Below are 230,686 nucleotides of genomic sequence, written 5' to 3'. Positions count from 1 at the left end.
TAAACGAATCTTAAATGAGACAGGTGTCTGATCCAGTTCATAGCCGGCAATGCTTGCTGTTTCGACAAATTGATAGGTGCCTGGCTTCAGTTGATCGACTGTTAGTTGACCATTTTTGTCTGTCTTTAAGTCTTTCTTTATACGTTGATCGTGCTCATCAAGCAGATCGAAGGTCACTCCATGGAGTAACTGACCATCTTCTCCTTTTTTCTGAAGCTGCACAGCACTTGTCGTCCGAATATTTTCTTTTGTCACTTTCACCAGTTGTTTTGGATTGAAATCAATCTTAAAGTCTACTGGTTCTGCATCTAGTTTATGTCCAAAAGGAGCCTTCGTTTCAACCAATTGGTAAGCGCCTGGTTTCAAATCGTTGACGGTGATGATGCCTTTCTCGTTGGTTGTTAAACCTGACATCAATTCTTTACCATCGTCATTGAAAAGGGTAAATTCTGCGCCTTTCAATCTTTCTTTTTCTTCCCCTATTTTTGTGAGTTCTACAGAACCTTTCTTAAGCTGATTGATTGCCTCCACTTGAATCAACTCTTTTTGACCTAATTCAACTTCAAAGACAAGTGGTTTCGCACTCAATTGATAGCCTTCAAGACTCTTTCTTTCAACAAATTGATAGGTTCCAGGTTTTAGCCCTGTGAAGGTGATCTTTCCATCCTGATTGGTTGTGATTCCTTCTCCTCCTGCCACTATCTTTCCTTTATCATCAGATAGATCAAAGACAACCCCTTCTAATGATTTCCCATCTTCGCCTTTTTTGTGCAACAGCACTCCGCCTGTTTTGCGGCTATTTTCTTTTGTCACACTGACCAGCTTCTCAGGGTTAAATGGAATAGCAAAAGTGACAGGTGTTTCGTCAAGCTCATGACCGAATGGAGCCTTCGTTTCAACAAACTGATAGGTTCCAGGTTTCAGATCGTTGACGATGATTTTCCCGTTCTGATCAGTGACGAGACCTGTTTTCATCTCTTTTCCATTTGCATCTACAAGCTTAAATTCTGCTCCTTCAAGCACATCATCCTTTTCACCGAGCTTCGTGAGCTGAACAGATCCAGTTTTGAGATCATTGATCACTTTGATCTCTGCTGGTGTTTTTTGTGCGATTTCGATGGTAAAAGGATAAGGTTTATTATTCTTTTGGTAACCATCAACACTCTCTGTCTCCACGAGCTGATATTTGCCCGGTTTGAGATTATCGACCAAAAGCTTCCCATCTTCATCTGTTGTCAAATCTTTACGCACAACTTTGTCATTTTGATCCAAGACTTCAAATCGAACACCTTGAAGCTTCTTGCCATCTTCCCCTTCTTTTAACACTTCTAATGCACTTGTCTCATATAGGTTCTTTTGCGAAATGACGACTGGTTCCTTTGGATCAAGTGGTACTTCAAATTTGATTGGCGTTTCATCTAATACATAACCATCTGGTGCTTTTGTTTCAACGAGCTGATACGTACCCGGCCTTAGTTCGCTTATCGTGATCTTGCCATTTTCTCCTGTGACAAGCGAATCTTTTAACTCATGCCCGTCTTGATCTAAGAGCTTGAACTGTGCACCTTCTAGTCGCTCTCCGCCTTCACCTATTTTGCTCAATTCTGCTGAGCCTTTGATGATGTCATTTACTGCGGTGACAGTCGTTGTTTCTGTTTGATTTTCTTTAATGGTGAACGGCCATTTTTGCTGATTTAATTGATAGCCTTTCGGTGCGTTTGTCTCAACAAAATAATAGGAACCTGGCTCAAGATGTTTGAAAAGGATTTCTCCTTTTTCGTCCGTTTTCAAATCGGTTTGGACGGTCTCTCCAGATTCATTTTTCAGTTCAAATTCTGCATTCTCTAATGCTGCACCCGTCTCTTTGTCTTTTTTCGTTAACTTGACATGCTGGCGGATTTCTTGGTTCTGCACCGTCATGCTATTTCCTGTTTTCGCTTGATCTCCAGATTCGTAAGGCTGATCAATCGTTACATGGATTGGATCCTTCGTCTTAATATAACCATCAGGTGCTTTCTCTTCTGTCACGATATATTCACCATACAGAAGACGATCAAATCGAAGAGCTCCTTCTTCATCTGTTGTCTTTGTACCAATGACGATGCCGCTCGCAGCATCTGTCAGAGAGAAACTTGCTCCTTTTAGCGCTTTTCCACTACTCGCATCTACCTTTTTAACGGTTAAAGCACCAATCGATCCTGTGCCATCTCCCATGCCAGCGGTGCGTTTCACCACAATTGAGGCTTCGGATTCCTTTTTGATTTCTTTTACATTTTCACCTCTAAACGTTACTTCGTTTTGAAGTGTACTTCCCACTTTATCTAAAATGAGAGATTGGTATTCTAAAATATATGGCCTTGTGATTTCTTCTTTAAATTTAATTTGAAAAGAATCTGGATCAAATTCAAGGTCTAGCTCATAATCCTTCCCTTTTTCCAGCTCTTCTGCTTTTGTCACTTGCCCCTTTTCATCTATTGTCGTCGAATAGAGATGAAATGAGTTTTCTATTATGGCTTGGTTACTGCTTGGATGGTCTATAATCGTCGCATCTTGGACTGTTGATTGACCAAAATTGATATTCAGTTTCCAATCAATGACTTTCCCTTGCTGATTTCCTGATTTGCTCGTGTATTTCCCCCCATTTGGAATGGACACCACTGCATTCACATCAGATTCTTTTGTCTGCCCATCATAAAGGGTCGCTTTATTTTCGTAGGTTTTCTGTACTAAATCCATTCCTTCAACACTTGTTTGATACGTGATTTTGTATGGAGAATCAATGGCTTTTTTGAAAATCACTTCGAAGCCTGTTTCTCCCTTTTCATTTTCAAGGAATTTGATGTCATAATGTTCTTTCGCTAATACCTCTTTTTCTTCTGCTCCATTTTCCCCGCCTTGTAAATCAAGCGAATAGACGATGATTGAATCTTTAAGCAAACGCTGGTTTCCTTGAATGAAATCCTCGATTCTCGCCTCTTCTAGATGTTTCAAGTTATAGTTCACACCGATATTCCATGTGATCTCTTTTTTCTTTGCATTATAAGTTCCGTTTTTGAAGCCATTTGACTGCGTGTATGTGTCAGGCGTGAAGACAGACTGATTTTCCTTCGTCAAATCTTTGCCATCTTCATTTACCCATTCAAGCTTTACATGATTACGCAAGTTCTTTTGGTCTTTATCTGCTCTTTTTTCATAATCAAAAGACGTTGTATATGTGACGGTATGTTCTGTCTTTATTTCTTTCGTAAATTGAATATCAAATCCATTTGCATGTTCAACGATTTGATAATCTGTGCCTTCTTCAAGCACTGTATTACCTGTCGTCACTTTTAAACTATCTTTTTGCAGCGTCAATCCTTCGTTTGTAAACGTATCTTTTAATGTCACATTGTTCATCGTTTGTTGATCTTTGTTGAAGGTGATACGCCAGGGAATGGTCTTGGTCTTGTAATTCGGTGTTCCATGATTTTTCGTTAGGATTTGCTGGTCAATTCTTTGCTTCCCTTGTTTGCTCTCTTTGCCAGCTGTTACCGTATTGATAATCTCTTCAGCTTCAAAAATCCGCTCGGTTGCTTTTGTTTGATAGGTGATGAGATAAGCCGATTGAATATCTTGATTGAATTGCAAGGTAAACCCGTTTTGTTCATCCTTTTTTTGAGGTTGAACCACATAATTTTCAAACGCTTTTGTTCCTGCTTCATTGCCATTTTGATCAATTGTGACTTCTTTGACTTGAATGGAATCAGATATCAGCGCCTGTGTGCCGTTAAAGAAGTCTTCTAACAAAGCGTCCTTTTCAGCAATCTTTTTTTCGTTATAGTTATAACGAATTTCCCATGTAATTGTTTGTGTGACTGGGTCGTATTGGGCGGCTTTTTTATTTAAAGGACTGCCTCTTGTCACATTCACTGTGCCTTCTGCTGAACTGATCACTTTATCACCAGAGACAAGGGACGCTTTATTACGAAACGCAGACTGGTCTTGATTCGTAATGTCCGTTTCATACATTAAACGGTAAGCTAGATGAACGTCATCTTTAAATTCAATCGTGAAATCTTGACCATCTGCTGTTTGGCCAATTGTGTAGTGGTTTTCGTCAAGCTGCTGACCAAGCGATGTTTCACCATTTAGCTTTGTATCAATACGATAAAGCTTGATTGAATCTTTTTTCAACGCCTGACCTTCTTGAATCGGATCTAACAGTTTCGCTTGTTTCACATCTTCTAAATCCATATTAAAATCTACTGTCCATTGAATGGTTTCAGCATTGTAAGATCGATTTGGTTCTCCCTTTTTAGAGACGTTTGGGCCATTTGGAATGTATTGAATCGGGATTGATATTTTATCCTTTCCTTCAATCGGGGTAATGACCACTTCTTTTTCTTCAGTAATGACAGTTTTTTTATCTAATTGCGTCCACACTTGAAGTGTTCCATGGATATTTGAATATTGTTTAATAAAATCAGTGAATTCGATGGAGGCATTTCCGCTTTCATCTACAGAAAAATAACCAATGGTTGCCTGATTAAATTTCATCTCAAGACGATCGATTTTTTCATAAATCACTAATTCCTCTGGAACCTTGAAATGGAATTCATCCCCGCCATTATAGCTATGACCGTTCGGGATGGCCCACTCATAGTTAATGGAAATCAGCGAGTTGATATCAGGCTTTTCAACTGAATTTCCTTCCTGATCTTCAAAGATTAATTTCGCATCAGTGAGGAGATTTTCTTGTATCAGCATTTGTTTTGAAACACTTTGCAGCCCTGCACGCTTAGATACGCTCACTTTGTTTTTTAGTAATTCATCTTCATCGTTTTGTTTCGTTTGAGCGGCTTCTTGATTGTTAGAAGCTTTATCTTTCTCAGATGAGATTGAGTCATCTTTTGGAAGGCTTTCTTCACCCTTATTTTGCTTTGTTTTCTCTTCTTGCTGAGTTATACTGGTGACATCGATGTCAATTGATCCTTCTAAATTTGGATCGATCTCAACATCTTCTTTAAATTTCACCGTCACTTCATTTTGTTTTGAAACGGTATACTCGCCAACAGGTATGTCACCCACAGTAATGGGTTCCTTCTGCTCCTTCTCTACCTGGATGGCTGAAGGAAGAGTGAGAACATACGGATATTGTTTTTTTAGATCAATTCCTTTTATAGACCAATGCACAGTGGCCTTTCTTACTTGCTGATCTTCCATGCTTGATAACTTATTGCCTTCGCTATCAGCAAATTCAATATCCCCATAAATGTTTTCTTGAATTTCTTTTGCTTGTGCCCCTGCTAAAGGCAAGACTCCTAATATACTAGACTGTATGACTAGCACTGTAATGAGTGCCAGCGACAATATTCTTTTCAATACATCCACCCTTTTCTAAAATTAATTTTCAACAACGATAAAAAAATCATTAGTATACTGTCAGATCAATCACCCCGCTTCTGATCAATATTTTCTAAAAATTGCACCTTAAGACCCTATGAATAAAATGAGTTGATCAATCATGAGCTTGAAAGGTCATCATGAGTAGTGGATTGAGTAAATGGATTGGGGTCTATAGAAATGGGGAATAGTGAGAGGATCGTGAAAAGATTAAATGTGAATTTTTATATTTATACTGGAATGAACAATAAACGATGTGTACATGCATATATAAGCATGTATTCACATATGGTTCGTTCATATGAAACAAGCATGTATCATATCGTATGTAAGGTGAGTCAGTTCAGCATTATATAAATCGCATTCCTTTCTACTCCCTTTCATATGGTAATCAAAAATCTGCTGCGTTTTATTCTTACATTTACCGTTTCAACAGCAAAAAAATAAACTTAAATATCTAAAATGATCCATTTTTATAGGATTCATGGCTTACTTATCACCTTTTAAAAGAAATATATGGAGAATCAGGGAATAACATTTGTTTTCGTCTAATTTTTTTCTCTTTTATCATGAAAAGTGAAGACAAAACGATTTAGCCTAAACATTAAAATCATTTTATGCCTATTTAGAAAATCAAATGTTCTTTAAGTGAACTTCATCATATAGAGGCAAGCCAAGGGAAGGAGTTAGTTGTTTAATGGAGCTCATTGATAATAAATCAAAGAGATGGATAAACATTTTAAAACTGCTTGTATCAAAAGATAAGTGGTGGAGCCTTCAAGAGATATCGAATGAAAATATCGGTTCCGTTCGTGCCATTCAAAGCGATTTAGAACAAATGAAGTCGTTCCAAACAGAGAACGGAGAGCCGTTAATCCACATAAAGCCAAGACAAGGCATATCCATTTGTTATACACAGACGATACGAGTCGACTACTATATCAAAGAAATTCTAAAAGATACGATTGAAATTCGATTGATTGACGGCGTTTTCTTTGAACAAAACAGGTCTTTCTATGAATGGATGGACACGCTGAATATCAGTAGATCCACATTGTATAACACCATTCATAAAATCAATTCGCTTCTTATCTCGTATGACATTGAGTTACGACCAGATAGTATGCAGTTCCATGGGAATGAGAAGGAGATTCGTCAATTTTTTGTGGAATTTTTGTTTGAAGTCTATGGAAGCAGGCTTTGGCCATTCGATGATATTCAAAAGCAGGATGCAGTTGATTTTTTACATAAGCTTTTTCAGGTGCTCGAAGTCAATCTACCTGATGTGGCTATAGATAAATTTTGCCTATGGCTCGCCGTTTCCATACACCGAGTGAGGAAAAATTTTTCAATACGACGCAATTATAGGTACTCATTGGATCAGGAAAAACAAACAGCTACAGCTAAAGGTATCTATAATCAAATCAAAAACTTGGAAGAACACGTTTGCCAAATGACAAAGGACACTTTTGGTGTTACGTTGGATCGTCACGAATTTGTCTTTTTACTATTGATTGAACCAGCTATTGGCCATTATAAATCAATTGAAACTGTCGAAGAAAAATTGATGTTCTTTCAATCGCATACACCACACCTCTTCGAAGCCATTCATTCCTTTATCAATCAATTGGAGTTGATTTTTCATCAAGAGGTGGCTAATCGCAAGGCGATGACACTGATTCTTCTCCAATATTATGTGTATTCTAGGGAAATTACCGTAAGAGATGGATTCCTTTTCAAAAAGAAATCGAGGTATTTATCAGAGGTAAAAAAACAGCTTCCTTACTTCTATTCGAGGATTACTCATATCATCCAAGAGCTAAAAACAGACGATATACTTGCTTCTTTAGTGAAAAATGAACGAGAATTGATTCGTATCATTACTTCTAACTGGAGGGGGCTTGTTCATTTGGAAATGGATCGGAGAAACGTGTTGAACATTTTTGTCATTTCAACATTAGGTTATAATCATAGCTTGTTGATTGCGGATTTAATTAAATTAAGATTGCCTCCTCTCATTCATATTTTCACAAGTCCAGAAAATACATTAAATGAACTGACAATGGATCGACTTGGGATTGATATGGTTGTGACCGATACTGAACTTCCTAATCAATTAGGACGGTCTACGCTGCTGATCAGCTCTTTTCCAACAAAGAAAGAAGTGGACAACTTGCACTCAAGATTGGTTGATATGACAAACTAATATTCACAAGAAAAGCTGCTGAGGAGCTCTCAAGCAGCTTTTTTGCTTCTGTATTAATGAAGTGCTATTTGTTCATTCATCAAATCAATGGCGTAAAGCGATTGCTCATATTCATCTAATAGAAGGTAGACTTTGAGCGGTGCAGCGGTTTGATCTGTCTGCTGCGTGAATAGAACACAAGTGAATTTTTCGATTCCTTCTGGCAGCTTGCTTTTCAGAAAAGGATGAAGAATAGGAGAGATTCGAAGGGTATCAACATCTTTCAGCCAAAGCTCATCTTGTAACGCAGGATAATGGTCAACCAAAAACTGACGAAACACTTCCAATGTACTCAAGGTAGATATCCTCACTTTCTTCTATTTATGGCTTTAAGCTTACCTAAAAACAAACATGTTCAACTCATCCTATGATCTTAGTCCGCCTAGTTTCGCTTACTACTAGAGACATGATTTCATTTTTTCTTCTAAAAGATTTGTAGATCAACTTGACTGCAATGGGTTTTCAATATGTATGACGTTTACTATATGAAATACGAATTCCAACCGATGGACCTATGATCATATTCTTATCTGTTTCTTTCGTGATGAAACGACAACTTCCTTCTACAAAATTCCATTTTTATTCTAAAAAGAGGAAAATGGGATAAAAAAGAACAGTTGCTCACTGTTCTTTTAGAAGTTATGAAAGGTCTGTCAAAGAGAACACTTCACCGCTCACTGCATCAACGCCTTCATGACAGTCGAGCTTTCCGCATAAAACATATTGTTTTTGCACATCGTCATAGACGTAGATGGGTGTAAGTTCGAGGTGTTCTCTCAATGTTTCAAAGGCTTCTTTCTGAGATATGGTGATTTCACTAGCTGTTTGAGATGGATTGAGTATCCCGCATACTTGAAACATTTCTTTTTTATCTATGTAATTAATGGCTTCAAAAGTGCTGGCATCAATGAAGACCTTGATCTTATCCATAAAACCACAGCCTTCTTGCTCATTCGTTTTTAATATCGCTTCGATGTAGCCATGATCGCGATGGAGTGTTTTTAACACCCACTTCCCTGTATCCTTTGAATATTTTTGCGCCAAAAAGGTTCGAACCGCTTTGATACACTCAGCCTGCTCTTCTTTTGAGATCGGGAATGTATCCGGTGAAGGCTCCAGTGAGAAGGCTTGTTCAGCAGTAATGTCCTCGTTTATATTGATTTCCTTTTTTTCAAAGGCTTTGTTTAACGGTTCATTCCACTCCATGACCTGATGCATGTGTATACAATGTGTTTCTTCACGCCCAATTTCAAACGGTATCGTTCCTGTTCCATCGTTCTTGATATAAATTTCTTCTAACGCATATATAGGGCGGATTCGATTCTGCTCGAAGGATGGCCAATCAAACCGCTGCACTTGCTGCTGAGCTAAATTCTCGATCCTATCAATGGAAAGCACATATTCTTCAGTTCTTAGTCGTTCTTTTGCCATAAATGGCCCTCGATGTATATAGTGAATGAGCTGCCCATGTTCATCCCATTTCACTTCGATTCTGCCTGAAGGCGTCACTTTCACACCATCTATTGCTTCTTCGAAAAAAAGTTCCCCTTTCTCCTTTTGATGCATATGAAAATGCTCACCATAGACCAACCCTGTTTCTTGTTCGATCCATTGAATGACATGAGCTGGATAAGGCCTCTTAAATGTGACACCATTCTTCGCGAAGGTTTTATCCATGACAAAAATAACCGTTTCACTCTGGCCTGTATTCAAGTTCACGTCAATCACAGCTGTGCCGTCCGGGTTTAGATCATCGTCCTCGGGTTCAGCTTCATGAGAGGGAAACCATTCCATATTCAATGTATAAACCGTTTCATTGAACATATTGACGTAGCGATGAAAACTGTGTCTTTTTAAATAGTAAAGATCTAAACCAAATTTCGCCTTTGTCTGATCGATCAGTTGTTGAATGTTTGCATTCATTTGTTTCACCTCAAAATTCAGTTTTATGGAAGAAAAAAGATGACGATAAATCCGAATATGACAATCACTGATAATAATCCTAAAGCCATTGCCATCATGTTTGATTCCTTTGTAAAGCCTTTTAATCCATGCGCTTCCGTCGATCGGTCGATTTTTCTAAAGCGATAAAGCATGCTTACATTAATAAGAGCTAGAGTTACAAATAATAAGAAAAGTAAAAGTATAGGCTGTATGCTTAAGAATGGAATCGTTACATCTTGGAAGCTAAATGACTGGAGGAACATCAGACCACTCAATACTGCTTTCGAAATATTCTCTGACCTCTTTTCTTTCTCCCACTCTTCCCCCAATTTTTCTTTTTCATAAATGGCTACCTGCTCGAAAATAGGAATGAAAGACTTTGTCGATCCTTTTTTAATAAAACCATAAATACTTAGAAAGAGCATGATAATTCCTAAACAAAGAAAGAAATGTATAAATCGAATGTCAGACATTTGAATCAAGATAAAAAAAGCGACGATCATGATCCCGGCTATTAAATTAGAGACGATTATTTGTTTTGTCCTCATCTTTTTCAGGGCAGCTTGTTCCATGTAGTACTCCTCTCCGTTTTAAAGGTTTCTGTTGAACGCTCTATCTCTATTATGATTTTAACGAAAAAATGTTTCAATATTTTCCCTTTCTACTGTCAATTCGGCTTTTTTCGCAAATGAAAAGACGCCCATTATTCAATGAACGTCTTATTCATCTTCATAAAATCATTACATCATATCTGAGCAGCCGATCTGTCTTTTATTTGCTTAGCTGCCATGTGTTTAAAGTCCTCAATAGACAGCTCTTTTGACGTTTTTTCTCCGTGCTGTCTAATATTCAGTGTTTTTTCTTGCCTTTCTTTATCGCCGATGACCGCGATATAAGGGATTTTTTGCATTTGTGCTTCTCTCATTTTATAGCCAAGTTTTTCATCCCGCTCATCGATTGTGGCCCTTATTCCGATACTTTTTAATTGCTGCTGCACCTCTAAGCAGTGATCAAGGTGAACAGTTGAGACAGGGATGATTTGTACTTGTACTGGTGCTAGCCATAATGGGAAAGCGCCCGCAAAATGCTCGATGAGAATACCTAGGAAACGATCTAGAGAACCGAAAATGGCACTGTGAATCACAACTGGCCGTATCTTTTCATTTTTTTCGTTGATATATGTTAAATCAAATTTCTCTGGCATTTGGAAATCCAGCTGAATTGTGGCGCACTGATGGCTCCGCTGCAGGGCATCTTTAATATGAAAATCGATCTTCGGGCCATAAAATGCCCCATCTCCTTCATTTAGCTGGTAGTCGACCTTTAGACGATCAAGCACATTTTTTAGCGCTGTTTCGGATATATCCCAAATAGCGTCATCCCCTAAGGCTTTTTCTGGACGAGTGGATAGCTCGACGGAATACTCAAACCCAAACGTCCGATACACATGATCAACTAATTGAAAAATCCGTTTGATTTCAGCTTCAATTTGATCTTCTCTCAAAAAAATATGGGCATCATCTTGGCAAAATGTTCTGACCCTGAACAATCCATTTAACGCTCCGCTAAATTCATGACGATGCACCTGACCAAACTCAGCCATTCTAATCGGAAGGTCTCTGTATGAATATAAGCTGTTTTTAAACATGAGCATATGCCCTGGACAGTTCATCGGTTTTAAAGCAAAGCTTGTATGGTCTACTTCTGAGAAATACATATTTTCATGATAATGATCCCAGTGCCCTGACTTTTCCCAAAGCTCTTGGTTCATCATAAACGGTGTACTCACTTCTTCATATTGCGCTTTGCCTCGCACTTCTCTTGAAAAGGCCATTAATTCATTTCTGACAATCTGACCTTTGGGTAAATAAAACGGCATACCTGGCGCTTCTTCTGAAAACATAAAGAGGGACAACTGTTTCCCTAATTTCCGGTGATCACGTTTATTTGCTTCTTCCATGAAATGAAGATACTCAGCTAGATGATTTGGATGTTGAAACGCCACACCATACACTCGCTGCAAGACATCCTGATGACTGTCTCCCCGCCAATAAGCCCCTGCAACACGTGTTAGTTTAAATGACTTTAAGTACCCTGTAGAAGGTACATGCGGCCCGCGGCATAAATCTACAAATTCTCCTTGCTGATAAACTGTGATGGCTTCTTGAGAGGGTAAATCTTTTAAAATATCCAGCTTATATGGATCATGTGCAAACAGCTCTTCAGCTTCTTTGTAAGAGACCTCTTTTCTTTGGATAGGATGATTCTCATTAATGATGTTTTTCATCTCTTTTTCAATTTCAGCCAAATCCTCTACACTTAATGTTTGATCGAGCTTCATATCATAGTAAAATCCATTTTCGATGACAGGTCCGATCCCCAGTGTGACATTGTCATATAACCTTTTCACAGCCTGGGCTAATACGTGGGCAGATGTATGGCGCATCACTTCAAGCCCTTCTTTTGAATCAAGTGTGACAATAGACAGCCGAGCATCGCTGTTTAGCTTTTCACTTAAATCAACCATTTGATCATTGACCTTACCTGCCACTGCTTTTTTTCTTAAGCTCGGACTAATATGGGAGGCAACATCTGCAACAGTCGTACCTGCGGGAAACTCCTTTATCTTTCCATCTGGAAATTGAATCTTCACCATGTTTTCTCTCATAACCGACACACCTTTCCTATTTTTTGAAATAAAAAAACACACCCATCCCGCGTAAAGGGACGAATGTGTAATCCGTGGTTCCACCCAAATTCCCATAAAGCGTATTCGCTTTATGGCTCTGGTGCCGTAACGTGGCATTGACGGTATTGGATACTGCAATTTTCCCCAATACAGCTCAAAGGTGGTAAGACAGCTTTTCTGCGTTAGGAAGATTTCAGCGTGACTCCCCTCTCTGGTAACCGTAAAAGCTGCTCATGTCCTTTTCAAAGCAATAATCCTATAGGAGTGTACAAAAAAACACACCCATCCCTCATAAAGGGACGAATGTGATATCCGTGGTTCCACCCAAATTCCCATAATGCGTATTCGCTTTATGGCTCTGGTGCCGTAACGTGGCGTAAACGATATTGGATACTGTGATTTCCCCAATACAGCTCAAAGGTGGTAAGACAACTTTTCTGTGTTAGGAAGATTTCAGCGTGACTTCCCTCTCTGGTAACCAGTAAAAATCGCTCATGTCCTTTTCTTCGCTTTTAATTTCTCCATATCTTACATGATGATGATGGATTGTGTAAAGGATTATTTTGTACAGTGATAAGAAAATTCATTCTTTAAATGTAATATTGCGCGTATTCACTTGGGCTGTATTCAATTTGAAACGCAGGAGATAAGGCTCGTTTCACTTCTTCAGTGATACGCTCTCCTTCTTGATTGAACTTCCTTTCCATGTCTACGCCATTTGGCAGCAAATCATCGGTTTCTTCGTCAAACCAGCGGCCATACTGTATGTTCCAATTCCAGATCTTTGAGAAAAGAGTATCACTCATTGGTACATCATCTCTTTCTAAATGACATTCGCAATACCCACACTGAAAAGGTTCACCGTAATCTCCTTCAATTTTCACAAAGGGATGATCCTTAAACTCTCGACAGCACACCCATTTTTTGAAGTGCTGACCGAACTCTGTCAGTTTAATCGAGTAATAACGCATGGAAGTTCGACTCCCTATCATGTCAAAAATGCCTTGATCAATTAATGTCTTGATTCGATACTCAATAAAATCATCGCCGATATACTGATCTAAATAACCGATGATTTCTCCTATTAAACGTGGAGTTTTGATGAATTCCTCTTCAGGCTCAGACTGATGAACCCGCTTGGCCATTTTCACTAAATAAGCATCAAATTCATCTTCTGGTACGCTGATCACTTGTCCTTTTTTCCATATCCGCAGCGTATGATTTTCTTTAGCAAGTGAAAGCCATTCATTTTGTAATCTTTCTCTCTCTTCTTTTGTCACTGGGTGAATATGCTCTTTACTCTCATACAAAATTTTAAATTTTTCAGATGCGATTTCTCCGGAATGTCGAATATCCATTCTTCTTATATTTGTATTGAACAGCTGATCAAATGCTGTCGTTGTATTGATTACTGACAATTCTATGCTTTTCTCTTTTAATAAATAGACGGCATATCGCAAGCCAATTTGCTCATGGGCATTACTGCCTGTCCAGAGAAGTATACGACTGCCAGCTTTTATTTCTTTTATTTGCTGAAGCATTCTGTGCTGATCATTGACCATGTCGTCAAAATAGCCATATTCATTTGACATCACGTTACGCAGCCATTCTATACGGTTCGCTTGTCCTTTATGTTCGTGTAAATGTAGAAGTGGTCCAATCGAATAAATATCATCAAAAGCGATGATATCATCTATTTGATCTTGCTTCATTTCACGTACTGCTTGTTTTAAACTACCGGCAGCTGCCGCCCCAAATATGATATGTATCATTATTCGTCTCCCTTTATCTTACAGTTTATTTCATCTTCACCTATTCATGGTTCTTGCGTCAATTCTATTGAGTCAATTTCATTCAAAAGTATGACAAGGAGATCAGGTATTTACAGAAGTAATAAAGCAGAAGTGCAGAAATAAGAATTTTTATAAAAAAAAGCCCACGAAATGGGCCAAGGAACTACCCTAAATAAGTAGTTCCCACAATACAAAACTAAATTTGTATGTTCACTAGTGAAATCGTTCATGTTACCTTCCTTGCTCCATCACCTTCAAACTCTTCTGCTGAGAGATTCGATCAAACGCCACCATCAAGATGGTCATGAGTAAAGCGAGAAGAACCGTTCCAGCGCTGATCCAGCTCAAGTGCAGTATAGATGTCCTGCTCAATACAAGCCCTCCTAATCCCGAGCCTAAAGCAAATCCGAATTGAATAAACGATGTATTGACACTTAATGCGATATCAGGAGATTTGGGTACAAGTGTGACGAGATACAGCTGCTGAGCTGGAGATGTGCTCCATGTAGCAATCATCCATATCATGATCACCGCCACCATGACCACGAGATTCCCTGTCACAAATGCTAGCAGCATCAGCATGATGATTTGTAGAATAATTCCGGAGAAAATCGTGAATGTTGGGCCTTTTTTATCTGCTGCAACCCCTCCAAGACTGGAGCCCAAAAAGCTGCATATTCCCGCTAGTAATAAAATGCCGCTGATTTCTGTGATGCTAAGGTTTGCTGATTCCTTGCAGGAAGGGCGTTAAATAGGTAAATAAAGTGGAATATCCGCCTACATAAAAGAGTGTAACTGCCACTGCAAGCAAAATTCGCTTATCTTTTAATATCGATAATTGCATACCTAGCGTCACCGGTTCTTGTTCTTTCATAGAAGGTATGCGCCTATACACAACAATCAGCGGAATGAGCGTGATCAATCCAATGGCTGCAAATAATGCTTTCCATCCAATCATGCTGCTTAGAAATGTCCCGATTGGAACACCTAAAACTAAGGAACTGCTCAATCCCATTAAAATGATACCAATCGCTGTTCCTCTTTTTTCTCGTTCGACAAGACGAGTGGCCACTGCCATTGCCACCACAATGGCCGTCCCCCCACTAATTCCTTGTAAAACCCTAGTCATCAGCACCATTTCAAACGAATGGCTGACACTTGTGATGATATTACTTAAAGTAAAAATGATCAGCATCCATGATAATATTTTTCTGCGGTCGATATTGATGGTCAGTGCAATGACAATCGGCGCGCCGATTGCTGCTGAGAGCGCTAATGATGTGACCAATAAACCAGCAGCAGATGTCGTGACCTGTAAATCATCTGCGACCATTTGAATAATGCCTGTAATGATATATTCGATCGTTCCAATTAAAAAGGCTGCTAAAGCAAGTAAATAGACAACGGCTTTATTTTTCATCGTGGCTTTTCTCCTTTGGACAATGTTTACGATTTGACTTCATTTTTTATAGGAATTTGAATTTCAATGAGTCTTCCTTCTTCATTTTCAGACAATGGGTAATAAATCTCTCTCCCCGGCTGATCTTCTTTCACGCGGTATCCGTTATGTTCGATCCATGTCGCCAGATCAACACAAGCAGTTTGTGCAAATGGAGAATCTGAATGAAATAAGAGCGTCGCCATGGTTTCTTCAGCTGGTAACGTACGCATCGTGATACCCTGAGGCAGAGAGCCCCTTAACGCTTTCGTGGAATATCCCACCTCAAATTCGAACTCACTTTCTTTAGCAATTGATTCCCTCCACAGCACGATTTGCGGCTCCGAGTTCAAGTCTTGCGGATGTTTATGTAACAAATGATGAAACGTTTGAAAGAATGAAGGGATTTCGTCAACAGTTCCATGGGATTGAAAAGACATGATGCGTTTGCTTTCAACCGATTTGATGATGACCTCCTGTTCTTTTTCAACACACCCCTCTCGTTTGATGAGGTGCATCCGCTCCTTAATACGCGCTAATTTCTGTTGTTCTCTCTCGATCAATTGCTGAATCTCACTCTCTTTCAAGAGAAACATGCCCTGAAGCTGCTCGACAGAAATATCTTCACGAAGAAGCTGACCCATTTGCTTTAATGTAAAACCTAATTCCTTGTACAGAAAAATTCGATTGACCTCAAGCAGCTGCTCAGCTGAATAATACCGGTATCCGGAATCTTGATCGATCTGCTTAGGCTTTAATAAATCAATCTGGTCATAATACCTTAAGGTTTTGACAGGGACTTTACTTAACATAGAAAAATCACCGATTTTGAACATCCTGCATCTCCTCCGATTTGTTGATCTGATCAAAGTATAAACCTTTCAGTAAAGGGGAAAGTCAACAGAAGAATTTAGAATTCAATTTATTGCATATAAAAAGCCCTATTTCAAATAGGGCTCGTTGTTTGATGAACTTTATTTATCCTTAAGAATATGTTTAGCCGCTTCTAGTGCTGAAGCTGCTTTAGGCCATCCGATATAAAAACTAAGATGAGTGATGACTTCAATCAATTCGTTCTTCGTGACACCATTTTCTTTGGCAAGATGTAAATGGTATTCCAGCTGATTCAGGCTGCCCGTACTTACTAAAGCTGAGACTGTAATCAGACTGCGATCTCTAAGAGAAAGTTCCTCTCTTCTCCACAAATCTCCAAAGAGAACTTTTTCTGTATACTCAACAAATGCTGGGGCAAAATCTCCGAGAGTGAATTTTACAGTTGGCTTGATTGGTTGATGCATAGCTATTTCCCCTTTCATTCGTTCTGTTACTTGATCATCTGCGCAAGTCCTTCTCCAAAGGACCAATTCTCCAAGCCTGTCTCAATCAGCATAATGAATACATTTTCTTTCGGGATATGAAGCTGGCAATACAACTGGTCAGCTATTTCCTTATATAAAGACTGCTTCTGCTCCTCGGTTCTTCCTGCACCACATGTAATTTGGATATATAAAAGACGATGATCTCTTTCATGACGAAGAAGATAATGGGGATCATAAAAAAATTCTTCTTTCTTATGTGAACTGAATACCTGAAAGTAGTCTTTTTTAGGAACTTGAAATTCTTTCATCAGAGCCTTCATGATCGTTTGGCTAACAGAAGCTAAGCTTTCTGTATCGTACGCATTTTCCATATAGCTGACTTTTACAAATGGCATGAATGTCATCTCCTTTTTTCTGTCTACATTCATTTTACATCCCAATACTTGTTTTATATAATTGAATAATAGGTAAAATCGTATTCATATATCGAATGGAGATTATTAGAAATGGACTTAAAAGAGTTAAAAGCATTTCAAGCCATCATTCAGGAAGGGACATTCTCAAAAGCCGCTCAAAAATTGAATTATGCACAGTCAACCATAACGAATCAGATCAAACGATTAGAAAAGGAGTTAGGATTTCAATTGTTTGTAAGAGGATGGGAGGCTGAATTAACCCCTTCAGGACAATTGTTTGCCAAAGAGATTGATCAGCTGATTCTCCATTGGCATTTTGTATTAGAGCAATCACAAAAACTCCAAAAAGAAGAAATCGGAACCTTGAATATAGGCGTCATAGAACCAATTGCTGCCACTATTCTTCCTTCCGTCCTTCAAACATTCAGGAGCCAAAAACCAAATATCACATGCCATTTTATCATCGGTAATACAGATTTCCTTCACAAGCAGCTGCTCAAGGGTGAGATTGATTTTGCCATTGCAGGGGAACCAGTGATGAATACACTTCCGTTTGAGGATTTGTATAAGGAGGAAATGTCTTTTATTATCGCAAAACAGCAGGCAGATCAAGTTGGACCGATTTCATTGATCAAGGATCTTTATGAACAGCCTTTGATTATTGGCGGGGAAAGTTGTTTATATCACATAAAATTACAAAAGGAACTCTCAAGAATAAATGTGGAACCGTTCACTTACACCATCAGCCAAATTTCAGCAATTCCATCATTTCTAAAGGCGTTTCCTTCCGTCGGGGTGGTGCTTTCTTCTACCCCATTATCAGACGAATTTGTGAAAGTTCCAATTGAAATGGAGGACCCTTTTATCCCAATAGGAATCTTAACTCATAAAGAACCCCATCTCTCTCTGGAAAACACGAAGCAGCAGCTGCTTAATCTATTTCGTCAAGAAGCGGAGCAATTCACATGCTCGTGATCTCGTATCAAAAACAAAAAACCTAGATTTCATACATCTAGGTTTTTTAATCTTTCAAGCCATTTCAAGATCGCTCCACTTTTAAAGAAATTGAATATGGCTCCCTCACTAAATCGCTCAGCTCTCAAAGCCCCCATGATGAGAGCAAGTACACACTGCGCATTTAAATTTGAAATGTCCACATGCTCCATATCGTTCGTTCCCCATTCAATTCCATTTTCTAAGAGGATTTCACTATAGCGGGTAAGTTCCATTTCTTGATGCTGTTCTGCAAAGGTATAGACATCTTCAATAAAGCGTTGGACCGTTTCGGAATAATTCACAAAGGGCATTTGGATTGGGCGTTCAGCTGTTCCATCATTTTCTTGGTCGATCACCCATTCTCCTATACGATCCTCCTGAAGCATCGGTATGTATTTTGTTAGAATCTCGAATTGACTCATCGTTATCCTCCTCTATTTTTTAGAATGCTTTCAAGCCCGACAATAATAAAAGGAAACATTTTCAGGCCATGTATCGTGCATACAGGAGTGACATTAGTTTAGAATTAAGCTGGAGCCTTCAAATAGATCGAAGGCTCCATTTCCAACTAAATTGCTCTAGCTAAAATAATAAATCGGTGTTGTTTTGCGTCAAAATAACCCTTTTGTTCAATGGTTTTATGAATGGTGTATAATTCATCCTTGAAATTACTTATTTCAAAACCTGGCACTTGCCAAGGAATTGCTTTCAGATAATACACCAATGCTCCGATATCATAAAATCTTTGAATAGGGAACTCTTCTGCACTTTTCAACACCTCAAAATGATTCTCCTGTATTTCGTTTAAAGCTTTCTTTAAGTTCCAATCAATAAAATCTTTATTTATTGGTACCCTTAGATTCTCATTAATCTCTATGCAATCGAGTCCACCGACTTGTTGAGTTAGAAAAATACCTTCTTTCGAGATAATTCTTCTCACCTCTTTAGATGAAAATGACTCATGTTGATTGATGATAAGATCAAATTTTCCAGTCTCAAACGGAAGATTTCCATCATTAGAAATTTGAACTACCTTCACTCCTAAGGGTGTTAATCGTTCTTTTGCGATAGGTACATTAGGCAAGTAACCTTCTGTAGCATAAACTGACGTTGGAAAAGGTCTTAATTTTGATAAAAACTCTCCACCACCTGTTCCCATGTCCAGCATTGATTTTGCATTTTGAACAAGAGAAGTAGCTATACTACCATATGACCATGAAAGCAGCTCACTTTTCATTCTTCCAGTTTCAGATATGAATGAGAAATCCCACCCAACAAAAGGTTCATCTGCTTGTTTTATAAATGAAGAAAACTGTTTGGCATTCATCATAATCCCTCCAATTATCATTTTGAGTTTAATGATTAAATATTTGGCGGGCCTCTTACGAATGTATAAAGTTGTTATTTTTCATGTTCTTTCAGTCTCATATTGAATCACTCCCATTAAAATACTTAAAATTATATTTAAAGAGCACCTTGCCGAAGACCTTGATTTTATATTCATCCAGCTGATAATTGCGTGAGACATAAGTTGTTTTGAGAATCGAGAGTACATGATGGGTGTCTCACTATAGAGAACTAAGTACAATAAGAACCCGAATAGGAAAAATAGATTGTTAGTTAAAGTAAAACCCCTCCTGTTGGAAGGGTTTTTATCATTTAGATACTGCCTTTTCTATTGCTGGTTTCGGTCCATCATAGCTGTCATTTCCTTTTTATTTAAGAGATAAAGACACCACACACTCCACATGCGCCGTATGCGGAAACATATCAACTGGCTGCATGTATTCGATTTTGTAGTCTTTTGACATGTATTCAAGGTCTTTTGCTAGTGTGGATGGGTTGCAAGAGACGTAGACAAAGCGTTTTGGTTTGACTTGTTTGACGGTGTCTAAGAAGGTGCGCTCGCAGCCTGTTCTTGGCGGGTCGACGACGATGACGTCAGGGCGGAAGCCTTCTTTGACCCATTTTGGTAGCCAATGTTCAGCTGTTCCTGTCACATAGGTCGCGTTTTTCATGCCGTGTTTTTTGGCATTTTTCTTGGCATCATCAATTGATTCTTTGATGACATCCATTCCTCGTACTTCTTTGGCGCCTTCTGAAAGCCACATCCCAATGGTCCCAACGCCGCAATACGCATCGACAACCTTTTCTTTGCCAGTCAGTTTGGCCGCTTTTTTCGCTTCATCGTAAAGCTTTAGCGTCTGCTTTGGATTCAATTGGAAGAAAGCACGTGCACTCAATTCAAAGGAGACGTCTCCTAAAAATTCTTGGATGACCATATTGCCAGCTAGGTGAGATGTTTTATGGCCGAAGATAACCGACGTTTTTTCACCATTAATATTGTGCATGATAGACGTCACTTCAGGCAGTCGTTTTTGAATGGCTTCTGCGATTTCTTTTTTCTTTGGAAATTCAGGTTTTGATGTGACAAGAACGACTTGTACTTCACCTGTTTCAAAGCCGACACGCACGACAATCGAGCGTACGTCGCCTTTTCTTGTACGTTCATTGTAGACCGATACGCCGAATTTCTCTAAAATTTTGCGGACAACGCCCGTTGTTTTGTTCGTTTTTGGATGCTGCACGATACATTCCTTGATCGGTACAAGCTTATGGGAATTTAGTCCATAAAGTCCTGCAATGATGTCTCCGCTGTGAGAACGTCCTACTTGGAACTGACTTTTGTTTCGGTAATGCCACGGATCTTCCATGCCGATCGTTGGCCGAATATCAAGCTTTTCAACCGCTAGCTTTGTATGGCGCTCCATTGATTGAATGACAATATCACGCTTTTCATTTAGCTGCTGCTCGTACGCCAAATGCTGAAGCTGACAGCCGCCGCACTGTTCGTATACTGGGCATGGCGGTTTGACTCGATGCTCGGAGCGCTTTCGCACTTTCCTCACTGTACCTTCTGCATATTTTGCTTGGACATTCGTTGCTTCAACCACCACTTCCTCACCTGGAAGCGCACCTGAGACAAAGACCACTTGCTTTTTAAAATAACCGACCCCTTCACCATTAATGCCAAGGCGTTTAATGGTAAGCGGGAACTGCTGTCCCTTTTGCAAAAGGGCACCTTGCTGTTTTTCTTTCACTTTATTCTCTCCGTTCTATTTAAAACCTTAATAGGTTGTCTTCATTTTATTCCATCTCATTAGTATACCACGTCTTAGACAAAGAGAGAAAATGCCTTTCATTTATTTATCTGTCTCAATGCTTCTCCATAAATATAAAGAAGCGTAGCTTAAATATGGGGTCCACTCCTTGCTTAGCGCTGACATCTCTTCTTTTGTCGGTTTTTCAGGCAGGTCGAAGTGCCGTTTGATTGCATTTTGAATGCCGATATCTGCCATCGGAAAAAGATTTGGTCTTCCAAGCCCATTCATGAGCACATTTTGAACCGTCCAAGGTCCAATCCCTCTAATCGGAAGCAATCGCTCTTCCACCTCCAAATCAGATAAATCGTGTAATTCCTCTAAACAAAGTGAGCCGCTCACAATTCGTTTCGATACATCGATGACATATTCTGCTTTTCGCTGACTAAATTGAAGCTTTCTCAAATCATCTGTTTCAAGAGAGGCAATGGTTTCTGGTAAAGGATCAAACCATACACCTTCTATTTGCTCGCCGTACGTATGGACAAATCGTTTCGTGAGCTCGTAAGCAAACGAAAGATTAAGCTGCTGATGAATGATACATTTCATTAAACAATGATATAAATGAAAATCCAGCATGAGCGGCGTTCCGATATGCTGCTCAAAAATGGGCGCTAGATTGGTTTGAGAAAAATGGTCTTGAATCATGTGTAATTGATGCTCCATGCCAAATATCCGTTTCACCTCAGAAAGAAGGGGTTCCTCTGGGCCGTTTGATCGCACACGGAACATAGGCGCATCTTTTGTTCCAGTAGCTTGAACGATGACCACGTACGGTTTTTGCTCTAATCTGATCGGCACTTTTATTTCTCTTTGACTCAAATCGACTGCTTTTAATGGATCACTTGATAAGCGTCTAAGCACTTGATCGAAATGATACGGCGGCTCTACCGCAAGCTGTTTTTCCCACATACATGTCCTCTTCCTTTCTGCAAACATACGCAGATGTGATTGTTTCATTTTGCATGAATGATTCTCTAGATTGAATACTTTTAAACATAAAGAGTACAAGAATTTATCAGTTATATCTTCCTTATTTGTGGTCATTCTCCTTTTGGATAGATGAAAGTTTTTAGTCGAATTCAGCTAAAATTCGACAGCATCCTGCAACATTTTAGGCTCATTTTCCTTAAATTAGAAATAGAACCTCTGGGTGATATCTTCCATTCCAAAAATATTTGTATAATTATGACATATCAAGGAGGTGAACAAAGAAATTAGCGGATTAGGCAATCATTTGTTTTATCTTGCAGGAACATATTTACCTCATTGATGACCGGCTTTACTTAGTTTCACATTTTACAAAAAAGAAGACCCAAAATTTAAAAACAAAGGAGATCCGACCAATGAAAAAAACAATTCTTTCTGTTGCCCTTGCCACTGCTGTTTCTTCGACACTGCCAGTATTCGCTGACGCTGCTGAGCCAAAAACTTCAGCACCTGTTTCTACTACACTTCAGCAAACTGTCTTAAACAAAGCTGCTGAAGGTAAAGCATCTACAACTGCAGGAAACGTTAATATTAACTTTGATGTACTTGGTATTGCAAATGCATTAATCAATGCTGCAAATGCTAACACAAACCGTGAAGGCTTTGTCAAAGGATTAATGGAGTCTGCTTTCTATGCTGCCGGCGCAAAATACAATGTCATGGTATTTAACTTAAGTCAAGGTTATGAGACTCGTTTCAACGGCGTCAAAACGTTTGCTACTGTGAAATACGGAAGTATTACGTACGGAGTCTGGGTATTTGAAAATGGATCTTTCACAAACAAAGGTGACGGCGGCTACATCAACTGGGCATTTAGAGGCTGGTTCGACCGTAATGGTGGTTTCGTCAACTTCCGTCGCCCTTAATTCTCGGTTTTATCCATCAATCATACACGCACATTGAACCGATCTCAAAAATGAGATCGGCTTTTTTTATGAAGAAAACGTATAAGTTCACCGGCGCTGCTTCATGATATAATGCAAGTCTGGAGGGGTGCACATGCTGAGAAAACTTGCAGTGACAAAAAACGGCGACTTGATTGAACATGCAACATTGCAGCAGCTTTCAAGCCCCGATATCGCCTGGTATTGGATTGATTTTCATGCGCCAACGGAAAAGGAAGCAGCGCTTTTAAAGGAATATTTTCATTTCCATCCACTCGCGATTGAAGATTGTTTTCATTATTTACAGCGGCCCAAGCTTGATTTTTATGAAGGATATTTGTTTTTCGTGCTGCATGCCCTTAATCAAAAAACGCTTCGTTCTGAGGAAGTCGATCTGTTTGTTGGTGAAAACTATATCGTGACCTTTCATTTGAAAGAAGCGCCGTACGTTGAACGTGTGATTCGAAAGCTCAAAGGCTCTGATAAAGCGAGAAACAGCGGACCTGAGCATATTGCCTACATGCTGATTGATGAGCTTGTTGATGATTATTTCCCTATTATTTATCAAATTGAAGACAGGCTGAATGAAATTGAGGATGAAGAAGGGCATAAAACGTATGGCACGCTGATGAACGAAGTATTTGGGATTCGATCCGATTTGCTCAAACTGCGAAGAACGATTATCCCAATGAGGGACCTTTTATATCGTATTGTGAACACGAATATGATGAAAAGCGATCCAAACCGCCATGCTTATTTTAATGATATTTATGATCATCTTTTGAAGTTAACCGAGATCGTTGAGTCAAACCGTGATATGACAGCCGATTTGCGAGACAGCTATCAGACGCTGAATTCCAACCGGATGAATGCGATCATGATGACATTGACCATTGTATCGACCATTTTTATTCCGTTGACCTTTATTGTTGGGGTGTACGGAATGAACTTTGACAACATGCCTGAATTACACTGGAAATACGGCTATTTTGGCGTGCTGATTTTTATGGGCCTCCTCGTCACGGGGATGCTTTTGTGGTTTAAACATAAAGGGTGGTTTAGGATTTTTAAATAGTGTTTGACTCTTTTTTCACCTCATCACTCTCTTTAGTTTCAGCGTAAAATCAGAGAGGGAAAATCAAAAAGCCTGCAGGTCTTCTGCAGGCTTCTTTCTATAGCTGTGGCAGATGCCATACTTTTTCAAGCATGAGATCGTCTAGACTTTTAAAGGAATATCCTTGTTTTTTCAGAGCGGTGATGGCATCATCCAGCGCTTCTGCATTGTCTCTTGAGACGGTATGAAGTAAGTAAATGGCACCTGGGTGTGCCTGCTTCATCATTTGATCGTATGCATACTGTTTTCCTTTTTGATGATGGATATGCCAGTCCACAAACGCCACTGACCAGAAAATGGTTTGGTAGCCGAGCTGTTTTGTTTCTTTTAATACCCTTTCACTGAACACACCGCGCGGCGGACGAAGATAGAGGTTATCCTGTTTTCCTGTGATTTTGTACACATCTTCATTGACACGGTCCAGTTCTTCTTTGATTTCTTTTGTACTCTTTGTTGTTAAATCAGGATGGTGATAAGAATGGTTGCCAATGATATGACCTTCCTCTGCCATACGTTTGACAAGCCCCGGCTGGTCCTTTACAAAATGACCTGTCACAAAAAAGGTGCCTGGTACTTGATGTTTTTTCAGCACGTCTAAGATCTTGGGTGTGTACCCATTTTCATAGCCATTGTCGAAGGTAAAATAAATCTCTTTCTTTTTCGTGTTGCCTAAATAGAACGCATCATACTTTTTTAAGAGTGCCGTCAATTCTTTGCCCGCATCCGGCGGCCTGTGCTCTTTACTTTTCGCAAATCCCCAGTTAATGGGCTTATTAGACACGGCTTCCGCTTCTGAGAGAGGCATGGAAACAAAAAGCGCACATAAACAGATCAGCATGAATTTTTTCATTTACGTCACTTCCCGGTTTTTCTTCTATTGTGCAGAATAAGACCGAGACTCATACACCGATTCTCCTGCCAATTTAAAGAAAAAAGCCCGCACCGCGCGAGCTATTCTTCCTTCCAATCATTTTTAAACCGTTCATATTTCGCTTCTAGGTCGTCAATCATCTGGATCAGTCTGTCTATATCCTCAACGTCTGTTGATTCAGGATCTAATGAATCAATCACATTCATAAACATATCTAATCGGTTCTTTAAATAATCAACCTGCTGCTCTTTGCTGTCTGCTGCCTTACCCATCGATACACTCCCTTTAGCATTTGTTTATAGCTTATCTTTTTTTCCTTTGTAAATCAATTGTGTCCCTCTTGCGTATAACCGTGATGAGGCTTAAAATTAACTGTTGGCGGGTCTACGTTTGCCCGAATGAAAAGGAGATAGATACCATGAACCAAAAAACAGCACTTCGTCCGATCACACCTGCATACGACCCTTGGGAAGCCTATCTCGATGTGCAGGATTACGGAGAAATGAAGCTGACTAATATTGAATTTACGACAACAACGCTGTGTAACATGAGATGTGAGCATTGTGCGGTCGGCTATACCTTACAGCCTAAAGACCCGAATGCGCTGCCGATAGATTTACTGCTTCGCCGTTTAGATGAAGTTCCGCTCCTGCGCTCACTCAGTATTACAGGCGGAGAGCCCATGCTTTCTCTTAAATCTGTACGGGAATATGTCGTCCCTTTATTAAAGTATGCCCATGAACGCGGCGTCCGTACACAGATCAATTCAAATTTAACCCTTGATTTGGCGCGGTATGAAGAAATTATCCCATACTTAGATGTCCTTCACATTTCACATAACTGGGGCACTGTCGAAGAGTTTGCAACGGTCGGTTTTGCCATGATGGATCGAAAACCAACCTTTGAGCAGCGCGAGAAATTATTTAACCGCATGATTGAAAATAGTCAAGCACTTGTCAAAGCGGGCGTAACCGTATCCGCTGAAACCATGCTGAATAAGCGCACACTTCCATATATCGAACACATCCACCGGCAAATCGTCGAGGAAATGAAATGCCAGCGCCACGAAGTTCACCCGATGTACCCAAGTGATTTCGCCAGCGCCCTTGAATCATTGACGCTTCCGCAAATGCGGGATGCGATTCATCAGCTGCTTGATATTCGTGATCAAAACACATGGATGTTGTTTGGCACCCTGCCATTTTATTCATGCAGCACAGATGAAGAAGACCAGCGACTCCTCAACCGATTGCGCCAGGAGAAAAATGTCACGGTACGAAATGACCCTGATGGACGTTCACGGTTGAATGTGAATATTTTTGATGGGAATATTATTGTGACAGACTTTGGCGATACTCCGCCGCTTGGAAACATCGCAACTGATACATTGCAATCAGCCTATACACGCTGGATGGACACAAAATTAGCAAAAGAATTGAATTGTCATTGCCCAAGCGTGCAGTGCCTCGGTCCGAATGTTTTAGTGAAAAACAGCTATTATCAAGATGTTGATTTTACTTCTCGTACAGCCAGGGGGTAACCGATAGATGGACGATACATTTCTGACAGTGGTCAAAAACAAATACATTGAAATTCTCCTTGTTGGACTCATTCTTTGGCTTGCTGTCTTTATGATTAACAAAGCCCTTCAAATTTTCTTTAAACGAACTGAGTTTATAGAGGACAAGAAGAAGAAAACGATCGAGAGCTTAGTCAAATCGGTCACGCAATACACCGCTTCGATTTGCTTTGTGCTCTATGTCATTTCTCTGTTCTTTCATGACTTTGGGAAAATTCTTGCGGGTGCTGGTGTTGCTGGGATCGTCATCGGTTTTGGCGCCCAGACGCTGATTCGTGATATTTTAGCAGGCGTTTTCCTCATCTATGAACGCCAGATTCATAAAGGGGATTATGTGACGGTGAATAACCTCTTTAATGGAACCATTGAAGAGATTGGTCTCCGCTCATTGCAAATTAGAGAATGGAGCGGCAAGCTGTTAACCATTTCTAACGGAGATATCCGTCAAATCCAAAACTATAACATGCACTACATGCGGATTACGGAATCTGTGTTAATTAGCGCGAATCAAAACCCAGATATCGCCTTTCAAGCACTTGAAACAGCATGTGACAATTTAAATCAAATGCATCATGATTTTCTTAAAAAAGACGAATTTCAAAACGCCATTGAACCCTTTCAAGTTCATGGAATTATGGGTCTGAATAAGCTGAATCGCGGGATTGAAATCACAGTAAAGGGAATGGTCGAAGACGAAAAATACTTCGACGCCGCCCTCGCTGTGCGAAAAGAAATGATCAAACAACTTCATCAGCATGATGTCAAATTGCTTGAGGATCTCGCTTATCCTCAGCCTGCAAAATAACCTCATTTATGATGGGGTTATTTTTTTATATACAAGTTGCCGGGCTGACTCGGGCTTGTGAGAAACATGGAACACTTGAACATTCGCTAACAATTCTCTTCATTTCAGCCCCTCTAACTTCTATCCTCTTGACTGATTCATGTATAATAGATAGCAGAATGATTTCATGCAGCATGGGGACCCTCATACTGTGTATTTTCTAAGTGAAAGAGAGTGAATAAGATGGGTCGTAAGTGGAACAACATTAAAGAAAAGAAAGCATCAAAGGATGCCAGTACAAGTCGTATTTACGCAAAATTCGGGCGTGAAATCTATGTGGTTGCCAAACAAGGTGAGCCAAACCCAGAATCAAACCAAGCACTTCGTTTTGTCCTAGAACGTGCAAAAACATATAGTGTCCCAAAACATATTGTGGACCGTGCCATTGAAAAAGCCAAAGGCGGTGCGGAAGAGAACTTCGATGAGCTGCGCTACGAAGGATTTGGTCCAAACGGATCAATGGTGATCGTTGACGCCCTCACCAATAACGTAAACCGGACAGCTTCAGATGTTCGAGCAGCATTTGGGAAAAACGGTGGAAACATGGGCGTAAGCGGCTCTGTTGCCTACATGTTTGACGAAACAGCTGTCATCGGTGTCGAAGGGAAAAGCGAAGAAGAAACGCTTGAGCTATTAATGGAAGCAGACGTTGATGTACGTGACATCATGGAAGAAGATGAAACGGTGATTGTGTACGCTGAACCAGATCAATTCCATCAAGTACAAGAAGCATTCAAACAAGCCGGCGTAGAAGAATTCACTGTCGCTGAAATCACAATGCTTCCGCAAAACGAAGTGACATTAGACGATGAATCGAAAGCACAATTTGAAAAGCTGATCGATGTATTAGAAGAGCTTGAAGACGTGCAGCAGGTTTATCATAATGTGGATTTAGGGGAATAAAAAATTTAAGCCATAGTAGTCGTTGAGTTCATTCAACTTCTACTATGGCTTTTTTTCTCAAAAAAAAATGTAATATATGTATAAAGATGTTAATGTCTACAATTTTCAAGGAGATGAGTTTCATCTTTAAAACATGGTGGTTTTCTTATTATGGATTTATGATCATCCCTTATTTTGGCCTATGTCTTATTTTCAACAACTTACCGATATTGACTAAAGTTATCTTCTTTCTTTTTATCATTTGGTATTTATATAACGCCTTTGACTTTTACAAGAATGAACTAAAAAGAAAAAAAGAGAAAACCTCTTAGAAAAAAACAGTCATCTCCTCTTTTGATAAGAGGAGATGACTGTTTTAATTCATCCCTTGAAACCCAAACGTCAAGTGATCCTGAACAGGAATCCAAGCGCCGATTCCTTGTGAGGTCACGTTTTTTACGACGAGTTTTCGTTTATTTCCTTTTAGCACAAGGTACACTTCTCCGTATGTGACCTTACCTTTTTCGTTAATCGCTGGTGCATAGGCATGAAGCGATGCTGCTTTTTTCGGAGAGACGTGGTATGACTGATCTCGTTTTGTTCCTGCACCAATCACGGTGTCAAAAGCGAGGGGCAGCTTTGTTTTTTGAATCGCTTTTTGCATCATCAATGTTTTCACATCTTCTGGGTTCGGCACTTTTGCTGTGAGGCCGCCACTTACTTTCACTTGCTGCTTTTGAACGTATTTTCCAATGGCTGTTTTGTTGCCGCCTCTGTTATCAATGTGGTTCGTATTCACTTTTTTGTATTCCCAGTTGGCGACCGTTTCGTTTGAATCGTAGCTCAGCGCCCATCTTCCGAGGAAAATGGTCGCACGGTATCCAACAGCTAATGGCGTCCCTGAAATGCTGGATTCATTCAGCATTTTAATCAAATGAGTATTCTCAATCGGTACACTTGTTGTTTTGAACAATTCAGCCGTCAGCTCGCTCGGCTGGAGCAGCGGCTGATCCTGTGACGCGTTGGGATACGTATTCTCCTTGGAGATACTGGCGACAGAGGATGGCACTTTAAATGGCTTTGCCGCCTCTGCTGGAAAGCTGTATAGAAAACTTAAGGATAAGAGAACAACAAACATGATGCGGAGCATCTTTTTCATATCATCACTCTTTCTCATTCATTTTTCCATAGTATTTTCCGCAAAGACGTCCCTTATCCACAAAAGATTATAAAAGGAAAAATCCAATCGCCATAATAAAATAGGCAGCGAGTAATGTGGCGCCTTCAAACCAGTTTGTATCCCCGTCATTAGATAAAATGACCGTGAGCAGCACAGAGGATGCCATCGCAATGAGCTCTGGCAAGGAGAAAATGAGCGGCATCTGCTTATCAAAAAATAGCGAGCTAATGACTAGGATTGGCGCGACCATCATGGCAACCTGAAGTGTGGAGCCAAAGGCAATTTCCACTGCTACATCCATTTTGTTTTTATACGCCATGATGACAGCTGAGGCATGTTCTGCGGCATTGCCGACGATGGCCACAATAATGACACCGATAAACAGCTCACTCCAGCCAAACTGTTCTCCTACCGTATCAAAAGTATGAACAAGACGCTCTGAAATGTACGCAACTGCAATCGTCGAAAGCAGCAAAATGACAGTGGCAAACTTTCCAGACCATTCAGGTGTTTCTTCTTCCGTCTCCGCTTCACCTTGCATACTGTCCTGCTTAGCAACATAGACTCCGCGGTGGCTGACCAGTTTGAAATAGAGCGCCGCGACATAAAGCAAAATCATCACAATGCTGATCCCAATGCTTAAAACAAACTGCTTATTCTCTGCCATCTCCATCGAAAACACTTCTGGAATGACAAACGCTACAATGATGGCAAACATGAGCAAGCCTGAATTGTGCCTTGCATCATGGACATTGAACACTTGGCGCTTATATTTTAATCCGCCAACAAAAAAAGACAGCCCCGCCACAAGCAGTAAATTTCCGATGACTGATCCAGTTAATGAAGCAAGTACGATGGCCGTCAGTCCTTGTTTTAAGGCAAAAAACGATATGATTAATTCCACTGCATTTCCGAATGTGGCGTTTAAAAGTCCGCCAATTCTAGGTCCCGCAATGATGGCAAGACTTTCTGTGGCTCTTCCCATAAAACTAGCAAGACCAATAATGGCGATACAATAAACGGTAAACATGATGACCTGCGGGAAATGAAGAAAACTGCCAATCACCGATAGCGGAACACCGATTGCGACAATCACAAGAAATAAACGATTCATACAGCCATTCTCCTTTACATATGTCTGACTGTTATTCTTTCGTGAGTGCCGTCATCGTATACATTTTAGATTCGCGCGTGTGAGAGGGTGATATCAATACTCTCTTTCACGGACTGCACCATAGAGCAGTGCTTCAATGCAAGGGTGATCATTTTATCGATTTGTTCATCAGATGTATTGATGTCTTCAAATAAGATATGTAAATGAATGCAGGAAATTTTGTTTACAGCTCCTGCCCTTGTCGTTTCAGATGTGATCGTCATCCCTTCATAGGATATTCGCTTTTTACGGCATACATGAATGAGCATTTCTCCAAAGCAGCCTGCAATGGCTGAGGTGAGCAATTGAGATGGGCGGTACCCCAGTTCTTCTGTTCCTGAAATAGGCAGCTGCCTGTCCTCAATAAGTGCGATCCAATGATCCTTTTCGTATGTCAGCTTCATTCCTTTTCCACCTTTCTATTGAAACCCCTCTGGTTCCATTGTACGATGAAATCATGAACTTGTAAGGAGCATCTTATGTCGAGAATTCACTTTATGATTTTAATTTTACTGGTATCCGTATCCGGTTTTTCACAGGGTGCATTACTTCCTGTCATTTCCATTATTTTTGAACATGCCGGCACTTCTCCTACGTTAAACGGCCTGCATGCCACAGGCTTATATCTCGGTGTGCTGCTTGCGTCTCCTTTTATGGAAGCACCGCTTCGCCGGTTTGGATTTAAGCCGTTAATCGTCATTGGAGGAGCTGCTGTCTTTTTAAGCTTGTTTAGCTTTGTGTTTTTTGAATCTTATGTCGTCTGGTTTTTCCTCCGGCTCATGATCGGGATTGGTGACCATATGCTGCATTTCTCTACACAGACGTGGGTGACCTATGCTTCATCATCAAGAAATCGCGGACGAAATATTTCATTGTATGGATTATCATTTGGACTCGGTTTTGCCGCCGGCCCTTTTTTAACGCCGCTCATTGAGATCAATCCAGCCTTGCCTTTTATTATTTCTGGTGCCGTTAGTTTATGTATTTGGCTGCTTGTGTTTGTTTTAAAAAATACATATCCAGATACAGGCGAAGTGCAAACGTCAGAGCAGACAAACAGCTTGAAGCGCTTTAAAAAGGCCTTTCAATTTGGCTGGGTCGCCTTTATGATGCCATTTTGCTACGGCTTTTTAGAAACGACGCTTAATAGTAACTTCCCTGTATATGCGCTAAGAAGCGGTGTGACAGTAGATGCAGTTGCGTTTATTTTACCTGCGTTTGCCATTGGGAGCATTGTCTTTCAGCTTCCTCTTGGGATGCTTAGTGACCGGTTTGGCAGGCGCCGCATCATTTTATGTGTGACACTCGCTGGATCATTCTTTTTCCTTTTGGCAGGGATTTTCATTCAATCCGTTTTGGCTGTGGCCATCTGTTTCTTTATCGCTGGAATGGCTGTAGGCTCTACCTTCTCGCTTGGCATCAGTTTTATGACCGACTTATTGCCAAAGCATCTTCTTCCCGCCGGGAATTTAATGTGCGGGATGGCGTTTAGTGCAGGCAGTATTCTCGGGCCGGTACTCGGAGGATTCTTTGTGCAAACGTTTGAAGGAATGAATTTACTTTACCTTGTCAGCATCGTCATATTATTTGTGTTTTGCTGCGTTCGATTTGGGAGAACGCAGGCAGTGCTGGAAAGTCACTAAAATGGGGGATCAATCGTTGTTTACATATCACATCACAAATGAATTGACTTTGGCATCTCTACAATTAGATGATGCGGACTCACTATTTAGCCTTATTCAAAAGAATAAGGCCCATTTAGGGGAGTGGCTGCCTTGGGTTCATCACTGCAAAAGCATAGAAGCGGTCAAAACGTTTATTCAATCAACTCAAACCACCTACAATGAACAAAAAGGGTTGGAAGCTGGCATTCAGCTGAACGAGCAATTAATCGGTGTGTTCCGTCTGACATTTGATCAACAATTAGGCAATATCGGTTATTGGATTGATGAAGACGCGCAGGGACAGGGCATTGTGACAGCCATCGTGAAATATATGACAGATACCTTTGCTCCTAAAGTCGATGGATTTGAAATTTTTTGTCCTGCTGGCCATGTCAGAAGTGAACGTGTAGCGATAAACGCAGGGTTTCAGCATGATCCTCATTACCAGTCAAAACCTGATACAGCTTTTATTCTTAAGCGATATATACGATTGTCGAAATAAAAACTCCCCTGCATCTATGCAGAGGAGTTTTTTTCATTTAATGATAACCATTTTGCCCGTTTGCACTGCCGCTTGTTTTGTGCTTTGGCTGATGGCCTTTGTTTTGTTTCGTGTTGCTTCCGCCTTTTTTCGATTGTTTGGACATATGTGATTCCCCCATCTATCAAGATTGAACATGTTCGTTCTTCTTTAGGATGCCCGGATTTCTTCACACCTTGCCTGGTACGATTTTACGCTTATGTAAAAGCGCATTGAGCTCGCCGCCAAGAATGATCATGATGCCGGTTAAATAAAACCAGATCATTAAAATAATGATTCCCCCAATACTTCCGTACATCGCACTGTAATTAGCAAACTCGCCTACGTAAAATGAGAACAGCATGCTCACCAAAATCCATCCAATCGAGGCAAAAATAGCGCCTGGCAGAACAAATTTCAATTTCAATCTAATGTTTGGGGCGAAATAGTACAAGGCTGTAAACACAATCAATAAAATCAGCGGGCTAATGATCCACCTCATGGCCGTCCAAATGGTGAGAAAGGCATCTGACTGCCCGACTAATTCAGCGAGAAATAAGCCAAGTTCTTTTCCAAAGACAGGCAGCATTAAGGCAAAAATAATCGTAAGAACCATCGCTATCGTTAAGATGATGGATGTTAAACGTACGAGAATGAAGGAACGATTTTCCTCAACTTCGTAAGCATGGTTAAATGCTCTGACGACGGCATTAATCCCGTTAGATGCAGACCAAAGGGCGGCAATAATCCCGAATGACAGCAATCCGCCGTTACGGCTGTTCAGTGTCTCTTCGGCAATGGATTCAATCATCGAAAGCGCTCCTTCTGGCGCATAACCAGAGATGACGCTTAGGACATCCTTCGACGTCAGCGGCAAATATCCAACGAGCGTCAGCACGAAGATGAGAAACGGAAATAATGAAAGCAAAAAGAAGTAAGCAAGCTCAGCAGATTTTGCCGGTCCTTCATGCAGCAAAAAGCGTTCAATTAACGCTTTAATAAAACCCATACGCCTCATCTCCAATGATCAATCTTTCTATTTCGATCGAAAGTGATCCTTTGTTTCTTCAATAATCTCTAATACTTTTGGAGTTGTTTCCTTTAACTGATTGACTTGTTCATTTAAAAATGACAAATCATCTGAGACTGTTCGCATCAGCTGCTTCGTTTCTTCCATTTTTTCTTTCATGCAAGCAGAAATTCTGGCTGGCTCCTGACGGTATTCCGCCAGCTTTTCCTGACAGTCATCCCATTTGTCTTTGAGCGCGATTCTCGTTGGCCGATGAAATAATGTCAGCAGTGCGCCGCAAGCTGCTCCTATCACAGCTCCTCGAAGCATGATTTGATTTTTTTCTTCCATCTCGTCTGATCTCCTTTCAGTTAAAGGTGTTTCTCTTTTTTTACATACGTCAAAAAACGAACAATTCCTTTTTCAATTAAATCATGTACTTCCTCAAAGTTTCCAGTGTAATAAGGGTCTGGCACATCATCTCGATCGTCGTCTTCAACAAAGTCAAGAAGACGGCCAATAAAGTGATGTTTCCCATAGCCGGCTATACTGCGAAGTGCCCCTACATTTTCAGCATCCATCGCAATGATATAGTCGTATGCTGTGATGTCCTCATCTATGATTTGTCTTGCGGACATCCCTTCATAGCTGATCCCTTTTTCATCAAGCAGCTTTCGTGTTCCTTCATGCGGAGGGCTGCCTTGATGCCAGCCGCCAATGCCTGCTGAATCAATGACAAAGTGCTCGCTTAGCCCCTCATCTTCTACTCGTTTTCTAAACATGGCCTCTCCCATCGGTGATCTGCAAATATTGCCAAGACATACGAATAATACATGAATCATCCTTCATTCTCCTCCTATCTTTTCCCTAAGAACTGCTTTCGGAAACCTTTTCTCTATCATATCAAGCCCTTTTTCTTTTGAAAACTTTTCAAGAAAAACTCCCATCGGCATTGACACATTATACAAAAAAAGGTGACACTTTAGGAGAAATAAACAAATAAAGGGGGATACATATGGGATGGGTAGAACAGATTGTCAGCAGTATCAATGATGTATTATGGGGACCGCCGCTTTTGTTTTTGATCGTGGGGACAGGGATTTACCTTACCTTTCGCGTGCTCTTCATTCAAATTAGGCTGCTCCCCTATTCGCTTAAGCTAGCATTTTCAAAGCAAGATAAGACATCAGAAGGTGATATTTCTCACTTCCAAGCATTAATGACAGCCCTTGCTGCAACGGTTGGAACGGGAAATATTGTAGGGGTCGCCTCTGCTGTCATTGCCGGCGGACCAGGCGCTGTGTTTTGGATGTGGTTTGCAGCGTTCTTTGGAATGGCGACAAAATATGCTGAAGCTGTTCTCGCAGTGAAATACCGTGTCAAAAATGAAAAAGGGGAAATGTCCGGCGGGCCGATGTACTATTTGGAGCATGGCTTGAAGCAAAAATGGCTAGGGGTGCTGTTTGCTATTTTTGGCGCTACGGCTGCCTTTGGGATTGGGAATCTCGTGCAGTCAAATTCGATTTCTGGTGTCATGAATTCAACCTTTCAAATTCCAACATGGATCACCGGCATTATTATTACGGCCTTTACTGCCCTCGTGATTTTAGGCGGGATTAAAAGCATTGGCCGTGTGACGGCTATTTTTGTACCGGTCATGGCTTTATTCTACGTCATTTGCGGACTGATCATTCTTGTCATGAATGCGGATCTTGTCCCAAGTGCCGTCGGGCTCATTTTTACGGATGCATTTACAGGTCAAGCCGTTGCAGGCGGTGCAATCGGCACCGTAATCCGCTGGGGTGTGGCGAGAGGGGTATTTTCCAATGAAGCGGGTCTCGGTTCTGCACCAATCGCTGCAGCTGCTGCCAAAACAGATATGCCTGCTCGTCAAGCGCTTGTGTCAATGACGCAAGTCTTTATTGATACGATGATTGTTTGTTCCATTACAGGGATCACAATTGTCATGGCCGATATGTACGTCACAGAAAAAAGTGATGCACTCACCTCGTTATCCTTTGCTCATTTCCTTGGTCCAATCGGCTCAATCATTGTTGCAATCGGCTTACTTTTATTCGCCTATTCCACCATTATTGGCTGGTCCTATTATGGCGAAAAATGCTTTACATATTTGGCGAAAGATTCATATGTGATGTATTATCGTGTTGTGTTTGTTATTGCTGTCTTTTTCGGTGCCGTGTTTAAGAATGATTTCGTCTGGGGCGTGGCGGATATGCTAAACGGACTGATGGCTGTTCCTAACTTAATCGGCCTCATCGGTTTATCTGGGGTTGTCGTGTTTGAATCTAAACGAATCATTGATAAGATCAAGCAGGAGAAAAAGGAGAAAAACATCTCGGTGTCGTCTTAATAGCCCTTTTATTCTTTTGCATTTCTGTTAAAATAGACATATTATTCAACACATATGCAGGAAAGGACGTGCCGCCCTTGTCAGAGCAAAAAGCGGCTGAAGTCAATCAGCTGATTGAAGACATTTCGCAAAAGTTAAATATGCTGAACATTGGAGTCATCAAAGCCGAGGACTTCAGTCCAGACAAGTACGAAGATATTGAATTTCTACACCAAATGGTGATGAAAAAATCTTCATTCAGCCCAAGTGAAATGCAAGCCATCGCAAGCGAGCTAAAAAACTTAAGAAAATAATCGTGCAAAGGTAACTGGATTGCGGTTTACGCCGCTTTCTTCCATCCATGCGCAGAAAAAGCCAGCACCCCGCAAGGTGCTGGCTTTGTTTATCCTGTCAAAACTGCTTATTTTGCGAGCAGTTTTAATGATTCACGGTTAAATGCTGGAATGTCATCAGGTGTACGGCTTGTCACAAGCTGATCCTGACAAACAACAACTTCTTCATCTTGGAAATTTGCGCCTGCGTTTTCCATATCTACTTGAATGGATGTATAGCCAGTCGCGCCTCTGCCTTCCAGCGTCTTCGCTGTAATGAGCAATTGCGGTCCGTGACAGATCGCAAATACTGGTTTTTTCTCGTCCATAAATGCTCTTGTAAATTGGACATAGCGATCATCTGCACGCAGAATGTCTGGTGAGAACCCGCCAGGAATCAGAAGTGCATCGAAGTCTTCAGGCTTCACGTTATCAATGGACGCATCCACTCTCACTTCTGCTTCTCCTTGCTTCCCTTTCACTGTTTTTCCTTTTTCGTTTTCAATCACTGTGACCTCATGGCCTGCATCTTTAAAGGCTTTTGCAGGCTCGGTGAATTCAACATCCTCAAAGTAATCTGTTAATACAACTGCAATTTTCTTACCCATGTAGAAACCCTCCTGCTTGATTATCGTTACACTACACACTATACCCGGGTACATTGAAATCAAACATCCTATCCCGATCAGAAAACCCCTTATGATGAAAATAAGCATTTAGACTTATTTATATTCCCTCAACAAGGTAATTCGTATGATTTATGTTATCTTTACAATAATCTGCAAAAAATAACTACAAAAGTTAACGAAACATTTCTACAATAGGTATTGTGGTCAAAAAAATTAGAAAGGCGGAGATCAGGTGAAGAAGCAAGCACATAGGTCTAAACGAAGGAAAAACCTGTCTATTCTGCTCACTTCCATTATGATGATTAGTCTCATTCTCCCAGCAGTACCTACTCATGCAGCAATAGAAAACGGCGATGCCGTAAAAGTCAGCATCTTAGCCACAACGGATGTTCATGCGAACATGATGAATTACGATTATTACAGCGACAAAGAAACAAATGAATTTGGTTTGGCAAAAACAGCCGAGCTGATTGAAAAGCACCGTTCACAAAATCCAAATACACTCCTTGTTGATAACGGAGACCTGATTCAAGGAACCCCTCTTGGAGAATACGTTTATAAAAATGAAAAAGACAGTATCATCAATCAAACAAAGGTTCACCCCATTATTCATACACTCAACAAACTAAAGTACGATGCAGGAACACTTGGCAATCATGAATTTAACTACGGATTATCATTTCTTGATGGTACTATTGCCGGGGCTAACTTCCCGATTGTCAATGCGAACGTCAAAAAGTTAAATGGAGAACACCGTTTTACGCCTTATGTGATCCAAGATAAGACCTTTAAAGATGCAAACGGAGCTTCCCAAACTGTGAAAGTCGGTTACATAGGATTCGTTCCACCACAAATTATGACGTGGGATAAGAAGAATTTAGATGGACAAGTTCAAGTGCAGGATATCGTCGAATCTGCCAATGAAACCATTCCTGAAATGAAGGAAAAAGGCGCAGATATCATCGTCGCCCTTGCCCATACAGGAATTGAAAAAACCGCTTCACCTAAAGGGTCAGAAAATATGATCTTTGATCTTGCCACGAAAACAAAAGGCATCGATGCGATCGTGTCCGGCCACCAGCACGGCACATTCCCAAGCGCTGAATATAGCGGCGTCGACAAATTCGATGTCTCAAAAGGAACCATCAACGGTATTCCAGTCGTCATGTCAAAAAACTGGGGAAGCTACCTCGGAGTCATTGATTTAACATTAGAGCCTGACGGCAGCAAATGGAAGGTCACAGATGGAACAGGAAAGATTGAATCTGTTGCAGGAGTCACCTCTCAAAACAGCACTGTGAAAGATGCCATTCAAACAACGCATCAAAACACACTTGATTATGTGAGAAAACCTGTCGGTAAAACAGAAGCAGACATTAACAGCTTTTTTGCTCAAGTGATGGATGACCCTTCTATTCAAATTGTGACAGATGCACAAAAATGGTATGCACAAGAAAAAATGAAGGATACCGCGTACAAAAACTTACCGATTTTATCTGCAGGCGCCCCGTTTAAAGCCGGCGGTCGAAACGGTGTGAATTATTATACGAATATCGCAAAAGGTGATTTAGCGATTAAAAATATCGGCGATCTCTACCTTTACGATAACACCGTGCAGATTGTCAAACTGAGAGGCAGTGAAGTCAAAGACTGGCTCGAGATGTCTGCCGGACAGTTTAATCAAATCAAACCAAACGATTCAAATGAACAGCCTATTTTAAACGAAGAATACCGCTCGTATAACTTTGATGTGATCGATGGTGTCACCTATCAAGTCGATGTGACGCAGCCTGCTAAGTACAGCACAACAGGCACCCTTGTCAATGCAAATGCAAACCGCATCAAAAACCTGTCCTTCAACGGGAAACCAGTCTCTGACAATCAAGAATTTTTAGTCGTGACGAACAACTATCGAGCTTCTGGCGGCGGAGGCTTCCCGCATCTGACGCAAGATAAAGTGGTGCTTGCCTCAGCTGATGAGAACCGCCAAGTACTGATGGATTATATTATCGAACAAAAAACCATCAACCCAAGTGCGGATCAAAACTGGTCCATTGCACCAATCAAAGGCGCAACAGTCACATTCGAATCTTCTCTTATGGCTAAGCCGTTTGCTGAAAAATCAAGCAGCATAGACTTTGTTCGTAACGCCAGCACAGATGGTCTTGGCGTGTACAAGCTAGCCTTTAAAGAAGATGGCACAACAGAACCGCCTGCATCAGACAACTGGAATTTAACGGTGATGCATACAAACGATACACATGCACACCTTGATGATGCAGCAAGACGTGCAACAAAGATTAAAGAAGTTCGAGCCGAAAGCAAAAACAACATTTTATTAGATGCTGGAGACGTCTTCTCTGGTGACCTATATTTCACAAAATGGCAAGGACTTGCCGACCTAAAACTAATGAACTTAATGAAATATGATGCCATGACGTTTGGTAATCATGAATTTGACAAAGGTCCTTCTGTTCTTCGTCAATTCCTGACGGGTGATGCTTCAGATGTAGATGCGAAAAATCGTCACCAATTTGAAAAGCCTGCATTCCCGATTGTGTCATCAAACGTTGATGTCTCTAAGGAAAAACAATTGAGCGGCTTAGTGAAAAAGCCAGCGACATTTAAAGCTGGTGAGAAAAAAGAAGCTGGGATTTACCCATACATTCTGCTTGATGTAAACGGTGAAAAGGTGGCTGTATTCGGCTTAACCACTGAAGACACGGCCATTACATCCAGCAGCGGTCCGAACATTCAATTCAAGGATGCATACAAGAAAGCAAAAGAAACAGTCAACACGATTCAAACAGAAGAAAAAATCAACAAAATCATTGCTTTAACACACATTGGCTATAACCGTGACCTTGAGCTTGCTCAAAAAGTAGATGGTATTGATTTAATCATTGGCGGTCACACGCACACCCTTGTTGAAAAATTAAAGGTCGTCAATAAGAAAGAACCAACGATTGTCGCACAGGTAAAAGACTACGGACAATTTTTAGGAAAAGTAGACGTGGCCTTTAATCAAAAAGGAGTCGTACAGCCAAAGGAATCTTCTTTTGATCTCATCACCATCGATGACTCTGTCAAAGAAGATGCTGATGCAAAAGCGATCCTCGATCAGTACAAGGCAGATATTCAAGATTTAAAAACGGAAAAAGTCGGGTCTGCTGATGTCCTCTTAGATGGACAACGCGAGCATGTCCGTGCAAAGGAAACGAACCTTGGGAACTTTATTGCTGACGGCATGCTGAAGAAAGCGCAAGAATCTGCTGGTGCTGATCTTGCCATCACAAACGGCGGCGGAATTCGAGGCAGCATTGAAAAAGGAGATATCACTTTAGGTGATATTTTAACGGTCATGCCATTTGGAAACACACTCTATGTCGCAGATTTAAAAGGCAGCCAAATTAAGAAAGCACTCGAACAAGGGCTTTCAGGCATTGAGGAAGGCGGCGGCGCATTCCCTCATGTAGCCGGCATTGAATATACGTTTACACTGAGTAAACCAGCTGGCAGCAGACTCATTGATGTCAAACTGAAAGACGAAAACGGCAAACTAACAGACATTGATGATAAGAAAACATACCGCGTGGCGACAAACGCATTTGTCGGCACAGGCGGAGATGGCTACAGTGTCTTTACAGAAGCCTCTCACGGCGAAGACTTAGGCTATGTTGACTATGAAATCTTCAAAGAGCAAATTGAACAGGCAGACGGCGGGCATATTTCTCCTGTCATCGATCACAGGGTGAAAGAAGTGTTCCTTCCGCGTGCGAAAGGAAAAAGCACCTATGACATTCAAGATGATGAGAAATTCCAAACGTATGTGCAGCATACAAACAAAGCATTGCTCTATTTAGACAAAGCGAGCGAAGCGAAAAACGTTCAATTGTCTCTATCAAAAGCACAGGTAGCCGAGCTGAAGAAAAGAGAGCAAGATCCAAACGTCACCATCTATCATGACAAAGTGGGACTCGCATTACCGCTCTCTAACTTGTCCGAGAAAAGCGCAGATATATGGATGACAAAGACGGATAAGGTGAAAAATGCATTAACGGATACGTATGATTTCCAAATCAAACAAGATCAGAAAAAGGTTTCTACCTTTAAAGATCCTGTCACACTATCCTTTACATTAGATGAGCCTCAAAAGGCGAAGAAACCTGGTGTATATTATGTAGACCGCAAGAAAAACCGTTATGCAAAAACAAGTAACGGATCGTTCGAAAATGGTGTCGTATCAGGTCAAACTGAACACTTCAGCGAATATACCGTACTCAACCAAAGCGGGGCAGCTGGAACAACGCCAGATCAAACTGGCGGAGACGGCGGTACATCAGCGCCAGGCGGAGGTACAGGTACAGATCCAAACCAAGATGGAACCGGACTCCCAGGCGGCACACTCCCGAATACAGCAACAATGATGTATACAGCTGTATTGATTGGCGTACTCATGCTTGCCTCAGGCGGTATCCTATATTACTACCAGCGCAAGCGTACAAGAAAAAATGTATCATCCTAAAAGAAAAGGACAGAGCCTATGCTCTGTCTTTTCTCATCTCAATCTTGGGATAAATAAATCCAATTGCGTTTATCAAATTGTTTCACCTCATCTGATCCTATATGACGCAGCATTCTATTGAAGAATGTGATGTCATCTTCATCATCGACGGCATATAAATCCTCTTGAACATAATCTCTTATAATAAAATTCGTTAAGTTTGTATTATTCACAAAGTCTGCAAAATAATCTTCTACAAGAGTTAAATCCTCTTCACTTAATTTTTCATCATTGATAATGGAAATATGAAAAACATTCAAATACGCTTGTATATCTTCTTCATCCATATAACATAAAGGTTCCAGCTTTCTGTCTTCTGCCGTAAACGGTTTTCGAGTATCTTCAATGATGACATAACATAAAATCTGCTGATCTTTCATCACACTGAATATTTCTAAATCTCTTAATTTTAATGGTCTATTTACTCTCATCATCTTTCCTCCAGAAAGTAGTGATCTATTCGTCATCTACTTTTCCCATAACCTGAAAAGGACAGAGCCTAGGCTCTGTCCGTTCTTTCTCTTCTAGCAAAATCGACGAATCTGAAGCGGTCTAATCGGTGACGGCTTTCTGTGTATTGAAATAGACTCGTATCCTCTAAGAACACATAATTTTTTACCACAACGACATGGTCAAATCCCTTCAAATCAAGGTACTTGGCGTCCTCTTCTGTACATGGCTCTACCACAAATTCTTTTTGAGCATAGCTGATCGATACACCGAGTTCTCCCTCAATATACTCGTAGATTGATCCTTCGCATATGTCTTTAGACAATACTTCGACATGCTTTTGCAAAAAGTAGTCCTTGTCTAAAATCACCTCTTCACCGCTAATATTGCGAGATCGAATGACTTTCCAGACGTCTGTCTGTTCATCAATTTTCAGCTGAGACTGAATATACTGATCCGGTTTGATTAAACCAAATTCATGAACTGTTGTGACCGTCTTTCGGCCAAGCGTTTGGGAAAGCTCTTTAAAGCTGACAAGACCTGAAACAGGAAACTGCATTTTCTCCCGATTCAGCAATACAGAACCTTTCCCGCGGATTTTTTGAATATAGCCATTTTGCACCAGAATATTTAATGCCTTTCTCACCGTCTCCCGGGACGTGTCGTACATGATAGAAAGTTCATGCTCTGATGGGAGGATGCCTTTATCCTGCCATTCACCTTGCTCAATTCGTCTTGCGAGCTGATCATAAATCACTCGAAACTTATTCTCTTTCATTTTCCCTCCGCCCCATTTTCTAGCGTTTGGTTAAATGATAAACGATTGACTCATATGGGCGCAACGTAAATCCCTTGATATGTGCCGGCACATCCTCATAATTGGATAACAGGACTTGCCCCTCCATCTCATCTACAGCCTGCACAAGCTCATCAGGAAGCGTAAAGTCCGCCTCCCCTGCATAAAAGTGGTTGATCACGAGGAGCTTCTCATTCTTGCTTTCTCTAACATAAGCAAAAATCTTTGGATCTTCTGCTAAAAGTAAGGAAAAGCTGCCATATGTGATCACATCAAGTTCTTTACGCAGTCTGCAAAGGGCTTGGTAATGATAGAAAATGGACGTCCGGTCTTTTAACGCAGCTTCGACCGAAATGTCGTTATCGGCTGGCTCAATCCAAGGCGTTCCTGTTGAGAAGCCTGCATTCTTCTCTGAGGTCCACTGCATTGGAGTTCTCGCATTATCTCTTGACTTGACCTGTAAAATGGCGAGTGCTTCTTCCTTTGATTTTCCCTTTTCAAGCATGACTTCGTACATATTGAGTGATTCGATATCACGGTAAGACGAAATGTCCTCAAAGCGAGGATTCTTCATGCCAATTTCCTCACCTTGATAAATATAAGGAGTCCCCTGCATCAGATGAATCGTGGTCGCCAGCATCCTCGCTGATTGCTGATGATACGTGTCATCATCACCATATCTTGAGACGATACGCGGCTGATCATGATTGCACCAGAACAGCGCATTCCAGCCGCCGCCCTCATGCATTTTCGTCTGCCATTCAGACAGAATCGACTTTAATTCTTGAAAATCAAATGGTGCGATCGCCCACTTTTCGCCGTTTGGATAATCCACCTTTAAATGATGGAAGTTAAACGTCATATCCAGCTCCTGCCGATCAGGTCTTGTATACCGAATGCAGTCTGCGATATTCGTTGAAGACATTTCTCCAACTGTCATGCTATCGTATTTCGAAAAAACCTCCTGGTTCATTTCATGCAGAAATTCATGAATTCTCGGCCCGTCCGTATAGTACATGCGGCCGTCGCCTTGCACAGATTGTCCGGCATCATCTAAGAAGCGCTGATCCTTTGAAATGTTGTTGATGACATCCAGCCTGAACCCATCAATTCCTTTTTCAAACCAAAAGTGCATGATGTCATATACTTTCCTGCGCACCTCATCCTTCTCCCAATTGAGATCCGCCTGAGTGACATCATATAAATGGAGATAATAATCTCCTGTTATTTCGTCTAGTTCCCAGGCTGGGCCGCCAAATTTCGACTGCCAATCGTTCGGAGGAGATCCGTCCGCTTTTGGCTCCTTCCAAATATAATAATCTCGGTAAGGGTTATCCTTTGACTCACGCGAGGCTTGAAACCACTCATGGAAAATGGATGTATGGTTAACGGCTAGATCCATGATGACTCGTATTCCTCTCTCATGCGCTTCCTTCAGCATGCGTTCAAAATCTGTCATTGTGCCGTACATGTCATGGATTTTTGTATAATCACTAATATCATAGCCGTTGTCATGCTGCGGGGACTCATACATTGGCGTGAGCCAAATACAATCCGCCCCAAGCTCTTTGATGTAATCAAGCTTTTTCGTCACGCCATTGATATCCCCTGTACCAGAGCCCGTTGTATCTAAAAAGCTCTTCGGATAAATTTGATAGACCACCGCTTTTTTCCACCACGGTTCATTTGATTGCTGATTCAATTTCCTTCACCACCACTAGTTAAGTTCTTCTGAAAAATCCTTCTTCTTTTTTAGTTTTGCATATAAAAGAGTACCGATGAATGGGAGGATGAGTACAATCACCATTCCAATTGCAAATGCCCCCCAATATTTCGGGATAATGGAGAAGATTCCTGGAATGCCTCCAACACCAACTGAGCTTGCCAGCACCCCTTGAGAGGCGATAAACATACCGGCTAATCCTGAGCTGATCAGTGCAAAAATAAATGGGAATCGATAACGCAGGTTGACCCCAAACATCGCCGGTTCGGTAATTCCTAAATAAGCAGAAATACTTGATGTCAGCGAAAGTCCTTTTTGCTTTTCATCTTTTAAGACAAACATCATTGCCAGTGCAGCTGATCCTTGTGCGATATTGGACAGTGCAAGCATTGGCCATAGGAACGTGCCGTGCAGCTTTGAGTTAATCAATTGAATATCCACAGCGAGGAACGTATGGTGCATTCCTGTAATGACTAATGCTGCATACAGTCCGCCATATAATAGACCGCCAAGTGCTGCGAATTGCTGGAATACAGCTACAAGTCCAGATGTTAAAACATTACCGATTGCAAAGGTAACAGGTCCAATGACGATAAATGATAAAAATCCAATGACTAATAACGTAATCGGTGCAACAACTAAAAGCTGAATACTTTCAGGTGTCCGTTTTGTGATAAACAATTCGAGCTTTGCAAGTAAATAAGAGGCAACGAGTATCGGAAGAACCTGTCCTTGATAGCCTACCTTCTGCACTTCAAGACCAAACAAGTTCCAAACGGGAATGTCACCGGTCTTCTCAGCCGCTCCATAGCCCCATGCGTTTAACAAGTCTGGATGTACAAGCATTAGCCCAAGGACCATTCCTAAAAGCGGATTCCCCCCAAACCGCTTCACAGCTGACCAGCCAATTAATGCTGGCAGGAAGGTGAAAGCAGTGCCTGCAATTAAGTTGATCATATTCGCTAAATCAGCCCATGCCGGATACACATCCACAATCGATTTTTGATCAAAGAAAATATCAGGAGCTGTTAAAATATTATTAATTCCCATTAATAAACCGGCTGTGACGATGGCAGGAAGAATCGGTATAAAGATATCCGCAAGCGTTTTCACAGCACGCTGCAATGGATTCAATTTCTGATCAGAGGCACGCTTGACGTCCTCTTTTGTGGCTTCACCAATCCCCGTCTGTTTCACCATTTCGGCATATACTCGATTGACGACCCCTTGGCCGATCACCACTTGGTATTGACCGTTCGCTGAGAAAGATCCCTTCACTTCTTCAATTTGTTCAAGTGCTTTCTCATCCACCTTACCTTCATCTTTCAGCACAAAGCGCAGTCTTGTTACACAATGTGTCGCTTGATCAATATTTTCTTTGCCGCCGATGGCTTTCACAATCTGATCTGCTGCTGCCTGATAATCAGCCATACTATCCCCTCCGAGATCGTTTTTTTATATAAGAAAAAAGAACCAAAAAACTTGTATATACATGTTTGATTCTTATTTTATATTTGTATATACATGTAGTCAACAACAAACTGCAGCGCTTACATAAAAAAAGCCCCCTCAATGTGCTCAGGGAGAGGCAGCGTGTCATCATCTTTTTTTATGCTCCGTTAATTTCTCGTATACCTTATTTTTATAGAAGGAGGAAGCTGGACGGGCAAAAGTTTGGCGCTTAGATGTAAGTTCATCCAGACGTTTTTGTTTTTCTTCACATATGAGAGACAGCTTTTTTCTCTCCTCTCCGTCTATACTGGAGCGAAGCAGCTCTTTGACAGTCATGAGTTCTTTTTTCAGCGCTGTTTCTTCCCCAGCAAATCCGGCATTTTTCATGATGCGGTAGCCCATTCTAAGTTCTTCTGGTACATGAGCAGCATCATCTTTTGGCAGAGGCTTCCCAAAGCCAGATAATCCTTCAAAAGCCCCGTTATCCATCGCTTTTTTGATCCGTTCTTCTGATAATCTCTGCGCAAAATCCATAGCGTTTCTCCTTTCGCCGCAAGTATTTGATTAAGCATAGCAAAAAAGCTGGCTCTCTCACAAGAGCCAGCTTCAGCATCTAAACAAGCCCTCGCATTCGGTGTCTATCCTGCGCTCAGGTGCTCGTCCCTTCTTCGCTAAAAAGAGAAAAAGGGCTAAAATATTTTAGCCCTTTCTCGTTATTTATTGTCGACTTTGAAGGTTGAGACCATTTGTGCTAAGTCATCCGACATATCAGAGAGCTGTTCAATCGCACTTGAAATTTGCTGCATACCAGCACTTTGCTGTTCTGTTGCTGCCGCCACTTCTTGAGAGCTGGCTGCATGTTCTTCCGATACAACAGAAATTTGCTCAATCGATGTAGAAATCGTTTGATATGCTTTCTCAACTTGCTTAATAGAAGCAAGCAAATTGTTCGTTCTTCTTGAAAACTGGGACACACCGTCGTAAATCAAAGCGAAGTTTTGTGACGTGCCTTCCATTTGCTCACGTCCTTCTTCCACTGCTTTACTGCTTTCCTCTACGCTTTCAAGAACGCGCTGACTGTTTTCCTGTGTACCGATGACAAGGTCTGAAACGGTTTTAGCCGCATCCGCTGATTGTTCAGCTAACTTGCGCACCTCATCTGCCACAACAGCAAAGCCTTTTCCTTCTTCTCCAACACGTGCCGCTTCAATGGAAGCATTCAGTGCAAGCAGATTCGTTTGTGCTGAAATGTCTGTAATAATCGAGATGACACTTTCAATCTCCGTTGAATGAGATTGTAATTCTTCTGCTGCCTGCTTTGAGTTGGTCATCTTGTCATGTAGCATATTCAGATGATCAAGCACATGGTTCACTAATTTTTGACCAGATTCTGACTGCTCTTGTACGTTAGATGAAACAGATTTCATTTCATCAACTTCTTTTGTGACACCTTCGATTTGCGTATCGATCTCAGCAACGGATGTCGTACAATCCGTAATATTTGCGACAGAATCATTGATTCCTTCACTCATATTCGTCATGGCTTCTGATACTTGCTGCGCACTTTGACTCGATTCGTTCGTCACCGTACGAAGCTGTGAAGACATTTTCGACACTTCACTAGATGAGTGTGAGATTTTCGAAATGAGCTCTTTGATCCGCCCCTGCATCTTTTGGAAGGATGCGGCAAGCTGGCCGATCTCGTCTTTACTTTCAACCTCTACCACACCAGTTAAATCACCGTCAGCAATTCGGTTCGCTGATTCCATCAATGAACGTGCTGGTTTCGCAATTCTTCTTCCCATAAAGTATGAGAAGAGTAATCCACCGATGAGCACAATGGCAGATGCCACTGTGATATAGATCGTCAGCTTCTGCGTTGTTTGAGGCACGACAGACGCATCTAAATCAATGCCTAAAATCCCTGTCAGCTCACCGCCTGAATCCTTGATTGGCAAAAAGACTGATTTATGTGTACCAAATGAATCTTTGTAAATATCACTTTTGACCATTTTATCTTCAGAAAGAGCTTGTTTCATCTCATCTGAGAATGCATAATCCTGGTCAAAATCATTGTCTTCTCCAGTTAATACGATAATTCTTTCTTTACCGCCTTTATTAGATAACACGTATAAGTTCTCAAGCGTATGATCTTTTTGAAGCTCTGTGAATTTCGTTTTAATCTCGGCATAAATGGGATCATCCTTCCCGCTAATGCTGAGCACGTTTCCATCGATGTTATCGATTTCTTTTTTGGCAGTATCAATATCTGTTGTTAATCGATAATCAAATTGCTTTAATAACTGGGATGATAAATCCTGGCTGACTAGATAAAAGGTTAGAACGAATAATGCAACGGTTGCGAGTAATGTTACGGTAACGACTGACATGATTTTAGAGGATATCGTGTATCCTCCAAATTTCCTTTGTTTCGCCATTTTTTCCTACATCTCCACTCTCAGATTTGATTTAAGCATGTACATTTTCAAATTGTCCACAAACAGATGCAATCACATCTTTTAAATAAGATACGATATGAGGGATATGCTCTGGTAACGTATAAGGTGAGATGACAAAAAACTTACTAACACTTAGATAGAATTCTTGGCCTTCTTTCGAGTTGACAAGTAAAAACTTCGTTGTATCGCCAAAGAACATCTCATCTCTTTTCTCTCCAAGCTTTTCAAACAGCATTTTGTTCAATTCATTGTTCCGCTCAATTTCGATTGAAGTCGCTTCGCCAGAAATCTCTTCTTGAAAACGCGGTGAGCCGTCTAGGTAAATTCTAAATAATGTAGCCATTCCGACGTTGTCATCATTCACGACTTCTGCTTGCGGAATTTCCCGACTAAGTGCTTCTCTGAAGGCAAGGTTCACTTCTAAGAATTGACCAAGCAAGCGCTGATAGCCTTCAATCCCAAACGTTAACAGCACACTCAGCATACTGATCGAGCTTCCCATTCTTGAGCATTCCAGTGTATAACCCGTATGGTATTCTCCGTAGCCTCTATGGCCAACATATGGTGTCTCCTGTTCTTCCAGGTCCAAACGCTTTAAGTCAGCAGCGTTTTTCACTAGGAATAAACTGGATGTGTAAGGTGTTTGGCCAAGCTTTTGAAAATCAAAGCACATCGAGTCTGCAAGAGACAGATGCTGGAATTTCGCTTTGATTTCTTTTAGCATACGAAGAATACCGTCTGAGAATTGCAGCGGATTTTCCGATACATCATACTCATTAAAGAAAGCAAAGAATCCACCCAGCGCCGAATCTGCATGAATATGCGGCACCTTCAGATCATACTTTTCAGAAATCGTTTCTGCTGTTTCACGTACCCCTTTTACATCATCAATTGCAATGGCATCTGTTGTTCCGGTTGTTGCAACAATATAAACGGGAATCCCGCCACCCTGTGCAACACGTTCCATTTGACAACGCAAATCTTCCATATCCATTGAATGATCTTTATTCGTCTTAATTCTGATTAAGTTGTTTGTGCCAAGTCCTGTTGCTTCCATTGACTTAAATAGGCTGTAATGTGCAGCATCAGAACAAAACGCATAAAGATTTTGCGGAACTCCTTTTCGCAGTGACTCCGGCGCAGCCTTTGCGATCGCTAAACGAAGTCCTGAAAAAATCGCTCCTTGACCTCCCCATGTTGTGTATCCCCCGCTCACATTTGGATCATATCCGATGAGCTTAGACATCATTGAGACCACTCTGACCTCAGCTTCCGCACCTGCTGGTCCATAAACATCCCATAGGTTGTTTCCGTTTACCAGCATAGCTGTCAGCATGCCTAAAATTCCTGGTGTACTTGCCATTGGCAAAATGTTCGTGAAGAAATACTTGGTGTGGTATGGATGGTTATGTAAAAGCTTCAGTAATTCTTCATTCACAAGTTCCGCTTGCTGGCCGTTCATCGGAATTTGACTTGTTTCAGTAAGCTTTTTGTAAAAGTCCTCCCCACGATTCTTTTCACCTTTAAGGTGTGCACGGTTGGGATCTTTCAGGTCATCGACCCCTGAAATGATCTGCTCCATCAATTTGATGAGTTCTTTACGCTCTCCTGCATTTCCGTCCTCACTCGGAAACCAGTTCTGAACGAGGTTCTCTGCTCGTACAGTCATATACTATCAATCCTTTCAATGGAAGATTTCCTGTCACTGTCTATATCGACCCCAATTCAGAAGTTTATAGTCTCAATATGTTCACTTAAGTATATTTAGATAATTTGTTCACTTATTAAAATAAATAAAACCCTTAAAAAACACATGAAAACCATTATTTTCGTGAAACACAAAAATATATTGATATATTGTATGAGAGGAATTTTTATCCATCGCTTTGTTCCATTCCATGGCTCATTTTTTTTGCTTAACCTGCATAAACATTAAGAAACAATGGAAATACTCTCTAAATGACCATTGTAGAAATCAAATTAATTCTTTAGACTTGTGTCTTTTTACCTGTTTTATTGATATAGCAACTGGAAAATTACTGAATTTTCTGTCAATAATAGGTCGATTTTCATAAAAAGTTTTTCGATGGGCGAATATTTTCATTTTCTCTCCTTTTATTGCTCGGACAGGCTTCCAAAGGCTCTTCACTGGTTATGACTTTTCTATTTGTGCATTTCGTGGTATATTCTAATGGTTCGTTTTCTTTCGTTCCGCCTCTTCCGTTTAACGGAGAAAAGGAGTGTTTATATGAAAACATTTATTCAAAAAAGAGGTCTCGGCTTCTTTCTGATTGCAGCCGTCTTACTATGGCTCAAAACGTATTCAGCGTATTTAATCGAATTTAAACTTGGTATATCAAATGTGCTTCAGCATATTTTGCTTTTCGTGAATCCTATTAGCTCCAGCTTGTTCTTTCTTGGCTTTGCTTTATTGTTCAAGAAAAAATGGCAGCCTGCCGCTATCATTGTGATTCACTTTTTCATGTCTTTTTTACTATACGCAAACATCGTGTACTATCGATTCTTCAATGACTTTATCACGCTGCCTACAGTGATGCAGGCAGGAACGAATGGCGGACAATTAGGTGATAGTGCATTTTCACTCATGCGTTGGACTGATGTGTTTTACTTTATTGATACAATCATTTTGATCGTACTTGCAGTCCGCATGAAAAGGCAGCAGCAAACAAGTACAGCCACTGTACCTGTTCAAAAGTCAAAATCGTTTAGACTCGTCCTTGTGTCCTCTGTTGTGATCTTTGTTTTAAACTTAGTGGCTGCAGAGATCGATCGTCCAGAGCTTTTATCAAGATCGTTCGACCGCAATTATTTAGTTAAATATTTAGGCGCTTATAACTTTACTGTGTTTGATGCCATTCAAAATGTGAAATCAAACAGCCAGCGTGCTCTGGCAAATTCAAATGACGTGACAGATGTAGAGAACTATTTAAAAGCGAACAGCGCTGATCCTAACCCTGCTTATTACGGGAAAGCGAAAGGCATGAACGTCATTACAATTTCTCTTGAATCTCTGCAAAACTTTGTCATTGATTATAAGGTCAATGGAAAAGAAGTAACGCCATTCCTTAATTCATTGGCACACGACAACAAAACGTTTTACTTTGATAACTTCTTCCATCAAACAGGACAGGGAAAAACGTCTGATGCTGAATTTATGATGGATACTGGGTTATTCCCATTATCACAGGGCTCTGTTTTTATTAACAAGGCGCAAAACACATATCAAGCACTTCCTGGTATTTTGAAGAAGGATCAATATACGTCAGCAGAATTCCATGGAAATACGAAAACCTTCTGGAACCGTAATGAAATGTTTAAATCCTTTGGATATGACAGATTTTACGATTCTGAGTACTACGATATGAACGAGCAGGATACGAAGAACTATGGACTGAAAGACAAACCGTTCTTCAAAGAATCGATGCCAATTCTTAAAAACATGAAGCAGCCGTTTTATTCGAAATTCATTACCTTATCGAACCATTTCCCATTTGGAATGGATGAAGGTGATACTGATTTCGAGCCTGGTGATTTCGGTGACTCTGTCGTCGATAACTACTTCCAATCGGCTCATTATTTAGATGAAGCGATTGAACAGTTCTTCAACGATTTGAAAAAGTCAGGTCTCTATGACAATACAGTCGTTATTATGTACGGCGATCATTACGGTATTTCTGAAAACCATAATGAAGCGATGGAAAAAGTGACAGGGCAAAAAATTGGAGATTATGAAAATGCGCAGCTCATGCGTGTGCCGCTCTTTATCCATGTTCCTGGCGTAAAAGGCGGACAGATTCATAAATACTCTGGTGAAGTCGATGTCGCACCAACTCTTCTGCACCTGCTTGGCGATGATACGAAGAACTATTTAATGTCTGGTTCTGATATCTTATCGAAGAACTTTAAAGAGCTTGTGCCATTTAGAAACGGTGACTTCGTGTCTAAGGACTACACGAAAGTAGGCAATAACTATTACAGCAACAAAACAGGCGAGAAAATCGAGCCAACTGACAAGGCATCGCAAGAAAATGAAACGGTGAAAAAGATGCTGGAGACATCTGATAAGATTGTCACCGAAGATTTACTCCGTTTCTACAAGCCTAAAGGCTTTACACCGATTGACCGCAACGATTATGATTATACAAAGAAAGTACAGGATGAAAAGGATTCCTCTTCCGCCAAAGATGAATCCAGCTCTTCTTCAAAATAACGTTCTCATGCTAAGAACCAGCCGATCCTTGATCAGCTGGTTCTTTTCACGTTTGATCATGATGGCCCCGGGTATAGGAGAAGAAGGAGGGATTTATCATGAAGAAAACAGCAGCTTTTGTCGTAACTGCCTCACTTGCTTCATCGGCCCTATTCGGTTTCAGCCCTGCGGTCTCAGCACACGCCATGATTAAACCAGCAGCAGAGCAATCCATTCCTCAAGGTCCAAAAGCCGCGCTTAACAGCATTTATAAGCTGGCACATAAAGGACAAATGCCCTACTATGCGAAGGGACTGAAAATAGGCGTTCAAACAAAAAAAGACGTTCATCATCAGCTCGGACATCCATATCCAGAAACAGGTCAAAGCAGCTTTGATTTGTATCATGCTGAAATGGGGAATCCTGGATTTGCTTTTCACTATGATGCGAAAGGCAAAATTGATGAAATCCGTTATTTCGGTACAAATGTAGAAAAAGAAACAAATATCGGCGGTATGACCCCTTCGTTACTAAAGAAACAGCTTGGACCAGCGGATTCAGTGAGTACCATTCCGCAGACAAAAGAGAAAAAATATGTGTATCGAACCGGTGATTATGAACTCGAATTTATCGTAGGCCATGATCCAGATATGAGTCAGCATGAGCTCACCGTCCTGCATATCAACCTCATTAAAGCCGATTCTTAAATAAAAAAGCATCCTGAGCTTGTGCTCAGGATGCTTTTCTTTATTATGATGCCACTTCTAACTGCGGCTTTCTTTTCATTGTTCTTTTGAGGACTGGACCTGCGACATAATCAAGTCCAAATTTGCCTGCATTCCCTTTCGCTGCCATGATAATGATGGCTATGAGCAGAAGCAGCGGGTTCACAGAGACAGTTCCAGCTAGTAAGAAAGAGACATTCATCACGCTTCCAAAAAAGGCTGCCGTTGTTGTAAACAATCCAACAATTAATCCTAGGCCTACTAAGATTTCTCCCCACATGACCATGGCACTGAATAGTCCGGCATTTGGCAAAGCGACATTTTCTAAAAACCATACATAGAACGGATACACTAGATGACCATCTTTGACGACAGGTTCAGATATTGCAAATTGCAAATAGCCTGACGCATCAAATCCACCTGTTAGTTTTCCAATACCAGATGTCAGCCAAGTCCATCCGATATAAAGTCTTGCTGCCAAAAGGATAACAGCTGCCCATACATTCGTTTGTAAGAATTTTGTAAACATGATGATGCCTCCTTTTAAATTATGTGAAATATTTCACATTTTCTTTATAATCTTATTATACTATGCTATATCTAATTTGTGATCTTTTTCACATATATATTCACAAATTGTTCATGAATATCTAGTTGAGGTAAACTTTTCCCTTGCTAAAACCGTCTAAGTCATTTCAGACAGTAAAAAGGGGTTTAATTTTGTATGAAAACACTATTTCATTTTGCTTATTTACAAGCCATCTCATGTCTATTCCCCGTCATGATCTTTGCGGCGCTTGCCCTATCAAAGACGGTGTCTATTCCTTTTCTTCACCGGTATGATTTCATTCTACTGCTTTGCATCGCAGCTCAGATCCTGATGCTGACGCTGCGGCTGGAGACTTGGGCGGAGCTAAAGGTCATTTGTCTATTTCATCTCATAGGAATCTGTTTAGAAGTGTATAAAGTACATATGGGCTCTTGGTCCTACCCTGAAGACGCTTATACAAAAATATTTGGGGTTCCACTTTATAGCGGCTTTATGTATGCGAGTGTGGCTAGTTATATTTATCAGGCACTTTCACGACTTCATGTAAAAGTGGCCGACTGGCCTCATCCATTTCTTTCAATTGGCATCAGTTTGTGCATTTATGTCAATTTCTTTACGCATCACTGGCTCTATGATGTCAGGTGGTGGCTGACATGTCTGCTTGTTGTTGTGTTTCGGAAAACGTCGGTTTCGTTTCAGGTTGGTCCATTTTCCTTTCGAATGCCGCTTGTTGTTTCATTTCTCCTGATTGGCTTTTTTATTTGGGTGGCCGAAAATGTCACGACCTTTTTAGGCGCATGGCAATATCCAAATCAGCAGCATGCTTGGTCTCTCGTCCATCTTGGTAAAATCAGTTCGTGGTTTTTACTTGTTATCATCAGCATTGTACTGGTGATCGAACAGCGTAAACAAAAAAACGTTCAGCCCATTTGACCTGGCTGAACGTTTTTTTTTAATCTCGATCGACTTCCTTACGGAGATCATCTGCGACAAATTCTACATTCGTTCCAATGATGATTTGTACGGTTGTTTTTCCAGAAGTCAGGACCCCTTTGGCACCTGCTTTTTTCAATGTACCTTCATTTAATAAATTTGTATCCTCTACTGTTAAGCGAAGACGTGTGGCACAATGATCAATCGTGGTGATATTGTCTTTGCCGCCAAGTCCCTCTACGAGCATACTCGCTCCTCCTGCCGTCACCGTATCATCCGCTGCGATATCTTCCATGTCATCATCTTCCCTGCCTGGTGTTTTCAGCTTTAATAGTTTAATGAGGAAATAGAAAACGACAAAGTACACGACGCCATAAATGATTCCTACTACAAGAAGCAAGATCGGTTTTTGCGCAATTCCGAAGCTTAAGACGTAATCAATCGCACCTGCTGAAAAGGCAAAGCCGCTATGAATCCCGAGGGTGTTTACAATAAAAAGCGAAAGCCCCGTCAAAATAGCATGGACACCATATAAAAGTGGAGATAAAAACATAAAAGAAAATTCAATTGGTTCAGTGATCCCTGTTATAAATGATGTAAGTGCCATCCCAATCATCAGACCCGCTGTTGCTTTTCGCTTCTCAGGCTTTGCAGTCACAACCATGGCTAGACATGCCGCTGGCAGACCAAACATCATCACTGGGAAGAATCCGGTCATAAAGACACCCGCGCTTGGATCTCCTTTAAAGAATCGCGCTAAATCCCCTGTTGCCCCGCTGAATTCCCCGAATTGAAACCAAAATAAGTTATTCAAGACATGGTGAAGTCCTAATGGAATGAGCAATCGGTTAAAGAAACCAAACAGCCCTGCACCTGTTGCCCCAAGACTTAAAATCCATTCTCCTAAATCATTGATCACACTTTGAATCGGAGGCCATACATATCCGAAAACGGCTGCTAATAGAATGGTGAAAAGTGCGGTCATAATAGGCACAAGCCGCCTTCCGCTAAAGAAACCTAAGTATTCCGGCAGTTTCGTATCCTTAAATTTATTGTAAACATAACCTGCCAAAAGCCCGCATAAAATACCGCCCAATACCCCCATATTGTTGGTTGAGTTAATCGACGTTGTACCGGCTGACAAAATAAAATAAGAGATCGCACCTGATAATGCCGCTGCCCCGTTCCCATCCTTTGAAATACCAATCGCTACACCCATTGCAAAAATTAAAGCCAAGTTCGCAAAAATTGCATTCCCTGCCGCATGAATAAACGGGATATTGAATACGTCCTCCCGCCCAATGGCCAAAATAATCCCTGCTGCTGGAAGTACAGCGATTGGAAGCATAAATGATTTTCCTAGCTTTTGAAAAAACTGAAACACCATCTGATTTCCCCCCTTTGTCATCATCATGACCAAAATCATTCATGATGTTCATAAAAAATATATCATATGCACGTCTAGTTATCTATACCAATTTGTCCACATCCATTTGAATTCCGCTCTTTACTCTTTTTGCGTAAAATGTGGTAAGCTATTGAATAGAATGAAGATATAGAAAGCGGGAATGAACAGTGATTGTCAAACATGATCATGAGTTAGAAGCCTTAAAAAAAGTCGGCCGAATTGTCGCTTTGGCAAGAGAAGAAATGAAAAGCCAAGCGAAACCAGGCATGTCTACAAAAGAATTAGATTTGATTGGGAAAAAAATATTAGAAGAGCACGGTGCCAATTCAGCACCTGAAAAGGAATATGACTTTCCTGGTACCACTTGTATCAGCGTAAACGATGAAGTTGCACACGGTATCCCTAGTGAAAAAACCATTTTACAAGAGGGCGACCTCGTGAACATTGATATCTCAGCAGAGCTTGACGGATATTATTCCGATACAGGTATTTCATTCGTTTTAGGAACAGGTGATGCTCGTCTTGAAGCATTATGTAAGTGTGCGGAGGATGCGTTCCTTGAAGGATTAAAGCATGCAAAAGCCGGTAAAAGACAAAACCAAATTGGCCGTGCGGTCTACAATACAGCGAAAGAACAAGGATTTACTGTCATTAAAAACCTGACAGGACACGGCATTGGGAAGAATCTGCATGAAGCACCCAACCATATTTTGAACTACTATGATCCATTCGATAATGCTTTGTTTAAAAATGGCACAGTCATTGCCTTTGAACCTTTCATTTCAACAAATGCTGAATCGATTTATCAGGCTGATGATGGCTGGACATTTAAAACACCAGATAAAAGTCTAGTGGCACAGATTGAACATACGATTGTGATTACTAAAGACGAACCGATTATTTTAACAAAGCTGTAAGCCAAGCGAGTCCCCTCCTTCACAGGTGGGGATTTTTTCATGCCCGTTTCACGAATCTGTCACGACTAAACAAAAAAGCCTGTGGTAAAATAGGCAAAGATATGCGAAAGGGGTCTTATTTGATATGTGGTTCATCATCATAGGTGTTATCTTTTTCATCGAAAGTATTATCTTAACGGTTGTAGGGATTAAGAAAAAACAATCCATGATGACCTATCTTGGTGTTATCATCATGATTATGACGGTCGGCATGATCCTCGTTACCCTCAACCCGCCAAATTCATAAATCAATATTTCCAGCATATACATGGATCATAGGTAGATAGAATCAGTTTTCATTTCTTGACACCTGCACGCTTTTCACCTCCTTTTTTGAGATGTTACAATGCAGGCAGTTTCAATTGAAAGGAGTTTTCTATCATGCATTATGGTAGCAAAGGCTGGTATGTCGAAGAATTAAAGAAGCTTGGTGTGACCAAGCATGAAGGAAGAAAGCTTCAAAGCTTAAAAACATATTTCCTTGCAAATCTTCTTGAGCAAAAGAAACGCAGCTCATAAGCTTAGAAAAGCCGCACATCTTAAGCTGATGTACGGCTTTTTTTAAATGTGCTGAATTCGTTTTTCTAAAGACTTCCTGACCACATCTGCTAAGGCATCTACTTCAAGAACGGCTTTCAGTCTCTCTGGACTTGTTTGACGATATTTGACTTCATTGACCTCATTGACCGTAATTTGATGGGACGCTTTTTCTACTAGTACTAGCGATGCATCAGGCGGCACCATGCCTTCTTTCAATACACGTAAATAAAAGCCTGTATACCCTGTTTTTTGCACTTCCTTTACAAGCTTCATGTTGCCATGCTTAAGAGACAATTTCACACAAGGCTGTCTTGGCTGGCTCACCTCAACAAATGCATCCCCAAGCTGAAACACATCGCCAATATGCACATTCGTTTCAACTAGCTGGCGTACTGTTACATTCTCGCCAAAGGCAGCTTCCTGTAATGGAACCCCTAAAAATTGTTCAAAGTGAGCATAATGATCATACGGAAAGACGCAGACGGCTTTATCATAACCCCCATGATGAACCAAATCCCCCTGACCATCTCCTTCAAAATTGACCTGACTTAAATACACAGGCTCATGAATGCGCCTTTTGTTGATGGCTGTTTTGATTTCTTTTCCATTCGCATAGGTAATGATAGGCTGTCCTACTTGGATTCCTTCTATGTCGTATCTCTTTTGTCCCACGATGGCCATCTCCTTTGGTTGTCTACTGGCTTTTATTTTACATCGTTTGACAATCAAATCATAGTCGAGGCGTGAAGATCAGATGCAGGCTATGGTACGATGTGAAAAAAGGAGTGATGATCATGATTCATTATCACGCCATTGTAAAAGGACGTGTGCAAGGAGTCGGCTTTCGTTATTTTGTTCAGGGAGAAGCTGTCAATCGTGGAATGAAAGGCTGGGTACGCAACACAGATGAAGGTCATGTCGAGTTAAAGGTAGAGGGTGAGCAGCAGAAAGTGATTGATTTCTTAGAGACTGTCCGGAAAGGAAGTCCTTTTTCAAAAGTCACCGACATGCAAATGGAGCCGCTCACTGAGCTGGCTCATTATCAGGATTTTCGAATAAGATAATAAAAAAACCTAGCTTTCGCTAGGCTTTTTCTGTCCCGTGATAGGGCTTGTCCTGATAAAAATAGTTTGGTTTCACAATGGTATTGTCGTAATTCTTGTGGAATATGTGGGTAGCAGCTGGTGATACTGGGGGAATCAGCCATGTCCAGTCCCCAGTCAGCTTGCGGTCAGCCTTTTCTTCCTGCTTTTCAAACTGCTTGAATTGATGTGCTGCTGTGTGATGATCAACAATGGTCACCCCTGCTTCGCGATAAGAATGGAGAACCGCCTCGTTCAATTCGACAATGGCTTTATCCTTCCAAAGGGACGAATTCTTGGTTGTGTCCAGTCCTAAAAGAGAAGCGATTTTTTTCAGCATATTGTAGCGGTTTTCATCCGCTAGGTTGCGTGCGCCAATTTCTGTGCCCATATACCAGCCATTAAACGGTGCAGCATTGTAATGAATACCGCCAATCTCTAATTTCATATCAGCAATAATCGGAACCGCATACCATTTCAGTCCTAAATCACGGAATTCATCGTATTCAGGATGGGTGATCTCTACCTCTTGGACGATTTCTTTCGGAAGCTCATACAGAACAGGCGGCTGATCTTTTAGCTGAAACATGAGAGGCAGAATATCAAAATGTGTGCCCTCCCCTTTCCAGCCATGTTCTTCACATAATTTTGTTAATTCAAGAGATGCCTCGTCGCCGATGATGCCATATTCAGTTTTATAGCCTGCATAACGAACGAGCTGATGATTATAAATGACGACTTCCTTCTGCCTGTTCTTCTCTGGGGGAAAGATCGTAATGGACGGTTTGATTTTCCCGCCATTTGTCGCATACTCAATATGATGAAAGAGCGCCTCCTTCACCTCATCCTCTGTCTTTACATGCCGGCAGTCATGCACTTGCAGGGTCGACCAAAACAAACGGCCAATGCAGCGGTTACTGTTGCGCCATGCCATTTTCGCCCCGTGAGCTAATTCCTCTAGTGTATGCGTATAAATTCCTTCAGACTCAATTTCTTTTTTTATTTCATGCAGACGTGCTGCTTTCTCTTCATTTGACTTGTTTAATTCTTCATAGCATACAGAAATAAAAGCTTCTGCTTCATTCCACAACGCTTCTTGATTACTCAAACATACTCGCCTCACTTTAATACGAATATATCCATTGTAGCGGTTTCTATTGATAAATTCACTCGTTTCAAACCATTTTTTATCATATCATCCGACCATTGTCCTTAGACCATAGATGAATCAATACGTTTAAGGGTCTTTTGGAGCCAGCGGACATAGCCTTTTTCTCTTTCAATTGCCCTTGTCAGCACTAAGTAATGCCCAAATTGAGCTGAATGTAGCGATTCAGCAGAAGGGTCTTCCTCTGTCAAAGCGTGCAGCTTTTGTTCCAGCACATCTACTTTCTTGGTGCGCTCTAACAGTTGATACGCAAACAGGTCAGCCGCTTCTTTTTTGTCCATGGAGGAGATGAAAAAGGTTTTGAGCATGAATTCATCCTTTGTTGTTTCCGGAATCGGATCTTTTGTTTTTAACCACTGACGCAATTCTTCTTTTCCTGCCGCTGTGATTTGATAGACCTTCTTCTCCAGCTTTTTTCCTTGTATGTGAATATCAAATTCAATAAATCCTTCCTCTGTAAGACGCTTCAGCTCAGGGTAAATCTGACTGTGCTTCGCACTCCAAAACTGTCCAAGGGAATCCTTAAAATGTTTCGTGATATCGTATCCCGTCAGCTCATGCTGATCCAGCAAGCCAAGAATGGCATATTTTAGTACTCTCATGATGTGCCTCCAACGCTTATTCTTTGACAATAGTATACCATAGACTTTAAAATAAATATGTAAATCACAACATGTTTGAAAAAACATCATTCTAATGAAAGAAGGAATAAACATGGATCAATTCGTTGGACTTCATATGATTTATACGTATGAAAATGGCTGGGAATATGAGATTTACATTAAAAACGATCACACCATTGATTACCGCATTCATAGCGGAATGGTTGGAGGTCGCTGGGTCCGTGATCAAGAAGTAAATATTGTGAAGCTGACAAAAGGCGTATACAAAGTCTCTTGGACAGAACCAACTGGTACAGACGTCTCTCTGAACTTTATGCCTGAAGAAAAACGCATGCATGGCGTCATCTTCTTCCCAAAATGGGTGCATGAACGTCCAGACATCACCGTCTGCTATCAAAATGACTACATCGATCTCATGAAAGAATCTCGTGAAAAATACGAAACCTATCCAAAATATGTTGTCCCAGAATTTGCGGACATTACGTATATCCATCATGCAGGTGTGAATGACGAAACCATTATCGCAGAAGCACCATATGAAGGCATGACAGATGAAATAAGAGCTGGACGAAAATAAAAAAAGCGGCACGCCTAGTGCCGCTTTTACATTTGATAAAGGGCTATCATTTTAGTCCTTTTTATTGAATGCCTAACGTCTTTTTTGGAAGCATGAAACGATAGACTGGCAGTTCATCACCTGCTTTTGAAGCAATAAACCCTGATGACATATAGCTGTCCTTTGATTCTGGTTCAAGGGCAAGTGAGAGCAAATTGGTTTGCGGCTGTGCCGTGACATATACCTTTGTTCCTTTTGGCAGCTGGCGTTTCTTGTCAACGAGCTTTGTTTCAAGCTGAATATCTGTTTTGCTCTTTTCCTCTCGCTTTGCCACCTGATAGGCTTGTACCGGCACTTTCATGCCAGCCGGCAATGTGACACTTTTTAATCCTAATGTTCTGAGTTTCCTTTCTACTCCTTCATGCCCCGGAAGAATGAGATAAGCTGTCGGCCGTTCTCTTGTTAAGATGGGAACAGCATCGCTCGCACTGTGAAAGCGTACAGGAACTTGAGTCGTTTGTCCCTTCTCAATATCAACCATTTCCAGCGAGTCATTGACAGATGCTTTGAAATCGTCTTGAATGACTACCTGATCATCATCATTTGGCAGCAGTCCTTTTTTGACCAGCTTCAGCCGCTCCGTCACCATTTGCTGCTTCACCTGTTTGGCATGTTTCACTGTAGTTTCAATGATTTTTTCATGGGTGGCTACTTGGGCAGCGACGCGGCGGGCAAAATCCTCTCTTCCAATCCCAATCCCTCTGCTTTCTACAAGAAATGACAGGGCTGGCGAAAGTGCAAGGGCATTACGGCCAATTCGCGCATCCGTTCCACCTTCATAGATGTCGATCTTTCCATCCTTTCCTCTTGTGTTTGTATAATACAAATCGTTAGAAAACCCTTTATTTGTCAGCGTTTCACGAACTCCGTTTACATACAACTCATTTGATGTCAGCCGGATGCTTTCTGGAATATTTAGATTCTTCCCTGAAAGAATAAGCAAATCATGATATTTGAGAGCGCCTGATGAACCGATATTTTCAAACTGCTTTTGACCCACATCGTATTCATGGGCATCAATGACCACTTCTGGCGCATACCGATTAAATTCTTGATGCAGGGCTGTCAGTTCTGGAGATTCTAATGTCATATGATCACGGTTTCCGTCTAATCCGTTTGCCAGTCTGCGGTCAAACGCATAAGAACCATCAGGATTGATTCTTGGGACAATGATGATATTGACATGATTGAGTATACGCTCTCCTTCTTCACCTGCTAATCGTTTTGCAATGACGAGAGCAGATTCACCGGAGGCTGGTTCATTTCCGTGTATTTGTGCTTGGAGCCAGATGGTTGGCTTTTTTGAAAGTGGCGTTATGGAGCGATCCTTTGTAAAGTACAGAGCCGGAATGGATCTGCCTTCAATGGATGTTCCAATCTGTCTCTGCGTGGCGTAAGGACTTTTGCGGACAATGTCTCGTAAGAAAGCTTGTAGCTCTTCTTGGGTCGTAAATGCTTCTCCTTTTTTCTGAAAGGCAGGGGTATCAAACGTCTCGTCAGGCTCAGGGTATAGCTTTTTCACTGAAGCTGGCTGTTCATAACTCTTTCCATAATAAAGGGTTTCTGCATGAGCTGAAGCTGGGCTCACCATCGACAAACTGCCTGCTAAGAGGCATGCAGCAGCAAAAAGAATTGTGCCTTTTCGTTTGGACATGCTATCCTCTCCCTTCGTTGATTTGCATTATAAAGAAAAAAACAGCAAAAGTGTCAGTATTTTTCAAAAATAAATCTTTTGGAGGAACAGGCTTGTCTTTGTCTAGGGCAAATGAATGGAGCCTGGTCGGCAATATGACCTAAAAAAAGTGCCTGCCCGCAGCAGACACTTTTTTATTTACCAGATGGAAATGGCCCCAATGAGAACCGCCATGACGGTCATAGCGACGACTGCCAGCACAGCCCATTTCATCCCAAATTTCTGATGCTGATCCAGTGATACCCCAACAAGTCCAACAAGTAAATGAGTCGATGGAACAAGTGGACTTAACATATGAATCGGCTGACCAATAATAGAAGCTCTGGCAATCTCAATTTTATCGACACCGTATGCTGCCGCTGTTTCTGATAGGATCGGCAGTACGCCGTAAAAGTATGCATCATTCGGCATAAAGAAAGTAAAGATCCCGCTTGTTAATGCGACAATGACTGGAATAAAGCCGCCCAGCTGCTCTGGAATTGCAGATACAATCGAAATCGCCATTTCATCGACCATTTTCGTTCCAGTTAGAATACCTGTAAAAACACCTGCCGCAAAAATCATCGAAGCAATGGCTAAAACGTTTGTTGAGTGAGCCGCAATTCGCTCACGCTGCTGGTCCAAGTTCGGATAGTTCACGATAATCGCCACACAGAAAGCAAGAACAAATAGAACAGTTAAGCTGACTTTACCTGATACAAGCAGCAGCACCAATAACAAAGTCAGCGCCAGGTTAAACCACCAAAGCTTCGGCCGTTTGATGTCATCTTGCAGTGCCGCTGCCATTTCATTTGCATGAATCGGCTGGTCAAGTTCAATCACACCAAGGCGTTTTCTTTCGGCTTTTCCAAGAAAATAAGCAACAATAATCATACTGAGAACCCCTGCACCAATGACTGGAATCATTGGTCCAAATAAAAGTGAAGGATCAACGCCAAGTGCACTCGCCGCTCTAGGTGTAGCTCCTCCCCATGGAATTGTATTCATAATTCCCATGCCAACCCCGGCAATACCCGCTAAAATAATTGGACGGATGCCAAGCAGCGTAAATAGTGGAAGCATCGCTGTTGTTGTAATCATATACGTTGTCGTTCCATCACCATCAAGTGCAACAAGCATCGTTAAGACAGCTGTTCCGACAACGATTTTTAATGGATCGCCTTTAACGATTTTTAAAATTTTCGCCACCATTGGGTCAAATAAACCCGCATCAATCATAATGCCAAAGTACAAAATCGCAAACATGATCATGACCGCTGTTGGTGCGACTTGCTGCACGCCTTTGACAATCATGTCTGAAATTTCTGTAAAATGAAAACCTGCAATAAGAGCAAATGCAATTGGTGTTAACACCAATGCCGTTAAAACAGACATACGTTTCGTCATAATCAAAACCATAAATACAATCATCATAAGAAATCCTAAAATTGCTAACATATTGTTCACCCCTTATGTTGTATACGCTTTCATTAATGTGTTGGTATCCCATTTCCAACCCTTTTTGTCATCATATCTGAGGTGAGAATTGAAGTAAATATTATGAATTTTAATTCTTTTTCGGTCGATAAATGCTTTTTGTTCATTTTGTTCAAACATTGGGCTTTTTCATTCCATGAAAAAAACAAAGGGTTTATATTAGCCCTTTGTCTTCTTTTCAGTGTGATAGAAAACCTTTGCAGTCTAGGAAGGATGAGTACTGGAGCGGAGCGAATATGAGATTCGTGAGCACCAGCACACAGAACCGGCACCAAATGCAAGGGTTTGTCTACACGCTGGAAGCGGTCTCACTCGATCGCTTGTTCTCCTTGTATCAATTGCTCATATTGCCTTAATTGATCTTCCATAAAGACCTTTGCCTCTTTGCTGTTCATATAACGACTTGTCCAGCCCTTTTGCTTTAATCGCTTTTTCCAGGACTTCGTTTTCGTCATTTTTTGAAGAAGCTGATCCCATTCACGAACCTCATGCTGACTCATTTGTTTTGGGCCCATCACACCGCGCCAATGGGAAAAGATGAGCGGAATGCCCTGCTCTTTCCATGTCGGCACATCTTCAAATCCATCTAAGCGCTGGCTGGTTGTCGTCGCTACGAGCTTCAGCCTCTTTTTTTCATAATCATGACGAACCTCTGTAATGGTAGTCGTTGCTGCATCCACCTCATGGTCGATGAGCGCCTGAAATAAATCATCTGCACTGTCAAATTTCAAAAATTGAATGCGATATGGATCAATTCCTGCCATTTCTGCTGCCCGGGCGAATGAGATTTGATCATCATTTCCAAAATCAGGGGCAAACCCAATTTTTAAGGAATCTGGTTTTTTCTTAAGTGCGTGTAACAGCTCCTTCCCATTTGAAAAAGGAGAATCCACTGGGACTGCGACGACCTGCCACTCTTCTGCAAGGATTGCCAGCGGTGTCACATCATTCATCGTCACGTTACTGCTGCCAAGCAAATTACGGCTTAACAATAAGCTTGAATTTAAACTGATATAGTTGGCTTCTCGCTCCATCATGTATGTCCATCCTTTATCCACCGTTCCGCCTCTTTGATAAAGAATGTTCACAGGCCGGTTCACCAGCTTCTCTTGTTCAAGCACTGATTTCATCACCTGAGCCGTTTGGTCAAATCCCCCCTCTGGTACACCCGACACCACAATATATAAGGAGCTTTGCTGCAGGAAAGAATCACCGGCCTTTTTTTCATTAAAGGTAAGCGTCATACAAAGGCAGAGCACGATCACAAAAAGTATTCCTTTTTTCATCTTTTATGACTCCGCTTGTTTGGCAGGGTAATATTTACGTTCAGGTCTGCCAATGATTCCGTATGCAAGCTCTGCCCGGCATTCCCCTGTTGTCACGAGATACTCTACGTACCGTCTCGCCGTTGTACGTGATGCGCCCATCTTTTCCCCGAGTTCTTCTGCTGTAATTCCGCTAATCTCGGATGCCATCAATGTTTTCACTTTGTCCAAGGTCAGTGAATTGATGCCTGTAGGAAGATCTCTGTCATCCCTTTGTTTTGGCTCTTCCTGCATCTGCCCAAAAAACAGATCGATCATCGTTTGATTGACTTCATCTTTTGAATTGATGATGTCTTTCTTCTCTTTGTATTCGGTTAAAACTTGTGCAAACTTTTGTGCGGTCACCGGTTTGATTAAATAATGAACCACTCCGTAATGAAGCGCATCTCTTAAAAGCGTCGTTTCCGTTGCAGCCGTGATAATGATCACATCTACTTCAGGATAGCGTTCTCTTAAAAGCGGCAGCAGGTTTGTGCCGAGCTCATCAGGCATATAGACATCAAGCAAGATGAGATCCACTTGTTCCCTCTGGAGCGCCTCCCACATATCCTTTGCACTCTTTGCCTTTCCAGCGACCTTAAATCCTTCTATCTTTTGTATATAAGATTCATGAATGGCAGCGATTCGAAAATCATCCTCCGCAATGAGTACCTTAATCACCATCTATTCCCCCTTTGTGCCTTTCGGTATGTATACAGTGAAGATGGCACCGCCTTCTTTTTGGTTCGCAACTTCAATCCAGCCCCCAAGCTCGTCCAACACTTCTTTCACATTTGCAAGCCCATAGCCTCGTCCTTCTCCCTTTGACGAATGGCCTCTTGTGAAAATCTGTGAGAGCTCCTCTTCATTCACTCCATCACCTGAATCTGACACTTCTATGATAATATCAAACCCAATATCTGTGATGAACAGGTCTACCTCGCGCTTCTCCTTATTTAATACAGCTTCAAAAGCATTATCAACGAGATTGCCAATGATGGTGATAAAGTGAGATAGGCTTAAATGAGCTGGGAGCGGCTCTAGTGAGCTATTTTCATCAATGTGGAAATGGACTTTTTTCTCAGATGCTTTCCCTAACTTGCCAAGTAAGATGGCTTGTATTTTAGGAGAACGAATCTGCTTCATGAGTAAATCGTGCTGACGGTTTTGCAGATGATATTCTTCTTTAATTAAGTCGATGGCTTCATCGACTTGCTTCAGCTCAAGCAGGCCTAAGATGGCGTACAGCTTATTTGAGAATTCGTGCGTTTGTGCCCTCAGGTCTTCTGAATATTGACTGACCTCTGTTAATGTATCCAGCAGCTTCGTCAGCTCTGTTTTCTCCCTGAAGCTCACAATCCCTCCGAATACTCGATTCTCCTGCATTACTTTTTTCACATTTAAGACATAGGTTTTATCATTGACGACGGTTTCGATGTTAGGTTCAATCGTCTCTGACTTTAAATAGAGAAGAAGTTTGGCATTTGGCAAGACTTGATCAATATGAAGGGGCAGCTCTGATGAGACGCGCAGCATGTGCTCAGCTGATGTATTCATCATCGTAATCGCGCCTTTCTGGTCAAACGCAATGATCCCTTCTTTTATAGCGAGCAGCATCGCTTCTCTTTCTCGATACAACGAAGCTATTTCATGCGGCTCAAGCCCTAATGTATCTTTGCGAATACTCTTCGTTAAAAAAATCGCACCGAATATGCCCGGCAAGAGCACAAGAAGGGCAATATAGCTAAGCTTCAATAGCTGATGAGCTGTCGCTTGATCGATTTCTTTTTTTAAAAATTCGACGGTGACTGTGCCGATAATTTCTTCATGCCCTTCTGTTTCTTTCATAATGGGTGCACTGCCTCTGACAACGGTTTCACCATTAGAATCATCAGTTGATATGGAAGTTCCTCCAAATAAGAGAGTACTTCTTCCTTCCGATACACTGATGGTCTTTCCTACGTCCTCATGATTCGTATGAACAAGGACCTTTCCTTTTCGATTGGTAATGAAGATGGCATGTGCTCTTACTTGCTCCTTCATTTGCTCAAGCACTGCCTGTTCTTCATTTTGGGACGCTGATAGAGCCACCGATGCTTTAATGGGCGGCATATATGATATTGTTCTAGCGGTCTGCACCGCCAGCTGTTCAGCTTGTCCCTGCCTTTCTGATGTCTGCAGAAAACCAAAACAAATGGTTAATAACGCAATGACAACAAGCAAAAGCCCGATAATTAACCCCAAAATTTTCGTTTGTAAAGTGACTTTCCTTTTGCCCATCCTCACCGCTACAACCCCTAATTCAGTAGATTCACCCGAATAGACTCTATGAAAATGATATCATTTTTTCTGACTAAGTTAAGAGAAAATTCTTTCAAACAAAAAAGACGACTCAAAATCGAGTCGTCCCTGTATGCCTATTACGTGATCGATAAACCAGCACTCGCATAGCCTGCTACAGTATTCACTAAGGATAGACCTGTAGCTGATGCGGAGAATACAACAAGCAATCGTGTTTCCGGTGTGACTGGTACATTTAGACCAGTCGCAATACCGTTTGCAATCGCACCCAGCGTTAAAACACCGGTTAAAGCTGGTGCTAATGTGACACTCGCTACTTGAGTGAAACTGTTATTTGGTGTCGGTGAAGCGAATAGACTAGCCGTTACGGTAATACTCGTGCCGACTAAAGAAAGAGCTGCTGTTGTGCTGAAATAGCCTGCAAATGACGTGATCGTCCCAGCTCTCGGAACTGAGAACGCCATGTTGAGTAAAGTGCCTGCAGCGCCTGTTAAATCAATTACTCCGCCTAAAATACTGACACCTGTCGCTGAGTTACCAAATCCGATCAAGCTGGATGTTCCAACAAGACCGCCTGCAATTGTTGTCAGGACAGCAGGTGTACCTGATGCAAACGGAATGATCGCACTCGATCCTGTCACTCCTGTTGGACCGGTGGCTCCTGTTGCACCTGTACCTGTGACTCCCGTGGCGCCTGTTGCACCGGTTACTCCGGTGGCGCCGGTGAGACCTGTAGCTCCGGTGACTCCAGTTAATCCAGTTGCTCCGGTTAAACCTGTGGCTCCTGTTAATCCAGTTGCTCCGGTTAAACCTGTGGCTCCTGTTAATCCAGTTGCTCCGGTTGCTCCGGTTAAACCTGTGGCTCCCGTGGCTCCTGTTACTCCTGTCGCTCCGGTTAAACCTGTGGCTCCCGTGGCTCCGGTTACTCCAGTTGCTCCGGTTAAGCCTGTGGCTCCTGTGACACCGGTCGCTCCGGTTACTCCAGTTAATCCAGTTGTGCCGGTCACTCCCGTGGCTCCTGTTACTCCTGTCGCTCCGGTTACTCCAGTTAATCCAGTTGCACCGGTCACTCCTGTAGCTCCGGTGAGACCTGTAGCTCCTGTGACTCCAGTCGCACCTGTATCACCCGTTACCCCAGTTGCTCCGGTTACTCCAGTTGCACCCGTATCTCCTGTTACCCCGGTGGCTCCTGTGACGCCCGTTGCTCCTGTACCCGTGACGCCCGTTGCTCCTGTATCACCCGTTGCCCCAGTTGCTCCGGTGGCTCCTGTGACGCCCGTTGCTCCGGTCGCTCCTGTATCACCGGTTACCCCAGTTGCTCCTGTCGCTCCCGTGACACCTGTCGCGCCTGCGGCTGCTAATAACGTATAGTCTGAAGAAGTATCCGGTGTGCCTGTTGGCGGCGCTGTATTCACAACATAGGTTCCACCTTCATATGTCACCACTTGACCTACTGGATAGGTTGGCGCTGTTGCTGGGTCAAATGTCAGAATACCAGTTAATCCTACACCGGTTACTCCTGTTGCCCCTGTATCACCAGTTATCCCAGTTGCTCCAGTTGGGCCTGTGACGCCGGTTACACCCGTATCTCCTGTTACCCCGGTGGCTCCTGTGACGCCCGTTGCTCCGGTCGCTCCTGTATCACCGGTTACCCCAGTTGCTCCTGTCGCTCCCGTGACACCTGTCGCGCCTGCGGCTGCTAATAACGTATAGTCTGGAGAAGTATCCGGTGTGCCTGTTGGCGGCGCTGTATTGACCAGATATGTTCCTCCTTCATATGTCACTACTTGACCTACTGGATAGGTTGGCGCTACTGCTGGATCAAACGCTGCAACTCCAGATAAACCGACACCTGTCGCTCCGGTCACTCCTGTTGCCCCTGTATCACCAGTTATCCCAGTTGCACCAGTTGGTCCTGTGACGCCCGTTGCACCAGTTTCTCCTGTCGCGCCTGTGATCCCTGTTGCTCCTGTTGCTCCTGTGCCAGTGGCTCCGGTTGGGCCAATTTCTCCCGTAACTCCAGTGACGCCGGTAGCTCCGGTTGGGCCAACTTCCCCGCTTGGTCCTGTCACTCCTGTTGCGCCGGTGGAACCCGTGACTCCTGTACCGGTTGCACCCGTAACGCCAGTCGCTCCTGCAGCGGCCAATAACGTATAATCTGGTGACGTATCAGGTGTACCTGTTGGCGGCGCCGTATTGACGAGGTAAGTTCCTCCTTCATATGTCACCACTTGACCTACTGGATATGTCGGCGCTGCCGCTGGATCAAACGCTGTGACGCCGGCTAGACCTACTCCCGTCGCTCCTGTAATCCCTGTGGCTCCGGTTGCTCCTGTTGCTCCCGTATCACCAGTTGCTCCTGTGACACCGGTTGCTCCGGTTGGACCAATTTCTCCTGTTGCACCCGTGACGCCGGTTGCTCCGGTTGGACCAATTTCTCCTGTTGCACCCGTACCGGTAGCGCCTGTAACGCCAGTCGCGCCTACAGCGGCTAATAGCGTATAATCTGATGATGTATCTGGTGTACCTGTTGGTGATGCTGTATTCACAAGATACGTTCCACCTTCATATGTCACCACTTGCCCCAATGGATATTCTGGTGCTGCTGCAGCATCATACGGTACAACCCCAGTTAAACCCACGCCGGTGGCTCCTGTGGCTCCAGTTGGACCTGGATCTCCTGTGACACCTGTTGGCCCTGTACCTGTTTCCCCCGCTGCAGCTAATAATGTATAATCTGCCGACGTATCCGGTGTACCTAATGGCGGTACTGAATTGACGACGTACGTACTGCCATCGTATGTCACCACTTGCCCTACTGGGTAGGTTGGTGCTACTGCTGGATCAAATGCCAAGATGCCTGTTAAACCTACGCCTGTTGGACCGATTGGACCTGCTGGACCTGCTGGGCCTGCCGGACCCGCTGCACCCGCTGGACCTGCTGGGCCTCTTCTTCCTCTCCCGCCTGGCGGACCTTGAATCACACAAACACAAGGATCTTTTCCGCAGCAAGGATTTTTCACTGGTTTCCTTGGCTTTTCTGATATCCCTTTTTTACAACTATCACATTCCCAGCCATCATCCTTATACGCATCATACCAGCTTCCTTTTTGGTAGTGGTCTGTCGAATGAGTTGGATATGTCTTACCACATTGCCTACATCTTTTCATGGAATCACCCCCATCCATCGTATTCATCATGACTGGGAAAGGTGTATGTACACTTTTATTTTTTTAAAATAATCAAAAGACCTTGCACTTTATGCACAAGGTCCTTCTTTCATTAAAGTCTCATCGTCATTTTTAAATCTTTTCCTACCATACTATAATCCATATCTACCGGCCGGATGGCTTCTTTTAATGATTTCGTACCTTCTCCTTCAAAGAAAGTAGGTGCATCTTTCCCTCCAATTAATAATGGTGCCATATAAATAATGACTTCGTTCACAAGTGACGCTTCTAAAAAGGATGCGCTCACACTCCCTCCCGCCTCTACAAGCACCGACATCACAGAGCGCCTTTTCAGCATACGTAACACCGCATGAAGATCTGTCCGATTTTCTCCGCTTGTGACAAATACTTGATGTCCTTTTTGCACCAGTTGATGGTATTTTTTTTGATCATACTTGTTTGAGGTACAAATGATGGTTTCTGCCATATGATCATTTAAACATTTCGCATGAAGCGGAATCCTTAAGGTGGAATCTAAAATGACACGAATGGGCTGTGTCACGAATGAATCTTTTACAATAAGACCTGCATCATCTTGAATAATGGTTTCAACGCCTGTTATCACAGCATCTGCTTCTTGACGTAATTGCTGCACTTCATTCCTCGCTTCTGTCCCTGTAATCCATTTGCTTTCTTGATGAGCTGTTGCAATTTTCCCATCTAACGAAATGGCTGTTTTTAATATGACATAAGGAAGGTCTGATTGTATCGAATGAAAAAAAGGAAGATTTAAGCTGTCCGCTTCCCGCTTACATATCCCTTCTTCTACTTCTATCCCTGCTTGTTTCAACATCGTGACCCCTTTACCTGCTACAAGTGGATTGGGGTCCCCAGTGGCAATGACCACACGTTTCACCCCGCTCTTTATAATGGCTTCTGAGCAAGGGCCTGTTTTTCCATGATGCGAACAAGGTTCGAGCGTCACATACATATGAGCCCCCTTCGCCTTTTCTCCTGCCATTTGCAGCGCATGAATTTCAGCATGCGGCTCGCCCGCCTTCATGTGAGCACCAATTCCAACGATCTCACCTTTTTTGACTACCACTGCCCCGACAAGCGGATTTGGCGAGGTTTGTCCTTTCATGGCCTTTGCGTTGGCAATCGCTAGCTTCATATAAAAAACATCGTCTTTCATGTAAGTCTCCTTTCCTCTCTTTCAAGGGAAAGAACTCCTTCAGGGAATGAAGGAGTTCTATTCTCATGTGCTATATTTTTTCCATCCGTTTCTTTTCAGATCGATCATAGTAAGGCAAGGAATAAAAAAGTTTATAAGATGCTCGTTGTTTACAAAAACAGCATTTGCGACATTCATATTTATTAATGAGGAGCACATGCGGACAATTGAGTACAGACAGACCTTTTTTCATATGTTCCTTGCAAACACTTATCATGAGAATCCCCCGCTTACATTCTTTTTCTTAATGAGAGATTACTTCTTTCGGAAATTGTTCAAATAAGCGTAGTACTTCGGTATGCGTCCCATCTTCTCGAACGTGATAAATCCCGCCGTCATATGAGCTTGCGTATACATCATTGCCTAATTGTCTGATGGCACTAATCCCATTTTGGGCAATTCTAATTGGGCCGGTGTTGACATCCAGCTCTGGATTCCACACAACGATATAGCCCCAATAATCACCGCTTACAATATAGCCTGAGTCTGTGACTGTGACCGATTTAATCGAATACTGGTGTTCGTTATGCTGGTCTAAAATTCTTCCTGTATGCAAATCAAACAATCTCACATTCTTGTCGCGGCTGACAATGGCGATACGGTCTCGTTTACTATCAATAAAGACATCATTTAACAGCTCTGTCGCACCAATGTATTCCGCTTTTAAGGACAAACTCTTTTTATCTAAAAGACAGATGGTTCCTTCAACTGCTGCTGTGATGATAAGATCTCCTTCTACCTTTAATGCTTTAACTGCACAATCGTGTGCTTTGGAACGGCCGATTTCCTTTAAGTGTTCTGTCGAAATGACATGGACATAACCGCCATAAGTTCCAATATAAAATTGACGATCCTCCTCGTGAAAATACACGCTGTTGACCGGACCTGTGTTAAGATCAAACGAAACCATTTGCTTTAATGACTCATGAACAATATGCACCTGACTTGCATGATCTCCCCACGCATAATAGCTTCCATCCCGTGCAACAGCTACTCCATTTGTTAAAACGCCCGTCGATTTGGCGATTTCAATCCCATTTTTTCTGAATTTCCCATCATCTGATGCGGTAATAATATCACCCGCATCAGTCAGCGCAATATCATTGATAGATGGTGTCGCCATTTCGATCTCATCTGATATGACTTTGCCCTTTTCGATCGACCATTCACAATATGTTTTTCCAAAGCTGGCCCCTAGTATTGACTTCTCATCCTCTGTCCAGACAAGTGAGCGCTCCCACTGATATTTATGAGGCAGCAGTGTATCGACTAAATCACCTGTTTCATAATTCCACAGCTTAATTAAATGGTCGTAGCCTGCTGTCAGCAAGTAATTGCCGCTTGGAGAAAAATTCACGCGCTTGACGCCCTGTAAATGGGCTTTGATGATTTTCTTCTCCTGTAAAGTAGCTGCATCGTAAATAATAACAGTGCCATCATCTCTGCCAAGTGCGAATACTTCTTTTTGATTGCTGCCGCTGATTGTATCGAGCTCATAATCAAACGGGCCGATTTCCCCTACAATTTCTCCGGTTTCATACAGCCATACAAGGACATATCCATCATCACCTGTTGTATAAGCTTTATCACCATGTATCCATACAGCTAATACATCTTTGCTATGGCCATGGAATTCTCTTAAAATAGCGCCCGTTTCGATATCCCAGACTAAGCATCTTCTATCTCTGGACACGGATACAAGTAAAGTATCCTGCTTCGCAAAAGCGACGGCTTCTACATCATCTGCATGACCAAACAACGTGCGGATTCGGGTATGTGTGCCTGTATCATACAATTGAATGGTATAGTCTGACGATGCACTTGCTAAATACTTTCCGTTTTCAGAAAGAGATAAAGAGTTAATGATATGCTCGTGACTGCCAATAAACGTTCCTTCTCCCGTCGCCCGGTTCCACTGATAAATACAGCGGTCATAGCCGCCAGTGTAAACAATTTGGTCGTGCTGAGTTGATAAAACAGATGTAATTGGTCCTCTATGCATAGTTTTACACTCCCACCTTTATATGTTGTTTTTGACGAGTCACTAAACGAAAACCAGTAAATCGAAAAACAGGATCTGGGTGCTTCCCGTGTCTTCTTGCGACTCTGCATAAATCTCCGCCTCTTGCGAAAGAGCCGCCTTTTAAAATGTAGTAGTCACTTCCGAGTGTTTCCGTTAAATCATCGACGACCTCGATGCCGCCTTCATAAACGTGATATTTGGTGTTGACCCATTCCTCGACGTTTCCTCCCATATCATAAAGACCAAATAAGGATCGGCCCTTTTCGTAATGACGGACAGGCGTCGTTTTTTCAATATTTGATTCGTGCGTATTGCAGTAAGAAGGATCAAACTCATCTCCCCACGGGTATTGATTTCTCGTGTTTCCCCGGGCAGCATACTCCCATTCTTCTTCAGTAGGAATCGAAACATCAATCCCAAGTTTCCCGCTCAGCCACTGACAGAACGAGAAGGCATCCTCAATGTCCATGCCCCAAGCTGGATGATCTTTTCCCCCGCCAAGCTCTTCGTTCGTTAAACTCTCCGGGTATGTCTGGCCTGTTTCATCACAATAGCTTTGATACAGTTCATTGCTGACGACCGTATCTGAGATAAAAAATTCGTTGATATACGGCTGATAGGACGGAAATTCTTTGTACAGCCATTTTTGAAATTTTTTCTCACGGCCGTAGGTTGGATTGAGCAGCTTGTCCTTCCAGAATTCTGCTGCCTTTTTCATATCTTCTTCATTACTTCCAATCGTTGCATAGCCGCTTGGGATTTGAATCCAATTGATATCAGGTTTCACGCTTTTCTCCCGCCTTCTTTCAATAAACTCGTCTATTGATTAATTAATTTCTTCTCATCGACCATATGCCCTGAGGCTGCTTTTGCCTTTAAATAGGCTTCATTGTAGAGAGAGGCTTCGACCGTATGATCAAACCGCAAAACAGGAAGACCGAAAGCTGCAATAGAATCGACTTTATCTGGATTGTTCGTTAGTAAATGCAATGGTTTTCCTTTGTTTAAATAGTGCAAAACAGCTGCTGCTTCCTCGTAATGCCGATCATCATCCCCGCAGCCGATCAGGCGGTTGGCTTCAAAAGTATCCAGCTGCATCTCCTGTAATTTATACGTCAACGCTTTTGCCATCAGCCCAATAGACCGACCTTCTTGATTGGCCATATACACAAGCATGCCTTTTCCGTAATCGGTGATTTTCTTCAGCGATAATGCAAGCTGTGGACCACAATCACATTTCAGTGACCCAAACACATCTCCTGTTTGGCAGACACTATGGATTCGCACAAGCGGCGGCCGTTCATTTTCAAAGTCGCCAAATAAGAGACAAGAGGAAAAGGTTTGCTGCGCGGTACTCATTTGGACAATCGATTCGATCGTTGGTTTTGTATCCCGTTCAACAGGCGCGAAGGCATACCACTTAAATGGCACTTCTTCATGTTGAATGGAAATTGGCAGATTCACAGGCCCCACGAGCAAATAGTGTTTTTCTTGAAAGGTAAAATGATGAATCATTGATTGTAATTCATCTACAAACTTGTTCATTTGTCTCCCCCCTATTCATCACTGCACCCAAATCGACTCCCATAGCGCAGTGATGGAGTGATGAATATGTGTAAGCACTCCCTCAGCTTGTGTGCTCCCGCAGAAAGAAATGGATGTGCAGTGTCTCTCATCGCTTTAGACCTTGTCCTTTTCCAGTACAAAGGAGCAGAAATCTTGGTTCATATGCTTTATTTTCTGTCAGAGCAGCAAACGCCCTTGATTGATAGACGCTCTTTCTTCCCATGAACACCTCTGCTAGCTTTGAATCACTCACCTTTGTACTAGATTTTGACGGCAATGACATGATGCTGGCTGATTCCAGCCTTCGCTTGTAACGGTGATATGGATACAAGCTCAAGACCTGATGTACAAATTTTTTCGCAAAGCTGAGAATCTGAAAATGAAAAATGGAAACGGCCATCTTCTCCGATTAATCCTGTTTTCCACTGTTCTCCCCAGACAACAAGTGAAAAGACACCGCCTTCATGAAGTAAAGAAGAGACCTGTTTTAAATAACGTTCATGATCATCAGGATGTTGATGATGAAAGCAGCCATGATCTAAAATTAAATCAAACTGCATCCCGCGTCCCTGATCCATGGACCATGACATAAAATCTTGATGAACAAAATGGACAGGAACTGTTTCTCTTTTCTGTAACCCTTCCCACTCCTCATGCTCATACAGGTCGATACCGACATATCCGGAAAGCCCGCTTAAATGTTCTAGTGCACGGCCGTTGCCGCACCCGATATCCAGCACAGAAGCAAGTGCATTCTTTTCCCTTGAACGCCATGCCTTTAATGACATCACTGCTGCGTCTGTTAAGGATGGATCAGTAGACCACATATCTGTTCTTTGCTCATAATGCTCTTGGAATGCCATGCGCATCTTTTCTAAATACAATCCACTGTCTTCATGGTACAAAGCCTTTTTCATCATGAAACCTCCTTCAATTCACAATCTTCTTTTCGGGCAAAGGTGGTTTTCAAGCCAAAAACCTTATGTTAAAATGAAAGATGGATTTTTTAGGAAAATCTGTTTTTCTGAAAAAGGAGAGAAGCACCCCACATGTTCACTCTTCTTTTTCAGCATTCATCCTCATATGCAGCCGTTCGAGGGCCGCATCGCCTCAGCTTGTTCTCTCTTTTTTTCATATGAGTTCACCTCCTTTACCGTTCGATCAACTCACATTTCTTATTGAAACCGCTTTCTCTTTTTTATAAGGACTTAACGTCTTTTTCAATCTCTTACACTATGCTTTTAGTAGAAAGATGAATCTACTGTTTAGAATGGCGATCATTTTTTCTTCAAGTAAACGACGATTTGTTCTGTTCTAGTAGACATTTTTGTATCTAAGAGGCGCTTACGCCTTTGTTCTTGCCACCTCCTTTCTAGATTATGCTTGGAATAAACCCGCCAGAAATTTAACAACTAATTCCATAATTACTGGATTAAGCCAAATATATTGTTTTTAGTTTATTTTGTCAACAAATTATTTCCTAAACATTAAAATGAATTTCTAATTGAAAATACAGGTATTTTTCGTGGTTTTTTGACCTTAAAACACTTATTTCTACACAAAAATACAACTTAAACCAATAGAACTAAGAAATTTATCTACTAAATTACACAAGTTTTTATTTAATTTTAAATCAAAATAGAAAGATACAATGATTATTTCCCGAATGGTTTTTTGTGATATTTCGACTATTTTTTTTGATTCTCCATGATTTTCATTGGTATAACGGCATTTTCAATTAGAGAGTTTACTATTTATTCCATACTTCTGTATTTACTTATTATCGTAAAAAAGATATATGTCTCTCTTTCAGACATGGAAGCATGAAAAAAAGCCCCTTACAAAAGTAAGAGGCTTTTTCGGTTGGCGTTTACGCCCAGTTTTTCACTTTTTCATGATCTGTGACAAAGAGAAGGACTTTCCCTTCGTCTAAATGTTCTTCAAATGTCTCAGCTTCTTCTTTTGAGAAACCAATTTCATGAATTTTATTGCGGAGCTCATCACCCTTTTTACTAAAGATGTTCCCAACCGCATGTTTGAGTCCAACTTCTCTTGAGCCAATCGTATTGGCATCTGCATTATTTGCAATACGCTCTGTTCGATCATCGTCATGGGACAGAACATAAATGTCCTCTCTTGCAACACCGAGTGCCTTTAATTGCTCTACATCTTTTTGAAGTGTTTCATCATTTGAATACTCTCTTACAACAGGTTTCATTTTATATTCCTCCTTTAACGTCTTACGAATCTTTTACCCGTCACTTTTGACATTAAACCTTCCACGAGCACATCCAATTTTCTTGAAAGACGTACCATGTCTATCGACTTATTTTTGACAAAAATCCTGTAAAAATGACTAAATTTTCTGAATTATTATGTTCAATCCTGTTGATTTGTTGTACAATTCTTATACTGGAGGCTAGAAATGAGGGAGAGCTGATGTATTACTTTTCAGCGGAGCAGCAGTTTAATGCTTGGGTTGTCAGTGATTTGGTGAAACAGCTTTTTCAAAAGTGGAATCCTGAAGAAGCAAATACAAAGCCGCTTACATTGTTTGCCGAACAGCACTTTCGCATCTCAATTGATTATCTCTTTTCCATCATTATTAACATTGGAGATATTGAGTCAATTGAACAAGATCCACAAGACATGTTGTCCTCATACTTGAATATCCTTTTTCCTTTTGTGACGCGCGATATGATGAAAGCCTCCATGCAAAATGCAAACGAATATTTGTTAAAAGAACGTGATGCGGATGTGTATCAGCTGTTTGGCTGTCTCCCGCCGCTCCTCTCTGTATCTTTTCAGAAAAAGTAGTCCCCTTCGACAAGATGGCGGCTGCTTTTTTGTATGTGTTTTGAAAAGACCGTATGTTTTGAACGAAAAGAAGCATCATGTTAATGTAAATCTAGGCTGTAAGTGAAAGGGAGGATTTGACATGAGTCAACAAAAGCAAATTCAATTAGCTAAACGTCCTAAAGGATTACCTACAAAAGATGTTTTTCATTTTGAAACAGTCGATATACCTGTGCCGCAAGATGGGGAGGTCTTGATTCAAACGAAATATGTTTCTGTAGATCCTTATATGAGAGGGCGAATGCAGGATACAAAATCCTATACACCTCCGTTCAAGCTAAATGAAGTGATTCAGGGCGGTGTTGTCGGAGAAGTCATTGAGTCGAAATCGCCTCAATTTGAAAAAGGTGATTTTGTCCTTGGATTCCTTGGATGGCAAGAATACTCCACTGCCAAAGCTGAATCTCTGACTAAAATTGATCCGTCCATTGCGCCATTGTCCTATTATTTAGGGATTTTGGGCATGCCAGGGCAAACCGCTTACTTCGGCCTGCTTGCGATTGGCCAGCCAAAAGAAGGCGAGACGGTTGTCATTTCTGGAGCAGCAGGTGCCGTTGGTTCTGTTGTGGGACAAATCGCTAAGATCAAAGGCGCACACGTCGTGGGAATTGCCGGATCTGACGATAAACTCGCTTATTTAAAAGAATTGGGCTTTGATGAAACGATTAATTATAAAACAACAAATGATTTAGATGATGCCATTGCAAAAGCCTGCCCTAACGGCGTTGATGTGTATTTTGACAATGTAGGCGGCGAGATTTCAGATGCGGTGATGAATCATTTAAACCGTTTTGCACGCATTCCAGTGTGCGGCGCCATTTCTTCTTATAATATTAGCGCAAGCGAGGACATCGGACCGCGTGTGCAAACAAAACTCATCAAAACAAGCGCATTGATGCAAGGCTTCATCGTTGCCAACTATTCAGACCGTTTTGAAGAGGCAGCGAAGGATCTCGCACAATGGGTAAAAGAAGACAAACTCACATATAAAGAAACAATCATAGAAGGCTTTGACAACATTCCTGACGCATTCCTTGGACTATTCAAAGGAGAAAATGTCGGAAAACAGCTTGTCAAAATTTCATAACAAAAAGGACCCTGCCATTTGGCGGGGTCTTTTTTTATTCCATATACATTTATTAACAACCGGTATTTTTTTTGGATTTCTTATCTTGAATAAATAAAAGAAAAGCTAAACCAACTAGAATTGCGCTGACAATGGCATAACTTTTCAACAAAAAGGATATTTTTGTAGAAAGCAGCAAATCTGAACTATAATTCACTTCAATCAGATATATAAAGAGCAAACCTATAAAAAAAGAATACATGAAACATATAAATAATTCTTTAAATACACCCCATAATGTCCAATTAGGTGGTTTCAACGATGATGGTTTATTCACAGAATTGAATTGTTGTTTTTCTCTTAATTTGAAATTCAATTTAGTCATTAACACGATAACTAGATTAATAATAATACTGAAAATTAGAATGTTACTCAGTTTATTAATAAAACTTAGTAGTGAAAGTTGTTTTTCAATTTGTTCATGTTTATTTTCGTGGTTACTCTCCTGATTATTATCATACATTTTCTTAATAGATAATTGTGTCTTTTCATATGCTTTGGCACTTACTTTTTCTTTTAGATAAATGTATAATTCTAAATAACCTTCGAATATCTTTTCCTTTTTCACTAGCCTTTCCGGTATAGCAATAGACAAACCACTGTTCTCTATATGTATACCATTAAAGTTTAAAGTATAACTTTTATTAATAACTTTTCCAACTTTCAAATCCCAATCTTTATATTTAATTTCGTTTTTTTCATCTAAATCTATTCTCTCTAACTTTATACTATCTCCATATTTAATTTTGTCCTCTTTCATTCCATTAATTGAAGGGAAGAACATAAGAATGGAGTCACTTTGATACTTATTTTTCAACTTATATTTACTTGTTAAACTAGTCCACTCTTTTTTATTTAAAACATAGTAGTTCACATTAGGTATTTGCGTCAGCTTCTTTTTTATCGGTAATTTTTTTATTTTATTTTCGAGGTCAATAGGTGTTTGATATGTATCATCTTTTTCACTCATATTACTAACCCAACTTTTTAAATATCGAGATAGATTTCTCTCATTTACAGATAGAGAAGTTCCAATTGTATAAGGAACCTTTTCTATATAATTTATGGTATCCTCCTTCTCTAACTTTTCAACATCTCTAAATTTAAACGTGTTTGCTTTTTGATCTTCAATAACGTAATTGTTAACTAAATCATATGCTACTGTTTGTTTTGCAAAAAGACTAAAGTCCGGCTCATTTTTAAGTTTTTTAGGAGTGTTTTCTTCTACTATTAGGTTCGAAATATAATATACCGGTATAAAAATCGACACAATAACAATAATTATTAAATTTCCTTTCCAGGAAAATGTATTATTTTCTACAAACTTCTTTGGAATATTGACACTTTCTTTACCACCATATATCCTATTGAAGAAAGAAGTAGATTGTTTCATAATATAAATAATATCAACACAGAATAATATTATTAACCAAGATAAGATACCTAAAAAATCGACTTGAAAAAAACCATTAATAAAAATATTTGTCAAAAAGAATATAATAGCACCAAAACCTGTTAATAAAATAGCTTGGCTTAATAAATAAAATATAATCTTTTTTTTGTTAAAGCCATATGATTTAAATATTTCTTCAATTTCATTCTCTTGCTTCCTAAAATGAACACTCTTCGTATAAATTAAACTAATTAAAATTATAAATAATGAAATTATAATAAAGGAAAGTCGCAAAGTAGGGATGGATTGTTTAAAAATAAATTCTTCCTCAAAAAATTTAGTATTCAGATACACATTTTCTGACTTATCAAAAAGATCATTTATAACCTTAACTGCTTCATCAAAGTCATGATATTCATTTAGCTCTATCAGTGCACTAGTGTTAAGCTGCGTTTTATTCATTAAATTATTGTTAAATATAACATTAGGATAGCTTGTTTTTCCTATTTTATAGTTATTTGGAGTTGTCCAATTTGAGGAGTAATTTTTTATAACGCCTACTATTTTATAGTATTTTTCTGAGTTGTTTATTTTTATTTTAACTTTTTCTCCAATTGCATTTCCATTAAACGCCTCTTGTAGATATGATTCAATAGTTACTTCGTTATTCCTTTCTGGATATCTTCCCTTTTCAATTATTATATGGCCCATTTCTTTAGCCTGAAAATCCATGGTACCGAAAGTTGCAGGCAATTTAGTATTGTTAAAAGAATTTGTATAGCCCATGTTTTTTATAATACCGTAATGCTTAATACTCTTTTGAGATTTTATATAATCTTCTTCATTTTGATTAATACCATTGACCACTGCATGAAAGGCTCCATACTTATTAGTTGTATTCCTTTCCAACTTTTCAATTAATTTATTTGCTTCTGCCTCACCGAAGGTTATTATAAACATAGATAATGTCATTAAAATGATTACCGACGCTGAAAACCATTTTCTCGATAAAATTGCTTTAAAAGCTAGCTTGAATATCATTCTATGCACCTCGAATAAATAACATCATGTCAATGAAATACTATATTAGTTATAGTATAAAAACAATCATTCATACCTTATCACATTCATACTTTAAATGTAATCTCTTACATTTAAAGTATGAATATATAACTAGTTTATAAATTGAGCTTCTTGTTATTAAGCTAATAAATTATACATACAAATGAAAAGAAGCGAGAGATCTCCTCAATCAATAAATTGAGGCGAACCCATGCTTCTATTGTTATGCCTAATATACTCACTTCTTTAGAAATTACTGTCTAATTTCTCCAGACCCATTTAGGCCAACTCCATCTTTTGTTTGAGTATGTTTCGTTACAATAACTCTATAATTTCCTTCTTGAACCTTGCCAATTGATTTTGTACTTTTATTAGGGGTTTTAAAGTTTTCAGCAATGTATTTCTTACCGAAACCAATAAAATTCTTTTTCTGAACAGCCACACTATAACGGTGTACGCTATTACTGTAATTCCCTGTGATTTTATTATATATTCTAGCATTTGAATAAATCTTTGTAGCTTTATTTTTAAGCTTATATTTTACTGGTCCTTTTACTTCTGCTCTTACTATATCGTTTTTTCCTCCTATAACAAACCTTTGGCTACTTGCTTCTCCTAGATGAGCAAAACTAAAAATAGTAACAAATCCAATTACCACAAGTGCAGTTATTTTTTTAAAATGTTTTTTCAATTTTCCTACCTCCTATATTTTATACATTTATAGATTAATACATTTTTTTCTACATATCAATATATATTCCAAAAAAATTATTTTTAACCAAAAAAAAAAAAAACGATCCCGAGATCATTGGATCTTAAGTAATCGTTTTTTCCTGTATTTTTTTATATAGAAAAAATTCTACCTTGCTTATACACAATTTCTTCAAGCGAAAGATTCAGCTTTTTCGCCATTTTTTTCAGCATTGATTGCTCTTGAGGTGTGACAAGACTGATGACTGCGCCTTCTTTGCCTGCTCGTCCGGTTCTGCCTGAACGGTGGATGTAGCCCTCTTCATTTGGCATATCTGCATGAATCACATATGGCAGATCATCAATATCGATTCCTCTTGCTGCAATATCTGTTGCAAGGAGGAGCGGGAATTCACGCTGTTCAAATGATTTCAAGATCACAGCACGTTCAGCTTTTTTTGCTTCACTATGAAGGACACCAAGGTCGACATGATGGTACGCTAATTTCTCTGCATAAATGCTTAAGTTCGTAATGTCACGCACAAAAACGAGCGCCTGCATGTCCTCAAGCCGTGATAGCTTTTGCAGCAGTTTCACTTTGTCACGCTGATCACATAACAGATAATAGTGACCCACTTTCTGCGCTTCTTCCTCGCTTCTAGCAATTTTCAATACTTCTGGTTCAGATGTCATTTCTTTGATCAACTGAACGGTTTCTTCTTTCAATGTTGCAGAAAAACAAAGGATTTGTCTTTCTTTTAATGTGGACTTAATGATCCCTTGGATCGTTTTCATATGCTCTGGCACAAGAAGCTGATCTGCTTCGTCTAATACAATCGTTTTGACTTCATGCATTTTCAGTTTCTTGATTTTGATTAATTCTTGTACTCGGCCCGGTGTCGCCACAACGATGTTCGGATGTTTCTTTAGTTTTTCTTGCTGCTTCTTGATGTTCGCTCCACCAATCAAGGAAACCGCTTTGATGTCTGATCCTTGCTTGAACTCTTGCACGACATCAAAGATTTGCATCACAAGCTCTCTTGAAGGTGCCAAGATTAAGACTTGCGGATGCTTGATATTGACATCAATTTTATTTAAAAGCGGCAGTACATACGCAAGTGTCTTCCCCGTTCCAGTTGGCGATTCTGCGATCACATCACGCTTCTCCGTAATCCACTCTGCTGTTTTTTCTTGTATAGCTGTTGGTTTTTCGAAGCCAGCCGCTTGAAAGTTTTCCTGAATAAATGGCTTTGCTTCTTTCAAAAATGCCCAATTTTCCGTCATGTCGATCTCCTTTATCCTCATTCAATCTATCCTTTAGTATCTCAAAATCAGCTTTGAAACGCAATTTTTCTTTTGATGCTTTTATCGAGCCGGACAGTTCGATATAATCATGAGAGGCACTAGCCGTTTTGAATCTATTTGAGGTGTAAAAAATGATATTATCTGTTAAAGATTTAAGTCATGGCTTTGGCGACAGAGCCATTTTCCACGAAGTGTCCTTCCGTTTATTAAAAGGCGAGCATGTCGGCTTAATCGGCGCCAACGGTGAAGGAAAGTCAACGTTTATGAATATTATTACTGGCAAGCTGGAGCCAGATGCAGGAAAAGTCGAATGGGCGAAAAATGTCCGTGTCGGCTACCTTGATCAGCATACCGTGCTAGAAAAGGGAAGAACGATCCGTGAAGTCCTTCAGGATGCATTCCATTATTTATTCTCCATGGAAGCCGCAATGAATGACATTTATGGCAAAATGGGTGAAGCCGATCCTGATGAGCTGGAAAAGCTGTTAGAGGAAGTTGGCGTCATTCAGGACGCACTGACAAACAATGATTTCTATATCATTGATTCTAAGGTCGAGGAGATTGCAAGAGGTCTTGGCTTAACGGATCTTGGACTGGACCGTGATGTGACGGAGCTCAGCGGCGGTCAGCGTACGAAGGTCCTGCTAGCGAAATTGCTGTTAGAGAAGCCAGAAATTCTCCTTCTCGATGAGCCGACCAACTATTTGGATGAGCAGCATATTGAGTGGCTGAAGCGTTATTTACAGGAATATGAAAATGCGTTTATCCTCATTTCACATGATATTCCGTTTTTAAACAGTGTTATTAACTTGATTTATCATGTTGAAAATCAAGAGCTCACGCGCTATGTTGGTGATTATGATCAATTTAAACAAGTGTACGAAGTCAAAAAGCAGCAGCTTGAAGCAGCCTATAAAAGACAGCAGCAGGAAGTGGCTGAACTAAAGGATTTTGTCGCAAGAAACAAAGCACGTGTCAGCACAAGAAATATGGCGATGTCCCGTCAAAAGAAATTGGATAAGATGGATATGATTGAACTGGCAGCAGAAAAGCCAAAACCAGAATTCCACTTTAAACCGGCACGTACGTCTGGGAAACTGATTTTTGAAACGAAAGATTTGGTCATTGGTTATGATGAACCGCTCTCCCGCCCATTGAATTTGAAAATGGAACGCGGGCAAAAAATTGCGCTCTACGGCGCTAACGGTATCGGAAAAACGACGCTGCTCCGAAGTCTTCTTGGGGAAATCACACCTATTTCTGGTGAGGTGGAACGTGGAGAATTCTTGCATATTGGCTACTTTGAGCAAGAAGTAAAAGAGCAAAACAGCAATACTTGTATTGAAGAAGTATGGAGCACCTTCCCTTCTTACACGCAATATGAAGTCAGAGCCGCTCTTGCAAAATGCGGATTAACAACAAAACATATTGAAAGCCGTGTGTCTGTATTAAGCGGAGGAGAAAAAGCAAAGGTCCGTCTTTGCAAGCTGATCAACGAAGAAACCAACTTACTTGTTCTCGATGAGCCGACAAACCATTTAGATGTCGATGCAAAAGAAGAACTAAAACGCGCCTTAAAAGAATATAAAGGCAGCGTCTTATTGATTTCTCACGAGCCTGAATTTTATCAAGATGTGGCAACTGAAACTTGGAATTGCGAATCTTGGACGACAAAAGTATTATAACGACAAAAAAGCCTTATATCTTTTGCAGATATAAGGCTTTTTTCTAATTAATGACCTGCTTGGATATTCACCAAATGCTTACGTCCAAGGAGCAGAATAATCATGCCTAGAAGAACAACACCAGCCCCGACATAGTAAGGTGTACTTGCTGTATAGGATTCAGCGAGAACTCCGGCAATCCAAGGAGCAATCGCGCCCCCAATAAACCGTACAGCACTGTAAGAGGATGAAGCAATTGAACGTTCAACCGGTGCTGATCCCATCACAGCTGTCGTGAGAACCGTATTGATCATACCGAGAATTCCCCCAGCAATGACAATTCCGCAGATCACGACCACAACATGAGACGTCCAAACCCCAATGCCGAATAAAATCACAGCAAACGAAGCAAACAAAACCACCAGCGAGGTCAATGTCCCAAGTTTACGATGAATGACCGGCGCGGAGAAGACGGAGGTCACAGCCAAAAATAGCCCCCAACCAAAAAAGACATAACCAAGTCCATGCTCATCAAGATGGAGCACAAATGGTGAATACGCTAAAAGCACAAAGAAACCAAAATTATATAAGAAAGCGGCAGATGCCATCGTTAAAAGCCCTTTATATTTTAACGCCCCGACAGCCTCAAATAATTTCACTTTTTTTTGCGGCTTTTGCATAGGTGGAAGCATAAAGGTAATCGCTAAAAGAGCGATAAGCATTAACACGGCAACGCCAAAGAAAGGCCCGCGCCAAGAAATTGTTCCAAGCTCACCGCCAAGCAGCGGTCCAACCGATATCCCAAGACCTAGTGCTGCCTCGTATAAAATAATGGCCTTCGCACTTCCTCCAACAGACACACCGACAATGACAGAGAGTGCAGTTGAAATAAATAAAGCATTCCCGATGCCCCATCCGCCTCTAAAGCCAATTAATTCATTAATCGTTGAAGAAGTACCTCCTAAAGCAGAAAAAACAATAATAAAAATGAGTCCTACTAATAACGTCCATTTCGCACCAATCCGGCTAGAAATAAAACCGGTAAAAAACATCACAAAGCCGGTCACAAGTAAGTAGCTTGTAAATAAAAGAGACACCTGGCTTGGAGATGCGTGTAATTGCGATGCAATGGCTGGCAGGATCGGGTCAACGAGTCCTATTCCCATAAACGAAATCACACATGCAAAGGCAACAGCCCAAACGGCTTTTGGCTGCCTAAGCAGACTTGTACGCTGTTTCAACACTTCTTCTTCCTTCATTCCATCAGAACCTTTCCTTCAAATGTTGACAAAATAAAATAAACACGCAGAGGTGTTTATTTTTGTAATTGCTCAATTGCATGAGCCGCTCTTTCTTTCATCGCTTCAAGATCCTTTTTAAAGGATTGAATGGTTTCAAGCTTTTTTGAAATCAATTGATGCTGCACAGTCAGCTGCGCCTCAATATCTAACAGCTTCTCTAATCGTTCCTTCGGATCAAGCGACAGCAAGTAGTCTTCTTTATTCAGCTCTAGCTGCTTTCCGATTTCCATAAACGATTGAAGCTCCTGTAAAGAAAAGCCGAGTACCTCTTTTGCCTGCATCACTTTCTCTAGCTCTTCCATGTCGTCCTCTGAGTAAAGTCTGACTCCGCCCTCTGTCCGCTTTGGTGCTGATAATAAACCAATCTCTTCATAGAAACGAATCGTCCGTTTTGTCAGTCCGCTTCTTTTCGCCACTTGATCAATTTTCATCCATTCCATCACCAGTGCCTCCTGCTCATCAATTCATGTTTTATTATACACCTTTATAACCTTAACGTAAACGTCAAAGTTTTAACCCTTGATTTCCTTCGTGTTTTATCGCAAAATAAATAGGAATAATTACGATTTAAAGGAGGTACTATATGCGCTCATTTCCATCTAAAGAAGAACGGCATCAGCTATTCGGATCTGTACCGCCAAGTCTTGGCACAAAGCCTTGGCAAAAAGAGGACATGACGGACATTCAAAAAACAGAGCAAAACTTTTATTTTCATCTTGAACAAGTCGGGATCTGCCGCATGTCCTATCCGGTGCATATCGTATCTAAAACAGCACCACATCGCCAGACAACTACAGCTGAATTTACACTGAGTACTTCCCTGCCAGCTCATCAAAAAGGCATTCATATGAGCCGGCTCACTGAACAGCTGCACTCGTTTTATGAGAGCAGCAAGCCGCTTAATGTGAATGCCCTAAAAGAATGGACGGCAGCGCTCGCCCGGAAAATGGATCAGCCCTCTGCTTCCATTCAAGTTGCCTTTCCATGGTACATGGAAAAACAGAGCCCAGTCACCGGTCAGTCAGGCTTGATGCATGCGACCGTCCAATATGACGTCCATTTTCATGAAAAGGACGGATGGACCTGTCACGTTGGCTGCGATGCACAGGTCACGACATTATGTCCTTGTTCCAAAGAAATCAGTGAATATGGTGCACATAATCAGCGCGGATCTGTTTCCATTCAAGTAGGGTTATTTGAACAAGCATCGCATCCTGACGACATCAAGGCCGCTCTTTTACATATCATCGAGTCCAATGCGAGCGCACCGCTTTATCCCGTGCTCAAAAGACCTGATGAAAAGAAAGTGACGGAAGAGGCTTATGAAAATCCGCGCTTTGTAGAAGATATCACAAGATTAATTGCCATCGAATTATATGAGCAGCCATGGATTAAAAGCTTTCAAATCGAGTGCCGTAATGAGGAATCCATCCACCAGCATGATGCGTATGCCAAATGCTCCTATCAAAAAAACCTGTAGAGCGATTCTACAGGTTTTTTATTTCCACATCTTTATTCATTCAATTCCTCAATCATAAGCGATAATTCTGTCCAGCGGTCCATTGCTTGTTCTAGTTCTTCCGCAACGGCTTTTTGTTCGTCCATCAGCTCTTGAATTTTTCCAAAATCACTTCCTGCTTCTACAATGCTGGTTTCGAGCTGCTGATGTTTTTCCTCTAATGCCTGTATCCGGTCTTCAATCCCGTCCCATTCAAGCTGATCTTTATAAGAAAGTTTTTTTCTCTTTTTAGGTGCGGCTTCTACTTGTTTCTCAGCAGGCTTTGTCTCTGTCCGCTTCTGCTCTTTTTCCTGTTCCATATAATCGCTGTAAGCACCTTGGAAGTGTGAAATGCGCCCATTTCCTTCAAAGACAAGCAGACGGTGAACCACTCGGTCTAAGAAATAACGATCATGGGACACGGTGATGACGACTCCAGGGAACTGCTCTAAATAATCTTCTAAAATACTGAGGGTCTCTGTATCAAGGTCGTTCGTCGGCTCATCTAAAAAGAGAACATTCGGCTCTTCCATTAAGACCTTCAATAAATACAATCTGCGGCGTTCTCCCCCTGACAGCTTACGAATATACGTCCGCTGCATCGATCTTGGAAAAAGGAACCTCTCTAGCATCTGCTCTGCTGTGACAATAACGCCATCAGACGTCTTGACGATCTCAGCTGTTTCCTTGATATACTCAATGATGGTCAGCTCATCATTCATTTCCTTGTGATCCTGCGTGTAATAGCCAATACGAACGGTTTGTCCAATGGTCAATTGTCCTGAGGTCGGTTCAATCTTACCCGCTAGACAGTTCAGCAGAGTGGTTTTGCCGACTCCATTCGGTCCGATGAATCCGATACGATCACCCGGCACGACTAAATCTGTAAACCGCTCCACAAGGGTCTGGCCAGCAAATGAAATTGATAAGTCTTCTGCCTCTATCACTTGTTTCCCCAAGCGGTGCGAGCCGATGGCAAAATCAAGCTCTCCCTTCGCATCAGGTCCTTTTTGATCTTTCAGCTCTTCGACTCTGCCGATACGTGCTTTCTGCTTTGTCGTTCTTGCTTTTGCTCCTCGTCTCAGCCATGCAAGCTCTCGTCTAAGCAAGTTTTGACGCCTCGTTTCTTTCACCTGAGCCTCTGCTTCCCGCTCCGCTCTTTTTTCTAAAAAGACTTCATAATTTCCTTTATACGTATAAAGCTGCCCTTGATTTAACTCATAAATCCGATTGGCCACCCGGTTTAAGAAATAACGATCGTGCGTCACGAGGATGACAGCACCGCTGTATTGACTCAAATATCCTTCAAGCCATTCAATAGTGGCATTATCAAGGTGGTTGGTTGGCTCATCTAAAATCAGCAAACCTGCAGGCTGAATTAAATTTTTAGCAATGGCGACACGTTTTTTCTGTCCGCCAGATAATGCATGTACAGAGCGGCTCACATCTTTCACGCCAAGCTTTGTCAAAATCGTTTTAGCTGAAAGGTTCGCATCCCAAGCATCTTCCTGATCCATTCGATTCTGCATGCGCATCAGCGCCTCTTGTTTTGCCTCATTTTGCGGGTCATGCTCTAAATCGGCGAGTGCCTGTTCATACGCCTTCATCGTTTGAATCATTGGTGCCGTTCCAGAAAAAATGTAGTCAAGAATCGTTTCATTTCCGGTCATTTCAGGATCTTGCTCAAGAAATTCGATATCAAGTGTCCCTGCTTTCGTGATGTCACCTTCCTCAAACGATTCAAGTCCCGCGATGACCTTTAGAAGTGTTGACTTCCCTGTACCATTTGGTCCAATCAATCCGATGCGTTCCTTCGGTTCTATATGAAACGAAATATGATCAAACAGCGTTTTCTCGCCATAGGTTTTATATAGTCCTTCAACATTCAATAAACTCATTTTATCAACCCTTACATAGATTCTTCCTTTATTTTAAATCAGCCAGTAGCAGAAAACTAGTTTTAAAAAACCAGCTGATGAAAAGAATGTTTCCTTTTGATGCTCGATACACTATGAAGAGGTGATCTAAAGATGATAACCATTAGCTTATGTATGATTGTGAAAAATGAAGAGGAAGTGCTGGCGGAATGCCTTTCTTCTGTTCAAGACATTGTCGATGAGATAATCATCGTTGATACGGGATCAACAGATCAAACAAAAGAGATCGCTCATTCCTTTTCAGCAAAGGTGCTGGATTTTGAATGGGTGCAGCATTTTGCAAAAGCACGTAACTTTGCTTTCTCACATGCAGCGAAAGAGTATATTTTATGGCTCGATGCTGACGATGTTCTGCTTGAAGAAGACCGCCAAAAACTGCTTCAACTCAAGCAGACACTTGATCCCTCAGTGGATGCCGTTTCGATGTTTTATCATGTGGGCTTCGATGAAAGCGGTCAAGTCAATTTCAAATATAGAAGAAATCGCCTTGTGAAGCGTTCCTTAAACTTTCAGTGGTACGGGGCCGTTCATGAGTTTCTTCAAGTGTATGGAAACATCTTTCCAGCAGATATCGCCGTCACACATCAAAAACGAAAGAAAACAACTGCTGGTGAGCCTGGGCGCAACTTGCGAATTTATGAAGACATGCTGGCAAAAGGAGAGGACATGACGCCCCGTGATCTCTTTTATTTTGCCAATGAATTAAGAGACAATGGACAGCATGTCAGAGCGATTCGTTTTTATCATGAATTTTTAAACACAAAACAGTGCTGGATTGAGGATGAAATTCGCACATGCCAATATTTAGCGGACTGCTATTATGCGGCAGGCTTTGAGGAAGCGGCCTTATCCTCCTTATTACGATCCTTCTTATATGATCAGCCCCGGCCAGAATTTTGCTGCCGGATCGGGGATCATCTAAAAATACAAAATAAACATCAGGCAGCCATCTTTTGGTATGAGCAGGCGCTGAAGGCTCCTGAAAACGAAACAGCCTTCACACTTACACAATATAAAACATGGTATCCTCACCTTCAGCTTTGCTACTGTTATTATCAGCTCGGCGACCTGGAGCAAGCCAAAATACATCACCATGCCTCCTCCTCCCATCATCCAACTCATCCAAGTGTCCTGTACAATGAAAAAATATTTGCTGAACAGACATAGGTCGTCTGTTACCACATCCGCCTTCCATCTCCCGGCGGATGTCTCTTTTTATACACTTATTCGGTTGTGACGTTTAACACTTTAGTGATTTAAAGCGTTTTTCAACCAATTGACTAAATTGTCATTTGCGCATATACTAACATTCGTCTTACGAAAAGATTTATCCATTAGGAGGTCACCATGAGTTCTTTATTTAGAAAAAAATCTCTCGACCAGCTCATGCTTGAAAGTCAAACAAAGCGGCTCAGCCGTTCGTTGAATACGTTTGATTTAATCTTGCTTGGCATTGGCTGTGTGGTCGGGACTGGAATCTTTGTCATTACGGGGGTTGCTGCGGCAAATGATGCGGGACCTGCGATTATTATATCTTTTATTTTGGCTGCGATTGCATGCGCCCTTGCTGCTTTTTGCTACGCTGAATTCTCCTCTTCCATTCCTGTGTCAGGAAGCGTTTATACGTATTCCTACGCAACACTTGGAGAATTTCTCGCCTTTTTAATGGGCTGGGATCTCATGCTTGAATATGTCATTGCGCTCTCTGCTGTAGCAAGTGGATGGTCGTCCTATTTTCAATCACTGCTCAGCGGATTTGGCCTGCACATACCGAAGGCTTTATCAGCTGCACCTGGAGCCGCTGACGGGGCCGTCTTTAACCTTCCAGGCGCACTCATTATTTTGCTCATCACCTTTATCGTCTCAAGAGGCGTCAAAGAAAGCACAAAGCTGAATAACATTATTGTGCTGATCAAAATTGCCATCGTCCTTCTCTTTATCATTTCAGGCTTTGCTTACGTCAAACCTGAAAACTGGACACCGTTTATGCCAATGGGATTTGAGGGCGTGATCGCAGGCGCAGCAACAGTCTTTTTTGCTTACCTCGGATTTGATGCAATCGCCAATGCATCGGAAGAGGTCAAAAATCCGCAAAAGGCAATGCCGATTGGGATTATGGGAGCGCTCGGTGTATGTACCATTTTATACATCGGGGTTTCCTTTGTCTTAACAGGAATGGTTCACTATACGAAACTGAATGTCAGTGATCCTGTCGCATTTGCTCTTCAAGTGGTCGGTCTGAATAGTGTGGCGGGTATCATATCAGCCGGTGCCATTATTGGGATTACAACGGTACTCATTGCCTTGGTCTATGCACAGGTTCGCTTAACCTTTGCGATGAGCCGCGATGGACTTATGCCAAAGGTTTTCTCAAAGGTTCATCCAAAATCACAAACACCTGTTGCCAACACTTGGCTAACAGGGGCAGTCGCAGCATGTATCGTAGGTTTTGTGAATTTATCGACGCTTGCGAATTTAGTCAGTATCGGAACACTTGCAGCCTTTACGGTGATTTCCATTGCGGTCATCATATTGCGAAAAAAACACCCGAATGTTAAAGCTGCGTTTAAAGTGCCATTCGTGCCTGTGCTTCCAATTATCAGCGCGATCATTTGTATCACACTTGCGACAACACTTTCTTGGGTCACATGGAGAGCCTTCCTCATCTGGATCGCCATCGGTGTTGTTGTCTATTTCACCTATGCAAGACGAAAAAGCCATCTCAATGAAACACATTAGAAAAGAGACACGGGGATTCCCGGTCTCTTTTTTTGCTTAAATCACGCTGTTTTTGACTGAATTTGAGTCCACCATATCTGGATCTAGCACGCTTGAAATCGGAATGACAAGCGGTGAACAATCTCCATTGTCCTCACCAAAACCTTGGTTCATTTTCATTGAGAGAAAATAATCAATCTGCTGATAAGGTCCTAGCGTCAGTGATGCACCCCGATCCATTGCATTGATTTTAAAAGCACCGACATTGACGACTGAGGGTGAGAATAACATCACACGTCACTTCCTTTGAATGGGTTTAGCTGCTGGTGAAAAAGAGGCAGGTGAGTCCACTTGATCTCGATCATCTACATGGCTTTTTGTACCGACAAAACCGCTGGCATCTCCAAAATTCTGCCCGTAACCCTGATTTTTTTTATCTGAGTTTTGCCACTCTGCTAACAAATTTTGTCCGACATTCACCGCCGACGCATTTTCAAAGGAATTAATTTTTAACATGAAAATATTAATATTGATATACGGAGTTGGTTGAACCACAGATAAACCTCCTTTTTATAGGTATATGCAAGCACCCATCAAGTATGTTAACGGGAGGTCTTCACATGGACTTCGAAAAAATGAAGCAGTGGATGGATATTGCCCAGCAAATGCATGGAGATGATTTTTGGAAAATGATCTTCGATGATGAGCAAAGATCCCCCTTTATGGCAAACGGTCCATCTCCATTTACATTCACACAGCAGGATCAGCGGGGTTCAGATGCGTCGTTTCCTCCAATCGACATGGTGGAAACCCATGCAGAAATTCAATATTTAATTTATTTGCCTGGCTACCGAAAGGAAGATGTTCAGGTGTTATCATATGGTGAATATTTGGTTGTGAAAGGACAGCGTTTTTCCTTTTTTAACGAACAGGACTTTCGCCAAAAGCAAGGGAAGTATGGTCCGTTTGAAAAGAAAATCCGCCTTCCAGAAATGATTCTTGGTCAAATGAATGCTGCCTTTAAAGACGGTGTACTTTACATCCGCCTGCAAAAGGATGAAGGAAAAGCGATGGCTATCATCATAGATGACGAATATTGATACTCACTGCGTCTATTTGATCACGATCATCAATTGTTTCAATTGGCAGGATCGTGATCACGCCATCAGCATTCTGTTCCCCAAAGCCATTGTTTCGTTTGATCGTACTGCAATGATTGCGAACAAACGTCGAGCCAAACGTCATAGATGATCCTGTGCCAATCGAATTCGTTTTCATATGGGCAATGTGAATCTGAGTAGGCAGCATATGCTTCTCCCCTTTCTTGTCATCTCTATAAGTATATACGGGGCAGCTTTTCCATAGACTAGAGTAAGGCGGAAGAAAAGGTGTGGTCTACTTGAAACATTTCATTCAATCACTCTTTAAAAAAATTGAATCCAATCCATCCCCATCTGTCATTGAGCTAGAAAAAAGACTCGCCGCTCTTGAGCAAAAAATGTCTGCACCAGCTGCTCCTGTCTCAGAGGATACACACATCCATATCGAATCCCTGCGAGTGGACAAAATTGACTACCATTTAGAATTTGGGGAGCTTTCTATTGACCAGCTTCAAGGCAGGCTCAATATTGGGGCAACCTATTACACGCCAAAGGACACATGCATCAAAAAATCCACACAAACACCGAAGCCAAAAGAAACAAAAACACCGGTTGTCTCGATTCGATCAAAGCCTTCATCTTCTTAATGTGCTCGGCTTTTCAGCACGACCGGCAGCCAGAAATAGACCGCAAGAACAATCACCACAATACTGATGATATTTAACCAAAAACCCGCACTGACCATATCAGATATTTTCAGCACGTCCGCACTAAAGACAGCGGCGTTTGGCGGTGTGGAAATCGGCAGCATAAACGCACAGGAGGAAGCCAAAGCAGCCGCGGCCATTAACCCATATGGCTCGATTCCAATCGCAAGACCAAGCCCTACCGTTATCGGAATAATCATATTGGCAACAGCCGTATTAGACATAATTTCAGTCATAAGCAGAATCGCTCCCGTTAAAATAATCAACAGCATGATATACGAAAGCCCGTTTAAATGCCGTAAATTTTCTCCGATCCATCCTGTTAGATTGGTTTCTGCAAAGCCCGTAGCGAGCGAAAGCCCTCCTCCAAACAAAAGCAAAAGTCCCCACGGCAGTTCTTTCATATCCTGCCATTCTAATATTCTCTCTCCATTTGTTGCTGGAATGAGAAATAACAGCATGGCACCGAAAATGGCGATAGACGTATCAGATACGGTCATCCCTCCAAACAAAAAGAGCTTAAAAATCCATAAGAACGCCGTCATGAGAAAAACAACAAATACCCATTTTTCCTCTCTTTTCATTTTTCCTAAATCCTCTAATCCCTTTTGAATGAACGCTGCACTCATGTCACCTTTGTGTTCTACCTTGAACTGTACCCTCGTCAAATACAAAAATAAGAGAATAAGCAAAATCATCGCAACTGGAAAACCAAACAAAAACCATTCGAAAAACATAATCTCTCGATCTAGCAGTTTTTTTGACATCGCAGCAAACACCGCATTTGGCACAGATCCGACAAGTGTCGCCAAACCTCCAATTGACGCAGAATACGCTACTGACAATAAGATGCTTTTACTGAATCGATCAAGAGATGGACCAGATAAGATTTCATTTGTCTTGACCTCTTTAATCACTGCAAGTGCCACTGGCAGCATCATTAGTGCTGTCGCTGCATTCGAAATCCACATAGATAAAAAAGCAGTCGCGATCATGACACCTAAGACAATGCGGTCACTTCTTGTGCCAATCACTCTTAAAATGTGTAAGGCCATTCTTCTATGTAATTTCCATTTTTCAATGGCAATTGCGATCATAAATCCTCCCATGTACATAAAGACGATCGGATCTCCATAAGACCTTGATGCCTGTTCCATAGAAAGCCCGCCAAGTGTCGGCAGCAAGATGATGGGCAATAAAGATGTAGCAGGAATGGGCAGTGCTTCAGTCACCCACCATGTGGCCGTCCAAGCTGTAATGCCCAAGACTACCCTCGCAGCATAGGTCAATTCATCTTCAGGTATGAGAAAAAGAACGAGCAAAAAGAGTGTCGGTCCAAGAACAAGTCCAATCAAATTCACCTTTTTATAAACGATAACAATTCCCCCTAATGAAAGCGCTTATCATGTTTTTTCTCATTTTCCACATTCGAGGATCTTTTAAGAAATCCTTTAAATCATAAGAAAAAATGAAGATATCTTTCATCATAAATAGCTGTTATTTTACTCCCGTTACCCAAACCATGACATGATCCCTTGGTCTATTTTCATAGGAGAAACTATACAAATCACGACCAATCACTGTAAAATATAGAGGATCTAATCAAAAAATTGAGGTGTTTTCATTGTATACGGATCAAAAAAAATCATTTTGGAAACAGAAAAAAGTCATCATCCCTCTTCTTAGCATCATCGTCGTTGCTGCTGCTTTCTTTTTCTTAAAAGATACTCTTTTCTCAAAAGAAAAAGAGGCTTTAAAAGCCGCTCAAAACTTTACGAAACATATGGAGAAGAAAGACTTTACGAAGCTGGCAGATGAGGTGACAAGTACATCTTTGAAAGCTAATGACTTTTCAAAAAAACAACTAGCCGAAAAATACGACAATATTTTCAACGGCATTGGTGCTTATGATCTGAACATTTCAAAGCTCAACGTTGAAAAACAGGACAAAGGAGATGGGTATCAATTCTCCTATGATGTAACGATGAAAACGTCTCTTGGCAAGCTGCATAAGCTGTCTTACAAGGGCATTCTCACCGAAGAAGATGACAAGTGGAAAGTGGACTGGAAACCAAATCTCATCTTCCCGCAAATGGAAAAAGGAGATACCATCAAGGTCAAATCTGACCCTGCTGTCCGCGGAAACATTGTCGACCGAAAAGGACGTACGCTCGCAGAAACAACTGGTGGAAACGCACTTGGCGTCATCCCAGGTAAGCTCGGAACAGGAGAAGAAAAAGAACGCAATATCAAAAAGATCAGCAAAGCTTTTGATATAGAGGAAGAACTCATCAACAATCAGCTGAAACAAGCATGGGTCACAGACGACACGTTTGTCCCACTCAAATCGATGTTAAAACAAAAGCCAATTCCAAAGGACATAAATGGCGTTACCTATCAAACGAAGGAAATGCGCTACTATCCATATAACAAAGCCGCCGCCCATCTCACCGGATATGTCGGAAAAGCAAATGCGGATGATATCAAAAGAAATCCAGCATTAAAGGCGGATCAAATCATCGGCAAAACCGGCCTTGAATTCACATTTGACAAAAACTTACGCGGACAAGATGGCGGAAGCATTCTCATCGTCCATGATGAAACAGGCATTGAAGAAACATTGCAAAAATCAGCTCGAAAAGATGGAAAAACAGTGAAGCTGACGATTGATGCTTCTTTGCAGAAAAAAGCCTATGATCAGCTGAAAGGTGAAAAAGGGGCCGTCACAATCATGAATCCATCAACAGGTGATCTATTAGCACTTGTCAGCACCCCTTCCTACGATGTCAATCTCATGACAAACGGGATTACACCTAAGCAATATCAGGCATACAGTGAAAATCCAGACCTTCCATTCCAAGCTCGATATGCGAGCCGGTATGCACCAGGCTCCACATTCAAAACCATTACAGCCGCCATTGGGCTGGAAACAGGTGTCACAAAGCCCGACAAAGTGCGTACCATTCATGGACTGAAATGGCAAAAGGATCAATCTTGGGGAAATTATCGCATCACACGTGTTCACGATAAAGAAAAAGTCAATATGGTCGATGCCCTTGTGTACTCAGACAATATTTATTTTGGACAGGAAGCACTCGAAATCGGCAAAGACACCTACGAGAAAAAAGTGAAAGCATTTGGATTTGGCGAAGACTTACACATGCCATTTACAATGAAGCCTGCACAAGTATCAAACGATGGTATTCAATCGGATATCTTACTGGCTGACTCGGCGTATGGCCAAGGCGAATTACTCATGTCACCGATTGAACAAGTACATGCCTATTCTCCATTTGCCACAGGAGGCAAGCTTGTCTACCCTCGAGTGATTCAAGATGAAAAAACAGCATCACCAAAACAAATCATCAAAGAAGGCTCGGCAAACACAGTGAAAGACGCATTGACTAAGGTCGTGACCAGTCCAAACGGAACAGCCCACTCCTTACAAATCGAAGGAGCGGATATTGCCGCTAAAACGGGAACGGCAGAATTAAAAAGCAAACAAGGTGCAACAGACGGCACTGAAAATGGATTTTTACTTGCGTTTAATCCTAAAAAAGAAGATTACGTCCTCGTCGGCATGATCGAAGGGGTGAAAAACCGCGGCGGCAGTGGACTCGTCGTTCAAAAAATGAAGCCTGTCATTGCTTCTTTTTACAAATAACTCTTTAGAGACACAAGCTCAATCAAATGCTTGTGTCTCTTTTTTTCTAAATCATGACAATTTGCTATTGTTTTATAGTTCACCTTATGAATAAAATGAGAAGAATGCAAAAAACAGAAAACAGATAAATGAAGGGAGGAAGTCTCATTGGCCATTGCTGCTCGTACAAAGGATAAACCTCAACATTCTGTTACCGGCTCAACGGTTTATCCCATCTTATTGATTATTGGTATTTGTCATATGCTGAACGACACATTACAAGCCGTTATTCCTGCGATGTTCCCTATATTGGAACGCTCAATGGGGCTGACCTTTACACAATTAGGGCTGATTGCTTTTACATTAAATATGGTCTCCTCCGTGATGCAGCCAGCTATTGGGTGGTACACAGATAAACGACCGATGCCTTATGCACTTCCGATTGCTTTATTTTCAAGTGCTGTCGGTATATTCGGACTCGCGTTTGCTCCGTCGTTTGCCACCATCCTGCTTTGCGTTGTCTTTATCGGACTCGGCTCTGCGATCTTCCATCCAGAGGGCTCCCGTGTTGCCAACATGGCAGCTGGTCCAAGACGAGGTCTTGCCCAGTCCATCTATCAAGTAGGCGGGAATACAGGTCAAGCCTTTGCTCCGCTTATCGCTGCATTAATGCTCGTCCCGCTCGGTCAGACAGGCGTGGCTTGGTTTACGATTGTTGGAATGTTGGCGGTTGGTTTCCTTCTTTATATTTCAAGATGGTACGCAGGAAGGCTTCAAACCATTCGGGCCGAAGCGAAAAAAGCTCCTGCAAAAGCTGTCAGATCTGATATTCATCGTAAATCAGCACTCATTGCACTTGGCATTATCGTCTTTCTCATCTTTGCCCGCTCTTGGTATGGAAATGCCATTTCGAATTTCTATGCGTTTTATGCGATTGAACAATACGGTTTGACGATTAAAGAATCACAGACTTATATCTTCTTATTTCTTATTCTTGGTGCAATTGGGACATTTTTAGGCGGGCCGCTTGCAGACCGCTTTGGCAAGAAAAACGTGATTTTAGTTTCCTTATTGGCATCCTTCCCGCTTGCCCTGCTGCTGCCATTTGCCGGACCGGTTTTTGCTTATGTTTTACTCGGACTGATTGGGCTCATTTTGACATCAAGCTTCTCTGTCACCGTGGTTTATGCCCAAGAACTATTTCCCGGGAAAATTGGCACAATGTCTGGTTTAACTGTTGGGCTTGCGTTTGGTATGGGTGCAATCGGATCGGTTGCCCTCGGTTCATTCATTGATGCCTTCGGCTTAACGCCTACCATGATCGGTGTTGCCTTTTTACCGATATTAGGCATCCTAGCCTTCTTACTTCCCAGCGACCAAACCATCTCCAAATGGAATGAATCATAAAAAGAAAACCGCTCAATAAATGAGCGGTTTTTCATCTCTCATAAAAATGCGTATCAGGAACATGCTTCCTTGCAATAAATCCTTGCTTAAATTCTGGAAATACCTTTTGCACCTGCTTAATCTTTTGATGAACCAAGTCGGCATACGGAATATACAAATGATCCACAAGCTTCTGTTCTTTCATATAATAATACCAATTAAGGTTAAAGGTATTCTCGTCAATGATCGTAAAGGCAGAAAAATGATAGAACAAGAGTGGACATTCGTCGAGATACATATCTCCTTTTACAACTGAAAGCTTGTAGTTTTCAATGTTCCAAATCGCCGCATTGGCTCCTTTAGATGCAACGATATGAACCCCTTCAAAATCATCAACCCATCTTTCCACATACCGCTGATCTCCGTACGTCTTTTTTTCTGTATCCATTTCTACTGTACAATGGGCAAGACAGTTTTCTTTCCATTGCGTGACTGCCTGTTTGGCAACATCTGTGTTACGGCAGCCTACAAACCCAGTATTAAAGCGGCCAGACAACTCATAAAAATGATAGAACCGCTTGGAATTCATATGATCCGTCAAAAATAAATGAGCGCTTGGATTCTCTGCAAAAATCGCCTCTGGATCATGATAAAAATACAAATCCGTATCCAGATGGGCAAGATAATCTGCATCTGAGGACTCAAGAATGTTGAGCAGAAAAGCAGGCTTTAATGTCCAGCAATACTCATGAAACGTTCGATCTTCTTTTGCCTTCCGCAGCGTATCATCTTCAATGTTCTCAAGCTGTTCATATTGAACATGCTGGTGAGGGAACTCCTTTAATACCTTATAAGCCAAAGGGTCTGCACATAAAACGGAAAGCTTGAAGGCATGCGCGTTTTGTTCAAGCGAATGAATCAGCGCCAAAAGCTTAAAAACATGGGTATTCGACACAATGGTTGTAAAGTGATAAGACGCCATTTACAACACATCCACTTGGAACAAATCAACGCGCAACAGCTCTTTCGTCAGCCCTTGAATGGCTTCTACAAGCACCATGCAGCCATACTCCTCACGTGCAAGCTGCGCCGCTTCTGCCAGCTTTTTCAAAGGAACATGCTTGGCTGTCAACATATCTTTTTTATCCCGTTTGATGCCTACATTCCGTTCTGTGATCAAATGAAGCAGCTCTAAAAAATAGGATAACAGGTCATCAAATGCTGGATTCTCACGCAGCTGCCGAACTTCTTTCACAATATCATTTGTCACAGTGTGAGAAAACGGACCAGAGAAAGCCAAGTGGACATCAATGGAATCAATATTGTTATACTTCTCACACATATACAAAATGTTGTATTTGATGTCATCAAATGACGTTAAATTACTTGGATGCTCTTGATGCACACTCATGATATCCTCTCGCAATTCAAAGGAGAGACCAAGCTGATTCAATCGAATCCCTAAATCATAATCCTCAAATCCGTACCGAACGATATTTTCATCAAACATCCCTAGTGCCATGACATGCTTACGTTTAACAGAGGAGTTATTTGTAATAAAAAATCGCCATGGCAGCTCATAAGAACCTAAATCATAGTGGTACGTTTCCAAAATGTCTTTCAGAATATCAATAAACTCAGACTGCAAATCGAAGCTTTTCTCTAAAAATGCACCATTTTCGACTTCTTCCAATGATAAAAGAGGTGTTTTGTCCTCCATTTTCCGTTTATACAGTCCTTGCTTTTTCAACCGCTTCATATGATCCTTATCAAACGCTTTGTAAAAATAGCGATAAATCCGCTTCCAGCACACACCGCAAATGACAAGATCCTCCCTGTCAGCATGAGCCTCTGCATGCTTTTGAATAAATCTCGGTTCTGCCAGCATATCACTGTCATGAAAAATGAGCAGATCTCCCTCCGCCTCGCGAATGGCATGATTACGCCCCTTTGCAATCCCTTGATTGACAGGAATACGCACCTTTTTAAATGGGAAGTTCACCTCAATATTCTCGAGCATTTCCATCGTGCCATCCGTTGAGCCATTATCGGCAACAATGACCTCAAATGGAATATCTGTTTCCTGAAGCGTTAATGAAAAAAGGCTTCCTTCTAAACGCTCTTTGGCATTATAGCTTGGAATAATGACGCTTACCTTTGGCTTTTCGTTCATGCGTCATCCTCCTCCCGTTTGGCATAGCCGTTAAACAGCGGATCGACCTGCTCCACAGATTCAATCACATGGCGAAGCACTTGCCGATAGGCTTCTTGGAAAAACGGCAGGTCATTTCGTCCTTTTTCATGAATTTGCTGCATCTCATCCTTGCTCACAATCCGAAAGCCGCTGTAATGATAGCAAATGAGCGGGTGCCCATCCTCCAGAAGAATACGTCCATTCTCCTCCCGATAAGAATGCTGCCCATAGTTCCAATGACCAATATTCACGCCTTTTGTCTCAATATCTTCTACTTTGTCAAACAGCCTCGGCATATGATCTAGATATCCTTGATCGCCAAACTTGCCTTCTCCCGGTGCATTTTTACATTCTTTTAAGCATTCTTCTTTCCACCAGCTGAGGCATTTTCGTCCGGCTTCATCTCCTTTAAAATGCAGAAAACCTGAGTTATAGCGTCCTAAAAGCTTCTGAAGCATCTTCACTTCCTCTGCATCAAAGCTTGGAATGACAATATCCCCTCTCGAAATTAAAACAGAAGCATTCGGCTGATGTTGAAAAATCACCTGAGGGCTCTCATAAAAGAACAAATCCGCATCAAGATAGGTCACGCTCTCTGCCTGCTCCTGTTCAAATAACCACTCAATCCAAATCGGCTTTAAGGTCCAGCAATATTCCGATGCATCCCGTTCCTCTTTTTTCTCCAGCAGCTCTGGTGTTTCGAGCTCCCGTACATGAACAAGATCCACATGCGGAAAATTCATTTGATGAAGCAAATCAAATGCAGCATCATCCATGCATAACGTCTTGATGACAGCATCATCTTCTACTTGCTTCAACGATAAGAAAAACGCAATGGCTTGATAAAGTCTTCCACTTGAAAGAACCGTACAATATATGCTGTTCATCTTTTTACACCTCTATTTTTGAAAGAATTCGCGGTACCATTCAATCGTCTTCTCTAAGCCTTCATCAATGGAGTAATCAGGCTTCCAATCAAGCAGCTTTCTCGCTTTCTCTGCTGACAAATATTGATGCTTAATTTCATGTGTTCCTTGGTTGAGAATACGAGGCTTCAGTTCACTTCCCATTGCCTTTAAAATCTTATCCACAAGCTCTAGCACTGTCAGCTGAATTTCGTTACTAAAGTTAAAGGCTTCTCCCGCCAGCCCTTTTTCCTCCATCTTCTCAGCTAGCAGTAAATAAGCCTTCACTGCATCTTCAATGTAGAAATAATCACGAATAAATGTCCCGTCACTTCTAATTTCCGGCGCCTTTTCTTCTAACACAAGCTGAATGGTTTGCGGAATGATTCTGTTGAAATTCAAATCTCCGCCTCCATATAAATTACCGCATCGTGTAATACAAACCGGAAGACCATATGTGTTGTAGTACGTATGAGAAATGAGATCTGCACAGCTCTTCGAAACATCATACGGATGTTTCCCGTTTAACGGCATGTCTTCATCGTATGGCAGCTGCTCTTGATCACCGTAGGCTTTGTCACTTGATGCCACGATCACTCGTTTGATCAGCGGCTGTCTTCTGCATGCCTCCAGTACATTCCATGTCCCTAAAATATTCGCTTCAAATGTAGAAACAGGATGTCTATTTGCGACCCCAACAATGGCTTGGGCAGCCAAATGGAAGACGGTGTCAATTTCATATTCTCCTAACGCACGTTCAATCGTCTGCATATCCTCTAATGCGCCTTGCACCACATTCATTTTTTCAAACTGACTGCCTTGATATAAATTCGATCGAGGCACCTGATCACGCACAAGTCCAGTCACGTTTGCCCCTTGATCAATCAATTCCTTAACGAGATAGCTCCCTAACAGCCCTGTACACCCAGTTACAAATACGTTCTTTCCATTCCAAAATCCGCTCATGCTGTCACCAAACCTTCCATGGTTGTTTTCCATCTGTCCACATGTCGTTAATTTCCTTCAGGTTTTTATACGTATCAATTGCTGTCCAAAATCCGTGATGCTCATAAACGGCAAGCTCTCCATCATCCGCCAGTTTTTGAAGAGGCTCCGCTTCAAACACGCATTGGTCATCATCTGTCAAATAATCAAATACCTTTGGAGACAACACAAAAAATCCTCCATTGATCATCCCGATACTGTCTGTCTTCTCAGAGAAGGATTGTGCCATCCCGTTATACACCTTCAGTGTCCCGTACTGGGACTTCTTTTCAATGCCTGTGACAGTCGCAGCTGCTCCAAGATCCTGATGACGTTTCAGCAAATGAAACATATTGATATTGGCCAGTCCATCACCATACGTCATCATAAAGGTCTCATCACCAATGTAATCCTGTGCCTGCTTTAAACGTCCGCCTGTCATCGTATCTTCACCTGTATCTAAAAAGGTGATTTTCCAGTTCTCCTTTTTCCCTAAAAGCTTCATTTCTCCTGTCGCCATATCGAGCTGCATGCTGTGATGCTGCCAGTCGTAGTTCAGAAAGTACTCTTTGATCTTCTCTCCTTTATATCCAAGCAATAGGATAAATTCGTCTACACCGTAATACTGATAGATTTTCATAATATGCCATAGAATAGGCCGATCTCCGATCATAGCAAGTGGTTTAGGAAGCGCTTGTGTGACCTCACTCATTCTCGTTCCCTTTCCTCCGCAGAGAATGACTGCTTTCATCTTCTCCCCTCATCTCTCTATGAAGATTTTTTGATTAAAAACCCTATCTTTATGCGGAAAGTCAGTACATGTACCCCCATACTTTGTCCGACATCAGGTTTTGAATCTACTCTATTCATATGTCGAAATGAGAGAGTGTGCCACCTAGCATTTAACTATTTTTACAAATAAAAAAAGAGCGAGATTCATATTCTCGCTCTTCCAAAGTTTAAATTGTATATTTTCAGGGTAGATGGTATGATAAACATGTGCATAACCAGCACAAACAGCCTCTTTCTACAAAGAGACTACTAGATTGAATGAATTCAAGTGGCAGCTTGTTTCATTCTCAATATGAATTACGGAGGTGAATTCCCTTGGCACAAAACGTTCTTTGTGAAGTGAACTCTTGCCGTTTTTGGGCTGAAAACAGCTGTACCGCTTCTACCATTAAAATCGGTAAAAACACGATGACTGAAGTGACTCGCAATGCTGAAACTGATTGCGAAACATTTGAAACAAAATAATATTTTTCTCTGAGATGAAGGAACTGGCAGGTTCCTTCTTTTCTTTTACCATTCTATCAAGAATGATAATTATTATCAAGTGTTTTTCAATAAACATTTCTCGGGAAATAATGACACGATATTTCTCCATTCGTTGACGATTTTCACTCCTTTTTCTATACTCAACATATCCGAAGAAGAAAAAGTGGTGACCAATCAATGGATTTTACGATACGTTTTCTATCATTCTTTGTCGTGGAAATCGAAGGCAAAGATGAACAAGCAAATAAACGATTTAAACATTATCAAACACTAGATCAAGAGGAATTTGAACAAAGTGAGCTGAAGGACTTTTTAGACGGTGAACTGAAAAAAATCGTCAAACGAAAAGTGGACCGACACCCTAAATCTGAACAAGTACCGACCAAAATTGGCCGATTTATTGTAGAGCCTGGTCATGAGCTTGATTCAAATCCAAACTACAACCTATTTCATCAAACGAGATTTGCAGATACAAAAGAATTGTTTAATGAATGCAGTGAACAGTTTGTTCGCACATATTTAGATACAAGTGCTGTCAGAGGCGGCGTTTTTTTAGTTGCTTCTGCTGTTCCTAAAAAGTATTTCGATGATTCCTTTGTCTTTATTATGAAATGCGATTTCGAACAAAAAGTGGCTTCTATCGCTGATACATCTACCTTGATTAGAAAAGTCGAAATGGCTATTACGACAAAAAACATGAAATCGATTCAATACCCGTTTATGCCAGAAGAGGGAATGACTGAAGAAGCTGAAGTGAAAATTCACCAATCTTCACACGCTCGTTATTTTGAAGACTTTTTGAAGTTCGTCGAATACGGTGAATCCATGCCTGAAATCATGAAATCACAGGTTATGAATATGGTACAGGAACAGGTTTTTGAAACATTACAGGATGAAAGTGAAGAATTAAAGCAGTTTGAAGAGGATCTTGAAATATGGGAAGCGAGTGAAAAGCGAGAAATTAGAGAAACACTCGATACAGAGCAGGTCACACAAGCGGCCTCCCATATTGTTGAACAAACCCCTGATATCACAATGAAAATGCGTCTAGGCGAAACGGAAATCAAAGGTCTTCTAGCAGACTTTGGCCACTCGATCCATATTGCAAAGCTCAACAATCGATATGTCGTGCTCGTTGAAGCAGATCAAATCGTCTTCGAAAAAGGAAGCACACCTGTTGAGTTTCATAAACCAAATGGGTTAAAAGAGGTGGTCAGCCAGCTAACGCAAAAAGCCTATGATTCAGATCTAGAATAAAAAAACACGACTGCCTCTTGCATTCAGCGCATGAGGCAGTTTCTTTGTATAACGCTTGATTATTAAGCTGGATCAGAAGTAACATGCAGCTCCCTGCCTCTTGCCCACATGCTGACAAGCAGTAAGCTTATGATGAGCATCAGCCAAAAGACGCTGCTTGATCCAAAAAACTGAATCATCGTATACCCGCACAAGGGTCCTAAAGCCGCTCCCATATCTTGAACAAAGGAATAGCTTGCGAGGAAGCGGTTTTTATCTGTTTGAGCAGACGCTTTTTGAAAAGCAAGCGTATCCGTTAATGTCGTTAAGATTGTTGAGAGCAGCTGGATCAAAAGCAGCATCACAAGAAACCAGCCGCTTACCTTCAGCATGACCGCCAGAAAACTGAGACCTCCAAATGAAAGAAACATCCAGCAAAGCGTTCGTTCCTTCATCACAAGCCCATCAAACCACCTGCCCGTTTTCGGTGCGACAAATGGTTCCCATCCCCATCTGAGCGCTTGAATGATTCCACTTAAAGCCGAAGCTCCGATGACAAAGCCGAACAGAGCAAATTCTCCATGACCGATCCTTGCTTCAATGACATGGCTGAGGGTTGATGCGAATAAGCCTTGTATCACAAGTGCGATCAGCATACCTGTCATTAATACTTTTACAACATCCCGTGCAAGCCACCTCTGTTTGATGACTTGATACACCTGCCCCTCTTCTCCCTTTTCAATCTCATCCAAAGAGACATAAAAAATGATCCCTAGTAATGAGAGTAAACCAAAAACAAGCGTCATGGACTGGAAGCCGATCAGGCTGGCGAATATTCCGCCAAATAACATGCCGAATAAACTGCCAAGCCGGTAAAGCCCATTATAAATGCCCGTATAATGCCCTTGAGAGCTTTCCTCCATCTCAGCAATTAATCTCATTCCACTCATACGCAATAACGTCCATGCCAGCCCCCAAGCGCAGCGGCAAATCAGCAGCAGCCAAAAACCGCTCACACCATAAAGCACTGTGGTCACTGATGCAATCAAAATAGCGATCAATACACCGGTCTTCATTGGGACAAACCGATAAAGCCACCAAACGACAGGTGTTAGCGGGATGCGGATGAATCGGTTAATGGACAGCAGCAGCCCGACCTCCCAAATAGATGATAAACCAACCTCTTTCCAATAGATCGGAAGAACAATATAAAGCATTGAATCCCCAATCAGTGCAAATGCTGTGATAAGTGATATTGACACCACTTGCTTTTGACGATGATCCATTTTCCCTTCCCCCTTCGCTATCTTTACAATAAGGGATGCCTTATAATAAATCTAATGAATGTTTTTGATTAAACCATCAAAATAATTGATAGGTGGTGCAAAGTTGAATTTACATGCCCTACGGATTTTTGCAAAGGTCGCAGAGACAAAAAGCGTTACACAAACAGCAGACGTGCTATCTTTGACACAGCCAGCTGTGACGGCTCAGCTTAGAAGCATTGAAAGTGAGATCGGTTTCCGTCTTTTTAAACGAAATGGCAGAGGCATTACACTTACGGAAATGGGGAAAATTCTATACCCTTATGCCCGGCAAGTGTTCGAGGCTGAAAAAGAAGTAGAATATCAGATCACACTTTTACAAAACGGAAAAAAGGGGCGGCTCCGCATCGCTTCTACCTATGTACCACTCAACTTTTTACTGCCAGATTGGCTTGCTGCTTTTAAAACATCTTCACCACAGACAGAAATTGAATTAAAAAGCGGAAACTCCGCTCAAGTTTTAGAGAGCCTGCTTCAATATGAATCAGATGTAGCCATCGCTGTGATCGAGGATTTGCACCATGAGGAGATTCTCACTTCTCATTTAACGAATTTAAGCTATGATTTTATTGTGCCGGCAGACCATCCGTTAAACGGAAAAACGGTCCCGCTGGAGCGCCTGAGTCAGGAGCCTTTTTTGATGCGTGAAGAAGGCAGTTCCACAAGAGATAAGCTCTTTTCTCTTTTTACCTCGAAAGGAATCAAAAAACCGACCGTTGATTTACAATTCAGCGGTGTTCATGAAGCGATTCAAATGATCAAAGCTGGATATGGCATCACACTTGTTCCCCGTGATGCGGTTCACGGCAGTCTCAAGCGGCAAGAAATTGGGCGCGTGTACATTGAAGGCATTGAGATCGTCAGACCGGTTGTTGTGTGCAAACGGGCGAATGATCTTGAAGAAAATAGAACCGTGGATGCCTTCCTGCAAATGAAAGGTATCGGTCCATTTACTTCGCCTGCTGCCAATTAAAAAAGTGCCTGCTTCTGAAACAGGCACTTTTTTTCTCTATTCAGCTGGCTGCACGATGTCAAACGGTACAGCTTTTGAGGCTTTCACCAATTGTTCTGGGGTGATGAGGATTTCATTTCCCCATTCGCCTGCCCCAACACCTAATATTTCCTCTTCTAATAACGAAGCCTCAATAATGGTGCGGAATCCTTCTGGCTGCCAGCAAAACGGCGGAATCGAACCAATTCGATAGCCCGTCACTTCAAGAACCTTTTCCGGTGAAGCCATTTTAATATTACGGGAGCCGGCCGCTTTCTTGAGTTTCCCTGACTTAATATGCTGGTCAGCGCCAACCATCACAAGCAGCTGCTCCCCTTCTCCTGTTTCAAAAATCAATGTTTTAATCATTTGTCTTTCACGAAAACCAAGAGCTGCTGCTACATTTGCTGCACCCTTTTCTGTTTCGGCAGAAAATGTTTTGACCTCATATGGGATGCCATGTTTGTCCAAAAAGTCATGTGCCGGTAATTTTTTCAATCGATTGAACCCCTTTCCTTACAATGTCCTTCATTTAGCTTATCACAATCTTCTCATCCTTAAGATGTATTTTTCAATGAAAAACCTCTGGACACACCATCACCATGCTATACTGAACTTGTTTTTGAAAAGGAGCCGGTTTGATATGGGAAACAAGTTTTGGTGTTATACAAGCAGTAAAAGCCTTCTCATGCTGAGTGATATTTTATTTGTGATGACGATCACGTTTGTCATTTATCAAGATACACAATCTGTTGCCTATGCGGCTGTATTTCCCCTGATTAGAACAATATGCCAGCTATTGGCTGGGCTCTTCTCTCCTGTTTTAACCGATTACTTTCAAGCTGGCCGGCTATTGAAATGGGTCCCGCTTTTACGTCTTGGGATGCTCATCGTGTTTACAGCCCAATTTCATTTCTTTCAGCAGCATATGGTCTGGTTGTTTAGTGCGCTTATTTTGATTTCCCTCACAGGCGGGTTCATCAGTCCTTTAATGCAGGCGATCATGCCGATGCTTGTACCAGCAAATCAGCTTGTGAAAGCAAACAGTACAGCCTCCATTTTTCATCAAATGGTTCAAATCGCCGGTTATTCGTTCACTGGAATGCTGGTCCTATGGATCGGGCCATTTTATTTAATGTGGATCACCTGTGTCATGATTGTATTGTCTTATCTATTTTTCATCCCTGTTTTTCCTCTTCTCAAGCAAGAAGAGACGGTTCGAAAAGCAAATAAGATGAACAGCTTCAAAGATGGCTGGACGATCATTTGGAGAAATAAAACGGTGCGCACCCTGACCTTTATGGATGTTTGTGAAAATATTGCGGGTGCTGTGTGGATCGGGGCGATTACGCTTGCCTTTGTCACCCATGATTTAAAGCAAGGTGAGGAATGGTGGGGGTTTATCAATGCCGCTTATTATACAGGTGCGATCATAGGCGGGCTCTTAGCTGCATGGATGAGTCAGTTTATTCAAAAACAGCTTCTCCTCTATATGGCAGCTGGTTCATTCATTTATGCAGTGCTGACCATTGTCTATTCACTGAACAGCCTGCCGTGGCTTGCTTTGGTGCTTTGTATTTTGATGGGGCCTGCCTACCAAATCCGAGATGTTTCGCAGCAAACCATTCTTCAAACGGAAACACCAGTACATGATTTATCAAAGGTGTATTCGGCTCACTACGTCCTTTCTTCAGTATCGGTCGGTTTATCTATTTTCTTTGTTGGATTGATTGCAGATGTATACGGGGCGAGGTCTGTGTATTTGCTGGGCGGTCTATTTGTACTCGTTTGTTCCGGCATTGCCATCCTTGCTTTTATGAAGCAGAAAAAAGAGAGCAGCTGATGTATGCAGCGGCTCTTTTACTTTTCTTTTAACATCGCAAACATGTCACGGGCCATGGCTTCTAAAATATACACAACTGGCGTCTGTGTGGTGATATTGGCTCTGTGGACCCGCTCATCTGTGACGTAGTAGGCAATATTTAAATCTGAAATGCGTGAAATCGTGCAGTGCTGGTTATTCGTAATACTAATGATCTTGCTGCCTTCTCTTTTTAACTTCGAAATATGATCAATCGTAATACTGTTCTCCCCTGATACAGACAGCACAATGGTGACACTATTGTCTAAATACTGCATATTCATCGGGAAAAACGGATCGTTGATGTAAAATGAAAATTTCTCAAGACTTGAAAAGTACCTCGCCCCATACTGCGCCAAAATGCCAGAACTGCCAGTTCCGATAAACAGCACATTTTTTGCCTCAGCAATGAGCTTCGCTGCCTCCTTAATTTTCCCCTCAAAGTCTCCCTTCAATGTTCGTTCAATAAATTCATATAGAAAGTGCTGGGTGCTTTTTAAAGAAGGTGTCTGCTCTGATTCTAAATACATTTTGAGCTTCACTTTAAACTCTGAAAAGCCTTCACAATTTACTTTTCGGCAAAAGCGAAGGACAGACGAGGTGGAAATATGTGCAGCATCTGCAAGATCTCGAATTCTCATGTACACGACCTTTTCACTGTTTTCCATGATATATCGGTATAAAGCGCTTTCTAGTTCATTAAAGCTGGAAATGACCTCACTTGAAAACATCTGACTTCCCCTTTCTCCAACTACATGTCACAATGTGTTTCTTTTATGTAACAAATCTCTAAATAGGGCACCCTTGCCTAAAGACACTGTAGTCATTTACGACATGATGCTCTCACGATAAGCTATAGATGTACAAACAAGAAAAAAGACTCTTCTCTATTATAACATTGCGCGTTACATTATTCGGAGGTGCAGAACATGGCAAAAGGATTAAAGGTTGTCACAATTGGCGGAGGATCAAGCTATACACCAGAGCTTGTAGAAGGATTTATTAAACGATACGATGAATTTCCGATTAGCGAGCTTTGGCTCGTTGATATTGAAGCGGGAAAAGAAAAGCTTGAGATCGTCGGAAATCTTGCAAAACGCATGGTCAAAAAAGCAGGGCTTCCAATCGAGGTTCATTTAACATTAGATCGCAGGAAAGCACTTGTAGATGCTGATTTTGTCACAACACAATTCCGTGTCGGACTTCTTGAAGCACGTATGAAGGATGAACGCATTCCTTTAAAATATGATGTCATTGGTCAAGAAACAAATGGTCCAGGAGGTCTATTCAAAGGACTTCGCACCATTCCTGTCATTCTTGATATTGTCAAAGATATTGAAGAGCTTTGCCCGAATGCATGGCTTGTGAATTTCACAAATCCAGCTGGTATGGTCACTGAAGCCGTTCTTCGTTATTCAAACCATCGTAAAGTCGTTGGTTTATGCAACGTGCCGATCGGCATTCGCATGGGAATCGCCAAAGGGCTTGGTGTCGACGCAAGCAGAGTCGAAGTCAGCTTTGCTGGATTAAACCATATGGTCTTTGGACTCAATGTATTCTTAGATGGCAAAAGCATCATGGATCAAGTCATCGAAGACATGGCTGATCCAAACTCCAGCATGTCGATGAACAACATTCAAGCGATTCCGTGGGATGCTGATTTCTTAAAAGGGCTTGGCGTCATTCCTTGTCCGTATCACCGTTACTACTACAAAACAAGTGATATGCTGGCTGAGGAAAAGAAAGCAGCAGCAAATGAAGGAACACGTGCTGAAGTCGTTCGCGCATTAGAAAATGATTTGTTCGAGCTTTACAAAGACCCTGATCTCGACATCAAGCCGCCACAGCTTGAAAAACGAGGCGGTGCCTACTACAGTGATGCGGCTTGCAACTTGATTGCATCCATTTATAACGACAAGCATGACATTCAGCCTGTAAACACCATTAATAACGGGGCTATTAGTGACATTCCAAATGATTCTGCGGTTGAACTCAACTGTGTGATCACAAAAGACGGTCCTAAACCAATCGCTGTTGGTGAAATGCCGGTCGCTGTCAAAGGCCTTATTTCTCAAATTAAATCCTTTGAACGTGTAGCTGCTGAAGCAGCCGTGACAGGCGATTACAACACAGCTCTTGTCGCAATGACCATCAACCCGCTTGTCCCATCAGATGCCATTGCAAAAAGCATCCTAGATGAAATGCTAGAAGCACACAAAGAATATTTGCCACAGTTCTTCAATAAAGTAGAAGCATAAAAAGAAGCCGCACTTGTCGAAAGTGCGGTTTTTTTATTTGGCTGCAAACAGCCGGTCCATCTGAGGACGATCATAGTCTAATAGCCAGTGCTGTAAGCCTTCATAGACTGGGCGTAGACGCTCAGCATCTGCCGCAATGAGATCACAGCCTCGATCATCATATAAGTGAAAAATCATTTTTTTTGAGAGATTCATTAGGTAAATTTCATACCCCAGTTTTCCCTTCAAGATTTGATTCGGTGCATAGAAGTCCTCCTGGCACATCGCATGGAGAAGCGGACGCAATCGAATGTCTTGCAGCTGACATTTGAGTGTAAATCTCTCTAATGTCAGTGAATCTTCTACTTCTGGACGTACATAAGTCAAAAGCTCGTGTCGCAATCTGTTCCTCACTTGCCGATGCACATATTTTTGATAGACAAGGAGCTTACGCTTCGTTAATTCATGTTCATGATCTGTATACACATCCGTCACAAGCAGCATCTCGTCTTCTGGATCAAAAACATATTTCACAATCTCTAAAGCACGATCTCCCGCTTTTTCTAATACAATCGATTCTTTTCCTAATGACCAATCTGCCACTTCAAACCGAAGTCCAATAGGCCACTCATAAAAAAGAGGCGGCGTGAGGATAAGATGAGGAAAATGATTTTTTAGAAACATATTTGTTTGATCACTCATTTGCTTTCCTTTCACTCGTTTTATTTTTCATTTTACCGTTGAAACATATAGGGAAACAAATTGGAAATAAACTGTCATTTCTTATATGATAGAAAGAGATGGAGGTGTGACCAATTGAAAAAATGGTTTTTACAAGTGTTCCTTACAGCACTGATCACCATGTGGATACAGGCTGGACTTGATCAGGCGAACATCATTCAGATCACCAATGTATGGGTCGATGCCAGCAGCTGGATCCTGATCTTCTTTGTTATCTACGCAATTTTTGAATGGACAGCTCACGTCTTAGCAAAACAGAAAACCGCTCATCGCTGAACATCTCTTTTTATAGAGATGTTTTTTCCTGAAACTCTTCTTGCACAAGTTCATGAATGACACCCATTCCTGCCTGGCTTCCAGCAGCTGCTGCGAGAACTAACTGAGCAGGACCGCCTAGATTATCACCACATGCAAAGACACCACTGACGGTTGTACGTCCAAGGATATCTGTTTCGATACCCGTATTCTTCGTCATTTGACAGCCAAGCTTTTCGGCAAATGGGGCTGACTGCTTGAATTCACTTGCGACAAAACCGCCTTCCCTTTTCACTGTCTCCCCATTTGCAAGCTGGAGAGAGCGCAGCTGCCCATTGTCTTGATCAATCGACACAATTGGCACATCAATGACTTGAATAGAATGTGCCGTCAGAAGTACCTTGTCCTCTTCAGCCAACACGTGCCCATTCGTAAACACGATCAAATCCTTTGTCCAATTGGAAAGAAGCTTAGCCATGTGCAAGGCTCGCTGATTCTCTGCAATGAGGGCAAGTGCTTTGTCCTTTAATTCCCATCCATCACAGAAAGGACAGCTAAACAACGTTTTTCCGTACACATCATGAATTCCTTCGATCTCTGGCAGTATATCCTGAAGACCTGTTGCCAAAATGATTTTTTTCGCTTCGAATCTATCCCCCTCGTGTGTTAGTAACGTAAATCTTTCCTCTTTCTTTTGTATATCAACAATTCGACTTCGTTTGATTTTGATATTAGGGTATTTTTGAAGATCTGCCTCTCCCGCTCGTCTGATCTCAAACGGTGTCATTCCATCGGTTGTAATAAATCCATGTGATTCCTGCGTCACTCGATTTCTTGGCAGCTCATCATCAAATACAATGACTTGCTTTCTGCCTCTCCCTACAACAAGTGCTGCACTTAATCCGGCTGGCCCGCCTCCGATAATGGCACAATCTAATAACATATCAATCTCTCCTTTTCTATTCAAGATTTTAAAGACTCTTAATATCTATAATTAGTTCAAAAAAATCACATGTTGAAAAATGGATTTTTTTCTGTCTGTTCAATTTGGCTCGCAATATCAATTAACCGTTTTTGACTTAATGTCTCCTGCATTTTCGTTTCAACATCCTGCATAACTTGTTCAATCAAACAGCCATCATGAGGCATAAAGGAGTCATGCTCTAAGGAGCAGCGAAATAAATTCGTTTGTCCTTCTACAGCCTGAATGACATCTAAAAAAGAAATGTCTTCCTTTCGTTTGATAAGGGTATAACCTCCCTTTGCACCAGGTGTTGATTCAATCAATCCCGCCTTCACAAGCTTTGTTAAAATTTTGGATAAATAGGTTGGTGAAAGATCTTGTATCTTAGCAAGAGGCTCAACACCAATCGCTTTACCCTTTGGTGCAAGAGTTAAAAACACCATCGTATGCAGCGCATAGTTGGTTGCTTTAGAATATTTCATGAGGAAACTCCTTTCTATCTATTATAGACCTTTTATATCTGTAATTGATCATAGATGATTCAAGAGAAAAAAGCAAGAGTTGTGAATCTGCTCCACTTTTCATTCCACATTTCATATTTCCTTCCGATAATAGAAGTAAGCACGAAATAAAGTTTTGATTGAGAACTAGAAGGAGTGAATAAAAATGTCAGATCAACAGCACAATGCAGCACACGAAGAAGAAGAGGAATTTAACGTATACGACATGCTTCCGCCCGCAGGTACAATCATCGGAGAAGCAACAGAAGAAGAAATGGATGCCGCAGCAGCACTTGAAGTGAGACATGTCGCGTTCATGCGCCTTCAAGATATGTTCATTCAATTCGATGGCTCGTCTTACAAAGACTTATTAAAAGACTTTCAAGAATTCGAAATGGATTCCACAAAATTCTGGAGAGCCATTGCTAGACGTCTTCAAATTCCGTACGAATGGCCAATCCGAATCGACCACGCAAACGGCCCTATTTATATTGGTGAAACAGAGGATAGCCGTGAGGTTGAGGAGAGCGCAGAGTAAGGGAATGGCGGCCCCCTTTTGGTAAGGAGGCTTTTACAATACATCGGTTGAAAAAACAAATAAGCAATATGAGCGCTGTCACGCCCATATTGCTTATTCTTTTGTTATGTTAACTCTGGCCAAAATGCTTGATTTGCCACAATTAAGTCGTCTAAAATATCTTTTGCTACTTTAGCACTCGGCACCGTTTTCGATAATGTGATGGCCTGCCATAATTTTTGATAGGACCCTTCTTCAAATGCTTCTACTACTAGTTTTTCTACGCCAACTTGCTGCTCCATGAGACTTTTTTGGAATCTTGGAATCTCTCCAACTACTAATTTTTCTGGACCATTGCTGCCAACGATACAAGGAATTTCGACCATGGCTGTTGGATCAAAGTTCCTAATAGCGCCATTGTTCTCTACGATCATCAGCATCCGTTCCTTTTTATTAAAAGCAATGGCTCGTGCCAAATCAACGATATAGGAAGCGTGCTCATCAATGGTCAGCTTTGTTTCCTTTGCAGTTCCTTTATCAAGGATGGCCTGACATTCACTAAAAACAAAAGCTTCCCGCCCCTCCATCACTTCATTGGCACGCGTGAACTCGATATTTGAATGTGCCACTTCTTCATCTGGAAATAGATAGTATTTCAAATACGTATTCGGTACCGTTTTTGGATCAAGCGCTTGAATATCTTTGGCCTTTTTTAATGTACTGTTCCAGCTCTTCTGCTGTTCTAGCTCAGATGTTCCATCTGTTGCATAACCATGCTGGCTTACATGCTTAATCACCTCAGGCATTAAGCTATTTCCTGCTTTATCTCGAATATCTGTCCACCAGCCAAAATGATTCAAACCATAGTAATCGACTTCTAGTTCTTTCCGCGAAGATAAGCCTAAATTTTTGGCAATTAATTCTTCGATGCCAATTGGCATATCACATATGTTTAAAATTTTGGCATTCGGTCTTAGCTTACGTGTTGCCTCTGCTACTATCGCTGCAGGGTTAGAATAGTTTAACATCCAAGCTTCAGGTGAGTATTTTTCCATATAATCGACAAGTTCTAATACACCTGGAATGGACCGCATTCCGTAAGCTATCCCGCCTGGGCCGCATGTTTCCTGTCCGACGACTCCATGCTTCAATGGAATTTTCTCATCTAATTCTCGCATTGCATATTTCCCGACACGAATATGTGCCATCACAAAATCGACTTGAGTAAAGGCTTCTTCTGGGTCCGTGCTTGCCAGTAATCGTACTTCTGGTGCTCGTTCTTTTAACATAATCTCACATGCATCTGCAATCGTCTTTTGTCTAGCTTCATCATTATCATAGAGTTTAATTGTATGAATTGGGAACTCATCTAGATAGTCTAACAGCATCAAAATGATCCCCGGTGTAAATGTACTTCCGCCTCCAGCGATGGTAATATTAAATTTTTTCATCATATCCAGCTCCTTTTTTAATCTAATGAAAGTTTTGTCTCAAAGGACTCTCTTACTTGCGGTACACTTAAGCCAACAATGATTTGAATGCTTTGACCACTCTTCGCCATGCCGTGGGCCAGTTTATTTTTTGTAAAGTAGTCCCTATCTTTCACCAAGCTAGGGTCAATCACTGTAATACGCAGACGTGTGGCACAGTTTGTCACATCTTTAATGTTTTCTTTACCGCCAAGGCCTTCTAAGAAATAAACGGCTTTCTCTTCATACTCAGACGCATAAACGGGCGCTTCCTTTTGCTCATGACCTTTTTTATGAGCATTCTCATAATCTTGTTTTGTATATAGCCTCGTCTCCTCCTCATGTTTTCGTCCTGGTAATGGAATATCGAATTTCACAATCATCCATCTAAATATGACAAAATACACGGCTGTAAAAAGAAGTCCAATCATCGCTTGGATCAGATAAGTCCCTCCATGATTCGAAGAGAGCGGGATCCAGTTCAATGCAGCTATTTCAATAAGCCCGGAACCCATCATTCCGACAACACCAAACATATTCATGATTGTCACCATGGTCGCACCAAGAAGTGCATGTATCACAAATAAATAAGGCGCGAGGAATAGGAATGTAAATTCAAGCGGTTCTGTAATTCCGGCAAATACCGCTGTTAATGTGGCGGGTAATACCAATGCCAAAACCTTTTTTCTGTTTTCTTTCGGTGTTGAAAAATACATGGCTAAAGCTATCCCTAAACAGCCAAACATCTTAATATTCCCATGCAGTAAAAATCCGTATGGATAAAGATCCTTCAAATCGGAAGTGGAGGACGCAAATTCATTTAAGTGAGCAATCCAATATGGTTTTAACCCCCCATTTACAGCCGCTGGACCAAACTCAAAAGGTGTATAAATAAAATGGTGAAGTCCTGTTGGAATTAACACCCTTTCCAAGAAATGAAACAGCCAGACACCAATATAACCAGACTGTGCCATGAACCCTTGGAGAGATTGTATCCCCTGCTGAACATAGGGCCATACAAAAGCAACGATAAAAGCAATAGGAATCATCACAAAGAATCCGATGATGACAACAAATACAAGCCCTTGGAAAATCCCAAGCATTTCAGGCAGCTTTTGATCATAAAAACGATTATGGATCCAAATGACGATTCCAGATATCATCACCGCACCAATGATACTTGTATCCAGCGTAGGTATACCCGCAATTTCTTTTACACCCGCTACGTTCTCGACACCTTGCGATAAATCAACGCCAAAAGTAGACGGCCAAAGTGTCAAAATAGCATGAATATAATTGTTAAATACAAGATAAATCATCAAAGCTGCGAGCGTCGCACGTGCTTGCGCTTTTTTTGCAAGTGAGATGGGCAATCCAATCACAAAGGCTAATTCCATATGATTGAAAATCGTCCATCCCCCGCTTTCAATCAGTGACCAAACCTTGTACCACATCGTACCTTCTCCAGCCATTTCCCTCATAATCGCTGGATTCTTACATAAAGTCGCGAGGCCGACAACAATACCAAAAAACGCGAATAAAAGTACAGGAACTACCATAGCACTGCCAAACCGCTTGATTGCATTCATAAGCATAACCCCTTTGCTTGATCCATAACATCACTGTAAAGGTAGCGCTTACAAAAACCAATAGGTTTGACGTATTTAGAAATCAAGTTGTAACATTAGATTATATTTTCACAGGAAGAAAATATTTTCATGTTGGAGGGCACATCGCATGATACTGGACAAGCTGGTTAATAAACACTTCGAAGATTTAAACAAGAATGACCTGCACATTATTAAAACGATCCATGATCATCTTGAAGAAATGAAGACAATGAAAATTCAGGACCTTGCCCGTTATGCTCATACTTCCATCTCATCCATCCATCGGCTTGCTAAGAAAATAGGGTTCGACGGCTACAGTGACTTAAAGTCTTATGTGAAATTAAATGCTTTCACTGAAGAGACCACACAGGATTTAATGCAGCTGCTTGATCAAGACATCCGGCAGACAAGAAAATATATGGAGCAGCTCGACTTTCATCAATTAAATCAACTGATTGATCGTGCACCGTATATTTATATTTATGGGACAGGCACTGCACAGCTTGATTTAGCAAATGATATACAGCGGCAGCTATGGTCACTGCATAAGAAATCTCAAGTATTACGAAGCAAGCGGGACTTAACAGATGGAATCATTGAATTTGGTGAGGATGACCTTTTATTTATCATTTCTTTATCGGGTGAATCGAAGAATTTAGATGAAATCATTCAATTGGTGAAAACGAGACATATCAAATTTATCAGCATGACCACATTAAGGAATAACCTCCTTGCACAAAATGCCATGTTTAACATCTATGTAAGCAGCACCCCGTTTCACTTATATAACAAAGTGGACAACTCCAGCTTTCTGCCATTTTACATTGTGGCAGATATTATCGTCAGAAAATTTAGTGAGTGGAAAGTGAACCAATTGAATAATAGGACTTAAACATAACAGATACAGTTTTGGAGAGAGATTCAATGTTGCTTCGCAAAAAAAGAGAGACTCTTTTGTCTCTCTCAAAAAATACTGTATAACAACGATTTTAATGAAATATATCTACTTGCGGCTGTCTTTTCCTATTCATGCTATTCAGTGGTATAATGCCCAGCAAGCAGTTCATCAAACGAATCCGCTAATTTGAAATCCGTCTCATCTTCTAGATCAAAGTAGTGAATCGGCGGATGCTCCTTTGTTTCTCTGTAATCCAATGCAATCCACGTATGACCATCCCCACAAATGAGCACAAGTCCCTCAGGCAATTCCCACTCTTCTATTAAATAATCACTATCCATAATGCCTTCATTTTTGGCAATTCCTCTTAAATGATCAAATGATACATGATCCTCTGCCCATCCATTCGGCTGGTCCGTTGGAAAAGCGTTATGCAGGGTATACCCGCCATTTTGTTCGAGGATCAGTTGCTTATATGTATCAGGCAAGATGACGCCTAGCTTCTTTTCCGCTTTTGCAATGCCTTTCTCATTGATTTTCTTAAATGTTTCTTCGCTTTCTCTATCTTTATCCCAAAATGGTTTCAAATAAAATACCTCCAATTGTTATTTCTATCTCATTTTACCATTTAAGAGAACTAGTTTAATAGTCCTATTTAATAAAAAAGAGAAGGGTTCCCCTCCTCCTCTTGTTGGTCATGATTGTTCTTGATTTCTCGCTTCAAATTCATCCAGCATGGCACGCACTTCATCTGTTGATGATGTGTTCATTAATTGATTTCTTAAGAAACTCGCTCCTCTGAATCCTTTTACATAAATCTTAAAGAAACGATGCAACGCCTTGAATGGACGCAAGCCTAATGAAGAATATTGATCATGAAGGTCAAGATGTAATCTTAAAAGACCAAGCAGTTCATCGCTTGTATGCTCCTTCGGCTCTTTTTCAAAAGCAAATGGGTTATGGAAAATTCCGCGCCCAATCATCACGCCGTCTACTCCATACTGCTTAGCGAGCTTTAAGCCTGTTTGACGATCAGGAATATCACCATTGATCGTCAAAAGAGTATCCGGTGCTACTTCATCACGAAGTTTTTTGATCTCAGGAATGAGCTCCCAATGCGCATCCACCTGGCTCATTTCCTTTCTTGTGCGAAGATGGATGGATAAATTCACAATATCTTGCTCCAAAATATGTCTAAGCCACCCGCGCCATTCATCGACCTCAGTAAAACCAAGTCTTGTTTTCACACTGACAGGTAATCCCCCTGCTTTTGCCGCTTGAATCAGCTCTGCCGCAACGTCTGGACGAAGAATCAAGCCGCTGCCCTTTCCGTTTTGCGTGACATTCGGGACAGGACAGCCCATATTAATATCAAGCCCCTGAAATCCCATTTCCGCCATTCCAATGCTCATTTGTCTAAAGTTTTCAGGCTTGTCTCCCCAAATATGAGCAACAATCGGCTGCTCATCCTCTGTAAACGTTAAACGCCCCTTCACACTTTGAATACCATCAGGGTGGCAATAACTCTCACTGTTCGTAAACTCTGTAAAAAACACATCCGGTCTCGCCGCCTCACTCACAACATGACGAAACACAACATCTGTCACTTCTTCCATTGGTGCTAATATAAAAAATGGCCGCGGTAAATCACGCCAGAAATTTTTACTCATCTTTCATCCAATTCCTCTCATGACATAGCGCCTAAAGGGCATGTCCTTCTGTAAATTCTTTCAGCAATTTTTATCATTATATACTTTAATATGAACCGTGCAAAATTGCAAAAAAGGACATTTGGTGATGAATTGCGGGATAAAAATATTAATTCCACTTCCAAATATCATTTTTTAGGCCGATTGAACATACAAAAATAAAAACATCCCGATATCGATGTTTTTCACAGAATCGGGATGTCACAATACATTACTGATTAATCACAAGACTTGCTACACATTCTACATGGTTGGTATGCGGAAACATATCCACAGGCTGCACTTCCTCTGTCACATATCCGCCATCTTCAAGAATTCTCAAATCACGAGCAAGCGTCCCTGGATTACAGGACACGTAAACAACTCGGTTTGGTTTCATCTTTAAAATGGTGTCAAGCAGTGCTTCGTCACAGCCTTTTCTTGGCGGATCGACGACGAGGGTGTCTGCTTTGATGCCTTCTTTGTACCAGTTTGGGATGACGGTTTCTGCTTCGCCGACTGCGAATTCAACGTTATCGATTCCGTTTAAGGCAGCATTGCGTTTTGCATCTTCAATTGCTTCTGGGACAATTTCAACCCCATATACTCTGCCTGCTTTTTGTGCGAGAAATAAGGAAATCGTACCGATTCCGCAGTAGGCATCGATGACGGTTTCTTCGCCTTGCAGCTCTGCATATTCAAGCGCTTTGTCATAAAGCACCTTTGTTTGAGCTGGGTTCACTTGATAAAATGAGCGGGCTGAAATGGCAAATTTGATGTCGCCAATCGTGTCATAAATGTATTCTTCGCCCCATAAAACGGTTGTTTCGTCTCCGAAAATGACATTTGTTTTCTTTGAATTCACGTTTTGTACAATTGACCGAACATGTGGGAAGCGTGCTATAATCTGCTCAATCACCTGCTGCTTTTGCGGAAAGTCAGCTGTTCTAGTAACAAACACAACCATCATTTCACCTGTTGCAATACCGTAGCGAACCATCACATGACGCAGCCAGCCTTTGTGCCGCTCTTCGTTATATGCTTTGATGCCAAACGCATTGCATATGTCTTTTACTGCCTGTACCACTTCGTCGTTTTCTGACTGTTGAATCAAACATTTTTCCATATCAATGATTTCATGAGTACGCTGCTGATAAAAACCTGCAACAAGTCCGCCTTCTCGTTCGCCAACTGGAACTTGTGCTTTGTTTCGGTAATTCCAAGGGTCTTCCATGCCGAGTACAGGATGAACTTTTACACGGCTCATATCAAGCTTGCCTATCCGCTCTAAAACGTCCTTTACTTGTTTCTGTTTGAATAGCAGCTGGCCTTCATAGCTCATATGCTGAATTTGACAGCCGCCGCACTGTTTGTAAATGGGACATGGCGCATCTTGCCTGTGCTGACTTTCCTTTGTCAGCTCCATGAGTCGTCCAAAAGCAAATCCTTTTTTGACTCGTGTGACTTTGATTTTTCCTTGTTCGTCAGGAAGGGCATTCGGTACAAAGACAGGGAATCCTTCAATTTTCGCTACACCTGCACCTTCATGCGTTAAGTCTTCGAAGGTTACATTGTAGTATTCATTCTTTTCAACAGGCGGTTTCATTTTCACCAATTTTATCACCTCATTTGCAAAGAAAAACTTGGCCGCCATAAGGAACCAAGTTCAGTCTTCACCCTATTTTTTCAGCTGTTGCTTTTGGCACAATAAATTCAATATGGCGATACAGGTTTTCAAATTCACCTGGCAGCATGCCGCCGTATTCACCATCTAAATTCAATTGCATTTTATCTTTTACATCTACCTTCACGCGATTCGCTTTTGCGTAGATGACATTGTTATCATGAATATGCTCGCCTCTGAGTGCAAGGCTGACCACTCGAATGGCTTCTGCTAGATTGACCTTCTTTAGAATGATCAGGTCAAACATCCCATCATCTAAAATGGAATCTGGCGCTAGTTTTTCAAAGCCGCCTACTGAGTTTGTGAGTGAAACAAGAAACAGCATGATTTCTCCATGAAACAATTTGCCGTCATATTCAATTTCGACTTCTGTCGGGCGGATAGAAGGAAGCATCTCCATGCCTTTTAAATAATAAGCAAGCTGTCCAAGCATGGTCTTCAGCTTGCTAGGCACCTCATAGGTGAGCTCTGTTAACCGGCCGCCGCCAGCAATATTAATAAAATAATGGCCATTGACTTTACCGATATCAAGCGGCTTCGCTACACCCTCAATAATGGCATCTGTCGCTTTTAAAACACCTTCTCGTGGAATGCCAAGTGCTCTTGCGAAGTCATTTGTCGTTCCAACTGGAATAATTCCTAGTTTCGGTCTTTTTTCAAGCGGTGCTAGTCCGTTGACGACTTCATTGATCGTGCCGTCTCCACCTGCTGCTACAATTAAATCAAAATCTCTCTGTGCGGCTTTTTCTGCTGCTTGCGTGGCATCTCCTGCACATGTCGTCGCATGACAAGAAGTTTCATAGCCAGCTTGTTCAAATTTTTGCAAAACCTGCGGTAAATTCTTCTTGAAGAGTTCACGCCCAGATGTCGGATTGTATATAATTCGAGCACGTTTCATTCATCATCATCCTATATTCATTATGCAATCTATTTTCACCACTAACAACCTTTAATTATACTATGAGATTTGAAAATGGCAACAAAACAACCACCTAATTATGTGAAATCTCCTAGCCAATCTCCCTCAGCAAGAAAGCATTCTGATAAGATAAAAGAAAACGCTGTAAAGGATGATATGCGATGAAAAAGCCTGTCTATTTTAATCATGACGGCGGTGTTGATGACCTCGTCTCTTTATTTCTTCTCCTTCAAATGGAACATGTGAAAGTCATCGGTATGTCTGTGATACCTGCTGATTGTTATTTAGAGCCTGCTCTCAGTGCATCTCAAAAAATCATTGATCGATTCAGCCCTTATGAAATTGAAGTCGCTGCTTCAACTTCTAGAGGCGTCAATCCGTTTCCGAAGGATTGGCGTATGCATGCTTTTTATGTAGATGCTCTGCCAATTTTAAATGAAAAAGGCAATGTTGATACAAAAGTGTCCAAGCTGCCAGCACACCTTCACCTGATTGAAACGGTTAAGAAGGCAAAAGAACCTGTCACCCTGCTCTTTACTGGTCCGCTCACAGATCTTGCACGCGCTTTAGAAGAAGATCCTTCGATCTCTAATAAAATTGAGAAATTGGTGTGGATGGGCGGCACGTTCCTTGAAAAAGGCAATGTTGAAGAACCCGAGCATGATGGGACAGCAGAATGGAATGCCTTTTGGGACCCTTATGCTGTCAGCACTGTCTTTCAGGAACCGTTTCCTATTGAAATGGTCGCGCTTGAAAGTACAAATCAAGTCCCGCTTACACTTGATGTACGTCAGCGCTGGGCTTCTCTTCGTTCTCATATTGGAATAGATTTTATCGGACAGTGCTACGCCTTTTGTCCGCCGCTCATTCATCATGAAACGAACTCGACTTACTACTTATGGGACGTGCTGACAACGATCACTCTTGCTTCCTCTTCATTTACTCGCTCAAAAGAAGTGAACGCAATCGTTTATACCGAAACGCCTAGACAAGGTCGCACTGAAGAGCATCCAGATGGAAAATCAATTCAAGTGATTGACCATGTCGATCGTGATGCCTTTTTCCACGCATTTGAAGAGCTTATGAGAAAAGCTGTTTGTCAGATTTCAAAATAAAAAAGCCCCGCTCATTGGCGGGGCTTCCTCTTACTCTTCTTCTGCGTACTTTTTCTTACGTCTAAACTTGCTTAACATTTCATACACGATTGGAACGATAACCAATGTGAGAAGTGTAGAACTTGTTAAACCGCCAATTACGGTAACACCAAGTCCTTTTGATACGATTTGGCTTCCGCCTTCAAATCCTAATGCGAGTGGCAGCAGTGCACCAATTGTCGCAAGTGCCGTCATTAAGATTGGACGTAATCTTGTTGTACCTGCTTCAAGTAACGCTTCTCTTGTTGAGAGACCTTCTTGTTCTTTATGAATCACTCGGTCAATCAAGACAATGGCATTAGTTACAACGATACCGATCAGCATGAGCAATCCAATCATGGCATTTAAGCTGATGGTTTCTTTTGCTATAAACAATCCAAGCAGCGCACCAATAATCGTAAATGGCAGTGAGAAGAGAATCGCAAATGGTGCAAGACCTCCGCCAAATGTGATGACGAGAACGAGATACACAATGGCAATCGCTGCTAGCATTGCAAGGCCAAGCTGTGTAAAGGATTCTTGGATATCCGCACTTACGCCGCCTGTGTCAATCGTTACGCCAGATTTTAGATCAAGCTTGTCGACTTTCTTCTGAACATCCTGCGTTACACTTGAGACGTCGTCTGTTGTCATGTCACCAGACACTTCTGCGTAGATTTTTCCATCACGTTTTGTCACCGTATTTGCTGTCGTACCATCTTTTACTTTGACGACATCACCAATTCGGACTTCTTGTCCTGTTGGTGTGGTGATCTTTTTGTTTTCTAAATCTTTTTTGCTCTTATATTCATCTTTTTCCGTTTGAAGCTTCACATCAAGTTCTTTGCCGTCCTCTGTGACTTTCGTCAGTGTTGTTTCACTATTTTGAGGTGCAATCGCTTGAGCGATTTGTGAAGTAGTTAGACCTAGTTTCGCCAGTTTTTCTTGATCTGCATTAAATGTATATTCGTCGTATTTCTCAGATAAGCTTGTGCTGACATTTTTCAAGTTTTTCTCATCTTTTAAGATGTTCTCAACATCTTTTACTGTGCCTTCAATATCACTTGCTTTGTCCCCGTACACATAGTAAGTCACGGTATTATTTGCACCAGCAGATGAGAAGTTTTGTGATTTCCATTCCCCTTTAGACGCTTTGTCTTGAAGGGCTTTGACCACGCGGTCTTTTTCTTTATCAAAGTTTGGCGTGTCATCATCATATTGTACGAAGAATAACGCACCGTTAGAGTTACCGCCAACACTTGCGGTCATAGCATTTGAAGAGCCTAGTGAATACTGAACTGTATTGACATGATCCCGTTTCATCAAATATTCTTCAGCTTTTTTCGTTTCATCAATTGCTTGCTCTCTCGTTTGTCCAGGTTCAGGTGTATATGTCACCATGGCCGTTTTCTCTGCTTCCTGTGGTAAGAAGCTGACACCGACAAGTGGTGCTAAGAATAAGCTTCCGACAAGCATAAGAATGGCAATTCCTGATGTGATCCATTTATGGTTGAGTGTCCAATTAAGTACACGTCTATAACCGCCAGCAAGCTTGCTTGGTTTATGTTCTTTTACCTTTTTCGCTGTGCCGTACAGGTTCTTTTTAAATAGAGTGTGTGCCATCATTGGAACAATTGTAATAGCGACAAGCAGTGAAGCAAGTAACGCAAACACAATCGTTAAGGCAAATGGGATGAATAGTTCACCAATCATTCCACCTACTAATGCTAACGGTAAGAATACCGCAATTGTCACAATCGTCGAAGACATGATTGGGATAAACATTTCTTTTGTGGCTTCTCTGACGAGTGCCTTGCCTTTTAACGGTTCATCCTTTAACGCCATTCGTCGATAGATGTTTTCTATGACCACTATCGAGTCATCGACAACACGCCCGATGGCGACGGTCATGGCACCAAGTGTCATAATATTTAACGTGATATCCAGCTGATTTAATATTAAAACAGCAATCAACAGAGATAACGGTATGGAAATGACCGAGATTAATGTTGATTTGATATCTCTCAGGAACAATAGAATGATAATGATCGCAAAGATCGCTCCGATGATCGCCTTGTTCAGCATTGTGCTGACAGACTCTTTAATCGGCTCTGCTTGATCATATGTGGTGCTTACATTAATACCTTTGTTGTCTTTTTTGAATTTCTCAAGCTCTTTTGTCACTTCTTCTGCTACACTCACTGTGTTGGCATCAGAGCCTTTAACAATTTGCAGACCGATACTGTCTTTTCCATTCGTTCTAGAGATCGATTCAGCATTTTTTACGACTTTAATATCTGCTATCTCAGATAGCTTGATCGTCGGCAGCTCTACAGATTGACTGCTTGCTGCACCTGCTTGCTGCTGAGCTGCTGCTTGCTGCTGACTTGCACTTCCAGCCTGCTGCTCCGCACCTTGCGCACCTGGGTTTTCTGAGCCGTTAGAAGGTGCTCCAGCTCCAGCGCTTCCCGCACCGCCGCCTGCACTTGGTGTGACTGGAATACGCATGTTTTTCAAATCTTTGACGCTTAAAATATTGCCGTCCACGACAACTGATTTTTGTTTGTTGCCAAATGTGTATAGACCTAATGGTACATTCACATCAGAGCCTTTGATCATGTTTTGGACGGTATCTTCATCTAGACCGTATTCTTTCAATTTCTTTTGTTTAAACGAAAATTCTACTTCTTTGATTTGCTGTCCTGAAGTTTCGACAGAAGAGACACCGTCTAATCCTTGAAGTGAAGGAACGAGATCATTTTCTACTTTTTGTGTAAGGTCTTGTAATGATTCTTTATCACCAGAGACACTAAGAGCTAGGATTGGAATCGCATTAATACTAAAGCGTGCGATTTTAGGTTTTTCTGCATTTTCAGGGAAATCGATATTGCTAATCGCATCTTCAATTTCCTTTTTTGCTTCATCCATGTCTTTGTTGTAATCGTACTCGATTTGAATGGATGATGCATTTTCAAATGAATTAGAAGTGACCACGCTGACCCCATTGAGGTTTTGAATCGATTTTTCAATTGGATCTGTCACCTTATCTGATACTTCGTCCGGCGTTGCGCCAGGGTACATTGTAGAAACCGTAATGACTGGCGTGTTGATATTAGGGATTGATTCTTGTTTCATATTCAATCCGGCATATAGACCAGCAACTGTTACGATAATCGTCATGAGCCATACAGCGAACTTATTCTTTAATACAAAATTGATGATCGAATTCATTATATCCTCCATTTTCCTTTATGTATTGACTGACTGGTCATTCTATATCATAATAAACGGTGATATACAATGCCGTCAACCATTTCACTTGCGTTTGACGTAACATTCTAAAGCTGAAGGGGCCTTATTTCATGAACGAAAAAAAAGAAAAAATCATTAAAGCAAGCATCCAATTGTTTGCGAAAAAGGGTTTTTCTTCTACGACCATTCAGGAAATTGCAGATGAATGCGGAATATCAAAAGGCGCATTTTATTTACATTTCAAATCAAAAGAACAGCTTTTCAACCGAGCGTTTGAATATTATATCGACACTTCGATGCAAACTATCGAAATGATTCGAAAAGAGAATCAGCATCTCGCGCCGAGAGAGATCTTTCAGAAACAAATCGCTGAACAGTTTCAGCATTTTGCTGAGAACAAGGATTTTATCATTCTGATCCTCAGCGAGAACATTATTCCGGAAAACCAGCAGATTAAAAAGTATTCAAAAACTGTGAAAAAGCAAATGAACGATGAAATTCAAATTTCCATCTTGACCACTTATGGACAGGAAATCGAACCGTATATAACTGACCTGTCAGTCATGATTCAAGGAATTATCCAATCATATGTGCAGGTTCTGCTTTTACAGGATCAAATGAAATTATCATTTGATGAGCTCTCATCCTTTATACTCGAACGGTTTGATGATCTGGTTCACGGCTTGCTTCGTTCTCAGACGAAGCCGATTTTGAAGCAAAGCATTTGGGATGATGAAGCGCCGAGTGCTGCTTCCCTTCAAGAGGAGCTTCGCTTTTTAAAGCTTGAGCATCTGCTTTCAGATGATACCGTTGTATCCATTGAAGTGATTGAAGAAGAGCTGGCAAAAGCTGAACCTCGTAAGCCAGTCATCCAAGGAATGCTGACGAATTTAGAAAAGTGTGAGGAGCCTGCTGTTCTAAGAGCAGTGGAGCAATTGAAGCTGTTTCTTCAGTAACATGACGTTCTGTTTTTCGATTTAGCTCACCTTTCCCCCTTCGAATGTGCACTTTCGCTTATGCTTCATTATAAGAAAAGATTCTCTAAATTGATATACGGCGGTGGTCTGAATCTATGTTAAGACCCTGTCATTTCAAGCAAAAAAACCGCCTGTTTCATCAGGCGGTTTTTTGCGATTTAGCGTTTTTTGATTTCTTCAAGGAGAATCTTGTTCACCATCGGCGGGTTAGCTTGGCCCTTCGATGCTTTCATGATTTGTCCGACTAAGAAACCAATCGCGCGGTCTTTACCATTTTTAAAGTCTTCAATGGATTGCGGGTTGTTATCAAGTGCTTCTGTGACAAGTTTGAGCAGTGCACCTTCGTCAGAAATTTGGACAAGTCCTTTTTCTTTGACGATTGTTTCTGCATCTCCCCCATTTTCAATGAGCTCTTTGAATACCTTTTTCGCAATCTTAGAGGAAATTGTTCCTTTTTCAATGAGCTTGATCATGCCAGCAAGTCCTTGCGGTGTTAGCTTTGTATCGTTTAGCTCTTTTTGAGCAGAGTTTAAGTAAGCAGACACTTCACCCATGAGCCAGTTCGATGCTTGCTTCGCTTCTGCACCTTCTGAAATGGTCGCTTCAAAGAAATCAGACATTTCTTTCGTCAGCGTGAGTACCATTGCATCGTATGCAGGGAGTCCAAGCTCATCGATATAGCGTTTGCGGCGCTCGTCTGGAAGCTCTGGAATCGATGCTCTAACGCGTTCTTTCCACTCGTCATCAATATACAGTTCCACCAAATCTGGTTCTGGGAAGTAGCGGTAATCATCAGATCCCTCTTTGACACGCATCAGGATCGTCTTTTTAGACGCTTCATCATAACGGCGGGTTTCTTGTTCGATCAAGCCGCCAGAAAGCAATACTTGCTCTTGACGCTTTTCTTCGAATTCAAGGCCTTTTTGTACGAAAGCGAATGAGTTCAAGTTTTTGAGCTCTGTCTTTGTACCAAACTCTTCACGGCCGATTGGGCGAAGAGAAATGTTGGCATCACAGCGAAGTGAACCTTCTTCCATCTTACAGTCAGAAACGCCTGTATATTGAATAATGGATTTTAATTTTTCTAAGTAAGCATACGCTTCTTCTGGTGTGCGAATGTCTGGCTCAGATACGATTTCAACTAGCGGTGTGCCTTGACGGTTGAAATCGACGAGTGAGTAACCGTCGCCTGTGTGCGTCAGTTTCCCAGCATCCTCTTCCAAATGAAGACGCGTAATACCGATTCGTTTTGTTTTGCCTTCTACTTCAATTTCAATCCAGCCGTTTTCACCGATCGGTTTATCAAATTGAGAAATTTGATACGCCTTTGGGTTATCAGGATAGAAGTAGTTTTTACGGTCAAATTTTGTATCTGTTGCGATTTCACAGTTCAGCGCCATGGCCGCTTTCATCGCAAAGTTCACCGCTTCTTTGTTCAGTACAGGCAATACGCCAGGATATCCAAGGTCGATGACACTTGTTTGCGTGTTGGCAGCTGCACCAAAAGGTGTCGGCGAGCTTGAGAAAATTTTCGATTGTGTTTTTAGCTCTACGTGGACTTCAAGTCCAATTACCGTTTCAAAGTTCATTCTGATTCACCCCTTACAGTTCAGGTTTTGCTTTATGATGATCTGTTGCTTGCTCAAAAGCGTGAGCCACGCGGTACACTGTTCCTTCGTCAAAGTGCTTGCCGATGATTTGCAGTCCTAACGGAAGGCCATTTGCAAATCCACAAGGCACACTGATTCCTGGAACGCCTGCAAGGTTAACAGGGATCGTTAAAATATCGTTTGCATACATGGTTAGCGGGTCGCTTGTCTTTTCACCAATGTTAAATGCAGGAGTCGGTGTTGTTGGTCCTACAATGACATCATACTTTTCGAAAACATCTTCAAAGTCTTTTTTGATCAATGTACGGACTTTTTGTGCTTTTTTATAGTACGCATCGTAATATCCTGAGCTTAGCGCGAATGTACCAAGCATGATGCGGCGCTTCACTTCGTCTCCAAAGCCTTCAGAACGAGTATTTTTGTATAAATCAATGAGATTGTCTGCATTATCTGTACGGTAGCCATAGCGGATGCCGTCAAAACGAGCAAGGTTTGCAGATGCTTCTGAAGAAGACAGTAAGTAGTAAGTCGCAAGCGCATATTTAGAATGCGGAAGAGACACTTCTTCCCATGAAGCACCAAGTCCTTCTAATACTTTTAACGCTTGAAGAACAGATTCTTTTGCTTCCTCGCCAACGCCCTCGCCAAGGTATTCTTTCGGCACAGCAATTTTCAAGCCTTTGATGTCGCCAGTTAATGAAGAAAGAAAATCTGGGACATCGACATTTGCACTTGTTGCGTCCATTTGATCGACACCTGCAATCGCTTGAAGAACATATGCGTTGTCTTCTACATTACGTGTAATCGGACCAATTTGGTCTAATGATGAAGCAAATGCGATTAATCCGTATCTGGATACACGGCCATATGTCGGCTTAAGACCGACAACCCCGCAGAAAGATGCCGGCTGACGAATAGAACCGCCTGTATCTGAACCAAGTGAGAACGGTACTTCACCTGCCGCAACAGAAGCTGCTGATCCACCACTTGATCCGCCTGGAACAGTGTTTAAATTCCACGGGTTTTTCGTCGCTTTGTAGCCTGAGTTCTCCGTAGAAGATCCCATTGCGAATTCGTCCATATTTAATTTACCGATTGTGACTGCTTCAGCGTCTCTTAGGCGGTTCACAACGGTTGCATCATAAATTGGATCAAAGTTTTGCAGGATTTTACTTGAAGCTGTAGTACGCAAATCCTTTGTAACAATGTTATCTTTCACACCGATCGGCATACCGAACAATAGGCCAAGCTCGTCCTTTTCACCAACTGCCTCGTCCAATTCCTTTGCATACGCACGCGCTTTCTCTTCGTCCAGTGCAAGGAATGCTTGTACTTTTCCGTCTACTTCATTGATTCGTTTATAAGACTCGTCCACTAAATCAGAAACAGACAGTTCCTTTTTATGTAAAAGCTCTTTTAATTCAGAAATTTTGTGATCAAACAGTGACATGTCTCGGGCCTCCTTTAGTCCAAAATTGATGGCACACGAATATAGCCGTCTTTATGATCAGGCGCGTTTTTGACGACTGCCTCAATGGAAAGACCTTTATTCGGAACATCTTCTCTCATGACGTTTTTCATTTTTAATACGTGTGTAGTAGGTTCAACGTTTTCCGTATCTACCTCGTTTAACTGTTCTGCAAATGAAATGATGCTATCAAGCTGTTCTGTAAACATCTCAGCTTCTTCTTCTGTAATCGCAAGCCTTGCTAAATGCGCAACGTGCTTGACTTCTTCTATTGAAATTCTTGACATGCAGGTTCACCTCCAAAAATGATGCGTACTCGTGGTCATGATCATAAGTCATATACACTTTATCATATCAAATTTTACTGTTCTAAAGCAACTTTACGCAGGTGCCGTGAAAGGTTCGTTCTCTTGAAAACGTCTTTTTATCAAACCAATAAAGGAAATATTCTTCTGACTTTTTATTTTTCAGAAAATTTTTACTTTTGTTTATTTTTGTAATCGCTTACATACTGGTTCTTATCACCGATCTGTCCATTTTTTCTTCAAAATGAAGAGGTTTAGGCAGGTTGATCACTTGGGAATACTCTGTTAGGTTAAGTAACCATAGCAGTGAGCGGGACAGTCAAGCAAAAAAGCTGCCATCGCTCTTCTGTATATTTTGATTGAGGTGATGTCAAATTAATACGAAAAAGGTGAGAACACAAAATGAGTATTGAAGTTACAATTTCCTTATCTATTTATTTTATCGGGATGCTTGCCATTGGCTGGTATGCATTCAGGAAAACACATAATTTAAATGATTATATGCTTGGCGGACGCGGGCTTGGCCCATTCGTTACAGCCCTTTCAGCAGGTGCTGCGGACATGAGTGGATGGATGCTGATGGGTGTGCCAGGTGAAATGTATAAAACAGGTTTATCGACAGCCTGGCTTGCGATTGGTTTAATCGTTGGTGCTTACTTGAACTACCTCATTCTTGCACCTCGTTTACGTTCTTATACAGAGATTGCGGATGATGCGATTACGATTCCTGATTTCTTTGATAAACGCTTCAAAGGTTCATCTGCTTTATTAAAAGCTGTTTCAGCCGTCATCATTTTAATTTTCTTTACGCTGTATACATCGTCTGGGATGGTATCAGGCGGACGTTTATTTGAGTCAGCATTCGGTGCTCACTACATGTTTGGACTGATTTTGACGTCAAGTATTGTCATTTTGTATACATTGTTCGGCGGTTTTTTGGCAGTGAGCTTAACGGACTTTGTCCAAGGAGCTATCATGTTTTTAGCATTAGTGCTCGTGCCGATCGTTGCCTTTACACAATTAGGCGGACCTGTTGCTACATTCCAAGATATTCAACAGATTGACCCTAAATTGCTTGATATTTTTAGAGGAACGAGCGTCATTGGCATTATTTCCTTCCTTGCTTGGGGACTAGGTTACTTTGGACAGCCGCATATTATTGTGCGCTTTATGGCCATTACGTCCGTTAAAGATTTAAAACCAGCACGCCGAATCGGAATGAGCTGGATGATTATTTCAGTGATTGGATCACTGTCTGTCGGTTTAGTGGGTGTTGCCTATGTTCATGAAACGGGTATGAACCTGGCTGACCCTGAAACCATCTTTATCGTATTTTCTAAAGTATTGTTCCATCCATATATCACTGGATTTTTACTTTCTGCCATTTTAGCTGCGATTATGAGTTCAATTTCGTCTCAGCTGCTTGTCACAGCAAGTGCGATGACAGAGGATTTATACAGAACGTTCTTTAGAAAAACAGCATCAGACAAAGAGCTCGTCATGATTGGCCGGATGTCTGTACTCGTTGTCGCTGTGATTGCTCTCTGCCTTTCACTTAACCCAAGTGACACCATTCTTGACCTTGTCGGTTATGCGTGGGCAGGATTTGGTTCTTCATTTGGTCCAGTCATCTTGCTTTGCCTATACTGGAAACGAATGAATCATCACGGTGCCCTAGTTGGAATGATCGTTGGTGCAGTTGTGGTTCTGACATGGATTACAACAGGCCTCAACCATGCCACAGGTATTTATGAAATGATTCCAGGCTTTACCCTTAGTGGATTAGCTGCCATTATTGTGAGCTTATTGACAAGTAAGCCGTCAAAAGCATCAAAACAGCTTTTCAACAAAATGGAAGATCATCTTGAAGAAGAAACAAAATAAAGAATTGAAGAGTCATCTGCCCTATGCGGATGACTCTCTTTTTAAATAAAATAAAAAGCTTTTCTTTCTTCAGAAACTGAATAAAATAAGAGTTGTGCAGCCATATGGGCTGTGAGAAGATCATATACATGTTGTGAAACGTACATGAAGTGAAAGGAGCGATATGCATGTTTTGGACAATTGAATGGGATACAGTCTTAAAATTAGCCGTGGCCACCTTAATCGGTCTGATTATCGGGCTTGAACGGGAGCTGAAGAAAAAGCCCCTCGGCTTAAAAACGTGTATTGTCATTGCTGTCAGCTCCTGCGTCTTAACCATCATCAGCATTGATGCAGCCTACAATTTCCCTCGAGTCTCTAAGCTTCAAATGGACCCACTCAGGTTACCGGCGCAAATTATATCTGGTGTTGGTTTTATTGGAGCAGGTGTGATTCTTCGAAAAAGCAATGATGTCATCTCAGGTCTCACGACTTCTGCGATGATCTGGGGAGCAGCAGGGCTTGGGGTTGCAACAGGTGCAGGGTTTTATAAAGAAGCCTTCCTCAGTCTTTTCTTTATTCTCATTAGTGTCGAATTCCTGCCATGGCTCTTCCAGCGGATCGGACCGATTCGCCTGCAGGAAAAAGAAATCCGCATCAGAATGTCTCTTTCTGACAGAAACCGCATGACCGATATTTTAAAAGAAATGAAAGCCCTCAATATCCGCATTCATTCTGTACGAATTGATGATTTAAAAGAAAAGGACTATCCGATCATGGAAGTACGCGTACGTGTGCATAAAGACCGCTATACAACCGATGTGTACTTTGATATTAAAGATCTAGAAGGCGTCGTTGGCGTGAAGTGTGATACGGTGTAGTCATAAAAAACCCCTTGCTGTTTGACACAGCAAGGGGTTTCTTTTATCGGGCCAGCTGTTGAAAGTCAAAAGGAGTAATTGGTGTTTTTTGCTCAATTTCCTTTCGAAAACATGACAGCATGGCTTTTTGGTCAGAAGTCATTGTTTGGAGATCAAATGCTTGATGTAAAAGCCCATAAATAAGCATATGACGCAGCATGAGAAAATCAGGGATTGTTGCCAGCCACGCGTCATCAAGCTCATTCTCCTGTCGATAGCCTTTTAAAAAATGACTCATAAATTCTGCCGTAAATTCAGCTTTATCATCATATGGAATCACTGGATACCAAAGAACATTGTATAGCAAAATACTAATATCATTGATAAACCAGTGATATCCAATATCATCAAAATCAAATGCGATAATCTCTCCTTGATGATAATGAAAGTTCCCGTGATGCAAATCGGCATGCACCAGCCCATACACATCCTTCGAAATTCGGAGCTGGTGAAGCTTTTGCATCAGTTCATCTTTTCTTCGCAAAACAACCGTTTGATCAGACGGAATATATTGATCAAGCTTTAATTGCTCCTCTTCATACCACTCTTGACGCTTATAAAGAGGGTCTTTTACTTGATATCGTTTTGTTATTTGATGCATTCGTCCTGTATAGGACCCTAACGCTTCAAACAGCTCCCCATTCCAATCTCCTTCATTCACTTTTCTCCCCGGTGCTTTTTCATACACACGGAGTAAAAATGCGCCTCCGGCTTGATCAGGAATGGTTTCAACGTCTTTTCCTCTTGCTGATGAAATCGGCTTTGCTACGGAAATACCATGATGAGACAGGAATCGAATCCAGTCCATTTCTCCTAAAATATATGTGGGTGAACGACGAATGGTATGGGTGATTTTTAATATATAATTCTCCCCATTCATTGCCTTATATTCATACACATAATTTTCTGCATCGGCTAGAAATGTGACTTGGTCAAGCTGAAATTTATACAAGTGAGCCGCTTTCTTTAAGACTTTCTGTTCATCGTATCGTGCTTTTACTTCTTTATGCATGCTGATTCTCCTTTATCGTCTTTTTAAATGTTCTTGACGGTAATCAGCATTATACGAGCATCAACATACCTGCCTTTCTTCTTGGTTTCTACTAATATTTTGACAAGAGTTTGGAAATCCCTCTTATTTAGTCATATATATGAACAGTCGGTTCTTTGTCTTCAGCATTTTTCGTGATCAGGGCTTCTTGTTGATCAGAAGATGTGATGTTGATTTCAATATTGGTACTCTTGTAATAATCCATGACTTCACCCGTTAAATATTGTGTGAAGGCTACAACTTCCGTTTTTCCATAGAACTGCATTGGAATTTCGATTTTCATTTTTTGCAGGTTGCCGTTTTTGTAAAAGCCTTTTCCTACAACACCAGTGTAATTCGGGAAGTAGTCTTCGACCTTTGTCTTGAAGCGGTCAAATCGCTCTGAATCATCTTTGTAGCTGCTTTTCGCATTATCGGAAGGGAAGAATACATTCTCCTCATTGAGCGTATCCCAATTTCCGATATCAGCAGAGCCTGCTTTCACATCCGTTTTGGCGATAAAGTTGCCTGGAACGATAGATGATTTTGGTGCTTGCTTATAAAGGGCAATCATGACAGGCACTTTTTGCAGTCCGTCCATTTGACGAATGCGCTTGACCACTTGTTCAGCGATTTTTTCACCCTCTGCCAAAAGTTTCTTTGAATTTTTCGATGAATCGATGGTCACCTCTTGCTGCGGGTCACCGATCTTTTCACGGTAATAATAAACAGAGTTCAGTGCAAGACCAATGACAACTCCGCCAAGCTGTAAGCTGTTTTTGTCTTTTCGAATTAAGTAATTATGCTCTAGCATCGAAGCTAAGTAGATAGGACTATTTTCATTTTTAGACTTTGTTGAACCTGAGTTTGGAAGAGCAGGATTTAAGCCTAGATTCTTAAAGTCTTTATCTTCTTTTTCTGCCTTTTTCAGATCACTGCCTGTTTTTTTGCGTGCCAGCCAGCTGAGAACGGTGTCCTCATCTAAATGCTGTCCTTCTTGGAAAAGATAGTCGTTTGTATTAAATGACTCTGTTGCGAGGCGCATGAGTCCTGTTTCAAATTCATCAATGTCTAAGCGTGTGTTGAGACGCTCCGCTGTTAAACCTCTCGCAGCTCCTTGTTTAAACGGCAGCACCATTTTGTAATAGGAGTCTGAGATATTGTACATCGGGATGATGGCTGTTTCCTTTGTTTCCTTCGTTTCATCCGTTTTTTGTGTGACCTCTTCCTCTTCCTTTCCCCCAAAAGGTGCACACGCTGACAATACCAGTGTGAGCATTGTCAGCAGCAATAACAACTTTTTCAATAGAAAACACTCCTCTTATTTCTTTAGCTCCTCGAGCATTTTAGCTTCGTCCCAAATTTCAATATTGAGTTCTTCTGCCTTTGTCAGCTTACTCCCCGCTGCTTCTCCGGCAATGACTAGATCTGTTTTTTTACTCACACTGCCTGCCAGCTTGCCGCCTAATGCTTCGATCGCTGCTTTTGCATCGTTTCGAGCCATTTCTTCTAACTTTCCTGTCAGCACAATGGTTTTTCCTGCAAAATAGGAATCACTTTCTTCTGCTTTTACCGGCTTTGGCCCTGTATAGGCCATATTGACTCCAAGCTCTTTTAGTTCGTTCAGCAGATCGAGTATTTCTTCTTTCTCAAAGTACGTGACGACGGCATCAGCCATTTTTTCACCAATTTCGTCGACTTCAAGTAATTGTTCTTTCGTTGCTTGCTTTAATTGATCGATGTTTTCGAAATGCATCGCCAAGGTCTTAGCCGCCTTTGAACCAATAAATCGAATGCCGAGTCCAAATAGTAAACGCTCAAGAGAGTTTTCTTTCGACTGCTCAATCGATCGCAGTAAATTGTCGACAGATTTTTCGCCCATTCGTTCAAGCTGAATCAGCTCTTCTTTCGTTAATCGGTAAAGGTCTGACACACGAGAAACGAGCTGTTCCTTGAAGAGCTGTGTAATGACCCGCTCGCCAAGCCCATCAATATTCATTGCATTACGGGAAACGAAGTGAATGAGACCCTCACGTATTTGGGCAGGACATTCTGGATTGATGCATCGCAAGGCCACTTCTCCTTCGATTCGCACCAGCTCACTATGACACTCTGGACATTCAGTTGGCATGTGAAACGGCTTTTCTTCGCCTGTACGCTGATCGACAAGGACACCTGCGACTTCAGGAATAATATCGCCGGCTTTTTTCACAATCACCTGATCAAAATAGCGAATATCCTTTTCTTTGATCAAATCTTCATTATGAAGAGATGCACGCTGCACTGTCGTCCCTGCTACTTTGACAGGCTCAAGAATCGCTGTTGGTGTAATTACGCCTGTACGCCCGACGCTTAGTTCAATATCAAGCAGCTTCGTTACGACCTCTTCAGCCGGAAACTTGTACGCAACCGCCCAGCGCGGGCTTTTTGCTGTAAAGCCGAGTTCTTCCTGCTGAGCCAGTGAATCGACTTTAATGACAATTCCATCGATTTCATATGAAAAATCGGCACGCTTTACTTTTAATGTTTCAATGAGGTCGATGACTTCTTCGATCGTTTGGCACATCCGTCTTTCTTTGTTTGTTTTAAAGCCAAGTTCGTCGAGAAGATCAAGTCCTGCGCTTTGCGTTTCAACACCAATTTCATCAAGCTCCGCTATACTGTAGACGAATATATCAAGGTTTCGTTTCGCTGCAATTTTCGTATCAAGCTGACGAAGTGAACCTGCAGCCGCATTACGCGGGTTTGCAAACGGCTCTTCTTCGTTTTGTATTCTTTTTTCATTTAGTGCTTCAAAAGAAGGTTTTGGCATAAATGCCTCGCCTCTCACTTCAATCGACAGAGGGCGTTTGATTTTAAGCGGGATGGAACGAATCGTTTTGAGGTTTTCAGTAATATCCTCCCCCGTTGTTCCATCTCCGCGTGTCGCTCCTCGGACAAACACGCCATTTTCATAACGGAGAGAAACAGCGAGTCCATCAATTTTCAGCTCGACATTGTATGCGATATCGTCACCGACTGCTTGACGAACCCGGCGGTCAAAATCAAGAAGGTCCTGTTCATTAAACGCATTCCCAAGGCTGAGCATCGGTGTGCCGTGACGCACTTTTTGGAAGGCGTCTAAAACAGCGCCGCCTACTCTTTGTGAAGGAGAATCCGCTGCTTTTAAATCAGGGTGCTCTTCCTCCAGAGAAATCAGCTCACGCATCCGGGCATCATATTCAGCGTCAGGAACACTTGGACGATCAAGTGTATGATATTCGTAGTTGTATTGATTCAAAATCTGGTGCAGTTCCTCGATCCGGCGTTTCGCTGCTTCTTTATCCATCTGCTTCTTCCTTTCAATTCATCCGTTTTGTCAGTCCGATCAGTCTATTGCTTCTCGATTGGTGCAAATGCTGCGAGAAGACGCTTAATGCCTGTAGGGCTTGGGAACGCAATATCAAGCTCTGTGCTGTCTCCGCTGCCTTTCACACTCACAACCGTACCAACGCCCCATTTTTTATGGGCCGCTTTATCGCCCACAGCCCAGCCAATACTGCCGCCGCCTGTGTTTTGAATCGTTTGTGTTTGCGGACGTGAGACAGGTCCCCGTCTTTGCGGTCTTTCTCTTGTTTGACCAAACGGTGTTTTTGTTTCTTTTTTCTCATTTAGGTTGTCCAATAAATCGGCTGGTATTTCTCGAATGAATCTTGATTCAAGGTTCATGTTTGTCCGGCCGAAAAGTGTTCTCATTTTTGCACTTGATAAATAAAGCTCTTCTTCAGCCCGTGTGATGCCAACATAAGCGAGGCGGCGCTCTTCTTCCATCTCTGCATCTTCCATTAATGAACGGCTGTGCGGGAAGACACCTTCCTCCATTCCCATTAAGAAAACAACAGGGAATTCTAGACCTTTTGCAGCGTGAAGTGTCATTAAGATGACGGCATCCTGATCTTCTTCTTCATTCTCATCCAGTTTATCAATGTCTGCGACGAGGGCGAGATCTGTCAGGAAGGTCACAAGTGATTTGTCCTCATTTTGTTCTTCAAAATTCTTAGTGACGGATAAAAACTCGTCAATATTTTCTAAGCGGCTTTGTGCTTCAATCGTTTTTTCAAGCTTCAGCGCTTCACGATAGCCTGTTTTCTCTAGAATTTCTTCTGTTAATTCAGTGACAGATAAATAATCCTGCATGTTCGTCATTTGATCAATGAGCTGTTTGAACTCATCAAGCGCATTGGCTGCCCGTGCACTCAGTCCAATGAAATCCACCTGACCAAGTGCTTCAAACATAGACAGGTCATTCATCTCCGCATATGCTGCAATTTTATCAACAGATGTCGCACCGATTCCGCGCTTTGGTACGTTGACAATTCGCGCAAAACTAATATCGTCATCTGGGTTTGCCACTAGGCGTAAGTATGCCAAAATGTCCTTGATCTCTTTTCTGTCATAGAACTTTGTGCCGCCGACAATGTTGTATTGAATGTTGGCTTTCATTAACGTTTCCTCTATGACACGAGACTGGGCATTTGTCCGGTAAAGGATCGCAAAATCGGATAATTTGCGCTTTCCGCTCTGATGAAGCTGACGAATCTTTCCTGCGACAAATTGTCCTTCACCGAATTCATTATCTGCACGGTAATAGGCGATCTTCGCTCCTTCATCATTTTCTGTCCAAAGATTTTTCGGCTTCCGGTTTGCATTGTTTTGAATGACCGTATTTGCGGCATGCAAAATGCGTTTCGTCGATCTGTAATTTTGCTCAAGCAGAATCACTTCACTGGATGGATAATCTTTTTCAAAGGAGAGAATGTTTGTAATATCCGCTCCGCGCCAGCGATAAATAGACTGATCCGAGTCACCGACAACACATATATTTTGAAAGCGCTGCGCGAGCAGTTTCACAAGCATGTACTGTGCTCTGTTCGTATCCTGATACTCATCCACATGAATGTATTGGAATTTCCGCTGATAGTGCTCTAATACTTCAGGAATGCGCTCAAACAGACGAATTGTCATCATAATTAAATCATCAAAGTCGAGTGATTGGTTTTTGAGTAAACGCTTTTGATAATCTGTATAGACATCGCTGACCACTTGATCATAGAAATCACCAGCTGTTTTGGCGTATTCCTCTGCGTCAATGAGTTCGTTTTTTGCACTGCTGATGGAACCTAAAATGCTGCGCGGGTCGAACTTTTTAGGATCGATATTCCGTTCTTTTAAAATGTTTTTAATAACTGAAAGCTGGTCAGATGTGTCTAAAATAGAGAAGTTGCGATTCACACCAATGCGGTCAATATCGCGTCTTAAAATACGGACACACATGCTGTGGAACGTAGAGATCCAGATGTCATCAGCGCCAGGCCCTAAAATAGACTGGACACGTTCACGCATTTCACGTGCTGCTTTATTTGTAAATGTAATCGCTAAAATGTTCCACGGCGCCACATGCTTTTCTGCCATTAAGTAGGCAATTCGATGTGTGAGCACCCGTGTCTTCCCGCTTCCTGCTCCTGCCATCAACAATAGAGGACCGTCTGTTGCTTTGACTGCTTCTTTCTGCGCGTCATTCAGTCCTTCTAATAGATGATTCGATATTTCATTCATTCCATTCACCGCCAATTCGAACTTATGTTCTATTTTAACCCGTTTCGTCTTATTTGACTATGATGACTTTTTGACTGCTTCGACTGTCTTTAGAGCTTCTTTGAAATTGTCATAAATGACGTTTCCTACAACCACAACGTCTGCATGCTGCGAGAAGTCTTTTGCCTGCTTAGCGTTCTGGATGCCGCCGCCATAAAAAAGAACTGTTTCATCAAGCACTGCTTTTGTTTCTTTGACAAGCTCTATGTCTCCAAGCGTTCCGCTGTATTCCAGATAAAAAATGGGCAGCTTCATCAAATGCTCTGCCACTCTTGCATATGCCCTGACGTCATCAATATCCAGCGCTGTATTTGCCTCTGTAAGCTTGGCCGCTTTACAATCTTCATTTAAGATCACATAGCCTTCAGGCACAATCTCTTCCATTGACATCAAATCACCGAATTCCTTCATTGCGTCCTTGTGCAGCCCAACAATCCAGTCAGGGTGAGAGCTGTTTAAAACGGTCGGGATGAAATACAGATCAAAGCCAGGCACAATCATCTCATGTGTGGAGATTTCGAGCACACATGGCACTAGAAACCGGCGGACCTTTGACATCAATTGAAGCACGTTGTCCTCTGTCACATGATCACTTCCGCCAATCAATATGGCATCCGTCCCAGATTCGCAAATCGCTTCTAGCTGTTCATCGGAAATTTCTTTATTTGGATCGAGTTTAAAGACATGCTTCCACTCGGTAACATCATACATGAAAAACGTTCCTCCATTCGTTTCATTCCATTTAAATATTATAACAAAATCAAAGGCCGCAAAAAATGGGTAACCTCCTTTAGCTAAAAGTTTCATTCTTTTGAAAATGGGTGATCGTGACTTTACATAAAATTGCTGGAGAATAGATAAAAAATCCACTAGAAGAGGAGCTGAAAGAGGTTGTTATTTTGGCACTTTGTCACATACTATTATACAATAAAGGAATATTTTACTATAGATTTAAAAACCATCTATTAAGCAGAGGTGACTCAGTTGAAAAGAACGATTACATATGAACAAAATATAGACATCGGATACATCTATATCACCCCGCAAGCGAAGCATATGAAAATCAAAAAAACCATTGAATTAGATGTCAATGAATGTGTCAATGTAGATATCGACCAAGAGGGCCGAGTGGCTGGCTTGGAGTTATTTTCAGAAGAATCCAAAGTGCTGCGGAACACACCGGTTTATGAGGATGAGCTTTCTTTACGTTTGACGGATCAGGAAATTCTCTCAACCTATCAACTGTCAGGCGTTGAATTCCAATTCTCAACACCTGATCACAATGAGCTGATCGGTTTTACTATTTTCGATCCTCTTCGCTATAACATCACAAGAAAAAAACCGTTTTGATCTTTCAAAACGGTTTTTTCAAATTATTGTCTCACTTCATTAAAATAATGGACGGATGTCATGGCCCCTTCGTCGACCATCTTGTTGTCTTGGATATCTAATGGATCTGGGTGGCCGGCTTTTTCAGGAACCTTTTCATCTGACCGGAACATGCTTGCCCATTTTTTCAGATGCTGTTTATTTTTTACCGCTAATAACACAGCTCCTCCAACCCCTAATCCTGCAAGTACATACGCATTTGGACGCTTATTCATGTATGTTCCCTCCCCTTATGATCTTATTTGTAAGTTACCCCGCCTTTTCATTTCTAAACGTCACAATATGCTGGTGTGGTTTCTCTTTCATTAAAAAGTGGAATAACAACAGCAATGAAAGAGAAAAGAGGGGATCTTCGTGACAACAACCTTAATTGTCATCGGCGCATTGCTAGTCATTTGTTTGATCATCCCAATCATTCTATTGATCTGGATTTGGATGAGGGATGAAAAACAAGAAGAACATTCAGTTCTGCGAAATTATCCGGTCATTGGAAAGCTGCGGTTTATCTTTGAAAAAATAGGACCTGAGCTTCGCCAATATCTGTTTCTGAATGACCGAGAGGAGCTGCCCTTCTCAAGAAGAGAATACGAGCAGGCGGTCATGTCTGGGAAGTACAAAAGCCGGACGATGGGCTTTGGATCAAAACGTGATTTTGACAAGCCAGGCTATTATATTCGAAACGTCCTGTTTCCAAAGCAGCGAAATGAACTACGAATCGATCAATCTGAAAAAATCAAAACAAAAGTGTATCAGATTGATCAAGACAATTTACTGCGAAGAAGTGAACATGTCAAAGAAGTCGAAGCAAATCCTTACTTTCTCCATCAAGAGGATGTACAAGTCATTGGCGAACACACATGTCAAAAGCCTTTCCATGTGAAAGGACTGATCGGTCAATCTGCCATGAGCTACGGCTCCTTAGGCGACAGGGCGATTACAGCTCTATCCTCAGGATTAAAAATGGCCGGCGGGACGTGGATGAACACAGGTGAAGGCGGGCTTTCTCCCTATCACCTCAAAGGCGGCGCAGATATTATTTGCCAGATTGGGCCTGGTTTATTTGGCGTTAGAACAGAGGATGGCTCATTTTCCTTTGAAGAATTCAAGAAAAAAAGCGAACACGAGGAAGTCAAAGCCTTTGAACTCAAGCTGGCACAAGGAGCAAAAACACGCGGCGGTCATATTGACGGCGAAAAGGTGACGGAAGAAATAGCGAATATCCGTAAATTGCCGCCTCACCAATCCATTGACAGCCCAAACCGCTTTGAGATGTTCCACTCCATTCCTGACATGTTTGATTTCATTGAACAGCTGCGGAGTATAGGAGGAAAGCCAGTTGGAATCAAACTTGTTGTCGGACATAAAGAAAATATTGAAGAGCTCGCCAGCTATATGAAAAAAAGCGGGAAACACCCTGATTTCATTACAGTGGATGGCGGAGAAGGCGGTACAGGGGCGTCCTTTCATGAATTGGCGGATTCCGCAGGGCTGCCGATTTTCACGGCGCTCCCAATGGTTCATCAAATATTGAAAGAATACGGTGTCAGACATCAGGTGAAGCTCTTTGCTTCTGGCAAGCTTCTCTCTCCTGATAAAATTGCGATTGCCCTTTCAATGGGAGCTGACTTTGTGAATATTGCCAGAGGTCTCATGTTTTCAGTCGGATGCATTCGCGCCCAAGTCTGCCACACGAATAAATGCCCAGTCGGGGTCGCCACGACTGATCCAAAGCTGCAAAAGGGTTTATCGATTGAAGAAAAAAAATACCGAGTGTGCAATTATATCCTGTCTCTTAGAGAAGGTTTGTTTAATTTATCCGCAGCTGCGGGTCTAGAATCGCCTATTCATTTTAATGAAAAACATATTATTTTTAGACAAGAGAATGGCGAGACAAGCGAAGTGCCGATGTTCTCAGGCACACAGCCATCTGTCTAGCTCGAAAAGGTGCGGAAACGCGCCTTTTTTGTTAATATTTTTGATCAATCGCGTACTAAGTTTGCAAACAGTAGGATTTAAGAAAATCATCTCTAGTGAAGACGGCATCTCCTATAAAGGAGAAAGATGGTTGATGGGCGAGCTAAAGTAAAAAAACAGGGACACTTTATCAGCCCCTGCCCGCCTTTTCATAAAAAAACTGCAAACAAGTCCATTTTTCGTGAAAAGGATTGTTTACAGTGAAAGCTGCTTTATTTTGTTTCGTTATTTTCCTGCTGTTCTGCTACGCGGTCAAGTGCCATTGTATAGGCATCGTTGCCATAGTTCAAGCAGCGTTTGACACGTGAGATGGTTGCAGTGCTTGCACCTGTTTCCGTCTCAATTTTATGATACGTGTTTCCCTCACGAAGCATACGCGCTACTTCAAGACGCTGTGATAAAGATTGGATTTCATTGATGGTACATAAATCATCAAAGAATCGATAACATTCTTCCAGGTCTTTAAGGGATAAGATGGAGTTGAATAACTGATCTAAGCTTTTGCCCCTTAATTTATCAATTTGCATCTTAATACATCTTCTCCTTTACTATTGCCACACCGCTTCGCACGATCTTCTTCTAAGAAAGCGGTATCTTTCCTGACTAATTTTTTTAAAACCTCAGCAATGAGCTTTGAACAGATCATGACAGGTTTGGTTCTACGCTGAAAATGCCGTCAGGTTCTTTCGTAAGCCGAAGCTTCTTTATCGTAAACAAATTCGACAAGTTCTGTCATTTTCCTTGTATGACAATCTGACAAACTTGTTTGCTTCCGGTATAAAGATGACTTCTGCTTGGTTAGGTCTTCTGCCCTCATATACAGGCTTTACGGAAAGCTCGGCGAGACCACAAATATGCGCCCCGCCTTGCTCGGGTTATTCAAAATATGTTGGCCGGTCAGCGTAACCGGCAAATTCATTTTACAATTAGAGTACTTCATTCGTCATGTCAAAGCCCTCTGCTTTGTCAACAGTTCCACATAAGATCATGATCACTTACATGGCAGTGAAGAGAACCATGGCTCACTTCTGCCCTATAACAGCAGTCAGAAATGCGGCAAAGATGATACAGCTCCACTCTGTTATATTTTAACGCATTATAGACGGAAAGAGTACAGTTTTTTTCATGACATCAAATATTCCTCTTGGTGTCACTCGAATATACGGCAAATGTGTACTTTGGAAAAAGACAAGTGTATCAATTGGGCAGTCAAATGGATAGCCGCGCTCAATGAGCAGCTCGCGTAATGTTTGTTCCTGCTGAAGAACAGTCTCAAACGGTTCAGCCGATGCACAGCCTGATAATTGCAGCGGGATTTCGTGCAAAATTTTCCCGTTCTCTGTGAGTACGATTCCCCCGCCAATTTCTTTCATCCGCTTATGTGCCAGCATCATATCTTCTTTATTTTTCCCGATCACTAAAATATCACCCGTGAGCGAAAATGAGCTGACAAAGCCCTGCACTTTATTTGCGAACCCTTTTAGCATCGTATTCACACGCCACTCACCTTTTCGGTCAATCAGGCTAAAGAAGCTTTGATCATGGTCACATGACAGCTGGTTGATTGAGTTATCAATTTCCACTGTATAAGGCTCCATGATGACAGCATTTCTCATCTTCACACCTAGCGGCATAGAGAATTGCAAATCACTCATCGTGAGGTCGTAGCTTAAATCTAATGGAGCAAGCCCGCCATTTTCCCATTTTGTTTCTTGGAATTGATGCTGGTTCTCGCCATCTAATTTGAGAATAACCCCTTTAGATATCACCGTTTCGGGATTTGGGTTCATTGGATCATCTAAAATGTTTAAAGATGCCAGCCGGCCTGGGCCAACAACGCCTAATAAATCATCAATTTGATAGTATTTTGCAATGTTAAATGTCGCCATATTATACGCATCAATGATCGGCACGCCTTCTTCAAGGGCAATCGAAATCAAACGGTTAATCATGCCTTCCTCATAAAAGTGAGGGGCAGCACCATCTGTTGTATAGAAAAAGTGATCATAGTGTCTAAAGTCACGCTCATGCAGTTCTCTTAAAATGTTCACTAAATCTGGGCGGATGGAAGAATGCCGCAATGAAACATGATAGCCAAGGGACAAGCGTTTTAACACATCGTCGGCATTCATCGCTTCATGATCACTGTCCGCGCCAAACAGCTTCATTTTTGTTAGCGTTTTCTCAGAAGCTCCAGGGAAATGCCCTTCAATTCGTTTTCTCTGCTTCTTTGTTTCTTGCATGCAATATAAAATGAGATCATCACCGTCCATCAATCTTGGCCAGCTTGTTAATTCGCCGCCTTGGAGGACGTCAGGATGATCAATCCATTCCTTCCGGTAGTTGACTGGCAGCATCTCATCTTCATATCTGACTTCCGTTTGAAGATCGTATCTGGACCACCAGAAATACTGAAATGGCTGCTTTTTTAATTCACATAGGGTGGAAAGCGCTTTCTTTTCATTGCTTTGCAAAAGAAGAAATAAGTTATCGCTGACCATCGTTGTTGTGCCAAATTGAGACACATATTCTGCAAGTGATTGGGGATTATAAATATGGAACGGATGCGCGTGAGGCTCTATATACCCAGGCACAATGTATTTCCCTTCACAATCAATCACACGTTTAGCTGATTTATTTTGAGGAAGCTCTGCTCCGACATAAACAATTCGATCATCATGTATCCAAATATTTGCCTTCACCCATTGCTTCAAAAACGGGTTAAGCACGAGTCCATTCGTTAAAAGGAGTGTTGGAACTATTTTTGAGTCGACTACATCGATTTGTGTGCGGATGTCATTGTTTCTCCAATTAAAAGTACGTTCGGACATTCACATACTCTCCTTCATTTGTATTAGCCCTATCGTAACATAACGAACTACGTTACGCATTAATGAAACGTTACAATTTCTTGAAATCACACTTAAAATAATTTAAAAAAGGAGATTCACCTTCAATGAAACCTAATCTCGGCTTAATGGAAGCGCTCATTAGAATTGCCTGCGGAATGACAATATGTACTGTGGCTGGATCCTTATATGCTAGAAAACCATGGAGTAAAATGCTGCTTTTTAGCATCATGTTTGGCGGTATGAAACTGGGGTCTGGCATTCTTCGTTTTTGTCCAGTGACATATATGTGTGAGCAGCAGGACACACATAAAGAGAAGGCTGAGTAAGGCAGCCTTCTTTTTTGTGATCATTTTCATCTCATTCCGCTGCTTCACACCATTCGACCATTGTCCCTGCAATAATTTCAGCTGCTTCAATCACATGCTCAATGTCAATGGATTCATTCGGAAAATGGGCAAGCTCCGTTGTTCCCGGTCCAAACACGATGATCGGAATACCTGCAGCTTGTGACAGTAATCCGCCGTCCGTTCCCCAAGGGGCGGCTTCGATTTTCGGCGGCTGCTTCATGACCGCTTCATATTGTTCCTTCAATAAACCTAAAAGCGGATGATCTGTATCGATTGAACCCGGAAGCCATCTTGCACCAAACCATTCGACCTCAACAGGATGCTCTTGGAACCATTCATCTTTTTCTCCGAGTCCTGCCATCCAATTTTCTAATTCCTTCTCTGCCTGTTCTACCGTTTCACCGGGCATCACCCCGAGCCTGCCTTCCATTGTGACAAGGTCTGCTACAGAGGATGGCCAATCACCGCCTTGAATTTTCCCGATATTGATTGGGATCGGGATTGGGATATGCTGAAACAGCGGCTCGGTGATTCGCTGATTTCTTTCTTCTTCAAGTGCCGCTATATGTGAAAGGACAATCGTGCTCTTTTCAATAGCAGAAACGCCGTGATATCTTGTTCCGCCATGAGCAGCCCTTCCTTTAATATGCAGTCTGAACCATTTAGATCCCTGCTGAATCGGAAAGATTTTCATATGACTTGGCTCTGGAATGATGGCTGCATCTGCGGTATATCCTCTTAGTATGGCTGCAAGGGTGCCTGCACCGCCGCTCTCTTCTTCGACAACACTATGAAACACAACATCTCCCTTCAGCGGAATCTGAAGCGCATGCAGTGCCTCAAGTGCAAAGAGTAAAGAAACGTTTCCACCTTTCATATCTGTTGCCCCGCGTCCATAAAGTCTCCCGTTTATGATATGCCCGCTGTAGGGCGGATATGTCCATTGTTTGTGATCTCCTGCCGGGACAACATCCACATGCCCATTTAATAAAATAGATTTGCCGCCTCCTTTACCTTTCAATCGTCCAGCGACATTGGGACTTCCGTTAAAGGAACGCCTCGGGGAATAAAAATACGGATGGTTCAGCAAGTCATCTCCGCCAATGTCCCACATGTCAACATCAAAGCCAATGGCAGAAAGTTTATTTGCTACGATTTGCTGTACTTCTTGCTCATTTCCTTGTGTGCTGTCACATTGCACCATTTGCTGAAGAAGCGTCACGGCTTCCTCCTTATGCTCTTTCATCCAGTTTCTGATACGTGTGGTTGGCTGCAAGTCGGTCATCCTTTCTACACAACAGATTTGACATCAGGCGCTAAAATGAGCGGCGCCTCTGTCGCCCTCATGACATCTTCCGGCTGATACGGCGGCATGACTTCACGCAAAATGAGCAGCTGTGATTTGACCTCAATGACTGCCATATCCGTAATAATCAGATCTACACAAGACTTAGCAGTTAAGGGCAGCGTGCAGGCTGCTTTTATCTTAGATTGTCCATGTTTATCAAGGTGGCTCATCACGACCACCACCTTTTTCGCTTTTTGCGCAAGTTCAATCGCTCCACCCATACCCGGCACTCGTTTCCCTGGCACAATCCAATTGGCAAGATCCCCATGACTGCTGACTTCAAGTGCACCTAAAATGGTCATATCCAGCATTCCTTTGCGAATGATGCCAAAAGCGGTTGTGCTGTCCATATATGAGCCGCCTTTTGTTAACGTAATGGGAAAACCGCCGGCATTGCACAAATTCGGATCTTCTTCCCCTTGTACTGGTGAACCGCCTGCTCCCATAATGCCGTTTTCTGCATGCAGCCACACCTCGTAATGTGCTGGGATGTATTCAGCTGCAAGGGTCGGGATGCCGATCCCAAGATTGACGATCATCCCATCTTCAATTTCCTGTGCCGCGCGTTTGGCTATGCGGTGTCTTAAATCGATGTCTCCCATGCCCATGTCCAGTTCACTCCTTTTGATTGCACGATCTGGTTCACAAATACGCCTGGTGTGACGATTTCCTCTGGATGAAGCCTACCAACAGGCACAATCTCTTCTACTTCCGCAATGGTCCAGTCTCCTGCCATCGCCACAATCGGGTTTGTATTCCGCGCGCTTTTATCAAAAATCAGGTTGCCTGCTTCATCTGCTTTGAGGGCATTCACAATCGCGATATCCGCAGTCAGTGCAGGCTCAAGAATATACTTCTTTCCATCCAGCTGAACCAATTGTTTCTCATCAAGATTGAGACTATCCATGCCGACATCTGTCACAATGCCCGCTAAACCCATCCCGCCTGCCCTGATCTTTTCTGCTAGGATGCCCTGCGGGTAAAAAAGAACGTCTAGTGTACCTGCCTGCATTTTCTGCCCGGCAATTGGATTTGAGCCAATATGAGAGGCAATGATTTTCTTCACTCTTCCTTCTGTGATCAGCCTGCCAACACCGATTTGCGGGAAGCCTGCATCGTTTCCGATCAATGTCAGGTCTTTGATATTGGCTTCTAGGATGGCATCGATCAATGATGGCGGGGACCCCACACCGCCAAAGCCGCCAAACATGATGGTCATTCCGTCTCTAAAATGCGTGATGACTTGATCAAAGTTCGCTGTTTTGTTCATCATTTTTCCTCCCTACATGGCAGATGGGAAAAACCCTCGATTGATGACTTCTTGCTCGACCTGCGTCATTGTCTGCCCGAATAAATGAATCAGTTCATCCATCTCCTGCTGCGTAATGGAAAGAGGTGGTGCGATCATGACCGCTGCACCTCCCACACCATCCTCTCCAGCGCTTGCTGGGTAAACAAGCAAACCATTTTGCTTGGCCGTCTCCACAACTAAATGCGTCATTTGAGCATGGGCAGGAAATGGTGTTTTCGATAATCGGTCTGCGACAAACTCAATGCCAATGAGCAGTCCCTTTCCTCTCACATCCCCTATGATGGAATGTTTTGTTTGCAAATCCTTTAAAGCATTCATTAAATATCGGCCAGACAGATCAGCCCGTTCTGAAAGCTGGTGTTTTTTCATGTATCGAATGACAGCCAGTGAGACGGCTGCTGAAAGCGGATTGCCGCTATAAGTGTGGCCTGCCATCACAGAGCCCGAACCGCTGAGAATCGGTGCAATCACATGATCCGCTGAGACAGCTGCTGCAATTGGTGAATAGCCGGCGCTCATGCCTTTTCCGAGTACCATAATATCTGGTACGACGCCCCAATGTTCCATGGCAAACATTTTCCCAGTTCGTCCAAAGCCTGTCATGACTTCATCTGCAATCATTAAAATATCGTTTTCCTCACAAACTCGCTTCATCGCCGCAAAATATCCATCTGGCGGAACAAGCGCCGCGCCCGCTGCTCCAACAATCGGCTCTGCAATAAAAGCCGCAATCCTCTCTTTTCCTATACGCTGGATGACAGTTTTAAATTCCTGTACATACCATTCGACCTGCTTGCTTTCTTCCTTTGGCAGCCACGAACGGTAGCTGTATGGCGGAGACAGCACCGGGTGTTTTTCGAGCAGTGGTTCAAAGCGCTCTCTCCTTGCAATATGCCCTGACATCGACAGCGCACCGAGTGTGATGCCATGATAACTCATCCATCTTGAAATGATGTGATTCTTCTCAGCCTTCCCCTGCTCCTGCCAATGCTGAATGGCAATTTTCATGGCGGTTTCTGTTGCCTCTGATCCGCTTCCGACAAAAAAAGACCAGTTCAGGTTCCCTGGGCAGAGCGTACTCAATTCATAGGCAAGTTCTTCTGCTGGTTCATTTGTGAATTGTGATCTGTACGTAAAGCTCACCTTTTCCGCTTGCTCTGTCATGGCATCAATGATGTCTCGTATGCCATGTCCAATACTCGCCGTGACAGCACCCGATGAGCCGTCTAAATATTTTTTCCCGTCCCGATCATATAAATAAATCCCCTCTCCTTTCACAGCCACAGGATAATGCTGATTCAACATCGGTTTGATTAAGTAATCCCGGGTCTCCACTTTGTCATTCCTCCCTCTCTCGTCAGCAGCTGCATCTTTCTTTTTTCATGAATCGCAAGAAAATTTTGTATACTTGTTATAAGATTAGCTTAATCAAGAGGGCAGTCATCCTCCATTCGCCACATGCCCGAATTTCACACGTATTTTTTATACATCGTGTATAAGAGTGTTCAAAAGGAGGTCATGAGTCTATGGCGATTCTCGTCAAAGATGCACTCTCGCTCGATATCATGAAGGAAACAAAGCTGCTTGCTGGGGAAAATGGACTGGATCGTCTCATTCAGTGGGTGACCATCGTGGAAATTATCGAAGATACTTCAAGGCTTTCAGAAGGGGAACTGCTCGTCACAACCGGCTTTGGGCTTGCAGACAATCAGGAAAGGCGCACCCGGCTTGAGGAGCTGATTCAATCTCAACACCTATCGGCCATTGCGATTTATAAAGGCGTGTACTTAACGGAAATTCCTGCATCACTGATCGAAGCTGCCAAAAACAGCGGCATTCCACTCATCGAGATTCCTTCACATGTCAACTTCTCAGACATTACAAAAGCCGTCCTAGAGCAAATCGTCAGCAGCCAGCTCCATCAGCTTAAATATTCTTCAGCCATTCACCAAAGACTGACTCATTTAAATGTAAGCAATAAAAATGTCACGCAAATTACAGATGAGCTGGCACATCTCACTTCGGCAAACATCGTCGTGCTTGATGTTTTTTTACATCAAACAGCAGCTCATCTCATAAAAGATGAAGTGACGTACTCTCCTGCTTTTGGCTTTCTGACAGATCGTGAACCAATCGAAACAACGCCTCTTCTCAAGCAGGCTGAGGAGAAAGGACGGCTCGTTTATGACACGTGCGGTGCGTTTGTCCTCGCTGCATGTCCGGTGATTGCGATGGGCGATATTTTTGGGTTTATTGTATCTTTAAAGAAAAAAGATGCGTGGCATCATCTCGACGCAATTGCCATCGAGCATGCCGGGGCGGTGTATGCGATTGAATGGCTGAAGCAAAAAGCCATTCAAGATACAGAAAACCAAATGCAAGGTCATTTGTTAGATGATATTTTGCAGCAGCAATACACAGAAGAAAGCTATGTGGTCGAACAGGCAACAAAGCTGCAATACGATATGAGCGATGAGCAGGTGGTCATCTACTTTCAATTTCAGCATCAGCACACACAGCTCGATCACCAAATGATGCAGCGCCTGTCTCAATTGCTCACGTCGATATTTGAACGCAGACATATTCCTTTTTTACTTAAAACAAGGCTCGATTCCATTTTTGTTCTTACGCCAGCAGGAAAAAAAGCATTTCAAGAAGCGGAGTGGTATCGCGCAGCAGAGGAGTGCCGGAGCACTTGGTCTTATTTTTTTCCCGTCCATCCGATTGTGATTGGCATCGGGAGAGCCTATGACCAGATCGGTCTCTTTGCAAAAAGCGCGAAGGAAGCACAGTATGCAGCAAGGCTTCTTCCACTTTTAAAGACAGACGAATGCATCATTCATTATCAGAAGCTCGGCTTATACGGGATGCTGCTTGAAATGAATGAAGCGGGTATGAATTTGCATGACTTTTACGTGGAGCTGTTAAGTCCCTTGCTTTATACGAAAAAACAGGGGGCTGACCTGATCCATACACTCGAAGTGTATTTGACACACAATGAAAATATTCAAAAATCTGCGGGGGAATTGTTTATTCACAGGCATACATTAAGCTATCGCTTAAAACAAATTGAAACGAGAACAGGCTGCAGCCTCAAATCCACGGATGACCGGATGAAGCTGCAGCTCAGTATCATGGCGTACCGCCTATCTGGTCTGCTTGATCAGATGAGAACCATTTCATGATTCATTCGGCGTTTTCACCCATAGATTCATATCTTCAATTTTGTCAAAAATATAGCAGTTGTTTTGGAAACGCCCGGTATACGTATAGCCGAGCTGATAAAACACTTGGTTCATTCCATAGGACAGTGCACGTGCGAGAGAATAAAAGACATAGATGTGCATGGATTGAAGTTCTTTTTCGAGTGCTAGAATCAAATGATGCATGAATCCTAGTTTTCTGTATGATGGAAGGGTCGCACAATCTGTTAATTCCGCATGACCATACGGCGCATTGATTTCAGCGGATGCCGCACTCACAATGTTCCCGTCATGTTCAACGACATAAAAGACCGTCCCTTCCTCCATCACCTTTTGGATGTAATCTGGCTCATTCATTGGCGTAGGATACGTTTCAAAAACGGTATCATAGAGCTTTGCCAGCTTGTGAATATCCTTCGGATCGGCTTTCCTCATCACATACTCATCCTGCCACGTGCCTTGGTCTTTTTTGAGAGGCTTTTCCTGAATAGACGCAACAATTTCATCTTCCTTCAGCCAATACGGGCTGTTCATCCGATCCTCCGTCAGAAAGAGCGACATGCCGTACGCATCACTTCCAAGAAAATAATGAGAAAACACGCCTTCAAGCCGAAAGCCTTTTTCTAAAAAAAGAGGCATATGCTCACGCCTGACTTTCACAATGACCTTAGAAGCCTTGCAGTCTGCCGCTTCCTTTAGAACCGACTGAATCACATCCCTCACCCTGCCGCTGTAGTCATCCAAACGGATGCGCTCATTAAATGAATCAATACAGATCGAGGCAGAAAAACGCTCGTTTGCAAGTTCCTTCAATTGCACCATATACTCATCCTCTCTTATAAATCAGCTAATAAAAAAAATCCAAATGGAAAATGAAACAATGACGATACCAGAAAAAATCGACATGATCATATACCTAATGGCTGAGCCTTTTTTGGCTTTGTTTTGCTTTCTCGCTTCATACATGATGAGATTGGAGAACAGTATAAATAAAATAAGTAACACAATTGCAAATAGAATGATTCCTTGAATGACCATGCTGCCTCCTCATAAACTCGTCATCCCATACTACTTCTTCATATTCAATCATCATCCCTTCTCATGAACAAAAAACACCTTTCCATCTCGTCAGATAGAAAGGTGTTTTGATTAAACGTTCTTCCCTGCAGCCTTCAGCGCACGGGCACCGATGTCACGGCGATAAAATAGACCTGGCTGTATGATTTCTTCAACCGCTTCATACACTCTTGATCTTGCCGCTTCAAATGTGTCGTCAAATGCGGTCACATTCGCTACACGGCCGCCATTTGTGACGAATTGATCGTTTTCTTTTTTTGTTCCTGCGTGAAAGGTCACGACATCAGAGACGGTCGTTTGCAAGGCACCGATCGGCGTCCCTTTTGCATAGTCTTCTGGGTATCCTTCTGATGCAAGAACCACACTAACAGCTGCAGTGTCTTTCCACTGTAAGTCCACATCTTTTCCATCAAGAATATCGAGGAATACTTGGACTAGATCTGATTCAAGACGAGGGAGAACCACCTGCGTTTCAGGGTCGCCAAAGCGTGCATTGAATTCAATCACCTTTGAGCCTTCTGGTGTCAGCATTAAGCCCGCATATAAAATGCCTGTAAATGGACGCCCTTCCTGCACCATCGCGCGAGCTGCCGGTTTGACGACATCTTCCACCGCTTTTTGGACGACTTCATCTGAAATTTGCGGAACTGGTGAATAAGCGCCCATCCCGCCGGTATTCGGCCCTTTGTCATCTTCAAAGGCCCGTTTGTGATCCTGCGCAATCACCATCGGGTACACCTTTTCTCCGTTGACAAAAGCCATGAGTGAAAATTCTTCGCCTGTTAAAAATTCTTCGATGACGACAGATGCACTTGCATCGCCAAACTTTTCATCCTCTAAGAAATCATGCAGACAATCGACCGCCTCTTCCAGCGTCATGGCCACTGTGACGCCTTTTCCTGCGGCAAGCCCGTCTGCTTTAATAACAATCGGCGCACCCTTTTCTTCCACATATGCTTTTGCTTCTTCAAACGATGTAAAGGTAGCGTAAGCAGCCGTCGGGATATCGTAATTCTTCATTAAATCTTTTGCAAATTCCTTTGAGCCTTCAATGACCGCAGCTTTTGCATTCGGTCCAAATACCTTTAGACCTGCTTCTTCAAATGCATCAACGACACCTGCGATTAAAGGAACCTCTGGACCGACAATGGTTAAGCCGATTTCGTTTTCTTTTGCAAAACGAATTAATGACTCATGATCGCCTTCGTCGATTGGTACAAGCTTCGCAGCATCTGTCATTCCATCATTGCCGGGTGCGACAAATACTTGGCTGACAAGTTCACTTTGATTCACTTTCCATGCGATGGTATGCTCTCTTCCGCCTCTGCCGATAATTAGTACGTTCACACTGTCATCCCCTTAATGTTTGAAATGTCTAACGCCAGTGAAGACCATGGCGATGCCGTATTCATCTGCTTTTTGAATCGATTCTTCATCACGAATAGATCCGCCTGGCTGAATGATCGCTGTGACGCCTGCCTTTGCAGCAGCTTCCACTGTATCGCCCATTGGGAAGAATGCATCAGAGCCTAGTGCGCTTCCTTTTGCCTTTTCACCTGCTTGCTCAATGGCAATGTTAGCTGAGCCCACACGGTTCATTTGACCAGCACCGATCCCTGCTGTCATTTGATCTTTCGCAAGGACAATAGCATTTGATTTCACATGCTTGACGACTTTCCAAGCTAGCTTTAAGTCTTTCCATTCGTCTTCTGTTGGTTCTCTTTTCGTTGGAATAGAGATGGTTGCTTCCTCTAATCCGTACGTGTCAATATCCTGAACAAGCAGTCCGCCATGGACACTTGTCAGCTGCTTTTCCTTTTTCCCGAGATCCGCTTCTACATCTAATGTTAATAGACGAAGGTTCTTTTTCGCCGTTAACACGTCAAGGGCTTCTTGGCTGAACGATGGGGCGATGACAATTTCTAAGAAAATCGTATGCAGCACCTCAGCCGTTTGTTTGTCTACTTCACGGTTAAGTGCCACAATGCCGCCAAAAATAGAAGTTTCATCTGCCTTGAATGCTCGGTCAAATGCTTCTGCAATCGTTTCTCCTGTGCCAACGCCGCACGGGTTCATATGCTTCACAGCGACAGCTGCCGGCTCCGTGAATTCACGTACAATTTGGAGTGCTGCATCTGCATCTTTAATATTGTTATAGGAAAGTTCTTTTCCATGTAATTGCTTTGCAGTAGCCAAAGAACCTTTGGCTGGAAGAGCATTTTCATAGAAAGTCGCCGCTTGGTGCGGGTTTTCTCCATAACGAAGGGATTGTTTTTTCTCAAACGTGACAGTGAACTGCTCTGGCTCTGTTTCGCCCACAAAGTTTGTTAAGTAATCCGCAATCAGAGCATCGTAAGCAGCCGTATGACGGAATACCTTTGCAGCGAGCTCACGTTTTTTCTCGAGTGACACGCCGCCTTCTTTGATTTGCTGGATGACTGTATCATAGTCACGAGGATCGACAATCACTGTGACGTCTTGGTGGTTTTTTGATGCCGCACGAAGCATTCCCGGTCCGCCAATATCAATGTTTTCAATTGCTTCTTCATATGTCACATCGTCTTTTGAAATCGTCTCTTTGAATGGATAAAGATTCACGACAACAAGATCAATCGGCTGAATGCCATGCTTCTCAATCTGTGCCATATGCTCATCGTTTTCTCTCACTGCTAAAAGCCCGCCATGAATGTTCGGGTGAAGTGTTTTGAGTCGTCCGTCCATGATTTCAGGGAATCCAGTGACTTCTGAAATTCCAATGACATCAATGCCGTTCTCTTGAAGAAGCTTATGTGTACCTCCAGTTGAAATCACTTCAACGCCAAGTTCTGTTAATTCTTTCACAAAAGGTACAAGATTCGTTTTATCGGAAACACTGATTAATGCGCGTTTGATCGTCATGCCTTCGTCACCTCATTAAGATAATTCTAAAAGTGATTTGATCACTTTTGGATATAGTGTGTGTTCTAGTTCATGCATTCTTTTTTCAATCGATTCAAGCTCTTCCCCTTGTTCGATATAAATCGCGGCTTGGTCAATAATCGGGCCGGTATCCATACCTTCGTCGACAAAATGGACAGTGATTCCTGCCACTTTGACGCCTGCTTGAAAGGCTTGTCCAATGGCATCCAGTCCTGGGAAGGCTGGCAGCAAGGACGGGTGGATATTGACAATTTTCCCTCTGAATGCTTCAAGTAATGTCGGACCAATCAGTCTCATATACCCAGCAAGGAAAATCCATTCCACTTCATGCAGCCTAAGCTGTTCAATGATCGTTTGTTCAAAAGCGGCTTTATTCGGAAAAGCCTTCGGGGTAAAGGCAAAGGAGGGAATGCCCTCTTTCTCAGCACGCTCCAGCACCTTTGCACCCGGTTTATCACAAATCACAATGGCGGCCTCTGCCTGCCACTGTTCTTTTTTTAATGTATCCATAATGGCTTGAAAATTCGTCCCGCTTCCAGAGGCGAAGATCGCAAACTTCTTCATGAGAGGCTTCCACCGCCGAATGTGACACCTTCTCCTTTTTGAACACGGCCGATGAGAAATGCTTTCTCTCCGTCTTCTTCAAGTCCTCTGATCACTTCGACAAGGTCATCTTCTTTTACCGCTAAGACAAAACCAATGCCCATATTAAACACGTTGAACATTTCTTCTGCCTTTAACTGTCCTTTTTCTTGAATAAAGGAGAAAATTGGCGGTACTGGCCATGAGCCGTTATCAATCTCAACGCCAAGCCCTTCAGGCAGCATACGCGGTAAATTTTCAATAAAGCCGCCGCCTGTCACATGTGCCATGCCGTCAATCTTGCTGGCTTTTACTTGTTTGAGAACAGGCTTCACATAAATTTTGGTCGGTTCAAGAAGCTCTTCTCCAAGCGGTCTTGTAAAAGGTTCATACGTTTGATGCAGATCCAGACCAGCGTCTTCCAGCAATACTTTACGAACGAGGGAGTATCCATTGCTATGAATTCCGCTTGAGCTGAGTCCAATAAGCAAGTGCCCCTCTTTAATGCTCTCTCCTGTCACGATTTCATCCTTTTCAACGACGCCTACTGAAAAACCAGCAATATCATATTCATCTTCTGTGTAAAGACCCGGCATTTCTGCTGTTTCTCCGCCGACAAGCGCTGAACCAGACTGCTCACAGCCGTCAGCCACACCTTTGACGATTGATTCAATTTTTATCGGATCTGCTTTACCAACTGCTAAGTAATCTAAGAAAAAGAGCGGCTCTGCCCCTTGTGCCAGCACATCGTTCACACACATTGCCACGGCATCAACACCGATCGTATCGTGTTGATCCATTAAAAAGGCAAGCTTTAATTTTGTTCCGACACCATCTGTTCCTGAGACAAGAACGGGCTTTTTGTATGGCAGCTCAGATAAATCAAACATACCGCCAAATCCGCCTAGAGCACCCATGACGCCTGCTCTTTTTGTACGTTCTACGTGTGTTTTCATTCGTTTGACGGCTTCGTATCCTGCTTCGATGTCGACACCGGCGTTTTTATATGCTTCTGACATCCCATTCACTCCTTTTAGCTGCTTCTCTTCCATTTATTTTCAGCAGAATGAAAGAGCAGCATATCAAATCATCTTGACTGCTGCTCCTTTATTCGATTATTTCGTCAGTGCTGTTTCCTTCACATGCGGAAGAACAGTATCTTCATAAATTTCAGTCGGGTATTTCCCAGTAAAGCATGCTAAACATTGACCGCGCTGCGGATCATCATACTTCCTGCCAATCCCGTCCATTAAACCGTCTACAGATAAAAATGCAATGGAGTCTGCACCGATTTCCTGTCTAATTTCTTCCACTGAATGAGAAGAAGCAATCAGCTCTTCATGTGTGGACGTATCAATTCCATAAAAACATGGATGTGCGATTGGCGGTGAACTAATGCGCACATGGACTTCCGTCGCACCCGCTTCTCTTAGCATCGTCACAATGCGGCGGCTCGTTGTTCCGCGTACGATGGAATCATCCACCATCACGACACGTTTTCCTTCGACGACCCCGCGCACAGCAGACAGCTTCATGCGCACGCCCTGCTCACGCAATGCTTGAGACGGCTGGATAAAGGTACGTCCGACATAACGATTTTTAATCAAACCGAGCTCATACGGAATACCTGTTGCTTCGGCATATCCAATTGCTGCAGAAATACTCGAATCTGGAACACCTGTCACGACATCTGCTTCGACATGCGCTTCCTCAGCAAGCTTTTTGCCAAGGTTCTTTCTCGCACTATGCACGTTGATGCCGTTGATATTGCTGTCAGGTCTTGAGAAATAAATGTATTCCATGCTGCACATGCTACGGTTAATGTTCATGGAGAAGCGTTCAGATTTCATGCCTTCATCATTAATGATCAGCATTTCGCCAGGCTCCACATCTCGTAAATACGTGGCACCGACAACATCAAATGCACATGTTTCAGAAGCAACCACATACGCGTCCCCAAGCATACCAAGTGAAAGCGGACGTAAGCCGTTCGGATCAAGTGCCACAATCATTTCTGTTTCCGTCATAATTAAGAAAGCATATGCGCCTTTAAGCATGGACAGGGCATTTTTGATCTGCTCTTTCAATTCAATATATCCGCTGCGCTTAATTAAATGAGCAAGCACTTCAGTGTCAGAAGATGTTTGGAATATACTCCCCTGGTTCTCTAGCTGCTGCTTTAATTGCGTTGCATTCACTAAGTTCCCATTATGAGCAAGGGCAAGACTGCCGTTGTTTTGCGAGCGGAAGAAGAGGGGCTGCACATTTTCAAAGCCGCCTCCGCCTGCTGTCGCATACCGAACGTGTCCGATCGCTCCTTTGCCTTTCAGATCCTTTAGCTCACCGTTTTGAAAGACTTCCGTAATCAGTCCAAGGCCTTTATGTGCCGTCAGGTTTTCACCATCTGTTGCAATGATTCCCGCACCCTCTTGTCCTCGGTGCTGAAGGCTATGCAATCCGTAATATGTGATTTGCGGGGCTTCTTCGTGTCCCCAAACCCCAAAGACGCCACACTCTTCGTTTAAGCCTCTGATTTCAGCAAGCATGGGATCGCTCCTTTCCATGCACGTTCAAGCTCGTTGACCGCTGCATGAATCCATTGTTGTCCTTCTTGATTTTTGACAGTGAATACACCATCATTTGTGACCGTTCCAACTTCTTTCGCATCTTTGACAGCCGCAGCAAACGCTTCGCGGTGCTCTGGTTTCACTGTGACGACAAAACGTGACTGTGTTTCACTGAATAATGAAGCTTCGCTGTTTAAATCAATTTGGACATGAGCGCCAAGACCATCTGTTCCAAATGTACTTTCAGCAAGTGCGACACCAAGACCGCCTTCAGACACATCGTGTGCTGATTGAACAAGTCCGTTTTGAATCGCAGCAAGAAGGGCTTCCTGACGAGTGAGCTCGACATCCAAATCAATTTCCGGTGCTTTTCCGTAAATACGGCCTTCTGTCATCTTTTGAAGCTCACTGCCTGCAAATTCTTCCTTCGTCTCACCTATGATGAAAATCACATCGCCAGCCTGCTGGAACGACTGCGTCGTAATATGAGCTGTGTCTTCGACCAAACCAACCATTCCAATGACTGGTGTTGGGTAAATCGCTGTTCCATTTGATTCGTTATATAAAGAGACGTTACCACCGATAACTGGTGTGCTTAGCTTGCGGCATGCTTCGCTAATACCGTCAGCAGATTTTTCTATTTGCCAGAAAATTTCTGGTTTCTCTGGGTTACCGAAGTTCAGGTTATCTGTTACTGCAAGCGGACGAGCGCCTGAGCACACAATGTTGCGTGCTGCTTCTGCCACTGCGATTTTCCCGCCGACTTCTGGATCAAGGTAAAGATAACGTGCGTTACAATCGGTTGTCATCGCAAGGGCTTTTTTCGTTCCGCGAATTCTTAAAACGCCCGCATCAGAGCCTGGTGCAACGACTGTATTTGTCCGAACCATGTAGTCATATTGATCATAAACCCATTCTTTACTTGCAATTGTTGGCTGCTGAAGGAGCTGCTTTAACGTGTCGGCTGCATCTGCGATAGCAGGTGCTTCCACTTTTGTTTCTAAAAACTCACGATAGTATGCAGGCTCACTTGACGGCTTGTGATAAACCGGCGCTTCTTCTGCAAGTGCATCAACAGGAAGCTCACATACCACTTCACCTTGATGAAGTAAACGAAGCATTTTATCGTCTGTCACATGACCGACTGATACCGCTTCAAGATCGTATTTTTCAAAAATATCAATGATTTCTTGTTCACGGCCTTTTTCAATGACCAAAAGCATTCTTTCTTGAGATTCAGACAGCATCATTTCGTATGCGGACATGCCTGTTTCACGCTGCGGTATGAGATCTAGATTCATCTCGATACCAGAACCTGCTTTACTCGCCATTTCAGCACTTGAGCTTGTTAAGCCAGCCGCTCCCATATCCTGAATTCCAACGAGTGCATCGTTTTTGATGACTTCAAGGCACGCTTCAAGCAGCAGTTTTTCCATGAACGGATCACCGACTTGAACAGCTGAGCGTTTTTCTTCTGATTCCTCAGAAAATTCCTCAGATGCAAATGTTGCACCGTGAATCCCGTCACGTCCCGTTTTGGCACCAACGTACATGACCGTGTTGCCGACACCTTTTGCCTGCCCTTTTTTGATGTCCTCATGGTTGATTAATCCAACACACATCGCATTTACGAGCGGGTTGCCTTCATAGCTTTGATCGAAATGAACCTCTCCGCCGACTGTTGGAATTCCGATACAGTTTCCATAGCCTGCGATCCCTGCCACTACTTCTTCAAACAAGTACTTCACGCGCGGTGAAGTCAGTTCACCAAAACGAAGAGAGTTTAATACAGCAATTGGACGCGCACCCATGGAGAATACATCACGGATAATTCCGCCGACACCTGTCGCCGCTCCTTGATATGGTTCAATCGCAGATGGGTGGTTATGTGATTCGATTTTAAATACAACCGCTTGGTTGTCTCCAATATCAACGATTCCAGCGCCTTCCCCAGGACCTTGAAGGACGTGCTCTCCTTTTGTCGGGAATTTGCTTAAAACAGGCTTTGAGTTTTTATAACTGCAATGCTCTGACCACATGACAGAAAAAATGCCCGTTTCTGTGTAGTTTGGCAGCCTGCCAATAATGGATTCGATTAAAGCGAATTCTTCATCACTCAATCCCATTTGCTGATACAATTTCTCTTCTTTAATTTGCTTGTGACTTGGTTCAAGCAGTAGTGACATGAGTGTCCCTCCAATTTTTCACGATAGATTGAAACAATTTAAGTCCGTCTGCGCTGCCTAGTAATGAATCAACTGCGCGCTCAGGGTGCGGCATCATGCCGAGTACATTGCCCTCTTCATTCGTTACACCTGCAATACGATTCACACTGCCGTTAATATCGTCTCCATAAGTGAAAGCGATTTGGCCGCGTTCAATGAGCTTCGCTAAAGTGTCTTCGTCACAGTAGAAGTTGCCTTCACCGTGCGCTACAGGAATCGTAATGGATTCGCCTTTTTGATAACCGCTTGTAAATGGCGTTTCGTTGTTTTCTACAATGAGTTCAACTGGACGACAGATAAATTTCAAGTCTTTATTTCGTCTCATCGCACCCGGAAGAATGCCAAGCTCCTGAAGAATTTGGAACCCGTTACAAACACCAAGAACAGGTTTCCCTTCCTCAGCTGCTTTTTTCACCGCCGGCATGATGTTTGAGAAGCGGGCGATCGCACCACATCTTAAGTAATCCCCATAAGAGAAACCGCCTGGTACGAGTACACCGTCAAATCCGTCAAGACTCGTTTCGTCGTGCCATACATATTCAACTTGTTCACCTAGCTCATCTTGAATCGCATGGTACATATCGATATCACAGTTAGAGCCAGGCAAGACGATCACTGCAAACTTCACTGTGCGACAACCTCCTCCACCTCATAGCGGTAATCTTCAATCACCGTGTTGGCAAGTAATTTTTCGCACATTTCTTTGACGACTGTGTCTAAATCACGATCTGATTTTTCAATGACAAGCTCCATGTATTTCCCAATACGGACATCCTTTACTTCCTGATAAGACATGCTGTGCAAAGCGTGCTGCACGGCACTTCCTTGTGGATCAAGAACGCTCTCTTTTAAGCTGACAAAAATTTTCACTTTATACATGTTTATGGCCTCCAAGTCTTTTGAAAATTTCTTCGTATGCATTCGTTAAGCCGCCCAGGTTTCGTCTGAACACGTCTTTATCAAGCTTTTCGTTTGTATCTTTGTCCCAAAGCCTGCACGTATCAGGTGAAATCTCATCAGCTAGCAAAATACGATTCTCGTGATCTATTCCGAATTCAAGCTTGAAATCAATTAAATTCACATGGCAGTCTGAGAAAATTTGCTTTAACTCTTCATTCACTTGTCTTGTGATTGTTTTCATTTCCTCGACCTGCTCTGGTGTCGCTGCATCTAAAATGCGGATATGATCTTCTGTAATGAGCGGATCACCGAGTGCATCATCTTTGTAGTAGAACTCAATCAAAGGTGTGTCCAGTTTTGTTCCCTCTGGAATGCCGAGGCGTTTTGACATACTGCCTGCCACTACATTACGTACAACCACTTCAAGCGGAACAATCTGCACCTTTTGAATGAGCTGCTCTGTTTCAGAAAGACGTTTCACAAAGTGATTGTTGATCCCTTTCTCATGCAGCATTTGAAAGATTAAGCTCGAAATTTCGTTGTTCAGTCTGCCTTTACCTTCGATTTCGGCTTTCTTTTCGCCGTTAAATGCTGTAGCTGAGTCTTTATATTCGACATATAAAATATGCTCGTCATCGGTCTGATAGATTTTTTTCGCTTTGCCTTCGTAGAGAAGTTCTTGTTTCACAGTCATTCAGGTTGGCCTCCTAATTTGAATGTTGGCAATTTTCAGGATTGGGCGCCTGGTAAGCAGGCGGCCCATTTCTTACGCAAGACCTAGACGTTCGAAAATCATATCGACATTTTTCAAATGATAGTTGTAATCGAAGCAGTCAGCGATTTGTTCAGGTGTTAAGCGTGACGTGATTTTTTCTTCTGCTTCTACTAATGAACGGAACGGCACTTGTTTCTCCCACGCTTCCATTGCCTTTGGCTGAACCGTGTCATATGCCTCTTCACGTGCCATGCCTGTATCGATTAATGCAAGAAGAACGCGCTGTGAGTAAATTAAGCCAAGTGTGCGGTCCATGTTGCGCTTCATGTTTTCAGGGAAAACCGTTAAGTTTTTCACGATGTTTGAGAAACGGTTGAGCATATAGTTCAGTGCAATCGTTGCATCTGGTAAAATGATGCGCTCAGCAGATGAATGAGAAATATCACGCTCATGCCAAAGCGGTACATTTTCATAAGCTGTCAGCATATATCCACGAATCACGCGGGCAATTCCCGTCATATTTTCAGAGCCGATTGGGTTACGCTTATGCGGCATCGCTGATGATCCTTTTTGTCCTTTTGCAAAGAACTCTTCTACTTCACGTGTTTCACTCTTTTGAAGACCACGAATTTCAACAGCAAATTTCTCAATGCTCGTTGCGACTAAAGCTAGAGTAGCCATGTAATCTGCATGGCGGTCACGCTGCAAGGTTTGGGTTGAAATTGGTGCAGCTTTGATGCCAAGTTTCTCACATACATATTGCTCAACAAACGGGTCGATGTTCGCATATGTGCCAACAGCTCCAGAGATTTTGCCGTATTCAATACCAGCTTTTGCTTGTTTAAAACGTTCTAGGTTACGCTTCATTTCCTCGTACCAAAGACCAAGCTTCAGGCCAAATGTTGTCGGTTCAGCGTGTACACCGTGTGTACGGCCCATCATGACGGTATATTTGTGCTCTTTTGCTTTTTCTTTTAGTATGTCAACAAATCTCTCAATGTCCTTGAGCAGGATATCGTTCGCCTGTTTTAATAGATATGAAAGCGCCGTATCCACTACGTCTGTCGATGTTAACCCGTAATGAACCCACTTTCTTTCTTCTCCTAGAGATTCAGATACAGCACGCGTAAAGGCAACCACGTCGTGGCGCGTGTCCTGTTCAATCTCTAAAATACGTCCAATATCAAAGCTTGCATTCTTGCGCATGGTCACAACATCTTCTTTCGGAATGACGCCAAGCTCTGCCCAAGCTTCACAAGCGAGAATCTCTACTTCAAGCCATGCATTAAATTTGTTTTCCTCTGTCCAGATTGCTGACATTTCTGGTCGTGCGTAACGTTCGATCATTTCCCGTTTCCTCCATCTCTTTCAGTCCATATCTTTGTGATGTTTGTCATCCACTCATCATCGAGCTGTTTCATAAACGTCATATGCCCCATCTTGCGGCCGGCTTTTACTTCATGCTTTCCATATAGATAAAGCTTCGCTTCTTTGAGAAGCTCAGGATGCTCTTTTGGAATGTCCACTTCATCGCCTAATAAATTCACCATCATTCCCTCTGACAAAAGGGCTGTACCGCCAAGCGGCAAACCACATATAGCGCGGACATGCTGTTCAAACTGACTTGTCTCACATAAATCGAGCGTGTAATGACCAGAATTATGCGGGCGCGGTGCCAGTTCATTGACGAGCAGCTTTCCGTCATTTGTCAGGAACAGTTCTACAGCAAGAGTACCAACCAGCCCCAGCTTTTCAGCCAGTGTTGTTGCCAGTTCTTTCGCCTTCTCCTGAATGCGGTTCTCTACCCTTGCAGGCACAATGCTTTGGAACAAAATATTATGCTTATGAATGTTCTCAGCGACTGGGAATACTGCAATCTCTCCATGAACAGAACGAGTAACGATCACTGATAGCTCCATTTGGAATGGAACCCAGCTTTCTAAAATACAAGTTCCATGTGTGAGCAGTGCAGCTGCTTCCTGAAGCTGTCCTTTTTCTTTCATGACGTACTGTCCTTTTCCGTCGTAGCCGCCTCTGCATGTTTTCAGCACAGCTGGCAAACCGAGCACGTCCACTGCATCTTCCAGCTCTTTTTCATCATGAATGATGCGGTAAGGCGCTACTTCACAGCCTGCGTCTACAATTCCTTCTTTCTCGGTCTCACGATTTTGAGTTAGAAGAAGAAGGTCGCTTCCTTGTGGTAAATAGGCTTCTTCCTTCAGCTGATTGAATGCATCATAATCAATATTTTCAAACTCATAAGTCACCACATCGCTGATTTCTGCCAGCTTTCGAATCGCTTCAAGATCACTATATGCGGCTGTGATTTCTTTATCGGCAACCTGTCCGCAAGGAGATTGTGCGACTGGATCTAGAACTGCTGCCCGGAACCCCATTTGCTTTGCGCTGACAGCCATGTATCTGCCAAGCTGTCCGCCGCCAATGATCCCGATGGTTGCGTTTGGAAAAATGGTCTGCTTAGCCAAGCTGATCACTGCTTTCTAGTACAGTCTGTTTTGTCTGCTCTCTTCTTTCTTCAAGACGAGATGCGACCTTTTCATCAAATGCTGAAATCATTTGTGCGGCAAGAAGGCCTGCATTTGTTGCACCTGCTTTGCCAATTGCTACTGTAGCAACTGGTACACCGCCTGGCATTTGAACGATGGATAATAAGGAATCCAGCCCGTTTAGTGCTTTTGATTGTACAGGCACACCAATGACCGGCAGTGTCGTTTTTGCTGCGACCATCCCCGGTAAATGTGCTGCGCCTCCAGCACCGGCAATGATGACCTTTAGTCCTTTACCTCTTGCTTCAGTCGCATATTCAAACATCAAGTCAGGTGTCCGGTGTGCGGATACCACCTGTTTTTCATACGGAATGTTTAATTCCTCTAAGATGTCGCACGCATTTTTCATTGTTTCCCAATCAGATGTACTTCCCATGATGACACCTACAAGCGGCTTCATTTTGTCCCCACCTTTAAGCTGTTATTCGATTTTGTATCGTTTGACACGCTTCCCAAACCTAAGCAGCTTGTCAAACGCCGAACAAAAAGACCCGGTCTGTATTGCAATGTTAGGAAGCAACACAAACCGGGCCATGGTAAGCGCTGTTCGCTTTTGAAACGCCATGTCAGTTTTGTTCACTATCCTGCATAGTCCAGTCATTTACGGTAACTGGGTAGAAACTTATGGGCCATATTCCCAAGATTATATGAGGCTCGTGTTTTGATTTCATGTTTATCTTAACAACGGATGTTCATGATGTCAACGGATTTATCGAACAATCTATGAAGTCGTCGTTTTAATGTTCGGATTTAGACTATTTTTCCTTCAAATACGATTTTTTTCCCAATCGGAATGATCTGAATCGACCCATTTTCCTTCTTTTCTTGAAAAATCGGTTCCTCCATTCGACGGACAGGCGAGTAGCCTTCCGCTGCCATCTGGGACAACACTTGATCAATCGTCATGTTGTCTTCCACATAGAATTTTTTCTTCTTTGGTTTTGCGGTCATTCTTTAATTCTCCTTTTCTTCACAGCCTTCACCCAGAAGCCGCCGTGAATCGATTTGGGCTCATATGAAATGATAAACGCCTTTGAATCCAGCGTCTTAATCGTTTCATATAATTGCAGTTCATATTTCCTCGGTGTTAAAATTTGCAATGCTGTCCGGTCTCCTTCAAGACCGCCTGCTACCCAGCTGGTGACACCATATCCTTTTTCTCTCAATTGTCTTGGGAGATCGACATCCAATTCTTTTGTGATTACGTTAACAGTTGTGTAGCCAAGTGCCAGCTTCTCTTCAATTTTCATCCCGACAATGATCCCCATTCCATAACCTAGCGCATACGCAATGACATTTTGTATTTGATCTAAGTTATCTAGAACGATACTTAACCCAATGACATAAATGAGCATTTCGATCGTACCCGCAAAAGCAGCTACGTACCGTCTGCCTTTCATTGTTAAAATTAAACGCATGGTGGAAAAAGAAACATAAACAATATTAATCACTAAAATGATTAAAACCATGGTGAACGCATTGGATAAAAGTTGTTGAAGCACGATTCGAACCCCCTGCACTAAAAAATCAAATAAAGCACCCCATATTCTACTAGAGAACATACCTTGATACAATCAAATTTACGCGATCAAAACACATATATCTTTCGACAACAAGGATGGTGTTTGTTACCAAGAGTTTACCCGTTTTTTTCTCTTCTCAACATGAAAACCCCCTTTTTCAAAAAAGGAGGTTTTCAGTGTGTTTTTATCCAAATCGAACAGGAACAAGTGATGGAATCAAATACTCCCCGACTATGCCCCAGAGCAGCGCAATAATGACAAGCTCAACCAATAAAAAGACCCAGCCCGCATACATCAAATCTCCTCGTTCGGCATCATGCTCCGACTGAATCGAGCGAAAGAGCACGACCGCAATCAACTGAAGACCGACAAACATCATCACGGATAATATGACGGTCACATATGGAATATTCAGCATGGCAAATACAAGCCAAAGGATGGATAAAACCAAAACCGGCACAAGCGCAGCACCAAACTTCATGATCACTTCTTTCAGTGATATGTTTCCTTTTAGCATGTACTTTCCGAGCAGCCAGACGGTAAGCATCATTAATGTCAACAAAATAAGTGTAAAGACCGCTACCTTCAAAAAGGCGTCGCCAAAAGAATAATGAATGCCAAAGCCTAATAAACGGGTCTTTGACGCCTTTAATTGAACATAGTTGCCTAAAGCAAAAAACACGCTGAATAACACAATCGAGATCCAGGCGTACTTCATACGCAATGTTTCCGCTTGATTGATGGCCCGGCTCGGTGATTTTAACATCGCCAGTCCATATGAACCATAACGCTTAAACGCGCCTCCTGCACCTTGCAGTATACGCTGGATAGCTGAACGCCCATCATCCGCTGACTTTGAGGTTCTTCCACGTTTTGCAGCGCTTCGGCTGAGGCGGGATTGCCTTGTTTCTTGATCTATTGATGACTCTTCATTTTTCTTTTCAGATGTCCCCTGATCTTGATCTTTCTCTAACATCTCATATCAACTCCTATCCAATCCTTACAGGATCAAGTAAATGATCTGTTCGGATGACTCCTCTTAAAGTAGCGGAGTCTCTCTATTCAGTCAAGATTCCTCGACGTTCATACGAATAGACGGATAAAAGGCAGCAGAGGTTTTAAAATGGAGAGAAAATAAGACAAAACAAAAAAGCTGACGGCCTCCATCAGCTTTTTATCAATGTTGAAATTCATGGTCAACGATATTGACTCCGCTTTCCTTGCTGGACCCGGAGATTCTCCTGATGAGCGGGGAACCGAGTCTTTTTGGTCGTATCAACCTGTGTAATATGTCCATTATGAATGGTGATGACCACTGATCCATAGTCGATCCCTTTTAAGGCAGATAAAATATAATTCAGCTTTTGTTCATCCATCGCTCATCCCCCTATTTTTGTTTTCGCTCTTTTAAATAGAGAACCTCATTTTCCAGCTCATGAATTGTATAATGCATGAGCGCTTCCTGCTTTTCTTCATGCCCCCATAAAAGGAGCTTTTGAATCAGCACCTGCTTTTTACGTTCAATCACCTGTCGAAGCCAGCGTGACAAAAGGCATCTCCTCCCCTTTTGAATGTCTGCAAGAAAAAAAGGCACCCTGAAACCTTCTATTAAAAAAGGAAATCAAAGCGCCTTTGGTGATCCAATCAGCGAATTATGTCTTTTTATCATAAACACATAATTCCTATAAGTCAACTATGTTTTGATTTTTTTAACAAAAAAACAGCAGCTTCTATGAGCTGCTGTTTCAAATGTTCAATTAATGATTTAAGAAAGCAAAATATAGAATAAAGATGACAAACAATCCGTACATAATTGGATGTACTTCTTTCGCTTTCCCTTTAAAGATCATGGTGATCGGGTAGAAAATAAAGCCAACCGCAATCCCTGTTGCAATACTGTAAGTCAGTGGCATCATAATCATCGTTAAGAAAGCTGGTACCGCAATTTCAAAACGATCCCATGCAATCTTCGCCAGCGGAGCGACCATCAGTGCACCGACAATGATTAAAGCAGGTGCTGTTACATTCGATGTAACGATGGATAAAAGTGGTGAGAAGAACATCGCCAGCAAGAAGAAAATCCCTGTGACGACAGCTGCAAAACCAGAACGCGCACCAGCAGCAACACCTGAGCTAGATTCAACATAAGATGTTGTTGTAGATGTACCAAGAATAGAACCTACAACAATAGAAGAAGAATCCGCCAGAAGTGCTCTTCCTGCACGAGGCAGCTCATTATTCTTCATTAAACCAGCCTGTGTTGCCACAGCCACAAGTGTACCAGCTGTATCAAAGAACCCAACGAATAAGAACGTTAAAATCACGACAAGCATTTGAATAGAGAAAATTTCTGGTAAGTGAATCAAGGCTTGACCAAAGGTTGGAGACAAGCTTGGAATACTTCCCACAATTTGAGATGGTACTGGCACAAGACCAAAAATCATCCCTGCAATAGCTGTCACAAGCATCCCAATGAAGACACCTGCATTCACTCGAAGTACCATTAAAATGACCGTCACAACGATACCAAACACCGTTAACAGAACCGGACCACTATGAATATTTCCAAGCGAAACGAGCGTATTATCATTATTGGCGATAATGCCAGAGCCCTGAAGACCGACAAACGTAATGAACAAACCAATACCCGCACCAACTGCCAGCTTCAGCTCAGCCGGAATGGCATTGATGATTTTTTCACGGAAACCTGTTAAAGAAAGAGCAACGAAAATCAATCCTGAAACAAACACACCTGAAAGTGCAGCTTCCCATTTGATGCCCATGCCAAGTACAACCGAAAAGGCGAAGAACGCATTCAGACCCATACCGGGTGCAATCGCAATCGGATACCTGGCGATCAATCCCATCAGAATACACCCTGCAGCAGAAGCTAACGCCGTCGCTGTAAAGACTGCCCCCTGATCAATTCGTAATTTATCTGGAAAATCCGGCACAGACACTAATGCAAGTGTGATCGGATTAACAAACAGAATGTAAGCCATCGACAAAAATGTGGTTAAACCACCGATGATCTCTCTGCGGTAATTCGTACCTAATTCATCAAACTGAAAAAACTGTTTCAAGCCAACTGACTCCCTTCATGTCCTTTTGCTTTAGCCTGCCCCATTCACTAGTCAAATAAAAAACGCCCCAACAATTTTGGGACGCTTGACTACCATATGTGAATTCAGACTGTGACATAAAACAAGAACAATGCATGATTTATATCAAACGAGTGTGAATTGACGTAGTCAAGCCATTTACGGTAGCTTGGTAGAAACTTGCGGGCCATATCCCCGCGATTATACGACTTCTATCTATTTGATTTCTGTGTCTATTGTACCAACTTCATTTTTAAAACACAATACGAAAAGCGAACATTTTTCAAAGAAATGTCCGCTTCATTCGTCTTATTACACGAATTTGGAAATTCACATGTAGTTCTTTATACACCCTTCCCCAAATCCTTCTCTTTTGCAAAAACCGCTTCGGCTACATGGAAAAACTCTTTCACTGCCGGCGAAGCTTGAGAGAGCGACGGACAGGCGAGCGCAACCTCACGATGATGAGAGACATTCAGCTGGCGAATATGCACAAGCTGCTGCGTTTTTAAAAATAACTCCGGACCTATCGTGACGCCAAGTCCTTCCCCGACCATACGGGCAATGGTCGTACAATCATGAACTTCAAATAAAACAGCCGGCTTCATTTGCGCCTCTGAAAAAATATCCTCTACATGTGATTGATACATGCCAGTCGGCATAATAAATGGTTCACCCGCCAAATCTGTTATATCCACAATGGGCTGCTGTTCATATCGATGATTTGGGTGATAGGCGACGACCATCTCATCTTTCATAAGCGGCATTAAATCAAAGGCTTCATCCGCATGACCCTTTACAACGAATCCAACATCAATGATGCCAGAATCCAGCCACTCCAATATTTCTTCATACGTTCCCTCATAGAATTTAAATTCGATTTTCGGATGTTTTTTCTGATAGCTCACAAGCAGTTTAGGCAATAAACAAGCAGAGGCACTGGCAAATGTGCCGATACGAATCAGGCCCGTTTCAATATTTTTCGTTAACGCAATTTCTTGCTGGATTTTCTCCACTCTATTTAACACTTCTCTAATATGCGGGAGAAGCGTTTGACCAATCTCCGTCAGCATAATACCTTTTTTTCGGTCACGAATGAATAAAGACACGCCCCACTCTGACTCTAAATTTGCCACTGCATGACTGACAGCTGACTGCGTCATATTTAATGCTTCAGCTGCTGCTGTAAAACTGCCAAGCTCCACAACTTTTGCGATAATATCAAAGCGAACAAAGCTCATGAGTATTTACTCATCTCCTTCATGAAAAACATCAATTTTACTTATGTTAGCACGGAATTTAAACTAAAGACAACGTATCAACATGAAGGAAGGGTTCAAAATGAAAAACACATCTCATCAGCTATTAATCATTCTTTTAGCTGTCGGTTCATTTGTCACAGGCACGTCAGAATTCGTTGTGTCAGGCATTCTAGATATCATTGCTGTTGATTTACACATCTCTATTCCTGCTGCCGGACAGCTCATCACCGTCTATTCTCTTTTTTATGCAGTGGGCGCTCTCTTTTTAGTCATGGCAACGTCGAAGCTGAACCGAAAAAAGGTTTTGTTATCAGCTATTTTTGTGTTTATTTTAGGCAATATGCTCGCCTTTTTCAGCCATCATTTTGTGCTGCTCCTGCTCTCTCGTGTCATCATGGCCATGAGCGGCGGTTTATATATTGTCGTCGCCACGAATTATGCAGCGCAGATCGCCCCGCCAGAAAAAAAGGGAAGCGCAATGGCGACTGTCATCACTGGATTCACTGTTTCACTCGTACTTGGTGTGCCGATTGGAACATTTCTATCAGGCCACGTGGATTGGCACTATATTTTTCTCATCATTGCACTAGGTACTGCTTGTCTCTTCTTGCTTCTTTATCAATTGCTGCCACGCATAGAGGGACATTCACATCTGCCATTAAAGCAGCAATTACACATTCTTCAAGACCGCAGAGTGATCAGCGGCTTAGCCACGACGGTCTTTTGGATCTTAGGCTACACGATGGTCTTTGCTTATATCTCTCCTTTATTACGACAGACCGCCGGCTTTTCAATTGAAATGACAAGCATGGCCTTGCTCGTCTTAGGCATTTCTGCTTTTATCGGCTCACGCTTTGGCGGCTTCGCCGTTGATCAATGGGGACCAAACCGAACCATCTCGATCAGCATCATGATCCAGATGTTCGCTCTCTTTGCCTTATTCTTTACGCAATTCTCTACAATTAGCGTCTTGATCACACTCGCCATTTGGGGCATCGCCACATGGACAACAACACCAGCGAAGCAATTTTATCTGATCTCCCTTAAACCCCAAGCATCAGAAACCGTGCTGAGCTTTAATACAGCGATTATGAACATCGGCATGATGCTCGGATCGTCAATGGGCGGCGTGATTATACAGTATACAAATGTCACGAATTTAAGTTGGATTGGTGGATTAGCTAGTTTTGTGGCGTTGATATTGATCAGGTATTCGTTCAATCGTCATCGACTGGTGGAACAACAGACAAAAAGCGAACATGTATAACCATGTTCGCTTTCTTATTTATCGACTAGCTTTTGAAGTTTCTTTTTTGACTGGAATGGTTACCGTTATTTCTTTTTGCGGTGCCAACAGATTCAAATCTGACAAATTAAGATAAAGCCCATAATCCTTAAATGAAAAATGGTTTAATGATAAAGTCTCTAACTCCTTATTATCAAATTCAAAGGTGGATTGCATCGAAGCTGACTTCAAATTGGTTACCTTCGCATTGTTCCCCTTCAAGTAATATCCGTTTTCATAGTCTGCTTGTGGATCGGGCCATGATTTCATCTTTTCAACATCGCCTAATCCAATGAATTCACCTATATTCTCCATCACATCCTGATCTAATTCTTTTCGATCTACTCCAGTAAATTGATAATCAACAATCACAGAACGGTCTTTTTGCTTTATCTTATTGATTTTGATTCCGATGCCATGGTGTTTTGTTTTGAACTGAACAGGCAGCTTTGTCTTGAGAGGAATGATGTGGCTGTATTCTCGTTCGATATCCACAGATGTGTCAAATGTCAATTCGGTCGCCTTTGGATTGATCGGCTGATTCAAAATCGTCAAATGTTCTTTTCTATTTTTATCAGAAGTCAGTTGTTTTTTCCTTAAAACAGTTCCAATCTCAAGCTCATACTCATTTCCTAAATTATCTTTCATCCCATGTATACTAACTTTATCATCTTTGGCAAAACCATTGTAATCAATGGCATATTGAATAGCAGAGCCATTCACTCCATTTTCTACCTTTACATTTCTTATTTGATAACGTCCATTTAAAATAAACACGTCTTTTTGTCCCGCTAGTAAGGTGGTTTTTTGCTTGACCACAGGTAATTCAAAACGCCAATTCCCTACAATATCTCCAATTTTTGAAATGACGAGTGGGGCTTTTTGACCTTGCTTAATTGTCTGTCCATTTGTATAGACTTCCATTTGTCCAACATATCGGCCATCCTTTAATTTTTTCAATTCCTGATTGTCGTAACTCGGTCGGAAATTTTCATTTATATGATCTAAGTTGCTGACGATGAATGGTACAGAATCTTCCTTTGTATTCAAATGATCGACAGTAAACGTATAAACAAGACGCCCGGCATCATAGTATACACTGTTTACTTTCACAGTAATTCCTCTTGATTCAGCCCCCTCATTGACATGTTTCACCAAATCACTCTGAAAAAGAGCCATTCCTACTTTATCGTGAAACATCATATAAAATTGCCCAATAATCGGGACACGTGCCATCGCTGTATTAAGAGAAGGAAAAAGGAAACCTGATGAAAAGTAAAGGACGATGAGAACAATGGCAGAGTATATTGGCGTTCTCCAGTTCCAATTGAACCAATGTCTTTTCTGTTCCGCTTTCACATCCCCAATGGCTTGGCGAATCGCAGAGGTCACTTCAACTGTTGGTACATCAATCTCATCATAAAGCTTTTTCATTTCTTTTCGTTCCATCGACACTCTCCTCCTTCTCCAATGTTTGCTTTAATAACTTTCTTGCTCGATACAAATGAGTTTTAACCGTTCCTTCAGGCACACCCATCTGCTCAGAAATCATCGAAATTGAATAATCTTGAAAATAAAATAGCTGAATCACGAGCTGATATTGCTCATCTAACACTTCAAGTGCATGTTTTAAATCGAGCTTGTCTTCTAAAAAATCATGTCGCTCAACGCTCTCATGATGCTGTTCAAACGGAACAACATCTTGCTGTTTTTTCTTCATCGCAAAAATTGTATGAATCAAAATTCTCGTCAGCCAGCTAGAAAAATAAGCCGGTTCTTTCAAACCAGATAGATGCTTAAACGCTTTAAATACCGTCTCTTGAACAGCATCTAACGAATCCTCTTTATTTCTTGTGTAGAGAAAAGCCGTTTTATATAAACGCTCCTGATACATCAGCATTAATTTCTCAAATGCCGGGACATTCCCTTTTTGTGCTTTTTTAATTAGACGCACTTGCTTCATCTCACTACACCTCCTACACCTGTTAGAGCAAGCTTTCTCTCAAACGGTTTCAACAAATGGAAATTTCTTTTACTTAGCATATGTCGGATAAAAATAGAGAAAGTGAAGAACGAGCCGCAAAGATTTTGTCGAACATTTGATATAATGGAAGAAATATGTACAAAAAGGAGTAAGTCTATTGTTTCTATTTGAAGAACCCGCGTGTGCTAGCTGTCAGAAAAAGATAGAAGGAAACGAAGAAGTGTACGTCAAGCTGATCTATCCAAAGAGAAAAGGAATGACAGAGGTGAAGGCTTGGCTGAGGAATGAAGGGGTTTTTTATTGTAAGGCATGTACAGAACAAAAGACATCTCATGGAGGATAACCAAATGAACAAAATCAACTTTCCACAAACATTTCCAACAATACATACCGAAAGACTAATCTTAAAACAAGCGACGACCGAAGACGCTGAGGATATGCATATCTATTTATCCAATGAAACCGTGTGCTGCTACATGGGAATCGATGCTCATGAAACGATTGAAGACACACAAGGAGAAATCAAGTGGTATCACGACATCTTCAAAGAACAAACAGGGATCCGCTGGGGCATTTCTCTAAAAGACAATCCAGCCATCATCGGCAGCTGCGGATTTCTCAATTTAGAAAAACAGCACCTCCGCACCGAAATTGGCTATGAATTACACCACGATCATTGGAGAAAAGGCATCATGAGCGAGGCGATTGCTGCGGTGCTACGATATGGATTTCAGGAAATGAATCTGAATCGGATTGAAGCGATTATTGATCCAGAAAATACATCTTCCGTTCAATTATTGGAGAAATTTGATTTTGTAAGAGAGGGTTTATTGCGGGAGTATGATCTTGGTCAGAATGGGTTTGATGATGTGTTTATGTATTCGATTTTGAAGAGGGATTTCAAATAAACTGAATGATATTTAAACAGAAGCGTTAAAGTGAACGATTTAAAATTGCACAATTACCCAGTAAGAAACCTCTAGTCAAATTAATGACTAGAAATTTCTTTGCATGGTAACCTTTCTAATTTACTTACAATTCCAGCAATATTCAACACCCTTTCTATAATTATTGTATCAGTAATAGTAAAAATTTTTGGACAAAATGCAGATCCACACTTAAGTAATCAATAATTTTAAATTCTTTGATAGAATTTAATAGTTTACACTATTTCACTTACTTTTCTTTTCTAGGTACAAAATTCAAATAAAAATAGCCTATTCTTTAATCTGTTTTAGTTGCAATAATTCATATTCCAAAAAATAACTTTTGTCCATTTTCAATTTCACTGATTAATTTAGATTTTTCATTTTTAAAATCTATTTTAGTGACATTATTTTTACGTTTACTTGTTTCGCTTTCAATTTTATTTAATAAAAATTCATCGTTACAAATATCTTTTATACCTACCTCTCGAATTGCAAGCGGTCTTCCATCATTAATTACAAAAATCTTTATTTGATTTATTTTAGATAACTCATTAAAAGCATCATCTCTTGAACTGAAATATGATAAAAATATCTCTTCCTTATTACTATTATCTATAAAAAAAGATTGTTCTATTAATCTTACATGGTAAATATCCCAAACTGTATTTAAAATGCGCTCAACAGTTTTTTTAGAGTACCCTTTTATTTTCTGAAAAGTTTTTTCAATAGATTTATCAGATTCTAAATAAAAATTGATAAGTACAGTCTCCAATTCTAAATAAACATTCAATACATCTAATGAATACTGCAATATAACTTCTAGTTTATTTTTGATTTTCTTATCTTGTTTCACCAAAAATGCTTTAAGTAACAAGCAACATAATGCGGTGTATTTAACATCTTGCTGATTTCTGCACTCAAGTAAACTATAATAGATTTCTTTAGCCCAGCTATAGTCAGCTTCAGATAACAAAAACATATCTGGTTCGTTTATATCAAACTTTATATTTGAAAATTTAACGTATGAAAGAATAATTTCGCTCCAAATATTCTTATCAACACCACTTATATTGGACATTGAGCGTTCCATTAATGCAGTAGTAATATTATAATTGAATTGATTATTTTTAAAAAAATTTAGATAATCGAGAAATTCCTTCTTCTGAATATTTAGTCTATAATCATTTAATAACCTGTTTAAATACGTCAAAATATTCAAATCAAAATGTACAACTTTACCAACTTTTAATTCTCGGTAATCCTCTCCAATATATTTACTATCAAGAATCCACATTTTTGTATAGTCAGTAGGACCAAATATTTTATATCCGTTAATTTCCCTATTTTTAAAACTTTCATTAATATTTGAATATTTTTCATCGAATAAAAATATTTTTATATTATCTGATTTACTAAAAAATTTTTCGAATATGATATTCTTTTCAATTGTATTATCTGCTTTAATTATGAGATCAATAATAATTTTAAGTTGTTCATTCATTGTATTCCCTCACACCTGATTTTCTTTCAATATCCCTCAACCTACATTTATCTAATTAAATATTTTTTGCAGTTCTGCTGAAACTGTAATTAAATCATTATCACGGATATTTTTTTAACATCGTTTGAAGTATGTATTCCTTTGAATATAAATTGATTATTCTTACTAGGTAGATTTATTTCAATTCATTTTATATTGGGAATAATCACTATAATTAATTGTATCAAATGAAAGCAATGCCTGCTACTATTAAGACTCATAATTTTGTTTATAAGTTGGTGAAACTGACTTAGAGGGCTTCTCCATGAGAATAACTAAAAAAATTTATTTCACAGCATTTGATTCACGATACGAATTGAGTTTTCTAAGCACATTCCAAAAAAATTCTAGGCCAATCACTCGTCTTGCCATTAATCAAAGTGATAGCACCGATACCAATTGTTTAGTCGTATATTCTAGCGTCATCCATGGCATCTTTGTTGCGGATGTCTGGGAGAACCTTAAAATATTGTCAGATGTCTCACTCAAAGCCCAAGATGGCAATTTCTTCGAGTAGAATTAAATCTTATTCTCGGATGATTTCTAGATTTTCTTCAGAAACTCCACCCAGTACACGGATACCCAGTCCTGAACCTAGGACTAAAAGGTCCATTCTAAAATTGCAACACAGCACAAAAAGTCAAGTTTCCTAAAGATCATTTCCGCTATACTAAACTCGTAAGGCAAGGAGGTGCTCGGTTGTCCTATCAAGAACATGAGAAAACGATTCAAGAAACATTAAATTATATTGAACAGCATCTGAAAGATGATTTACCGCTTCAAACTCTAGCGAAACACGCTGGTTATTCTAGGTTTCACTTTCACCGTATATTCAAAAAAGTGATTAAGAAGTCAGTTGTTGATTATATACGGGAACGTCGAATGACCCAAGCGGCGAAGGATTTAATTCATACGAACCAAAGGGCGATCGATATCGCATTGCAGTATCGATTTAGTTCACAGGAATCCTTCACTAGAGCCTTTAAGAAGATATATGATATGTCACCCGCACGTTATCGGAGATTACTAAGGAATGTCATTGATAAGGAGGAAACAAATATGGCTGAAAATAAGAACACACCTACTGGCTGGATTATGACGGGAGAAACACCATCTGATTATGAAACAGGTCTGGATGACAGAATTGTACACAGTGGTACTACCTCAGCTTACCTGAAATCCAAGGATGAAAAAGCACGAGGATTCGCGACCTTGATGCAGCAAATTAAGTCTGATCGTTACCGTGGAGAACGCCTTCAATTTTCTGCTTTTGTCAAAAGCGAAGAGGTGAAAGGTTCAGCTGGTTTATGGATGAGGATTGACCATTCTTCAGGTGAAGTTCTTGCGTTTGACAACATGATGAACCGCCCCATTACAGGAACAAACGGCTGGAATCATTTTAGTGTAGTATTGGATGTTCCAGTCAAAAGTGAAGTCATTGCGTTTGGCATATTACTACATGGTCAAGGTCACATTTGGATGGACGAACTTAGTTTTAAAATTGTAGATGAAAGCGTGCCAGTGACAGAACAAAATACTGTGGATCATCTAGAGGATGAACCAGTGAATTTAAATTTTGAAGGCTAGCAGACTGAATTTAAGAGGAGGTTCATTGCCATGAAAAAAATTGGTGCGATTTTATTGTTCGCTATGAATTCACTCACCTTTATTTGTGGCCTTGGAATTTTATTTGGTGAAGAGGATTAAAGATAAGCACCCATAGAACAAAAAAAATCAATTAAAAAAGATATCCCTATCACTATCTCTTTTTTATAGACTTGGTATAATAGAAAAAATCAGAAAAATGAGAATGCGATGATAAGGAATAGTACTTGCCGAAATGTTTTCAGAAAGTTGCTGGTTGATGAGAAGCAATAACAAAAAGGCAGGGAACTCACCTTAGAGTAGCCTTAGTGAAATGAAAAGTATCAATGTAGTTAAGGACGGCCCCCCCCACCGTTATATGGGAAGGATACAGATCAAACAATCTGTATCCGAATAAGGGCATGATAATGTATGGTTATCATGAAACAGGGGTGGTACCGCGTAAGAAGAAGTCTTTCGTCTCCAAGTTAAATCTTGGGGATGAAAGGCTTTTTTTATATTCTATTTTCTAGGAGGAATCGATGATGTTTAACCACAAAAAATACGAAAAGAAATACTTTTTGCCACCGAACCTTACGTATGATTGGGTGAAGAAAGAAACATTAGAAAGTGCTCCGATATGGTGCAGTGTGGACTTACGGGATGGAAATCAAGCATTACCTATTCCTATGAACTTAGAAGAAAAATTGGAAATGTTTCAGTTATTAGTAGAGATAGGTTTTAAAGAAATTGAGATCGCATTTCCAGCTGCTTCTGATACGGAGTTTAGGCTGTTACGGACACTGATTGATCATCATATGATTCCAGACGATGTCACGATTATGGTGATCACACAAGCGAGAGAGCATATTATCCGCCGAACCTTCGAAGCCATTAAGGGAGTACCGAAAGCGATTGTTCATTTATATAATTCGACTTCAGAAGCGCAGCGCAGACAAGTATTTAAGAAAACAAAAGATGAAATTAAACAAATTGCCATTGATGGAGCTATTTTAGTAAAAGAACTTGCCGAAAAAACAAATAGTAATATTTATTTTCAATATAGTCCTGAAAGCTTTCCAGGAACAGAAGTTGATTATGCGTTAGATATTTGTAATAGTGTTTTAGATATTTGGAAACCGACACCAAATCATAAAGCGATCATCAATATTCCGACCACAGTTGAATATTCAATGCCTCATATTTTTGCAAGTCAGATTGAGTATATACACAAAAATCTATCTTATCGAGACAGTGTGACATTATCTGTTCATCCTCATAATGACCGCGGCTCTGGGGTGAGTGATGCAGAATTTGGTGTTCTAGCTGGCGCAGAAAGAGTCGAAGGTACATTATTTGGTATCGGTGAACGTACAGGGAACGTAGACTTGATTACCTTGGCGATGAATATGTATTCACAAGGCTATGATCCAAAATTGAATTTCAATAACCTAGAAGCTATTCGTAAAAAATATGAAAAACTAACAAAAACCACTGTTCATGAGAGACAGCCATATTCTGGGGAGATGGTTTTCACCGCATTCTCCGGGTCACATCAAGATGCGATATCTAAAGGTATGAAATATAGAAAGGAAAATCATGTTGATAAATGGGACGTTCCGTATATTCCAGTAGATCCAGTTGACTTGGGGAGGAATTATCAAACGGATGTGATTCGAATCAACAGCCAGTCTGGAAAAGGCGGCATAGGCTATATACTAGAAACAAATTATGGCATTCAACTTCCTTATCAAATGAATGAAGCCATGGGATATGCAGCGAAGAAAGTATCTGATCAGACAAATAGGGATTTGTCTATCGAAGAAATATATCATGTTTTAAAAGAACAGTATGTTGATTTTCACCCTCATTTCAAGCTGCTTGATTATCAATTTCATAAAGGAGAGAAGCAGGAAGTTACCTTAACTTTGCTGAGAGATGATCAACAAATTAAAATACAAGGAACTGGCACTGGAAGTTTAGATGCAATCAGTAATGCGTTAAAAGCATATTTTCATCTCGAATATGTTTTAGAAGTCTATGAACAGAATTCTTTAGGAAAGGATTCCCAAGCACAAGCCTGTGCACAGATTGGAATTTCATATCAAGGAAAAATGCATTGGGGTGCTGGAATTGATAAAGATATTATAGAAGCAACAGTGAAAGCCCTGATGGTTGCAGTAAATAAACTAGAGGTTTGGATGTAGATGGAAAAAGATAAACTTGAAAAACATGAAGTGATGCAATATTTAAGAGAATATAACGAGCAAGAAATCTTTTATCTACAATACCAACAGAAAAAGCAGGACTATCAATCATTGCAATTATTTTTGAAGGATTATGATAAACACAATTTAATGCATAAGCAAATATATATAGAAGAATTTTTGCAAAATGGGCAGAACGAATTTGAAAAGGAAGATACCATGTGGTTAGGTCAGGAGAAAGATATCGAAGTGAGAAAGTATAGCCGTTTTATGCCTCAATTGTCGGCTATCCATGATTTCTTTGAGATGATCTATGTTCTGGAAAATGAGATGTGTTTAGAAGTGGAAGATAAAAAAATGACTTTAAAATCAGGAGATATTGCCTTTATTCCACCTGACACCCTACACAAGCCAATTGTAATGGAGAATACAATCGCCATGCAAATCATGATCCGTAAGAGTACTTTTCAAAAAGTGTTTTTTAAAATGTTAAAAGGAAATAATGTCATTTCAGAGTTCTTTTTGAATGCATTGTATATAAAAGAAAATAAAAATATTCTTATTTTCCATAGTCACTTGGATAAACATTTGCTAGACTGCTCTCTTCAACTATTTACAGAAAATTATAATCGGTTTCCTAGTTACCAGTTGATTATGAATAATTTGTTTGAGATATTATTATGTCTTTTATTAAGGTTCAAACCAAGTCATATGAACGTAAATCAGGTCAAACAATATCGTGAAATACGTATTATTCAAATGCTCCAATATATTCAGCAATGTTGTGAGCATATAACAATCCAGGAGATGGCAGAGGAATTTAACCTTTCACAGTCTTACCTGTCAAAATATATATCTCGTAAGCTTGGCAAATCATTTCGTGAGATTCGACAAGAAATAAGATTGGAAAAAGCCTGCGAAATGCTCACTGGCAGCAATTCACAAGTAGATCATATTGCGGCAGCCGTTGGTTATCAAAATGTAGAGCATTTCATTCGTTTATTTAAGAAAAAGTATCACGTAACACCACATCAATATCGTTTAAATAATAAAGTCTAGCAAACATCAATCAATACAAATAAAAAGGAGAAATCATCATGTCAATCAAACAAGTAAAAGATTATTTTAAACAATATGATATGGATACTCGAATTCAAGAATTTTCAGTATCTAGTGCAACTGTAGACTTGGCTGCTTCTGCATTGGGCTGCGAACCTGAAAGAATCGCAAAAACACTCTCCTTTCTAGTAAATGGACAAGCTATTTTAATTGTGACCTCTGGCGATGCAAAAGTTGATAACAAAAAATTCAAGGAATATTTTAAAACAAAAGCTAAAATGCTTTCTCCTCATGAGGTCGTTGACTTGGTCGGTCATGAAATTGGCGGAGTATGTCCTTTTGCTATAAAGAATGGCGTTTCTGTTTATTTAGATATTTCACTCAAACGTTTTGAGACAGTCTATCCAGCCTGCGGGAGCAGTAACAGTGCTATTGAACTCACAATAAAACAATTAGAAAAACACTCCGGTTATTCACAATGGATTGATGTGTGTAAGGGATGGAATGATTCATTAACACATGAAGACGGAAGGGAAAAGTGCAGTTAATAATAAAAAAGAGCTAGAAACCCTTGATACACAAAGGTTTTTAGCTCTTTTACAATTATTCCCACTCAATCGTAGCAGGCGGCTTACTCGTAATATCATACACCACGCGGTTAATATGCTTCACTTCATTGACGATACGAGTTGAGATCTTTTCAAGCACGTCCCAAGGGATTCTTGCCCAGTCACTCGTCATACCATCAATAGAAGTAACAGCACGGATACCGATTGTGTAGTCGTATGTTCTTGCGTCACCCATGACACCTACGCTGCGGATGTCTGGGAGAACCGTGAAGTATTGCCAGATGTCGCGCTCAAGGCCGAAGTTGGCAATTTCTTCGCGTAGAATCGCATCAGATTCACGGACGATTTCTAGTTTTTCTTCAGAAATTTCACCTAGTACACGGATACCTAGTCCTGGACCTGGGAATGGCTGTCTCCAGACAATGTCATCAGGAATGCCAAGCTCTGAACCTAGGGCACGAACTTCATCCTTGAATAGCGTATTGAGTGGCTCAATCAATTCGAACTGCATGTCTTCTGGAAGACCGCCTACGTTGTGGTGAGATTTGATTGTTTGCGCCGTTGCTGTTCCGCTCTCAATGATGTCTGTGTAAAGTGTTCCTTGTGCTAAGTAGTCGATTCCTTTTAGCTTGTCCGCTTCATCATCGAATACATAAATGAATTCGTTACCGATGATTTTACGTTTTTGCTCAGGATCAGACACACCTTTTAGCTTGTTTAAGAAACGATCTTTCGCATCTACTTTAATCACGTTCATGTTGAAACCTTCGCTAAATGTTTTCATAACCCCTTCTGCTTCGCCTTTGCGAAGAAGACCGTGGTCAACGAAAATACATGTCAGCTGATCGCCGATGGCTTTGTGGATCAATACCGCCACAACAGATGAATCCACACCGCCGCTTAGTGCACACAATACTTGCTTGTCGCCTACTGTTTCACGGATTTTCTGCATTTCGATTTCAATGAAGTTCTCCATTGACCATTTGCCATCACAATCACACACGCCGAAGACAAAGTTTTTCAATAGGTCATTTCCGTACTCAGAGTGACGAACCTCTGGATGGAATTGAACGCCATAGAAATTCTTCTCAGCTAAGCTCATGGCTGAGTTTGGACAATGTGCACTTGTTGCATCGACTGTAAAGCCTTCTGGTACTTCAACAACGAGGTCACCATGGCTCATCCAAACGACTTGATCAGTTGGAAGGTCTTTGAATAAAGCAGGTGTTCCGTTAATATGGATATCTGCTTTTCCATATTCACGTTGGCTGGCCGCTTCTACTTTCCCGCCTAAATAGTGAGTCATGAGCTGCATGCCGTAGCAAATGCCTAGAACCGGAATGTCTAGATCAAAGATCTTTTCATCACAGCGGAAAGATCCTTCATCATAAACACTGTTTGGTCCACCAGAAAGGATGATTCCTTTAGGTGCCATTTCTTTAATTTCTTCAGCAGTTAAAGTGTGCGGATGAAGCTCACTGTACACACCAAATTCACGAATACGGCGTGTGATCAGCTGATTGTACTGACTGCCGAAATCGAGAACCAAAATCATTTCATTTACTAAATTTGTCATGGTGTCACCTCTATGTCCAATATAGTTTTTTATAAACGCACAGAAAAAATGAGAGGAGAAAACCTGCTCTCAGTGTGAATCACGCTTTTGAAGCGCCCAGACTCACATCCGAACGCTTCAATTTCATGTATTTTAGAAGGTTTTAATATTCACCTATTCTAACAACAGGAAGGTACGCGGTCAAGACTATCTCCTGTTTATTAAATTTTCCCATAACTTTGCCGATTGCTGCCAAAGCGCCGAGGCATCCTCTCGCCGGTAGAGCGCACGTTCATAAAACTGCGTCAGCTCTGACATATGATGGTCTCCATTCTTCTCATCAATCAACGAAGCGAATTCTCTTAGCGTCATACCTGGCTTTTTCTCGATTCCTCTGCGCCCTAGCTGCTTTAATAGAGCTGCATACGCATAGAAGAATGCTTCATCCTCTGGCAGACGTTTCACCTTTCTTACAATAAAGAATGGCAGCCATCTTGTTCTAAATCGATAAAGCATCCAGCTGATGAATCCAAGCAGGACAATAGCTCCTGCCGCATAACCTATAACCCAACCAACATGCACCATATTTGGCTTTGCCTGCGCTGTTTGTTCCTTTGGTTGTGCCGGCTGCTCTGTCTCCTGCCGAGGCTGGTCTTGCTGCTTTTCTTCACTTGCATCAGAACTAGACTGATCTTTTTCTTCCTTTTGATCATCCGTTTGATCGCTTGAAACAGCTTCATTCGTAAATGTCTCTGGGTTTGTAAATCCTTTTGTCGGTTCAAAGGTGACCCAGCCTCTGTTTGGAAAATAAACCTCTACCCATGAATGCGCATTGTTATTGGTCACTTCATACACATTGTTTCCATCCATTTGTGTTTCATATAACTGGCCAGACGTATACCCTTTCACCCATCTCGCCGGAATTCCGATCGAACGAAGCATCACAATCATAGAGGTTGAAAAATTATCACAATAGCCGATCATCGTATCAAATAAAAATTGATCCACATAATCTTCATTACGACCAGGCACAGCGACATTCTGCGTTTCATATGAAAACTTCGCAGATCCTAAATAATCCTCGATTGCTTTGGCTTTATCATACATATTGTCCTTCGTTTCCGTTAAGCTGTTTGCCAAAGTTTTCACACGCTCTGGGAGTGAGGATGGAAGCTGCAAGTATTCACGGCCTACCTGCTGATTCACCTGCTTCTTTGTCGGTACTTTGATTCTCTGTAAATCCTCCAGGATAAATGTAGGGGATAAAAAGCTGACTTGATAGTTCCCTAAATTTTTAGGTGGGTTTTGCATAGACGGGACAATTTTCTCCGTTTTGCCCATGATTTGCAGCGGAATATTTTCCATTGGTGTCAGCGTAATCGTACCAATCGGATAGACGGCATGATTAAATCGATAGTTCGATTCCATATCGACTCTCGTTTCATGTACCTCTGTTTTCACTCGCTCAGTAAACCACCGATTCGGCACAGTGTCGTCCTTTAACCGAGTAGACTTCGTATCATTTGAAGCATCCTCCCAGCCCTTTCCTGTGTAAATACTTTTTGTTTCTACACGAAAGTAAGACGGCTCCTTTCCGCTCCATTTAAAGACAGGTGTGCGGTCCTCACTAAATGGTCCGCCAAGCGCCGAATCATCTGCACTATATCCCACTTTATTCTGCCCGGCTGTCCCATCTTGATTCGTCACTGCCTTAAAAAACGGGACAGGATCAGGCCATTTCGGATCAGACTTTGGCAAAGAAGCGCCGAGTGACGCTGATAGAAGGACAAGCACCAGCATGGGCAAAAACCACTTTAGGCGCGCTTTCTGTGACACCCGAACGCCCTCAGCCGAACGCAGTCGATCAAAATACAGCAATCCAAGCAAACAAAATCCAAATACCATAATACGAACGATCGCAAAGGTCGCATCATATGGCGTAAACGTATCAAGAATCGTGACATACACAATCGTCATCAGTAAAAAGAAAAAGATACGCTGCTGATAGACCACCCAATAATGAAGCAAATAGACAAGCAGCCACAGCAAAATATAAAACAACAATGTGCGGAAAGACGGATACATGTCACTCCACATGCCCATGCTCATTAACGTGATATTATCCTTGATATCAGCAAACAAAGCAGCCGGATAACCTGGCGCTGATTGATAAAAGATCAAATATAAGGCGAGCAAAATCAGTCCAGCACAAATAGGAAACGTCACATACCACTTCAGACGAAAGAACGTAAACAAACACGTAAGCCCGATAAAAATGATGAAATAAGACGTATGGCTCGTCTCTGTAAAATCCTGAAGTGGACGAAGCCACTCCCATAGTAGCAGAAAAGCTACAGCATAATAGATGAACAATTCAAAACGGCTTTGCCGCAGATGCGTATGCAGCATAAATGTTTGTCACCTCACAGTTCTTTCGTGCAGCCGGTCTTCAAATAAAAGGGTGGTGCGTATTCCAGAGGCCTTGAGCCGGTCTACAAGCTGTTTTTCTTTTGTCGTCAAATGGTCAACGGCTTTCTTCACTAAAAGCACGGTGATGTTCTTTCTGTTTCGATTTCCAAAAAGACTTGCCGCAAGCTCCTCCTGCAGCTGACCCGTGACGACATATTTTCCTGAGTGCTGGTACTCACTCGCTGCTAACGGTTTATATTCTAGTGCGCGGGAAGGCTGATGCTGCACCCTTGTTAAATAATAAAGCATGTTCTGTAAATGAAGTTCTCCTTGATCGACTCGAAAGGCATGCTGATCTCCTAGAGGGACAAGACCTGACGGCACGCCTTTTTTCACAGCCGTTTGAAGAACAGATGCTGTAATAGAGACGACTGTTTCAAAAACAGTTTGATCGGTAAAATCAGCAAACACGACAAGGTCCTTTGATTGATTCTGTTCAAATTCCTTCGTCATCAGCTGGCCTCTTCTGGCCGTCGTCTTCCAGTCCACCCAAGCAAAACGGTCTCCTTGCTGGTATTCCCTTACGCCTGTTGTCACATGGGTCGGTTCATTTAACCAAGAGTGAACCGCTTTGCTTCCATTTTCATTCACTGACTCAGCAGGCTCCACCGGGATATCCAGCACTTTGGGGTAGACAAGCAGCTTCTTCTCTAACGGAATGATGATTTCTTTCTCAACAAACCCAAACATATCACCCGTTTTGATTCTAACCGCTGTCAAATGATGCTCTCCCCGCATGACATCATTCAATTGATAGGAAAATCGCCAAGTTTTCCGAAACCAAGGAAAAAGCATTTGCTTCATTTCAATCTGTTCCTGTAAGTGAAAGGTATCTGGCGGAGCATCCTCTATCATGACGTAAACGTACGGAAATGGATGTGTCCGCTTGATTTCAAGGTCAACGGACAGCACATCCCCCGCCTTTAAGCTTGTTTGCTGTATTGTCCTCTTGGCTGTCGCGCGAAGCGGAATAAGTGCAAACAGCAATGCATACAAAGCATATGGTAAAAATGCATAAAAAAGGAACCAACTCACAAACCCTCCCTGAAACATGGCATAACAAAAGGCTGCCGCAGTGAGAATGATGAGCATCATCACCCTTAACCATAATGAAATTGCTACACGATGACGTGACTTCATTGAGTCATCGACTTTTGAACTGGCACGCCAATTTGCTCAAGCATTTGCCGCAGCAGTGTCTCCGCCTTCTTCCCTTCATATGTCGCTTCTGATGTCAAAATCATACGATGCGGTAATGTATAATTCGCCAAATACTGTACATCATCAGGAATCACATAATCGCGCTGATTCAAAAGTGCATACGCCTGTGCCGCTTTCATCAAGGCGATCGATCCCCTTGGACTCACACCTAGATAAACAGATGGGTGTTTACGCGTCGCTTGAGCAATTTCAACAATATATTCTTTAATGGATGCATCCACATGAATGGTCTGAACAGCCTGCTGCAACGCATGGATATGTTCCTTTGTCATGACAGCTTGAAGCGTATCAATCGGGGATTGCTTCTCCTGCAAGTTGAGAACCTCCAGCTCCTCGAGCATGGTCGGATATCCCATCTGCAGCTTGAATAAAAACCGGTCCATTTGCGCTTCTGGCAGCGGATAAGTTCCTTCATATTCCACTGGATTTTGTGTCGCCATGACAAAAAAAGGATCCGCAAGCGGCATCGTTTCTCCGTCCACTGTGACACTGCCTTCCTCCATCGCTTCAAGCAATGCTGATTGTGTTTTAGGAGAAGTCCGGTTGATCTCATCAGCTAAAATAATCTGCCCCATGATCGGTCCTTGCCTAAATTCAAATTCATTCGTCTTTTTATTGTAAATCGACACGCCTGTTACATCTGAAGGCAAAAGGTCAGGAGTGAATTGGATTCTCTTAAACTCACAGCCAATGGATTTTGCCAAAGCACGAACCATCATCGTCTTCCCTACACCAGGCACATCCTCTAGCAGCACATGCCCCTTCGCCAAAATCGCAACAAGGCTTAATATCGCAATGTCTTTTTTCCCAACCATGACTTTATTGATGTTATCTACGATTTTTTGTAAATCTGAATGCATCGGTTCATCAAATGCCATCCTGATCCTCCTATCACGTTTCTGTCAAATTTCATATAGTCTAACTTTACCATACAACGCGCATTTGCATATAACATCAGCACGTATAAAAAAGAAGCCTTCTCACGATGGGAAAGACTTCTTCTCTTCTTTTGACTTACTTGCTGGCTCCATATGAACATGAGAGTGTAAAATATCATGCTCCTGCTTCATTCTTCGTTCAATTTCATCTGCAATATCATGGCTTTCTGCTATGTTCAAGTTAGGCTCGACCTCAACCACTACATCCACATGGACTGTACTTCCAAGATAACGCGCTTTTATATCCTTTAAATCGCCTACTCCTGGTGTTGCTTCAATGGTCTCTTTATATTTAGACATATCTTTGATATGAAAACCGTCTGTTAACGAATGAGAGGCATCTCTGAAAATCTCCCACGCAGTTTTACAAATAATTAAGCCAATGACAAAGGCTGCTAGCGTATCAATCCATGCCAGCTGAAATTGAGAGGCCATAATTCCTACAAATGTTCCAATACTCACATACGCATCTGATTTATTATCAGCAGCTGCCGCATGGAGAGCCTGGCTATTAATTCGTTTGGACAGATTGCGGTTATAAATATACACACCGTACATCACAACAGCACTTCCTGCTGCTGTCCAAGCCGCGATCATATCCGGCGTTTGATGCTCAGATGAGAAGAGCGACTGGCCTGCACTCAGCAAAACTTGAAGTCCAACAAGCATCATGATAAAGGAAGCCACAAGAGACGCAATATTTTCCGCTCTAAAATGACCATACGGATGATCTTCATCAGGCGGCTTTTGAGAAATACGCAGCCCAATCAACACAGCAAGGGATGCAATAATATCCGTCGTGTTATTCAATCCATCTGCTGAAAGAGCCTCTGAATGAAACACATACCCAATAATGAGTTTGACCGCAGATAAGATCACATAGGCAATGATGCTGACCCAAGCACCTGTTTCACCTTGTCTTAATTCGTTATAGCGCTCCATGTTGAACCGCGCCTCCTCACACATCACTTTTCTATTATTTATCTTACAAAGCAAAGCCCGTGTGGGTCTACAGCAACATGATTCGCTTATGTCAGCAAAATAGGATAAATAGAAATGTGTTGACCTAAGTAAACTTATTTTTACAAGGTCAAATGACCTCAAGACCTACTCCCATCAACCTTTTTCCAATTCTCTTCGAAATGGACATATCGTCAAATCACTCTTCTCTGGTAAATTATCAGAATAATTTTATTTTGAGACACAACTTCCCTCCTTCCTTTTTTATGCTATTTTAAAAATAAACAGAGGGAAAAGAGGGAACATAATCTCTCAAATCCTTTCTACTTTTTAACATCGTGTTAAGAGGTTTGAAATGTCAGTTTGATAACCTGTCCAATGCTGAATGACAATTCAGTATGATAAAATTTAAAATATTCTAAAAACAAATTCTCTATTCATGAGAAATGTTTGGAGGTAAAGAAATGTCCAACATGACAAACGGTCTTCAAAAAAACCTTAAAACAAGACATATTTCGATGATCTCCATTGCTGGGGTCATTGGGGCAGGGCTATTTGTTGGTAGTGGCGCTGTCATTCATTCTGCAGGGCCTGGATCCATTCTTTCCTATTCTTTTGCCGGACTTCTGGTGATCTTTATTATGAGAATGCTTGGAGAAATGGCATGTGCCTATCCGACAAGCGGTTCTTTCTCACAATATGCGAGCGATGCCATCGGTCCATGGGCCGGGTTTACAATCGGCTGGCTTTACTGGTTCTTCTGGGTGATCGTCATCGCCATCGAAGCCATTGCCGGTGCTGCCATTATTCAATATTGGTATGGAGATGCACCTGTTTGGCTCACAAGTCTTATCCTCACAATCCTCTTAACATTAACAAATATCTTTTCTGTTAAATCTTTTGGCGAATTTGAATATTGGTTTTCATTAATTAAAGTCGTCAGCATCATTCTCTTTCTACTCATTGGTTTTGCATTTATCTTTGGTTTTGGCGGTCATCATACTTCAGGTCTTGCCAATCTAACAGGGAACGGCGGTTTTCTTCCAAATGGATTCAGCTCTGTGTTACTCGGAATCGTCGTCGTCATCTTTTCCTTCATGGGAACGGAGATTGTGGCCATAGCGGCCGGTGAATCAGCAGACCCAGTCAAATCTGTGACGACAGCCACCCGCTCTGTTGTATGGCGTATTATCGTATTCTATGTCGGATCAATTGCTGTCGTTGTCACCTTGCTTCCTTGGAATTCCGCAAGTATTTTAACAAGCCCGTTCGTTGCGGTATTAGAATACATTGGTGTTCCATCAGCCGCTCAAGTCATGAACGTCATTGTCTTAACAGCTGTTCTATCTTGTTTAAACTCCGGTTTGTACACAACGTCCAGAATGCTTTATTCATTAGCAGAAAGAGGCGAAGCGCCGAAACGCTTTATGAAAATCAGCAAACGTGGTGTTCCTGTAGCGGCTACAGTCGCAGGTACCTTCTTTTCCTACATTGCCGTCATGATGAACTACTTTTATCCTGAAACCATCTTTTTGTTCTTAGTCAACGCATCTGGTGCCATTGCCCTTCTTGTTTACTTGGTCATTGCCGTTTCACAATTAAGAATGCGACGCAAAATCGAAAAAGAAAATCCAGAACAGCTCAAAATCAAAATGTGGCTGTTCCCATACCTCACGTACTTTACCATTTTGGTCATTTGCGCCATCTTGGCATCGATGCTGTTTATCGAATCCATGCGGCCACAGCTCATTTTGACGAGCATCATTACCTTTGGCGTACTGGCTGCTTATTTCATCTTTAAACCGAATAAAAAAGTGCCTGCAAATGCGGCGCTTGAAAATAAACACCCGTAATTCTCCCGCTGAAAAGCGGGTTTTTTTATTTTATTCACCTATTTGGATGTCCGCACTTATACTGTATCAAATTGAATTTAAGTGAGGATTAGTCAACATGAACCTAGAAAAATTTGTTGACGAGCTTCCAATTCCAGAAGTCGCGGAGCCCGTCAAAAAGAACCCAAGACAAACGTATTATGAAATTGCTATGGAGGAGGTATTCTTAAAAGTTCATAGAGACCTGCCCCCAACCAAGCTATGGACCTATAATGGCAGCTTGCCTGGTCCAACCATTAAAGCCAATCGAAATGAAAAGGTCAAAGTGAAATGGATGAACAAATTGCCATTGAAACATTTTCTGCCTGTCGATCACACCATCCACTCCGGTCATCACGATGAACCAGAGGTGAAAACAGTCGTTCATCTGCATGGCGGCGTCACACCAGCAAGCAGTGACGGCTACCCAGAGGCCTGGTTTTCACGGGACTTTGAAGCAACCGGTCCTTTTTTTGAAAGAGAGACTTACGTCTATCCAAATCATCAGCAAGCCTGCACATTGTGGTATCACGATCATGCAATGGCACTGACACGACTAAATGTGTACGCCGGTTTAGCTGGGTTTTATTTGATTTCAGATGCATTTGAAAAGTCTTTAGAGCTTCCGAAAGATGACTATGACATTCCTTTAATGATTATGGACCGGACGTTTCAGGAGGACGGCTCACTGTTTTATCCTAGCAGACCAAACGATACGCCAGAGGACAGTGACATACCAGACCCATCCATCGTGCCCTTTTTTTGTGGAGAAACGATCTTAGTCAATGGAAAAGTATGGCCATATTTAGAAGTAGAGCCGCGAAAATACCGTTTTCGTATTTTAAATGCGTCCAATACTAGAACTTACGAGCTGCATCTAGATAATGACGCTACAATCTTGCAAATTGGTTCCGATGGGGGCTTTTTGCCAAGACCTGTTCGCCATCAATCATTTAGCATCGCGCCTGCTGAACGTTTCGATGTCATCATCGACTTTTCAGCTTACGAAAACAAAACGATCACTCTCAAAAATACAGCCGGCTGCGGACAGAATGTGAATCCTGAAACAGATGCGAACATTATGCAATTCAAAGTCACACGTCCACTAAAAGGGAGAGTACCTAAAACATTACGTCCGATTTTTAAACCGCTGCCACCGCTTCGGCCAAGTCGAGCTGATAGAGAGCGTACACTCACACTTACCGGCACACAGGATAAATACGGCCGCCCTATCCTATTGCTCGATAACCATTTTTGGAATGATCCTGTCACTGAAAATCCTCGTCTTGGCAGTCTAGAGGTATGGTCTATCGTCAATCCAACAAGAGGGACACACCCTATTCATTTGCACCTTGTTCAATTTAGGGTTTTAGACAGAAGACCATTTGATACAGAAGTCTATCAATCGACAGGAGAAATCGTATATACAGGACCAAACGAAGCGCCTCCTTTACATGAACAAGGCTACAAGGACACCATTCAGGCGCATGCAGGTGAAGTCATTCGGATCGTTGCTCGATTTGTTCCATACAGCGGCCGATATGTGTGGCATTGTCATATTTTAGAACATGAAGATTATGACATGATGAGGCCGATGGATATCATTCAGTAAAAATGAAACCACTCTTCCGCCAAATGCGTATAACTTGTATGAAACTGCTGATTACAAAGGGGCTAACGGACATCCAGTCATTAGCCCTTTTATGATCCATTTCAAAATGGAAAAATAAATCGCATGAATCATTCCTTTGAGGAGCATTCCATACTTAAAATGTTGACGCAGCAACCGATAATACTACTATATACCCATTACATCTATCAAAAGGCACATAAGCCATAATGAACGAACAAATGGAAAATTGCGATAAAAAACGGAGGAGTTCAATTTGAATGAAGAAAAAGAGACTTGCCAGGTCAAACAAGAAACAGCGGCAGGTAACAGAGAGAAGCTTTCAATTTATGAAAACGAGAGCATTCGGTCAAACATTGAACAACTAACCATTGAACTCAGTGAACAAAAAGAATTCAATCACTTCATATTAGATGAAAAACAAAAGGCCATCAGCACATTATCTTCCCTCATCACAAAAGGCAATTGTGATGAAGAGTTAAAGACTCATTTTGAACAAGCATTACATATCGGACTTTCTGTTATAGAGATTATGGAGATTATTAAACACTGTACAAAGGTTGCTGGTTTCCCTCACTCCATTAATGCCCTGTTTATCTTTCAAAACTTATTAGATGAAAACAAATAAAACAGAGAAAACGAGATGTCATCAGTCCTCTCGTTTTTTTATGTTCACTCATATTACTCTTTTTCTTTTCCTCTGTCACATAAGCAAAATATGAAAATAGCCCTCGTATCACTGCTTAAAAATTGATTTTCCATCTATAAATCCACCATTTCTCCAGCATTTCAAGTGACAAAATAAAAAAACGTCCAGTTATATAAGTAACTGAACGTTTCCTTTATCGATTGACAGTGAAATTGTTAACGATTCCGCCATCCTTCTCCCAAGCGGCTTCCACCGTTTTCTTCTTCATATTGTATTCAAAAATCGTTCTTACCTTCGCCTTTCGTCCGGTGTCATCCTTTAATTCTTCTGCGTTTTTTGCAACACCTAAGAAATAAACAGACGACCCGTCCGTAGAAAATTGCGGCTGTGCAGCACTTAAAATATGAACATCCTGGCTGTTTTTAACGAGTGTCGTCGTTTTTCCAGTTTCTACATCAAGCAACTTAATCGAGGATATTTCTTTTTCTTTACGAACCTTTACTTCTGTATAAATCAATTTCTTATGATCTGGAGAAAATGAAATATCATTGATCGTTTGTGAGATACGTGCAATGCGTTTCCCCTTCTCACCTGTTTGAAGGGTGATTTTCATGGTTGTTGGTTCAGGATCTCTGCCCTTTTCATTTGCTTCATCGGTTTTTTGATAATCTTCTTTTAAAGAATAATGCTGGATCGCCAAATCATTCGAAGTCGGATCATATGCAAAAGAACTCACCGTATCATCCTTGCTTTTTTCCGGATACAGCTCTTTCATTTTGTGTGTTTTCAAATCAAAAGATGCGACATAAAATTGCTCTCCAGAATCCTTGTTATACCTTAGAAATAACTTCTTTCCGTCACCAGACAGCCTCATACTGTCGATAGAATCATCACTCGTAAACAGTGTTTTTTCTTCTTCAGATTTCACATTTAATTCCCGAATACTCACCTTTTGCGTGTCTTCATCCGTATACGTGTAATATAAAACCTGTTTCGTAGAATCATAAGCAATCGAAGGATATGCTGTCAGTTTCTCCGTATGAAGCGCCCGATCATGCAAGTAATAAGTATTGTTTAACTTTTGATCTGTAAATGAAACGAGCAATTCGTCTTTTGCATCTTGATTTGTTTTGACTTTTCCTGTATGTTTCGCTTCTTGTCCAGGCTTCATCATGAAGAAAATAACTGCCGCAATCACTGCGACGCCAATGACTGTGATGATCCACCATGTTGATTTTTTCATTGCCTTTCAGACCCTCTCTACAAGAAAAGAAGCCAGAAAATGAACTTTTCCCGCTTCTTTGCATGCCTATGTATTAATAAGTGTAATGCCCTTTTACGACACCTTTACTTGTTTTATACCCAAGTGCTTTGAATGCTTTTGGACTTACGTCTAGTACAGCATTTGGCATTCTGCCTACATCATATTTATATACTGTAATCACTTTATGTGGTTTCGCTTTTGTTGTCACTCTTAGTTTTGTACCTTTTTTCGGTACGTCAAAGCCCATTTTAGTTGCTGCATCCCAATGACCGAGTTTTTTTCCATCTGCGCCTTTTTTGCCGACACCATTATACCAAGTAATATTGCCGCTTACTTTTTTTGCACTTGCTCCATGTGAGAAACTGAATGCTAAAAATAAACTAGCTACTGTTACGATTGTCGTGATAAGCTTTTTATTCATTAAGAAATCCTCCGTTTTTGGTTTCTGCACTCATTATACATGAAGATGAACCCAGTTATTTTACAGATACATTACAATTCAAATACAAGTTGACCACTTTATGACCGATAAAGTTCATAAATACTACCATAAACAGTCAGAACATGGTAAGCAGCCCCCCTCTTTCATTTTATATAATAAAAGTGAATCAAATTTAAGGGGGAATTTTCATGAAAAAGTGTTTCACCGTTTTGATTGTAAGTTTGGCCTTCGTTTTGATGTTTTCAAGTCTTCCTGCCTCAGCGGCTAGTCCTCGTCACGGCGCCATTGTGACGCAAACAGATGAAGCCAAATGGTCAGGTATCTCTGCTGATATTGTCCTTCCGAAAACAGCCACCATTAAAAACGGCTATGCGGACTGGTATCTCGGTCTCGGCTCTGCTGTAGTAGAGAGCGGTATTTCAAAAACGTCTTCTGGCTATAAAGTTTTTCTAGGCAGCGGCTCACAAGGCGGCAGTAAATACTGGAACAGCGAATACGATACAAGTATTAAAGATGGCGCACGTGTCAACTTAAAGCTCATCAACAATGGTGATGGCACGGTGTCACTATATGTCAATGGGAAACTGCGCTATAAGCAGCCTGTTTACAACCCTAGCCGTCTGAAAAACCTTGATGTTGTCAAAATGGTACATGGCGTACAGGATAATGGAACAAACAGCTATTCACAAGCAAGCTTTTCGAATGTACAACTTCGCGCAAATACATCAGGAAGTGTCTATAAAAATTGGGATGGGTCAATCAAATCATCGCTTTTACGTAAAAATTTAGAATCCGGTGCCGCAGCTCCTAAATTCACCGTCATTTCTTCTATCCCATTAAGTACAAGCCTTTCAGCACAATAAGAAAAAAGCACCCTCCATTGGGTGCTTTTTATTGTTCACAGCTTATCAACACTTCTCTTTTAATCAAAACAACGATTCGTGGTAACATAAACATACATCATTCGAAGAAAAAAGGAGAACGAACGTGAAAAAAAGTCTACTTGTTTTCATGAGTCTAGTTGCAAGTCTCTCCATTCTAGCAGCTTGCTCAAATACGACAAAAGAACAAAAACCAGAATCTAAGGCACTTCCAACGATTAATGAACGCATTCAAAAGGAAACGAAAGAAGTGATGGAACAGTCTAAACTCATCAAAGACACTGACATCACCGTTGATCAAAAGAAAAAAGTCATTTCTTTAAACGTAACGGCTTCCTCTGATACCAATAGTGATTACGCTGAAGTCATCGGTTTAAACTTTGCAAAAACGCTGGCCATTGGAGCATCAACTGAAAAAGAAAACAATCTTCATAAACCGGAAAATGACAGCCTCGGCGCCCTCTATTCCTTTTATGACCTAAACATCACCGTAAAACAAGAAAACGGCAAGGTGCTGGCAAAGGGAAAGAAAACAACCAATGAAACAAGAATCACTTGGGAGAGAGCCCAATAATTGGACAAGAAAATCCTTTATGGATTTTCTTGTTTTTTTTAACAAAACTATTAACTTTATGAAAAGAATGCCGATTAGTAAGATTGTGTTGGTTCTTAAGTACCAACAATTCTTATTTACATATCGGAGGAAAGTATCATGAAAAGAACAACTGAATTTGTTTTAGGTTTAATTGGAGGTATTTTTGGATTTTTCGGCGCAATGTTCGCTCTTGCTTTCGGAGGAATCGATGCAGCATTTAGCGATTCAGGCACGAGTGAAATTACAGGATTAGGCTGGGCAGCAATGCTTTTCTCTATTCTTGCCATTGTCTCATCTGTCATTGTAAAGAAAAAAGCAAAGCTTGGTGGAATTTTATTATTAGTATCTGCTGTAGGCGGCATTATTTCTATTTCTATGTTCTTCATCCTTCCAGCTGTATTAATCATCATTGCAGGCTGCATGGGCGTGTTTAGAAAAGAGCCTGTCGTCAATAACACAACTGCATAAAAATAGAGAATAAAGCTTGTAGAGATTGCTCTACAAGCCTTTTCTCTCTACTCTTTGTAATTCATATTGAATGGCATCAACTAACTCTATTATGTTTTCATCTGTCCAAAGATCCAACATAAATAATATATCATTCACCATGTGTGACAAATCTTCTTGGCTCATCAATTCTTCTTTGTAAGCAGGGACAACAAAGAAATAGAGTAGATCAGCCAATTCAAGAACGACACGTACATCTTTTTCATCCATGATGGCTTTATGCAAAGAATGAATCAGCCATTTGAGATCTTCATGAATTTCAATAGGAACATACATCAATTGGTGTATTTCATCGGTATCCCTCTCACTTAGAATCCTCTCAGCAGATTCCTTCGAAAGAGCCCCAACTGTATTTGAAGATATATTCAGAAACAAGAATTCATGTTGATCCTCTCTATTAACCGTCTTGATTGACGAACCTTCCATCTCAATCACTCCCAATCCCTTATAATAATTCTATTATAAGGAAATTCAAGTTCGTTTTAAGTCACAAGAAGTGGATTTTATGTAATTTTAAGCTAACTGGTTTATAAAAAACAATCCAAAACAATTATTTTCTATTTTTATCATTTTTTGTTGATTTACAAGTACTTTTATCCTATTATAATAGTCATGATCAATATATAAGCACAGGACGCTTATATAAATTAAACAAAAGGGGATTTTCATTTTGAAGAAATTCTATGCTTTATTTTTAGCTTTAGGGCTAACATTTACACTGGCTGCTTGCGGCTCAACAGAAGATGTGTCTACAGGTGCATCTAAAGAAAAAGAGTCTACAAGCACAAAAACACAATCAAAAAACAAAAAAGACGATGGTTCAAAGAAAATAAATGCGAGCAAACACAAAACAACTGCTCAAGGAATGAAAGTAAACCTTGGCGAGATTAAAATTATGAAGGATAGAATCAATGTTGGGATGAATATCGAAAATACAACAGATAAAGTTCTAAACTTCTATCCAGATCAAGGTAAAGTTGTAGCTGGAAGCATGCAATTAGATGCCAATATGTTTATGACTGATGGTGATATTGGTGGCGAAGTTGAAGGTGGCGTTAAACAAGATGGTGTTATTCAATTCTTAGCTCCTGAGGGCAAAGAGATCAACATTAAAAATATCAAAGAATTAAAGCTGAAATTTGGAAATGTCACAACTGACGATTACATGAATAGTAAAGATGTAACCTTCACAGTTAAAGTAAAATAATTTGTTTCATTAAAGCCCTTGAATGATGAGGGCTTTTTTATTTATCATCACAAAAAAACACTTTCCTAGAAGAAAGTGTTTAAGTAACGTTCTCATTCATTTTTAGCGCTTCATAAGAATAACTGATCTTTCGAGAAGCCTCTTACACGGAACTCTCTTTTCATCGCCTCAGCCATTTCCACTTCACCCTCTGCCTCCAGCTTTTCAATGATGCGGTCATAATCCCTTTCGTGGCGATTTTGGCTTAATTTGAAAGCTGCCTGAACTTCATCAATGATGATTTTAAAACCTACAATGCCTTTCATTTGCTTCTCTAACAGTTCCTCAGACAACGTATCCCATAACACTGGATGTTCTCTGTGAGTTTCGTATGTCTCCAGCATTGTGGTTAATTCCTTAACCAGTTCCGATTTTTCAAGCAGTTCCGCCTTTCCATAAACATGAACAGCCTGGTAATTCCATGTTGGTACTGCTTCTTTTTCATACCATGAAGAGGATATGTAGGCATGCGGCCCTTGAAAGATGACGAGCGTCTTCTCGCTCTCTTCAAACGTTTTCCACTGAGGATTCCCAATCGCCATATGCCCTGAGATCACATACGAATCGTCAACTTGATGAAAACTCAACGGAATATGTGTCGCAATGGGCTTTCCATTCGATGTCGTCACAACTGTTGCAAATGAATGAGATTGAATAAATGATTTGATTTTCTCCATATCTTTCACTTGAAAAAATGATGGAACATGCATGTACCCTTCCCCCTTTTTGATCACCTCAATGTTTTGGTCATAATGAAATCCATTTGCTCTTCGTCCCCCATGAGAAAGGCGTGCACCCCTGTTTGAACAAACCCATGCTTTTGATAGAAAGCGATGGCCGCTCTATTGTGCTCCCACACCCCAAGCCAAACATCCCGTTTATGATGATTTTTCGCAATTTCAATGGCTTGATCGATTAAATATTTGCCTAATCCTTGCTTTTGAAAGGACTGCTTGATATAAATTCTTTCAATCTCTAACGCGTCACTCCCCATCTCTTCTGATTGGGCATCATTCATATTGATCTTCAAATAACCAGCTACTTCCCCATTCACTTGAACAAAATAAAACTGTGAAGAAGGGTGCTGTAATTCCTTTAACAGCTGGTTTAGGTGAAAAGCTGTCTTCACGTAAGCTTCGATATGTTCCACTTTGTTTTGATCCAGAAAGGTTTCTTTAAACGTATTGATCCCTATTTTCTGTAGCTCCTTTACATGTTGTACATTGCACCGAATGAAATTGACGGTCATAAAGTCGCCCTCCTTATTAATTAGTAGCTTCTCTTTATCCCTTTTTTCACATCTTCCCAGTCTTTTTCTATATTCTTTCGCACCCTTAGAAGATACTCATAAATCTGTTCCGCTTCTTCCTCAGAAAACCCACTGAGCGCCACTTGATTCGAATAATCATGTTCTCGTTTGATCATTGGGTAGACCGTTTCCCCTTTTTCAGTTGGAAACAGCTTTTTGATTTTTTTATTCACACGATCCTCTTTTTTCTCAATAAACCCATGCAGTTCTAGCTTTTTGATAGCCCGAGCCGCCGTAGTTCGATCCACCTTAATCATTTCCGCCAGCTTTTCCTGAATGATACCAGGCTCCTCACAAATACGCACAAGATACAAATACTGCCCCTTCGTTAAATCGTATTCTTTAAATTCAATATTACTTATGGAATCAAGCGCACGAGCAATCACGCCGATCTCCCGCAAAATCTCTTTCATGTACCTCGACTCCTTTTGTTGCATTTACAACAAACAACTAAAATTAGTATAACCAATTAATGTTGTATTTGCAATAAAAAACCCACCCTCCAATTGGAAGTGGGTTTTTTATTTATCACGCTTCTTTGATCCAAACACTCCAAACACAACGGCCAGTGCAACAATAATCGCTACCCATGTAGTGAAGCCCATATGATCACCGCTTTTCTTTTTAAAATACCGTATCGGGTAAAAACCCATGAAATCACTTGCTCTTATTTTAACGGTTGAAAAGCAGTAAAGGTTTCAATTCAGCAGCCCTGATACTTTTTATTGCATGTGATCAAATTCATGAAGACATAACAAAAACCCCTATATTTCAAGGGGTTTTCGAGGGTGTTACATCATTCCGCCCATTCCACCCATGCCGCCCATATCCGGCATTCCGCCGCCTGAGCCGCCTTCTTCTGGTTTGTCAGCAACGACTGCTTCAGTTGTTAGAAGCATTGCTGCTACAGAAGCTGCGTTTTGAAGTGCAGAGCGAGTTACTTTTGTTGGGTCAACGATTCCTTTTTCGATCATGTTTACCCATTCGTTTGTTGCTGCGTTGAAGCCTACGCCAATTTCTTCGTTTTTCAAGCGCTCAACGATAACGGACCCTTCAAGACCTGCGTTGTGAGCGATTTGACGAATTGGCTCTTCAAGAGAACGTAGAACGATGTTCACACCTGTTTGAACGTCACCATCAGCTTCGATTGAAGCGACTTTGTTGTATACATTCACAAGTGCTGTACCACCACCGGATACGATACCTTCTTCAACTGCTGCGCGAGTTGAGTTCAGTGCATCCTCGATGCGTAGTTTACGCTCTTTTAGTTCTGTTTCAGTTGCAGCACCAACTTTGATGACAGCGACGCCGCCAGCTAGTTTTGCAAGACGTTCTTGTAATTTTTCTTTATCGAATTCAGAAGTTGTTTCTTCTACTTGAGCACGGATTTGGTTCACACGTGCTGCAATTTGAGCAGAATCTCCTGAGCCCTCTACGATTGTTGTGTTTTCTTTTGTCACAACAACTTTAGACGCGCGGCCAAGCTGACCGATTTCAGTTGATTTCAGGTCAAGTCCTAGGTCTTCTGTGATTAATTCTCCGCCAGTTAGAACAGAGATGTCTTCAAGCATTGCTTTACGACGATCACCGAATCCAGGTGCTTTTACTGCCACTGCGTTGAATGTACCACGAAGTTTGTTCACAACAAGAGTTGCAAGTGCTTCGCCTTCTACATCTTCAGCAATGAGCAATAATGGTTTTCCTTGTTGTACAACTTGCTCAAGTACAGGAAGGATTTCTTGAATGTTTGTGATCTTTTTATCCGTAATTAAGATGTAAGGATTTTCAAGAACCGCTTCCATCTTATCAGAATCCGTCACCATGTATGGTGAAGCATATCCGCGGTCAAATTGCATACCTTCAACCACTTCAAGCTCAGTTGTGAATCCTTTAGATTCTTCAATTGTGATAACTCCGTCGTTACCTACACGTTCCATAGCTTCTGCGATTAGGCTGCCGACTTCTTCATCTGCTGCAGAAATAGCCGCAACTTGAGCAATTGATTCTTTGCCTTCGATTGGTTTAGAAATCTCGTGCAAGCCTTCAAGTGCTACTTTCACTGCTTCTTCGATCCCTTTACGCACGCCAACAGGGTTTGCACCAGCTGTTACGTTTTTCAGACCTTCACGGATCATCGCTTGAGCTAGAACTGTTGCAGTCGTAGTACCGTCACCAGCTACGTCGTTTGTTTTGCTTGCAACTTCAGCCACAAGTTTTGCACCCATGTTTTCAAATGCATCTTCTAATTCGATTTCTTTTGCAATCGTTACACCATCATTTGTGATAAGTGGAGAACCGAATTTTTTCTCAAGAACCACGTTACGTCCTTTAGGTCCTAAAGTTACTTTTACAGCATCTGCAAGTGCATCTACACCGCGTAACATCGCGCGACGTGCTTCTTCACTGAACTTAATATCTTTTGCCATAATAACGAAACCTCCTCAGTCTTTTTAAAAATTTATCTCAATTTTTTATGTGATTAGCCAATAACAGCTAAAATGTCGCTCTCACGAAGGATTAAATATTCTTTGCCTTCATATTTCACTTCAGTGCCTGCATATTTTGAGAAGATAATGCGGTCGCCTGTGCTTACTTCTAACGCAACGCGCTCACCACTTTCAAGTACACGCCCTGAACCTGCTGCAACAATTTTACCTTCTTGCGGTTTTTCTTTTGCAGAATCCGGTAAAACAATACCGCTAGCGGTTTTTTCCTCAGATTCAACGAGTTCAATGATTACGCGATCGCCTAATGGCTTTAACATAAGAAACAACCTCCTCAATTTTTATATGTAGTCTTTTTTAGCACTCATCACCAGAGAGTGCTAACACATTTATTATAATAAAGAATGTCTTCTGCAATTTCAAGTAAAAACCTTTAAAAATTTTTACGCTTTCACGATCTTTTTTGATCTCAGATTCTTTCCTTTTCATCGAAAAAGGAGACTTGTGTTACAATAAATCTAGTTCTTTTAGTAAAGGGGTTTTCGTTACTTGAAAAAACAATATTGGTACATCATCTTAACGTATATATTGGTGCAGGTTTCTGCGTTTCCTTATGTGCTCATTATGAAGTGGCTGGGATTCATTCAATCACCGATGACTCAAACAGAGCTTTCAAAATTATCAGGAACGTGGACAATCATCAGTTTTTGTATCGGATTAATCATTATTCTGCTCATCCTTCGAACCGTCCCAAAAGCTTCACTGCGAAATGAAGCGCCAGTTTCAATCGGTTCTGCTATCGCATGGATCATTGGCGGTTTCTTTCTTTCCCTCTTTGCACAATCAATTGCGGGGGCGATTGAACAATATGCATTCGGCATTGGCCGTGAGTCAGAAAATACGCAAACCATTTTATCCATTATGGATGCCGTTCCTTGGCTTGTCATTGTCATCGCCCTGATTGGTCCAATCTTAGAGGAAATCATTTTCCGTAAAATCATCTTTGGTGTGATTTATGAAAAAACGAATTTCTTCATTGGAGCACTTGCCAGTTCAGTGGTTTTCGCTGCTGTACACTATGATTTTCCCCATATCTTGCTCTATACCGCAATGGGCTTTACCTTTGCCTTTTTATATGCGAAAACAAAACGAATCATTGTTCCAATCGGCGCTCACATGCTGATGAATTCACTTGTCGTTCTTGTGCAGATTGAGCCAGTGAAAAAAATGATTGAAGAACAATCTCAAACCATGCAAATGATTATTGGAGGCTTTTTCTCATGAGAAACCCAGTCGTATGGGGCATCATTTATTTTGCCGTAGGTGTGGCTTTCACCTATATGGCCATTCAAAACCCAGGTGACATGTGGTCATTTTACAGTATTTTGCTGATGGTGTTTGCGGCCTATAATATCAATATCGCGCTTAAAATGTTTGCCTTCTCTGTCAAACTCAAAAAACAGCAGCAAAAATAAATTAAAAACCATTTTCCACTGTTGGAAAATGGTTTTTTTATGGAGGATGTATCTTCATGGAACATGAAAAACTTCGTATATTCAATGATCAGCATGAAACAATTGGAGCTGCCGCTCGTTCAGTTGTCCACGCCCAAGGCCATTGGCATGAAACATTTCATTTCTGGCTTCTTAAAAAAGAGCATAACACCGTATATCTCTATTTTCAGCTAAGAAGTCCCGCAAAAAAGGATTTTCCTTCTCTGTTTGATATCACCGCAGCGGGCCATCTTCTCGCAGATGAACAGCCTTCTGATGGCTTAAGAGAGGTAGAAGAAGAACTTGGTCTTTCCATCCCTTTTGAGAACCTCACCTTTGCAGGTGTCATACAGGATGAAATCCATATGCCTTCGTTCATCGATCGTGAGTTCTGCCATGTGTACCTTTATATGAATCAAGTTGAGCACATGGAAGTTCATCTACAGAAAGAAGAAGTCGCTGGTCTCTACAGAGCAAAGCTGCTTGATGCGCAGCAGCTGTTAACAGGGACATTTGAAAGAATTCGAATCGAGGGCTTTCAAGTTGATGCAAATGAAGAACGACGTGAGAAAAGCATCGAAGTGGGTGTTCATGATTTTGTCCCGCATGTGCCCGCCTATTATGAGCACCTCTTTCACGCGATCAATCAATTTCTTATACAATAGAAAAAGCATCGTGATCCTCATTGGATCATGATGCTTTTTTATGAAACATAATGTTTTTCTTTCTCCTCTGTTTGCTGCATTTTGCGGTAGGTCACTCTCGAAATGATAATGCTCACTTCATATAAAACGAGCATTGGCAAGGTGACCATGAGGTGAGAAACAAGCTCTGGCGGTGTAATAAGTGCGGCAATGACAAGGAGGACAAAATAGGCATACTTCCGTATTTTTGATAAAAACATCGGTGTGATGATACCAAGTCTTGTGAGAAACATCAACACGACGGGCATCTGAAACAAAAAGCCAAATGGAAGTGTTAACTGCATCAGAAATGTAAAATACTCATGAATCCCAATGACTTGCTCTACATTTAAATCATTCGACATTCGCATCATAAAGTCGACGACAAACGGAAACAAAATAAAATAAGAGAAAGCCACACCGCTCAAAAATAAAAGCAGTGCAATCGGAATGTAAGCAAGTGTCACCTTTCTTTCTTTTTCATATAAGCCAGGACTCACAAACGCCCACAGCTGATATAAAATAACGGGACACGTCAAAACCAAAGCAATGACAAATGCGAACTGCATAAACACGTACAGTGGATCTGTAAGCTTAAATGCGTTCAGCGTGAGTGTTGCCGCTTCATCGGTATTTTGTAAATACACAATGACCGGCTTCGCGAGAAAAAAACCAGCCACCATAAAGGCGACAAAAAACATCGCAATGATCACTAAACGTTTTCGCAGTTCCACAATATGCTCCATAAGCGGCATATCTTTGACATTCATGAAGCTCATCCTATTCTACTGATCTTCTTTTTTCTTTTTTTCTTCCTGATCATCAGCTAAGCCTTTTGTGGCATTTTTGAATTCACGTAGTGTATCTCCTGCTGCTCTTCCTAATTCAGGAAGCTTTTTCGGCCCAAAAATAATGAGCGCTACAATCGCAATCAGAATCAAACTCCCAGGACCGATCGGACCCATTTGCTCCACCCCCTTTACCCCTTTTCGTCAGTCCTCCTGCGTAACAGAGTAATGCTTTAAGAAATACACAAGAGACTGAAGTTCAACCGCCAAATCTATATGATGAATTCGAATGTGTTCCGGCACATTCAATCGAGCCGGCGTAAAGTTAAGGATTCCTTTGATGCCAAGGGCAATCAAACGATCTGTAATGGATTGAGCTGCTACGGCAGGTACTGTCAAAATCGCAACAGGGATATCTCCTACCTCTTGAACATGCTCTTCAAGCTTATCCAAATCATAGACAGGCACGCCGCCTATCTCACTTCCTATTTTACTCTCATTGACGTCAAAAGCCATTGAAATTTTTGTATTATTATTTTTTATGAAATTATAGTGTAAAAAAGCAGTCCCTAAATTCCCGACACCGATGAGCATGACATTGGTCATTTCATCTTGGTCAAGGGTCTTTCTGAAGAAGGTCAAGAGATAATCGACATTATAGCCATACCCTTTCTTCCCAAGTGCACCAAAGTACGAAAAATCTCGGCGAATGGTGGCAGAATCCACTTTGACTGCATCACTAAGCTCTGCCGATGACACCCTTTGTTTTCCTGATGCATGCAGATTTTTTAAAAAACGGTAGTATAGCGGCAAACGTTTGGCTGTCGCTTGTGGAATTTTTGACTGATCTATATTCATATAAGGTCCTCCAACTTAAATATCAGATGCTCTGTGAAAATCACCGTTTTTCCCGCCTGTCTTTTCAATTAGATAGGTAGGACCGATGATCATGCCTTTATCAATCGCTTTGCACATGTCGTAAACGGTCAGTGCACATACTGAAGCAGAAGTGAGCGCTTCCATCTCCACACCCGTACTTCCTTTTGTTTTTACCTGTACTTGTATGTTCAGGATGTGCGCATTTCCGTCTTCCTCCCAATGAAAGGAGATATCCACGCCTTTTAGTGCAAGCGGATGACACATTGGAATGATGGTAGATGTTTGCTTTGCTGCCATGATGCCAGCAACCTGTGCAACAGACAGCACATCTCCTTTTCCAATTTCACGTTGCTCTATTTTATGAAACACTTCTTTTATCATACGAACACTTGAAACAGCAACGGCGGTTCTCACTGTAGACGATTTGTCACTAATGTCGACCATCTTTGCTCTTCCCTGTTCGTTAAAGTGGCTAAATTGACTCATCTTTCAACGCTCCCTCACTCAAATGATACACTATTTTTTCCTATCTGTCTTTCATTTGAATATGGCGATTGTATGTAACATTTGCCGGTTTACTGCTGATAAGCTACACTTAACATATTATAGCAGAGGTGAAGTTACATGATGATTCTACAAGTGAATCAGCTGTCCAAATCGTTTGGCGCTGATACCGTTTTAACGAATATAAAATTGGAAGTCAAAGCAAGGGATCGCATTGCCATTGTAGGTCGTAACGGCGCAGGCAAATCCACGCTTTTAAAAATCATTGCCGGTCAAATGTCTTACGAGCAAGGTGAGATCATCAAACCAAAAGACCTATCGATCGGCTATTTAGCACAGCATACCGATGTAACGTCTACACGTACGTTAAAAGACGAATTATTATCGGTTTTTGATCATTTAAAAGAGATGGAACAAGAAATGAGAACCATTGAGGAGAAAATGGCTTCTTCCACAGGTTCTGAGCTGGATGCCCTTATGAAAACCTATGACAGGCTGCAGCAGGAATTTAAAGATCAAGGCGGCTATCAATATGAAGCAGATGTCCGCTCCATTCTTCATGGACTCGGCTTTAGTCATTTCGAAGATGAGACAACCGTCCAATCCTTAAGCGGCGGCCAGAAAACCCGTCTAGCGCTTGGAAAGCTCTTATTAATGAAACCAGAACTCTTAATTCTGGATGAGCCGACCAACCATTTAGATATTGATACCTTATCATGGCTGGAGCAGTATTTGCAAAATTATACAGGTGCCATTCTCATCGTGTCCCATGACCGCTATTTCTTAGACAAAGTCGTAAACCACGTCTATGAAGTCTCAAGAACTTCGATGAAAAAGTTTGCAGGAAACTATAGTAAGTATCTTGAGCTGAAAGCAGAGCAGCTAGAGCGTGATATGAAACTCTACGAAAAGCAGCAAGAAGAGATCTCAAAGCTTCAGGATTTCGTGGATCGCAACCTGGCAAGAGCCTCGACCACAAAGCGCGCTCAAAGCAGACGCAAGCAGCTCGAACGGATGGATCGTTTAGATAAGCCTTTAGGAGACGAAAAATCCGCAAACTTTCATTTTGATATTACGAGACAAAGCGGCAATGATGTGCTGAAGGTGCATGATCTCGATATTCGTTATGATGAAAAAACACCGCTCCTATCCTCTCTTTCTTTTCAGATTAAACGAGAGGATAGTGTGGCACTCATTGGTCCTAACGGGATCGGGAAATCAACCCTTTTAAAAACGTTAACAAACACATTAACACCAGTAAAAGGCGAGATCACTTTTGGATCTCATGTCACGATCGGCTACTATGACCAAGAGCAAGCCAAACTGACATCCTCGAAAAAAGTGCTCAATGAGCTTTGGGATGATTATCCTCATATGAATGAAAAAGAAATTCGGACATGTTTAGGAAACTTCCTATTTTCCGGTGATGACGTTTTAAAGCCTGTCCATGCATTAAGCGGTGGAGAAAAAGCACGCCTTGCACTAGCAAAGCTGATGCTCCAAAAAGCCAACTTTCTTATTCTCGATGAGCCTACAAACCATCTGGACTTAGATAGTAAGGAAATTTTAGAGAATGCACTAATTGATTATCCAGGAACCATCTTATTTGTCTCGCATGATCGTTATTTTATCAATCGTCTCGCCACGAAAGTATTTGAGCTTTCGCCTACAGAAACAAGAGAATATCTCGGTGATTATGATTACTATCTTGAAAAGAAAAATGAACAACTAGAGCTGGAGGCACTTCAAGAAAATGAACCGCTTAAAATACAAGCTGCACAGCAAGCAGAAAAGGCAAAGCTTTCTTATGCGGAAGAAAAAGAGCTGAAAAAGAAAGAAAGACAAAAGCAGCGCAGAATCGAAGAAATTGAAGAACGTATTGCTGTCATTGAAGAAAAGCTCAGTGAAAATGAAAAGCTTCTATGTGATCCTGAAATTTTTCAAGATCACGAAAAGGTCCAAGACATTCAGACAGAAAATGATACGCTCAATCAAGAGCTGGAATCACTTTTTGCGGAGTGGGAAGAGCTGTCAGAAGCTTAAAGAGTGCCCTAAGGGTACTCTTTTTTCTTTCAATGAAAATTTATTATCCACAACGATACCCACAATAACTTCTTGATTATTCTTAAATACTTTGGACTTATCCACTTTATCCACAGAGTTTTAATCACATATCCACAAAAAAGATCATATTTATACACACCCTCTTCATTTTAAAACAAAATTTTCTAACAATTGTGGATATATAACGTTTACATGTGAATAAATCGCTTTCATCGAAAAATAAAAAACCCCTGTAATCCACAGGAGTTTTCATTCATATGAGACTAGTGATAACCCTGGCTGGCCATTCATCGTCATATCGCCTCTGATTCCTTTTTCAAATGCAACGGTTCCAGCAGCAGCGATCATGGCTGCATTGTCTGTACAAAGAGATAATGGCGGAATAATGACCTTCACGTCTGGCAGCTTCGTAAATGCTGAGGTTAAAGCTTCTCTTAGTCCTTTATTGGCAGCGACTCCTCCAGCTAGAACAACTTGCTTCACACCATAGGCTTCTGCTGCTTTCAATGTTTTCCCAACAAGCACCTCAATGACGCTTGCTTGAAAACTTGCGGCCAAATTCTCTGGGGCAATCGTTTCACCCTTTTGTGACGCATTGTGTAAGGTGTTGATCACAGCTGATTTTAAACCACTGAAGCTAAAGTGATAGGATCCTTCTTCAAGCCATGCACGAGGAAGCTTAATTGTCGGCTCCCCTTCATGCGCTAACCGATCAATGTGAGGTCCGCCTGGATACGGGAGACCCATCGTCCGGGCCACTTTATCGTACGCTTCTCCAGCTGCATCATCTAATGTTTCTCCGATGACCTCAAAAGATCCGTGCTCCTTCATTAAAACAAGCTCAGTATGTCCGCCAGAGACAACAAGAGCTAAACACGGAAACTCCAATTCATCAACAAGCTGGTTTGCATAAATATGCCCTGCAATATGATGAACACCTACAAGAGGAATTTGATGGGCAAAGCTCAGTGCCTTTGCTGCATTGACACCAATCAGCAGAGCACCGACGAGGCCAGGTCCTTCTGTGACAGCAATCGCATCTAAATCCTTAAAGCTCATACCCGCCTGTGCCATCACTTCTTCTAAGACGATGGTGATTTGCTCCACGTGATGCCTTGAAGCAATTTCGGGTACAACACCGCCAAATCGTTTATGACTGTCTATTTGCGAGGCCACCACATTTGCCACGATTTCCTTTCCATTTTTGACAATGGACGCAGCTGTTTCATCGCAGCTTGTTTCTATACCTAATATGAATCGATCTGTTTGTTCACTCATTTATATTCACCCACATGACTAATGCATCTTCTCCATTATCCGTATAATAATTCTTTCGAATTGAAGCTGGTCTGAAACCGAGCTTTTCATAGAGGGATTGTGCTGGTGTATTCGAAACCCGCACCTCTAAAGAAAGATGATCTGTCTTTTTTTCTTTGCAAAATTCCATGACATGTCGAAGCAATGCTTCCCCGTAGCCTTTTCCTCTATGCTCAGGGAGAATGGCAATGTTCGTAATTTGTGCATCGTCCATGACAATCCAGACCCCGCAATACCCAACAGGCTTCTTATCTTCTTCGATGAGGAAATAATGGCTGTATTGGTTATGGAGAATCTCATACACAAACGATTCCTTTTTCCAGGGTGCTGTAAACGAATGCACTTCAATCGTATACACCTCTGGAATGTCTGCTACTGTCATTTGTCGAATCTCTGCTAGGTTAAGATTATTTTTGTCCTTCAAGCCATTTCACTTCCGCTTCTGCCAAACGAATATAGTTAGGAACAAGCTGATGGACATCTTCAGCAGGACGATCTGCGCCTAAAAATGCAAGCACTGCAGGTCTTGGGTTATGAAATGTCCCCTCTGCCAGTACAGCCGTTTCTCCTAAAATGGAGCGAATGCTCTCTTCATGAAGATGCACATCTTGCCCAAGAAATAGAACAGGCTTTCCTGTCTGCTTCAGTTCATGAAGCCAATCCGTGAGCAGGATATTTTGATCTGGTTCTACCTCTTTGATCTTACCCTTTTCAAACATATATAGTCCGGTATAAACTTGGCCTCTTCTCGCATCAAATAGAGGTGAGATATATCCATCAAAATATTGGCCATTTGCCGCAAGTGTTTCTAAACTCGAAACAGCTGATATCGGGATAGACAGGGTCCACGCAAGTGTTTTTGCGATGGTAACACCGATTCTGACGCCAGTGTAAGAACCAGGTCCTTTTGCTACAACGATTTTGCTTAGTTCGCTTGGTGATACACCACATTCTTTCATCAATGCTTCAACAGTAGGCATCGCTCGGACGGAATGGTTCTTTTTTAAATACGTAATGCTCTCGCCAATCACAGTGAAATCTCTTACAAGAGCAATTCCTAGTGTATGGTTTGATGTATCAATGGCCAGTATGGTCAAATTCTTTCATCTCCTTACAAAGGGTCTCATAACGCTCCCCTTTTGCATCAAACGTGAGATGCCGTTCTTCTTCACGTTCTGTTCTCAGCATTTCTATTTTTAAATAGGAAGAAGGCAATTGAGGCTCAATAAGATGTGCCCATTCAACCAAGCATATACCTTCACCCTCAAAATATTCTTCGAGTCCGATCTCTTCATCTGCATCTTCCATGCGATACACGTCCATATGATAAAGTGGCAGTCTGCCATCAGTATATTCTTTAATAATTGTAAAGGTGGGGCTGTTGACGATACGGGTAATTCCTAAGCCTTCCGCAAAACCTTTTGAAAAAGTGGTTTTGCCTGCACCTAAATCTCCTTCTAATGTCAATACATCGCCTGGCATCACAAGTTTGGCCAAAGCAGCGGCAATTCGTTTCGTCTCATCCGCACCTTTTGTCGTCCATGTTAATTTCACCGTTGATGTCACCTCATTTCTTAAAATGATTATATCCTTTTTTCATTAACATTGTTTGTTGATCATTGTCTTTTAACATAACACTGGCTGCTTGATCATCTTTGACTTGTCCAATACGTGTGACCTGAATGCCTTCTTTTTGACATTGCGATTCAAAGCTTTCCCAATTAGATTCTGGTATCGTACCAGTTAAAACAAAGTCTTCTCCCCCAAATAACACCCATTCAAGCCAGTCTTTGCGCAGCACCTGTAAATCTGGATGAATTGGAAGCTTATCAGCTTCTATCTCGATCATCACACAGCTCGCTTCGGCTATCTCATTCAACTCACTCGCTAATCCATCACTTACATCATTCAAGGTGACCCGCGGGAAACTTGAACAAATGTGTCCAGCAGCAATATGAGGCTGAGGCATTTTATGACGCTTAAGAAAAAAATCAGCATCGACCGCCTTAGAAGGGGCTGCTTTGTTCATTAAGATTGATAACCCAGCAGCTGATGAACCGAGTTCACCTGTGACAAAGACAACGTCTCCAGTCTGAGCACTGTGACGATAACAAGCTTTTCCCTTTGAAACCTCACCAATCACCGTCACGGTAATAACAAAGTCACTGCGGGTGGCCACTGTATCTCCACCAATTAAATCCATATGATAAGAGTCAGCCAACGCTTTCATTCCCTCGTAAAGTTCCGTGACGATTGTCTCATCACCATGAGGCGGGATCGCAATTGAAACAAGATAATACTTTGGGGTCCCTCCCATTGCAGCGATATCACTGACATTGACTGCCACTGCCTTAAAGCCAACTTCAAATGGTGTGGAAAAGTCAAAACGAAAATGAACATGCTCCACCATTGTATCAACACAAACGACCTCTTCACAATGTGAATGAGGTTGATAAACACTTGCATCATCACCGATGCCCATGATCAAAGAGCGCTGATATGTATCTTTTGGTGTGATTCGGCGAATAAGATCAAATTCATCCATAAAAAGACAGCCCCTTCTTGCAATCAATTGGTTAAGTAGACATGAGGTCAAACACAGTTAGTATTAGTGTAGCGAATATAAGTCTCAGTTCCAACTAAAAATGATATAAAGAAAGCCTGGTGTGAAAAAACCAGGCTGAGTTGAGGTAATCTATCTATTCTTTCTTATAGTGTAGCCAAACATAAATCATTTCATTGCAACTTGGGCACTTGTAGAAAGAAAAAGACATAAAAAAAAACGAAACTATACGTTTTCGTTTACAAGTCATAAAAATGGCGGTCCGGACGGGACTCGAACCCGCGACCTCCTGCGTGACAGGCAGGCATTCTAACCAACTGAACTACCGGACCATTTTGGTTGCGGGGGCAGGATTTGAACCTGCGACCTTCGGGTTATGAGCCCGACGAGCTACCGAACTGCTCCACCCCGCGATGATATAAAGATAACAAGCTTGGCGGCGTCCTACTCTCACAGGGGGAAACCCCCAACTACCATCGGCGCTGAAGAGCTTAACTTCCGTGTTCGGTATGGGAACGGGTGTGACCTCTTCGCTATCGCCACCAAACCTGATGGAGAGAATGTTCTCTCAAAACTAGATAACAATGTTCAAACTTCACATTAGAATATAGGTTAAGTCCTCGATCTATTAGTATCTGTCAGCTCCACGTGTCACCACGCTTCCACCTCAGACCTATCAACCTGATCATCTTTCAGGGATCTTACTTCCTTGCGGAATGGGAAATCTCATCTTGAGGGGGGCTTCATGCTTAGATGCTTTCAGCACTTATCCCGTCCGCACATAGCTACCCAGCGATGCCCTTGGCAGAACAACTGGTACACCAGCGGTGCGTCCATCCCGGTCCTCTCGTACTAAGGACAGCTCCTCTCAAATTTCCTGCGCCCGCGACGGATAGGGACCGAACTGTCTCACGACGTTCTGAACCCAGCTCGCGTACCGCTTTAATGGGCGAACAGCCCAACCCTTGGGACCGACTACAGCCCCAGGATGCGATGAGCCGACATCGAGGTGCCAAACCTCCCCGTCGATGTGGACTCTTGGGGGAGATAAGCCTGTTATCCCCGGGGTAGCTTTTATCCGTTGAGCGATGGCCCTTCCATGCGGAACCACCGGATCACTAAGCCCGACTTTCGTCCCTGCTCGACTTGTAGGTCTCGCAGTCAAGCTCCCTTGTGCCTTTACACTCTGCGAATGATTTCCAACCATTCTGAGGGAACCTTTGGGCGCCTCCGTTACATTTTAGGAGGCGACCGCCCCAGTCAAACTGCCCACCTGACACTGTCTCCCTGCCCGATAAGGGCAGCGGGTTAGAAGGTCAATACAGCCAGGGTAGTATCCCACCGATGCCTCCACCGAAGCTAGCGCTCCGGTTTCCAAGGCTCCTACCTATCCTGTACAAGCTGTACCAACATTCAATATCAGGCTGCAGTAAAGCTCCACGGGGTCTTTCCGTCCTGTCGCGGGTAACCTGCATCTTCACAGGTACTATAATTTCACCGAGTCTCTCGTTGAGACAGTGCCCAGATCGTTGCGCCTTTCGTGCGGGTCGGAACTTACCCGACAAGGAATTTCGCTACCTTAGGACCGTTATAGTTACGGCCGCCGTTTACTGGGGCTTCAATTCGCACCTTCGCTTACGCTAAGCGCTCCTCTTAACCTTCCAGCACCGGGCAGGCGTCAGCCCCTATACTTCGCCTTACGGCTTCGCAGAGACCTGTGTTTTTGCTAAACAGTCGCCTGGGCCTATTCACTGCGGCTTCTCGGGGCTTTAACACCCTAAGAAGCACCCCTTCTCCCGAAGTTACGGGGTCATTTTGCCGAGTTCCTTAACGAGAGTTCTCTCGATCACCTTAGGATTCTCTCCTCGCCTACCTGTGTCGGTTTGCGGTACGGGCACCTCTCACCTCGCTAGAGGCTTTTCTTGGCAGTGTGGAATCAGGAACTTCGCTACTAAATTTCGCTCGCCATCACAGCTCAGCCTTTACGGGAAACGGATTTGCCTATTTCCCAGCCTAACTGCTTGGACGCGGATATCCAATACCGCGCTTACCCTATCCTCCTGCGTCCCCCCATTGCTCAAATGGTGAGGAGGTGGTACAGGAATATCAACCTGTTGTCCATCGCCTACGCCTTTCGGCCTCGGCTTAGGTCCCGACTAACCCTGAGCGGACGAGCCTTCCTCAGGAAACCTTAGGCATTCGGTGGACGGGATTCTCACCCGTCTTTCGCTACTCATACCGGCATTCTCACTTCTAAGCGCTCCACCAGTCCTTCCGGTCTGGCTTCACAGCCCTTAGAACGCTCTCCTACCACTGTTCGTAAGAACAGTCCGCAGCTTCGGTGATACGTTTAGCCCCGGTACATTTTCGGCGCAGAGTCACTCGACCAGTGAGCTATTACGCACTCTTTAAATGGTGGCTGCTTCTAAGCCAACATCCTGGTTGTCTAAGCAACTCCACATCCTTTTCCACTTAACGTATACTTTGGGACCTTAGCTGGCGGTCTGGGCTGTTTCCCTTTCGACTACGGATCTTATCACTCGCAGTCTGACTCCCAAGGATAAGTCATCGGCATTCGGAGTTTGACTGAATTCGGTAACCCGGTAGGGGCCCCTAGTCCAATCAGTGCTCTACCTCCGAGACTCTTACCTTGAGGCTAGCCCTAAAGCTATTTCGGAGAGAACCAGCTATCTCCAGGTTCGATTGGCATTTCACCCCTACCCACACCTCATCCCCGCACTTTTCAACGTGCGTGGGTTCGGGCCTCCATTCAGTGTTACCTGAACTTCACCCTGGACATGGGTAGATCACCTGGTTTCGGGTCTACGACCACGTACTCATGCGCCCTATTCAGACTCGCTTTCGCTGCGGCTCCGCATCTTCTGCTTAACCTTGCACGGGATCGTAACTCGCCGGTTCATTCTACAAAAGGCACGCCATCACCCGTTAACGGGCTCTGACTACTTGTAGGCACACGGTTTCAGGATCTATTTCACTCCCCTTCCGGGGTGCTTTTCACCTTTCCCTCACGGTACTGGTTCACTATCGGTCACTAGGGAGTATTTAGCCTTGGGAGATGGTCCTCCCGGATTCCGACGGAATTTCACGTGTTCCGCCGTACTCAGGATCCACTCTGGAGAGAACGACATTTCAGTTACAGGGCTGTTACCTTCTTTGGCGGGCCTTTCCAGACCTCTTCGCTTATATCATTCCTTTGTAACTCCGTATAGAGTGTCCTACAACCCCAAGAGGCAAGCCTCTTGGTTTGGGCTGTTCCCGTTTCGCTCGCCGCTACTCAGGGAATCGCATTTGCTTTCTCTTCCTCCGGGTACTTAGATGTTTCAGTTCCCCGGGTATGCCTTCTCATACTCTATGTATTCAAGTATGGATACTACTCCATTACGAGCAGTGGGTTTCCCCATTCGGAAATCTCCGGATCAAAGCTTGCTTACAGCTCCCCGAAGCATATCGGTGTTCGTCCCGTCCTTCATCGGCTCCTAGTGCCAAGGCATCCACCGTGCGCCCTTTCTAACTTAACCATTTCTTACTTTAGAAAGAATCACTATGTGTGATGAACTTTGCATTGCATTCAATGTGAATGTATTACTTATTGTTATCTAGTTTTCAAAGAACAATCCTGTCTCGCTAGAGACATGTTTTGAAGGAATGATCCTTCAAAACTAAACAAGACGAAAACGTACGCTGCTCCATATATCCTTAGAAAGGAGGTGATCCAGCCGCACCTTCCGATACGGCTACCTTGTTACGACTTCACCCCAATCATCTGCCCCACCTTCGGCGGCTGGCTCCATAAAGGTTACCTCACCGACTTCGGGTGTTGCAAACTCTCGTGGTGTGACGGGCGGTGTGTACAAGGCCCGGGAACGTATTCACCGCGGCATGCTGATCCGCGATTACTAGCGATTCCAGCTTCACGCAGTCGAGTTGCAGACTGCGATCCGAACTGAGAACAGATTTATGGGATTGGCTAAACCTTGCGGTCTTGCAGCCCTTTGTTCTGTCCATTGTAGCACGTGTGTAGCCCAGGTCATAAGGGGCATGATGATTTGACGTCATCCCCACCTTCCTCCGGTTTGTCACCGGCAGTCACCTTAGAGTGCCCAACTGAATGCTGGCAACTAAGATCAAGGGTTGCGCTCGTTGCGGGACTTAACCCAACATCTCACGACACGAGCTGACGACAACCATGCACCACCTGTCACTCTGTCCCCGAAGGGAAAGCCCTATCTCTAGGGTTGTCAGAGGATGTCAAGACCTGGTAAGGTTCTTCGCGTTGCTTCGAATTAAACCACATGCTCCACCGCTTGTGCGGGCCCCCGTCAATTCCTTTGAGTTTCAGTCTTGCGACCGTACTCCCCAGGCGGAGTGCTTAATGCGTTAGCTGCAGCACTAAGGGGCGGAAACCCCCTAACACTTAGCACTCATCGTTTACGGCGTGGACTACCAGGGTATCTAATCCTGTTCGCTCCCCACGCTTTCGCTCCTCAGCGTCAGTTACAGACCAGAGAGTCGCCTTCGCCACTGGTGTTCCTCCACATCTCTACGCATTTCACCGCTACACGTGGAATTCCACTCTCCTCTTCTGCACTCAAGTTTCCCAGTTTCCAATGACCCTCCCCGGTTGAGCCGGGGGCTTTCACATCAGACTTAAGAAACCGCCTGCGAGCCCTTTACGCCCAATAATTCCGGACAACGCTTGCCACCTACGTATTACCGCGGCTGCTGGCACGTAGTTAGCCGTGGCTTTCTGGTTAGGTACCGTCAAGGTGCGAGCAGTTACTCTCGCACTTGTTCTTCCCTAACAACAGAGCTTTACGATCCGAAAACCTTCATCACTCACGCGGCGTTGCTCCGTCAGACTTTCGTCCATTGCGGAAGATTCCCTACTGCTGCCTCCCGTAGGAGTCTGGGCCGTGTCTCAGTCCCAGTGTGGCCGATCACCCTCTCAGGTCGGCTACGCATCGTCGCCTTGGTGAGCCATTACCCCACCAACTAGCTAATGCGCCGCGGGTCCATCTGTAAGTGACAGCCGAAACCGTCTTTCATCCTTGAACCATGCGGTTCAAGGAACTATCCGGTATTAGCTCCGGTTTCCCGGAGTTATCCCAGTCTTACAGGCAGGTTACCCACGTGTTACTCACCCGTCCGCCGCTAACATCCGGGAGCAAGCTCCCTTCTGTCCGCTCGACTTGCATGTATTAGGCACGCCGCCAGCGTTCGTCCTGAGCCAGGATCAAACTCTCCGAAAAAGTACAAAACCGAAGTTTTGCTTTTCGCCAGTTTGACTGACTACCTATGAAGTTTCATAGGATTTTTTTATAAAAACTCGAATTAACAGGTACGTTTTGTCTTGTTTAGTTTTCAAAGATCATGTTCAAAATGGAGCGGGTGATGAGAATCGAACTCACGACATCAGCTTGGAAGGCTGAGGTTTTACCACTAAACTACACCCGCGTGGTTTGTATTGGCGCGCCCGAGAGGAGTCGAACCCCTAACCTTTTGATCCGTAGTCAAACGCTCTATCCAATTGAGCTACGGGCGCTTAATCAGGCGACTTAATTATCTTAACATATCGTTTTTCTTAAGTCAACATCTTTTTAAAATTTGTTTGCCGCATGTGTGTGAACGTCTGCGTTTCAAATACGTCATCAGCGACGAATAAAAATATACCATGAATCACATAAAAGGGTCAATACATTTTTCTAAAAAAGTTTCATGTTTTTTAAAATTGATTTTTTCTTAGATCAATAGACATGTAATAGCCCTATTTTCTTCTCTTTCTTCATAATTCCAATGATTCTTAAATAAAATCTTTCTAAATACAAAGGAGGACAAAAAATGGCCACATAGAATTTTTATTTATTGGAAAATTCTTAATACTTTTCCAGACATTTAAAGGAGGTAGGAGATGATGAAAAAGTTTATCGCTTTTCAAATCATGATCGCTTTGGTGATAGGAGCTCTTATCGGCCATTTCTTCCCTGACTTCGGAATGGCACTCAGGCCAATTGGAGATGGATTCATCAGGCTGATTAAAATGATCGTTGTTCCAATCGTTTTCTCAACCATTGTAATTGGTGCAGCCGGCAGCGGCGGCATGAAGAAAATGGGCAGCCTTGGATTAAAGACGATCATTTGGTTTGAGGTCATCACAACCATCGTTCTTGGGATCGGATTATTATTGGCAAACGGGCTAAAGCCTGGGGTTGGCCTCGATTTCTCTAAATTAGCTAAGAAAGATATTGGGGAATTAGATGGTTATACTGAGAAGGTCGTTGACTTTAAACAAATGGTATTAGATATCATTCCAACCAATATCGTCGATGTTATGGCTCAGAATGATTTACTTGCTGTCATTTTCTTCGCCATCTTATTTGGTGTAGCGGCAAGCGGCATCGGTAAAGCTTCTGCTCCTGTTCTCACCTTCTTTGAATCAGTGGCACAAATCATGTTTAAGCTCACACAGATGGTGATGGTGACAGCACCTATTGGGGTTCTTGCATTAATGGCTGCTTCTGTCGGCCAATATGGCATTGTTTTATTAATCCCAATGATGAAGCTTGTCGGGACTGTATTTTTAGGATTATTCATTATTCTCTTTGCTTTATTCCCTCTGGTCGCACTGATCTTCCGTTTTAACTACTTCGAAGTATTAAAAATGATTTGGGATTTGTTCCTTGTTGCCTTCTCTACTACGAGCACTGAAACTGTCCTTCCTCAATTGATGGAACGAATGGAGAAATACGGGTGTCCAAAAAGAATCGTTTCCTTCGTGATTCCATCTGGTCTTTCTCTCAATTGCGATGGATCAAGTTTATATTTATCGGTTGCCTGTGTATTCCTTGCACAAGCGTTTGGTGTAGACATGAGTCTGTCACAGCAGCTTTTGATGATGCTGGTTCTTGTATTAACGAGTAAAGGTATTGCAGCTGTGCCATCCGGTTCACTCGTTGTTCTTTTGGCAACCGCTCATGCAGTCGGTCTTCCAGCAGAAGGCGTCGCCATCATAGCCGGTGTTGACCGAATTATGGATATGGCACGAACAGGCGTGAATGTTCCAGGGCATGCCGTAGCATGTATTGTCGTATCTAAATGGGAAAAAGTATTCCGTGAGTCAGCGTGGGAAGTTCCTAAAGCTGGTGAAGAAACAAAAGGGATGTAATGTTATATGAAGGAAAGGGTTCACCCTTTCCTTTTTTATGCTAAAAATGTTTGCTTTAGTACGGCTTTTCCTTGAGGTTGCAGCTGCACTTCTGCATATGCCCCATTAATCAGCGTCATTTGCGGCGGGACATGCCCACAATCTATATCGTAAAAAATGGGGATTTGTAGTTCCTTTTGTAATTCTTCATATACATCCTGATACTGATACCCTTCAACAGGCACATCTACTGCACTTCTCCCAAACATCATACCTGAACAGTGATCAAACCACCCTGCTAGTTTTAATTGAACAAGTGATCTCTTCACGCTTGCAGCATTTAATTCACAGTTTTCGAAATACCAGAGAATTGGTTCATCTTTTATGAATATTTTCTGAAAAGTTTTGACGTCCCCATAAGGTGTCCCTGCTAAATGACGTATGACATCAATGCAGCCACCCAGCAGTCTTCCCTTTACTGTCTTTTCTTGTTGATCAATCGTATGCCATGAGGTCGATTCTGTTAAATGAAAGACATGTTTAATCGGATCGTCACGCTTCCATTCCTTTTGATACATAGATGAAGAAAACTGACTTATGTCCATTTCGCCTTTTGTTGAAAGTACTTCTTCCCACATGACAGTCGTTTGATCAAGTTCTTCTCCCTGAAGATCTACTAAGTTCGGCCCATGCGCTGTAGCAATGCCTGTTTTTAATGTCAACGCCAGCAGGAGTGCACTCGTATCTGAGTATCCTAGAATCCACTTTTTTTGCATGGATGAGAAATCAAGGTGCTCTAACACTTCCATAAGCAGCTGTCCTCCCCATGGCGGGATGATGTGATCAATCTCCTCACATGTCATCATGTACTGAAGTTCGTTTGCTCGTTCTATCGCAGGCGCAGATTTTGCCTTTTCCTGCTGCCAGACCGTCTCTCCACATATGACATCGTATCCTCTATGTTTCATTCGTTCACATGAAAGCTGAAACATGTCATGCCAAGATGGCTGTACACCTGAGGAAGGTGCTGTAACGCCAATTGTTTGTCCTTTTTGCAAATGCGGAAATTGTATCATTCTGCTTCCCCCCAACCTCTACTCTCTTCCCTGTCCATTTTAAAGAAAATGCCCCTTTTATAAGGGACATCTCCTCTTATTCCTTTTGACGCAGTACAGTATAGACTCCTGCAAAGATACATAGAATCCCAATGAATGAGCGTATCCCCATCTCTTCACCTAAAAGCAGCCAACCGAGAGCTGCCCCTACGATCGGTTGAAAGAAAAAGAACAGACCGCCGCTCGAGGCATCCATCAATTGAAGCCCTCTATTCCACAAAAAGAATGCTAGAGCTGTTGAGATGATGCCTAGATAGAGAATGCCGCCCCAAATCTCTGGCCTTGCCATCTGCTCCACATCTAGATGAGGTAGGCGAAATAAAACAGCTGGTGTTAAGACAATGAATGCAATGATGATCGCATATGTGGTCGTCACGACTTGAGGGTATTTTCCTGGAACTCGTTTCAGCAAAACAGACATCAGTGCCCAAGTTAAAGCAGCGAAAACTAATGAAAGACCGCCAACAAATTCATCTGTTTGCACTGCGACTGGTCCAATCATGAGCCATACACCTGCTGTCGCAAGCAGGATGGATGCGCACTTTCGAACAGTCATGGCTTCTTTTAATAGAAAGAACGCAAACAGCACCATAAAAGCAGGGGTCGCAGATGTAATCACAGCCCCCATTTGTGCCGACGTATACATGGTGCCAATTTCTTGGGTCACAATTGATAGGAAATTTCCGATCAATCCGATCATGACAACAAGCGGGATATCTTTTTTATCTAATCGAAAGGAATAGCCTAAGCGCCAAATGGTGCATACCAGCACAATTCCTGCTACAGCATATCTCATCCATACTAGCTCAAGCGGCGGAACCACCGCTACTGTTACTTTGACAACAACGTACATGCCGCCCCAAATACTTGCAGCGATTGCTAGGTAAAGGGCGCCTATATATTTTTCCTTCATCTTTTCCCCTCCGTTACTGGATATATTGATCGCCATATCCACAAACGGAGATCACTCTCCGTTATGGACGGAGGGTGTTTGGTACATCATGTTCAAATAAAGGCTTCCATAGCATTGTCGTCACCTCATTTATTTTTATTTTCAGACTACTTTATAACAAATTCTGGTTGACTTCAATCCTTTTTTGTCACCATTTTTCTTCATATAATAGAAGATAAACGGGTATTGACATGCTGAATTCGTTTTCATATAGTAAGTAAAACTATAGGTGGCCACGGAGAAAAGGAGTAGAGGACGTTGGATATTGAAGCGAGGAAACACATTCCCAGCACGGAACATGAACCGTTTCTCGAGGGAATAAAAGATTGTGTGCCAACCCTGCTCGGTTATATGAGTATTGGGTTTGCCTTCGGAATTGTTGGAATTAGCGCACAGTTAAGTATATGGGACATTGCACTTTTATCGATTTTTATTTACGCAGGTGCTTCACAGTTTATTATCTGTGCACTGCTTGTGACAGGGAGTCCCCTTTCCGCTATTATTTTCACCACATTTATTGTCAATCTGCGGCATTTATTGCTCAGCCTGACGCTTGCTCCTCATTTCACACGCTACTCTGTGAAACAAAATATAGGATTCGGTCTATTGCTGACTGATGAATCCTTCGGTGTAGCGATAAATAAATTAGCGCAGCAAGGAAAGCTGAATAACAGGTGGATGCACGGACTGAACTTAACGGCGTATTTATGCTGGATTGCGGCCTGCATACTTGGCGGCATTTTTGGACATTGGATTTCAAATCCTGAAGCACTTGGTCTTGATTTTGCTTTATCAGCGATGTTTGCTGCACTGTTAGTCCTTTCGTTACAGACAGTACCCAAAAATAAGTTAACTCATCGCCTGTCGCTTGTGTTGTATATGGTCATTGCTATGTTTGTTCTGCTTCATTTTGTTCCATCACATGTGGCTGTTCTCATAGCAACTGTACTTGTCGCAACTATTGGGGTGGTGACAGATAAATGATTAGCAGCTTTATGTTATGGCTCATTGTTGGTTGTATGATCGTCACCGTCATTCCGAGAGTCGTACCCTTTATATTTGTACGGAGTATTCAGCTGCCTGAAGTGGTGCTGAAATGGTTATCGTTTATTCCTATTTGTATCTTTACAGCTTTGATTGCAGAGCATCTCTTCATCCATACATCAACAGGCACAGGCGTCACCATTCACTGGATGTATCTTGCTGTCTTGACTCCTACTGTACTCATTGCTGTTTGGACAAAAAGCCTGTCACTTACTGTTCTTGTCGGCGTCATGCTGATGGGCACTGCTAGATGGTTTTTCTAAAAGAAAAAGCTTAACCACATGTGGTTAAGCTTTGTTTCATTTGACGATTCCGTATACAAATCCATCATAACCTTTTTCCCCAACAGTTTGAATCGCTGTTGCCTCTATTCTCGGCTCTTGTTTGAGTAAATCGAAAAATTCACGAGTTCCTTGTACTCGTTCATCCTCATCAGAGTCATGAAGGACTGCACCATTTCTGACGACATTGTCTGCAATAATGACTGTTCCCTTTTTCGAGAAATGTAACGCCCACTTCAGATATTTCGGATTGTTCGGTTTATCTGCATCAATGAAAATGAAATCGAATGGAAGCGCAGCCTTCTCTTTTAACTGAGATAACGTATCTAATGCCTTTCCTTCCAAAATGCTCACCCGTTCTGATAAGCCCGCTCTGCTGATGTTTTGCTGTGCGATCTGTACATGATGGCTGACAGCCTCCAATGTGATGAGTTCCCCATCCTCTTCAAGAGCACGGGCCAGCCAAATAGTACTGTATCCACCGAGTGTCCCGATTTCTAAAATGCGCTTTGCATTCTTCGTTTTTGCTAATAAATAAAGCATTTTCCCTTGGGCTGGTGACACATCAATTTCTGGCAGACCCGCTTGCTTATTATGAGTAAGGGTTTGCTCCAATACATCATCTTTAGGAATCAACTTGTCTGTGATATACTCGTCAACTTTTCCCCACACGTGCTCCATTTCATCCATCTCCCTTGATTATGTCTTCTCTCTCAAGTCTACATGATGATCGTGAGAACGTATAATCAATTCTTTTCACACATCTATTCATTTTTTTGATGAAAGACATGTGATGAGGAATACATGAAGCAACGCACTTGTTTCGGTTCTACTCGTTCAGCTTATTTTTGACATCCCCTTTTTTATCTTGAAGCTTTCCTTTTGCTTGATCCTTTTTCCCTTCTGCTTTCAAGTTTTGATGATCGGTTGCTTCACCAAGCTTTTCTTTGACTTGACCTTTGACTTGATTTGTTTTTCCTTTCGCTTTATCCATATGTCCTTTTTCTTTACTCATTTGTTCCACCTCCACGTTTGATACTATTCATTTAGCCTTTTTGAAAGATACAAAACATCTGAGTGTGCGATGTACACGTTTCAGGTATGATAGACATTAGAAGAAGGGTTGGTGTTCTATTTCATGATCGTCTCTGAAAAGATATTCACAATTCGTGGGTTGACCTATCATATTCGGTCCGCTTCAGCGGCTGATGCCAAGCAGTTATCAGCTCTCAGACTGAAAATCGATGGTGAAACAGAATATTTAGACCGTGAACCGGGCGAAGCCTTTCTTGATGAAAAAGCATTTGAGGCTTTGATTCAAGAGGATAGCAAGCAAAGCCGGCATTTATTTTTGGTCGCTGCTATTGAAGGAAAAATTGTCGGTTTTTCAAGATGCGAGGGCCATTCACTCAAGCGCTCTGCTCATAAAGTGACATTTGGCGTCGCCATCCAGAAAGATGCTTGGGGCTATCATATCGGGAAAGAGCTTTTAGCCGCTTCAATCGACTGGGCAGATCAGCAGGGTATTCAGAAGATGTCACTTCAAGTGCTGGAAACGAACAAAAAAGCCATTCGGTTATATGAGAACCACGGCTTTTTGATTGAAGGCATATTAAAAAACGATAAACGGCTGAGTGACGGATTATATTATGATACTGTTGTGATGGGCAGACAGCGGCCAAGCTCCTGACTACTTACATCACATAGCCCCATATCATCGAAATCGCACTGTATATCAGAAGCAGCCCCATCACATACTGGAACGGTTTTTCGTAAGCAGTCAAAAATCGCTTATACAAAGAGCCAAATAAGCTCCAGCTGAATGTACCGAGAAAGCCAATGAGTGCGAGAATCAGCGTCCATATGACATACTGCATATTAGATTGTCCATATGGCAAAACAAATGTTGAAATCACAGTCAATCCATACAAAATCGCTTTTGGGTTGATAAATTGCAGCATCATACCAGGGATAAAATGATTGTAGCGATCAAGTGTTTCGTCATCCCCGCCTTTACTTTTCATGATTTTGACCGCTAAATAAATCATGTATGCAGCTCCGATGAACGCCATGACCCATCCTATTTTCGGCATCACTTGATAAAGGATGAGATTAAAGAAGCAGCTCAAACACAAAATGACGAGAAATCCGATACCTACACCTAAACAAAATCGAAATGTTTGCTTGACCCCATATTTATTCGTAAAGACCATGGCCATGATGTTGTTGGGCCCTGGGGTAAAGCTGCTAACAAAAGCATAGATCAACATGGATACAATCAAAATGCCGCCTCCCTTATACGTTATTTAGACTTTAATTACTTTATTGCGTACATTACGTTTTATTGTAACTTTCGGTCTTTATAAAGTAAATAGAGAAAGGAGCTTTTTTCATGGAAGACGTACAATCGATTATTTCTAAAAATGTGAGGCTTCTGAGAGATCAAAAAAAATTAAGCCTCGAAAAGATGGCAGAATTAACTGGTGTCAGCAAGACGATGATTGGACAAATTGAAAGAGGAGAATCGACCCCTACCATCACGACTTTGTGGAAAATCGCCAACGGATTAAAGGTATCTTTTAGTGAGCTCATTCACTCACCACAGCCTGAAATCAAGGTAGTACGCAAGGAAGATGCACAGGTTTTAACTGAAGATGATGGAAAATATCGTGTATACACGACTTTCCCTTTCGATGACCGGGGGAAATTTGAAATGTACCGAGTGGAAATTGATCGAGGCGGGTCGCTTCGTGCGAGTGAACACATTGGGGGAACAGAGGAATTGATCACTGTTTTTGAGGGAGTCCTTGATTTATCCATTGGTGATGAACAATACACCTTAAAAGCCGGAGACTCTATTCGTTTTAAAGCGGACCGGACGCACACGTATAAACAAACCGGAGAACAAATGGTACGGATGCAAATGATTCTTTATTATCCTCATGAAAAAAGCTGACAGGCTTGTCCACCCGTCAGCTTTGCGTTTTATTTAATTAAATCCCGGATCGCGTACCACTGTTCCAGTAAATGTGACTCTATATTTTCCTAATCCTAATTCTTCAATAGAGGTTTGTTTTAAAATCCCTACCCAGCCATCCTCTGCATATACAATACTTTCTGGGATGTTTGATGTCGTATATGTTCTTGTTACTGAAACAGTTCGACTGGCCTGAGCCGTTACTTCACTGTTTGTTTGCTCCTTTGCTTCCACTGGAGCAGTTGTGACCCCAGCACCAGTTAAGACAATTGCTCCAACCAAAACAGAAGACATGACCTTTTTCACAAAAAAATCCCTCCCTTTTTTGTTGAACGTATAAACTATACCATAATTTAGAACTTTTGTAAGTTTATTTTTTCATTTTTTAGAAAATTATGATATCATTGTCTTATGCTGGATAGAGTGCGTTACATACTTCTATGCATTTATCCTCACCTCAATCTAGTGAAACAATTGTGAACGGAGGTGATTTCATGAAAAAATGGCTCATCTGTTTTCAACTTGTTTTGCTCTTCTCCTTGGCGATCACACCATTTGCTTCTGCTGCCAAATGCCCTACAGTAAAACCATGTATCACTGATCCTTAAGCATAAGAAAAGGCC

210 protein-coding genes, 4 tRNA genes, 3 rRNA genes, 3 pseudogenes, 2 riboswitches and 3 other annotated features (1 of these 225 running past the window's edge) are annotated in these 230,686 nt (G+C 41.8%); of the genes and pseudogenes, 69 read left to right on the top strand and 151 right to left on the bottom strand.

Features of this window, described 5'->3' with window-relative positions:
- Positions 1–5,370: the 5' portion of a SpaA isopeptide-forming pilin-related protein gene (locus MHH65_RS03925; RefSeq protein ID WP_340719355.1), read on the bottom strand. The gene continues 783 nt to the left of window position 1, outside the view; only the first 5,370 of its 6,153 coding nucleotides appear in the window; the start codon lies at positions 5,368–5,370; its stop codon lies off the left edge, out of view.
- Between the two features lie 709 nt (positions 5,371–6,079).
- Here MHH65_RS03925 and MHH65_RS03920 point away from each other — a divergent pair.
- On the top strand, positions 6,080–7,588 hold the full coding sequence (locus MHH65_RS03920; RefSeq protein ID WP_335351037.1) for a helix-turn-helix domain-containing protein: 1,509 nt from the start codon (positions 6,080–6,082) through the stop codon (positions 7,586–7,588).
- 53 nt (positions 7,589–7,641) lie between these two features.
- Here the strand turns inward: MHH65_RS03920 and MHH65_RS03915 are convergent, their stop codons facing one another.
- The 9 genes and pseudogenes from MHH65_RS03915 to MHH65_RS03875 form a co-directional block, all read right to left on the bottom strand.
- The gene (locus MHH65_RS03915; RefSeq protein WP_024425245.1) at positions 7,642–7,923 is read right to left on the bottom strand and encodes a hypothetical protein; all 282 of its coding nucleotides are present in this window, start codon (positions 7,921–7,923) and stop codon (positions 7,642–7,644) included.
- Positions 7,924–8,266: 343 nt separating this feature from the next.
- Positions 8,267–9,550, bottom strand: a complete 1,284-nt coding sequence (locus MHH65_RS03910; RefSeq protein ID WP_111927637.1) for a hypothetical protein — start codon at positions 9,548–9,550, stop codon at positions 8,267–8,269.
- Positions 9,551–9,573: 23 nt separating this feature from the next.
- Positions 9,574–10,143 carry a hypothetical protein gene (locus MHH65_RS03905; protein WP_101676712.1) on the bottom strand — a complete coding sequence of 190 codons (570 nt, stop codon included), beginning with the start codon at positions 10,141–10,143 and terminating at the stop codon, positions 9,574–9,576.
- A 173-nt stretch (positions 10,144–10,316) separates the two neighbouring features.
- Positions 10,317–12,239: a threonine--tRNA ligase gene (gene thrS / locus MHH65_RS03900; protein ID WP_111927636.1), complete on the bottom strand. Its 1,923-nt coding sequence runs from the start codon at positions 12,237–12,239 to the stop codon at positions 10,317–10,319.
- 52 nt (positions 12,240–12,291) lie between these two features.
- Positions 12,292–12,515: a binding site (T-box leader), on the bottom strand.
- 37 nt (positions 12,516–12,552) lie between these two features.
- Positions 12,553–12,776: a binding site (T-box leader), on the bottom strand.
- Positions 12,777–12,850: 74 nt separating this feature from the next.
- Complete coding sequence (locus tag MHH65_RS03895) at positions 12,851–14,032, bottom strand: DUF1835 domain-containing protein (RefSeq protein WP_111927635.1); 1,182 nt, start codon at positions 14,030–14,032, stop codon at positions 12,851–12,853.
- 252 nt (positions 14,033–14,284) lie between these two features.
- Positions 14,285–15,473, bottom strand: a pseudogene (locus MHH65_RS03890) (MFS transporter).
- A gap of 26 nt (positions 15,474–15,499) precedes the next feature.
- Positions 15,500–16,327, bottom strand: coding sequence for a MerR family transcriptional regulator (locus tag MHH65_RS03885; protein WP_268413732.1), 828 nt, complete (start codon positions 16,325–16,327; stop codon positions 15,500–15,502).
- 138 nt (positions 16,328–16,465) lie between these two features.
- Complete coding sequence (locus tag MHH65_RS03880) at positions 16,466–16,789, bottom strand: carboxymuconolactone decarboxylase family protein (protein WP_098676645.1); 324 nt, start codon at positions 16,787–16,789, stop codon at positions 16,466–16,468.
- A 26-nt stretch (positions 16,790–16,815) separates the two neighbouring features.
- Positions 16,816–17,205, bottom strand: a complete 390-nt coding sequence (locus MHH65_RS03875) for a tautomerase family protein (RefSeq protein WP_095407989.1) — start codon at positions 17,203–17,205, stop codon at positions 16,816–16,818.
- A gap of 111 nt (positions 17,206–17,316) precedes the next feature.
- Here MHH65_RS03875 and MHH65_RS03870 point away from each other — a divergent pair, with 111 nt between their 5' ends.
- A complete protein-coding gene (locus tag MHH65_RS03870) occupies positions 17,317–18,201 on the top strand; it encodes a LysR family transcriptional regulator (protein WP_098676646.1) in 885 nt (294 codons plus the stop codon).
- A gap of 29 nt (positions 18,202–18,230) precedes the next feature.
- Here the strand turns inward: MHH65_RS03870 and MHH65_RS03865 are convergent, their stop codons facing one another.
- The 4 genes from MHH65_RS03865 to MHH65_RS03850 form a co-directional block, all read right to left on the bottom strand.
- Positions 18,231–18,644, bottom strand: coding sequence for a DUF6508 domain-containing protein (locus MHH65_RS03865; protein ID WP_098676647.1), 414 nt, complete (start codon positions 18,642–18,644; stop codon positions 18,231–18,233).
- Positions 18,645–18,790: 146 nt separating this feature from the next.
- Positions 18,791–19,549, bottom strand: coding sequence for a methyltransferase domain-containing protein (locus MHH65_RS03860; protein ID WP_098676648.1), 759 nt, complete (start codon positions 19,547–19,549; stop codon positions 18,791–18,793).
- A gap of 388 nt (positions 19,550–19,937) precedes the next feature.
- Positions 19,938–21,323, bottom strand: coding sequence for a 23S rRNA (uracil(1939)-C(5))-methyltransferase RlmD (gene rlmD, locus MHH65_RS03855; RefSeq protein ID WP_098676649.1), 1,386 nt, complete (start codon positions 21,321–21,323; stop codon positions 19,938–19,940).
- 102 nt (positions 21,324–21,425) lie between these two features.
- Positions 21,426–22,295, bottom strand: coding sequence for a DNA-3-methyladenine glycosylase (locus MHH65_RS03850; protein ID WP_024425842.1), 870 nt, complete (start codon positions 22,293–22,295; stop codon positions 21,426–21,428).
- Between the two features lie 434 nt (positions 22,296–22,729).
- Between MHH65_RS03850 and MHH65_RS03845 the strand changes: the two genes are divergently transcribed.
- Together MHH65_RS03845 and corA are read left to right on the top strand one after the other, a co-directional pair.
- Positions 22,730–23,239 (top strand): hypothetical protein, encoded by a 510-nt coding sequence (locus MHH65_RS03845; RefSeq protein ID WP_024425256.1) that lies wholly within the window; start codon positions 22,730–22,732, stop codon positions 23,237–23,239.
- Between the two features lie 133 nt (positions 23,240–23,372).
- A complete protein-coding gene (corA, locus tag MHH65_RS03840) occupies positions 23,373–24,332 on the top strand; it encodes a magnesium/cobalt transporter CorA (RefSeq protein ID WP_024425843.1) in 960 nt (319 codons plus the stop codon).
- Positions 24,333–24,429: 97 nt separating this feature from the next.
- Here corA and pdaA read toward each other — a convergent pair whose 3' ends face one another.
- Together pdaA and MHH65_RS03830 are read right to left on the bottom strand one after the other, a co-directional pair.
- Positions 24,430–25,221 carry a delta-lactam-biosynthetic de-N-acetylase gene (gene pdaA / locus MHH65_RS03835; RefSeq protein ID WP_034283706.1) on the bottom strand — a complete coding sequence of 264 codons (792 nt, stop codon included), beginning with the start codon at positions 25,219–25,221 and terminating at the stop codon, positions 24,430–24,432.
- A 101-nt stretch (positions 25,222–25,322) separates the two neighbouring features.
- On the bottom strand, positions 25,323–25,514 hold the full coding sequence (locus MHH65_RS03830) for an SE1561 family protein (protein ID WP_012009274.1): 192 nt from the start codon (positions 25,512–25,514) through the stop codon (positions 25,323–25,325).
- A 146-nt stretch (positions 25,515–25,660) separates the two neighbouring features.
- On the opposite strand from MHH65_RS03830, the gene yfkAB reads away from it, so the two are divergent.
- The 3 genes from yfkAB to MHH65_RS03815 all read left to right on the top strand — a co-directional run bounded on the left by yfkAB (position 25,661) and on the right by MHH65_RS03815 (position 28,568).
- Positions 25,661–26,782: a radical SAM/CxCxxxxC motif protein YfkAB gene (yfkAB, locus tag MHH65_RS03825; RefSeq protein WP_041106321.1), complete on the top strand. Its 1,122-nt coding sequence runs from the start codon at positions 25,661–25,663 to the stop codon at positions 26,780–26,782.
- 7 nt (positions 26,783–26,789) lie between these two features.
- Positions 26,790–27,626 carry a mechanosensitive ion channel domain-containing protein gene (locus tag MHH65_RS03820; RefSeq protein WP_024425846.1) on the top strand — a complete coding sequence of 279 codons (837 nt, stop codon included), beginning with the start codon at positions 26,790–26,792 and terminating at the stop codon, positions 27,624–27,626.
- A 222-nt stretch (positions 27,627–27,848) separates the two neighbouring features.
- Positions 27,849–28,568, top strand: a complete 720-nt coding sequence (locus MHH65_RS03815) for a YebC/PmpR family DNA-binding transcriptional regulator (RefSeq protein ID WP_342497895.1) — start codon at positions 27,849–27,851, stop codon at positions 28,566–28,568.
- Between the two features lie 355 nt (positions 28,569–28,923).
- Here the strand turns inward: MHH65_RS03815 and MHH65_RS03810 are convergent, their stop codons facing one another.
- The 3 genes from MHH65_RS03810 to MHH65_RS03800 form a co-directional block, all read right to left on the bottom strand.
- Complete coding sequence (locus MHH65_RS03810) at positions 28,924–29,685, bottom strand: YfkD famly protein (RefSeq protein ID WP_223255680.1); 762 nt, start codon at positions 29,683–29,685, stop codon at positions 28,924–28,926.
- Between the two features lie 88 nt (positions 29,686–29,773).
- Positions 29,774–30,841: a calcium/proton exchanger gene (gene cax / locus MHH65_RS03805; protein WP_034283700.1), complete on the bottom strand. Its 1,068-nt coding sequence runs from the start codon at positions 30,839–30,841 to the stop codon at positions 29,774–29,776.
- A gap of 65 nt (positions 30,842–30,906) precedes the next feature.
- Entirely contained in the window at positions 30,907–31,284 is a 378-nt protein-coding gene (locus MHH65_RS03800; protein WP_268413710.1) for an OsmC family protein, read from the bottom strand.
- A 75-nt stretch (positions 31,285–31,359) separates the two neighbouring features.
- Between MHH65_RS03800 and MHH65_RS03795 the strand changes: the two genes are divergently transcribed.
- On the top strand, positions 31,360–32,523 hold the full coding sequence (locus tag MHH65_RS03795) for an MFS transporter (protein WP_268413708.1): 1,164 nt from the start codon (positions 31,360–31,362) through the stop codon (positions 32,521–32,523).
- 16 nt (positions 32,524–32,539) lie between these two features.
- Positions 32,540–33,046 (top strand): GNAT family N-acetyltransferase, encoded by a 507-nt coding sequence (locus MHH65_RS03790; protein ID WP_268413707.1) that lies wholly within the window; start codon positions 32,540–32,542, stop codon positions 33,044–33,046.
- Positions 33,047–33,254: 208 nt separating this feature from the next.
- On the opposite strand, the gene MHH65_RS03785 is transcribed toward MHH65_RS03790, so the two are convergent.
- From MHH65_RS03785 to MHH65_RS03775, 3 genes are read right to left on the bottom strand one after another with little or no spacing between them, the layout of a single operon-like run.
- Positions 33,255–34,073, bottom strand: coding sequence for a YhjD/YihY/BrkB family envelope integrity protein (locus MHH65_RS03785; protein WP_024425272.1), 819 nt, complete (start codon positions 34,071–34,073; stop codon positions 33,255–33,257).
- Positions 34,074–34,100: 27 nt separating this feature from the next.
- Positions 34,101–34,424, bottom strand: a complete 324-nt coding sequence (locus MHH65_RS03780; protein ID WP_041106306.1) for a YtxH domain-containing protein — start codon at positions 34,422–34,424, stop codon at positions 34,101–34,103.
- Positions 34,425–34,444: 20 nt separating this feature from the next.
- On the bottom strand, positions 34,445–34,915 hold the full coding sequence (locus tag MHH65_RS03775) for a low molecular weight protein-tyrosine-phosphatase (protein WP_268413638.1): 471 nt from the start codon (positions 34,913–34,915) through the stop codon (positions 34,445–34,447).
- Positions 34,916–35,088: 173 nt separating this feature from the next.
- Between MHH65_RS03775 and MHH65_RS03770 the strand changes: the two genes are divergently transcribed.
- Together MHH65_RS03770 and MHH65_RS03765 are read left to right on the top strand one after the other, a co-directional pair.
- Complete coding sequence (locus MHH65_RS03770; RefSeq protein WP_034283694.1) at positions 35,089–36,444, top strand: sodium:alanine symporter family protein; 1,356 nt, start codon at positions 35,089–35,091, stop codon at positions 36,442–36,444.
- A 77-nt stretch (positions 36,445–36,521) separates the two neighbouring features.
- On the top strand, positions 36,522–36,737 hold the full coding sequence (locus tag MHH65_RS03765; protein ID WP_003214000.1) for a DUF1128 domain-containing protein: 216 nt from the start codon (positions 36,522–36,524) through the stop codon (positions 36,735–36,737).
- A 107-nt stretch (positions 36,738–36,844) separates the two neighbouring features.
- Here the strand turns inward: MHH65_RS03765 and MHH65_RS03760 are convergent, their stop codons facing one another.
- Complete coding sequence (locus MHH65_RS03760) at positions 36,845–37,363, bottom strand: type 1 glutamine amidotransferase domain-containing protein (RefSeq protein WP_065215124.1); 519 nt, start codon at positions 37,361–37,363, stop codon at positions 36,845–36,847.
- Between the two features lie 253 nt (positions 37,364–37,616).
- On the opposite strand from MHH65_RS03760, the gene MHH65_RS03755 reads away from it, so the two are divergent.
- On the top strand, positions 37,617–41,909 hold the full coding sequence (locus MHH65_RS03755) for a multifunctional 2',3'-cyclic-nucleotide 2'-phosphodiesterase/3'-nucleotidase/5'-nucleotidase (protein WP_120208614.1): 4,293 nt from the start codon (positions 37,617–37,619) through the stop codon (positions 41,907–41,909).
- 38 nt (positions 41,910–41,947) lie between these two features.
- Here the strand turns inward: MHH65_RS03755 and MHH65_RS03750 are convergent, their stop codons facing one another.
- The 7 genes from MHH65_RS03750 to MHH65_RS03720 form a co-directional block, all read right to left on the bottom strand.
- Entirely contained in the window at positions 41,948–42,382 is a 435-nt protein-coding gene (locus MHH65_RS03750) for a terpene synthase (protein ID WP_111927623.1), read from the bottom strand.
- A gap of 65 nt (positions 42,383–42,447) precedes the next feature.
- Entirely contained in the window at positions 42,448–43,176 is a 729-nt protein-coding gene (gene treR, locus MHH65_RS03745; RefSeq protein ID WP_061110564.1) for a trehalose operon repressor, read from the bottom strand.
- 19 nt (positions 43,177–43,195) lie between these two features.
- Positions 43,196–44,896, bottom strand: coding sequence for an alpha,alpha-phosphotrehalase (treC, locus tag MHH65_RS03740; RefSeq protein ID WP_268413624.1), 1,701 nt, complete (start codon positions 44,894–44,896; stop codon positions 43,196–43,198).
- A 15-nt stretch (positions 44,897–44,911) separates the two neighbouring features.
- Positions 44,912–46,348: a PTS system trehalose-specific EIIBC component gene (gene treP / locus MHH65_RS03735; RefSeq protein ID WP_046314249.1), complete on the bottom strand. Its 1,437-nt coding sequence runs from the start codon at positions 46,346–46,348 to the stop codon at positions 44,912–44,914.
- A 168-nt stretch (positions 46,349–46,516) separates the two neighbouring features.
- Entirely contained in the window at positions 46,517–46,903 is a 387-nt protein-coding gene (locus MHH65_RS03730; RefSeq protein ID WP_041116179.1) for a DUF1992 domain-containing protein, read from the bottom strand.
- A gap of 179 nt (positions 46,904–47,082) precedes the next feature.
- The gene (locus MHH65_RS03725; protein WP_041116177.1) at positions 47,083–48,807 is read right to left on the bottom strand and encodes a methyl-accepting chemotaxis protein; all 1,725 of its coding nucleotides are present in this window, start codon (positions 48,805–48,807) and stop codon (positions 47,083–47,085) included.
- Positions 48,808–48,838: 31 nt separating this feature from the next.
- A complete protein-coding gene (locus MHH65_RS03720; protein WP_268413618.1) occupies positions 48,839–50,497 on the bottom strand; it encodes a pyridoxal-dependent decarboxylase in 1,659 nt (552 codons plus the stop codon).
- A 579-nt stretch (positions 50,498–51,076) separates the two neighbouring features.
- On the opposite strand from MHH65_RS03720, the gene MHH65_RS03715 reads away from it, so the two are divergent.
- Complete coding sequence (locus tag MHH65_RS03715) at positions 51,077–53,059, top strand: LTA synthase family protein (RefSeq protein ID WP_046314243.1); 1,983 nt, start codon at positions 51,077–51,079, stop codon at positions 53,057–53,059.
- Between the two features lie 98 nt (positions 53,060–53,157).
- On the top strand, positions 53,158–53,745 hold the full coding sequence (locus tag MHH65_RS03710; protein WP_041116171.1) for a YjgB family protein: 588 nt from the start codon (positions 53,158–53,160) through the stop codon (positions 53,743–53,745).
- A gap of 43 nt (positions 53,746–53,788) precedes the next feature.
- Here MHH65_RS03710 and MHH65_RS03705 read toward each other — a convergent pair whose 3' ends face one another.
- Entirely contained in the window at positions 53,789–54,292 is a 504-nt protein-coding gene (locus MHH65_RS03705; RefSeq protein WP_034283676.1) for a DoxX family protein, read from the bottom strand.
- A 195-nt stretch (positions 54,293–54,487) separates the two neighbouring features.
- Here MHH65_RS03705 and MHH65_RS03700 point away from each other — a divergent pair, with 195 nt between their 5' ends.
- Entirely contained in the window at positions 54,488–55,246 is a 759-nt protein-coding gene (locus tag MHH65_RS03700; RefSeq protein WP_335351039.1) for a DUF817 domain-containing protein, read from the top strand.
- Between the two features lie 19 nt (positions 55,247–55,265).
- On the opposite strand, the gene nagE is transcribed toward MHH65_RS03700, so the two are convergent.
- A complete protein-coding gene (gene nagE, locus MHH65_RS03695; protein ID WP_034283672.1) occupies positions 55,266–56,633 on the bottom strand; it encodes an N-acetylglucosamine-specific PTS transporter subunit IIBC in 1,368 nt (455 codons plus the stop codon).
- A gap of 188 nt (positions 56,634–56,821) precedes the next feature.
- Between nagE and map the strand changes: the two genes are divergently transcribed.
- The 3 genes from map (at position 56,822) to MHH65_RS03680 (ending at position 58,129) form a co-directional block, all read left to right on the top strand.
- Positions 56,822–57,571 carry a type I methionyl aminopeptidase gene (gene map / locus MHH65_RS03690; protein WP_024424611.1) on the top strand — a complete coding sequence of 250 codons (750 nt, stop codon included), beginning with the start codon at positions 56,822–56,824 and terminating at the stop codon, positions 57,569–57,571.
- A 124-nt stretch (positions 57,572–57,695) separates the two neighbouring features.
- A complete protein-coding gene (locus tag MHH65_RS03685) occupies positions 57,696–57,857 on the top strand; it encodes a hypothetical protein (RefSeq protein WP_087976421.1) in 162 nt (53 codons plus the stop codon).
- 134 nt (positions 57,858–57,991) lie between these two features.
- Positions 57,992–58,129, top strand: a complete 138-nt coding sequence (locus MHH65_RS03680; protein WP_064497716.1) for a YflJ family protein — start codon at positions 57,992–57,994, stop codon at positions 58,127–58,129.
- A 42-nt stretch (positions 58,130–58,171) separates the two neighbouring features.
- On the opposite strand, the gene MHH65_RS03675 is transcribed toward MHH65_RS03680, so the two are convergent.
- Positions 58,172–58,822: an MOSC domain-containing protein gene (locus MHH65_RS03675; protein WP_268413608.1), complete on the bottom strand. Its 651-nt coding sequence runs from the start codon at positions 58,820–58,822 to the stop codon at positions 58,172–58,174.
- A gap of 122 nt (positions 58,823–58,944) precedes the next feature.
- On the opposite strand from MHH65_RS03675, the gene MHH65_RS03670 reads away from it, so the two are divergent.
- Entirely contained in the window at positions 58,945–59,214 is a 270-nt protein-coding gene (locus MHH65_RS03670; RefSeq protein WP_034283670.1) for an acylphosphatase, read from the top strand.
- Positions 59,215–59,233: 19 nt separating this feature from the next.
- On the opposite strand, the gene MHH65_RS03665 is transcribed toward MHH65_RS03670, so the two are convergent.
- Together MHH65_RS03665 and MHH65_RS03660 are read right to left on the bottom strand one after the other, a co-directional pair.
- On the bottom strand, positions 59,234–60,340 hold the full coding sequence (locus MHH65_RS03665; protein WP_041116165.1) for a nitric oxide synthase oxygenase: 1,107 nt from the start codon (positions 60,338–60,340) through the stop codon (positions 59,234–59,236).
- A 104-nt stretch (positions 60,341–60,444) separates the two neighbouring features.
- Complete coding sequence (locus tag MHH65_RS03660; RefSeq protein ID WP_034283668.1) at positions 60,445–61,002, bottom strand: PadR family transcriptional regulator; 558 nt, start codon at positions 61,000–61,002, stop codon at positions 60,445–60,447.
- Positions 61,003–61,114: 112 nt separating this feature from the next.
- On the opposite strand from MHH65_RS03660, the gene MHH65_RS03655 reads away from it, so the two are divergent.
- Positions 61,115–61,600, top strand: coding sequence for a phenolic acid decarboxylase (locus MHH65_RS03655; protein WP_008341777.1), 486 nt, complete (start codon positions 61,115–61,117; stop codon positions 61,598–61,600).
- Positions 61,601–61,661: 61 nt separating this feature from the next.
- Here the strand turns inward: MHH65_RS03655 and MHH65_RS03650 are convergent, their stop codons facing one another.
- The 12 genes from MHH65_RS03650 to MHH65_RS03595 all read right to left on the bottom strand — a co-directional run bounded on the left by MHH65_RS03650 (position 61,662) and on the right by MHH65_RS03595 (position 78,624).
- Positions 61,662–63,293 (bottom strand): M14 family metallopeptidase, encoded by a 1,632-nt coding sequence (locus tag MHH65_RS03650; RefSeq protein ID WP_098676662.1) that lies wholly within the window; start codon positions 63,291–63,293, stop codon positions 61,662–61,664.
- A gap of 177 nt (positions 63,294–63,470) precedes the next feature.
- On the bottom strand, positions 63,471–64,769 hold the full coding sequence (locus MHH65_RS03645) for a citrate:proton symporter (protein ID WP_034283666.1): 1,299 nt from the start codon (positions 64,767–64,769) through the stop codon (positions 63,471–63,473).
- A gap of 347 nt (positions 64,770–65,116) precedes the next feature.
- Entirely contained in the window at positions 65,117–66,094 is a 978-nt protein-coding gene (locus MHH65_RS03640; protein WP_034283665.1) for a tripartite tricarboxylate transporter substrate-binding protein, read from the bottom strand.
- Between the two features lie 3 nt (positions 66,095–66,097).
- A complete protein-coding gene (locus tag MHH65_RS03635; protein ID WP_046314340.1) occupies positions 66,098–66,793 on the bottom strand; it encodes a response regulator in 696 nt (231 codons plus the stop codon).
- A gap of 3 nt (positions 66,794–66,796) precedes the next feature.
- Complete coding sequence (locus tag MHH65_RS03630; protein ID WP_061110555.1) at positions 66,797–68,392, bottom strand: sensor histidine kinase; 1,596 nt, start codon at positions 68,390–68,392, stop codon at positions 66,797–66,799.
- 140 nt (positions 68,393–68,532) lie between these two features.
- On the bottom strand, positions 68,533–71,583 hold the full coding sequence (locus MHH65_RS03625) for an exosporium glycoprotein BclB-related protein (protein ID WP_268442341.1): 3,051 nt from the start codon (positions 71,581–71,583) through the stop codon (positions 68,533–68,535).
- A 112-nt stretch (positions 71,584–71,695) separates the two neighbouring features.
- Complete coding sequence (gene ribD, locus MHH65_RS03620; protein ID WP_098676665.1) at positions 71,696–72,778, bottom strand: bifunctional diaminohydroxyphosphoribosylaminopyrimidine deaminase/5-amino-6-(5-phosphoribosylamino)uracil reductase RibD; 1,083 nt, start codon at positions 72,776–72,778, stop codon at positions 71,696–71,698.
- Positions 72,779–73,061: 283 nt separating this feature from the next.
- On the bottom strand, positions 73,062–74,819 hold the full coding sequence (locus tag MHH65_RS03615; protein ID WP_024426638.1) for a WD40 repeat domain-containing protein: 1,758 nt from the start codon (positions 74,817–74,819) through the stop codon (positions 73,062–73,064).
- A gap of 4 nt (positions 74,820–74,823) precedes the next feature.
- Positions 74,824–75,627 (bottom strand): SUMF1/EgtB/PvdO family nonheme iron enzyme, encoded by an 804-nt coding sequence (locus MHH65_RS03610; protein ID WP_024424597.1) that lies wholly within the window; start codon positions 75,625–75,627, stop codon positions 74,824–74,826.
- Between the two features lie 32 nt (positions 75,628–75,659).
- Complete coding sequence (locus MHH65_RS03605; protein ID WP_098676666.1) at positions 75,660–76,385, bottom strand: GTP cyclohydrolase II; 726 nt, start codon at positions 76,383–76,385, stop codon at positions 75,660–75,662.
- Between the two features lie 281 nt (positions 76,386–76,666).
- Entirely contained in the window at positions 76,667–77,323 is a 657-nt protein-coding gene (locus MHH65_RS03600) for a methyltransferase domain-containing protein (RefSeq protein WP_070326789.1), read from the bottom strand.
- Positions 77,324–78,276: 953 nt separating this feature from the next.
- Positions 78,277–78,624, bottom strand: coding sequence for a general stress protein (locus MHH65_RS03595; protein ID WP_034282732.1), 348 nt, complete (start codon positions 78,622–78,624; stop codon positions 78,277–78,279).
- A 221-nt stretch (positions 78,625–78,845) separates the two neighbouring features.
- On the opposite strand from MHH65_RS03595, the gene MHH65_RS03590 reads away from it, so the two are divergent.
- Both MHH65_RS03590 and MHH65_RS03585 read left to right on the top strand, forming a co-directional pair.
- Positions 78,846–79,223, top strand: a complete 378-nt coding sequence (locus tag MHH65_RS03590) for a YfmB family protein (protein ID WP_041108602.1) — start codon at positions 78,846–78,848, stop codon at positions 79,221–79,223.
- Positions 79,224–79,344: 121 nt separating this feature from the next.
- Positions 79,345–80,349: an NADP-dependent oxidoreductase gene (locus MHH65_RS03585; protein ID WP_098676667.1), complete on the top strand. Its 1,005-nt coding sequence runs from the start codon at positions 79,345–79,347 to the stop codon at positions 80,347–80,349.
- Between the two features lie 52 nt (positions 80,350–80,401).
- Here the strand turns inward: MHH65_RS03585 and MHH65_RS03580 are convergent, their stop codons facing one another.
- From MHH65_RS03580 to MHH65_RS03570, 3 genes are all read right to left on the bottom strand, one after another.
- Complete coding sequence (locus tag MHH65_RS03580; protein ID WP_098676668.1) at positions 80,402–82,822, bottom strand: ABC transporter permease; 2,421 nt, start codon at positions 82,820–82,822, stop codon at positions 80,402–80,404.
- 274 nt (positions 82,823–83,096) lie between these two features.
- Positions 83,097–83,534 (bottom strand): hypothetical protein, encoded by a 438-nt coding sequence (locus MHH65_RS03575; RefSeq protein WP_039177079.1) that lies wholly within the window; start codon positions 83,532–83,534, stop codon positions 83,097–83,099.
- Between the two features lie 152 nt (positions 83,535–83,686).
- A complete protein-coding gene (locus MHH65_RS03570; protein WP_044335035.1) occupies positions 83,687–84,817 on the bottom strand; it encodes a DEAD/DEAH box helicase in 1,131 nt (376 codons plus the stop codon).
- A gap of 152 nt (positions 84,818–84,969) precedes the next feature.
- On the opposite strand from MHH65_RS03570, the gene MHH65_RS03565 reads away from it, so the two are divergent.
- Positions 84,970–86,523, top strand: a complete 1,554-nt coding sequence (locus MHH65_RS03565; RefSeq protein ID WP_024426645.1) for an ABC-F family ATP-binding cassette domain-containing protein — start codon at positions 84,970–84,972, stop codon at positions 86,521–86,523.
- Positions 86,524–86,570: 47 nt separating this feature from the next.
- Here the strand turns inward: MHH65_RS03565 and MHH65_RS03560 are convergent, their stop codons facing one another.
- Together MHH65_RS03560 and MHH65_RS03555 are read right to left on the bottom strand one after the other, a co-directional pair.
- Positions 86,571–87,761: an MFS transporter gene (locus MHH65_RS03560; protein ID WP_144496707.1), complete on the bottom strand. Its 1,191-nt coding sequence runs from the start codon at positions 87,759–87,761 to the stop codon at positions 86,571–86,573.
- 56 nt (positions 87,762–87,817) lie between these two features.
- Positions 87,818–88,243 (bottom strand): MerR family transcriptional regulator, encoded by a 426-nt coding sequence (locus MHH65_RS03555; protein WP_342497894.1) that lies wholly within the window; start codon positions 88,241–88,243, stop codon positions 87,818–87,820.
- Positions 88,244–88,386: 143 nt separating this feature from the next.
- Here MHH65_RS03555 and folE2 point away from each other — a divergent pair, with 143 nt between their 5' ends.
- Positions 88,387–89,283 carry a GTP cyclohydrolase FolE2 gene (gene folE2 / locus MHH65_RS03550; RefSeq protein WP_081124078.1) on the top strand — a complete coding sequence of 299 codons (897 nt, stop codon included), beginning with the start codon at positions 88,387–88,389 and terminating at the stop codon, positions 89,281–89,283.
- Between the two features lie 32 nt (positions 89,284–89,315).
- On the opposite strand, the gene MHH65_RS03545 is transcribed toward folE2, so the two are convergent.
- Positions 89,316–91,199 (bottom strand): ABC-F family ATP-binding cassette domain-containing protein, encoded by a 1,884-nt coding sequence (locus MHH65_RS03545; RefSeq protein WP_268413567.1) that lies wholly within the window; start codon positions 91,197–91,199, stop codon positions 89,316–89,318.
- A 132-nt stretch (positions 91,200–91,331) separates the two neighbouring features.
- On the opposite strand from MHH65_RS03545, the gene MHH65_RS03540 reads away from it, so the two are divergent.
- Positions 91,332–92,405: a glycosyltransferase family 2 protein gene (locus tag MHH65_RS03540; RefSeq protein WP_254001606.1), complete on the top strand. Its 1,074-nt coding sequence runs from the start codon at positions 91,332–91,334 to the stop codon at positions 92,403–92,405.
- 180 nt (positions 92,406–92,585) lie between these two features.
- A complete protein-coding gene (locus MHH65_RS03535) occupies positions 92,586–93,977 on the top strand; it encodes an amino acid permease (RefSeq protein WP_024426650.1) in 1,392 nt (463 codons plus the stop codon).
- Positions 93,978–94,013: 36 nt separating this feature from the next.
- Here MHH65_RS03535 and MHH65_RS03530 read toward each other — a convergent pair whose 3' ends face one another.
- Together MHH65_RS03530 and MHH65_RS03525 are read right to left on the bottom strand one after the other, a co-directional pair.
- On the bottom strand, positions 94,014–94,247 hold the full coding sequence (locus MHH65_RS03530) for a hypothetical protein (RefSeq protein WP_034282744.1): 234 nt from the start codon (positions 94,245–94,247) through the stop codon (positions 94,014–94,016).
- Positions 94,248–94,253: 6 nt separating this feature from the next.
- Complete coding sequence (locus MHH65_RS03525; RefSeq protein ID WP_003213975.1) at positions 94,254–94,511, bottom strand: hypothetical protein; 258 nt, start codon at positions 94,509–94,511, stop codon at positions 94,254–94,256.
- Positions 94,512–94,576: 65 nt separating this feature from the next.
- Here MHH65_RS03525 and MHH65_RS03520 point away from each other — a divergent pair, with 65 nt between their 5' ends.
- Complete coding sequence (locus tag MHH65_RS03520; protein ID WP_065215108.1) at positions 94,577–95,056, top strand: Hsp20/alpha crystallin family protein; 480 nt, start codon at positions 94,577–94,579, stop codon at positions 95,054–95,056.
- On the opposite strand, the gene MHH65_RS03515 is transcribed toward MHH65_RS03520, so the two are convergent.
- The gene (locus MHH65_RS03515) at positions 95,037–95,264 is read right to left on the bottom strand and encodes a hypothetical protein (protein WP_039177063.1); all 228 of its coding nucleotides are present in this window, start codon (positions 95,262–95,264) and stop codon (positions 95,037–95,039) included. The two genes, MHH65_RS03520 and MHH65_RS03515, sit on opposite strands and share 20 nt — an antisense overlap.
- 91 nt (positions 95,265–95,355) lie before the next feature.
- Here MHH65_RS03515 and MHH65_RS03510 point away from each other — a divergent pair, with 91 nt between their 5' ends.
- Positions 95,356–95,703: a hypothetical protein gene (locus MHH65_RS03510; protein ID WP_046314051.1), complete on the top strand. Its 348-nt coding sequence runs from the start codon at positions 95,356–95,358 to the stop codon at positions 95,701–95,703.
- Here the strand turns inward: MHH65_RS03510 and MHH65_RS03505 are convergent.
- On the bottom strand, positions 95,700–97,124 hold the full coding sequence (locus MHH65_RS03505) for a DASS family sodium-coupled anion symporter (protein WP_268413555.1): 1,425 nt from the start codon (positions 97,122–97,124) through the stop codon (positions 95,700–95,702). The two genes, MHH65_RS03510 and MHH65_RS03505, sit on opposite strands and share 4 nt — an antisense overlap.
- A gap of 263 nt (positions 97,125–97,387) precedes the next feature.
- On the opposite strand from MHH65_RS03505, the gene MHH65_RS03500 reads away from it, so the two are divergent.
- Both MHH65_RS03500 and MHH65_RS03495 read left to right on the top strand, forming a co-directional pair.
- Positions 97,388–99,427 (top strand): penicillin-binding transpeptidase domain-containing protein, encoded by a 2,040-nt coding sequence (locus tag MHH65_RS03500; RefSeq protein ID WP_024426655.1) that lies wholly within the window; start codon positions 97,388–97,390, stop codon positions 99,425–99,427.
- Between the two features lie 147 nt (positions 99,428–99,574).
- Positions 99,575–100,813, top strand: coding sequence for an MFS transporter (locus tag MHH65_RS03495; RefSeq protein ID WP_024426656.1), 1,239 nt, complete (start codon positions 99,575–99,577; stop codon positions 100,811–100,813).
- A gap of 31 nt (positions 100,814–100,844) precedes the next feature.
- On the opposite strand, the gene MHH65_RS03490 is transcribed toward MHH65_RS03495, so the two are convergent.
- From MHH65_RS03490 to rfbF, 5 genes are read right to left on the bottom strand one after another with little or no spacing between them, the layout of a single operon-like run.
- Positions 100,845–101,774 carry a putative nucleotide-diphospho-sugar transferase gene (locus tag MHH65_RS03490; protein WP_024426657.1) on the bottom strand — a complete coding sequence of 310 codons (930 nt, stop codon included), beginning with the start codon at positions 101,772–101,774 and terminating at the stop codon, positions 100,845–100,847.
- Positions 101,775–102,965, bottom strand: a complete 1,191-nt coding sequence (locus MHH65_RS03485; protein WP_024424576.1) for a glycosyltransferase family 2 protein — start codon at positions 102,963–102,965, stop codon at positions 101,775–101,777. It abuts the gene before it with no gap.
- A complete protein-coding gene (locus MHH65_RS03480) occupies positions 102,962–103,873 on the bottom strand; it encodes a putative nucleotide-diphospho-sugar transferase (protein ID WP_024426658.1) in 912 nt (303 codons plus the stop codon). Before MHH65_RS03480 ends, MHH65_RS03485 begins: the two co-directional genes overlap by 4 nt.
- A gap of 12 nt (positions 103,874–103,885) precedes the next feature.
- The gene (locus MHH65_RS03475) at positions 103,886–104,857 is read right to left on the bottom strand and encodes a GDP-mannose 4,6-dehydratase (RefSeq protein WP_024426659.1); all 972 of its coding nucleotides are present in this window, start codon (positions 104,855–104,857) and stop codon (positions 103,886–103,888) included.
- Between the two features lie 4 nt (positions 104,858–104,861).
- Complete coding sequence (gene rfbF / locus MHH65_RS03470) at positions 104,862–105,626, bottom strand: glucose-1-phosphate cytidylyltransferase (RefSeq protein WP_024426660.1); 765 nt, start codon at positions 105,624–105,626, stop codon at positions 104,862–104,864.
- A gap of 356 nt (positions 105,627–105,982) precedes the next feature.
- On the opposite strand from rfbF, the gene MHH65_RS03465 reads away from it, so the two are divergent.
- Positions 105,983–106,132, top strand: a complete 150-nt coding sequence (locus MHH65_RS03465; RefSeq protein ID WP_073204211.1) for a DUF1540 domain-containing protein — start codon at positions 105,983–105,985, stop codon at positions 106,130–106,132.
- Between the two features lie 198 nt (positions 106,133–106,330).
- The gene (locus MHH65_RS03460) at positions 106,331–107,410 is read left to right on the top strand and encodes a DUF3900 domain-containing protein (protein ID WP_024426661.1); all 1,080 of its coding nucleotides are present in this window, start codon (positions 106,331–106,333) and stop codon (positions 107,408–107,410) included.
- 62 nt (positions 107,411–107,472) lie between these two features.
- Here MHH65_RS03460 and MHH65_RS03455 read toward each other — a convergent pair whose 3' ends face one another.
- On the bottom strand, positions 107,473–108,675 hold the full coding sequence (locus tag MHH65_RS03455) for an MFS transporter (protein ID WP_024426662.1): 1,203 nt from the start codon (positions 108,673–108,675) through the stop codon (positions 107,473–107,475).
- A gap of 103 nt (positions 108,676–108,778) precedes the next feature.
- On the opposite strand from MHH65_RS03455, the gene MHH65_RS03450 reads away from it, so the two are divergent.
- Positions 108,779–109,687, top strand: a complete 909-nt coding sequence (locus tag MHH65_RS03450) for a LysR family transcriptional regulator (RefSeq protein WP_024426663.1) — start codon at positions 108,779–108,781, stop codon at positions 109,685–109,687.
- 36 nt (positions 109,688–109,723) lie between these two features.
- On the opposite strand, the gene MHH65_RS03445 is transcribed toward MHH65_RS03450, so the two are convergent.
- A complete protein-coding gene (locus MHH65_RS03445; RefSeq protein WP_024426664.1) occupies positions 109,724–110,203 on the bottom strand; it encodes a YbaK/EbsC family protein in 480 nt (159 codons plus the stop codon).
- Between the two features lie 145 nt (positions 110,204–110,348).
- On the opposite strand from MHH65_RS03445, the gene MHH65_RS03440 reads away from it, so the two are divergent.
- Positions 110,349–111,548 carry an MFS transporter gene (locus tag MHH65_RS03440; RefSeq protein ID WP_024426665.1) on the top strand — a complete coding sequence of 400 codons (1,200 nt, stop codon included), beginning with the start codon at positions 110,349–110,351 and terminating at the stop codon, positions 111,546–111,548.
- A 17-nt stretch (positions 111,549–111,565) separates the two neighbouring features.
- On the opposite strand, the gene MHH65_RS03435 is transcribed toward MHH65_RS03440, so the two are convergent.
- Positions 111,566–112,297, bottom strand: coding sequence for a MurR/RpiR family transcriptional regulator (locus tag MHH65_RS03435; RefSeq protein ID WP_024424566.1), 732 nt, complete (start codon positions 112,295–112,297; stop codon positions 111,566–111,568).
- A 198-nt stretch (positions 112,298–112,495) separates the two neighbouring features.
- Between MHH65_RS03435 and MHH65_RS03430 the strand changes: the two genes are divergently transcribed.
- Positions 112,496–113,824, top strand: coding sequence for a 6-phospho-beta-glucosidase (locus MHH65_RS03430; protein WP_024424565.1), 1,329 nt, complete (start codon positions 112,496–112,498; stop codon positions 113,822–113,824).
- A gap of 33 nt (positions 113,825–113,857) precedes the next feature.
- Here MHH65_RS03430 and MHH65_RS03425 read toward each other — a convergent pair whose 3' ends face one another.
- On the bottom strand, positions 113,858–114,505 hold the full coding sequence (locus MHH65_RS03425; RefSeq protein ID WP_024426666.1) for a DUF3885 domain-containing protein: 648 nt from the start codon (positions 114,503–114,505) through the stop codon (positions 113,858–113,860).
- 114 nt (positions 114,506–114,619) lie between these two features.
- Here MHH65_RS03425 and MHH65_RS03420 point away from each other — a divergent pair, with 114 nt between their 5' ends.
- The gene (locus tag MHH65_RS03420) at positions 114,620–114,820 is read left to right on the top strand and encodes a hypothetical protein (RefSeq protein ID WP_024424563.1); all 201 of its coding nucleotides are present in this window, start codon (positions 114,620–114,622) and stop codon (positions 114,818–114,820) included.
- A gap of 10 nt (positions 114,821–114,830) precedes the next feature.
- Here MHH65_RS03420 and MHH65_RS03415 read toward each other — a convergent pair whose 3' ends face one another.
- Together MHH65_RS03415 and MHH65_RS03410 are read right to left on the bottom strand one after the other, a co-directional pair.
- On the bottom strand, positions 114,831–115,742 hold the full coding sequence (locus MHH65_RS03415) for an NAD(P)/FAD-dependent oxidoreductase (protein WP_268413539.1): 912 nt from the start codon (positions 115,740–115,742) through the stop codon (positions 114,831–114,833).
- Positions 115,743–115,807: 65 nt separating this feature from the next.
- Positions 115,808–116,245 carry an Rrf2 family transcriptional regulator gene (locus tag MHH65_RS03410; protein WP_024426668.1) on the bottom strand — a complete coding sequence of 146 codons (438 nt, stop codon included), beginning with the start codon at positions 116,243–116,245 and terminating at the stop codon, positions 115,808–115,810.
- Positions 116,246–116,429: 184 nt separating this feature from the next.
- Between MHH65_RS03410 and MHH65_RS03405 the strand changes: the two genes are divergently transcribed.
- Positions 116,430–116,801: a hypothetical protein gene (locus MHH65_RS03405; protein ID WP_024426669.1), complete on the top strand. Its 372-nt coding sequence runs from the start codon at positions 116,430–116,432 to the stop codon at positions 116,799–116,801.
- 104 nt (positions 116,802–116,905) lie between these two features.
- Here MHH65_RS03405 and MHH65_RS03400 read toward each other — a convergent pair whose 3' ends face one another.
- Both MHH65_RS03400 and MHH65_RS03395 read right to left on the bottom strand, forming a co-directional pair.
- A complete protein-coding gene (locus MHH65_RS03400; RefSeq protein ID WP_024426670.1) occupies positions 116,906–118,231 on the bottom strand; it encodes a 6-phospho-alpha-glucosidase in 1,326 nt (441 codons plus the stop codon).
- Between the two features lie 17 nt (positions 118,232–118,248).
- A complete protein-coding gene (locus tag MHH65_RS03395; protein WP_024426671.1) occupies positions 118,249–119,838 on the bottom strand; it encodes an alpha-glucoside-specific PTS transporter subunit IIBC in 1,590 nt (529 codons plus the stop codon).
- A gap of 148 nt (positions 119,839–119,986) precedes the next feature.
- Here MHH65_RS03395 and MHH65_RS03390 point away from each other — a divergent pair, with 148 nt between their 5' ends.
- Positions 119,987–120,751: a MurR/RpiR family transcriptional regulator gene (locus MHH65_RS03390; RefSeq protein WP_024426672.1), complete on the top strand. Its 765-nt coding sequence runs from the start codon at positions 119,987–119,989 to the stop codon at positions 120,749–120,751.
- A 149-nt stretch (positions 120,752–120,900) separates the two neighbouring features.
- Here MHH65_RS03390 and MHH65_RS03385 read toward each other — a convergent pair.
- The 4 genes and pseudogenes from MHH65_RS03385 to MHH65_RS03370 all read right to left on the bottom strand — a co-directional run.
- Positions 120,901–121,344: pseudogene (locus MHH65_RS03385) on the bottom strand (SMI1/KNR4 family protein); the annotation flags it as partial.
- Positions 121,345–121,452: 108 nt separating this feature from the next.
- Positions 121,453–122,427 carry a tRNA-dihydrouridine synthase gene (locus tag MHH65_RS03380; RefSeq protein WP_151863219.1) on the bottom strand — a complete coding sequence of 325 codons (975 nt, stop codon included), beginning with the start codon at positions 122,425–122,427 and terminating at the stop codon, positions 121,453–121,455.
- A 250-nt stretch (positions 122,428–122,677) separates the two neighbouring features.
- A complete protein-coding gene (gene rlmD, locus MHH65_RS03375) occupies positions 122,678–124,057 on the bottom strand; it encodes a 23S rRNA (uracil(1939)-C(5))-methyltransferase RlmD (protein ID WP_198457226.1) in 1,380 nt (459 codons plus the stop codon).
- A 61-nt stretch (positions 124,058–124,118) separates the two neighbouring features.
- Positions 124,119–125,027, bottom strand: coding sequence for a diacylglycerol kinase (locus MHH65_RS03370; protein ID WP_024424554.1), 909 nt, complete (start codon positions 125,025–125,027; stop codon positions 124,119–124,121).
- A gap of 182 nt (positions 125,028–125,209) precedes the next feature.
- On the opposite strand from MHH65_RS03370, the gene MHH65_RS03365 reads away from it, so the two are divergent.
- On the top strand, positions 125,210–126,163 hold the full coding sequence (locus tag MHH65_RS03365; protein WP_024426675.1) for a nucleoside hydrolase: 954 nt from the start codon (positions 125,210–125,212) through the stop codon (positions 126,161–126,163).
- 30 nt (positions 126,164–126,193) lie between these two features.
- On the opposite strand, the gene MHH65_RS03360 is transcribed toward MHH65_RS03365, so the two are convergent.
- Positions 126,194–129,412, bottom strand: a complete 3,219-nt coding sequence (locus tag MHH65_RS03360) for an efflux RND transporter permease subunit (RefSeq protein WP_268413519.1) — start codon at positions 129,410–129,412, stop codon at positions 126,194–126,196.
- Between the two features lie 131 nt (positions 129,413–129,543).
- Between MHH65_RS03360 and MHH65_RS03355 the strand changes: the two genes are divergently transcribed.
- Positions 129,544–130,389, top strand: coding sequence for a TetR/AcrR family transcriptional regulator (locus tag MHH65_RS03355; RefSeq protein WP_024426677.1), 846 nt, complete (start codon positions 129,544–129,546; stop codon positions 130,387–130,389).
- 179 nt (positions 130,390–130,568) lie between these two features.
- Here MHH65_RS03355 and gatB read toward each other — a convergent pair whose 3' ends face one another.
- The 3 genes from gatB to gatC are packed head-to-tail and all read right to left on the bottom strand — an operon-like array spanning position 130,569 to position 133,775.
- Complete coding sequence (gatB, locus tag MHH65_RS03350) at positions 130,569–131,999, bottom strand: Asp-tRNA(Asn)/Glu-tRNA(Gln) amidotransferase subunit GatB (protein ID WP_024426678.1); 1,431 nt, start codon at positions 131,997–131,999, stop codon at positions 130,569–130,571.
- A gap of 13 nt (positions 132,000–132,012) precedes the next feature.
- A complete protein-coding gene (gatA, locus tag MHH65_RS03345) occupies positions 132,013–133,470 on the bottom strand; it encodes an Asp-tRNA(Asn)/Glu-tRNA(Gln) amidotransferase subunit GatA (protein ID WP_024424550.1) in 1,458 nt (485 codons plus the stop codon).
- A gap of 14 nt (positions 133,471–133,484) precedes the next feature.
- Positions 133,485–133,775, bottom strand: coding sequence for an Asp-tRNA(Asn)/Glu-tRNA(Gln) amidotransferase subunit GatC (gatC, locus tag MHH65_RS03340; RefSeq protein ID WP_024424549.1), 291 nt, complete (start codon positions 133,773–133,775; stop codon positions 133,485–133,487).
- Between the two features lie 420 nt (positions 133,776–134,195).
- Here gatC and putP point away from each other — a divergent pair, with 420 nt between their 5' ends.
- Positions 134,196–135,677 (top strand): sodium/proline symporter PutP, encoded by a 1,482-nt coding sequence (putP, locus tag MHH65_RS03335; protein WP_024426679.1) that lies wholly within the window; start codon positions 134,196–134,198, stop codon positions 135,675–135,677.
- A gap of 161 nt (positions 135,678–135,838) precedes the next feature.
- Entirely contained in the window at positions 135,839–136,537 is a 699-nt protein-coding gene (locus MHH65_RS03330) for an MgtC/SapB family protein (protein ID WP_171464090.1), read from the top strand.
- Positions 136,538–136,580: 43 nt separating this feature from the next.
- Here MHH65_RS03330 and MHH65_RS03325 read toward each other — a convergent pair whose 3' ends face one another.
- From MHH65_RS03325 to MHH65_RS03305, 5 genes are all read right to left on the bottom strand, one after another.
- A complete protein-coding gene (locus tag MHH65_RS03325) occupies positions 136,581–137,588 on the bottom strand; it encodes a phosphotransferase (protein WP_034282815.1) in 1,008 nt (335 codons plus the stop codon).
- 127 nt (positions 137,589–137,715) lie between these two features.
- The gene (locus tag MHH65_RS03320) at positions 137,716–138,885 is read right to left on the bottom strand and encodes a CamS family sex pheromone protein (protein ID WP_231122822.1); all 1,170 of its coding nucleotides are present in this window, start codon (positions 138,883–138,885) and stop codon (positions 137,716–137,718) included.
- A 42-nt stretch (positions 138,886–138,927) separates the two neighbouring features.
- On the bottom strand, positions 138,928–140,934 hold the full coding sequence (gene ligA / locus MHH65_RS03315) for an NAD-dependent DNA ligase LigA (protein ID WP_268413508.1): 2,007 nt from the start codon (positions 140,932–140,934) through the stop codon (positions 138,928–138,930).
- 44 nt (positions 140,935–140,978) lie between these two features.
- Positions 140,979–143,201, bottom strand: coding sequence for a DNA helicase PcrA (gene pcrA, locus MHH65_RS03310; RefSeq protein ID WP_251232657.1), 2,223 nt, complete (start codon positions 143,199–143,201; stop codon positions 140,979–140,981).
- Between the two features lie 57 nt (positions 143,202–143,258).
- A complete protein-coding gene (locus MHH65_RS03305; RefSeq protein WP_041108669.1) occupies positions 143,259–143,951 on the bottom strand; it encodes a heptaprenylglyceryl phosphate synthase in 693 nt (230 codons plus the stop codon).
- Between the two features lie 273 nt (positions 143,952–144,224).
- Here MHH65_RS03305 and MHH65_RS03300 point away from each other — a divergent pair, with 273 nt between their 5' ends.
- Entirely contained in the window at positions 144,225–144,590 is a 366-nt protein-coding gene (locus MHH65_RS03300) for a DUF2283 domain-containing protein (protein ID WP_034282823.1), read from the top strand.
- 23 nt (positions 144,591–144,613) lie between these two features.
- On the opposite strand, the gene MHH65_RS03295 is transcribed toward MHH65_RS03300, so the two are convergent.
- The gene (locus MHH65_RS03295; RefSeq protein ID WP_017366762.1) at positions 144,614–144,844 is read right to left on the bottom strand and encodes a hypothetical protein; all 231 of its coding nucleotides are present in this window, start codon (positions 144,842–144,844) and stop codon (positions 144,614–144,616) included.
- Between the two features lie 139 nt (positions 144,845–144,983).
- Between MHH65_RS03295 and MHH65_RS03290 the strand changes: the two genes are divergently transcribed.
- Positions 144,984–146,564, top strand: a complete 1,581-nt coding sequence (locus MHH65_RS03290) for an FMN-binding glutamate synthase family protein (protein WP_061110524.1) — start codon at positions 144,984–144,986, stop codon at positions 146,562–146,564.
- 251 nt (positions 146,565–146,815) lie between these two features.
- On the opposite strand, the gene MHH65_RS03285 is transcribed toward MHH65_RS03290, so the two are convergent.
- Complete coding sequence (locus MHH65_RS03285; RefSeq protein ID WP_024424524.1) at positions 146,816–147,130, bottom strand: YerC/YecD family TrpR-related protein; 315 nt, start codon at positions 147,128–147,130, stop codon at positions 146,816–146,818.
- Positions 147,131–147,691: 561 nt separating this feature from the next.
- On the bottom strand, positions 147,692–149,434 hold the full coding sequence (locus MHH65_RS03280) for an adenine deaminase C-terminal domain-containing protein (RefSeq protein WP_024426688.1): 1,743 nt from the start codon (positions 149,432–149,434) through the stop codon (positions 147,692–147,694).
- A gap of 125 nt (positions 149,435–149,559) precedes the next feature.
- Here MHH65_RS03280 and MHH65_RS03275 point away from each other — a divergent pair, with 125 nt between their 5' ends.
- Entirely contained in the window at positions 149,560–149,781 is a 222-nt protein-coding gene (locus MHH65_RS03275) for a DUF2892 domain-containing protein (protein WP_024426689.1), read from the top strand.
- A 31-nt stretch (positions 149,782–149,812) separates the two neighbouring features.
- Here the strand turns inward: MHH65_RS03275 and MHH65_RS03270 are convergent, their stop codons facing one another.
- From MHH65_RS03270 to MHH65_RS03255, 4 genes are read right to left on the bottom strand one after another with little or no spacing between them, the layout of a single operon-like run.
- Complete coding sequence (locus MHH65_RS03270; RefSeq protein WP_024426690.1) at positions 149,813–151,078, bottom strand: peptidase; 1,266 nt, start codon at positions 151,076–151,078, stop codon at positions 149,813–149,815.
- 14 nt (positions 151,079–151,092) lie between these two features.
- Positions 151,093–151,758, bottom strand: a complete 666-nt coding sequence (locus MHH65_RS03265) for a 3-oxoacid CoA-transferase subunit B (RefSeq protein WP_024426691.1) — start codon at positions 151,756–151,758, stop codon at positions 151,093–151,095.
- Entirely contained in the window at positions 151,734–152,420 is a 687-nt protein-coding gene (locus tag MHH65_RS03260) for a CoA transferase subunit A (RefSeq protein WP_024426692.1), read from the bottom strand. Before MHH65_RS03260 ends, MHH65_RS03265 begins: the two co-directional genes overlap by 25 nt.
- Before the next feature lie 12 nt (positions 152,421–152,432).
- The gene (locus MHH65_RS03255) at positions 152,433–153,797 is read right to left on the bottom strand and encodes an aspartate aminotransferase family protein (RefSeq protein WP_024426693.1); all 1,365 of its coding nucleotides are present in this window, start codon (positions 153,795–153,797) and stop codon (positions 152,433–152,435) included.
- Between the two features lie 191 nt (positions 153,798–153,988).
- On the opposite strand from MHH65_RS03255, the gene MHH65_RS03250 reads away from it, so the two are divergent.
- Positions 153,989–155,647 carry a PucR family transcriptional regulator ligand-binding domain-containing protein gene (locus tag MHH65_RS03250; RefSeq protein ID WP_342497893.1) on the top strand — a complete coding sequence of 553 codons (1,659 nt, stop codon included), beginning with the start codon at positions 153,989–153,991 and terminating at the stop codon, positions 155,645–155,647.
- Here MHH65_RS03250 and ablB read toward each other — a convergent pair.
- From ablB to MHH65_RS03145, 21 genes are all read right to left on the bottom strand, one after another.
- Positions 155,642–156,487 (bottom strand): putative beta-lysine N-acetyltransferase, encoded by an 846-nt coding sequence (gene ablB, locus MHH65_RS03245; RefSeq protein ID WP_268413487.1) that lies wholly within the window; start codon positions 156,485–156,487, stop codon positions 155,642–155,644. The genes MHH65_RS03250 and ablB overlap by 6 nt on opposite strands.
- Before the next feature lie 21 nt (positions 156,488–156,508).
- Positions 156,509–156,703 (bottom strand): hypothetical protein, encoded by a 195-nt coding sequence (locus tag MHH65_RS03240; RefSeq protein WP_024424515.1) that lies wholly within the window; start codon positions 156,701–156,703, stop codon positions 156,509–156,511.
- 111 nt (positions 156,704–156,814) lie between these two features.
- A complete protein-coding gene (gene purD / locus MHH65_RS03235; RefSeq protein ID WP_268413485.1) occupies positions 156,815–158,089 on the bottom strand; it encodes a phosphoribosylamine--glycine ligase in 1,275 nt (424 codons plus the stop codon).
- Between the two features lie 12 nt (positions 158,090–158,101).
- Positions 158,102–159,640, bottom strand: a complete 1,539-nt coding sequence (gene purH, locus MHH65_RS03230; RefSeq protein ID WP_025092624.1) for a bifunctional phosphoribosylaminoimidazolecarboxamide formyltransferase/IMP cyclohydrolase — start codon at positions 159,638–159,640, stop codon at positions 158,102–158,104.
- 15 nt (positions 159,641–159,655) lie between these two features.
- A complete protein-coding gene (gene purN, locus MHH65_RS03225; RefSeq protein WP_268413480.1) occupies positions 159,656–160,225 on the bottom strand; it encodes a phosphoribosylglycinamide formyltransferase in 570 nt (189 codons plus the stop codon).
- Complete coding sequence (gene purM, locus MHH65_RS03220) at positions 160,222–161,262, bottom strand: phosphoribosylformylglycinamidine cyclo-ligase (RefSeq protein WP_280806484.1); 1,041 nt, start codon at positions 161,260–161,262, stop codon at positions 160,222–160,224. Before purM ends, purN begins: the two co-directional genes overlap by 4 nt.
- 96 nt (positions 161,263–161,358) lie before the next feature.
- The gene (gene purF, locus MHH65_RS03215) at positions 161,359–162,789 is read right to left on the bottom strand and encodes an amidophosphoribosyltransferase (RefSeq protein WP_280806485.1); all 1,431 of its coding nucleotides are present in this window, start codon (positions 162,787–162,789) and stop codon (positions 161,359–161,361) included.
- Positions 162,765–164,996, bottom strand: a complete 2,232-nt coding sequence (gene purL, locus MHH65_RS03210; RefSeq protein ID WP_335350997.1) for a phosphoribosylformylglycinamidine synthase subunit PurL — start codon at positions 164,994–164,996, stop codon at positions 162,765–162,767. The genes purF and purL overlap by 25 nt, the downstream gene beginning before the upstream one ends.
- The gene (gene purQ / locus MHH65_RS03205; protein ID WP_024426699.1) at positions 164,980–165,663 is read right to left on the bottom strand and encodes a phosphoribosylformylglycinamidine synthase subunit PurQ; all 684 of its coding nucleotides are present in this window, start codon (positions 165,661–165,663) and stop codon (positions 164,980–164,982) included. Before purQ ends, purL begins: the two co-directional genes overlap by 17 nt.
- Entirely contained in the window at positions 165,660–165,914 is a 255-nt protein-coding gene (gene purS / locus MHH65_RS03200; protein ID WP_003214349.1) for a phosphoribosylformylglycinamidine synthase subunit PurS, read from the bottom strand. The genes purQ and purS overlap by 4 nt, the downstream gene beginning before the upstream one ends.
- A complete protein-coding gene (gene purC, locus MHH65_RS03195; RefSeq protein WP_024426700.1) occupies positions 165,907–166,629 on the bottom strand; it encodes a phosphoribosylaminoimidazolesuccinocarboxamide synthase in 723 nt (240 codons plus the stop codon). Before purC ends, purS begins: the two co-directional genes overlap by 8 nt.
- Positions 166,630–166,701: 72 nt before the next feature.
- A complete protein-coding gene (gene purB, locus MHH65_RS03190; RefSeq protein WP_024426701.1) occupies positions 166,702–167,997 on the bottom strand; it encodes an adenylosuccinate lyase in 1,296 nt (431 codons plus the stop codon).
- Entirely contained in the window at positions 167,994–169,136 is a 1,143-nt protein-coding gene (gene purK / locus MHH65_RS03185; protein ID WP_024426702.1) for a 5-(carboxyamino)imidazole ribonucleotide synthase, read from the bottom strand. Before purK ends, purB begins: the two co-directional genes overlap by 4 nt.
- Positions 169,129–169,617, bottom strand: a complete 489-nt coding sequence (gene purE, locus MHH65_RS03180; RefSeq protein WP_024426703.1) for a 5-(carboxyamino)imidazole ribonucleotide mutase — start codon at positions 169,615–169,617, stop codon at positions 169,129–169,131. The genes purK and purE overlap by 8 nt, the downstream gene beginning before the upstream one ends.
- A 169-nt stretch (positions 169,618–169,786) precedes the next feature.
- Positions 169,787–169,888, bottom strand: a riboswitch (purine riboswitch).
- Positions 169,889–169,967: 79 nt separating this feature from the next.
- The gene (locus tag MHH65_RS03175) at positions 169,968–170,168 is read right to left on the bottom strand and encodes an NETI motif-containing protein (RefSeq protein ID WP_012009137.1); all 201 of its coding nucleotides are present in this window, start codon (positions 170,166–170,168) and stop codon (positions 169,968–169,970) included.
- Positions 170,165–170,719: a DUF2179 domain-containing protein gene (locus tag MHH65_RS03170; RefSeq protein WP_098676690.1), complete on the bottom strand. Its 555-nt coding sequence runs from the start codon at positions 170,717–170,719 to the stop codon at positions 170,165–170,167. Before MHH65_RS03170 ends, MHH65_RS03175 begins: the two co-directional genes overlap by 4 nt.
- A gap of 205 nt (positions 170,720–170,924) precedes the next feature.
- Positions 170,925–171,716: a hypothetical protein gene (locus MHH65_RS03165; RefSeq protein WP_098676691.1), complete on the bottom strand. Its 792-nt coding sequence runs from the start codon at positions 171,714–171,716 to the stop codon at positions 170,925–170,927.
- 220 nt (positions 171,717–171,936) lie between these two features.
- The gene (locus MHH65_RS03160) at positions 171,937–172,116 is read right to left on the bottom strand and encodes a YezD family protein (RefSeq protein ID WP_024424503.1); all 180 of its coding nucleotides are present in this window, start codon (positions 172,114–172,116) and stop codon (positions 171,937–171,939) included.
- Positions 172,117–172,127: 11 nt separating this feature from the next.
- Positions 172,128–172,289, bottom strand: coding sequence for a hypothetical protein (locus MHH65_RS03155; RefSeq protein ID WP_166644707.1), 162 nt, complete (start codon positions 172,287–172,289; stop codon positions 172,128–172,130).
- Positions 172,290–172,497: 208 nt separating this feature from the next.
- On the bottom strand, positions 172,498–173,823 hold the full coding sequence (locus MHH65_RS03150) for an NCS2 family permease (RefSeq protein ID WP_024424502.1): 1,326 nt from the start codon (positions 173,821–173,823) through the stop codon (positions 172,498–172,500).
- Positions 173,824–173,968: 145 nt separating this feature from the next.
- A riboswitch (purine riboswitch) is annotated at positions 173,969–174,070 on the bottom strand.
- Between the two features lie 115 nt (positions 174,071–174,185).
- Positions 174,186–175,082, bottom strand: a complete 897-nt coding sequence (locus tag MHH65_RS03145) for a LysR family transcriptional regulator (protein WP_024426705.1) — start codon at positions 175,080–175,082, stop codon at positions 174,186–174,188.
- 100 nt (positions 175,083–175,182) lie between these two features.
- Here MHH65_RS03145 and MHH65_RS03140 point away from each other — a divergent pair, with 100 nt between their 5' ends.
- Positions 175,183–176,370, top strand: coding sequence for an MFS transporter (locus tag MHH65_RS03140; protein WP_335350998.1), 1,188 nt, complete (start codon positions 175,183–175,185; stop codon positions 176,368–176,370).
- A gap of 18 nt (positions 176,371–176,388) precedes the next feature.
- Here the strand turns inward: MHH65_RS03140 and MHH65_RS03135 are convergent, their stop codons facing one another.
- On the bottom strand, positions 176,389–177,837 hold the full coding sequence (locus tag MHH65_RS03135) for a DUF4179 domain-containing protein (RefSeq protein WP_327827367.1): 1,449 nt from the start codon (positions 177,835–177,837) through the stop codon (positions 176,389–176,391).
- A complete protein-coding gene (locus MHH65_RS03130) occupies positions 177,806–178,351 on the bottom strand; it encodes a sigma-70 family RNA polymerase sigma factor (protein WP_327827368.1) in 546 nt (181 codons plus the stop codon). Before MHH65_RS03130 ends, MHH65_RS03135 begins: the two co-directional genes overlap by 32 nt.
- Before the next feature lie 178 nt (positions 178,352–178,529).
- On the opposite strand from MHH65_RS03130, the gene MHH65_RS03125 reads away from it, so the two are divergent.
- Together MHH65_RS03125 and MHH65_RS03120 are read left to right on the top strand one after the other, a co-directional pair.
- Complete coding sequence (locus MHH65_RS03125) at positions 178,530–178,715, top strand: hypothetical protein (RefSeq protein ID WP_046314157.1); 186 nt, start codon at positions 178,530–178,532, stop codon at positions 178,713–178,715.
- 4 nt (positions 178,716–178,719) lie between these two features.
- Positions 178,720–179,280, top strand: coding sequence for a GNAT family protein (locus MHH65_RS03120; protein ID WP_327827370.1), 561 nt, complete (start codon positions 178,720–178,722; stop codon positions 179,278–179,280).
- A gap of 340 nt (positions 179,281–179,620) precedes the next feature.
- Here MHH65_RS03120 and MHH65_RS03115 read toward each other — a convergent pair whose 3' ends face one another.
- Together MHH65_RS03115 and MHH65_RS03110 are read right to left on the bottom strand one after the other, a co-directional pair.
- Positions 179,621–180,802, bottom strand: coding sequence for a hypothetical protein (locus MHH65_RS03115; protein WP_327827371.1), 1,182 nt, complete (start codon positions 180,800–180,802; stop codon positions 179,621–179,623).
- Positions 180,803–181,126: 324 nt separating this feature from the next.
- Positions 181,127–181,436: pseudogene (locus MHH65_RS03110) on the bottom strand (GMP synthase (glutamine-hydrolyzing)); the annotation flags it as partial.
- A gap of 104 nt (positions 181,437–181,540) precedes the next feature.
- On the opposite strand from MHH65_RS03110, the gene MHH65_RS03105 reads away from it, so the two are divergent.
- The 4 genes from MHH65_RS03105 to MHH65_RS03090 all read left to right on the top strand — a co-directional run bounded on the left by MHH65_RS03105 (position 181,541) and on the right by MHH65_RS03090 (position 186,239).
- The gene (locus tag MHH65_RS03105; RefSeq protein WP_335350870.1) at positions 181,541–182,428 is read left to right on the top strand and encodes an AraC family transcriptional regulator; all 888 of its coding nucleotides are present in this window, start codon (positions 181,541–181,543) and stop codon (positions 182,426–182,428) included.
- Positions 182,429–182,647: 219 nt separating this feature from the next.
- Positions 182,648–182,913, top strand: a binding site (T-box leader).
- A 57-nt stretch (positions 182,914–182,970) separates the two neighbouring features.
- On the top strand, positions 182,971–184,632 hold the full coding sequence (locus MHH65_RS03100; RefSeq protein ID WP_335350871.1) for a 2-isopropylmalate synthase: 1,662 nt from the start codon (positions 182,971–182,973) through the stop codon (positions 184,630–184,632).
- Positions 184,633–185,691 carry an AraC family transcriptional regulator gene (locus MHH65_RS03095; protein WP_098676699.1) on the top strand — a complete coding sequence of 353 codons (1,059 nt, stop codon included), beginning with the start codon at positions 184,633–184,635 and terminating at the stop codon, positions 185,689–185,691.
- A gap of 38 nt (positions 185,692–185,729) precedes the next feature.
- The gene (locus tag MHH65_RS03090; protein ID WP_065215072.1) at positions 185,730–186,239 is read left to right on the top strand and encodes a YbaK/EbsC family protein; all 510 of its coding nucleotides are present in this window, start codon (positions 185,730–185,732) and stop codon (positions 186,237–186,239) included.
- 55 nt (positions 186,240–186,294) lie between these two features.
- Here the strand turns inward: MHH65_RS03090 and guaA are convergent, their stop codons facing one another.
- The 5 genes from guaA to MHH65_RS03065 form a co-directional block, all read right to left on the bottom strand.
- Positions 186,295–187,836 (bottom strand): glutamine-hydrolyzing GMP synthase, encoded by a 1,542-nt coding sequence (gene guaA, locus MHH65_RS03085; protein WP_024424487.1) that lies wholly within the window; start codon positions 187,834–187,836, stop codon positions 186,295–186,297.
- A gap of 186 nt (positions 187,837–188,022) precedes the next feature.
- Positions 188,023–190,224, bottom strand: a complete 2,202-nt coding sequence (locus MHH65_RS03080; RefSeq protein WP_335350873.1) for a transglutaminase domain-containing protein — start codon at positions 190,222–190,224, stop codon at positions 188,023–188,025.
- Between the two features lie 9 nt (positions 190,225–190,233).
- On the bottom strand, positions 190,234–191,319 hold the full coding sequence (locus MHH65_RS03075; protein WP_335350874.1) for a DUF58 domain-containing protein: 1,086 nt from the start codon (positions 191,317–191,319) through the stop codon (positions 190,234–190,236).
- 101 nt (positions 191,320–191,420) lie between these two features.
- Positions 191,421–192,383, bottom strand: a complete 963-nt coding sequence (locus tag MHH65_RS03070) for a MoxR family ATPase (protein WP_268413426.1) — start codon at positions 192,381–192,383, stop codon at positions 191,421–191,423.
- Between the two features lie 102 nt (positions 192,384–192,485).
- Positions 192,486–193,385: a cation diffusion facilitator family transporter gene (locus tag MHH65_RS03065; protein ID WP_044335634.1), complete on the bottom strand. Its 900-nt coding sequence runs from the start codon at positions 193,383–193,385 to the stop codon at positions 192,486–192,488.
- A gap of 482 nt (positions 193,386–193,867) precedes the next feature.
- Between MHH65_RS03065 and gabP the strand changes: the two genes are divergently transcribed.
- From gabP to MHH65_RS03050, 3 genes are all read left to right on the top strand, one after another.
- Complete coding sequence (gabP, locus tag MHH65_RS03060) at positions 193,868–195,256, top strand: GABA permease (RefSeq protein ID WP_024424482.1); 1,389 nt, start codon at positions 193,868–193,870, stop codon at positions 195,254–195,256.
- Between the two features lie 97 nt (positions 195,257–195,353).
- The gene (locus MHH65_RS03055) at positions 195,354–196,886 is read left to right on the top strand and encodes a multicopper oxidase domain-containing protein (RefSeq protein ID WP_268413420.1); all 1,533 of its coding nucleotides are present in this window, start codon (positions 195,354–195,356) and stop codon (positions 196,884–196,886) included.
- Positions 196,887–197,160: 274 nt separating this feature from the next.
- Complete coding sequence (locus MHH65_RS03050; protein ID WP_056767484.1) at positions 197,161–197,532, top strand: carboxymuconolactone decarboxylase family protein; 372 nt, start codon at positions 197,161–197,163, stop codon at positions 197,530–197,532.
- 214 nt (positions 197,533–197,746) lie between these two features.
- Here the strand turns inward: MHH65_RS03050 and MHH65_RS03045 are convergent, their stop codons facing one another.
- Positions 197,747–198,796: a hypothetical protein gene (locus MHH65_RS03045; protein WP_098676704.1), complete on the bottom strand. Its 1,050-nt coding sequence runs from the start codon at positions 198,794–198,796 to the stop codon at positions 197,747–197,749.
- A 73-nt stretch (positions 198,797–198,869) separates the two neighbouring features.
- The gene (locus MHH65_RS03040) at positions 198,870–199,238 is read right to left on the bottom strand and encodes an RlpA-like double-psi beta-barrel domain-containing protein (RefSeq protein WP_024424478.1); all 369 of its coding nucleotides are present in this window, start codon (positions 199,236–199,238) and stop codon (positions 198,870–198,872) included.
- 209 nt (positions 199,239–199,447) lie between these two features.
- On the opposite strand from MHH65_RS03040, the gene MHH65_RS03035 reads away from it, so the two are divergent.
- The 3 genes from MHH65_RS03035 to MHH65_RS03025 all read left to right on the top strand — a co-directional run bounded on the left by MHH65_RS03035 (position 199,448) and on the right by MHH65_RS03025 (position 201,203).
- Positions 199,448–200,122, top strand: coding sequence for a hypothetical protein (locus tag MHH65_RS03035; protein ID WP_024424477.1), 675 nt, complete (start codon positions 199,448–199,450; stop codon positions 200,120–200,122).
- 124 nt (positions 200,123–200,246) lie between these two features.
- Positions 200,247–200,714, top strand: a complete 468-nt coding sequence (locus MHH65_RS03030; protein WP_098676705.1) for a hypothetical protein — start codon at positions 200,247–200,249, stop codon at positions 200,712–200,714.
- A 138-nt stretch (positions 200,715–200,852) separates the two neighbouring features.
- Positions 200,853–201,203 (top strand): DUF4064 domain-containing protein, encoded by a 351-nt coding sequence (locus tag MHH65_RS03025; RefSeq protein ID WP_025092751.1) that lies wholly within the window; start codon positions 200,853–200,855, stop codon positions 201,201–201,203.
- Between the two features lie 30 nt (positions 201,204–201,233).
- Here the strand turns inward: MHH65_RS03025 and MHH65_RS03020 are convergent, their stop codons facing one another.
- Positions 201,234–201,668 (bottom strand): hypothetical protein, encoded by a 435-nt coding sequence (locus MHH65_RS03020; RefSeq protein WP_024426725.1) that lies wholly within the window; start codon positions 201,666–201,668, stop codon positions 201,234–201,236.
- 244 nt (positions 201,669–201,912) lie between these two features.
- Between MHH65_RS03020 and MHH65_RS03015 the strand changes: the two genes are divergently transcribed.
- On the top strand, positions 201,913–202,449 hold the full coding sequence (locus MHH65_RS03015; protein WP_024426726.1) for a hypothetical protein: 537 nt from the start codon (positions 201,913–201,915) through the stop codon (positions 202,447–202,449).
- Between the two features lie 110 nt (positions 202,450–202,559).
- On the opposite strand, the gene MHH65_RS03010 is transcribed toward MHH65_RS03015, so the two are convergent.
- From MHH65_RS03010 to groES, 6 genes are all read right to left on the bottom strand, one after another.
- A complete protein-coding gene (locus MHH65_RS03010; protein WP_098676706.1) occupies positions 202,560–203,198 on the bottom strand; it encodes an FMN-binding negative transcriptional regulator in 639 nt (212 codons plus the stop codon).
- Positions 203,199–203,218: 20 nt separating this feature from the next.
- Positions 203,219–203,737: a GNAT family N-acetyltransferase gene (locus MHH65_RS03005; RefSeq protein ID WP_046314197.1), complete on the bottom strand. Its 519-nt coding sequence runs from the start codon at positions 203,735–203,737 to the stop codon at positions 203,219–203,221.
- 20 nt (positions 203,738–203,757) lie between these two features.
- The gene (locus MHH65_RS03000; RefSeq protein WP_041116013.1) at positions 203,758–204,210 is read right to left on the bottom strand and encodes a MarR family transcriptional regulator; all 453 of its coding nucleotides are present in this window, start codon (positions 204,208–204,210) and stop codon (positions 203,758–203,760) included.
- Between the two features lie 108 nt (positions 204,211–204,318).
- Positions 204,319–204,450, bottom strand: coding sequence for a hypothetical protein (locus tag MHH65_RS02995; RefSeq protein WP_255290936.1), 132 nt, complete (start codon positions 204,448–204,450; stop codon positions 204,319–204,321).
- Between the two features lie 138 nt (positions 204,451–204,588).
- The gene (gene groL, locus MHH65_RS02990; RefSeq protein WP_024424467.1) at positions 204,589–206,223 is read right to left on the bottom strand and encodes a chaperonin GroEL; all 1,635 of its coding nucleotides are present in this window, start codon (positions 206,221–206,223) and stop codon (positions 204,589–204,591) included.
- A gap of 53 nt (positions 206,224–206,276) precedes the next feature.
- A complete protein-coding gene (groES, locus tag MHH65_RS02985) occupies positions 206,277–206,561 on the bottom strand; it encodes a co-chaperone GroES (protein ID WP_024426730.1) in 285 nt (94 codons plus the stop codon).
- Between the two features lie 229 nt (positions 206,562–206,790).
- Between groES and MHH65_RS02980 the strand changes: the two genes are divergently transcribed.
- From MHH65_RS02980 to MHH65_RS02970, 3 genes are read left to right on the top strand one after another with little or no spacing between them, the layout of a single operon-like run.
- A complete protein-coding gene (locus MHH65_RS02980) occupies positions 206,791–207,525 on the top strand; it encodes a CPBP family intramembrane glutamic endopeptidase (RefSeq protein ID WP_024424466.1) in 735 nt (244 codons plus the stop codon).
- A complete protein-coding gene (locus MHH65_RS02975; RefSeq protein WP_003213897.1) occupies positions 207,522–207,716 on the top strand; it encodes a YdiK family protein in 195 nt (64 codons plus the stop codon). Before MHH65_RS02980 ends, MHH65_RS02975 begins: the two co-directional genes overlap by 4 nt.
- Positions 207,717–207,772: 56 nt before the next feature.
- Complete coding sequence (locus MHH65_RS02970) at positions 207,773–208,399, top strand: NUDIX domain-containing protein (protein WP_046314200.1); 627 nt, start codon at positions 207,773–207,775, stop codon at positions 208,397–208,399.
- Between the two features lie 38 nt (positions 208,400–208,437).
- Here MHH65_RS02970 and tatC read toward each other — a convergent pair whose 3' ends face one another.
- Genes tatC through moaC form a run of 4 tightly spaced genes read right to left on the bottom strand, consistent with a single transcriptional unit; the run spans position 208,438 to position 210,570 of the window.
- Complete coding sequence (gene tatC, locus MHH65_RS02965) at positions 208,438–209,196, bottom strand: twin-arginine translocase subunit TatC (protein ID WP_098676753.1); 759 nt, start codon at positions 209,194–209,196, stop codon at positions 208,438–208,440.
- 6 nt (positions 209,197–209,202) lie between these two features.
- On the bottom strand, positions 209,203–209,382 hold the full coding sequence (locus MHH65_RS02960; RefSeq protein ID WP_008355689.1) for a twin-arginine translocase TatA/TatE family subunit: 180 nt from the start codon (positions 209,380–209,382) through the stop codon (positions 209,203–209,205).
- 27 nt (positions 209,383–209,409) lie between these two features.
- On the bottom strand, positions 209,410–210,063 hold the full coding sequence (locus MHH65_RS02955; protein WP_008355687.1) for a redox-sensing transcriptional repressor Rex: 654 nt from the start codon (positions 210,061–210,063) through the stop codon (positions 209,410–209,412).
- A gap of 15 nt (positions 210,064–210,078) precedes the next feature.
- Complete coding sequence (moaC, locus tag MHH65_RS02950; RefSeq protein WP_024424463.1) at positions 210,079–210,570, bottom strand: cyclic pyranopterin monophosphate synthase MoaC; 492 nt, start codon at positions 210,568–210,570, stop codon at positions 210,079–210,081.
- Positions 210,571–210,708: 138 nt separating this feature from the next.
- Between moaC and MHH65_RS02945 the strand changes: the two genes are divergently transcribed.
- A complete protein-coding gene (locus MHH65_RS02945) occupies positions 210,709–212,631 on the top strand; it encodes an ABC-F family ATP-binding cassette domain-containing protein (RefSeq protein WP_034283021.1) in 1,923 nt (640 codons plus the stop codon).
- Between the two features lie 270 nt (positions 212,632–212,901).
- Here MHH65_RS02945 and tsaD read toward each other — a convergent pair whose 3' ends face one another.
- From tsaD to MHH65_RS02885, 12 genes are all read right to left on the bottom strand, one after another.
- Positions 212,902–213,930, bottom strand: a complete 1,029-nt coding sequence (gene tsaD / locus MHH65_RS02940; protein WP_065215059.1) for a tRNA (adenosine(37)-N6)-threonylcarbamoyltransferase complex transferase subunit TsaD — start codon at positions 213,928–213,930, stop codon at positions 212,902–212,904.
- Entirely contained in the window at positions 213,923–214,351 is a 429-nt protein-coding gene (gene rimI / locus MHH65_RS02935; protein ID WP_034283048.1) for a ribosomal protein S18-alanine N-acetyltransferase, read from the bottom strand. The genes tsaD and rimI overlap by 8 nt, the downstream gene beginning before the upstream one ends.
- A gap of 25 nt (positions 214,352–214,376) precedes the next feature.
- Positions 214,377–215,066, bottom strand: coding sequence for a tRNA (adenosine(37)-N6)-threonylcarbamoyltransferase complex dimerization subunit type 1 TsaB (tsaB, locus tag MHH65_RS02930; RefSeq protein WP_024426737.1), 690 nt, complete (start codon positions 215,064–215,066; stop codon positions 214,377–214,379).
- The gene (tsaE, locus tag MHH65_RS02925; RefSeq protein WP_034283027.1) at positions 215,047–215,523 is read right to left on the bottom strand and encodes a tRNA (adenosine(37)-N6)-threonylcarbamoyltransferase complex ATPase subunit type 1 TsaE; all 477 of its coding nucleotides are present in this window, start codon (positions 215,521–215,523) and stop codon (positions 215,047–215,049) included. The genes tsaB and tsaE overlap by 20 nt, the downstream gene beginning before the upstream one ends.
- 13 nt (positions 215,524–215,536) lie before the next feature.
- Positions 215,537–216,514: a thiamine-phosphate kinase gene (gene thiL / locus MHH65_RS02920; RefSeq protein WP_034283028.1), complete on the bottom strand. Its 978-nt coding sequence runs from the start codon at positions 216,512–216,514 to the stop codon at positions 215,537–215,539.
- Between the two features lie 273 nt (positions 216,515–216,787).
- Positions 216,788–216,864 (bottom strand) — tRNA-Asp (locus MHH65_RS02915).
- A 4-nt stretch (positions 216,865–216,868) separates the two neighbouring features.
- Positions 216,869–216,945, bottom strand: a tRNA-Met gene (locus MHH65_RS02910).
- Between the two features lie 18 nt (positions 216,946–216,963).
- Positions 216,964–217,079 (bottom strand): 5S ribosomal RNA (gene rrf / locus MHH65_RS02905).
- A gap of 61 nt (positions 217,080–217,140) precedes the next feature.
- A 23S ribosomal RNA gene (locus MHH65_RS02900) occupies positions 217,141–220,071 on the bottom strand.
- Positions 220,072–220,253: 182 nt separating this feature from the next.
- Positions 220,254–221,802: ribosomal RNA gene (locus MHH65_RS02895) — 16S ribosomal RNA — on the bottom strand.
- Together the 16S, 23S and 5S rRNA genes with 4 tRNA genes alongside form the textbook arrangement of a ribosomal RNA operon.
- A gap of 131 nt (positions 221,803–221,933) precedes the next feature.
- A tRNA-Gly gene (locus tag MHH65_RS02890) sits at positions 221,934–222,007 on the bottom strand.
- Positions 222,008–222,018: 11 nt separating this feature from the next.
- Positions 222,019–222,095, bottom strand: a tRNA-Arg gene (locus tag MHH65_RS02885).
- 369 nt (positions 222,096–222,464) lie between these two features.
- On the opposite strand from MHH65_RS02885, the gene gltP reads away from it, so the two are divergent.
- Positions 222,465–223,715 carry a glutamate-aspartate/proton symporter GltP gene (gltP, locus tag MHH65_RS02880; protein ID WP_024425437.1) on the top strand — a complete coding sequence of 417 codons (1,251 nt, stop codon included), beginning with the start codon at positions 222,465–222,467 and terminating at the stop codon, positions 223,713–223,715.
- Positions 223,716–223,750: 35 nt separating this feature from the next.
- Here the strand turns inward: gltP and MHH65_RS02875 are convergent, their stop codons facing one another.
- Both MHH65_RS02875 and MHH65_RS02870 read right to left on the bottom strand, forming a co-directional pair.
- The gene (locus tag MHH65_RS02875) at positions 223,751–224,770 is read right to left on the bottom strand and encodes a S66 peptidase family protein (RefSeq protein ID WP_268414456.1); all 1,020 of its coding nucleotides are present in this window, start codon (positions 224,768–224,770) and stop codon (positions 223,751–223,753) included.
- Between the two features lie 76 nt (positions 224,771–224,846).
- Positions 224,847–225,722, bottom strand: coding sequence for a DMT family transporter (locus MHH65_RS02870; protein ID WP_122631427.1), 876 nt, complete (start codon positions 225,720–225,722; stop codon positions 224,847–224,849).
- A 297-nt stretch (positions 225,723–226,019) separates the two neighbouring features.
- On the opposite strand from MHH65_RS02870, the gene MHH65_RS02865 reads away from it, so the two are divergent.
- Together MHH65_RS02865 and MHH65_RS02860 are read left to right on the top strand one after the other, a co-directional pair.
- Positions 226,020–226,745, top strand: coding sequence for an AzlC family ABC transporter permease (locus MHH65_RS02865; RefSeq protein ID WP_024427788.1), 726 nt, complete (start codon positions 226,020–226,022; stop codon positions 226,743–226,745).
- The gene (locus tag MHH65_RS02860; protein WP_075610950.1) at positions 226,742–227,068 is read left to right on the top strand and encodes an AzlD domain-containing protein; all 327 of its coding nucleotides are present in this window, start codon (positions 226,742–226,744) and stop codon (positions 227,066–227,068) included. The genes MHH65_RS02865 and MHH65_RS02860 overlap by 4 nt, the downstream gene beginning before the upstream one ends.
- Before the next feature lie 36 nt (positions 227,069–227,104).
- Here the strand turns inward: MHH65_RS02860 and MHH65_RS02855 are convergent, their stop codons facing one another.
- Together MHH65_RS02855 and MHH65_RS02850 are read right to left on the bottom strand one after the other, a co-directional pair.
- Complete coding sequence (locus MHH65_RS02855) at positions 227,105–227,767, bottom strand: O-methyltransferase (protein WP_024425432.1); 663 nt, start codon at positions 227,765–227,767, stop codon at positions 227,105–227,107.
- A gap of 148 nt (positions 227,768–227,915) precedes the next feature.
- Positions 227,916–228,101 carry a CsbD family protein gene (locus MHH65_RS02850; protein ID WP_024427790.1) on the bottom strand — a complete coding sequence of 62 codons (186 nt, stop codon included), beginning with the start codon at positions 228,099–228,101 and terminating at the stop codon, positions 227,916–227,918.
- Between the two features lie 123 nt (positions 228,102–228,224).
- Between MHH65_RS02850 and MHH65_RS02845 the strand changes: the two genes are divergently transcribed.
- Positions 228,225–228,776, top strand: a complete 552-nt coding sequence (locus MHH65_RS02845) for a GNAT family N-acetyltransferase (RefSeq protein ID WP_098677670.1) — start codon at positions 228,225–228,227, stop codon at positions 228,774–228,776.
- Positions 228,777–228,780: 4 nt separating this feature from the next.
- On the opposite strand, the gene MHH65_RS02840 is transcribed toward MHH65_RS02845, so the two are convergent.
- Positions 228,781–229,368 (bottom strand): LysE family transporter, encoded by a 588-nt coding sequence (locus tag MHH65_RS02840; protein ID WP_024425429.1) that lies wholly within the window; start codon positions 229,366–229,368, stop codon positions 228,781–228,783.
- Between the two features lie 110 nt (positions 229,369–229,478).
- Between MHH65_RS02840 and MHH65_RS02835 the strand changes: the two genes are divergently transcribed.
- Positions 229,479–230,042, top strand: coding sequence for an XRE family transcriptional regulator (locus MHH65_RS02835; protein ID WP_034622704.1), 564 nt, complete (start codon positions 229,479–229,481; stop codon positions 230,040–230,042).
- Positions 230,043–230,075: 33 nt separating this feature from the next.
- On the opposite strand, the gene MHH65_RS02830 is transcribed toward MHH65_RS02835, so the two are convergent.
- The gene (locus MHH65_RS02830) at positions 230,076–230,369 is read right to left on the bottom strand and encodes a hypothetical protein (RefSeq protein WP_025093551.1); all 294 of its coding nucleotides are present in this window, start codon (positions 230,367–230,369) and stop codon (positions 230,076–230,078) included.
- Between the last annotated feature and the right edge of the window lie 317 nt (positions 230,370–230,686).

It is taken from the genome of Bacillus sp. FSL L8-0654, from assembly GCF_038629965.1.
Taxonomy (GTDB): Bacteria; Bacillota; Bacilli; order Bacillales; family Bacillaceae; genus Bacillus; species Bacillus safensis.
Note: the sequence above shows the minus strand (reverse complement) of the source record. Positions and strands in the feature narration are given on the sequence as shown.

Coding starts and splice junctions, on each gene's coding strand:
- MHH65_RS03920 (WP_335351037.1), top strand. CDS start 6,080: ATGGAGCTCATTGATAATAAATCAAAGAGATGGATAAACATTTTAAAA.
- MHH65_RS03910 (WP_111927637.1), bottom strand. CDS start 9,550: ATGAATGCAAACATTCAACAACTGATCGATCAGACAAAGGCGAAATTT.
- MHH65_RS03905 (WP_101676712.1), bottom strand. CDS start 10,143: ATGGAACAAGCTGCCCTGAAAAAGATGAGGACAAAACAAATAATCGTC.
- thrS (WP_111927636.1), bottom strand. CDS start 12,239: ATGAGAGAAAACATGGTGAAGATTCAATTTCCAGATGGAAAGATAAAG.
- MHH65_RS03895 (WP_111927635.1), bottom strand. CDS start 14,032: ATGATACATATCATATTTGGGGCGGCAGCTGCCGGTAGTTTAAAACAA.
- MHH65_RS03885 (WP_268413732.1), bottom strand. CDS start 16,327: ATGTTCAAAATCGGTGATTTTTCTATGTTAAGTAAAGTCCCTGTCAAA.
- MHH65_RS03880 (WP_098676645.1), bottom strand. CDS start 16,789: ATGCATCAACCAATCAAGCCAACTGTAAAATTCACTCTCGGAGATTTT.
- MHH65_RS03875 (WP_095407989.1), bottom strand. CDS start 17,205: ATGCCATTTGTAAAAGTCAGCTATATGGAAAATGCGTACGATACAGAA.
- MHH65_RS03870 (WP_098676646.1), top strand. CDS start 17,317: ATGGACTTAAAAGAGTTAAAAGCATTTCAAGCCATCATTCAGGAAGGG.
- MHH65_RS03865 (WP_098676647.1), bottom strand. CDS start 18,644: ATGAGTCAATTCGAGATTCTAACAAAATACATACCGATGCTTCAGGAG.
- MHH65_RS03860 (WP_098676648.1), bottom strand. CDS start 19,549: ATGAATGCCAAACAGTTTTCTTCATTTATAAAACAAGCAGATGAACCT.
- MHH65_RS03850 (WP_024425842.1), bottom strand. CDS start 22,295: ATGTGGGAAAAACAGCTTGCGGTAGAGCCGCCGTATCATTTCGATCAA.
- MHH65_RS03845 (WP_024425256.1), top strand. CDS start 22,730: ATGAAAAAAACAATTCTTTCTGTTGCCCTTGCCACTGCTGTTTCTTCG.
- corA (WP_024425843.1), top strand. CDS start 23,373: ATGCTGAGAAAACTTGCAGTGACAAAAAACGGCGACTTGATTGAACAT.
- pdaA (WP_034283706.1), bottom strand. CDS start 25,221: ATGAAAAAATTCATGCTGATCTGTTTATGTGCGCTTTTTGTTTCCATG.
- MHH65_RS03830 (WP_012009274.1), bottom strand. CDS start 25,514: ATGGGTAAGGCAGCAGACAGCAAAGAGCAGCAGGTTGATTATTTAAAG.
- yfkAB (WP_041106321.1), top strand. CDS start 25,661: ATGAACCAAAAAACAGCACTTCGTCCGATCACACCTGCATACGACCCT.
- MHH65_RS03820 (WP_024425846.1), top strand. CDS start 26,790: ATGGACGATACATTTCTGACAGTGGTCAAAAACAAATACATTGAAATT.
- MHH65_RS03815 (WP_342497895.1), top strand. CDS start 27,849: ATGGGTCGTAAGTGGAACAACATTAAAGAAAAGAAAGCATCAAAGGAT.
- MHH65_RS03810 (WP_223255680.1), bottom strand. CDS start 29,685: ATGTTTGTTGTTCTCTTATCCTTAAGTTTTCTATACAGCTTTCCAGCA.
- cax (WP_034283700.1), bottom strand. CDS start 30,841: ATGAATCGTTTATTTCTTGTGATTGTCGCAATCGGTGTTCCGCTATCG.
- MHH65_RS03800 (WP_268413710.1), bottom strand. CDS start 31,284: ATGAAGCTGACATACGAAAAGGATCATTGGATCGCACTTATTGAGGAC.
- MHH65_RS03795 (WP_268413708.1), top strand. CDS start 31,360: ATGTCGAGAATTCACTTTATGATTTTAATTTTACTGGTATCCGTATCC.
- MHH65_RS03785 (WP_024425272.1), bottom strand. CDS start 34,073: ATGGGTTTTATTAAAGCGTTAATTGAACGCTTTTTGCTGCATGAAGGA.
- MHH65_RS03780 (WP_041106306.1), bottom strand. CDS start 34,424: ATGGAAGAAAAAAATCAAATCATGCTTCGAGGAGCTGTGATAGGAGCA.
- MHH65_RS03775 (WP_268413638.1), bottom strand. CDS start 34,915: ATGATTCATGTATTATTCGTATGTCTTGGCAATATTTGCAGATCACCG.
- MHH65_RS03770 (WP_034283694.1), top strand. CDS start 35,089: ATGGGATGGGTAGAACAGATTGTCAGCAGTATCAATGATGTATTATGG.
- MHH65_RS03760 (WP_065215124.1), bottom strand. CDS start 37,363: ATGGGTAAGAAAATTGCAGTTGTATTAACAGATTACTTTGAGGATGTT.
- MHH65_RS03750 (WP_111927623.1), bottom strand. CDS start 42,382: ATGATGAGAGTAAATAGACCATTAAAATTAAGAGATTTAGAAATATTC.
- treR (WP_061110564.1), bottom strand. CDS start 43,176: ATGAAAGAGAATAAGTTTCGAGTGATTTATGATCAGCTCGCAAGACGA.
- treP (WP_046314249.1), bottom strand. CDS start 46,348: ATGGCTGATTATCAGGCAGCAGCAGATCAGATTGTGAAAGCCATCGGC.
- MHH65_RS03730 (WP_041116179.1), bottom strand. CDS start 46,903: ATGGATTTTGCGCAGAGATTATCAGAAGAACGGATCAAAAAAGCGATG.
- MHH65_RS03725 (WP_041116177.1), bottom strand. CDS start 48,807: ATGGCGAAACAAAGGAAATTTGGAGGATACACGATATCCTCTAAAATC.
- MHH65_RS03720 (WP_268413618.1), bottom strand. CDS start 50,497: ATGACTGTACGAGCAGAGAACCTCGTTCAGAACTGGTTTCCGAGTGAG.
- MHH65_RS03715 (WP_046314243.1), top strand. CDS start 51,077: ATGAAAACATTTATTCAAAAAAGAGGTCTCGGCTTCTTTCTGATTGCA.
- MHH65_RS03710 (WP_041116171.1), top strand. CDS start 53,158: ATGAAGAAAACAGCAGCTTTTGTCGTAACTGCCTCACTTGCTTCATCG.
- MHH65_RS03705 (WP_034283676.1), bottom strand. CDS start 54,292: ATGTTTACAAAATTCTTACAAACGAATGTATGGGCAGCTGTTATCCTT.
- MHH65_RS03700 (WP_335351039.1), top strand. CDS start 54,488: ATGAAAACACTATTTCATTTTGCTTATTTACAAGCCATCTCATGTCTA.
- nagE (WP_034283672.1), bottom strand. CDS start 56,633: ATGGTGTTTCAGTTTTTTCAAAAGCTAGGAAAATCATTTATGCTTCCA.
- MHH65_RS03685 (WP_087976421.1), top strand. CDS start 57,696: ATGTGGTTCATCATCATAGGTGTTATCTTTTTCATCGAAAGTATTATC.
- MHH65_RS03680 (WP_064497716.1), top strand. CDS start 57,992: ATGCATTATGGTAGCAAAGGCTGGTATGTCGAAGAATTAAAGAAGCTT.
- MHH65_RS03670 (WP_034283670.1), top strand. CDS start 58,945: ATGATTCATTATCACGCCATTGTAAAAGGACGTGTGCAAGGAGTCGGC.
- MHH65_RS03660 (WP_034283668.1), bottom strand. CDS start 61,002: ATGAGAGTACTAAAATATGCCATTCTTGGCTTGCTGGATCAGCATGAG.
- MHH65_RS03655 (WP_008341777.1), top strand. CDS start 61,115: ATGGATCAATTCGTTGGACTTCATATGATTTATACGTATGAAAATGGC.
- MHH65_RS03650 (WP_098676662.1), bottom strand. CDS start 63,293: ATGTCCAAACGAAAAGGCACAATTCTTTTTGCTGCTGCATGCCTCTTA.
- MHH65_RS03645 (WP_034283666.1), bottom strand. CDS start 64,769: ATGTTAGCAATTTTAGGATTTCTTATGATGATTGTATTTATGGTTTTG.
- MHH65_RS03640 (WP_034283665.1), bottom strand. CDS start 66,094: ATGAAAAAAGGAATACTTTTTGTGATCGTGCTCTGCCTTTGTATGACG.
- MHH65_RS03630 (WP_061110555.1), bottom strand. CDS start 68,392: ATGGGCAAAAGGAAAGTCACTTTACAAACGAAAATTTTGGGGTTAATT.
- MHH65_RS03625 (WP_268442341.1), bottom strand. CDS start 71,583: ATGAAAAGATGTAGGCAATGTGGTAAGACATATCCAACTCATTCGACA.
- ribD (WP_098676665.1), bottom strand. CDS start 72,778: ATGAAAGACGATGTTTTTTATATGAAGCTAGCGATTGCCAACGCAAAG.
- MHH65_RS03615 (WP_024426638.1), bottom strand. CDS start 74,819: ATGCATAGAGGACCAATTACATCTGTTTTATCAACTCAGCACGACCAA.
- MHH65_RS03605 (WP_098676666.1), bottom strand. CDS start 76,385: ATGAACAAGTTTGTAGATGAATTACAATCAATGATTCATCATTTTACC.
- MHH65_RS03600 (WP_070326789.1), bottom strand. CDS start 77,323: ATGAAAAAGGCTTTGTACCATGAAGACAGTGGATTGTATTTAGAAAAG.
- MHH65_RS03595 (WP_034282732.1), bottom strand. CDS start 78,624: ATGAAACCTGTTGTAAGAGAGTATTCAAATGATGAAACACTTCAAAAA.
- MHH65_RS03590 (WP_041108602.1), top strand. CDS start 78,846: ATGTATTACTTTTCAGCGGAGCAGCAGTTTAATGCTTGGGTTGTCAGT.
- MHH65_RS03585 (WP_098676667.1), top strand. CDS start 79,345: ATGAGTCAACAAAAGCAAATTCAATTAGCTAAACGTCCTAAAGGATTA.
- MHH65_RS03580 (WP_098676668.1), bottom strand. CDS start 82,822: ATGATATTCAAGCTAGCTTTTAAAGCAATTTTATCGAGAAAATGGTTT.
- MHH65_RS03570 (WP_044335035.1), bottom strand. CDS start 84,817: ATGACGGAAAATTGGGCATTTTTGAAAGAAGCAAAGCCATTTATTCAG.
- MHH65_RS03565 (WP_024426645.1), top strand. CDS start 84,970: ATGATATTATCTGTTAAAGATTTAAGTCATGGCTTTGGCGACAGAGCC.
- MHH65_RS03560 (WP_144496707.1), bottom strand. CDS start 87,761: ATGAAGGAAGAAGAAGTGTTGAAACAGCGTACAAGTCTGCTTAGGCAG.
- MHH65_RS03555 (WP_342497894.1), bottom strand. CDS start 88,243: ATGGAATGGATGAAAATTGATCAAGTGGCGAAAAGAAGCGGACTGACA.
- folE2 (WP_081124078.1), top strand. CDS start 88,387: ATGCGCTCATTTCCATCTAAAGAAGAACGGCATCAGCTATTCGGATCT.
- MHH65_RS03545 (WP_268413567.1), bottom strand. CDS start 91,199: ATGAGTTTATTGAATGTTGAAGGACTATATAAAACCTATGGCGAGAAA.
- MHH65_RS03540 (WP_254001606.1), top strand. CDS start 91,332: ATGATAACCATTAGCTTATGTATGATTGTGAAAAATGAAGAGGAAGTG.
- MHH65_RS03535 (WP_024426650.1), top strand. CDS start 92,586: ATGAGTTCTTTATTTAGAAAAAAATCTCTCGACCAGCTCATGCTTGAA.
- MHH65_RS03530 (WP_034282744.1), bottom strand. CDS start 94,247: ATGTTATTCTCACCCTCAGTCGTCAATGTCGGTGCTTTTAAAATCAAT.
- MHH65_RS03520 (WP_065215108.1), top strand. CDS start 94,577: ATGGACTTCGAAAAAATGAAGCAGTGGATGGATATTGCCCAGCAAATG.
- MHH65_RS03515 (WP_039177063.1), bottom strand. CDS start 95,264: ATGCTGCCTACTCAGATTCACATTGCCCATATGAAAACGAATTCGATT.
- MHH65_RS03490 (WP_024426657.1), bottom strand. CDS start 101,774: ATGGCGTCTTATCACTTTACAACCATTGTGTCGAATACCCATGTTTTT.
- MHH65_RS03485 (WP_024424576.1), bottom strand. CDS start 102,965: ATGAACGAAAAGCCAAAGGTAAGCGTCATTATTCCAAGCTATAATGCC.
- MHH65_RS03480 (WP_024426658.1), bottom strand. CDS start 103,873: ATGAACAGCATATATTGTACGGTTCTTTCAAGTGGAAGACTTTATCAA.
- MHH65_RS03475 (WP_024426659.1), bottom strand. CDS start 104,857: ATGAGCGGATTTTGGAATGGAAAGAACGTATTTGTAACTGGGTGTACA.
- rfbF (WP_024426660.1), bottom strand. CDS start 105,626: ATGAAAGCAGTCATTCTCTGCGGAGGAAAGGGAACGAGAATGAGTGAG.
- MHH65_RS03460 (WP_024426661.1), top strand. CDS start 106,331: ATGGATTTTACGATACGTTTTCTATCATTCTTTGTCGTGGAAATCGAA.
- MHH65_RS03455 (WP_024426662.1), bottom strand. CDS start 108,675: ATGGATCATCGTCAAAAGCAAGTGGTGTCAATATCACTTATCACAGCA.
- MHH65_RS03440 (WP_024426665.1), top strand. CDS start 110,349: ATGGGAAACAAGTTTTGGTGTTATACAAGCAGTAAAAGCCTTCTCATG.
- MHH65_RS03435 (WP_024424566.1), bottom strand. CDS start 112,297: ATGTTTTCAAGTGAGGTCATTTCCAGCTTTAATGAACTAGAAAGCGCT.
- MHH65_RS03430 (WP_024424565.1), top strand. CDS start 112,496: ATGGCAAAAGGATTAAAGGTTGTCACAATTGGCGGAGGATCAAGCTAT.
- MHH65_RS03425 (WP_024426666.1), bottom strand. CDS start 114,505: ATGAGTGATCAAACAAATATGTTTCTAAAAAATCATTTTCCTCATCTT.
- MHH65_RS03415 (WP_268413539.1), bottom strand. CDS start 115,742: ATGTTATTAGATTGTGCCATTATCGGAGGCGGGCCAGCCGGATTAAGT.
- MHH65_RS03410 (WP_024426668.1), bottom strand. CDS start 116,245: ATGAAATATTCTAAAGCAACCAACTATGCGCTGCATACGATGGTGTTT.
- MHH65_RS03405 (WP_024426669.1), top strand. CDS start 116,430: ATGTCAGATCAACAGCACAATGCAGCACACGAAGAAGAAGAGGAATTT.
- MHH65_RS03400 (WP_024426670.1), bottom strand. CDS start 118,231: ATGAAAAAATTTAATATTACCATCGCTGGAGGCGGAAGTACATTTACA.
- MHH65_RS03395 (WP_024426671.1), bottom strand. CDS start 119,838: ATGAATGCAATCAAGCGGTTTGGCAGTGCTATGGTAGTTCCTGTACTT.
- MHH65_RS03390 (WP_024426672.1), top strand. CDS start 119,987: ATGATACTGGACAAGCTGGTTAATAAACACTTCGAAGATTTAAACAAG.
- MHH65_RS03380 (WP_151863219.1), bottom strand. CDS start 122,427: ATGAGTAAAAATTTCTGGCGTGATTTACCGCGGCCATTTTTTATATTA.
- MHH65_RS03370 (WP_024424554.1), bottom strand. CDS start 125,027: ATGAAACGTGCTCGAATTATATACAATCCGACATCTGGGCGTGAACTC.
- MHH65_RS03365 (WP_024426675.1), top strand. CDS start 125,210: ATGAAAAAGCCTGTCTATTTTAATCATGACGGCGGTGTTGATGACCTC.
- MHH65_RS03360 (WP_268413519.1), bottom strand. CDS start 129,412: ATGAATTCGATCATCAATTTTGTATTAAAGAATAAGTTCGCTGTATGG.
- MHH65_RS03355 (WP_024426677.1), top strand. CDS start 129,544: ATGAACGAAAAAAAAGAAAAAATCATTAAAGCAAGCATCCAATTGTTT.
- gatB (WP_024426678.1), bottom strand. CDS start 131,999: ATGAACTTTGAAACGGTAATTGGACTTGAAGTCCACGTAGAGCTAAAA.
- gatA (WP_024424550.1), bottom strand. CDS start 133,470: ATGTCACTGTTTGATCACAAAATTTCTGAATTAAAAGAGCTTTTACAT.
- gatC (WP_024424549.1), bottom strand. CDS start 133,775: ATGTCAAGAATTTCAATAGAAGAAGTCAAGCACGTTGCGCATTTAGCA.
- putP (WP_024426679.1), top strand. CDS start 134,196: ATGAGTATTGAAGTTACAATTTCCTTATCTATTTATTTTATCGGGATG.
- MHH65_RS03325 (WP_034282815.1), bottom strand. CDS start 137,588: ATGCATAAAGAAGTAAAAGCACGATACGATGAACAGAAAGTCTTAAAG.
- MHH65_RS03320 (WP_231122822.1), bottom strand. CDS start 138,885: ATGCTCACACTGGTATTGTCAGCGTGTGCACCTTTTGGGGGAAAGGAA.
- ligA (WP_268413508.1), bottom strand. CDS start 140,934: ATGGATAAAGAAGCAGCGAAACGCCGGATCGAGGAACTGCACCAGATT.
- pcrA (WP_251232657.1), bottom strand. CDS start 143,201: ATGAATGAAATATCGAATCATCTATTAGAAGGACTGAATGACGCGCAG.
- MHH65_RS03305 (WP_041108669.1), bottom strand. CDS start 143,951: ATGTATGATGTTACCGAGTGGAAGCATGTCTTTAAACTCGATCCAAAT.
- MHH65_RS03295 (WP_017366762.1), bottom strand. CDS start 144,844: ATGAATAAGCGTCCAAATGCGTATGTACTTGCAGGATTAGGGGTTGGA.
- MHH65_RS03285 (WP_024424524.1), bottom strand. CDS start 147,130: ATGCAAATTGATAAATTAAGGGGCAAAAGCTTAGATCAGTTATTCAAC.
- MHH65_RS03280 (WP_024426688.1), bottom strand. CDS start 149,434: ATGTCCGAACGTACTTTTAATTGGAGAAACAATGACATCCGCACACAA.
- MHH65_RS03275 (WP_024426689.1), top strand. CDS start 149,560: ATGAAACCTAATCTCGGCTTAATGGAAGCGCTCATTAGAATTGCCTGC.
- MHH65_RS03265 (WP_024426691.1), bottom strand. CDS start 151,758: ATGGGCATGGGAGACATCGATTTAAGACACCGCATAGCCAAACGCGCG.
- MHH65_RS03260 (WP_024426692.1), bottom strand. CDS start 152,420: ATGAACAAAACAGCGAACTTTGATCAAGTCATCACGCATTTTAGAGAC.
- MHH65_RS03250 (WP_342497893.1), top strand. CDS start 153,989: ATGGCGATTCTCGTCAAAGATGCACTCTCGCTCGATATCATGAAGGAA.
- ablB (WP_268413487.1), bottom strand. CDS start 156,487: ATGGTGCAATTGAAGGAACTTGCAAACGAGCGTTTTTCTGCCTCGATC.
- MHH65_RS03240 (WP_024424515.1), bottom strand. CDS start 156,703: ATGGTCATTCAAGGAATCATTCTATTTGCAATTGTGTTACTTATTTTA.
- purH (WP_025092624.1), bottom strand. CDS start 159,640: ATGACGATCAAACGCGCATTAATCAGTGTTTCCGATAAAACGAATCTT.
- purN (WP_268413480.1), bottom strand. CDS start 160,225: ATGAAGAAGTTTGCGATCTTCGCCTCTGGAAGCGGGACGAATTTTCAA.
- purM (WP_280806484.1), bottom strand. CDS start 161,262: ATGTCAGAAGCATATAAAAACGCCGGTGTCGACATCGAAGCAGGATAC.
- purF (WP_280806485.1), bottom strand. CDS start 162,789: ATGCTTGCTGAAATCAGAGGCTTAAACGAAGAGTGTGGCGTCTTTGGG.
- purL (WP_335350997.1), bottom strand. CDS start 164,996: ATGTCACTACTGCTTGAACCAAGTCACAAGCAAATTAAAGAAGAGAAA.
- purS (WP_003214349.1), bottom strand. CDS start 165,914: ATGTATAAAGTGAAAATTTTTGTCAGCTTAAAAGAGAGCGTTCTTGAT.
- purC (WP_024426700.1), bottom strand. CDS start 166,629: ATGACTGTGAAACAAGAACTTCTCTACGAAGGCAAAGCGAAAAAAATC.
- purB (WP_024426701.1), bottom strand. CDS start 167,997: ATGATCGAACGTTACGCACGACCAGAAATGTCAGCAATCTGGACAGAG.
- purE (WP_024426703.1), bottom strand. CDS start 169,617: ATGAAGCCGCTTGTAGGTGTCATCATGGGAAGTACATCTGATTGGGAA.
- MHH65_RS03175 (WP_012009137.1), bottom strand. CDS start 170,168: ATGACCGCAAAACCAAAGAAGAAAAAATTCTATGTGGAAGACAACATG.
- MHH65_RS03165 (WP_098676691.1), bottom strand. CDS start 171,716: ATGTTAGAGAAAGATCAAGATCAGGGGACATCTGAAAAGAAAAATGAA.
- MHH65_RS03160 (WP_024424503.1), bottom strand. CDS start 172,116: ATGGATGAACAAAAGCTGAATTATATTTTATCTGCCTTAAAAGGGATC.
- MHH65_RS03145 (WP_024426705.1), bottom strand. CDS start 175,082: ATGAGCTTTGTTCGCTTTGATATTATCGCAAAAGTTGTGGAGCTTGGC.
- MHH65_RS03140 (WP_335350998.1), top strand. CDS start 175,183: ATGAAAAACACATCTCATCAGCTATTAATCATTCTTTTAGCTGTCGGT.
- MHH65_RS03135 (WP_327827367.1), bottom strand. CDS start 177,837: ATGGAACGAAAAGAAATGAAAAAGCTTTATGATGAGATTGATGTACCA.
- MHH65_RS03130 (WP_327827368.1), bottom strand. CDS start 178,351: ATGAAGCAAGTGCGTCTAATTAAAAAAGCACAAAAAGGGAATGTCCCG.
- MHH65_RS03120 (WP_327827370.1), top strand. CDS start 178,720: ATGAACAAAATCAACTTTCCACAAACATTTCCAACAATACATACCGAA.
- MHH65_RS03115 (WP_327827371.1), bottom strand. CDS start 180,802: ATGAATGAACAACTTAAAATTATTATTGATCTCATAATTAAAGCAGAT.
- MHH65_RS03100 (WP_335350871.1), top strand. CDS start 182,971: ATGTTTAACCACAAAAAATACGAAAAGAAATACTTTTTGCCACCGAAC.
- MHH65_RS03095 (WP_098676699.1), top strand. CDS start 184,633: ATGGAAAAAGATAAACTTGAAAAACATGAAGTGATGCAATATTTAAGA.
- MHH65_RS03090 (WP_065215072.1), top strand. CDS start 185,730: ATGTCAATCAAACAAGTAAAAGATTATTTTAAACAATATGATATGGAT.
- guaA (WP_024424487.1), bottom strand. CDS start 187,836: ATGACAAATTTAGTAAATGAAATGATTTTGGTTCTCGATTTCGGCAGT.
- MHH65_RS03080 (WP_335350873.1), bottom strand. CDS start 190,224: ATGCTGCATACGCATCTGCGGCAAAGCCGTTTTGAATTGTTCATCTAT.
- MHH65_RS03070 (WP_268413426.1), bottom strand. CDS start 192,383: ATGGCATTTGATGAACCGATGCATTCAGATTTACAAAAAATCGTAGAT.
- MHH65_RS03065 (WP_044335634.1), bottom strand. CDS start 193,385: ATGGAGCGCTATAACGAATTAAGACAAGGTGAAACAGGTGCTTGGGTC.
- gabP (WP_024424482.1), top strand. CDS start 193,868: ATGTCCAACATGACAAACGGTCTTCAAAAAAACCTTAAAACAAGACAT.
- MHH65_RS03055 (WP_268413420.1), top strand. CDS start 195,354: ATGAACCTAGAAAAATTTGTTGACGAGCTTCCAATTCCAGAAGTCGCG.
- MHH65_RS03045 (WP_098676704.1), bottom strand. CDS start 198,796: ATGAAAAAATCAACATGGTGGATCATCACAGTCATTGGCGTCGCAGTG.
- MHH65_RS03040 (WP_024424478.1), bottom strand. CDS start 199,238: ATGAATAAAAAGCTTATCACGACAATCGTAACAGTAGCTAGTTTATTT.
- MHH65_RS03035 (WP_024424477.1), top strand. CDS start 199,448: ATGAAAAAGTGTTTCACCGTTTTGATTGTAAGTTTGGCCTTCGTTTTG.
- MHH65_RS03025 (WP_025092751.1), top strand. CDS start 200,853: ATGAAAAGAACAACTGAATTTGTTTTAGGTTTAATTGGAGGTATTTTT.
- MHH65_RS03020 (WP_024426725.1), bottom strand. CDS start 201,668: ATGGAAGGTTCGTCAATCAAGACGGTTAATAGAGAGGATCAACATGAA.
- MHH65_RS03010 (WP_098676706.1), bottom strand. CDS start 203,198: ATGCATGTTCCATCATTTTTTCAAGTGAAAGATATGGAGAAAATCAAA.
- MHH65_RS03005 (WP_046314197.1), bottom strand. CDS start 203,737: ATGACCGTCAATTTCATTCGGTGCAATGTACAACATGTAAAGGAGCTA.
- MHH65_RS03000 (WP_041116013.1), bottom strand. CDS start 204,210: ATGAAAGAGATTTTGCGGGAGATCGGCGTGATTGCTCGTGCGCTTGAT.
- MHH65_RS02995 (WP_255290936.1), bottom strand. CDS start 204,450: ATGGGTTTTTACCCGATACGGTATTTTAAAAAGAAAAGCGGTGATCAT.
- groL (WP_024424467.1), bottom strand. CDS start 206,223: ATGGCAAAAGATATTAAGTTCAGTGAAGAAGCACGTCGCGCGATGTTA.
- groES (WP_024426730.1), bottom strand. CDS start 206,561: ATGTTAAAGCCATTAGGCGATCGCGTAATCATTGAACTCGTTGAATCT.
- MHH65_RS02975 (WP_003213897.1), top strand. CDS start 207,522: ATGAGAAACCCAGTCGTATGGGGCATCATTTATTTTGCCGTAGGTGTG.
- MHH65_RS02970 (WP_046314200.1), top strand. CDS start 207,773: ATGGAACATGAAAAACTTCGTATATTCAATGATCAGCATGAAACAATT.
- tatC (WP_098676753.1), bottom strand. CDS start 209,196: ATGAGCTTCATGAATGTCAAAGATATGCCGCTTATGGAGCATATTGTG.
- MHH65_RS02960 (WP_008355689.1), bottom strand. CDS start 209,382: ATGGGTCCGATCGGTCCTGGGAGTTTGATTCTGATTGCGATTGTAGCG.
- MHH65_RS02955 (WP_008355687.1), bottom strand. CDS start 210,063: ATGAATATAGATCAGTCAAAAATTCCACAAGCGACAGCCAAACGTTTG.
- moaC (WP_024424463.1), bottom strand. CDS start 210,570: ATGAGTCAATTTAGCCACTTTAACGAACAGGGAAGAGCAAAGATGGTC.
- MHH65_RS02945 (WP_034283021.1), top strand. CDS start 210,709: ATGATGATTCTACAAGTGAATCAGCTGTCCAAATCGTTTGGCGCTGAT.
- tsaD (WP_065215059.1), bottom strand. CDS start 213,930: ATGAGTGAACAAACAGATCGATTCATATTAGGTATAGAAACAAGCTGC.
- rimI (WP_034283048.1), bottom strand. CDS start 214,351: ATGACAGTAGCAGACATTCCAGAGGTGTATACGATTGAAGTGCATTCG.
- thiL (WP_034283028.1), bottom strand. CDS start 216,514: ATGGATGAATTTGATCTTATTCGCCGAATCACACCAAAAGATACATAT.
- gltP (WP_024425437.1), top strand. CDS start 222,465: ATGAAAAAGTTTATCGCTTTTCAAATCATGATCGCTTTGGTGATAGGA.
- MHH65_RS02875 (WP_268414456.1), bottom strand. CDS start 224,770: ATGATACAATTTCCGCATTTGCAAAAAGGACAAACAATTGGCGTTACA.
- MHH65_RS02870 (WP_122631427.1), bottom strand. CDS start 225,722: ATGAAGGAAAAATATATAGGCGCCCTTTACCTAGCAATCGCTGCAAGT.
- MHH65_RS02860 (WP_075610950.1), top strand. CDS start 226,742: ATGATTAGCAGCTTTATGTTATGGCTCATTGTTGGTTGTATGATCGTC.
- MHH65_RS02855 (WP_024425432.1), bottom strand. CDS start 227,767: ATGGAGCACGTGTGGGGAAAAGTTGACGAGTATATCACAGACAAGTTG.
- MHH65_RS02850 (WP_024427790.1), bottom strand. CDS start 228,101: ATGAGTAAAGAAAAAGGACATATGGATAAAGCGAAAGGAAAAACAAAT.
- MHH65_RS02845 (WP_098677670.1), top strand. CDS start 228,225: ATGATCGTCTCTGAAAAGATATTCACAATTCGTGGGTTGACCTATCAT.
- MHH65_RS02835 (WP_034622704.1), top strand. CDS start 229,479: ATGGAAGACGTACAATCGATTATTTCTAAAAATGTGAGGCTTCTGAGA.